The sequence below is a fragment of the Brevundimonas sp. genome, assembly GCF_035627055.1.
Taxonomy (GTDB): Bacteria; Pseudomonadota; Alphaproteobacteria; order Caulobacterales; family Caulobacteraceae; genus Brevundimonas.
In genome coordinates, this window is the sequence record NZ_DASPMM010000018.1 from 162,653 (window position 1) to 347,671 (window position 185,019).

The window sequence follows — 185,019 nt, forward strand, 5'->3', positions numbered from 1 at the left end:
TCCAAGAGCCCGCCTTGCCCTTCTTTCACGCCGGTCCCGCCCCGCGAGCCTCCGGCCCCCGCCGGGGCGCCCTGCGCGACGGGCTCGACCTGCAGCCGGGCATGAAGGTCGGCCTGCTCGGCGGCTCGTTCAATCCGGCCCACGACGGCCACGCCCATGTCGCCGAGACCGCCCTGCGCCGGCTCGGCCTCGACCGCGTCGTCTGGCTGGTCTCGCCGCAGAACCCGCTCAAGGACGCCCGCGACAGCGCCCCCCTGGCCGAGCGCATGGCCTCAGCCCGCGCCGTCGCCCGCGGTCCGGCGATGATCGTCTCCGACGTCGAGAGCCGCATCGGCACGCGCTGGACGGTCGACACCCTGCGCGCCCTGATCGCCCGCCATCCAGGGGTGCATTTCGTCTGGCTGATGGGCTCGGACAATCTGGCTGGCTTCCATCGCTGGCGCGGCTGGACCGACATCATGCGCCTGGCCCCCGTGGCGGTGATCGCCCGGCCCGGCTCGGAGCTCGACAGCCGCACCGCCCCCGCCGCCGCCCGCTTCGCCGCCGCCCGCGTTCCGGCCTCGAAAGCCCGCCTGCTGCCGGACCTGGAGGCCCCCGCCTGGACCTACCTGACGGCCCCGCTCAACCCCCGCTCCTCGACCGCCCTGCGCGCCCACGCCGGGCCCGCGGGCCCGGCCGCCCGGCGCAACGCGTGACGCCCCGGCGGGTCTGTGCTAGACTGCCCCTTTAGTCACCTCCCTGGAGCCTTCCGCTGACCCCCTCGCCCGCGCACGATGCGCAAGACAGCGCCGTTTCCAACACGGCGCATGAGATGGACCCGATCGCGCCCATCCATTCCGAAGACGGTCCCCCGGATAACGGCCCCCAGGCTCCCCTTCCCGTCGGCTCCACGGTGCTGGAACAGGCCGTCCTGTCGCGCCTCGACGAGGACAAGGCGCAGGACATCGTCCTGATCGACCTGAAGGGCAAGAGCCCGATGGCCGACACCATGATCATCGCCTCCGGGCGCTCGCACCGCCACGTCGGCGCCCTCGCCGACCACCTGCAGCGCACGCTGAAGGAACAGGGCCTCGGCCGGGTCAAGGTCTCCGGCCTGCCGCACTGCGACTGGGTGCTGCTCGACGCCGGCGACGTCATCGTCCACCTGTTCCGCCCCGAAGTCCGCGCCTTCTACAACATCGAGAAGATCTGGTCGGTCGACAGCGGCCACCGCGTCGACGCCCGCGCCTAGACCCGCCGGATGAAGCTGGCCGTCATCGCCATCGGCAAGCCGGGGCGCGGCCCCGAGGCGACCTTGGCGGCCGGCTACGCCGAGCGCGCCACCCTGGCCGGCCGGGCGCTCGGTCTCGGCCCCCTCGACCTGATCGATCTGGACGCGCGCAAGCCCGGCAAGGCGGCCGAGGCCGAGCTGATCCTCAAGGCCGCCGAGGGCGCGCACCTGATCGCCTGCGACGAGCGCGGCAGAACCTTCTCCAGCCGCGCCTTCGCCGACCACATCGCCGCCCTGAGAGATCGCGGCGAACGCCGTCTGGCCTTCGCCATCGGCGGGGCCGACGGGCTGGACGACAGCGTCCGCGCCGCCGCCGCCTCGACCCTCGCCTTCGGGCCCCAGACCTGGCCGCACGCCCTCGCCCGGGCCATGCTGGCCGAACAGCTGTATCGCGCCGTGACCATCCTGGCCGGATCGCCCTATCATCGCGATTGATGCGTAAGGCCGCCCTCGCCCTGCTGTTCGTCCTGGCCGCCCTGCCGGTGGCCGCCGCCGCCCCGCAGACGGCCGAGGTCCAGCGCCTGCGCGCCGAGTTCCGCGACGAACAGGCCCGCGCCCGCCGCCTGCGCGCCGAGGCCGCCGACGCCGCCGCCGAGATCGCCCGGCTGGAGCGCGAACTGGCCGCGCTCGGCGCCGACGTCGCCGCCGGCGACACGGCCCTCGCCGCCCAGCGCGCCCGCCTGCGCAGTCTCAGCGAGCGCGAGGCGGCCCTCGTCGCCCGCCTGTCGCAGGCCCGCGGCCGTCAGGCCCGCCTGTTGTCCGCGCTGCAGATGATGAGCCGCCGTCCGCCGCCGCCCCTGCTGGTGCCCGCCGACAAGGCGGTCGACACCGTCCGCGCCGCCATCCTGATGAAGGCCATAGCCCCCGAGCTTCAGGCCCGGGCCAAGGCCCTGGCCGACCGTCAGGCCGAGATCGTCCGCGTCCGCCGCCTCGCCGCCCTCAACAGCGAGGCCCTGTTCACCGCCGAGAGCGCCCAGGGCGACCGCCGCGCCCGCGCCGAGGCGCTGGCCGCGCGCCAGACCCGGCTGCGCGCCGTCCTCAAGGCCGAGGCCGACGCCGCCGAACGGGCCGCCGCGGCGCTGGAAGCCCGGCTGCGCGCCCTCGGATCGGCCGCGCCCGTGGTCGACGCCGAGGCCGCCACCGCCAGCGCCCGCCGTCCGGCCGGCCGCGATCGCCTGACCGCGCCCGTCGAGGGGCCGCCGTCGCTCCGTTTCGGGCCCGGTTCGGGCGGCTGGCGCTGGCGGGCGGACCGGCTGGAGGCGCACGCCCCCGCCGCCGGCCGGGTGGCCTGGGCCGGTCCGCTGGAGGGCTGGGGCCAGGTGGTCATCCTCGACCTCGGCCCCGGCTGGCGCGCCGTGGTTTCCGGGCTGGACGAGGTCGCGGTCGAGACCGGCGCGCGCGTCGCCGACGGCCAGACCCTCGGCCGCTCCGGCCCCGACGGCGAAATCGGCTTCGAGCTCCGCCGCGATGAACGCCCGGTCGATCCGGGGCCGTGGCTCAGGTGAGGGGTGAGGGATGAGGGATGAGGGGCTAGGGGCCAGCTGGCCGGGCCTGCTCAGTCGATCCCCCGGCTGGCGACCGACCAACCCTCATCCCTCATCCCTAGCCCCTGTTCCGCGAATCCCCTTCCCATCCCCCGATGACGCTGATTTTATCGGCGAACCCCCGGTCGGCCACGATTTGGTCGCCGCGGGCCTCATAACCTATGACGTTCAGGCCGCCTCCCCGGCCCGCTGGAAGAAGACCGAATGCGCAAGTTGCTGATGATCGGCGCCGCCGCCGCCACCGTGGTCGGCCTGGGCGCCGCCACCACCGCCGGCCAGACGCCGCGCAACGAGGCCTTCCGCCTGATCGGCCTGTTCGGCGACGCCCTCGCCACGGTCGAGCGCGACTATGTCGTTCCCGTCGACGACAAGAAGCTGATCGAGGCCGCCCTGCAGGGCATGATGGGGGCGCTGGACCCGCACTCGGCCTACCTGCCGCTCAAGGCCTACGGCGAGCTGCGCGAGCGCACCGAGGGCCAGTATACCGGCGTCGGCCTGACCATCTCGTCCGAAGGCGGGCTGGTGAAGATCATCTCGCCGATGGACGGCGGCCCCGCCGCCCGCGCCGGCGTCCAGGCCGGCGACGTGATTTCGGCCATCGAGGGCCAGAGCTCGTCGGGCCTGACCGTCAGCCAGGTCTCCGAAAAGCTGCGCGGCGCGGCCGGCACCTCGGTCAAGGTCACCTTCCTGCGCGACGGGGAGGAGCCGCGCGAGGTCGTCCTGACCCGCGAGATCATCAAGATCGACTCCGTCACCGGCCGCGTCGAGGGCGACTTCGGCGTGCTGCGCATCTCGACCTTCAACGAGAACACCGGCCGCGAGCTCGGCGAGACCATCGCCCGCCTTAAGGCCGAGAACCCGGCCCTGAAGGGCTACGTCGTCGATCTCCGCAACAACGGCGGCGGCCTGCTGGACGCGGCCATCGCCGTGTCCGACGCCTTCCTCGAGCGCGGCGAGATCGTCAGCCAGCGCGGCCGTCAGCCCGAGCAGATCATCCGCTACGCCGCCCGCCCGGGCGACCTGACCGGCGGCCTGCCGGTGGTGGTGCTGATCAACTACGGCTCGGCCTCGGCCTCCGAGATCGTCGCCGGGGCCCTGAAGGACCACCAGCGCGCCACGCTGGTCGGCCTGACCAGCTTCGGCAAGGGCTCGGTGCAGAGCGTCATCCCGCTGCGCGGCGGCCAGGACGGCGCCCTGTCGATCACCACGGCGCGCTATTTCACGCCCTCGGGCGCCTCGATCCAGAAGATCGGCATCGAGCCCGACCTCGAGGTGGCCCGCTCCGAGGCCGAGGCGCGCATCGTCTCGCGCTCCAACTTCATCTATTCCGAGGCCGCCTACGCCACGGCCCTGGACGCCTCCATCGGGGCCGAACGCAAGGGGCCGCACACCCCGCACGAGGCCCCCGGCGAATCCTGGGACAAGGACAAGGACTACCAGCTGGAGCGCGCCTTCGACGTGCTCCGCGCCGGCGGCAACCTGACCCAGCTGGCCGCGGCCCCCGAAGGCATCGTCGTCACCGAACCCGGCACGGCCATGGCCGCGGTGGCGGATGAAGCCGACGAGACGCCGTGAAGTGAGGCAGCAGGCAGCAGGCAGCAGGCAGCAGGGTGACTGCAGGGACTGAATGAATAGTCGACGCGTACGGAGAACGTTATGTCCGAAGTGCGTAGTTATCGGGATCTGCAGGTGTGGCAACGCGCGATGGACGTGGCCGTCGGCACCTACGAATTGACCAGGGCGTATCCCCGGGACGAACTTTTCGGCCTGACGTCGCAAAGTCGCCGGGCCGCCGCCTCGATCGCAGCCAATATCGCCGAAGGATACGGCCGGGCGAGCACGCCGAGCTACCTCAGCTTCCTGAGGATTGCTCGCGGCTCGCTGAAGGAACTTGAAACCCATCTGATCCTCGCCGAGAGGGTCGGGCTGCTTGCTTCTGGCGCCACCGCGCCCCTGCTCGATCAGACGGATGAAGTGGGGCGCATGCTCCACGGTTTGATCACCCGGGTAGAGGCCCAACCCTCCCGCTGACCTGCTGCCTGCTGCCTGCTGCCTGATCCCTCCAAAGCATAGCTAACACCGCGTTAGGCTTTCTTAACCGACGCACGGCCAATGTGGGCCTTGAAGGAGTCCGTCCCGCGGACCCCGGTTCGAGCGCCCAGTTCCTTGCCCATGTTCGCCAAGCGCCAGTCCGTCCTCGCCGCCACCGCGGGCGCTCCGCCCGCCCGCCGCTCCATGGCCGAAAGCTTCGCCCCGGTGATCCGGGTGCTGAAGAGGCCGCCGGTCGCCGTCGCCGCCGCCGGGGTGCTGCTGCTCGGCGCCGCCGCCCTGTTCGTCACCGTGCTCGGCGATCCCCGCGCCGGGGCCCCGTCCGCCCGCGTCGCCCTGAACCGTCCTTCCGCCGCCGTTGCCCCGGTTCCCACCGGCCTCGAGGCCTTCTCGGTGGACGGCTCCGGCATCTACCAGGACCTGGCCGCCGGCGGCGACCCGGCCCTGATGGGCGAGGCGGTGATCACCCTGCCCGACGGCGCCACCGTCTCCGGCGCCGGCGCCCCCGTCACCGCCCCCCGGGTGGCCGCCCAGCCGCTGCCCGCCGCCCCCATCGCCGGCCTCACCCAGCCCGGCCCCGACGGCCCGCTGCCGCGCATCGCCCCGGACGGCCGCGTCCCCGCCCAGGCCTACGCCCGTCCCTTCGTCTCCAACGGCAAGCCGCGCGTCGCCCTGATCGTCGGCGGGCTCGGGCTCAACGCCGTCACCACCCGCGCCGCCATCGAGCGCCTGCCGGCCGAGGTCACCCTCAGCTTCGTGCCCTACGCCGAGGGCCTGCAGGGCTGGATCGACCTCGCCCGCGCCCAGGGCCACGAGGTCATGCTGGAAATGCCGATGGAGCCGACCGGCTATCCCAACAACGATCCTGGCCCCTACACCCTGCTGGCCAACGCCGAGCCCGCCGACATCCAGGCGAAGATGAACTGGCTGCTGGGCCGCGCTGTCGGCTATTTCGGCGTCACCAACTATCTGGGCGACCGCTTCGCGACCTCGGACACGGGCATGGCCACCTTCATGACCATGCTGCGCCAGCATGGCGTGGCCTTTCTCGACGACGGTTCGATGAGCCGCCGCCCCGGGGCCTGGTCGCGCGCCAGCGCCAACCGCATCATCGATGAACAGCAGACCCCCACCGCCATCGTCGGCCAGCTGAACGCCCTGGAGGCCCTCGCCAAGGCCCGGGGCCAGGCCCTCGGCACGGGCTTCAGCTACCCCGTCACCGTCGAGGCCGCCGCCCGCTGGACGGCCGGTCTCGAGGCCCGCGGCCTGCAACTGGCCCCGGCGAGCGCGCTGGCGAACCGGCCGGGAAGATAGGCAGCGGGCAACAGGCAGCAGGCAGCAGGCAGCAGGCAGCAGGCGGCGCGACAGCCGACCCGGCCTGCTATAAGCAATCTTCTTCCCTGCTGCCTGCTGCCTGTTGCCTGCTGCCTCTCCCATGACCGACCCCCTCAGCCAATACCGCCCCAACGTCGGCGTCGTGCTGTTCCACCCGGACGGCCGGGTCTGGTACGGCCGTCGCGCCAATACGCCGGGGCCGCATAACTGGCAGTTCCCCCAGGGCGGAGTCGACGAGGGGGAGGACTACGAGGCCGCCGCCCGCCGCGAGCTGGCCGAGGAGACGGGCGTCACCTCCGCCGAACTTCTGGCCAGGACCGAGGAGTGGATCGCCTACGCCTTCCCGGCCGACTACGGCGGGAGCAAGCAGGCGCGCGGCTTCGCCGGCCAGAAGCAGAAATGGTTCGCCTTCCGCTTCACCGGCGACGAATCCGAAATCGACCTCGAAACCCACGGCGACATCGAGTTCGACGCCTGGCGCTGGGGTCGTCTCGACGAAGCCCCCGACCTCATCGTCCCCTTCAAGCGCAAGGCCTACGAACAGGTGGTCCAGGCGTTCGCGCCGCTGGTGGTCTGATCAGCCGACGCAGTTGCGCGGGCCGGCGCTGGTTTCGTGAACGTTGGCTCCGGTCTCGCCATTCGGAAAGACAAGGACGCTGACGACGGCGATCCGCCCCTCTCCCGAGGGAATGCAGGCGATGATCTTCCGGTTGCCATCCGCCGTTCCCGGCGCCGCCAGGACGACGCCTGCCCGCGTCCCGACCGCCGAGGCGACGGCCTCCACCAGGCCCGTTTCCGGCGTCCTTCCCAGCCACAGCCGACAGTGACGCATCGGGCGGGTGGTCAGCCGGCCGTCCAGCGTACGGGCCGAACGCCCGTCGATGACCTGCACCGTCGCACCGCCCCGGCGGAAGATCGGCCCCTGCGGCGGCGTGAACGGGTCCGGAAAGTTCCGGCTCCACCAGCCGCCGAGCCGCCGACCGACCTCATCCGCGTCGATGCCGTCGACCACGAAGGGGATGCAGGCCTCGCGCATCACGCGTTCGGTCATGACCAGCGGTTCGTCTCCCTCGCCGACGTGAGCGCAGGAGGACAGGGTCAGGGCCGCGGCCAAGCCGGCGGCGAGAGCGCGCCCGGCCATCATGGCCCGATGCAGCCCGTCGCCTTGAGCACCCGCCGGGTCGAGGCGGGATAGGTCTCCATCAGCCGCGCGGGCCGGACCGGCCGGGGAACGAAGCCGCCGCCGCAGTTGGGGCAGACGCCCTTCAGGGCCCCCTCCACGCACTCCGAGCAGAAGGTGCATTCGAAGGTGCAGATACGCGCGTCGGGGCTGTCGAACGGCAGGTCCCGGTCGCAGCATTCGCAGTTGGGTCTGAGTTCGAGCACGGGCGGTCTCCCTGCGGCCGAAGCTACACCGTCACTGTCCCGGCGCCAGCCGCATCATCACGATCCCGGCGATGATCAGCCCGGCCGCCAGCACGCGCCACAGGTTGACGTGCTCCTGCAGGAACACCACCCCGACGATGAAGGCCCCCACCGCGCCGATGCCGGTCCACACCGTATAGGCCGTGCCCATCGGCAGCGACCGCATGGCCAGCGACAGCAGGGCGAAGCTCACCCCCATGAAACCCAGCGTCGCCACGCTCGGCCACAGGCGGGTGAACCCGGCCGACTGTTTCATGAAATACGCCCAGACGACTTCCAGCAGTCCGGCGATGATCAGATACGTCCAGGCCACGCGCGGCCCTCCTCTCAAAGGGCCGGGCCGTCCCGGACTTCGTCCCGTCCGATGCTGGATCGGCGCGGGAGCGAGGACGTGGCCTCGTCTTGCGAACGGCTATCTAGGACTTGCGGCGCGGGGGTCAAGCGCCGCCGACGCGCAACAAAAAGCCGGCGACCGCGTGCGGCGCCGGCTTTTCAAGATTCCACGAGCGTGGGCCTTAGCCCGCCGCCACTTCCGAGGCCTGTTCGGCCAGGATGGTCAGGCCCGCCGGGGTGACGTCGGCGAAGCCGCCGTGCACCTCGAACTGGCGGCGCGAGCCGCCGTCCATGACCGTCACCACGCCTTCGCGCAGGGCGGTCATGAAGGGCGCGTGGTCGGCCAGGACGCCGAAATCGCCCTCGACGCCGGGCGCATCGACCTGGTCCACGAGGCCGGCGAAGACCTCGCGTTCAGGCGACACCAGCGAAAAGCTCAGCTTGCCGGCCATGATCAGGCTTCCGAAGCCATCTTCTCGGCCTTGGCGACGGCCTCTTCGATGGCGCCGACCATGTAGAAGGCGGCTTCCGGCAGGTGGTCGTATTCACCGGCCACGATGCCCTTGAACGAGCGGATCGTGTCTTCCAGCGAGACGAACTTGCCCGGCGAGTTGGTGAACTGCTCGGCCACGAAGAACGGCTGCGACAGGAAGCGCTGGATCTTGCGGGCGCGGGCCACGACCAGCTTGTCCTCTTCCGACAGCTCGTCCATGCCCAGGATGGCGATGATGTCCTTCAGCGCCTTGTACTGCTGCAGCACTTCCTGGACCGAACGGGCGACCTGGTAGTGCTCCTCGCCGATGACCAGCGGGTCCATGATCCGCGAGGTCGAGTCCAGCGGGTCCACGGCCGGGAAGATGGCCTGGGCGGCGATGTCGCGGCTCAGCACGGTGGTGGCGTCGAGGTGGGCGAACGAGGCGGCGGGCGCCGGGTCGGTCAGGTCGTCGGCGGGCACGTAGATGGCCTGGACCGAGGTGATCGAGCCCTTCTTGGTCGAGGTGATGCGCTCCTGCAGGTTGCCCATCTCGGTGGCCAGCGTCGGCTGATAGCCCACGGCCGACGGGATGCGGCCCAGCAGCGCCGACACTTCCGAGCCGGCCTGGGTGAAACGGAAGATGTTGTCGACGAACAGCAGCACGTCCTTGCCTTCCTCGTCGCGGAAGTACTCGGCCTGGGCCAGGCCGGTCAGGGCGACGCGGGCGCGGGCGCCGGGCGGCTCGTTCATCTGGCCGTAGACGAGGGCGCATTTGGAGCCCTCGGTCGAGCCGTTGTTCTTGGCCGGGTCCACGTTGACGTTGGACTCGATCATCTCGTGGTACAGGTCGTTGCCCTCGCGGGTGCGCTCGCCCACGCCGGCCAGAACCGAGTAACCGCCGTACGCCTTGGCGATGTTGTTGATCAGCTCCTGCATGGTCACGGTCTTGCCGACGCCCGCGCCGCCGAACAGGCCGATCTTGCCGCCCTTGGTGTAGGGGCAGATCAGGTCGATGACCTTGATCCCGGTGACGAGGATTTCCGACGACGTCGACTGCTCTTCGAACGACGGCGCCTCGCGGTGAATCGGGCGGTACATCTGGGTCTTGATCGGGCCGGCCTCGTCGATCGGCGCGCCGACGACGTTCATGATGCGGCCGAGGGTGCCCGGTCCGACCGGGGCCAGGATCGAGGTGCCGGTGTCGGTCACGGCCTGGCCGCGGGTCAGGCCCTCGGTGGTGTCCATGGCGATGGTGCGGACCATGTTCTCACCCAGGTGCTGGGCGACTTCCAGCACCAGGCGGAAGGGCTCGCCCGTCTTCTGGTCGACGTTGGTCGTTTCGAGCGCGTTCAGGATGGCCGGCAGCTGGCCCTCGAACTCGACGTCGACGACGGCGCCGATGACCTGGGCGATCTTGCCCACGCCGGTGCCGGCGGTGACCACGGCGTTGCCGGTGGCGGCGGCGGCCTTGGGAGCCTTGGGCGCGGCCGGCTTGCGGGTCGCGGTCTTCTTGGGAGCGGTGGTGTCGGTCATCGGTGCGGGTCCGTTGTCGTCTTGTGCGGTCAGGATCAGATCAGAGGGCTTCGGCGCCGGAGATGATCTCGATCAGCTCCTTGGTGATCTGCGCCTGGCGGGATCGGTTGTATTGCAGGGTGAGGGCGGAAATCATGTCGCCGGCGTTGCGCGTGGCCGCGTCCATGGCGCCCATCTGGGCCCCGTAGAAGCCGGCCTGGTTCTCGTAGAGCGAGGCCAGGATCTGGGTGGTGATGTTGCGCGGCAGCAGGGTGTCGAGGATCTCCTCCTCGGACGGTTCGTAGTCGTAGACCGCGCCGTTCAGGTTGATCGGCTCGGCGCCGCCCTCGACCACGGCCGGGATCAGCTGCTTGGCGGTCGGGACCTGCGAGATCACCGACTTGAACTGGCTGTAGAACAGGGTGACCACGTCGGCGCGCCCGTTCTCGAACTCGTCGGCGATCAGCTCGGCGATCGGCTGGGCCGAGGGCAGGCCGATGGTCTTGTGCTCCGACAGTTCGAAGGTGCGCACGATCCTGTCGCCGTACAGCCGGGTCAGCTGGTCGCGCGACTTGCGGCCCACGGCGATGACGCGGACGTCCTTGCCGGCGGCGATCAGGCCGTTGATGCGCTCGCGGGCGGCGCGGATGATGTTCGACGAGAAGCCGCCGGCGAGGCCCTTGTCGGACGAGGCCACCACGATCAGGTGGCGCTGGTCCGAGCCGGTGCCGGCGAGGAGCTTCGGCGCGCCCTCGCCCGAGACGCCGGCCGCCAGGTTGGCGATGACGGCCGCCATGCGCGAGGCGTAGGGCCGGGCCGCGACGGCCTGGTCCTGGGCGCGTTTCAGCTTGGCCGCGGCGACCATCTGCATGGCTTTCGTGATCTTCTGCGTGGCTTTCACGCTTCCGATCCGATTGCGCATTTCCTTGAGGCTGGCCATTCGGGCTGCTCTTTCTAGTCCCTACAGGTCAGGTCAGGCGAAGGTCTTGGCGAAGGCTTCGATGGCCGCCTTCAGCTCGGTTTCCAGCTCGGGCGTCAGCGCCTTCTTGGTGCGGATGCCGTCGAGGATCGAGGCGTGGCCCGAGTGCAGGCGGGCCAGCAGTTCGCTCTCGAAGCGCTGGATGTCGCCGATGGCCACATTGTCCAGGTAGCCGCGCGTGCCGGCGTAGACCGAGACGACCTGCTCCTCGACCGTCAGCGGCGAGTACTGCGGCTGCTTCAGCAGCTCGGTCAGGCGGGCGCCGCGGGCCAGCAGCTTCTGGGTCGAGGCGTCGAGGTCCGAACCGAACTTGGCGAAGGCGGCCATCTCCCGGTACTGGGCCAGCTCGCCCTTGATGGAGCCGGCGACCTGCTTCATCGCCTTGATCTGGGCCGAGGAGCCCACGCGCGACACCGAGATGCCGACGTTCACGGCCGGGCGGATGCCCTGGTAGAACAGGTCCGATTCCAGGAAGATCTGGCCGTCGGTGATCGAGATCACGTTGGTCGGGATGTAGGCCGACACGTCGTTGGCCTGGGTCTCGATCAGCGGCAGGGCGGTCATCGAGCCGGCGCCGTTGTCCTCGTTCAGCTTGGCCGAACGCTCCAGCAGGCGCGAGTGCAGGTAGAAGACGTCGCCCGGATAGGCTTCGCGGCCCGGCGGACGGCGCAGCAGCAGCGACATCTGGCGATAGGCCACGGCCTGCTTGGACAGGTCGTCATAGACGATCAGGGCGTGCATGCCGTTGTCGCGGAAGAACTCGCCCATGGCCGTGCCCGAGAACGGGGCCAGGAACTGCAGCGGGGCCGGCTCCGAGGCCGTGGCGGCGACGACGATGGTGTAGTCCAGGGCGCCGCGCTCCTCGAGCGTCTTGACGATCTGGGCCACGGTCGAGCGCTTCTGGCCGATGGCGACGTAGATGCAGTACAGCTTCTCGCCTTCCGACGTCGCGGCGGCGTTGGTGGCCTTCTGGTTCAGGATGGTGTCGACGGCCACGGCGGTCTTGCCGACCTGACGGTCGCCGATGATCAGCTCGCGCTGGCCGCGGCCGATCGGGATCAGGGTGTCGATGGCCTTCAGGCCGGTCTGCATCGGCTCGTGCACCGACTTCCGCGGGATGATGCCCGGAGCCTTGACGTCGACGCGGCGGCGCTCGGTGAACTGGATCGGGCCCTTGCCGTCGATCGGCTCGCCCAGCGGGTTGACGACGCGGCCCAGCAGGCCCTTGCCGACCGGCACGTCCACGATCTCGCCCAGACGGCGGACCTCGTCGCCCTCGGCGATCTGGCTGTCCGCGCCGAAGATCACCGCCCCGACGTTGTCGCGCTCGAGGTTCAGGGCCATGCCCTTCACGCCGGCCTTGGGGAATTCGATCATCTCGCCGGCCTGGACGTTGTCCAGACCGTGAATGCGGGCGATGCCGTCGCCGACCGACAGCACCTGGCCGACGTCCGAGACGTCCGCTTCCACGCCGAAATTGGCGATCTGCGACTTGAGGATGGCCGAGATTTCGGCGGCGCGGATGTCCATTTGGATCTCTCTGTCTTCGTCTCTTGGTGCGCCCCGGTCCTTGGGACCGGTCGCCGTCGTGGGTTAGGCGCGCTTGAGCGCGAATTTCATCTGGTCGAGCTTGGTCTTCAGCGAGGCGTCGAACAGCTTCGACCCCACCTTGACCTTCAGGCCGCCGAGGATCGACGGATCGACGCGGGCGGTCATTTCCGGGTCCTTGCCCAGCGAGGCGCGCAGGGCGGACTGGATGGATTTCATCTGGGCGGCGCTCAGGGCCTGGGCCGAAACCACCTCGGCGGCGACCACGCCCGTCTTCTTCGCATACAGCGCCTCGAAGCCGGCGATCACGCCCGGCAGGTCGCGCGAACGGCCGTTCTGGCCCAGCAGGCCGAGGAAGTTGCGCGTCACCCCGTTGAACTTCGCCGCGTCGGCGATGGCTGCGAGGCCCTTCTGCTGGTCCTCGGCGGCGATCACCGGCGAGGTGGCCAGACGGCGCAGGTCGGCGCTGTCGTTCCACGCGGCGCGCAGCGACTTGAGATCGGCGCGCACGGCGTCGAGGACGCCCGTCTCGTCAGCGAGGTCGAACAGCGCCTGTGCATAGCGCTCGCCGACTTCCGTCGTCCTGTAATCGTCAGCCACTGTATGGTCCGCGCGGGTTAGCGTTCGGGTTGACGACCGGCGGCGGGGTGCGCACCGGTCAAAGGCCTGAAATGCTTGAAGAAAGCACGCCGAAGAAACGTCTCGCGACGCACCCTCGGCCTAAGCCGGGCGCCTGATAGCACCGTAACCCCCCGACCGCAACCGAGGCGGTCCGCCGCAGCGGCTTCTCCTGCCGAGGGCGGCGTAACGACAATTGACGTGTCCCCGCGGGTCCGGAAGCCGAAGATCGCGGCATGACCCTCGCCCGCATCCTCCCCGCCGTCGCGGCCGCCTCTGTGCTGTCGCTCGCCTCCGCCGCGCTGGCCCACGACCCCGCCTCGTTCCGGGTGATGAGCTACAACATCCGCGTCGATGTCCCGACCGACAATCCGACCTGGCTTGAGCGCCGGCCGCACATGGCGGCCCAGATCGCCTTCTACGACCCCGACCTGCTCGGCGTGCAGGAGGCCCATTCGGCCATGGTCGGCTATCTGGCCGAACACCTGCCGGCCTGGGACCGCTACGGCGTCGGCCGCGACGATGGCGGACCCGTCGGAGAAACCACCACCCTGTTCTGGAAGCGCGACCGTTACGAGGCCCTGCGCACCGAGACCTTCTGGTGCTCCCCGACCCCGACCACGCCGTCGAAGGGCTGGGACGCCGCCTACCCGCGCACCGTCACCCGCGTCCTGCTGCGCGACCGCCGCGACGGCCGGCTGCTCGACGTGCGCAACGCCCATTTCGACCACGTCGGCGTCGTCGCCCGGGAGCAGTGCGCCGACCTGGTCTCCAGCCTCGCCCCGGCCGCCGCGGACGCCGACGTCGTGCTGATGGGCGACTTCAACACCGGGCCGCAGACCGCGCCGTATCGCCGCATCGTCGCCTCCGGCCTGCGCGACGCCCGGGCGATCAGCGCCGTCGACTTCGGCCCCGCCGGCACCTTCAACGCCTTCGACCTCGCCAGCGACAACGACGGCGTCGCCATCGACCACGTCTTTGTCGGTCCCGGCCTGGCGGTGGAGCGGTTCGGCGTCCTGACCGACTCCTTCGGCGGCCGCGTCATCTCGGACCATTTCCCGGTGGTGGCGGACCTGGTCCCGGCCGGGCGCTGAACAGGCGACCCCGCCGCGCCCGTCCGTCAGTGGGCGGCGCGCTTGCGCGGGATGAAATGCAGGATCGCCACGACCACGGCGCCGACCACGAGGCCCACCACCGCCGAGGCGGCGGCCGTCGCCAGCCAGCCGGTGACGGGGCCGATCAGCGGGACGCTTCCGGCGGCGTGCGCCAGACCCTCGATCAGCCCCGGCAGGGCGTCGAGGTGGTATTCATGCAGACCGTGGACGAGGATCCCTCCGCCGACCCACAGCATCGCCGCGGTGCCGATCGTCGCCAGTCCGCCCAGCACCATCGGCATGGCGTGGACCAGCCCGCGGCCCAGCGCCCGGGCCGAAGCGGAGCGGCGCTCGGCCAGATGCAGGCCGATGTCGTCCATCTTCACGATCAGGGCCACGGCGCCGTAGACCGCCACGGTGATCAGCAGGCCGACGATGGCCAGGGCCGCCGCCTGCGTCGCCAGCGGGCGCTCGGCCAGATCGGCCAGGGCGATGGCGGTGATCTCGGCCGACAGGATCAGGTCCGTGCGGATCGCCGAACCGACCATCTTCTTTTCCTGCTCTTCGGACGACAGGGCCAGTTCGTCAGGCGCCTTCTCGCCCTGACCATGTCCCGCCAGATTGCCCCACAGCTTCTCGGCCGCCTCGAAACACAGATAGGCGCCGCCCATCATCAGCAGCGGCGTGAGGGCCCAGGGCGCAAAGGCGCTGATCAGCAGCGCGCCCGGCATCAGGATCAGGAATTTGTTCTTCAGTGAGCCGACGGCGATCTTGCGGATGATGGGCAGTTCGCGCGCCGGCGAAAATCCCATCGCATAGCCCGGCGTCACCGCGGCGTCGTCGACCACGACCCCGGCGGCCTTCATGCTGGCGCGGCTGGCGGCGGCGGACACGTCGTCGACGGAGGCCGCCGCCATCTTGGCGATGGTGGCGACGTCATCGAGAAGGGCGGCAAGACCTGAGGGCACGCTTCACCTGACAGATAAATCCAGTTGCTTTCTGGCTAGGCGAGCCCGGCGACCGGGTCCAGAGGGGCCGGCGCGGCGCGGCGCCCTGACGCGCGCCGTCCCGGCCGAAAATTCTGGCGCGGTTTCCCCGGCTGCCGTATCCCGAACCCATGACCGAAATAACCGCACTCTTCGCCGATCCCGCCGCCTGGGCGGCCCTGGTCACCCTGGTGGTCATGGAGGTCGTGCTCGGCATCGACAATCTGATCTTCATCTCGATCCTGTCGAACAAGCTGCCGCCGGAGCACCGCCAGCGCACCCGCCGCATCGGCATCGCTCTGGCCCTGATTATGCGTCTCGGCCTGCTGGCCATGATCGGCTGGATCGTCGGTCTGACCCAGCCGGTCTTCGACCTCGGCCTCGACGGCGAGGGCTGGGACACCGCCTTCAGCTGGCGCGACCTGATCCTGATCGCCGGCGGCCTGTTCCTCGTCTGGAAGGCCACCAAGGAAATCCACCACGCCGTCGACACCACCCCCAGCGACGACATGCTGGAGAAGGACAAGGCCGGCGCCGTGATCAACAACGTCGGCTCCGCCATCGTTCAGATCATCCTGCTCGATCTGGTGTTCTCGATCGACTCCATCCTGACCGCGGTCGGCATGACCGATCACGTGCCGATCATGATGGTCGCCGTGGTCATCGCCGTCGCCGCCATGCTGTTCGCCTCCGACCCGCTTGGCGACTTCATCGACAAGAACCCCACCGTGGTCATGCTGGCCCTCGGCTTCCTGCTGATGATCGGGATGGTGCTGATCGCCGACGGCTTCGGCGTCCACGTGCCCAAGGGCTACATCTACGCCGCCATGGCCTTCTCGGCCCTGGTCGAGAGCCTCAACATGCTGGGCCGCCGCTCCGCCGCGAAGAAGGCCGCCGCCCTCGAGGCGAGGCAGGCGCAGCTCAACAAGGCCGAAACCGCCGAACCGGGGGTGTAGCGTGGGCGCGGCGGCTGTCCTCGCCGCCCTGCTGCTGGCCGCCGCGCCGGTCGCCGCCGCAGGTCCGGTCCGGACCCAGGCCGTCGAGCCGGTCTTCTACGGCTATCAAGTGGTGCGCGTGCGGCCGCACGACCGCGAGGCCTTCACCCAGGGCCTCGCCTATGTCGGCGGCATCCTGTTCGAGAGCACGGGCCGCTACCCCTCCACGGTCCGCCGGGTGCGGCTGGACGACGGCGTCGTCGAGCAGCGCGTCGAACTCTCGCCCGATCTTTTTGGCGAGGGCCTGACCGAGATCGACGGCCGGCTGATCACCCTGACCTGGCATGACGGCAAGGGCTTCGTCTGGAACGCCGCCGACCTGTCGCGGCTCGGCGAGTTTCCGCTGGAGGGCGAGGGCTGGGGCCTGACCGACGATGGACGGCGCCTGATCGTGTCGGACGGCACGCCGGTCCTCCGCTTTCTCGACCCCGCGACCATGACCGAGACCGGCCGGGTCCAGGTCACGTTCCGCGGCCGGCCGCTCCCCCGCCTGAACGAACTGGAGTGGATCGACGGCGAGGTCTGGGCCAACGTCTGGACCCAGGACGCCATCGTCCGCATCGACCCCGCGACCGGTGTTGTCACCGGCGTCGTCGACCTGACCGGGCTGCTCCCCGATCGCACCGGCATGCAGCCTGCCGACGATGTCCTGAACGGCATCGCCTGGGACTCCGCGGGCCGCCGCCTTTTCGTCACCGGCAAGAACTGGCCCAGCCTGTTTGAAATCAGGCTGACGGAAGCGCCGTAGCGCCCGACGCCCCTGCGAAAGCCGGAGGGGTGTGACGCTGTGCTGACAATCGGGCAATCCATAGTCGGGTTCAGCCGAATACCTCCCGGGTTTTCAGCCGCATCCCCTTTTCTCGCCTCCGCCTTCTGCGCACACCACGCCAAGACCGTATAATGGTCCGGTTCGCCGACGCCGCCGGTCTTTGACAATCGAACCCGCCAATCCGGCCGCTATGCACTCTACGGACGCTACGGACTCTACGGACGCTTCGGACCGTTTTTTCCGGGTTTCACCCGGGTAGAAACCTCTACAGGAAGCTGTACGGGTCCACGTCCACGTTGAGCCGCACGCTGGCCGGGACCTTCACCCGCGCCAGCCAGGCCCGCAGGAAGCCCTGCAGATCGACGTCCCGATCCGCCCGCACCAGCAGACGCTTCCTTCGCCGCCCCCGCACCAGCGCCAGCGGCGCGTCGGCCGGCCCATAGACCTCCAGCCGCTCGGCGTTGGGGATCGACCCCGCCAGTTCCCGGGCTGCCTTCTCCACCGCCGCCGCGTTCTCGCCCGACAGGATGATCGCGGCCAGTCGGCCATAGGGCGGCAGCACCGCCGCCTCGCGCTCCGCCATCTCGGCCTCGACGAAGGCGTCGCGGTCGCCCGCCGCCAGCGCCTGCAGCACCGGATGCTCCGGCGTCCAGGTCTGCAGGATGGCCCGCCCCGGCTTCTCCGCCCGCCCGGCCCGGCCCGTCGCCTGGGTCAGCAGCTGGAAGGTCCGCTCCGCCGCCCGCAGGTCGCCGCCCCTCAGGCCCAGGTCGGCGTCGACCACCCCGACCAGGGTCAGATGCGGGAAATTGTGCCCCTTGGCCGCCGCCTGGGTCGCCACCAGGATGTCGATCTCGCCCTCGGCCATCCGCTGGATCAGCGCCCGCGCCGACTTGCCGTCGGGCACGGTGTCCGAGCTGAACACCGCCGTCCGCGCCTGCGGGAACAGCTGGCGCACCTCCTCCTCGACCCGCTCCACCCCCGGCCCGACCGAGACCAGCGAATCCTCCGCCCCGCACGACGGGCAGTGCTTCGGCCGCATCATGGTGAAGCCGGTCAGGTGGCAGACCAGCCGCCCGGTGTAGCGATGCTCGACCAGCCAGCTGTCGGTGTCCGGCGCCGTCAGCCGGTGCCCGCAGGCGCGGCACAGCACCACCGGCGCATAGCCCCGGCGGTTCAGGAACAGCAGCGTCTGCTCGCCCCGCATCAGCGTCTCGCCGATCCCCTCCCGCAACGGCTGCGACAGCCAGGTCTGCGGATCCGGCGGGCTCTGCCTCAGGTCCAGCAGCGAAATCTGCGGCAGCACCGCCGCCCCGTGCCGCGCCTCCAGCTTCAGCCAGCCGTAGCGCCCGTGATGGGCGTTCCACAGCGTCTCCAGCGACGGCGTCGCCGAGGCCAGCACCACCGTCGCCGCCTCGATCCGCGCTCGCGCCACGGCCAGGTCGCGGCCGTGATAGACCAGCCCCTCCTCCTGTTTGAACGAGCCGTCGTGCTCCTCGTCGACCACGATCAGACGCAGGTTGGCATAGGGCAGGAACAGCGCCGACCGGGCCCCGACCACGATGTTGCAGCGCCCTGCGACCACCGCCTCCCAGACCTGCCGCCGCCGGGGCGGGGCCACCCCCGAATGCCACTCCGCCGGCGCCGCCCCGAACCGCGCCGCGATCCGCTCGATCAGGGCCTGGGTCAGGGCGATCTCCGGCAGCAGGATCAGCACCTGCGCCATCGGGTCGGCCTTCAGCGTCCGCGCCGCCGCCTCCAGATAGGCCTCGGTCTTGCCCGAGCCCGTCACCCCGTCCAGCAGGAAGGGCGCGAACCCGCCCCTGCCCGTCGCCTCGGCGATGGCCGCCGCCGCCGCCGCCTGATCGGCGTTCAGGGTCGCCGGGGCATGATCCGGGTCCGGGGCGTCGAAGGCCGCCATGGCCTCGATCTCCACCGCCTCCAGCACCCCCTCGTCGACCAGCCCCTTGACCACCCCCGACGACACCCCCGCCGCCCGCGCCAGGTCGGGCCCCGGCATGGCCCGCTCGCCCAGCGCCTCCAGCACCGCCGTCCGCGCCGCTGTCGGCCGCACCGGCCACCGGTCCGCCACCCGCCGCACCCGTCGCTCCGGCCGCGGCCGCGGCGCCCGCAGCCCCTTCAGCGCCGCCGAAGCCATCTCGCCCGGCGCGCTCAGCGTCCACCGCGCCGCCCATTCCACGAAATCCACCGTCCGCTCCGGCAGCCGCGGATCGTCCAGCCGCTGCTCCACCGCCTTGAGCCGCCGGTTCGACCCCGTGGTCTCGCGAACCTCCGCCACCACCCCGCGCATCAGCCTCGGCCCCAACGGCACGGCCACCTGATCGCCCCGCGCAAGGTCGAGCGCTTCCGGAACCTCGTAGTCGAAGGCCTCCGGCACCGGCAGCGGAATGAGAACGGAGGCGACTTTCACCGGCGGCCCCAAAGGGCTAGAAGCCCCGCCATGAAACTCTTCCTCGACACCGCCGACGTCGCCGTCATCAAGGACATGGTCCCCACCGGAATGGTGGACGGCGTCACCACCAATCCCTCGCTGATCGCCAAATCCGGTCGCAACATAGCCGAGGTCATCGCCGAGATTTGCGCCCTCGTCGAGGGCCCCATCTCCGCCGAGGCCGTGGCGACCGACTTCGAGACCATGGTCAAGGAAGGCGACAAGCTCGCCGCCATCGCCCCCAATGTCGTGGTCAAACTGCCCCTGACCTGGGACGGCCTGCGCGCCACCCGCGCCTTCGCCGACAAGGGGATCAAGACCAACGTCACCCTGTGCTTCTCGGCCGCCCAAGCCATGCTGGCCGCCAAGGCCGGCGCCACCTTCGTCTCGCCCTTCGTCGGCCGGCTTGAAGATCACGGCGCCGACGGCATCGGCCTGCTGGAGGAGATCCGGGTGCTCTACGACACCCACGACTTCACCACCGAAATCCTCGCCGCCAGCCTGCGCAACCCCGGCCACGTCTCGGCCGCGGCCGTCGCCGGCGCCGACGCCTCGACCATCCCGGCCGACGTTTTCAAGGCCCTGGTCAAGCACCCGTTAACCGACAAGGGGCTTGATGCCTTCCTTGCGGACTGGGGCAAGACGGGCCAGTCCATTCTCTAGATGACGCCTCGAGGAGAGGTCTGTGAGCGTATCGCCTGACCTCTCCGCCGACACCGCCGAGCCGCACTGGCCGGAAATCCGCGCCTGGCTGCAGGCCAACCCCCAGACCCTGCTGGACGACCGCTCCCTGCTTGAGGAGATCGGGCTCAAGCCGCACGGCCGCAACGTCGTCGAGTTCGGCCGCGCCGCCCTGACCCGCCTCGAGGAAGCCGCCGAGCGCGAAGCCGACGCCCGCAAGCGCATCGAGGCCGTCGCCCGCGCCAATTTCGCCGCCCAGACCCAGACCCACGTCGCGGCGCTGGACCTGATGGAGGCCCGCAACCCCTCCGACCTCGCCCGTCGCCTCGACGCCGCCTCGCAAGGCCGTTTCGGCCTCGCCGCCGCCGCCATCGCGCTGGAGAAACCCGGCGCCGTGCCCTTCGGCTGGAAGTCGCTCGAGGCCGGCGGCGTCGACAAGCTGCTCGGCGAGCACGGGCTCACCTGGCTGGGGCCCAATTTCGATGGGCTCAGCCTGTTCGGCGCCGCCGAGGCCGAGGTGAAATCCGTGGCCCTGATCCGCATGTCGCCCGTCTTCCCCGGCGACGACGCCGGCGCCCGCCCCGCCCTGTGCGCCTTCGGCTCGCCGGAAGAGGACGGCTTCACCCCGACCATGGGCTGCGAACTGGTCGCCTTCATCGCCCGGGTGGTCGAGCGCACGGCCGAACGATGGCCCATCCTCAGCTGACCGCCGACGAGGCGCTGGCCGCCTGGCTCGAACACCTCGCCCACGAGCGGCGGCTGTCGCCGCGCACCCTCGAGGCCTACGGACACATCGCTCGTCGCTACCTCGCCTTCCTGCAGGCGCACCGCGGCGAAGCGCAGGGCCTGCCCGACCTCGGAACCGTCACCCCAGCCGAGCTACGCGCCCACCTCGCCGAGCGCCGCTCCGGCGACAAGCCGCTCAACGCCCGCTCGATCAGCCAGAACCTGTCGGCGATCCGCACCTTTCACGCCTTCCTCGACCGTCGCTGCGGCGTGCCCGCGCCCCAGCTGGCTCTCGTCCGCGGCCCCCGGGCCAAGGCCTCCCTGCCCCGCCCCGTCACCGAAGACCAGGCCCGAGGCCTGATGCAGGAGCCCGGCGCCGACCCCGACGTCGAACCGTGGGAAGCCGCCCGTGACCGCGCCGTCCTGACCCTGCTCTATGGCTGCGGCCTGCGCATCTCCGAGGGCCTGTCCCTGACCCGCGCCGACGCCCCCCTGCCCGACGCCCTGCGCATCACCGGCAAGGGCGGCAAGACCCGGCTCGCCCCCGTGCTTCCCGCCGTCCGTCAGTCCGTCGACGCCTATCTCGCCCTGCAGCCCTTCCCGCTCACGCCCGGCGACGCCCTGTTCCGCGCCCGCCGCGGCGGCCCGCTCAGCCCGCGTCATGTCCAGGCCACGGTGCAGCGGCTGCGCGGCCGGCTGGGCCTGCCCGCCAGCGCCACGCCCCACGCCCTGCGCCACAGCTTCGCCACCCATCTGCTCGGGGCCGGGGCCGACCTGCGCTCGATCCAGGAACTGCTCGGCCACGCCAGCCTGTCGACGACCCAGAAATACACCGCCGTCGACGCCGCCCGCCTGCTCGACGCCTATGCATCGGCCCATCCCCGGGCCTAGACTGCTCCGGAGAACGCGGGGAGGCGGCTCTGACGGATGGTTCGATTGCGATCCTGAACCGGCGCGGCCTGATGCTGGGCGCGGCGGGCCTGCTCGGCGCCGGCCCAGCTTTCGCGCAGGACCCCGACGCCGCCGAGCCCCGTCTGCTGGCCAACCTGCTGACGCGGATGGCCCTGGGCGTGACCATCAACGGCCGCCGCGGCGCGGTCTTCGTGCTCGACACCGGGGCCGGTCGTACGGTGATCGCGGAGGACCTCGCCCAGGCCCGCGGCCTGCCGGCCCGCCCCTCGTTGCTGGTGCACGGGTTGACCGCCGCCCAGGTCGCGCCCTCGGTGCACATCGGCCGTCTCGGCGTCGGCGGGCGCCATATCCTCGATCTGCAGGCCCCGGTCTTCCCGCGCTCGGCGCTCGCCGCCGACGGACTGCTCGGGCTGGACGTGCTGGGCCGTTTCCGTCTCGATCTGAACATCGCCGCCCGCCGGGTCCTGCTGACTCCCTCCGGCCCGGACGTGGTCGCCCTCGGCTCGGCGGGCCACCGGGCGTCGCGGCTGCGTCGTCAGGAGCGACCGGCCCGGCACGGCCGGTTCGGCGCCCTGATCCTGACGGGCGCCGCGGAGGATCACCCGATCGACGTCTTCGTCGACACCGGGGCCCAGTACTCGATCGGCAACATGGCGCTGCTGGCGGCGGTCGGCGGCGACCCGGCCGGACTGGAGCGGACCACCGTCTACGGCGTCACCGGCCAGATCCTCGCCGCCGCCAGCGGCCAGGTTCGCGACCTGCGGCTCGGAAGCCATCGTCTGGGGCCGACGCCGCTGCTGTTCGCCGACCTGCACGCCTTCCAGGTGCTCGAGCTGATCGAGCGGCCAGCCCTGCTGATCGGCGCGGACCTCCTCTACCGCTTCCGCGAGGTGACGCTCGACTACGGCCGCTCCCGCATGGCCTTCCGCGGACTCAGGCCGCTCGGCTAGGCCTGCATCGTCCAGCCGTCGACCCCCATCGCCGCCTGTTTGACGGCTTCCGAGCGGGTCGGATGGGGATGGCAGATGCGGGCGATGTCCTCGGACGAGCCGCCGAAGGCCATGGCCACGCAGGCCTCGCCGATCATCTCGCCGGCCTGCGGGCCGAGGATGTGCACGCCGAGGACGCGGTCGGTTGCGGCGTCGGCGAGCACCTTCACGAAGCCCTCGGTCTCGTGATTGATCTTGGCCCGGCTGTTGGCGCTGAACGGGAATTTGCCGCTCTTGTAGGCGACGCCCGCCTCCTTCAGCTGGTCCTCGGTCTTGCCGACCCAGGCCACTTCCGGCGCGGTGTAGACCACGCTCGGCACCAGGTCGTAGTCGACGTGCCCGGCCTTGCCGGCGATCAGTTCGATGACCGCCACGGCGTCCTCTTCCGCCTTGTGCGCCAGCATCGGGCCGTGGGTCACGTCGCCGATCACCCAGACATTGTCGGCTGCCTTGAAGTGGTCATTGGCCACGAAGCCGCGCTTGTCGGCCTGCACGCCGACCGTCTCCAGACCCAGCCCGTCGGTGAACGGCCGCCGGCCAATGGCGACGAGCACAACGTCGCCCTTCAGCGTCTCGGCCGCACCGCCGGCGGCCGGCTCGACGGTCAGTTCGACGCCGTCCTTCGACGTCTTCGCCGCCGTGACCTTCGACGCCAGCTTGAAGCTCATCCCCTGCTTGGTCAGGGCGCGCTGGAAGGCCTTGGCCACCTCGCCGTCCATCCCGGGCGTGATGCGATCCAGGTATTCGACCACCGTCACCTGCGCGCCCAGCCGGCGCCACACCGAGCCCAGCTCCAGGCCGATGATCCCCGCGCCGATGACGATCAGCTGCTTCGGCACGGTCGGCAGCGACAGGGCCCCGGTGGAATCCACCACCTTGCCCGCCTCGAACGCCACGCCCGGCAGGGGCGTCGGCTCCGAGCCGGTGGCGATGACGATGTTCTTCGCCGCCAGCGTGCTCTTCGACCCGTCGGCGGAGGTCACCTCGACCTGCCCCGGCCCGGCGATCCGCCCGCGACCCTTCACCCACTCGACCTTGTTCTTCTTGAACAGGAACTCGATGCCCTTGGTCAGGGCGCCGACGCTGTCGGCCTTCTGGCCCATCATCTTCGCCAGGTTCAGTTTCGGCGTGCCGACCTCGATGCCGAGCGCCGGAAATTCCTTGATCGCCGCCTCGTACAGTTCCGACGCGTGCAGCAGCGCCTTCGACGGCATGCAGCCGACGTTCAGGCAGGTGCCGCCCAGGGTATCGCGCATCTCGACGCAGGCGGCCTTCAGCCCCAGCTGCCCGGCCCGGATGGCGGCGTTGTAGCCGCCCGGCCCGCCGCCGATGATGACGACATCGTAGGAAGCGGCTTCGGCCATGGGGTCTCTCGTTTCAGTGGGCGCGGGGGGAGCGCGCGGAACCTAGCGGCGCGCCGGGGCGCGTCAACCGTCGGAACCGATATAGGCGCTTCGGCGCCCGCGACGAGAGCCTAGTAGGCGAACTGGCCCGGGGTGCGCGCGCGGCGGATGCGGCGGCCGGCGATCATGACCAGCACGCCCAGCACGACCAGTGCGCCGAGAGTGAGCCAGAGAGGGTCCATAGGCAGACTGGACGCCGACTCCGGCGCCGCCATCGTCGCGGGACCGGAACGGGCCTCCTCCCCGCCCCGCTCGTCCAGCGCCAGACGGAGAGCGGCGTCGGCGAGGAAGGCCAGCAGATAGGCGAAGGCGGCCTTGGAATTCCCGGCCCCGAGCATCAAGGCCGAGATCACGTACAGGGCGATCGCTCCGACCCACAGCGCCCACGAGGGAAGGAAGCCGAACAGCAACCCGGCGTCCGCGCCTCCGGCCTCGGCGCGCATGGCGGCCACGCTCGGCGCGGCGCCTTCGATCAGGGGCGAGAGGAACGGCCACGCCAGCCAGCCGGCGTAGGCCAGGACCACCAGCACCACGAGGAAACGCAACAGCTTCATGATCGACCCTCCCACGGACCGTTAATCATTCTACACCGCCTCGGCCGCGGCGCCAGCAGTTGCTCGGATCAGGCGATCGCGGCCGGCAGGGTGATCGAAACCTCGGCCCCCCGGCCCGGCTCGCTGTCGATCGAGAGGACGCCGCCGGCCTGCCGCGCAAAGGCGTAGGCCTGCGACAGCCCCAGGCCCGCCGCGCCCTCGCGGGTGGTGAAGAAGGGCTCGACCGCCCGGGCGGCGAGGTCACGGTCCATGCCGGGGCCGCTGTCGCGGACGCTGAGACGCAGACCGCCCTCCATCAGGGTTTCCATGCGCACGGCGACCGAGCCCTGTCCGTCGACGGCCTCGACCGCGTTGCGGGTCAGCGCCTTGACCGCTCCCTCGAAGGCCACGGGATCGATCCGCGCCGGTGCGGCCTCGGCCGGGCCCTCGATCATCAGGTCGACGCCGGGGCCGGCCAGTTCCCGCAGACGGCTCTCCAGACCCCGCAGCAGGATCCCCGCGTCCATCACGCGCAGCACCGGCTCGTCGTCGCCTTGCGAAAAGGCCGTCAACCGCCGGGTCAGCAGTTCGCCCTTCTGCCCCGCCGCCAGGGCGGCCTGGCCGATACGGCGCACGCGGGCCGGGTCGTCGGCCTGGCGCAGCATCATGTCCAGTGCGCCGGTCATGACCCCGAGCACGGCGTTGAAGTCGTGCGCCAGCCCGCCGGTCAGGCGGCCGACGCTCTCCATCCGGCGTCCGCCCTGCAACTCCGCCTCGGCCTCGGCGCGGACCCGTTCGGCGGCGGCCCGGACCTGATCGGCCTCGGCGCGGGCGGCGGCGGCGGCGGCCAGCGCTTCGGCGGCGGCGGCGCGGGCGGCGTCGGCCTCCGCTCGAAGGGACTCGTCGGTCACAGAATCCGACGTCGGCGCGTCAGGGTCGTTGATGGCCTCGGGATTGGCGACCTCCACCACCGCAGGGGAGGGATCCGCGCGCTCTCCCGCCAGCAGCAGGGCGTCCACCCGATCCTCGGCGTCGGTCAGGGGCAGCATGGACCACCGGATGCCCTCGGCGGCGCCGCGGCGCGACAGGATCAGCTCGGCCTCGCCGGCCGGCGCCGCCAGACCGGCGCGCAGGGACTGACGGCCTTCGACCCGCTCGTCCTCGTCGAGGAACAGGTCGGCGAAATCGCCCTCGGCGCTGTCGCGGCCCAGGACCAGCAGCGCCGTGCGGTTGGCTTCGCGCACGCGGCCGTCCGCGCCGACCACGACCAGGGCGCTGGAGGCCGCATCGAACACCCGGCGCGTCAGGTCGTCGGAGGGCGCCGCGAACTCGGGCGTCGCCGGTTCGGGAGTCATCAGGCCCTCGGTCTCGACGATGGCGGCCGTCGAGCCGGTGATCTGGCCCAGCTCGTTCTCGATCGGCATGGCGGTGACCGAGACCAGCATCTTGCGGCGCGCGGCGGGATTGGCGAGCAGGTGCTGGAAACCCCTGACCGTCTGCCCCCTCAGGGCGCGGGCGCTGGGCAGCAGGTCGGGCGGAATGGGCCGGCCGTCAGGAAAGGTGATGCCCCAGGTCGCTGAGTGGAAGCGCAGGCCGATCAGCTCGGCGTCGCGGCGGCCGAGCAGCTGGTGGGCGGCGCGGTTGGCGAAGACGAACTTGCCCTGCCGGTCGGTTTCGACCAGCGCCACGGGGATGGCGTTCAGCGTCTCGAACAGCCGCTTCTGGGAATCCTCGGCCACGCGCTGCACCAGATCCAGCTGATCGGAGGCGTTGACGTGGCGCGACCGGTTGGTCGCGGCCAGCCACAGGCCGATCAGGCCGATGATCCAGCCCACGGCCGCAAGACCGCCCAGAACCCAAACCCAGTTGACCTGGCCTTCCAGAAACATGCGCCCCGAGTGTCCCGTTCTGGCGCCCCGCGGCGCCCTTCCCCGGATACCCTGCAAAGGGCGAACCGGAACAGCCCCCTTTCCCCGACAAGGCGACTGGATCGCACGCGGCTCCGGACGGGACGGCGGCGCCGGTCAGGCGGCCGGCGTCCCCGCGTCTTTCGCCGCCCGCAGGCGCCCCGCCCGGCGCCGGTCCATGACGGCGAAGGCCCAGACGCCGAACGGGATCAGCCAGTAGGTCACGCCGGGGGCCCATGGCGCGGCGCGAAGCAGCGGCGTCAGCGCCAGGGCCGACGAGCCCACGCCCGTAGCGGCGGCGAGGAGCCAGGTCCGCGTCCAGGAGTTCGCCTCGATCCGGCGCGGGTCGCCGGCCTCCAGTCCGGTTTCGGCGTGACGGAACAACAGCGCGTACAGCAGCGCCAGCGTGGAGAAGCCCAGTCCGTAGATGGCGTAGATCCAGCCCAGCTGGCCGAAGCTGGCGATCAGGTCGCCGCCGGGCAGCAGGCCGCCGGACATGAAATGCACCGCCGACTCGGTCAGCAGCCGGAGCGGGAAGACGAAGACCAGCACCGAGAACACCACGGCGAGGCTGAGCAGCGTCGCCCTGCCGTCGCGTCTCGGCCCCAACGCCGACCACGCCCTGTGCGCCAGCCAGAACAGGATGATCAGCGCAAACCCGGCGAGGAAGGCCGGGATGCGCGCCAGGGCGCGCAACAGATCGTCGAACGACCTCAGCGGTTCGCCGCCGGCGATGATCAGCAAGGAGACCGCGAAGGCGAAGGCGGCGTCGACGAAGGCGTCAAGACGTTTGGCCTCCGCAGGGCCCGGCCGGCCGCTCGTCCTGTCCATGTCGTACATCGCCACCTCCCGACCCGGCCGAACGGTGATCGATTTGGACGGCGGGATCAACGGCCCGTGAGGGCGCCCGGGGCCTGAAAAGCAAGAAAGCCCGGTCGCGCGGACCGGGCTTCCTGGATCGACTGGAGCGGGCGAAGAGATTCGAACTCTCGACCCCAACCTTGGCAAGGTTGTGCTCTACCACTGAGCTACGCCCGCACTTCAGTCGGAGGCGGGCGTATAGCGGAGCGGCCCCGAACCCCGCAAGTCCCCCTCGCAGAAATTACGCAAGATCGCGCTCAGGCAGCGAGCCGCCGCGCGGCGAGGCGTCGCGCCCCGGCTCCTCGCGTCAGCGCGGCGCCAGACGGATCGCGCCATCCAGACGGACGCATTCGCCGTTGATGTAGACGTTGCGGGCCAGTTCCAGCACCAGCGAGGCGTAGTCGGCCGGCGTGCCCAGCCGGCTGGGGAACGGGATGGCGGCGGCCAGGGCGTCCTGGATCTTCTGGTCCATGCCGGCCATCATCGGCGTCCACATGATGCCGGGCAGGATGGTGTTGCAGCGCACCCCCTCCTGCGCCAGGTCGCGGGCGACTGGCAGGGTCATGGCGTAGACGCCGCCCTTGGAGGCCGAATAGGCGGCCTGGCCGATCTGGCCGTCCTGGGCCGCCACCGAGGCGGTGTTGACGATCAGGCCGCGCTCGCCGTCGGCCATCGGCTCCAGCGTGACCATGCCCGCCGCCGACTGGCTCAGCACGCGGAAGGTGCCGAACAGGTTGACCCGCACGGTTCTCTCGAACTGGGCCATGTCGTGGGCGCGGATTTCGCCGGTGTCCTTCTTGCGCGCCACCGTCTTCATGCCGGTGGCGATGCCGGCGCAATTGACGGTCAGCCGCTCCTGCCCGTGCGCCGCGCGCGCCTTCTCGAAGGCCGCGGCGACCGAGGCGTCGTCGGTGACGTCGACCTTGCAGAACACGCCCCCGATCTCGGCCGCGATACGCTCGCCGGCCTCCTCGTTGAGATCGAACAGGGCCACCCTGGCGCCCGTCGCCGCGATGGCCCGCGCCGTACCCTCGCCCAGGCCCGAGGCCCCGCCCGTCACCACCGCCGCGATCGAACCGTCGAGTTTCATGGCCGCAGCCCCTATGTTTGTCGTGAACCTGAAAACGTCGCGGGGATTTAGCCGCCATGACCGCCAAAGCCAAACCCGCGTCGGGGCCGTTGCAGCCCGAGGAGGCGCTCGACCCGTCGCGCGCTCTCGTTCCCTCGGTCCAGCGGGTCAATGAGATGCGGGTGAGCAAGGGCTTCTGGCCCAAGATCCGGCGCACCGCGGCCCGCATCCCGTTCGCGAAACAGGTGGTCAGCGTCTGGTATTCCGCCCGCGACCCCGAGACGCCGATGGCGGCCAAAGGGATCATGATGGGCGGGCTGGCCTATTTCGTCCTGCCCATCGACGCCATCCCGGACATCTTCGCCGGCATCGGCTTCACCGACGACGCGGCGGTCATCACCGCCCTGATCGCCACCCTCGGCGCCAACATCAAACGCCGCCACAAGGAGCAGGCCGAGGCGGCGCTGGAACGGCTGCGGGCGGACTAGCCCTCGACCGTCACCACCACCTTGCCCATCACCGAGCGATCGCCCAGCGCCTTGATGGCCTCATGGGCGTGCTCCAGCGGGAAGGTGCGGCTGATGCGCGGCTTGATCCTGCCCTCGCTCCAGAAGCGGAACAGGTCGGCCATGTTGGCCACATGGGCGGCCGGATCGCGCATCACGGCCGCGCCCCAGAACACCCCGATCACCGACACCGACTTCAGCAGCGTCAGGTTCAGCGGCAGGGCCGGAATCCCCGCCGGGAAGCCGACCACCAGATAGCGGCCGTTCCAGTCCATGGCCCGCAGCGCCGGCTCGCAATAGTCGCCGCCGACCGCGTCATAGACCACGTCCGCCCCGTCGCGGCCCGAGGCCAGCTTGAACTCGCCCGACAGTTCCTTCTGGGCCGCCTTGTCCATCTTGCCGGACGGATAGATCAGGCCGTTGTCAGCCCCCGCCTCCAGCGCGAACTGGACCTTGTCGTTGGTCGAGGCGGCGGCGATCACATGCGCCCCCATGGCCTTGCCCAGTTCGACCGCGGCCACGCCGACTCCGCCCGCCGCGCCCAGCACCAGCAGGCTCTCGCCCGCCTTGAGCTGCGCCCGGTCCTTCAGCGCGTAGTAGGACGTGCCATAGGTCATCACCAGCGCCGCGGCGGTCTCGAAATCCATGCCCTCGGGGATCTTCATCACCGAGCTCGCCGGGACCGCAAGCCGCTCGACCATGCCGCCCCAGCCGGGCACGGCGATGACCCGGTCGCCCTTGCGCACGCCGGTGACGCCCTCGCCGACCGCCTCGACCACGCCCGAGACCTCGCCGCCGGGCGAGAAGGGCCGCTGCGGCTTGAACTGGTACCGGTCCTCGATGATCAGGGTGTCGGGGAAGTTGACCCCGATGGCCCGCACGTCGATCACCACCTCGCCCTTCATCGGACGGGGGTCCATGACCTCCTCGACCACCAGGGTTTCGGGGCCGCCGGGGGCCTTTGACAGGACTGCGCGCATGAAAACTTCTTTCGGCCGGGACCGCCGCCCCCGTGGCGCGCGTTCGTCGGGGACGCTAATCAGCCCCACGCCCGTTTGGAAGGGCGATCCGGAGACGAAGCAGGCATGACGGCCCTCATCCTTCACGGCGGCGCAGGCGCCCGGCGCGGCACGGACTACAGCCGCGAGGCCGCGCACATGCGCGAGGTGGTGGAGGCGATGAAGGCCCGGCTCGACGCCGGCGCCGCCGCCCTCGACGTCGTGGTCGAGGCCACGGTGATGCTCGAGGACTCCGGCCTCTATGTCGCGGGGCGCGGGGCCAGCCCGAACCTCGCCGGGGCCTATGAGCTCGACGCCAGCCTGATGGACGGGACCACCCGCGAGGCCGGCGCGGTCGCCGCCCTGCAGGGCTTCCGCAATCCCGTCCGCGTCGCCCGCGCGGTGATGCAGCACACGCCGCACGTCATGCTCGCCGGCGAGGGCGCCGCCCTGTTCGCCGCCGAACAGGGCATGGAGGCCATCGGCGACGAACCCGCCTGGTTCACCCACGCCGGCCAGAGCGACGACAACCATCCGCCCAGGGGCAGGCTCTCGCACGGCACCGTCGGCTGCTGCGCGCTGGACCGGGAGGGCCGGCTCGCCGCCGCCACCTCGACCGCCGGCGTGTTCGGCAAGATGCCCGGCCGGGTCGGCGACACGCCCCTGCCGGGCGCCGGCAGCTGGGCCGACGACCGCGTGGCGGTCTCCTCGACCGGCACCGGCGAGTATTTCATCCGCGCCGTGGCCGCCGCCCAGATCGCCTGGCGCGTCGGCGCCGGCCAGTCTCTGGCCGAGGCGGCGCAGGCGGTCATCGACGACGTCGGCGGCATGGGCGGCGACGGCGGCCTGATCGCCCTCGACCGCGACGGAAACATCGCCCAGCCCTACAACAGCCAGGGCATGAAGCGGGCCTGGCTGACGTCCGGGGGCGAGATCGGGGTCGAGGTGTTCGGGCGCTAGACCGCACCGCCTAACCCCGATCTGACTCAGGGCGAGCGCGCTTGATCCGCCGTTCACCCGCCGGTCACGTCATTTCCACCTGACGTGGATCCCCTGGAACTAGCTGGCGGCGGCCCGCCGCGTGAAGCCGCCCCCTAGTTTCCCTGCCTCAGGGACCGGTCGACCGCGCTATTCAGGCTGGCCCTGGCGAGGCTCCGGTTGCCCTCGTGCCGGAAACCCCGCTCGCATCGATAATCCTGCCGGGCGTCGCCGGTCTGACGACCGGTGGGGATCAGCTCGTCCCCGGGACCCGCGCATCGCTCGGTCCGCTCGGCCAGGGTCAACGGCTCAGCCGTGGTGCTGCAGGCGCCAAGGACGAGCATGCCCCCGGCCAGCAGAATGGAAGTGATGGAAACACGCATAGATCGTCCTCCAGACGCGGCCGGAAGACGGCGTCAGCCCGAGTACAGACCCGTGGCCCCGGCTCGTCAAGGTTGTTGGCTGAGGGTTGCGAGGTGCTGGTCTCCCGCGCGTATGTCCGCATTCCCCCCTTAGGCGACGGTCGGCTCCCGACCCGTTGCGGACGTTCGACCGCGCTGCAATGCTACGTCTCCGCAGGGGCATTCGATGAGCAAAATCTACTCAGGCAGTTCGTTTCGACCCGACGTGCGCGAAGTGCTGTGTGGCCGTGAAGGCGGCGTGGGCTGGAAGTTGGACGTGGTTGGACACGATCCAAACTGGTCCGACCCCTATGGTGACGCGTGGGAGGAGTCGCTCGACGAGATACTTCCGCACCTCGCTCGTTTTGTGGACAGCAGCAGCACTTGGAAAGTCTACCCCTCCGGCGAGCCAGCCACTTTCTGGGGGGTCATCTCGGGCCACGTCATTCCTGCCGGAGGCTGATCGGCCAACGTCTGCTTTCCACCCAAAGCCGACAGGCCGCTTCCGACCCATAGCGGCCGTCTATTGCTGAGAATGCTCAATCGTCACAGCTAAGATCGAGCTTGGAAATTAGACTTCAGCACCTTCACAACTACAAACATCACTATACATATCGGAACGTAGAGAAGACAAACCTCCAGAAATAGTCCAACGACAAACGGAGAGATGCCCACCGTAAGGCAGTCGTATATAGTGTAAGCGAATGCAGCGGCGACGCTCGACCACAGCGCGACTTTCCAGAACCTGACGTTCTTGAATAGCCAAGCGGACAATCCTCCAAAAACTATTGGAGCTCCGAAAAGCACCAGCAGCGAGGGCGTCTCATACAAGATGTTCATCGGACTTGGGTGTCCCTAGGGCGAGGCAATCTCCTTTGCATAGCCGACGTCCGCTCTCCACCCGATACGGACGTCCGAGAGGCCCGCTGCCGGTGCGCACCCCATCACGAAAAAGGCCGGCGGATCGCTCCGCCGGCCCTTCCCGTATCGTTTGAAAGCGAAGCCTACTCCGCCGTACCGCGCGCCAGGTTGCGCAGGACGTAGGGCATGACGCCGCCGGCCTTGAAGTAGTCCATCTCGGTGGCGTTATCGATGCGGCAGCGCACCGGGAAGCGGGCCATCTTGCCGTCCGACGGGCGGAACAGCTCGACCCACAGATCCTGGCGCGGACGCAGCCGTCCGACGTTGGCGTCCGACAGGCCGCGGATGGTGACGATCTCTTCCCCCGTCAAACCGAGACGGGTCCAGCCCTCGGCCTTGAACTGCAGCGGCACGACGCCCATCCCGACCAGGTTGGAGCGGTGGATGCGCTCGTAGCTCTCGGCGATCACCGCCCGGACGCCCAGCAGCCGGGTGCCCTTGGCCGCCCAGTCGCGCGACGAGCCGGTGCCGTATTCCTTGCCCGCGAACACGACCAGCGGCCGGCCCTCCGACTGGTAGCGCATCGCCGCGTCATAGATCGACATCACGTCCTGCGACGGGAAATGCTTCGTCACCCCGCCCTCGATCTCGGGCGTGATCTTGTTGCGGATGCGGATGTTGGCGAAGGTGCCGCGCATCATCACTTCATGGTTCCCGCGGCGGGCGCCGTAGGAGTTGAAGTCCAGCGTCTCGACGCCGTGGCCGGTCAGGTAATGGCCGGCCGGCGAGGTCGCCTTGATCGAACCGGCCGGGCTGATGTGGTCGGTGGTGATCGAGTCGCCGAAGATGGCCAGCACCCGGGCCTCGACGATGTCGGAGACCGGAGCCGGCTCCATCGTCATCCCCTCGAAATAGGGCGGGTTCTGCACATAGGTCGAGGCGTCGTCCCAGGCGTAGGTCTGGCCGCCCTCGACCTTGATGCCCTGCCAGTGCTTGTCGCCCTTGAACACGTCGGCGTAACGCTTGGCGAACATGGCCGGGGTGACCGCCTTCTTCTGGATGGCGGCGATCTCGGCCGAGGTCGGCCAGATGTCCTTCAGGAAGACGTCCTTGCCCTTCTTGTCCTGGCCGATCGGATCCTTCGAGATGTCGATCCGCATCGAACCGGCCAGCGCATAGGCGACGACCAGCGGCGGCGAGGCCAGGTAGTTGGCCTGCACGTCGGGGTTCACCCGGCCTTCAAAGTTGCGGTTGCCCGACAGCACCGAGGTCGCGACCAGGCCGTTGTCGTTGATCGCCTTCGAGATGGTCTCGGCCAGCGGGCCCGAGTTGCCGATGCAGGTGGTGCAGCCGTAGCCGACCAGGTTGAAGCCCAGCGCGTCGAGGTCGGCCTGCAGGCCGGCGGCGGTCAGATAGTCGGTGACCACCTGCGAGCCGGGGGCCAGCGAGGTCTTGACCCACGGCTTGACCTTCAGGCCCAGCTTGTGGGCCTTGCGCGCCACCAGGCCGGCGGCGATCAGCACCGAGGGGTTGGAGGTGTTGGTGCAGCTGGTGATCGCGGCGATGACCACGTCGCCGTCGCCGAGGTCGAACTTCTCGCCCTCGACCTTGACGCGCGGCGCGTCGGTCGGACGGCTGAACACCTCGGCCAGCGCCGTTTCGAACGACGGCGCGGCGACGGTCAGCTCGACCTTGTCCTGCGGACGCTTCGGACCGGCCAGCGACGGCACGACCTCGGCCATGTCCAGTTCCAGCACGTCAGAGAACACCGGGTCTTCCGAGCTCTCGTCGATCCACAGGCCTTGAGCCTTCGCATAGGCCTCGACGAGGGCGACGCGCGCCTTGTCGCGGCCGGTGGCGGTCAGATAGGCCAGCGTCGCCGCCGACACCGGGAAGAAGCCGCAGGTGGCGCCGTATTCCGGGGCCATGTTGGCGATGGTGGCCTGGTCCTCGATGGTCAGGCTGGTCACGCCGGGGCCGAAGAACTCGACGAACTTGCCGACCACGCCCTTCTTGCGCAGCATCTGGGTGACGGTCAGCACCAGGTCGGTCGCCGTCGCGCCTTCCGGCAGGGCTCCGGACAGGCGGAAGCCGATGACTTCCGGGATCAGCATCGGGATCGGCTGGCCCAGCATGGCCGCCTCGGCCTCGATGCCGCCGACGCCCCAGCCCAGCACGGCCAGGCCGTTGATCATGGTGGTGTGGCTGTCGGTGCCGACCACGGTGTCGGGATAGGCGACGGTCGCCTTGCCCTCGGCCACGGTCCAGACCGTCTGGGCCAGGTTCTCGAGGTTGACCTGGTGGCAGATGCCGGTGCCGGGCGGCACGACGCGGAAATTATTGAAGGCCGAAGAGCCCCAGCGCAGGAAGTTGTAGCGCTCGATGTTGCGCTCGTACTCGCGCTCCACGTTGCGCTCGAAGGACTTTCCGTCGCCGAAATGGTCGACCATCACCGAGTGGTCGATGACCAGATCGACCGGGTTGAGCGGATTGATCTTCGACGGATCGGCGCCCAGCGCCGACATGGCGTCGCGCATGGCGGCCAGGTCGACCACCGCCGGCACGCCGGTGAAGTCCTGCATCAGCACCCGCGCCGGGCGGAAGGCGATCTCGTGCTCGACGGAGCCCTTGTTGTCGATCCAGGCGGCGATGGCGCGGAGGTCGGCCTCGGTCACCGAGACCCCGTCCTCGTTGCGCAGCAGGTTCTCCAGCAGCACCTTCATCGAGCGCGGCAGGCGGGAAATCCCGGTCAGGCCCGCTTCCTCGGCGGCCGGAAGGCTGTAATAGGCGTATTTCTTCCGCCCGACGGAGAGATCCTGACGGGTCTTGAAGCTGTCGATCGACGGCATGGAGAGGCTTCCTCTGGTTCACGCCGCCCGACAATCCGGTTGCACGATCGCGCGACTGACGGCGGGGCGCACAGGTCCCCGCCGCGCGCGGCGAACGCCTGCTGCGGCGAGGCCGGATATAGCGATGGTTCGGGCGGGCGTCCATGTATCCACGATGCGGGCGCGGGTATTGATAGATGTTCGCAACTGGGACGGCTGCGGATGCTGACCGTCGCCGGCCTCACCCTGTCGCGCGGCGAGCGGGTGCTGTTCCGCGACCTGTCGCTGACGCTGGCCGCGGGCGAGGCCGTGGCCCTGACCGGGGCGAACGGCGCGGGCAAGACCAGCCTGCTGCGGGCGCTGGCCGGTTTCCTCCGCCCCGACGCCGGGAGCATCGCCTTCGCCGACGCCGATCCGGCCGCGGCGCGGCGCCGCCACATCCACTGGCTCGGCCACCTCGACGGCCTCAAGGGCGCCCGCCGGGCCCGCGAGGAACTGGCCTTTCAGGCAAGCTGGCTGGGCGCCGGCGCCGCCGGGCTCGCGGCCGCCGTCGACGTGCTGGCGCTGGAGCCGCTGCTCGATCTGGAGGTGCGGCAGCTGTCGGCCGGCCAGCGCCGCCGCCTCGCCTTCGCCCGGCTGATCGCCGCGCCGCGGCCGATCTGGCTGCTGGACGAGCCCTTCGCCCCGCTCGACGCCCGCTGGCGCGCCGCCCTCGGCGTCCTGATGCAGGCGCATGTCGACAAGGGCGGCGCCATCCTCGCCGCCGTGCACGATCCCCTGCCGGTCGCCGCGCGCGCGGTCGACATCGGAGCCGGCCGGTGAGGGCGCTGCTGATCCTGTGGCGGCGCGAGCTGGCCCTCGCCTGGTCCGGCGGCGGCGGGCCGCTGCTGGCCTGCGGCTTCTTCCTGTGCCTGACCGTGCTCGTGCCGCTGGCCGCGGGCGGCGATCCGGCCGGGCTCAGGCCCGTCGCCGGCGGCATCGCCTGGCTGGCCCTCGCCCTGTCGTCGATCCTGTCGCTGGAGCGGCTGTTCGAGCGCGACCTGGAAGACGGCGCCCTCGACCTGATCGCCCTCGGCCCCGTCCCGCTCGAGCTCGTCGTCGTCGCCAAGGCCAAGGCCCAGTGGCTCGCCGTCGGCGTCCCGCTGGCCGCTGCCGCCCCCGTCGCCGCCATCACCCTCGGCCTGCCGCCGCAACAGGCCCCGCTGGTCGCCCTGTCCGCCCTGATCGGCGCCCTCGGCTTCGCCCTGACCGGCGCGCTCGGCGCGGCGCTGGCCCTCGGCTCGAAGCGCGGCGGCCTGCTGATCGCCGTCGTCGTCCTGCCGCTGTTCATCCCGCCGGTCGTGTTCGGCGCCGGGGCGCTGGAGCGGGCCGTCAACGGCCTCGACCCGACGCCCGCCCTCGCCCTCCTCGCCGCCTACGTCCTGTTCGCGGCGGTCGTCACCCCCTTCGCCGGCGCCGCCGCCATCCGCAACGCGCAGGGCTAGGTCAGGCCTTCTTGACGAACTCGGTGCGCAGCACGAGGCCGCGCACCTTCTCGACATTGGCCTCGATCTCGTCCGGGTCGCCGGTCAGCCGGATGTTCTTCACCAGGGTGCCGCGCTTCAGCGTCACCCCGCCCGAGCCCTTGACCTTGAGGTCCTTGATCAGGGTCACGCTGTCGCCGTCGGCGAGGACGTTGCCGTTGCTGTCTTTGGTCGGATCGTCGGTCATGGAACCGCCCTAGCGCCTGGCCGCGGCGGCGTCGAGTCCGGCGATCCAGGCCTCGATGCCGGCGGTGTCCGCCAGCTCGCCCGTCCAGGCGTGAGCGGGAACATAGGTCTCGTTATTGCCCCGCACCCGGCCGCGATAGACCTTCATCGGCACGCGCGCGGTGACGCGGCCGCCCGGCAGCGGCTCTTCGCGGATTTCCATATAGACCGTGTCGCCCGAGGTCTCCTGCCCCAGATGAACCGCCCCCAAGGCCTTGAGCAGGTCGACCGCGTCGAGGCAGGCGGAGGCGCAGCCGGAATCCGTCAGCACCCAGGTCCGGGCCCGCATCGGGGTCGGCGTGGCGGGCTCGACGGCGGGCGGCTCGTCGTCCGCCTGTCGCCACAGCGGCTCTCCGGCGGCCCGCGCGGCGGTCAGGCCGGTGGAAATCTTGCCGAGCCAGGCCTGCACCTCCGGATCGGGGCCGAGCAGGGTCTTGTAGCCTTCGACGGCGGCGAGGTTCTTTTCGGAGGCGCGCCAGTCCACCGCCGAGGATTCGGGCTGGCGCCAGGCGACATGGTCCTCGCCCCACAGACCGCGGGCCAGGCCGTAGATCCAGCCGGACGAACCGCCGTTGTTGCCGCGCAGGTCGAACACCACCGCCGGGGCCGATCGAATCTCATCCGCCCGGGCCGCGACCTCGGCCGTCAGGGCCGTGAGAGCGACGCCGTTGGCGCTGGCCGGATCGCCGTTGAAGCCGCCCAGGCTGATCCATTGCCCGCCGCTCCAGGGTCGGAGTTCGATGTCGGTGGTGAAGCGCGGGCTGCGGGCGGCGGCGAAGCCGGCGTCGCGCACCTCATCGGGCAGGTTCCGCCAGTTCAGGGCATAGCGGCGCACCGCGTCCCCGACCCGGAAATCACACTGCTCGGGCCGCCGGACCCACGGATTGTGCTGATCCACGAACAGCGTGCCGGCATAGGCCGCGCGGCGCGACGCCATCGACCAGCGCCCGGCGCCCCGGCCGACGACCTCCGCCGCGAGGACCTCGGCGGACCTCCCGTCGCAGCCGACCAGCACCGCGCCGACCGGCGGCGCCGCCTCGTCCTGGCGGAAAACCACCTCGTGGCGTTCGCCGCCGGGCCCCGTGCGCAGGCCGGTCAGGAAGCCCGGCCAGTCCGCCGTCCAGCGGTGGCCCATCGCCGCCCAGTCCGTGAGCCCCAGATGGCCGTCGTTGAAGGAGGCGACGTATTCCTGCAGGCCGAAATACCAGTGCTCATAGCTGTCGGCGGTCCGCGCCCGCTCGAGCGCCAGCGCCAGGCCCGCCTCGAGCTGGGCGTTGAAGCCCGGGTTCTCCGCGTCGACCGGACCCGGATGGCTGTCGGCGATTTCGGCCCGGAAGGCGCGGGCGTCATCAGCCAGGGCGGCGCCCCAGTCGGCGGGCGCGGCGACGTCCGCCTCCTGGGCGAGGGCGCAGGGGGCGACGAGCAGGGCGGCGAGGGCAGGGGCGAAACGGAGCAGGCGCTTCATGGTCGGTCACAGCCAAGGTTGAAAAATCGCGCCTCCAATAGGACCGAGCCGGAACCGGCGCCACTTAAGCCTTCGTAATGCGGCGCGGAGGCTGCTTGCGACCCGCCGCCCCGGCGCGTAATCGCAGCCCGATGTTCGGCCTCGCCAATCCCGACCGCTTCCTGCGCTTCACCCGTCCGCTCATGCCGGCGGTCTGGACGCTGGCCGCCGTCCTGCTGCTCGCCGGCGCCTGGCTGTCGTTCGCCGCGCCCGAGGACTACCAGCAGGGCGACACGGTGCGGATCATGTTCGTCCATGTGCCCGCCGCCAGCATCGGACTGGTCGCCTATGGCGCGCTCGGCGTGTCGAGCTTCTTCGCCCTGGTGTTCCGCCATCCGCTGGCCGACGCCGCGGCCCGCGCCGCCGCCCTGCCCGGGGCGGCCCTGACGGCCCTGGCCCTGATCACCGGCAGCCTGTGGGGCAAGCCGATGTGGGGCGCCTGGTGGGCCTGGGGCGACGCCCGGCTGATGTCGGTGCTGATCCTGTTCCTGTTCTACCTCGGCTACATGGCCCTGCGCGCCTCGATCGACGACGAGACCCGCGCGGCCCGCGCCGCCGCCGTGCTCGGGCTGGTCGGGCTGATCAACCTGCCGATCGTGAAATTCTCGGTCGACTGGTGGAACACCCTGCACCAGCCCGCCTCGCTGCTCAGGGCCGACGGCCCGGCCATGCCGCCGGCCTATCTGGCCCCGCTGCTGACCATGATGGCCGCCTACGGCCTGCTGTTCCTGGCGGTCTGGCTGACCGCCATCCGCACCGAGATCGTGCGCCGCCGGGTGCTGTCTGTCCGCGCCCGCCGGGCGCTGGAGGCCTGAGATGATCGACCTCGACATGAGCCCCTACGCCGCCTTCGTCTGGTCCGCCTGGGCCGTCAGCGCTCTGGTCCTCGCCGCCCTCGCCGTTCGCGCGCTCGTCGCCGCGCGGCGCTGGTCGGCCGAGCTGAAGCGGCTGGACCCGGAGGATCGCGCGTGACTCGCTGGTTCGCCGTCATCCCGCTGCTGGCCCTCGTGGCCCTGGTCGCCTTCGCGGCCCTGAGGCTCGGCGACGTCGCCGGCCGCAACCTCGCCGACGGACGGGGCGGCGAATACCGGCCCGAGGCGCTCGTCGGCCAGCCTGTGCCCGAGACGGTCCTGCCCCTGCTCACCGGCGCCGCCGCCGGTCCCGGGGTGCTCGACCTCAAGACCGCCGGCGTCGGCCGGCCGATGCTGATCAACGTCTTCGCCAGCTGGTGCGCGCCGTGCCGCATCGAGCACCCGCAGCTGATGGCGCTCAAGGCCCGCGGCGTGGCCGTTGTCGGGGTGGCGTGGAAGGACGACCCGGCCGCCACCCGCGCCTTCCTCGACGAGCTGGGCGATCCCTATTCCATGGTGCTGGTCGACCGCGAGGGCCGCGCCGGCCTCGATCTCGGCATCACCGGCGCACCCGAGACCTTCGCCGTCGACGCCATGGGCCGGGTGGTGGCCAAGGCCTCCAACCCCTTGGTCGACCCGGACGAGATCGACCGGCTGGTCGCCGCCATCCAGGCTCCGCCGCGCCCGCTTCCGACCGCCACGACGCGCTGATCCCGCGCCGCTCCGGCGGCCGTTAACCCATTTCCGACGGATTTCATTAACCCTGTCGGCATGAGCGCGATTCGTCCCCCCGCCCCCTCGCCGCTGTTCCCGACCCAGAGCCCGCCGTCGCCGGCGCGCGCCTCCCGCTCGGACTTCTTCCGCGCCGCCCTCGACGGCGTCGCCGCCCCGGCCGAGGCCAAATCCGCCCCCGCCGCCCGTCCCGCGCCGCCGGCGGACTTCTTCCGCGCCGACGAGCGTCCGCAGCGCCCCGGCTCCCTGCTCGACATCCGCGTCTGACCCCTCACGCGAAAATGAGGCGCGAGTCCTTCGCAGGCGTGATTAAGGTGCGCGCCATGCGCACGAGGGGCTGGATCATCCCTGCGGCGGTCTTCGCGGCCGCCTCCGTCGCGGCGGGGTCCAGCGCCCAGCCGACGCCTCCGCGCGGCCCGGGCGAAGCGCCGTCCGAACCCGTCGTCGTCGAGCTGTTCACCGCCCAGGGCTGCGCCGGCTGCCCCGAGGCCAACGCCCGCATCGAGGCCCTCGCCGAGGAGCCGGGGGTCATCGCCCTGACCTATGCGGTCGACTACTGGGACTATCTCGGCTGGGAGGACACCTTCGCCCGGCCCGAGTTCGCCCAGCGCCAGCGCGCCTATCGTCGTCCGCTCAAGCTGCGCGCCGTCGGCACCCCGCAGGTGGTCATCGACGGCCGCCGCCAGGTGCCGGGCGCCCAGGAGGCCGCCCTCAAGGCCGCCGTCGAGGAGGAAGCCGCCCGCCGCGTCTTCCCGCCCGAGATCGAATTCCGCGAAACCGGCGACCGCGTCGGCGTCGGCTCCGGCCGCGCGCCCGCCGGGGGAGCCGAGGTGGTGGCCGTGGTGTATCGCCCCGGCCTGCAGACCGTCGAGATCGAGAGCGGCGACAACCGCGGCCAGACCGTCCGCCAGGTCAATGTGGTGCGCTCGGTGCGCAGCCTCGGGGCCTGGACCGGCCGCCCGTCGCTCTACGCCCTGCCCGCCGGCCTGGGACCCGACGAGGCCGTCGCCGTGCTGGTCCAGGCCCGCGCCGACCGGCGCATCCTCAACGGCGCCGTCCTGCCGCCGCACTGACATCGTCAGCTTTCGTCACTGGCCTTGCTTGAACCCCCGCGCCGACAGTGCAAGCTTGGCCGCCCGCAACCGTGGGACGAAACAGGTGATCGCATGAAACCGGCGCTGCGTCTGGTGACGACCCTCGGCCTGGCGCTCGCCTGCGCCGTCCCGGCCTGCGGCGCCGCGGCGCAAACGGCCCCGCAGACCGCCGCCCCTCTGGCGGCCGAGACTCCCGAGGCGCGCGCCGTGTCCCAGATGGTCGTGGCCGCCGAACTGGCGGCCTGGGGCCGCGAGCGGGGCGACGCCGAGGCCCTGCGCGTCGCCGCCCGCATGCTCGACGAGGTGCCGCTGCGCAGCGGGACCGGGGGCGATCCCGGCGTCGCGCCGGTGCTCACCGCCGCCGGACTGCGCCAGGAGGCGGCCGCCCTGGCCGGAGACGACGCCTCGATGCAGGACATCGTGGTGACCGGTTCGCGGATCGGCCGGGATGAGGGCAACCGCGCCACCGAGCGCGAGGCGCCGTCGGTCAGCGTCGATCGCGACGATTTCGCCGAACGCCCGGCCCCGGTCGTCGAGCCGCCTGCCCAGCCCGCCCCGGTCCGGCCGCGCCAGCCGCCACCCACCCGCCAGCCGCCGCCGGCCCAGGCCGAGCCTCCCTATGTCCCGGTTCCGGCGCCCGTTCCGTCGGCCCCGCCGCCGCCGCCGCCCCCTCCGCCTCCGCCGCCGCCCCCTCCGCCTCCGCCTCCGCCACCGCCGCCTCCGATGGGGGTGCGCTCCTCGCCGTTCGGGGACGGGCCGGTCTCCACCGTCAAGCGGCTGGGTTCGCGCGAGAGCTGGAGTTTCGTCATCGACGCCCGCGGCGCGGAAATCCTGCGCGTGGCCGCCATCGGCGACGGCGACACGGACGTCGACCTGACTGTGCGCGATTCATCGGGCAAGGTGCTGTGCGCCGACGGCTTCGGCGACCACTATCCGGTCTGCACCCTTGCTCCCGGCGCCCCGGCCCGGCTCAGGGTGGATGTCGTCAATCGCGGCGCCCTGTGGACGCGAGTGCAGGTCCTGACCAACTAGGGATCAGGCGCCGGCCTTCTTCGCGAACGACAGGGCCCCGGCCGCCAGCACCGGCGCCTGCGCCGCCATGGTCTTGGCATGGGCCGAGGCGGCGGTGCCGTCCCTCACCCGTCCGGCGATGCCCTGGCAGATGGCCGCCAGCCGGAACAGATTGTAGGCGAACAGCCAGTCGAGGTCGGCGGGCCGCGCCCCGGTCAGGGCAGCGTAGCGTTCCACCATCTGCTCCACCGACGGTATGCCCAGCGCCTCGAGGTCCGCCCCGGCCAGCCCATTGCGCGCGCTCGACGGAATGACCCAGGCGATCAGCAGATAGGAGAAGTCGGCCATCGGATCGCCCAGCGTTGACAGCTCCCAGTCCAGCACCGCTCGCACCTTCGGCGCATCCGGGGAGAGGATCAGGTTGTCGAGCCGGAAGTCCCCGTGGACGATCCGCGTCGGCCCCTCCGGCGGCAGGGTCGCAGGCAGGAATTCGATCAGCCGGTCCATGGCCGCGATCGGCTCGATCTCGGAGGCGCGATACTGCTTGGTCCAGCGCCCCACCTGGCGCTCGAAATAGTTGCCCGGCCGCCCGTAGTCGCCCAGCCCGATCGCCGCCGGATCGAAGGCGTGCAGCGCCGCCAGCGTATCCACCTGGGCGTCATAGATGGCCCGCCGCTGCTCCGGCGTCAGCCCCGGCAGCTTCAGGTCCCACAGCACCCGGCCCTCGACCTTGTCCATGACGTAGAACATCGAGCCGATGACGCTGTCGTCGGTGCACAGCGCCCACGGCCGCGCCACCGGATAGCCCTGGGCGTGCAGGGCCGAGATGACCGTGAACTCCCGATCGACCGCATGGGCCGAGGCCAGCAGCGTCCCGGGCGGCTTGCGGCGCAGCACATAGGCCCGGCCCGGCGTGGTCAGTTCATAGGTCGGGTTCGACTGACCGCCCTTGAACTGGCGGATGGCCAGCGGCCCCGAATAGCCCACGACATTGGCGGCCAGCCATTCGCCCAGCCGCGCCTCGTTCAGCGCATAGCGAGGATCGACCTCGCGCGCGCCGGAAAAGGTCGCCTGAACGTCGGGGTCGGGCTGGTTCATTGGGCGGCGATGATGGCGGCGCGCACCGCCCCGCGCCAGCCTTTCAGCAGCCGCTCGCGCTCCTCCGCCCCCATCCTCGGCTCCCACCGCGCCGGCGCCTCGACCGGATGGTCCTCGAGATCGCCGATCAGGCCGACGCCGAGGGCCGCCAGCTTGGCCGCCCCCAGCGCCGTCATCTCCTGGAAGGCCGGCCGCTCGACCACGACCTCGCAGATGTCGGCGACAAACTGCATGGCGAAGGCGTTGGCGGTGACGCCGCCGTCGACCTTCAGCACCTTCAGCTTCGGCGCCCCGTCCTTCGCCAGGGCGTCGAGCAGGTCCCGCGTCTGGTAGGCGAGGCTCTCCAGCGCGGCCCGCACCATCTGCGCCGGTCCGCTGTCCCGGGTCAGGCCGACGATGGTCCCGCGCGCCTCCGGCTCCCACCACGGCGCCCCCAGGCCGGTGAAGCCGGGGACCAGATAGACGCCGCCGTTGTCGCTCAGCCCCTGCGCCATGGCTTCGGACTGCCGCGATTCCGAGATCACCTTCAGCCCGTCGCGCAGCCACTGGATCGCCGAGCCGGCCGAGAAGATCGACCCCTCCAGCGCCCAGGCGACCTGCCCGTCCGCCGCATAGCCCAGCGTGCCGAGCAGCCGGCTGGTCGAGGCCACCGGCGCCGGCCCGACATTGGCCACGAGGAAGGCGCCGGTGCCGTAGGTGATCTTGGCGTCTCCGGCCTTCAGCGCCCCATGTCCCACCAGCGCGGCCTGCTGGTCGCCCGCCGCGCCGTGGATCGGCAAGGCCGCGCCAAGCACCGAAGGCTCACACGTGCCGAGCAGATCCGAGCATCCGCGGATGTCCGGCAGTCCCGCCATCGGGACATTGAACAGCGCCGCCAGATCCGGCCGCCACTGGCGCCTCGAAAGATCCATCAACGAGGTCCGGCTGGCGTTGGTCGCATCGGTGACGTGGCTGGCCCCGCCGGTCAGCTTCCAGATCAGCCAGGTCTCTATGGTCCCCAGCTTGACCTCGCCCCGCTCCGCCCGCTCGCGCGCGCCCGGAACCGCATCCAGCAGCCAAGCGAATTTCGAGGCCGAGAAATACGGGTCGAGGATCAGCCCCGTCGCCGCCTGCACCATCGGCTCATGCCCCGCCGCCGCCAGTCGTCCCGTCGCGTCCGCCGTCCGCCGGTCCTGCCAGACGATGGCCCGGTGCAGCGGCTCGCCGGTCGCCGCGTCCCAGATCACCGAGGTCTCGCGCTGGTTGGTGATGCCGATCGCCGCGAACCGCCCGACCCCGCCCGCCTTGCGGACGGCCTCGCGGCAGGTCTGCAGCGTCGCCGCCCAGATCTCCGCCGCGTCATGTTCCACCCAGCCCGGCCTGGGGAAGTGCTGCGCCAGCTCGATCTGGCTGACCGCCACGGGCCGCAGCCCGCCCTCCGGCGCGCACTCGAAGGCGATCGCCCGCGTCGAGGTCGTGCCCTGGTCGATGGCGAGGATCAGTGACTTCATGGGGTCAGGTTAGAGCGGCGGCCCGGAGACTCAACCGGGCATCGCGGCGAAGCCGCAACCTCGATCCCTGTCCGCGAGGGGGAGGTTCATCACAACGAACACAACGAGGCACGACGAACACAACGGGTTGAGAGCTGGCGCAGGCCCCGTCGTGTCCTTTGTGGGTTCTTCGCTGTGTTCGTTGTGATGAACCTTCCACCCTTCAAAGCCGGCTTCGCCGGGATGAAATCCCGCGGTATGGATGTCCCATGCACACCGCCTCCTTCGCCGGCGTTCAGGACGCCGCCCGCCAGATCGCCGGCCATGCCGTGCGAACGCCGCTGATCGAGAGCCCGGCCCTGAACGCCCATGTCGGCGGCCGCGTCCTGCTCAAGGCCGAGAACCTGCAGCTGGCCGGGGCCTTCAAATTCCGCGGCGCCTACAACCGCATCAGCCGCCTGACCGACGACGAAAAGGCCCGCGGCGTCGTGGCCTATTCCTCCGGCAACCATGCCCAGGCCGTGGCCGCCGCCGCCCGCATGGTCGGGACCAGCGCCATCATCGTCATGCCCGCCGACAGCCCGACCGTGAAGGTCGAGGGCGTCCGCGCCTTCGGCGGCGAAGTGCGCATGTACGACCGCTACACCGAAAGCCGCGAGGCCATTGGCGAGGACATCGCCGCCTCGAAGGGCTCCGTCCTCGTCCGCCCCTTCGACGATCCCTTCGTCATCGAGGGCCAGGGCACCATCGGCCTCGAGATTCTCGATCAGGCCAAGGCCCTCGGCGTCGCGCCCCTCGACCAGCTGGTCTGCGGCGCCTCGGGCGGCGGGCTGATCGCCGGCGTCAATCTGGCGATGGCCGCCCTGTCGCCGCACACGCCGGTGATCGGGGTCGAGCCCCGGCACTACAACGACACCCAGCTGTCCCTCGCCGCCGGCGAGCGCCTGACCCACGCCCCAGCCCCTGGAACCATCTGCGACGCCCTGATGACCGACCGGCCGGGCGAGCTGACCTTCCCGATCAACCGCCGCCTCGAGCGCGTCGAGACCGTTTCCGACGCCGAGGTGGCCGAGGCGGTGCGCTACGCGTTCCGCTTGCTCAAACTGGTGGTCGAGCCCGGCGGCGCGGTCTCGCTGGCCGCCCTGCTGGCCGGCAAGGTGCAGGCCCAGGGCCGCACCACCGCCGTCGTCCTGTCCGGCGGCAACGTCGACCCATCGCTGTTCGCCGCCATCATCGAAGACCGTTTCACCCCGATCGCCTGACCGGAGCCCGCCCCGCATGAGCCGCACCGAACGCAAGGGTACGCCCACGCCCGTCGCCGACCTGCCCGGGCTGGTGGGTCAGGAGATCGGCGTCAGCCGCTGGATCACCATCGATCAGGCCCGCATCGACGCCTTCGCCGAGGTCACCGAGGACCGCCAGTACATCCACGTCGATCCCGAGGCGGCCAGGGCCACGCCCTTTGGCGGAACCATCGCCCACGGCTTCCTGACCCTCAGCCTGCTCTCGGCCATGACCTATGACGCCGTGCCGCCGCTGGAGGGCGTGGTCATGGGCGTCAACTACGGCTTCGACAAACTGCGCTTCCTCGCCCCCGTGCTGTCCGGCTCGCGGGTTCGCGGCCGCTTCAGACTGCTCTCCGCCGAGGACAGGGGCGGCGGCCGCTGGCTGCTCAAGCACGAGGTCACGGTCGAGATCGACGGCGCCGAAAAGCCGGCCCTGATCGCCGAATGGCTGGGCATGCAGGTGGTGGGCGCCTAGCCGCCGCCGATCCCCTCGATGACCTTGCCCGAGCCCTCGCAGGTCGGGCACGGCCGGTCGCCGACCAGCCCCGTGCCGTTGCAGCCCGGGCAGATATTCTCGCCCGTCCCGGGCGTGCCGGGCTCGGCCTCGTCGCCGGGAGCGGGGGTGAGGGGGACCTCGGTCATGCGCCGGTAACGCGCGGGCGGCTCAGAGGGTTCAGCCCTCGCCCAGGCACCTCAGCGCCACTTCCAGATTGCGCAGCCCGTCCTCCCCGGTCACCGCCGGCGCCTCGCCGGTGCGGATCGCATGCGCGAAGGACTCCAGCTCCTTCTTCAGCGGCTCGGCCGGCCAGCTCATCACCCCGCGGGTGGAGTAGCTGCCGTCCGGCTGCTGGCCGAAATATTCGGTCACCTGGCGGGTCATCAGGTCGGCGACGACGAACTTGTTCTGGGTCGCCACCTGCAGGGTGCGCACCTTGTAGGGGGTGACCCAGTTGGTGGTGATGTGGGCGATCACCCCGTTCTCCAGCCGGAACTGCAGCAGGGCGGTGTCCTCCCGCTCGGCGCGGGTGCGGGCCAGTTGCGGCTGGACCTCGGCGATCTCGCTGTCGGTCAGGTGGCGGATGATGTCGATGTCGTGCACGGCCAGATCGATGACCACCCCGACCTCGCCCATGCGCGGCGGGAAGGGGCCGACGCGGGTGATCTGGATCGAGATGATGTCGTCGCCGTCGATGGCCCGCTTGACCGCGTCCACCGCCGGATTGAAGCGCTCGACCTGGCCGACCATCAGCACCCGGCCGTTGGCCTTGGCCGCGTCGATCATGCGCCGGGCGTCGGCCAGGGTGGCGGCGATCGGCTTCTCGACCAGCACGTGGACGCCCTTCTCCAGCAGGGCCACGGACAGGTCGGCGTGGTGCCGGTTCGGCGTCGCCACCACCGCCGCGTCCAGACCGGCCCCGACGAAGGCCTCGGCCGTGGTCACCGCGGTCGCCCCATAGGCCGCGGCCACGCCCTCGGCCGTCACCGCGTCGGGATCGAACACGTGCGTCAGCTCGACGTCGCGGATGTCCGTCAGCACCCGCGCGTGATTGCGCCCCATGACGCCCGCGCCGGCGACGCCGAATTTCAGGACCGGCTCGTGCGTGGTCATGGGGATCAGCCCTTGAAGGAGGCGACGGCGGCGATGATGCGATCCTGCGTCGCCTCGTCCAGATCGGAATGCATCGGCAGGCTGATCACCCGGTCCTTCAGCCGCTCGGTGACCGGCAGGCCCTGCGGCCCGCGCGGATACGTCTCATAGGCCGGCTGCAGGTGCAGCGGGATCGGATAATAGACCGCCGTCGGCACGCCCTGTTCCTTCAGATGCGCCGCCAGAGCGTCCCGGTTGTCGTGCTCGATGGTGTACTGGGCCCAGTTGGAGACATTGCCCGCCGGCACGTCCGGAACCGCCGCCACGTGCGGGCGCAGGGCCTCGTTGTAGCGGGCGGCGATGCGGTTGCGCCATTCGATCTCCTGGCCGAACACCTTCAGCTTCTCGATCAGCACCGCCGCCTGGATGGTGTCCAGCCGGCTGTTCAGGCCGATGCGCACGTTCATGTATTTCGGATCGTGCTCGAAGGTCCGGCCCTTGAGATCGCGCGCCACCGCCTTGCCGTGCACCCGCAGGGAATCGATCAGCTGCGCCAGGTCGTCGTCATTGGTCAGCACCGCCCCGCCGTCGCCGTAGCAGCCCAGCGGCTTGGCCGGGAAGAAGCTGGTGGTGGTGATGTCGGCCCACTTCAGCGGATGCTCGCCATTGATGGTGCAGCCGAAGCCCTGCGCCGAGTCCGAGATCAGCTTCAGCCCGTGCTTGTCGCAGATCGCCTTGATCGCCGGATAGTCCGCCGGCTGGCCGAACAGGTCGACGGCGATGACCACGCGCGGCTTCAGCCGGCCTTCCTTCAGCGTCGCCTCGATGGCCGCCTCCAGATGCCCCGGATCCATGTTGTAGGTCTTCGCATCGACGTCGACGAACACCGGCTCGGCGTCGAACCACGGCACGATCTCGGCGGTGGCCGCGAAGGTGAAGCTCGGCACGAAGACCGCGTCGCCGCGCCCGATCCCCCACGCCATCAGCGGCAAGGCCAGGGCGTCGGTGCCGTTGGCGCAGCCCAGGGCGTGCTTCGCCTTTCCGAAGGCGGCGAGATCGGCCTCGAACTGCCGCACCTGCGGACCCATCACCCAGGCGCCGCCGACGACGGCCTGCTGCACGGCGGCCTCGATGGCGCCGTTCAGGCGCAGACGCTGGGCCTGCAGATCGATGAAGGGGATGGTCATGCCGGGAGGTCTCCAATCGCGCGGTCGGGGCCGCGCCGTGGCAGCGCTCCCTAGCAAATCGTCCGCCGCCACGCCAAATCCCGCCGGGTCACTTCCCGTGACGGGTTGCAACGACCGCGCGCGGCGCCGTATGCCCGGCCATCATGACATCCGGCGTTCCCGCCGTCTTCCTCGATCGCGACGGCGTTCTGATCGAGGACTCCGGCTATCCCCATCTGGAAGAGCATCTGCGCTTCATCCCCGGCGCCTGCGAGGCCGTGCGCCGCCTGAACCAGCTCGGCTATCTGTGCGTCGTCGTGACCAACCAGTCCGGCGTCGCCCGCGGCCTGTTCAGCGAAGAGCGGATGAAGACCTTCAACACCCTGCTGGTCCGGCGCATGGCCGCGAAACAGGCGGTCATCGGCGCGGTCTACGCCTGCCCCTTCCATGCCGAGGCGCTGGACGAGCGCTATCGCCACCCCGACCACCCCGACCGCAAGCCCAATCCGGGCATGATCCTGCGCGCCATCGCCGACCACCGCATCGATCCGGCCCGGTCCTTCCTGATCGGCGACCAGGCCTCGGACCTCGAGGCCGCCCGCCGCGCGGGCATTCCGGGCTTCCGCTTCGAGGGCGGTGACCTGGATCATTTCGTAAAAGACCTCCTCGGCCATTGATGGAATTCGTCCGGCGGTGAATTACTCCGGCGAGACTCCGGAGCCCCGCATGACCCAGACCTTCGCCGATCGCCGCTGGACCAGTCCGGACGGGCTCAGCCTCTACGCTCGCGACTATCCCGCCGCCTCCGGCCCGGCGAAGCTGCCGGTGATCGCCATCCACGGCCTGACCCGCAACTCGGCCGACTTCGACGCCATCGCCCCCCTGATCGCCCAGAGCGGCCGCCGGGTGCTGGCCATCGACGTGCGCGGCCGCGGCCAGTCGGACCGCGCGCCCGATCCGATGACCTACCAGCCGCTGAACTACGCCCACGACGTGCTGGCCCTGCTGGATCAGGCGGGCGTCTCCCGCGCCGTCTTCCTCGGCACCTCCATGGGCGGGCTGATCACCATGGCGCTCGCCGCCATCCGCTCGAAGGTCATCGCCGCGGCCATCCTCAACGACGTCGGCCCCGAGGTGGCGAAGGAAGGGCTGATGCGCATCGCCGCCTACTCCGGCCAGCAGGTCGACACCCCCGGCTGGCCCGAGGCCGCCGCCTACATGAAATCGCTCAACGCCGTCGCCTTCCCGCACTACACCGACGCCGACTGGGACGCCTTCGCCCGCCGCACCTTCAGGATCGGGACCGAGGGCGCGCCGGTGCTGAACTACGACCCCGACATCGCCGTGCCGATCAAGGCGGCGGGCGCCAAGTCGCTGGTCCCCAACCTGTGGCCGATGTTCAGCCGCCTGGCGAAGGCCCGCCCGGTCCTGCTGGTCCGCGGCCAGACCTCCGACCTGCTCAGCGAGGCCATCGCCGCCAAGATGCGCAAACGCGCCCCGAAGATGGATTTCGTCGAGGTTCCCGGCGTCGGCCACGCCCCGATGCTCGACGAGCCCGACGCCAAGGCCGCGATCTTTCCGTTTTTGGGGGAACTCCCCTGACTTTCGTCATCCTCCGGCAAGCCGCGGCTTCGCGGCGCAGACCGGGGGACCCAGCGGCGCGCGAGAGCGCGAGACTGTCGGGAGCATCGCGGCTGAACAGATCGCCTTCGGCGCCGCTGGGTCCTCCGGTCGCTCCTGCGGAGCGCCGGAGGATGACGAAAGAATGGAGCGCAGTCAGGCGTCCGGCACGTTGGCCTCAAGCTCGTCCAGCCACACCCGGGCGGTTGAATCCGACGGCGCCCGCCAGTCGCCGCGCGGGCTCAGCGAACCACCGGTGACCACCTTCGGCCCGTTCGGTAGGGCCGACCGCTTGAACTGGCTGGTCTGGAAGAACCGCACCAGAAACTTTCGCAGCCAGTGTTTGATTGTCGCCAGGTCGTATTCGATCTTCTCCGCGTCCGGCGTCCCCGCCGGCCAGTCGCCCCGCGACGCATCCTTCCACGCCTCGTGGCACAGGTAGGCGACCTTCGAGGGCTTCAGCCCGAAGCGGGTCACGTAGAATAGGAAGAAGTCGTTCAGCGCATAGGGTCCGACCGTTCCCTCGGTCGACTGAATCTTGCCATCCTTGGCCGGCACCAGCTCCGGCGAGATTTCGGTGCCGAGAATGCCGCGCAGGATCGGAACCACGTCCTCGCCCACCACCGCCCGATCGGCGACCCAGCGGATCAGGTGCCGCATCAGCGTCTTCGCCACCCCGCCGTTGACGTTGTAGTGGCTCATATGGTCGCCGACGCCGTAGGTGGCCCAGCCCAGCGCCAGCTCCGACAGATCGCCGGTGCCCAGAACGAAGGCCCGGTTCTGGTTGGCCAGCCGGAACAGATAGTCGGTCCGCAGCCCCGCCTGCACATTCTCGAAGGTGATGTCGTAGACCGCCTCGCCCTTCGCATAGGGGTGGCCGATGCCCTCCAGCAGCGCCTGCGCCGCCGGCCGGATATCGATCTCGGCGCCGGTGATCCCCAGCGCCTTCATCAGCGCCCAGGCGTTCGACTTCGTCCCCTCCGAGGTCGCGAACCCCGGCATGGTGTAGCCGAGGATGCCGCTTCTCGGCAGGCCCAGCCGGTCAAAGGCGCGGCACGCCACCAGCAGCGCATGGGTCGAATCCAGCCCGCCCGAGACGCCGATGACGATCCGCTCGCCGTTGGTCGCCTTGAGCCGCCGCATCAGCCCCTGCACCTGGATGTTGAAGGCCTCGAAACAGTCCTGATCCAGCCGCCGTTCGTCGTCCGGCACGAACGGGAACCGGTCCAGCGGCCGGATCAGATCGCCCGCCGCCGCCGTCTCCCGCGCGTCGAACAGGACCCGCTCGAACAGGTAGCCGTCCAGCTCGTCGCGGGCGCAATCGGCGAAGGTGCCGTTGCGCAGCCGGTCCAGCCCGATCCGCTCCACATCGATGTCCGCGACGGTCAGATGGCTCTCGAGCGCGAACCGCTCGCCGTCGGCCAACCGGGCGCCCAGTTCGTGGATCGTCGCCTGCCCGTCCCAGGCCAGGTCGGTGGTGCTCTCGCCCCAGCCGGAGGCCGCGAACACATAGGCGGCCATGGCCCGCGCCGACTGGCTGGCGCACAACAGGGCCCGCTCGTCGGCCTTGCCGATGACGATGTTGGAGGCCGACAGGTTCAGCAGGATGCGCGCGCCTGACAGCGCCTGCCGCGTCGACGGCGGCAGCGGGGCCCAGTAGTCCTCGCAGATCTCCACCCCGAAGACGAAGCCCGGCCGGTTCGGCGCCTCGAACACCAGATCGACCCCGAACGGCGCCTCCTCGCCGGCCACGCTCAGATCACCGTCGCGGCTCGACACATCGCCGCCCGCCGAGAACCAGCGCTTCTCGTAATACTCCCGGTAGTTGGGCAGGTAAGTCTTCGGGATGACTCCCAGAATGCGCCCGTTCCCCAGCACGACCGCGCAGTTGTAGAGCCGGTCCTCGCGCCGCAGCGGCGCTCCGACCACCGCCACCACGCCGGTCTCCGCCGTCACCGGCGCCAGCCGCGCCACCTGCCGCTCGACCTCGTCCAGCAAGGCGCCCTGCATGACCAGATCGTCGATGGCGTAGGCGCTCAGCGACAGTTCCGGGAACACCAGCAGGTCCACGCCCCGCTCCTCCGCCTGCCGGATCAGCGCCACATGCTCGTCGGCGTTGGCCACCGGGTCGGCCGTATGCACCACCGGCGTCGCCGCCGCGACGCGGACGAATCCGTGGGTGGTGGGGGAGTGGAAGGCTGTCGTGGACAAGGGCGTTGTTCCTGGCTCAAGGCGTTCTAGCGTGACAACGCGCGCCGGTCACGGATGGTGGCCAACCTCCCCGCCGTCACCCTCGGGCTTGACCCGAGGGCCAGGCCATCCGGTGCTCCGTCGAGGCCGGCGCGGGCCCGGTCGCAGGGCCGTCCCACCCGCACCGCCCGCCTCACCCTCTGATCCTCGGATCAAGTCCGAGGATGACGGTGTAAGCGACAGCGCGTGACGCGCCCGCTTCGCCCCGCTAAAGCCAACCTCATGAACGACGCGCCGAAAAAGGGCTGGCTGTCCCGCCTGACGGAGGGCCTCTCCCGCTCCTCCAAACAGATGACCGACACGGTCGTCGCCGCCTTCGTCAAGGAACCCCTGTCCGAGGCCGCCCTCGAAGGACTGGAAGAGCATCTGCTCGAATCCGACCTGGGCCCGGCCGCGACCGACCGCATCGTCGCCCGCTTTCGCGAGCTGCGCTTCGGCGCCGGCGCCGACGAGCGCGAGGTCAAGGAGGCCCTGGCCGAAGCCGTCGCGTCCGAACTGGTCAATCACGAGGCCCGCTACGAGCCGCTGGACGGCCCGCGCCCCTTCGTCACCCTGTTCGTCGGCGTCAACGGCTCGGGCAAGACCACCACCTTGGGCAAGATCGCCGCCGACCTGACCGGTCAGGGCGCCAAGGTCATGATCGTGGCCTGCGACACCTTCCGCGCCGCCGCCCGCGAACAGCTCAAGGTCTGGGCCGAGCGCGCCGGCGCGACCTTCGAAAGCCGCCGCGACGGCGCCGACCCCGCCGGCCTCGCCTTCGACGCCTACATCCGGGCCAGGGCCGAGGGCTACGACGTCGTCCTGATCGACACCGCCGGCCGGCTGCAGAACAAGTCGGCCCTGATGGACGAACTGCTCAAGATCGTCCGCGTGCTGAAGAAGATCGATCCCGAGGCCCCGCACGAGACCCTGCTGGTGCTCGACGCCACCGTCGGCCGCAACGCGCTGGAGCAGGAGAGGATCTTCGGCCGCACCGCCTACGTCTCCGGCCTGGTCATGACCAAGCTGGACGGCACCGCCCGCGGCGGCGTCCTCGTCCCCGTCGCCCAGGCCTCCGACGCCCCGATCAAGCTGATCGGCGTCGGCGAGGGCGTCGAGGACCTGCAACCGTTCGACGCCCGGGCCTTTTCACGTTCGCTGGTGGGACTCGAGGACTGAGCATGAGTGAGCCCGACGCCCCCGCGCCCGCCGCGCCGCAAAAGGAATCCGGCCTGCGCCAGCTGGTCGACTTCGGCGGCCTGCTGGCCTTCGGCCTCGCCTTCCTCGTCTTCCGCCTGCGCGGCCTCGAGGGCGACGAGGCCCTGGTCAACGCCACCTGGTTCCTGGTCGCCGGCTCGGCGGTCGGCGTCGCCGTCGGCCTCATCGTCGAGAAGCGGCTGGCGCTGATGCCGCTGATCGTCGGCGGTTTCGCCCTCGTCTTCGGCCTGCTCACCCTGCTCACCGGCGACGGCCTGTGGGTCAAGATCAAGGTCACCGTGCTCAACGCCGCCCTGGCCGTGGCCCTGCTCGGCGGGCGCGCCATGGGCAAGCAGCCGCTGCGCGCCCTGCTCGGCTCGGTCATCCCGATCAACGACCGGGCCTGGCGCATCCTGACCGTCCGCTACGGCCTGTTCTTCCTCTGCGTCGCCGTGGTCAACGAGCTGGTGCGCAGCGAGGCGCTGGTCGCCTGGGCCGCCGAACGGATCGGCCGCGGCGATGTCGACCCCGCCGACGTCTGGGTCAGCTTCCGCGGCGTCCTCTGGATCGCCTCCTCGGCGTTCGGCCTGTCGCAGGTGCCGCTGATCCTGCGCAACCTGACCTCGACCGACAAGCCGGTCGACCCCATGGCCCCCGCCGGGCCCGACCGCGCGCCCTGATCCGCAGAACCCTCTCCCGGCGGGAGAGGGCTTGAGCGCCCAAGAGCCCGCAAGGGCGATTGGCCCGCGCGAAAGGGTGAGGGGTTACGAGCGAAAGCCTCGGCCGACAGGAGCCCCTCACCCCTTCGCCTTCCCGATCGCTTCGCTCCCGGAGGCTCAGGCCCTCTCCCGCCGGGAGAGGGTTTCGTGCCCTCAATCCATCAGCTGCTGCGCCAGATACACATAGTGCCGCGCCCAGCGCCGCGCATTCGCCACCGGATCGGCGTCGTTGGAATGCCCGCCCGACGTCTCCTCGTAATACAGGTGGTCGTGCCCCATCGCCTCCAGCCGCGCCGCGAACTTGCGCGCATGGCCCGGATGCACCCGGTCGTCGCGGGTGTTGGTGGTGATGTAGACGCGCGGATATTCTGCGTCCGGACGAAGCTGCTGATAGGCCGAGTAGCGGGCGATGTATGCGGCCTCCTCCGGCGCGCGAGGATCGCCGTACTCGCCGATCCACGAGGCCCCGGCGGGCAGCTCGTGATAGCGCAGCATGTCGATCAGCGGGCTCTCGATCACCGCCGCATTGATCAGCTCCGGATGCTGGGTCATCGCCACCGAGGTCAGCACCCCGCCGTTCGACCGCCCGTAGATTCCGGTCCGGCGCGGGCTGGTGATCCCGCGCTGGTGCAGATCGCGCGCCACCGCCGCATAGTCGTCAAAGGCCAGCTGACGGTTTTCCTTCAGCACCGACTGGTGCCAGTCCGGCCCGAACTCGCCGCCGCCGCGGATGTTGGCGTTGACGTAGACGCCGCCGTTCTCCAGCCACAGCCGGCCCATCTCCGGGATGTAGGCCGGCGGCTTCGACACCTGGAACCCGCCGTAGCCGTAGATGATCGTCGGCGCCGACCCGTCCATGGCCAGGTCGCGCGGTCGCACCACGAAATACGGGATCTTCGTCCCGTCCGACGACGTCGCCTCGAACTGCTCGACCATATGGGTCGAGGCGTCGAACCGGGCGGGGGCGGTGCGGAGCTCCTCCAGTGAGCCCGGAGGCACTTCCGCAAGGCTGAGCGTCGGTGGCGTCAGGAAACCTTGCGACGAGACGAACACCTCGCCTCGCGCCTTCGAGCTGTCGCCGAGGTCGACCGCCAGATTATCCGGCGTTTCGATGTCCGTGCGCGCCCAGCCCCACTCTCCGCGATCCTCGAACACCGCGAGGCGGCCGATGACGTTGTCGGATATGGCCACGAGAACGCGGCCGTCCAGAACCCGCACGTCCGAGATCGCCTGTCGGGTCGCTGGCGTGAAAATGCGGAAGGCGCGGTTGGAGAGGACCAGTTCGCCGTCCGGAACCGGACGCAGGCATTCGAGGCAGGGCGACAGCAGTGAGCCCGCCGTCAATTCGCGGCCCATGTGAGTCCACGGCTCATCGTTGGAGAAGATCAGGGCGCCGTGGGTGACGCCGTAGATCGTCAGGCGCTCCGGAAGGTCCAGCTTCACCGGCTGGCCCTCGACCAGCTCCCACGTCTCAGATCGGAAGGTGTCCAGCGGCCGGCTGATCAGGACGGCCTGAACCACGCCCGCCCCGTCCCGATACACGCTCGGACTGACCCCATACCCGCCGTCGCCGATGTCGCCGCGATAGACCTCCGTCGCCTCAGCCAGCGTCTGGCCGCGCTTCAGCGCCTTGACGATGTAAGGATAACCTGACTCCGTCAGCGTATCCGGCCCGAAGTCCGTGGCCACCAGCAGGGTGTCCCGGTCCAGCCATTCCAGCCGGTGCTTGCCCTCGGGCAGGATGAAGCCGTCCTCGACCCACAGCCCGGTCGAGGTGTCGAACTCGCGCACCACCACCGCGTCCTTGCCGCCGTCCGACAGCGACACCAGGCAGCGCGTCTCGTCCGGCGCCAGACAGTCCGCGCCCTTCCACACCCAGTCCTTGCCCTCGGCCCGGGCCAGGGCGTCGATGTCGAGCAGCGTCTCCCACCGGGTGGCGTCCGATCGGTACGACTCCAGCGTCGTGCGCCGCCAGATCCCCTTCGGATTGGCCGCGTCCTGCCAGAAGTTCCCGATCCCGTCCCCGAGGAAGGAGGGCGAGGGGATCCGGTCCGTCGCCGACAGGATGTCGAACGCCTGCTGGCGGAAGGTCTCGTAGCGCGGGTCGCCGGTCAGGACCGCCAGGCTCTTCTCGTTCTCCGAGGCCACGAAGGCCATCGCCTCCGTCCCGTTCACCTCCTCCAGCGCCAGATGATCGTCCGCCGCCCGCACGCCGGCGGGGGTCAGGTCGGCGGGAAAGTGGGGCAGGACCGCCACGGGAGCGGGCAACTCCGGCCGGTGGATGCGGCTGCCGTAGTGCGCCTGGTCTAGGGGGTCGCCGCTCTGGGCGAGCGCGGGTGCGGCCAACAGCAGCGCCGGAACGGCGGCGGAGAGGATCAGGTGACGCATGCTCTTACTCCGCGGCCTCCGCCGGCTGATCCATCAGCCGCCGGCTCAGATAGGTGTACTCCAGCGCGATCCGCCGCGCCGTCTCGCGCAGGTTCGCCCCCGCCGCGTGGCCGCCGTCGGTGTTCTCGTAGAACAGCACCGGATAGCCCAGTTCCTCCAGCCGCGCCGCCGCCTTGCGCGCATGCCCCGGATGCACCCGGTCGTCCTTGGTCGAGGTGTGGATGAAGACCTCCGGATAGGGTTGTCCCGCGCGCAGGTTCTGGTACGGCGAATAGCGCTCGATCCACGCCCGCTCTTCCGGCACGTCCGGGTCGCCGTATTCCGCCATCCACGACGCCCCCGCCAGCAGCCTGTGGTAGCGCAGCATGTCGAACAGCGGCACCTGGATGACCGCCGCGTTGATCAGGTCCGGCCGCTGGGTCAGCATCGCCCCCATGAACAGCCCGCCCTGCGAGCCGCCCATGATCCCCAGCTTCGGCTGGCTGGTGATGTTGCGCGCGATCAGGTCCAGCGCCACGGCCTGGAAGTCCTCGTGCGCCCGCTGGCGGTTCTCCTGCAGCGCCGCCTGGTGCCAGCGCGGCCCGAACTCGCCGCCGCCGCGCGTATTGGCCGCCACATAGACGCCGCCCCGCTCCAGCCACAGCTTGCCGACCGTGGCCGAATAGCCGGGCAGCAGCGACGACTGGAAGCCGCCGTAGCCGTACAGCAGGGTCGGGTTCGACCCGTCCAGCGGCATGTCGCCGTTGTGGACCACGAAATAGGGGATCTTCGTGCCGTCCGCCGAGGTGGCCTCGAACTGCTCGACCACCATGCCCGTGGCGTCGAACTTGGCCGGCAGCGACTTGACCACCTCGGGCGCCGCGCCGTTCGCCGCGTCGGCCAGATAGAGGCTGGACGGGTTCAGATAGCCGGCCACGCTGACGAAGACCTGGTCGTCGCGCTCGCTGGCCGAACCGACGCCGACGGTGACGTTCTGCGGCAGGTCCAGGCGCGTCCGGCGCCACTCGCCGGCCGGGTTGGGCTCATAGACATAGACCGAGCCGCGCACGTTCTCGGTCAGCGCCACGACCAGTGTGTTGCGGGTGTTGGAGAGGCCCTCGATGGCCTCGCGCTCCCCGGGCCGGATGACCAGCTGCGCCGGCGTCGCCGGATCGGCCAGCCAGCGCTCCAGGTCCCAGGCGATGACGTCGCCGGTGCGGAATTCCTGCCCCGAGGGCGCGGTCCAGTCCTGGTCGGTGGTCACCACCAGCTGGCCCTGCACCAGGGCGCTGATGTTCGACTTGGCCGGCAGCTCCAGCTTCGTCGTCGTGCCGTCGGCGTTGAGCCGGTGCGTCTCGCCTTCGTAGAAATTGACCCCGCGGTTGATCAGCGTCGCCTTGATGACCCCGTCGGCGTCGCGCAGCGTATAGCCCGACACCGAGACGTCGGTCGGCTGGCCGGTGAACACCGTCGTCGCCTGATCGATCGTCTGACCGCGCTTCAGCAGCTTGACGATCATCGGATAGCCCGAGCTGGTCATCGACCCCGGCCCGAAGTCGCGCGCGATCAGCAGGGTGTCCGCGTCCACCCACGCCACGCCGCCCTTCGATTCCGGCAGCACGAAACCGCCCTCGACGAAGGTCTTCGTGGTCCGGTCGAACTCGCGCACCGTCACCGCGTCCTTGCCGCCGTCCGACAGCATCACGAGGCAGCGCGTTTCCTCGGGCGGCAGGCAGGTCGCGCCCTTCCACACCCAGTTCTTGCCCTCGGCCGCCGACAGGGCGTCGATGTCCAGCACCGTCTCCCATTGCGGCTCGGCCGTGCGGTAGCTGTCCAGCGTCGTGGTCCGCCAGACCCCGCGCACATGGGTCGCGTCCTGCCAGAAATTGTCGATCGTGCCGTCGAGATTGAACCCCGGCGAGGGAATCCGGTCGCGCGACTGGACGATCTCCAGCGCCTGCGCGTGCAGGGTCTCGAAGCGCGGATCGCCGCGCAGCACGCCCAGCGAGCGCGCATTGTGTTCCTCGACCCAGGCCATGGCCCGCTCGCCCTCGACCTCTTCCAGCCACAGGTAAGGGTCCGTCGCCTCCGAGGTGGCGAAGCCGCCGCCGGAAACCTCAGCGGGGGCGGGAGCGGGCGTATTCTGGGCCATGGCGGCGCTCGTAAGGGCGGTGGTGGCGAGAAGCGCGGCGAGCGCGGCGGTGCGGATCATGGGCAGTCCCCGACGTTAGGTCGGGGGCACCTTACCGGGGCGGGGGCCGCTCACAAGAGGCGCGGCATCACGGATAAGGCAGCAGGCAGCAGGCAGCGGGCAGCAAGAGGCGATGCGATCCGGCGGCCACCAAGCGCGGTCCCCCCGCTGCCTGCTGCCTGCTGCCTGCTGCCTCCCCTCCCCTCAGTTCCCCTCATCCGGAATACACAACACCTCCCCGCACGCCTTGCAGTGCACCGCGTCCGGGTCGTGCTTCTGCAGGCCGCAGACGGGGCAGGGGAATTTGACCTTGTGCGGCCGCACCAGGGTCTGGGCCAGCCGCACGAACAGGGTGATGCCCGTCAGCATGATGATGATCGACAGCACCCGGCCCCAGTTGCCCGGCAGGGTGATGTCGCCGTAGCCGGTGGTGGTCAGGCTGGAGACGGTGAAATACAGCGCGTCCAGATAGCCGTGCAGGTCCTCGTGCCGGCCGCGGAACGTCGCATAGACGAAGCCGGTGGCCACGAAGATGAAGGTGACCAGCGCCGCCAGCGCCCGCGTCACCTCCTCGACCCGGGTGTCGTCGAACTTCTGCCCGACCGTGCGCCAGAAGAAGTCCGAGCTCAGCAGGGTCCACAGCCGCAGCATCCGCAGGAAGCCGAAATTGTACAGCGACTGCGGGAACATCAGGGTGGCGAGGATGAACAGGTCGATCCAGGTCGACGGCTTCTTCAGCCAGTCCTTGATGTCGGTATAGGCGAGGGCGCGCGAGGCCAGGTCGATGGCCAGGACCAGGGCGACGATGACGTCGACGACGTAGAAGGCCCAGCCCGCCTCCCTCAGGATCGGGGCGGCGAGGAAGAAGGCGATGATGGCGATATCGACGACGATGACCGTCAGCCGGAAGCGCACCGCCGCCGGCGAGGAGCCATGGTAGAGGTAGCGCATCCGCGCCCGAAGCCGCCATCCCTGGCGGCTCGGCTCGTCTCTGGGCGGGGCGTCTGAACGGCTCATCACCCAGCGATAACGCGCGTCGCTCGCGCAAGGAACCGGCAAGGCTTATATCGCCTCCCATGACCCGTCCTTTCGTCCGCATGAACGGCGCCGGCAACGACTTCGTGGTCGTCAATGCGCTGGAAACGCCGTTCGCGCCGACAGCCGACCAGGCCCGCGCCATCGCCGACCGCCAGACCGGTCAGGGCTGCGACCAGCTGATCGCCATCGAGCCGTCCGAAAGCGCCGACGCCTTCATGCGCGTCTGGAACGCCGACGGCGGTCAGGTCGAGACCTGCGGCAACGCCCTGCGCTGCGTCGGCTGGCTGCTGATGCAGTCGACCGGCCAGGAGTCCGTCGTCATCGACACCCTCGGCGGCCCCACCACGGCGTCGCGCGCCGGACCGCATCAGGTCAGGGTAAACATGGGCGCTCCCGGCCTCGACTGGACCGAGGTGCCCCTCGCGGAGGAGATGGACACCCGCGGCATCGAACTTCAGGTCGGCCCCATCGACGCGCCGCTCCTGCACACCCCCGGGGCCGTCTCGATGGGCAATCCGCACGTGGTCTTCTTCACCGACCGCCAGGACGACGCCTTCGTGCGCGGCTCCGGTTCGCTGGTCGAGCACCACCCGCTGTTCCCCCAGGGCGTCAACGTCGGCTTCGCCAACGTCCTCGCGCCCGACCGCATCCGGCTGCGCGTCTGGGAGCGCGGCGCCGGCCTGACCCGGGCCTGCGGCACCGGCGCCTGCGCCGCACTCGTCGCCGCCGCCCGCCGCGGCCTGACCGGCCGCCACGCCGTCATCCAGACCGACGGCGGCGACCTCGTCATCGACTGGGACGAAACCACCGGCCACGTCTTCATGACGGGCCCCGTGGAAATCGAGGGCACGGGAACGCTGGCGCCCTGACCCCGTCTCCTCCCCGTCGCCAGCGATGGGGAGGGGGACCATCCGGAGCCGCAGGCGCCGGATGGTGGAGGGTCCGGTCCGCCCCCCCCTGGTTCATCACCAAGACCACCAAGCGGGCACGAAGGACACGAAGGACGACAGCCCGTCTCGTCCTCCGCGGGCCCTTGCCCGCCTTCGAACGCAAGGCGTCTCCCTGACGTGAGCCCCATGCCCCGCCCCCCCTTCGTGTCCTTCGCGCCCCCTCCTTGGTGTCCTTTGTGACGAGCCTGGCCTCCCAGCCCGTGACGCTGTGCTGACAATCCCGGAATCCATAGTCGGGTTCAGCGAAAAATCTCTTGGCTTTTCAGTCGCATCCGCCATTCCCGAGCGGATCTTCTGCGCACACCGTCCCGGGAGCGCATAATGGTCGCGTTCGCGTCGTCTCCCGGTCTTTGACAATCAGATCGCCACAGACCCGCACACGCCGCACTCTGCGGACGCTGTGCACTCTACGGACGCTATGCACTCTACGGACGCATTGCACTCTACGGACGCTACGGACGCGTTTTTCAGGTCCGGCCGCGGGCCGGCGGATCGGGCCTTGCGCCGCCGCGTTTCCGCTGCGTCAGCGGCGGCGGTTGTCCGCGTCCGCCCCCCGGCCTAGGAACACTCTTCCCGACCCGACCTGCGGAAGCCCTTCCCGACATGCCCGACCATACCGACAAGCAGACCTTCTCCGACGAGGACGCGCTGGAGTTCCACCGCAGTCCCCAGCCGGGCAAGATCTCCATGGCCCCGATCAAGCCGATGGCGACGCAGCGGGACCTGTCGCTGGCCTATTCGCCGGGCGTGGCCGTGCCGGTGCTGGCCATCGCCGCCGATGTCGACAAGGCCTACGACTACACCTCCAAGGGCAATCTGGTCGCCGTCATCTCCAACGGCACCGCCATCCTCGGCCTCGGCAACCTCGGCCACATGGCCTCCAAGCCGGTGATGGAGGGCAAGGCCGTCCTGTTCAAACGCTTCGCCGACGTCGACAGCTTCGACATCGAGGTGAAGACCACCGACCCGGACGAGTTCGTCACCGTCGTCAAGAACATCGGCGACACCTGGGGCGGCATCAATCTGGAGGACATCAAGTCCCCGGAATGCTTCGAGATCGAGAGCCAGCTTCAGGACCTGCTGGACATCCCGGTCTTCCACGACGACCAGCACGGCACCGCCATCATCTCCACGGCCGGCCTGATCAACGCCGCCCACATCGCCGGCAAGAAGCTGGAGGACCTCAAGGTCGTCCTCTCCGGCGCCGGGGCGGCGGGTCTCTCGTCAATTGGTCTCATGAAGGCCGCCGGCGTGCGCCGCGAGAACACCGTCATCGTCGACCGCGAGGGCGTGGTCTACCAGGGCCGGCCCAACATCGACCAGTGGAAGGCGGCCCACGCCACCGACACCCCGCACCGCACCCTGGCCGAGGCCATGGTCGGCGCCGACGTCGTGCTCGGCCTCTCGGCCAAGGGCGCCATCACCAAGGAGATGGTCGCCTCCATGGCGCCCAATCCGATCATCTTCGCCATGGCCAACCCGGACCCGGAGATCACCCCCGAGGATGTGCTGTCGGTGCGCTCCGACGCCATCATCGCCACCGGCCGCTCGGACTACGTCAACCAGGTCAACAACGTCCTGGCCTTCCCCTATCTGTTCCGCGGCGCCCTCGACGTGCGCGCCCGCCAGATCAACCACGAGATGAAGGTCGCCTGCGCCCACGCCCTGGCCGCCCTGGCCCGCGAGGACGTGCCGGACGAGGTCGCCGCCGCCTACCGCGGCCGCAAGCTGAAATTCGGCCGCGACTACATCATCCCGACGCCGTTCGACCCCCGCCTGATCTGGTACATCCCGCCCTTCATCGCCCAGGCGGCCATGGACACCGGTGTGGCGCGCAAGCCGATCGAGGACATGGACGCCTACCGCACCCAGCTGCGCTCGCGCCTCGATCCGTCAGCCGCCCTGATGCAGAACATCTCCGGCGCGGTGCGCGCCGGGCCGGACAAGCGGGTGGTTTTCGCCGAGGGCGAGGAGACCGCCGTCATCCGCGCCGCCTGGGGCTTCAAACAGGCCGAGCTGGGCACGCCGATCCTGCTCGGCCGCGAGGAGTTGATCCGCAAGAACGCGGCCGAGGCGGGGCTCAATTTCGACGAGATGGGCATCGAGATCGTCAACGCCCGCATCTCCGAGCGCAACGCCGACTACGTCGACTGGCTCTACGAGCGCCTGCAGCGCCGCGGCTACCTGCGCCGCGACGTGCAGCGGATGATCAACCAGGACCGCAACTATTTCGGCGCCGCCATGTGCGCCCGCGGCCAGGCCGACTGCATGGTCACCGGCGTGACCCGCAACTTCAACATGGTCCTCAAGGAAGTCCGCCGCGTCCTCGACATCAAGGAGCGGATGATCGGCCTGTCGATCCTGCTGGCCAGGGGGCGCACCCTGTTCGTCGCCGACACCTCGATCCACGAGCTGCCCGGCGCCCAGGACCTCGCCGACATCGCCGTCCAGGCCGCCGCCACCGTGCGCCGCCTCGGCCGCAATCCGCGCGTCGCCTTCCTCAGCTATTCCACCTTCGGCAATCCGCCCGGCGATCGCGGCGAGATGATCCGCGAGGCCATCCGCATCCTCGACGCCAAGGGGGTGGATTTCGAATACGAGGGCGAGATGCCGGCCGAACTGGCGCTCGATCCCGAGGCCCGCGCCGCCTACCCCTTCATGCGCCTGTCCAAGGACGCCAACGTCCTGGTCATGCCCGGCATCCACTCGGCCTCGATCGCGACCCGACTGGTCCAGGCCCTCGGCGGCGCCACCGTCATCGGCCCCCTGCTGGTCGGCCTGGAACGCTCCGTGCAGATCGTCTCCCTCGGCGCCTCGGTCAGCGAGATCATCACCGCCGCCACCTTCGCCGCCTACGAGGAAGGGGCGATGGGGGAGGAGTAGCCTTGAAGCCTCAGGCGGGCCTCTCGACCGCCCGCCTGAGACGCCGGTTCCGACGCTCGAGGAACCAGCACAGGACGACGGCCGGGATGCCCACGAGGGCGGTGCCGGCGAAGAACAGGGCATAGGCCGTCATCAGCGGATAGGCCTGCTCGAGACCCTCGACCGCCACGCCGGAGAAGCCCTTCAGGAATTTGCCGAGCAGGGCGTAGAACGAGCTGAGCAGGGCGTATTGGGTCGCCGTGTAGCCGATGCCGGTCAGACTCGACATGTAGGCGACCAGCGCCGCGCCGGCGAAGCCCTCAGAGAAATTCTCCACGAACAGGACCCCGGCGAACATCGGCGTCGACAGGCCGGCCATCGCCATCAACGTGTAGCCGAGGTTCGACATCGGCCCGATGAGGGCGCCGAGCAGCAGAGTCGCGCCGAAACCAAAACGCACCGCGCTCAGCCCGCCCGCCGCGATGCCGACGAAGGCCGCAACCAGGCCGACGCTCAGCCGCATGGCCCCGATCGCCTCCTTGGTCAGGCCCAGGTCGATGTAGAACGGCCCGACCATCGGCCCCATTACGAAGTCCGGCAGCCGGTACAGGCTGATCGCCGCCAGCATCAGGAAGGCCGCGGTCTTGTGGGTTTTGACGAAGTTGAGGAACGGCCCCACCACCACGTCGAACATGCCGCGCAGGGTCCATGGCGGCGCGCCTCCCGTGGCCGCCGCGATCTCGCGCCGGTCGACCGGCTCCTTGGCGAACAGGGTCGCGCCGATGGCGATGGCCATGGCCGCGCCCCAGATCGCATAGGCGCCGTTCCAGCCGAACCAGGTGGCGAAGAACAGGATCAGCGCATTGCCCGCCAGGATCGCGAAGCGGTAGCCCAGCTGATAGGCCGAGGTCAGCAGGCCCATGTCCTCGTCGTTCTCGGCGCTCTCGATCCGCCAGGCGTCGACGACGATGTCCTGCGTCGCCGAGGCGAAGGCGGTGACCAGGGCGGCGGCGCCCAGCGCCGTCAGCCCGCCCTCCGGCCCGATGATGGCCATCGCGATCAGGGCGGCGCCGACCACCGCCTGCGACAGCAGCATCCAGCCGCGCCGGCGTCCCAGCCGGCCAAGCAGGGGCACGTCGAACCGGTCCACCACCGGCGCCCAGATGAATTTGAACGAATAGGCCAGGCCGACCCAGGAGATGAAGCCGATGGCCGACAGCGCGACGTCGCCCTCCGCCAGCCAGATGCTGAGCGTCGCGCCCGTGAGCAGGAAGGGCAGGCCCGAGCCGAAGCCCAACAGCAGGGTGATCAGCACCCGCGCCCGTCCCAAGGCCTTGAAGACGTCCTTCGCCCCCGCCTTGCGCGGCGCGGCGTCCGTGGAGGAGTCGGTCATCTGGCGTCCCTCGCGCGACGCCCCCCGGCGTCTCCTATGCGACGGCGACCTTGGCGCGGTCCGCGCATTTCGTCCAGCGGGCCAGTGCGGCGCGCAGGGCGTCCAGCTCCAGCGGCTTGACCAGATGGTCGTCCATACCCGCTTCCAGGCAGGCGCGGCGGTCCTCGGCGAAGGCGTTGGCGGTCAGGGCCACGATCGGCGTCTCGTCGCCGCGGGCGCGGATGGCGCGGGCGGCGCTGGGGCCGTCCATCCCGGGCATGCGCATGTCCATGAACACCAGGTCGTAGCGGGCCCGCTTCAGCGCATCGAGCGCCTCATGGCCGCTGGCGGCGGTCTCGACCGCGCAGCCCTCGCGGCGCAGCAGGGTCGCGGCCAGCAGGGCCCCGACCGGGTTGTCCTCGACCAGCAGCACCCGGATGCCCGAGAACCGGGTCAGGGCCACGCGATCGTCCTCGGGCGGCGGGGGGGGCGGTCCGGGCTGCATGGCCTGCTGCGCGCCCGAGGCGGCCAGCACCCGCTCGGCGACCGAGGCGCGGCGCAGCGGCTTGATCAGATAGCCGTGGAAACCGGCCGACCGGTAACGGGCGATCAGATCCCGCTCGCTCGGCTTCAGCAGCACGATGGCGCGGGCGTCGGACGGACGGGATACGAGGCCCTGCCCGACCGATCGCGCCGCATGGTCGATCAGCACGACGGGCGCCTTGGCGGACACCGTCCCGCCGGACGCCTCGATCTGGGCGGCGGCGGCGGCGCGCACGAAGGGGTCGGGGCTGACCACGGCGACCGTCTGGCCGGTCAGCGACAGGGCGCGCTCGGCGCCCTTGACCGCCGGGAAGGCGGCCTCGAAGCGGAAGCGGGCGCCCGGTCCGTCGGGGCGATCGGCGACGCTGACCGTCCCGCCCATGGCGTGGGCCAGCTTGCGCACCACCGCCAGGCCGAGGCCGGCGCCGCCGAAGCGGCTGGCGTCCGAGGCGTCGACATGGCCGAATTCTTCAAAGATGCGGCCGCGCGCCTCGGCCGGCACGCCGGGGCCGGTGTCGTCGACGATGAACGCCAGCTTCGGCCGCTTCAGCGATCCGCCCGAGCGTTCGACGGTGATGCGGACGCCGCCCTCCTCGGTGAATTTCACGGCATTGCCGGCGAGGTTGAACAGCACCTGCCGCAGCCGGCCCTCGTCGGCCATGACATCGACTGCCTCGGGCGCCACCGACCAGGCGATCTCCAGCCCCTTGTCGTGCGCCTTGGGGCTCAGCAGCTCGGCCACGCCGCGCACCAGCGTCTCGATGTCCACGGAGGCGGCGTCGAACTCCAGCCGGTCGGCTTCCAGCCGGGCGTAGTCGAGCAGATCGTTGACCAGTCCCAGCAGGTGCTCGGCCGATGAGCGCGCGGCCTCGGCATAGGCGCGCTGGGCGCCGTCCAGCCGGGTCCGCTGCAACAGGCCGAGCATGCCGATGACGCCGTTGAGGGGGGTGCGCATTTCGTGGCTCATCAGGCGCAGGAACTGCTGCTCGGCCCCTTCGGACGCCGGAGCCTCCGCCGTCGCCTTGTCCGGAACCACCGTCGTCTTGCGCGCCATTCGCCATCTCCCCTGGGCGGTAACCATGGGGGTCGATCTCTTAAGGCTGGTTCAAGCGGCTCGGTTAAGGAAGTCTGAGGTCACCAGGCGGGCGTTTCCGTCCGCCGGTCCTCCCGCCCGCCATCGCGCCGTTCGAAGTCGGCCTGGGCGCCGACGGTGGAGCGGCGGTGCACCAGCGCCTCGGCGATGTGCCGGCGCAGAACTCCGTCGCAGCCATCCAGATCGGCGATGGTGCGGGCCAGCCTCAGCGTCCGGGTCCAGCCGCGGGCCGTCAGGCCGCCGGCTTCGCCCGCCCGCATCAGCAGCGCCCGTCCGGCCTCGTCAGGCGTGGCGAACCGGTCCAGCGTCTCGCCCGAGGCCCGGGCGTTGATCGCCTGATCGTAGGCCGTTTCAGGGTCGATGCCCGCCGCGCGCAGCCGATCCTGCTGCATGTCGCGGGCCGCCAGGACCCGGGCGGCGGCCTCGGCCGTGCCCTCGGCGGGCGGCGGCAGGGCCATGTCGGCGGCGGTCACCGGCGGCGTCTCCACCGTCAGGTCGATGCGGTCGAACATCGGGCCGGAGATGCGGTTCTGGTAGTCACGCTGGCAGCGCGGGGCCTTGCCGCAGGCCCCCTTGCCGCCGCCGCCGAGTCCGCAGCGGCACGGGTTCATCGCCGCCACCAGCTGGAACCGGGCCGGATAGCGGACGTGGGCGTTGGCCCGCGCCACCACGATCTCGCCGGTCTCGAGCGGCTGGCGCAGGGAGTCGAGCGCCTGGGCGCTGTACTCGGGCAGTTCGTCGAGAAAGAGCACGCCGTTGTGGGCCAGTGAGGCCTCCCCCGGCTTGGCGCGAAGGCCGCCGCCGGTCAGGGCCGCCATCGAGGCCGAATGGTGCGGCGCGCGGAACGGGCGGTCGCGGGTCAGGGCGCCGCGCTCGATCAGGCCGGCCACCGACCAGACCATCGAGGTCTCCAGCAGCTCCTTCGGCGTCAGCGGCGGCAGCAGGCCCGGCAGGCGCGCCGCCATCATCGACTTGCCGGATCCCGGCGGGCCGACGAACAACAGGTTGTGACCGCCTGCCGCGGCGATCTCCAGGGCGCGTTTGGCGCTCTCCTGTCCCTTGACCTCGCGCAGGTCAGGCGGGCGGTCGCCGGAGCGCATCGCCCCGGGCTCCGGCCGCCGCAGCACCTGCACGCCCTTGAAGTGGTTGACCAGCCCGATCAGGGAGCGCGGCGCCAGCACCGCCACCTCGCCCGCCCACGCCGCCTCGGGCCCGTTGGGCTCGGGGCAGATCAGCCCCAGTCCCATGGCGTCGGCCGCCACAGCCGCGGGAAGGGTCCCTCCGACGGGCGCGATCTGGCCGTCCAGCCCCAGCTCGCCGACCGCCGCCCAGCCGGCGAGGGCGTCGGCCGGTATGACGCCCATCGAGGCCAGCAGCGCCAGGGCGATCGGCAGGTCGAAATGGCTGCCTTCCTTGGGCAGGTCGGCCGGCGCCAGATTGGCGATGATCCGCTTCGAGGGCATGGCCAGGCCGATGCCGGCGAACGCCCCGCGCACGCGCTCGCGGCTTTCGGCCACCGCCTTGTCGGCGAGTCCGACGATGGTGAAGGACGGCTGGTCGCTGGACAGCTGCTGGACCTGCACATCCACGCGTCGGGCGTCCACGCCTTCGAACGCCACCGTAACGACGCTGGCGACCATGGGCGCCTCCCGCTATCCGTTGGGAGAACGAACCATGAACCGACGTGGTTTACAAGAGCGGCGTCAGGCGACGGCGCGGATCGCCCGCTTTCTCTCGATCACGTCCCACATCAGGGTCGCCGCATCGACGCCGGTGAACCGCTTCAGTTGCTGGGCCCCGGTGGGCGAGGTGACGTTGATCTCGGTCAGCCAGTCGCCGATCACGTCGATGCCCACGAAGATCAGACCCCGCGCCTTCAAGGTCGGACCGATGGCGGCGCAGATCTCGCGGTCGCGCGGGGTCAGTTCCACCGGCGCGGCGGTGCCGCCGACGTGCAGGTTCGAGCGCACGGCGCCCTCGGCCGGCACGCGGTTGATCGCCCCCACCGGCTCGCCATCGACCAGCAGGATGCGCTTGTCCCCCTTCGACACGGCGGGGAGGAATTTCTGGATCACCAGCGGATCGCGCGAACCGACCGCGTGAATCTCGATCAGGGCCTCGAGGTTGGGGTCATCCGCCTTCAGCCGCACCACGCCGGAGCCGCCGGCGCCGTGCAGCGGCTTGAGCACCACGTCGCCGTGCCGCCGGTGGAACTCCATCAGCGCCACCGGGTCCGAACTGATCAGCGTCGGCGGCGTCAAGCCGGGGAAGCGGGTGACGAGCAGCTTCTCGGGCGCACTGCGCACCTCGGCCGGATCGTTCACAACCAGGGTCTTCGGATGCACCGTCTCCAGCAGATAGGTCGCTGTGACATAGGCCATGTCGAACGGAGGGTCCTGGCGCATCAGGATGACGTCGACGTCCTCGGCCAGGTCGAGCTTCACCTCGTCGCCGAAACTGACGTGGTCCCCCGCCGTCGCCCGCAGCGTCACCGGCCTGGCGCGGCAGAACAGGCGGCCGTCTTCCAGCGCCAGGGTGCGGAAATCATAGACCCAGACCGGATAGCCGCGGTTCTGGGCCTCCATGGCCTGCAGGAAGGTGGTGTCGGACTCGATGTTGACCGCCTCGATGGGGTCCATCTGGATCGCGACTCTCAGCATGCCCTGTCCTTCCGAGCGGGTGGAGCTTGGCTAATGGGCAGCCGAGGGGGGCGGCGCAACCCTAGTTCAGTTGCAGCCGCACCCGGTCGACCGACATCCGGCGGTGCGCCTCGCCCGGATCGTCGAGAGAACGGGCCCGCGACAGCGCCTCCAGAGCTCCGGCGAGCGCGCCCTGTTTCTCGCGCGCGGAGGCGACGTCCAGCCACGGGCGGTGATCCTCGGGATCGAGCAGGGCGCGACGCAGGGCCGAGCGTTCGGCGCCCTCGAAATCCTGGGCGCGCAGGGCGCGGCTGAACAGCACGTTCTGCAGGCGCAGCAGGGCCTGCCGGTCGCTGACGGGGGCCATCAGCACGTCGAGCCGGTCGGCCACATGCGGGGTGAGGCCGGCCCGCAGCGCCCGCCGGGTCAGCTCCGACGGCAGCACCAGCCGGCCCTGACTGAAGGGATCCAGCGCCACCGGTCCCTCTGGCGTCTCGACACGGAGCAGGAAATGACCGGGGAAGTCGACGCCCTGCGCCCGCACCCCCGTCCGCCGGGCGGCGTCGATGTAGAAGATGGCCAGGGTCGCCGACAGGCCGCGGCGGCGCTCGGCCACGTCGATGACGTCGGTGTTGCCGGGATGGTCGTAGTTGAGCAGGTCGCCGTTCAGCCGCATGTCCGAGGCCATGGTCTCGGCCAGGGCGTCATCCGGGCCTTCGCTGCCGATCCGCTCGGCGAGCCGCTCGGCGGCGTTGTGGGCCAGGGTGCGGACCGGCTCGGGATCGCGGAAGGGATAGTCATGGATGGCGCAGGCGATGGCCGCTTCCAGCAGCGGAAACGCCCCGTCCTCGGCCTGTCCGGCCTCCGTCAGCACGGTCACGGCTTCGTCGCGCGTCACGCCCGCCCCCTCCCGAACGGCTCCACCCCGCGACGATGGCGCGGAAGCCGGCCCGGAGCCAGCGCCACCATATCGATTCGGAGCAGATGTCCGGCCAAGCTGGGTCTTTGACGCAACACCGCGCGGCCCGCGGCCAGCAGCCGATCATACTGTTTTGCGGACAGGGCCGCGAGGGCAAGCTCCATGGTCGCGCGGCGCTTGACCTCGACCACCGCCAGCGTGCGGCCGCGGCGGGCCAGGATGTCGATCTCACCCGCCCGCGTCTTCAGGCGGAATCCGAGCAGCTGGTAGCCGCGGCTCATCAGCAGCAGGGCGGCGAGCCATTCCGAGCGATGTCCTTCACGGTGCGACAGCGCGCCCAGCGCCACGCGCCAGCCGCGCTTCGCCGTCACCACCCTCGGCGCCTTCAGACGGACCTGGGGCCGGGCGCCGCTCACCGGCCCTGCAGCTCCAGCGCCCGCTTGTAGAGCGGCTTGCGGGGCAGATTGAGCGCCTTCGAGACCTCGGCCGCGGCCTCGCCCGGCGGGAGACGGGTCATGGCCTCCGCGAGGGCCGCGTCGGCGTCGGCTTCCGAAGCCACCTCCGTCTCGCCGGGCCCGATGACGATGACGATCTCGCCCTTGGGCGACTGGCAGCGCGGATCGGCGGCCAGTTCGGACAGGGAGCCGCGGACGCATTCCTCATAGAGCTTGGTCAGTTCGCGGGCCACGGCGGCCGGACGGGGCCCCAGCACCGCGGCCATGTCGGCCAGGCTGTCGGCGAGCCGGGGACCGCTCTCGAAGAAGACCAGCGTCTGCCGACCGGTGCGCAGCTCTTCAAGCGCCGTCCGGCGGGCGCCGGACTTGGGCGGCAGGAAGCCGGCGAACAGGACCCGGTCGGCCGGCTGGCCGGCGATGCACAGCGCCGCCAGCAGGCTGGACGCGCCCGGAATGGGGTGCACCGGCAGCCCCTCGGCGATCACCGCCCGCGCCACCACGAAACCCGGATCGCTGACCAGCGGGGTGCCGGCGTCGGAAACCAGCGCCACCACCGCCCCCTCGCGCAGCCGCTCGATGGCCAGTTCGGCCGCCCGCGCCGAGGCGTGGTCGTCGCACCGCTCGAGCTTCGCCTTCAGCCCATAGGCCGACAGCAGTTTGCCGGTCACCCGCGTATCCTCGGCCAGGACCAGGTCGGCGGCGGCCAGCACGTCCAGCGCCCGCAGGGTCATGTCGCGCAGGTTCCCGATCGGGGTGGCGACGAGGTAGAGACCCGACGCGACCGGTCGGGGCGGCGGGGCGGTCGGCGGAAAGGCGGACGGATCGGGCATCGGCGCGACCGTGCCAGCCGGTGGGCGCCCGCTCAAGGGTTGTGGCCCGGACTTCACTTCCGGATCGGCGCGTTCTCTGGCTAAGCTTTCCTGATGGAGCCGCTGGCGCGCACGAGAATGTCGATCTGGGAAGGCGGAAGCCTCTGGGTCGTCGACGCCCTGCCGAATACCCGGCCGGCGCCGCGTAGCACCGGTTGGCACGCCCACCACGCCATTCAGGTCACACTCGGCCTCGGCGGATGGTTCCAGCTCGACACCGCCAGCCGGTCCCTTCGCGGGCCCGCCGTCGCCGTGGCCGCCGACGCCTCGCATTCGTTTCAGGCCGAGGGTCTGGTCGCCATCCTGTTCATCGAACCGGAAAGCCGGGCCGGCCGCGCCGTCGCCCGCAACCTGTTCGGACGGGACGAGCTGGCGGCCCTGCCCGACGACCTGTCGGCCGATTTCCGCGCCCGCGCGGCAGCGGCCTGGGAGGACCCGGGTCAGCAGGGTGATCCGTTCGAAGACCTCGGCCGGGCCCTGATCCACCGCCTGGCCGGAGATGGACCGGCGGATCACCCGGACCCGCGGGTCGACCGCATGCTCGCCTTCGCCGCCGACCATATCGAGGGGCCGATCAGCCTCGCCGACGTCGTCGCGGACTCGGGGCTGTCAGCCAGCCGGCTGAGCCACCTGTTCGTGCAGCACACCGGGCTGCCCTTCCGCACCTATCTGCTGTGGCTCCGGCTGACCCGGGCGGTCGAGACCATCGCCGCCGGCGGCGGCCTGACCGAAGCCGCCCATGAGGCCGGCTTTGCGGATTCCGCCCACTTCAGCCGCACGTTCAGGCGCATGTTCGGCGTCGCCCCCGCCCAGTTGCGCATGGCGTAGCGGTTCCGTTCAAGCGGCCGGTTCCGAAGACCCCTAGAAGGCGGTCGTCACCCACCCGGAACCAAGGAGCTTCCGATGCCTACCGACTGCAACTGCAACCCCTGCCAGTGCCCGCCGCCCTGCGGCTGTCAAGCGGCTCCGAGCCAGTGCAACTGCGGCCCGGCCTGCAACTGCGCCGACGGCTGCGCCTGCACCCCGTCGACCTGAACCACCCCATGCGGCGCCGGCGCCCGCCGGCTCCGGCGCCGCATCGCGGGCGAAAGAGGATTTGGAGGCATGGAATTTTGGGTCGGCGTCGGTCTGGCGCTGGCGGTCAGCCTCATGGGCCGGTGGGTCGGACTCGACCGCGACCGCGCCTTCTATCCCGTGATCCTGATCGTCTCCGCCTCCTACTATGCGCTGTTCGCCGCAATGGCGGGCGCGACCCCGGTTCTCGGGGCCGAAACCGCGATGTTCGCCGTCTTCCTGATCGCCGGTCTCGTCGGTTTCCGGTCCAGCCTGTGGGTGGTCGTCGCGGGGCTGCTCGGCCATGGCCTGTTTGACCTCGGGCACGAGTTACTCGTCACCAATCCCGGCGCGCCTGACTGGTGGCGGATGTTCTGCCTCGGCTACGATGTCGCCGCTGCGGCCTGTCTGGCCTGGCTGCTGACGCGGCCGAACGCCTCCGCCGCACGGCCCGCCGAGCGGCACGGTCAGCCGGTTCAGGACGCGGAATACTACCGCCTGCTGTGAGCCGCCCCGGTCCTTCGTCCTAGACCAGCAGCGCCCTCAGCACGCCGTCCAGCACCGGCCGCCCCGCCCCGGTCGCGACCACCCGGTCCTCCGCCACCCGTAAAAACCCATCCTCGACCAGCCCTCTGAGAGGTCCGGATCCGGTCGCCCGCCCCAATGTCGCAAGGTCGGCCAGCAGCGCGCCCTCGACGGTGCGCAGACCCAGCAGGATGCGCTCCTCGGCTGCGGCCCGCGCGTCCAGCGTCTCACGTTCCGCCCATGCCGCGCGTGCGCCGACTCCTGCGATGTAGGGTCCGATGCCTCGGTGGGCCACGGTCGCCGTGCGCGCCCCTTCCAGCGTCAGCCGGCCGTGCGCGCCGGGACCGACGCCGAGATAGTCGCCGCCGCGCCAGACATGAAGATTGTGGGCCGAGCGAGCCGCGGCGCCGCGCGCGTGGTTGGATACCTCATAGGCCTCGAACCCGGCCGCCTCGAGCACCGCCTGGGTCGTCTCATAGAGCGCGGCCGACAGGTCCTCGTCGGACGGCGTCCAGGCGCCGCGGGCCACCGCACGGCCGAAGGCGGTCGTCGGCTCGATGGTCAACTGGTAGGGCGAGATGTGCTCGAAGCCGAGGTCCAGCGCCTCCGTCAGCTCGGCCTCCCAGCCCTCCACGGTCTGGCCCGGACGGGCGTAGATCAGGTCGATGGACAGGCGGTCGAAGGCGCGCCTCGCCATGCCCACGGCCCGCCGCGCCTCGTCGGCGGAATGGTTGCGGCCGAGGAAGGTCAGCGCCGCATTGTCCAGCGCCTGCACCCCGATTGACAGCCGGTTGACCCCGGCGTCCGCCAAGGCCGCGAACCGGCTCGCCTCCGCATCGGTCGGATTGGCCTCCAGGGTCACCTCGATCGGTCCGCGAGACGGGTACAGGGCGCCGGCCCGGTCGAGCACCGCCGCCACCGATTCCGGCGCCATCAGCGACGGCGTACCACCTCCGAAGAAGACCGAGGCCAGCCGGCGCGGCCCCGTCAGTGCGGCCTGATCCTCAAGGTCGGTGAGGATCGCCTCGACCAGCGCCGCCTGTTCATCCGCCCGCCCCCGGTCCCTGACGACGTTGAAGTCGCAGTAGGGGCAGATGCGGGCGCAGTAGGGCCAGTGGACGTAGAGGGCGACGTCCGTCCCGGGATCAGGAACCGGGTCAGTCAATCAGCGCCGCCTTCAGCTTGGCGAAGGCGCGGGCGCGGTGGCTGATGGAGTCCTTCAACTGCGGGTCCAGTTCGCCGAAGGTCTGGTCGTAGCCGTCGGGAATGAAGATCGGGTCGTAGCCGAAGCCCCGGTCACCTCGCGGCGGGAAGGTCAACCTCCCCTCGATCCGGCCCTCGACGACCACCGCCGGCCCGTCGGGCCAGGCCACCGCCAGGGCCGAGGTGAACCACGCCCGCCGGTCATCGGAGCCCACCTCTTCCAGTCGCTCCTCGACCTTGCCCATGGCCATGGCGAAGTCCTTGTCCGGCCCGGCCCAGCGGGCGGAGAAGATGCCCGGCGCGCCGCCGAGCGCCGCGACCGAAAGACCGGAGTCGTCGGCCAGGGCGACCTCGCCCGACCGGTCCGCCGCCTGCCGGGCCTTGAGCAGGGCGTTGCCGGCGAAGGTCGTCTCGGTCTCATCCGGCTCCGGCAGATTCAGCGCCCCGGCGGTGACCACCTCGTAATGTCCGCCCAGCAGGGCTTCGATCTCGGGGACCTTGCCCGGATTGTGGGTCGCCGCGACCAGCCGCATCCCCTTGATAAGCTTGAACTTCATGCCGCGCACGCGTCCTGTAACGATCCATTGCCAAAGTTTAATATCGTTAAACGATATGTAACATGACTTCCTGCCGCGCACGGCCTATCTATTAACCCAAGGACGGACGCCGCAACGTTCCCCGATACGAGCCAAACCGGCAAGATCGATGCAGCGGTACAACGAACGAGGGGTGAAAACATCCCTCACTCAGGATCAACAGAGAACGACAATGAACACCATGAACGCTTCCTACTTCATCGAAAAGGTCGGCCACGGCGTCCTGAACGCCTTCCTGCTCGCCGCCCTGCCGACCGCGCTGATCGCCACGCTCGTCCAGGCCCTGTGATCCTACTTCTGCTCACAGGAGCTTTGACGATCTGCATGACAAACGCGATGTATAAGACCGCGTGTGGGTTCGCCGGACCCCGCGCGGCACTCGCGCCTGGACGTCCGGCCTGAACGAGGCCCGCATGCGATTCCCGAAGACGACATCGCTCGGGATCCGCACCCCTTCCCTGCCCCATCTGAGCCTGGTCTCGATCTCGAGCGTGGCGAGCACGGCCTGCACCGTCGCCTTCTGGGTCCTGTCCGTCGGCGCCGTCCTTGTCCCCCTCGCCGTTGTGGCGCTGAAGCTTCTCGGCTGGTCGCTGGTCACCGCCGGATCCGGGGAAGACGCCATCGTCATCCCCCTGCCGTGGGCCTATGTGCTGCTGGTCGCCACCGCCGCCTTCGCCTACCTCTCCATTTCCGCCCTGATCTTCCGGCTGCTGATCGGCATCGTCGTCACGCTGCGCATGGGCGACCCTTTCCATCCGCAGAACGTGCGGCGGCTGCACCAGATCGCGGGCGCCTTCGCCTCTGTGACGCTCGGCGTCTGGATCGGCCAGTTCCTGGTCGCGCGCTTCGTGCGCGGCGCCATGGAGACCCCCGACCTGTTTGACCTGATCACCCCGTCCTTTGCAGTCGTCATCCTTGTGGTGATCGCCGAGGTCTTCCGCGAGGGCGCGCGCCTGCGCCGTGAGTCCGAACTGACCATCTGAGAGAGGAGCGCGCGCCCGGACCTGGCTTTTCGTCCCCGCGCCCGCCGGTATAGAGAGTTGCCCATGGCCATTCGCGTACAGCTCGACCGCATCCTCCTCGAACGGCGCATGTCGCTGACCGAGCTGGCCGACCGCGTCGGCGTGACCTTGGCCAACCTGTCGATCCTGAAGACGGGCAAGGCGCGGGCCATCCGCTTCACCACCCTGGACGCGCTGTGCCGGGAACTGAACTGCCAGCCGGGCGACCTGCTGACGCAGACGCCGGGGCCGCAGGACGCCGGCTCGGACGAGGACCTCGACGGGAACGCCCCCGGCACAACATGAGCCGCCGCGACGACCTGAGCCCGGACGACCGCCGGATCTGGGCGCGGGTGGCGGGCTCGGTGACGCCATCGAAACCGAAGAAGGCCCCGCGCATCGTCGTCGGCGCCGCCAACCCGGAACCGGCGGCCGCGCCGCCCGCCAAGGGGCCGACGAAGGTCCGCGGCGTCCCGGCTCCGTATGCGCCGCCGACAGCGCCGCCCGCCCGCGCCCGCGGCCTGCCCGAGGAACTGGAGCCGCGCCGCCAGCGCCGCTTGTCGCGGGAGCGCGATCCGATCGAGGCGAGGATCGACCTGCACGGCTACGGCCGCTTCCAGGCCCAGGACGCGCTGACGGCCTTCCTGATCGGAGCCCAGGCGCGCGGCTATCGCTCGGTGCTGGTGATCACCGGCCAAGGGCGGCGCGGCGGCAGCGGCGTCATCCGCGCCTCGGTGCACGAATGGCTGCAGGGGCCGGGCCTGCGGGGGGTGGTCTCCGGTTTCGCCCCGGCCGCACGCAAACACGGCGGCGACGGGGCGCTGTATGTGACGATCCGGCGGACCTAGGCGGCCAGGGCCTCGGACGACGACGTCAAGGCGTCCTCGATGGCCTCGAACAGGGCCGGGGCGGTGATCGGCTTGGTCAGGTGGCGGTCCGCGCCGGCGGCGAAGCTGGCCTCGGCGTGTTCCGGCAGGGCGTTGGCGGTCAGCATCAGGATCGGTCCGCGCGGCAGGTCAGCCGCGGCCTCGTGGGCCCGGATGGCGCGGACGGCGGTCAGTCCGTCCATGACCGGCATCTGCATGTCCATCAGCACCAGATCGAACGGCGCGGCCGCGAAGGCCTCGACAGCCTCGGCCCCGTTCTCGACCTGGACCAGATCGACCTCCGCGGCGGCGAGGATCAGTTCGACGACCTTGCGGTTGGTCGGGTGGTCGTCGGCCAGCAGGATGCGCAGGGGGCGGTCGTCGACCGCCGCCGCAGGCTCCCCGGATTCCGCAGATGCGGCGGGGGTGGCCGTGTGAACCCGGGGCAGCGGCAGGCGGGCGGTGAAGGCCGAGCCCTCGCCAGGGACGCTGTCGGCGTCGAGCGAGCCGCCCATGGCCTCCACGATGTGACGGGCGATGGCCAGGCCCATTCCGGCCCCGTCATGGCGTCGGGTGATGGAGCCGTCGGCCTGCTGGAAGCGACCGAAGACCTCGGCCTTGCGGGCCGGATTGAAGCCGCAGCCGGTGTCGGCGACCGTCAGAACGACTCCGTCGGCGTCGGCTGCGATGCTGAGGCGAACGTGGCCGGCCTCGGTGAATTTGACGGCGTTCGACAGGAGGGCTGAAAGCACCTGGCGGACCCGGTCGGCGTCTCCGCGCCGGCGGCCCGCGGCGAGCGGATCGATCTCCGTCTCAAAGCCGAGCCTCTTGGCGGCGGCCTGTTCGGCGGCGGGGCCGGTGGCGACGCGAATGACCTCGGAAAGGTCGAACGGCTCGGCGCGCAGGTCGAGGCCGCCCGCCTCCATGCGGGCGAGGTCCAGCACGTCGGAGAGCAGGCGTTCTAGGGTCAGCCCCGAGGCGTGGATGACGCCGGCGATGTCGCGTTCCCGGGCGCCGGAGGCGTTCTGCGCCAGAAGGCCGGCCATGCCGACGACGCCGTTCAGGGGGGTGCGGATCTCGTGGCTCATATTGGCGAGGAATTCGGACTTGGCGCGGTCGGCGGCCTGGGCGGCGCGCGCGGCGCGGTCGCGCTCGGCCAGCACGGCGGCGACGGGCAGCACCGCCAGCGGCAGCATGGCGAGGCCGATCTGCAGATCGAACAGCTCGGCGCGCAGGTCGGGGCTGCCAGCCGCGACCGCTCCGAAGCCGGCGAGGTTGAGGCCGATGGCGACGATCCCGGCCCACAGCACCGACCCGGCCGCGCCGAGAGCGCCGAAGCGCAGGGTGGCGAAGACGGCCAGCGGCGTCAGCAGGGCCAGTTGGGTGGCGTCGGACCGGACGAGGGCGAAACAGCCGGCGGCGATGGCGGCGAGCAGGCCGAGCGCCTGGAGGAACTCGGTGGGCCGGGCGAGGCGGCGCAGGTGCTCGCGGGTCAGCACCATGCCGAAGGGGACGAGGATCATCACCCCGAGCGCATCGGCGGCCCAGTAGTCCCACCAGGTCTGGGCCGGCGTCCCGCCGCCCAGGTCGGCGACCAGATGGGCGGCGGATCCCGCGCCGGCGGCGGGGGCGATCAGGGCGGCGCAGACAAGGAAGCCGAACAGGGCGCCCGGGCGGGTCAGGTCCTTGTCCATCAGCTTCAGCACGCTCAGCAGCCAGACCGCCGCGGCGATCTCGACGAGATTGGTCAGGGCGATGAGCAGGGCCCCGATCAGGGGCGCCCCGGCCAGCATGATCGGTGCGACCATGGCCGCGAAGGCCCCGAGGCAGACCCCCACGACCCACAGCCGCTCGCGCGGACCGCGCAGAATAGCCAGCAGAATCAGGGCATTGGTCGGCCAGATGGCGGTCAGCGCGCCGAAGCTGGTGAAGGCGACGGCCGCCGTGGAGACCAGGGCGACGGCGACGCTGAAGGCGAGGAGCGGCAGGATCCGGCGGACGGCCAGCGACCTCCAGGTCCATGATCTCGACGTCATCCACGCCTCCCGAGCGACGCCGGGGGTCGGCGCCGGCGCTCAGCCTAAGAGGGGGGTGGCTAAGGGGAGGCTAATGACGGGACTGTAACCTGCGGATCAGGCGCCGAGGGTCAGCCCGGCCTGCCGCGCCAGCTGTTCCAGCGGAACCATCGGCCGGGGACCCCAGTGGGCGATGACCTCGGCGGCGGCCAGCGAGCCGAGCTTGCCGGCGTCTTCCAGCGTCAGGCCGCGGGCGAGGCCGAGCAGGAAGCCGGCGGCGTACTGGTCGCCGGCGCCGGTGGTGTCGACCACCTTGTCGACGGACGCAGCGGCGATCTCGGCCCGCTCCGCCCCACCCTGTCCGAACACCACCGAGCCGGCGGCGCCGCGGGTGACGGCGGCGATGTCGACGATGCGGCCGAGATGGGCGGCGGCGTGGTCGAAGTCCTCGGTCTCGAACAGGGCGGCGAGCTCGGCCTCATTGGCGAGGACGATATCGGCGGAGGCCTCGATGAAGGCCAGCAGCTCGCTGCGCCAGCGATGGACGACGAAGCTGTCCGACAGGGTGATGGCGACCTTGCGCCCGGCCGCGTGGGCGGCGACGGCGGCGGCCTCGAAGGCGGCGCGGGCCGGGGCCGGATCGAACAGATAGCCCTCGAGATAGACGATGGCCGAGGCGCCGATCAGGGCGAGGTCGATGTCCTCGACCCGCAGCTGGTTGGCGGCGCCGAGGAAGGTGCACATGGTGCGCTGGCCGTCCGGCGTGACATTGATCATGCACACGCCGGTCGCGGCGTCAGACAGGGGCGGCGTGTCGAAGGCGACGCCGGCGGCGCGGATGTCGTGGCTGAAGACCCCGCCCAGCTGGTCGTCGGCGACCTTGCCGATATAGGCGGCCCGGCCGCCGAAGCTGCCCACGCCCGCAACGGTGTTGCCGGCTGATCCGCCCGAGGCCTCGACCCCAGGAGCCATGGCCGCGTAGAGGGCCGCGCTGCGCGCCGCGTCGACCAGCTGCATCGAGCCGGCGGTCAGGCCCTGGGCCTCCAGGAAGGCGGGCTCGCAGGGGGCGAGGACGTCGACGATGGCGTTGCCGACGGCGCAGACGTCGTAGAGGGGGGCTTGGGTCATGGGCGCGCCCATAGCGGCTCGCGCCGCCCTTGGCCAGCGACGGCCCTTATGGGCGGACAAGGAAAGCCGTGTTGCGAAGCTGCGGCTTTCCGGCGAAGGACCCGGCCATGACCCGCATCGCCGTTCTGACGCCCGACCCCGCCGATCCCTCCTATGACGGCCAGTGGCAGGGGGTGCTGCAACGCCTCGCCTCCGCCCTGACGCCGGCCGGGCTCGCCGTCGAGTCGAGCGCCTGGACCTACCATGTCGAGGATGCGTCCGGCCTGAGCGGCTACCCGCTGGTCCTGCCTCTGATCGTCTGGGGTTACCACCGCGACCACCCGCGCTGGATGCAGGCCTGCACGGCCTGGGCGGAGGCGGGCGTGCGGATGCTCAATCCGCCCTCGGTGATCGGCTGGAATTCGGACAAGTCCTATCTCGGCCGGCTGGCGGAGAAGGGCGTGGCCATTCCGCCGACGATCTGGGTCGAGGGCCCGACCCAGACCGACGTCGACGCCGCCTTCGACCGGTTCGGAACCGACACCGTCATCGTCAAGCCGCGCGTGTCCGGCGGGGCGTGGAAGACGCTGCGCCTGTCGCGCGGCGAGCGGCTGACCGGCGCGCCCGAGGGCCCGGCGATGATCCAGCCGTATCTGCCGTCGATCGAGACCGAGGGCGAAACCTCGCTGCTGTTCTTCGGCGGCCAGCTCAGCCACGCCGTGAACAAGCGGCCGGTGAGCGGCGAATTCCGCATCCAGGTCCAGTTCGGCGGGCAGTACGCCGCCGTGCCCGAGCCGCCGACGGGCGCGCTGGCCTTGGCCGAACAGGCCTTGGTCGCCATCGGCGAGGACCTGCTCTACGCCCGCATCGACATGGCGCGGGGGCCCGACGGCGGCTGGCTGCTGATGGAGGCCGAGCTGATCGAGCCGGACTTCTATCTCGGCTCTGCGCCGGAGGGCGGGGCGCGGTTCGCGGCGGCGGTCAGGAATTGTCTGGGCGACTGAAATTGCCCGATCGCCCCTTCTTCTCCTAGGATGCCGCAACTCAGGGTATGGGGTGAGTGAGATGCGTATTGGGGGATTGTGGAGCCTGATCCTTGTCGCTGGCCTGCTGATGGCCGGCTCGGCCCATGCGCAGGCGGACAACATATTCGCCCGCGCGGACGCCTACAGGGCGGAGCGTGCGGCGGCGTGCCGGGGCGGCGACCTCGACGCCTGCGCGCAGGAGGGACAGAATTTCTGGGCCGGCGTCCGGGTGCCGCGAGACCTTCCGAAAGCGGTTGAATTCCTCGGACGCGCCTGCCGCGGCGGCCGGCTCGCGTCCTGCGCCCATCTCGGCCGCCTTCACGCCGAGGCCGGAACGCCTTTCCATCAGCCTGCCACGGCTTCCGGCCTGTTCGAGCGCGCCTGCGCCGGCGGCGAGGTCGACGGCTGTACGGCGGGCGCCAAGGCGCTCCTCAATGCCGACGGACGAAGCTACAGGGACTGGCCTCGGGCCGAGTCCTTCCTGCGCCGGGCCTGCGACGGCGACGACAATGAGTCCTGCTTCCGACTGGGGGTGGTCTACCTCAACGGCGACGGCGCGCCTCGCGACCCGACCCGGGCGGGGCCTCTTCTGGAGGCCGCCTGTGTCGGCGGGCGTCGAGACGCCTGCGGCTGGGCGGCGAGCGTGTTCGGCTCCGGTCAGCACGGGGCCGCCGATCTCGCCCGGGCCGAACGGATGATGACGCGGGGCTGTGAGCTGGGGGCCGGCGACGTCTGTTACATGAAGGTGTCGTTTCTGGTTTCCGGCGCGGCCGGACCGGAGCGGGTCGCGGAAGGGATGCAGTTGCTGCCGCGGGCCTGCGAACTGAATGTCGCAGCGGCCTGCAGCGATCTCGCGGTCGAGATGGCCCAAGGACAGGGAATGCCGAAGGACGAGCCCCGGGCGCGACAGCTGGCGAATCGCGCCTGCCGGGGCGGCGACTGGAACGGCTGCATGGTCTTCGGCCTCATGCAGGCCCATGGCGTGGGCGGCTCCGCCGATCGGGAGGGGGCCGCCGCCGCCTTCCGGCGTGCCCTTGAACTCGATCCGGCCCGGCCGGAGCCGCGCACGGCCCTGAACGACTTCGGACTGGAATAGAGACCTAACCCGCCTCCCCCAGCGCCTGAAGCCCCGCCCTTGAGGGGCACAGGTCGCTGATCACGCAGGCGCTGCATTTCGGCTTGCGCGCCGTGCAGGTGTAGCGGCCATGCAGGATCAGCCAGTGATGGGCCTTGGGCAGCCACTCCTCGGGGACGACCTCGTGCAGCTGGGCCTCGACCTTGTCGGGGGTGGCGGCGTTGGCGAGGCCGAGGCGGTGCGAGACGCGGAACACATGGGTGTCGACGGCGATGGCCGGCTCTATGCCCAGTTCGTTCAACACCACGCTGGCGGTCTTGCGGCCGACGCCGGGCAGGGCCTGCAGCGCCTCGCGGTTCAGCGGCACCTCGCCGCCGTGCTGCTCCAATACGATGCGGCTGAGGGCGATGACGTTCCTGGCCTTGTTCCGGTAGAGGCCGATCGAGGCGATGAAGGGGATCAGCCCCTCCTCGCCCAAGGCCAGCATTTTTTCGGGCGTGTCGGCGGCGGCGAACAGCCGGTCGGTGGCCTTGTTGACCGAGACGTCGGTGGCCTGGGCCGAGAGGGCGACGGCGACGACGAGGGTGAAGGGGCTGGAGAAGTTCAGCTCGGTCTTCGGATCGGGCATGACCCGGGACAGCCGCTCGAAGATCGCCTCGACCCGATCCTCGTCCGGCGGCCAGCCGAGCACCGGGACGATGGCCCCGGTCATGACGGCGGGTCGTTTGGGAGCCGCTTTCGTGCGGCGTACGGCCGGAGCCCTGGGTGACTTCATGCCGTGTCGTCGCCGGGCGCCGGAGCGGCGTCAAGGTCGGGCGGCCGTGCGCAGGGTCGTCCGAGGTTAATCGGCTAAAACACGACGTGTTGCAGCGCTGAAAAACCCGGGTTGATTTTTGGACAGTTGTGTCCATTTATGCCGCCGCTCCTCCCCGGACGCCCATTCGAGAACGTCGCATGACCCTGACCCCGGTCCTCAAGAAACGCCTGCCCCTGATCGTCGCCGCGGTCGTCGGCCTCGCCCTGATCGTGGGCGGCATCGTCTGGTGGCAGGGCAAGCAGCGGTGGGAATCCACTGAGAACGCCTTTGTCGCCGCCGACACCACCGAAGTCAGCCCGCAGATCGACGGCTATGTCGTCGAGGTGCTGGTGGCCGACAACCAACGGGTCGAGGCCGGCCAGGTGCTGATCCGGCTGGACGACGCCGACGCCCGCGCCAACCTCGCCCAGGCCGAGGCCGAACTGGCCGCCCTGCAGGCCGGGGTGCAGAACGTCGACGCCCGGGCGGCCCAGGAACAGGCCATGATCGCCAGCCGCGCCGCAGCCGTGGCCCAGGCCCAGGCCCAGGCCGACCTCGCCCGCCAGCAGGTCGCCCGCTACGGCGCCCTGGCCGAGAAGGGCTGGGTCTCGCAGCAGCGCATCGAGACGGAACAGGCGAGCGTGCGTACGGCGCAGGCCTCGGTCGCCGAGGCGCAGGCGGCGCTGGTCGCGGAACAGCGGGCCGCCGGCGTGCTAGGCTCGACCCGGGACCAATCCGTGGCCACCGTCGAACAGGCCCGCGCCGCCGTCGACAAGGCCCGTATCGCGCTGGAGCGCACGGTGATCCGCGCGCCGGTGTCCGGCGTGGTCGGGGCCCGCGGCGTGCGGGTCGGCCAGTACGTCCGGCCGGGCGGGACCATCCTGTCGATCGTGCCGCTGGGCGACACCTATGTGGTGGCCAATTTCAAGGAGACTCAGCTGGGCCGGCTGCGCATCGGCCAGACGGTGGAGATCAAGGCCGACGCCTTCAAGGGCGAGCCCCTGACCGGCCATATCGAGAGCTTCGCTCCGGCGACCGGCTCGGAGTTCGCCCTGATCCCCATCGAGAACGCCACCGGCAATTTCACCAAGATCACCCAGCGGGTGCCGGTCCGCATCCGGGTCGACCGCCGCGCCGGCGCCGCCCTGCGGCCGGGCCTGTCGGTCGAGATCAAGGTCGATCTGAAGAGCGAAGGCACGCTGAGCTTCGCGGAGGCGGCCGTGGCGCCGGTGCAGACCGCCGCCGTCCGGTGACGAGCGGATTCAGGACATGACCGCCACCACAATCGAACAGACGTCGGCTGAGCCCAAGGTCAACTGGACGATCCTGCTGCTCGGCTTCGCCGGGATGGTGATCGGCCAGTTCATGGCCATCCTCGACATCCAGATCGTGGCCTCTTCCCTGCCGCAGATCCAGGCCGGGGTCGGCGCCTCGGCCGACGAGATCAGCTGGATCCAGACCGCCTATCTGATCCCCGAAGTCGTGATGATCCCGCTGTCGGGGTACCTGTCGCGCCTGTGGGGGACACGCAATGTCTTTCTCGCCTCCTGCGCCGGCTTCATGGCCATGAGCGTGGCGGTGGGCCTGTCGGGGTCGGTCGAGCAGATGATCTTCTTCCGGGCTCTGCAGGGCTTCGTCGGCGGGGCCATGATCCCGACCGTCTTCGCCGTCGCCTTCACCGCCTTCCCGCCGAAGCACCGGGTGACGGCCAGCGTCATCATGGGGCTGATCGTCACCCTGGCGCCAACCGTCGGGCCGACGCTCGGCGGGCACCTGACCGAGCAGCTGAGCTGGCGCTGGCTGTTCTTCATCAATGTGCCTCCGGGGCTGCTGGTGCTGTTCCTGGTCGGCCGCTACGCCAATTTCGACAGGGGCGACCCGTCGCTGGCCAAGGGCTTCGACTGGTGGGGGCTGGGGCTGATGGCGACCTTCCTGATGAGCCTGCAGTTCGTGCTGGAGGAAGGGTCGAAGAACGACTGGTTCGCCGACGACCACATCCTGCTGCTGGCGGTCGTCGCGGCGATCACGGGGCCGGCCTTCATCTGGCGGGCGCTGAGCTACTACAATCCGATCGTCGAGTTGCGCGCTTTCGCCAACCGCAATTTCATGGTCGGGGTGGTGATGACCTTCACCGTCGGCGCGGCGCTGTTCGGCGGCACTTTCCTGCTGCCGCTGTTCCTCGGACGGGTGCGCGGCTATTCGGCGGCGGAGGTCGGCACGACCATGGTGGTGTCGGGCCTGGCCATGTTCGCCACCGCCCCCGTCGCGGGCCGGCTGGTGCGGCTGGTCGACCCGCGCATCCTGATGTTCAGCGGCTTCATGATGTGCGCCTGGTCGATGTGGGACGCCCATGCCGTCACCGCGGAATGGGGCTTCTGGGAGTTCGCCGGGGTGCAGGCCCTGCGCGGCGTCGGGGTGATGATGGCGATGATCGCCTCGCAGCAGGTGACCATGTCGACCCTGCCGCCGCACATGGTCAAGAACGCCTCCGGCCTGGTGAACCTCGCCCGCAACGTCGGCGGCGCCTTCGGCCTGGCGATCCTGAACACCTCGCTGACCACCAACACCGCCCTGCACATGAGCGAGCTGACCCAGAACATCACCAATACGGACGCGGGGATGACGGGCCTGCTGGCGGCGATGCAGGAGCGGTTCGCCGGTTCGCTGGACCCGGCGGGCGCGGCGATGAAGGCGATCCATGGCATGCTGAACCTGCAGGCCGCGACCCTGGCCTTCGGAGACGCCTTCGCCATGCTGGCCATCGGTTGCGCCTTCGCCGCCTTCGTCACCCTGCTGTCGCGGCCGGGCAAGATGGCCATGGGCGGCCCGGCGGCGGAGGCGCACTGATGGCGCGGGTCCGCGGACAGGTTGACGAGAGCAAGACCGAGGCCATCCTCGACGCCGCCTCCGCGCTGTTCTCCGAACAGGGCGGCGGGGTGTCGATGGAGGCCATCGCCAGACGCGCGGGGGTGTCGCGCCAGACGCTGTACAACCGCTTTCCGTCGAAGGTCGAAATCGGCCGGGCGTTGGCGAGCCGCCGCATGGACGCGATCAGCGCCCCCCTGCGCGACGGCGGCGACCCGCAGACGGTTCTGACCACTCTGGCGGCGCTGTTGCTGGACAAGATCGTCGGCGAGGACGGCCGCGCCTCGATGCGCGGCGTGGCCCTGATGTCGCCCCACGCGCCGGAGGTGGCGCGGGCGATCTATGACGCGGGGCCGGGCGAGAGCCTGCGGCGGCTGTCGGCCTGGCTGGCGGAGCAGGATCGCGCCGGCGCCCTGTCGGTCCCCGACCCCGACCTGGCGGCCGAGATGTTCGCCGGCATGGTGCTGGGCCACGGCCACCTGCGCGGCATACTGGGCGTGCCGCATCCGCCGTTCGACCGCGACGCCCGCGCGGCGGAGACGGCGCGGCGGTTCCTCAGGGCTTTCGTCCCGTGACGGTTGGCGACAGCGGGCAATCGGCCTAGACCCCGGCCGTCTGTTCCGGAGCGTTGCCCATGCTGATTCACCTGTCGTCCTGGCCCGAGATCGACGCGCGGCTGAAGACCACGAAGACGGTGGTCGTGCCGATCGGCTCCAACGAGCAGCACGGGCCGACCGGCCTGCTCGGCACCGACTGGCTGTGCCCCGAGATCATCGCCCATGCGGCGGAGAAGTCGGACGAGAGCCTGGTCGTCGCGCCGACCTTCAACATCGGCATGGCGCAGCATCACCTGGCCTTCGCCGGCACCATCAGCCTGCGCCCCTCGACCTTCATGGCGGCGATCACCGACTGGGTGTCGTCGCTGAGCCGGCACGGGTTCGAGCGGATCTATTTCCTCAACGGGCACGGCGGAAACGTCGCCACCATCGAGGCCACCTTCGCGGAGATCTACGCCGAGTGGAGCTTCGTCGAGGAGCAGCCGCCCTTCGTGCTGAAGCTGAAGAACTGGTGGGACCTGCCGGGGGTGCACGGCTTCTGCACCCGGATGTTCCCGACCGGGCACGGCATGCATGCGACGCCGTCCGAGATCGCCGTGACCCAGGCGGCGTATCCGCATCTGGTCAAGACGGCGGTGATGGAGCCGAGGATCGCCCCGGTCGGGCCGATCCGCGACGCGCTGGACTATCGCGCCCGCTTCCCTGACGGGCGGATCGGCTCCGACCCGCTGCTGGCCAGTCCGGAGAAGGGACAGGAAATCATCGACGTGGCCGTCCCCGCCCTGCTCAAGGACGTGGCCGAGTTCTCGGCCGAGGTCTTGCCGTAGGGGGCGGCGCGGCGCACGGTCGGGCCATGACACCGATCAGACAGGCCGCCCGCACCGCGCGCGCCGGGCAGGAATTGCTTCAGGCCAGCGGCGATGTGATCGCCCGGCGGCTGGAGATCGTCGCCGAGGCGGTGCGCGCTCCGCTGAAAGCCGACCTGCGCGAGATGAGCCTGATGGGGTCGGAGAAGGTCGAGGCCCTGTCCGCGTCTGCGAGCGTCGGGCTGAACGCCGCCGCGAGTCTCGCCGCCACCACCGCCGCCGTCGCCGCGCGCGAGACCGCCGCGGCGCAGACCGCGCTGGGCTCGGTGCTGAAGGCGGGCAATCCGGCCGAGGCGGCGCTGGCGCAGGGCGCCTGGGTGACAGCCGCGATGAGCCGGGCCGTCAGCGACGGCTGGGCCTTCGGGGCGACGATGCTGAAGCTGCAGGCCGACGCCCTGGCCCCGATCCACGCCGCCGCGGTGGCCAACGCCAAACGGCTGAAGAAGTAGCCGCCCGCCTCAAGTAGCGCGAAGCGCGGTAGGCGCTCTATCTGAACGGCGGCTCGTCGAAGGCGCGCAGCTTGCGGGAGTGCAGGCGCGAGCCCTCGGCGCGGAGCAGGTCGACGGCCTGGATGCCGATCTGGAGGTGTTCGGAGATCGAGCCCTCGTAGAAGCGGTTGGCCTGACCCGGCAGCTTGATCTCGCCGTGCAGCGGCCGGTCCGAGACGCACAGCAGGGTGCCGTAGGGCACGCGGAAGCGGTAGCCCTGGGCGGCGATGGTGGCGCTCTCCATGTCGATGGCCACGGCCCGGCTCTGGTTGAAGCGCTGGGCGGACTTGGCGTAGCGCAACTCCCAATTGCGGTCGTCGGTGGTGACCACCGTGCCGGTGCGCAGGCGCCGCTTGACCTCTTCGCCGGGCGCGCCGGAGACCATCTTGGCGGCGTCGTAGAGGGCGCGCTGGACCTCGGCGATCGAGGGGATGGGGATGTCCGGCGGCAGGACCGCGTCCAGCACGTGATCGTCGCGCAGATAGGCGTGGGCGAGGACGTAGTCGCCGATGACCTGGCTGTCGCGCAGGCCGCCGCAGTGACCGATCATCATCCAGGCGTGGGGGCGGGTCACCGCCAGGTGGTCGCAGATGGTCTTGGCGTTGGACGGGCCGACGCCGATGTTGACCAGGCTGATGCCGTTCCAGCCGGGCGCGGTCAGGTGGTAGGCCGGCATCTGGTGCTTCTTCCAGGCCGCGTCCATGACCACCTCGCCGGGGTTCGGCGTGTCGCGGGTGATGACCACCCCGCCGGCGCAGACCAGCCGGTCATAGGGGCTGGCCGGATCGGCCACCTGCTCGCAGGCCCAGCGCACGAACTCGTCGACGTAGCGGTTGTAGTTGGTGAACAGGATGTAGCTCTGCACATCCTCGACCGGGGTCCCGGTATAGTGGCGCAGCCGGGCCAGGGAGAAGTCGGTGCGCAGCCCGTCGAACTGGGCCAAGGGGAAGTCGCGGGCCGGATCGAACAGGCCGTCCGACACCTCGTCGCCGATATGGGCCAGGTCGGTGGTCGGGAAATAGCGCGCCACCGCGGCGGTCTGGCTGCGGTCCAGCGCCACGTCCGAGCCGTCCATCACATAGGGGAAGGGGATCTCCTGATCCGACGGGCCGACGTCGAAAGTCGCACCGTAGTCGGCCTCAAGCAGGCCCAGCTGCTCGGTCAGATAGGGGCGGAACAGGTCAGGCCGGGTGATGGTGGTCGAATAGACGCCGGGCCGCGACAGGCGGGCATAGGCGCGGCTGGCCAGATTGGCGGGGCGGTCGCCGAACCAGCTGACCCTGAGCTCGGGATAGGAGAACAGGCCCTGGGCCCGGGCTTCCGGATCGGGGCGCTCGCCGGTGGCGAGGAAGGTCCGAACCGCCTCGCGGAGGTTGGCCACGGCTGCATTGTAGAGGGTTTCGAGGCGGTCCAGAGCCGCCGGGCCCGTCATCGGGCCAGTCATCATGTCTGTCATGGCCCCAGATAGCGGACAAACATGACCTTGGCGAGACAGGGGCTCGGCCGCGCGGTCCGCTCCGTCACGCGAGCTCGCGGCGCAGGAAGGCGCTCACATCGTCCAGTACGGGCGCCTTGTTGCGGAACAGCGGCGAGAAGGTCGCGATCAGGTCGGCGTGGTCGAGACCGGGATACAGCTTCGCCTCGCAGCGGCCGCCGACGGCCCGCATCCGCTCGCACAGGACGGTGGTGTCGCGCGGCTCGACCAGCGTGTCGTCCATTCCGTGGCCCAGCCAGAGAGGCGGCGCGTCGGCGCGGACGAAGGTGACCGGCTGGGTCAGGGTCAGGTCCGGCGCCCGGCTGAAGGCGTTGATTGAGGCGGGCACGTCCAGCGGCAGGAAGTCGTACGGCCCCGCCAGCCCGACGGCGGCCCTGATCAGGTCCGGCGCGCCCGCGGCGGCCATGTAGCGGCGGTCCAGGGCGATCATCATGGCCAGGTGGGCGCCCGCGGAGTGACCGATCACCGCCAGTCGGGCGGGGTCTGCTCCGTAGCCCCCGGCGATGGCGCCGACCCGAGAGGTCGCCGCCGCCGCATCCTCGATGAAGGCGGGAAAATGCACCTGAGGCACGATGCGGTAGTCCGGCATGGCCACCAGGAAGCCGCGCGCCGCCAGGGCATGCGCCGCCCAGCCGTATTGCGACCGGGCCCCCGAATCCCAGCCGCCGCCGTAGAAGAACACGAGCGCCGGCCAGGGACGGACAGGCGTCGCGGTCGGGGCGAGAATGTCCATGCGCTGGCGCGGGTCGTCGCCATAGGGAAGGCCGCGAGCCACCCGGCGCACGCCGCGGTCGCGCGGGCCGAGGGCGTTCAGGGCCCCGAGCGGCGAGCAGGCGGCGGCGAGCGCGGCGGCGGCGGGAACGAGGAAGCCTCTTCGGGTCATCCGCGCAGGATAGGCACGAAGAGGGGCCCCGGCTCAATCACCTCGCCGACGAGATCAGCGCCCCGCAGTTGGCGTCCTCGGCCAGGCCGGGGTCGACGAAGGCCGCCAGGGCCGCGAACGGATTGACCAGGGCGCCGAGAATGGCGCCGAGACCGACCTGCGCCGCCACCTCGCCGCGATCGACATCGACCTTCGGCGAGGTCAGCGGCCCCTGCACCAGGATCGGGGCCCACAGCCGGACCAGCCGCGCCTCCTTGGTCTCGCCGTCGATGCGCAGGTTCATGGTCTCGGCGCCGAGATCGATCGAGCCGCTGCCGTGAGCCAGCACCGGCGTGGTGTCGATGACGAAGGTCCGCGCCGTCGCCGTGCCGCCGCTGACGGTGAAATCGGCCACGGCGCAGCGGATCTCGGCGGTGGAGCCATCGTCCATCTTGAGCAGGCCGGCGAGGACATTGATGCCCATCAGTTCGGCGAAGGCCTCGCGCATCCGCCCGTGCGGCACGACCAGGCTGATGGTTCCCTTCGAGGCGGCGGCGAAGTCGTGGACCGAGGCTCCGGGGCCCTCCAGCCGCGCCCGTCCCAGCGCCTGGCCGCTGACGGTCGGGACGCCGTTGCGGGCCGGGATGATCGATTCCAGCGGATAGCCGCGCAGGCGGAAATCGATGGCGCTGTACGGCCGGTCGCGGGTGGCGTTGATCTTGGCCGTGCCGCGCAGTTCGCCGCGGTTGAAGGTGAAGGCCACCGGATCGAGGTTGAGGATGCCGCTCTTCAGATCGGCCCCGATATCGACCTGGCGCACGTCGAGCTCGTTGCGCTTCACCCGCGCCGCCCTGTAGCGCAGCGTGCCGTCCATGACCCGCAGGCGCTCGACGTTCAGCGGGGCGTCCGGCAGCAACCGTCCCGGCGCGCCCGAGCTGACCACGGTATCGCCGCCGGCGACCACGCGCGGCTCGGCGCCGAGCACGGCCATCAGGTCGTCGATGTCGAGCAGGCGAGAGCGCAGGTCGGCGTCGACCCGGCGCCGGTCGCGGACCTTGTTGACGACGACGTCGCCGGACAGGTCCGAGGAGCCGACGCGGCCGCTGAAGTCGGCGAAGGTGAATTTGGCGTCGTCGCGCGTCAGCCGACCGGCCAGACGGTAGGGCGGGGTGTTGGGCGTGGTCACGCCGGTCAGCAGATAGATGTCGGCGAGGTCACGCCCTTGCAGGCGCAGGGTGGCGGTGAACTGGCCGAGGTCGAACGGGCGGGTGATGGAGCCGTCGGCGATCAGGCGCGTACCGACGCCGGCGATCTCGCCATGGAAGGTGTAGGGCCGGTCGCGGCGGATGTTGATGAAGGGGCCGCCCTGGACCAGCACCGTCAGCGGCGTGCCGTTGATGGTGCCCTTGCCGTCGAGATGGAAGCCGGCCTGGCCGTCGGAGCCCTCGCGGGCGTTGATGGTGGCCTCGAGCTTGATCTTCCGGTGCTGTTCATCGAGCGAGACCTGACCGTCCTGGATCAGCAGCCGGTTGATCGGCGGCAGCCTGAGCCCCTCCCCCGTGTCGGGCGCGTCGGGATTCAGCTGCCAGCTCTTGCGCCCGTCCTCGGTCGAGATCAGCACTACCTTGGGGCGGGTGATCTGCACCAGCGGCATCTCGATGTGGCCGCCCATCAGCGCGCGCAGCCGCACCGAGGCCCGCAGGTCCTCGACCTTCAGCGTGTCCTGTTGACGCGCCCAGTCGGGCCCGCCGATGCGCAGGTTCTGCACCCGCGCCGAAGGCGTCCAGCTGAACAGATTGACGTCGAGGTCGCCGTTGAGCTGGATTTCGCGGTCGTAGCGCGCCGAGGCCCAGCGGCCGATCGGCCCGCGCAGCATGTTCCAGTCAAACAGCAGCAGGAACAGGACGATGGCGGCGATCAGCACCAGGGTGATGCTGGCGGCGATCTTCTCGGGCAGGGCCGGCCGCCGCGCCGCCGCATAGAAGGGGTCGTTGGCGACGACCCAATCGCGCCAGCCGCGCAGGCGCGCGCCGGCGGGGACCAGGGCCCGGTCCCGCACCACGAGCCAGTTCGGATTGTCCTTCAAGGGGTTGGGCAAGCGCGAACTCCGTCGAGCGGAGACAACGCATGAGCGCCCGGAAAGGCTCAGTCGGCCGCGCCCGCGCATGAGAAAGGGCGCCCCCGTGGCCGGGAACGCCCTCTCTGGATCGCGAGCCGTGGCCTATTCGACCGGCTTCAGGTGCTTGTCGAGCCAGCCGAACACCTCGGTATGCCATTGCAGGCTGTTGGCCGGCTTCAGCACCCAGTGGTTCTCGTCGGGGAAGACGATCAGACGGCTTTCGATGCCGCGCCGCTGCAGGGCGGTGAAGGTCGACAGGCCCTGCGAGGTCGGGATGCGGAAGTCGCGGTCGCCCTGGACGACCAGCATCGGGTCTTCCCACTTGGCCACGTGATGGACCGGGTTGAAGCGCTCATAGCCCTGCGGGTTCTCGTAGGGCGTGCCGCCGTATTCCCACTCGGTGAACCACAGCTCCTCGGTGCCGTAGCCCATGCCGCGGATGTCGAAGACGCCGTCGTGGTTGACCAGGCACTGGAACTCGCCGGGCCAGTTGCCGGCGATCCAGTTGATCATGTAGCCGCCGTAGGACGCGCCGAGAGCGCAGGCGCGGTCGCCGTCGAGGAAGCCGTAGCGCTCCTGGGCAGCGGCCCAGCCCTTCTGCAGGTCTTCCAGCGGGCGGTCGCCCCAGTGCTCGCTGATCGCGTCGGTGAAGGCCTGGCCGTAGCCGGTCGAGCCGTGGAAATCGATCATCACCACCGCATAGCCGGCCCCGGCGTAGGTCTCCGGATTCCAGCGGTAGGACCAGCTGTTGCCGAACGAGCCTTGCGGACCGCCGTGGATCAGGAAGGCGACCGGGTATTTCTGACCTTCGACATAGTTGGCCGGCTTGATGACGTAGCCGTGGACGGTCTCGTTGTTCCACCCTTGGAAAGTGAACTGCTCGGCCTCGCCGAAGGCCTTGGCGTCGAACTGCGGGTTCACGTCGGTGATGCGGCGCGGCATCTCGCGGCCTAGGAAGGTCTTGACGAACAGCTCGCTGGGGCGGGTCAGGCTGTCCTGGGCGAAGACAAAGCCCGAGGGCGTCTGCTGGAAGGCCGAGACGTGGCCCTCGCCGGTGATCGGGGTGACCGAACCGCTGGTCACGTCGATGGCGAACAGGCGGGTCTGTCCGACGTCGCCGGCGGTCGTGTACAGGGTGCGGCCGTCCCTCGACCACTGCAGGCTGTCGGCCGAGCGGTCCCAGTTCGCGGCGACCTGACGGACCTGGCCGGTCGCCACGTCGCGCAGGAAGATGGCGTATTTGTCGGCCTCGAAGCCCGGGCGGGCCATGGCGCGATAGGCCATCGTCCGGCCGTCAGGCGAGAACACCGGACCGGTGTCCCAGGCGTCATTGTCCTCGGTCAGGTTCTCGAACACGCCGTCGCCGCTGAGGCCGCGGGTGCGCCAGAGGTCGAAATTGGTGCTCCACGGCTCGCTCTGGCCGGCCTGCCGGGCCGAGAACACCACGGCGTCGCCCTCGGGGGTGAAGGTGAACTCGCTTTCGTCGCCGAACGGCTTGGAGGGGGTGTCGCCGTCGAAACCCCGCGTCACCCAGACCGGCTCGCCCGAACCGTCGGCATTGACGACGAACAGATGGTTCTGGGTCCCGTCGTTCCAGGTGTCCCAGTGACGCACGAACATGCGGTCATAGACCTGGCCGGTGCTCTTGCCGTCGGCCTCCGCCTTCGCCCGGTCGACGGTGCAGGCCAGGTCGGCGCAGGACGGGAACACCGCCAGCGAGACCACGACCCTGGCCGCGTCTCCGCTCAGCCGGTAGGCGTTGACGTCCAGCGGCAGGTCGGTGACCTGGATCGGGCCGGTCCCGTCGGCTTCGGCGCGCCAGACCTGGCTCGATCCCGACCGGCTGGACAGGAAATACAGCTTGCCGTCCGAGCCCCAGCGCGCGGTGTTGGCGCCGCCCTCGCTGATCGCCAGGCGTCGGCCCTCGCCCGGGTCCTGCAGGTCCATGATGTAGAGCGAGCCCTGGCGGCGGTTGGCCTCCACGTCGGTGGTGGTCACCGAATAGACCACCCAGCGGCCGTCCGGCGACACCTGCGGATCGCCCAGCCGGTTGGCCGAGATCATGTCGCGGTAGGTGAACGGCTCGGCGGCCTGGACAGGCGCAGCGGCGGCCGCAGCCTCCTCGGCCGCTTCCGCCGGCGCGACAGGCGTTTCCGCCAGGGCGGGAAGGCCTGCGGTGGCGAGAAGGGCGGCGGCGCTGAGGCCGGTCAGGAGGCGGGTCATGGGACGCATGCGCGGGGATCCTCGGCGTTGAGCGGAAATCACGGCGCGAAGGGGTGGCGCCGCGGGGCCCGCGCGTCAATGCCGCCCACTCGCCCTCGGCGCTTGCGGAGCGTCCCGCGACCGGCGACAACCGGGGCGAATGACCGCCGCCGCCCTGACCTCGTCCGCAGCGCGCCCCAGCCCGGAGGCGCCGCACATCTGCGATGTGCTGATCGCCGAGCGCGCGCCCCGGCTGACGCGCTCGGCCCTGTGGCCGCTGGCCCGGCCGTTTCTCTACAGGCTGCTGAACTATCGCCAGGCCGTGCGCATGGCCGACGCGGTGCGGCCGCTCTCGGGGGCCGAGGCCCTCGACTATATGAGCGACCTGCTGGGCCTGAAGGTGACGGTGATGAACGCCGACCGCATCCCGACGAGCGGCCGCTGCATCGTGGTGGCCAATCACCCGACCGGGATCGCCGACGGCATCGCGGTGTTCGACGCCATCCGGGCGCGGCGGCCCGACGCCATCTTCTTCGCCAACGCCGACGCGCTGCGGGTGTCGCCCCGGCTTGGCGAGGCGGTCATTCCGGTGGAATGGGTGGTGGAGAAGCGCACCCGGGAGAAGACGCGGGCCACGCTGCAGGCGGCGCGCGAAGCCTTCGAGGCCGAACGCTGCGTGGTCATGTTCCCGGCCGGGCGGCTGGCGCGGGTGGCGAAGGACGGCTCGGTGACCGACCCGGAATGGGCCCCGACGGCGGTCTCCCTGGCCCGCAGATACGACGCGCCGATCGTCCCGATCCATGTCGCCGGACCCCATTCGCGGCTGTTCCACTGGTTCGACCGCTTCTCGCAGGAACTGCGCGACGTGACCCTGTTCCACGAACTGCTGAACAAGAAGCGCAAGCGGTTCTTCCTCAAGGTCGGCAAGCCGATCGCGCCGGCGCGGCTCGACATCGACGCGGCGCGGGCGACCTATGCGCTGAAGGCCTTCACCGAGCGGGTCCTGCCCAGCCAGCCGGACGCCGACTTTGCCTGAGCCGCGCGTGGTCACCCTGAAGGACGCCGACGCCACCGCGCGGCTGGGCGCGGCCATCGCGCCGTGGCTGGCCCCGGGCGAGGCCGTGCTGCTGTACGGGCCGCTCGGCATGGGCAAGTCGACGCTGGCGCGTGGGCTGATCCGCGCCCTGACGCGGCCGGACGAGGACGTGCCGTCGCCGACCTTCACCCTGGTGCAATTCTACGAGAGCGCGCCGCCGGTGGCGCATTTCGATCTCTATCGCCTGACCCGCGCCGGGGAGGCCGCAGAGATCGGGCTGGACGAGGCGCTCGACGAGGGCTGCGTCGTCATTGAATGGCCGGAGCGGCTGGGGGACGATCCGTTCGTCTGGCTGGGGCCCGACCGGCTGAGCGTGAGCCTGGCGGAACAGGGGACGGGGCGCGTTGCGACCGTTTCTGGCGTAGGCACGTGGGACAGCAAGCTGAAGAACCTCCATGTCTGACCGCGAACGACAGCGTCTGGATTTCCTGAAGGCGGCCGGCCTCGCCGACGCCGTGCGCGCGCCCCTGCCTGGAGACGCCTCGACGCGCCGCTATGAGCGGCTGACCACGCCGGCCGGGGCGACGCTGATGCTGATGGACCAGGCGCCGTCGGCGGAGTCCCAACCCTGTGACCCGTCATGGACGCCGGAGCAGCGCGGCGCGGCGGGCTGGAACGCCGTGGCCCGGCTGTCGGCGGGGCGGATCGAGGCCTTCGCGGCGGTCGCCGAGCACATGCGGCACGCGGGCCTGTCGACACCGGACATCATCGCCGTCGACGCCGGGGCTGGTCTGGCCGTGATCGAGGATTTCGGCGACGACCTGTTCGCCCGCGTCATCGAGGCGGGGGAACCGCAGGCGCCGCTCTATCTCGCCGCCGTCGACGCCCTCGCCCGGCTGCACATGGCCGCCCTGCAGCCGCCGACGATGCAGGGCCCCGCCGGCGAATGGCCGTTGCTGACCTATGACGCCGTGGCGATGACGGGCGGCGCGGACCTGTTCGTCGAATGGATGCCCAAGCTGCACCCGGATCTCGCCTTCGGTCCCGCCGCGCTCGAAGAATGGACCGCCGCCTGGGCTCCGATCGCAGCGATGGGCGAGCAGAAGGCCTGGGTGATCGCCCACCGCGACTATCACGCCGAAAACCTGATCTGGCTGCCGGAACGGACCCACCACCGCCGGGTCGGGCTGATCGACTTCCAGGACGCGGTGATGGCGCATCCCGTCTGGGATCTGCACTCCCTGCTACAGGACGCGCGGCGCGACGTACCGCCGGAACTCGAGAAGGTCGCGTTCGACCACTATTGCGAGGTTAGCCTGGTCGACCGCGAGACCTACTGGCGGGACTATGTCGCCCTCGCCGCCCTCAACGAGACGCGCATCCTCGGGGTCTTCGCCCGGCTGATCGCCCGCGACGGCAAGCCGCGCTACCGGCAGTTCATGCCGCGGGTCTGGGCCCATCTGAACGCCAATTTGCGGCAGCCGGGGCTCGAGGCCGTGGCGGCGTGGTTCGCGCGCCATGTCCCGGAAGAGAGACGCGGATGAGCGTGGCTCCGAAGACCGCCATGGTGCTCGCCGCCGGCTTGGGGACGCGGATGCGGCCGCTGACCGACGACCGGCCCAAGGCGCTGGTCGAGGTGGCGGGCCGGGCGCTGATCGATCACGTGCTGGACCGGCTGGCGGAAGCCGGGGTCGAGCGGGCCGTGGTCAATGTCCATTGGTTCGCCGACCGGCTGGAGGATCATCTGGCCGCGCGCGGGCGAGGCCCGGACATCATCATCTCGAACGAACGCGCCGAACTGCTGGAAACGGGCGGCGGGCTGAAGAAGGCCGCCCCCCTGCTCGGCCCCGACCCCGTCTTCGTGGCCAATATCGACAGCGTCTGGACCGACAATGGCCGCGAGGGGAATTCCGCGCTGAATCAACTTGCTCGCCTGTGGAATCCGTCAATCATGGACGCCGTCCTGTTGCTGGCGCGGCGCGAGGGTTCGATCGGCTTCGAGGGCGGCGGCGACTTTTTCCTCGCCGACGACGGCCGGCTGACCTTCCGCGGCGGCGCGCCGGAAGCGCCCTTCGCCTATATGGGCGTGCACATCTGCCGTCCGGATTACGTCGCGGACGGGCCGGAGGGGCCGTTCTCGCTGAGCGGCCTGTGGCGCCGGTCCGCCGCCGCCGGCCGGCTGTACGGCTGCGTGCTCGACGGCGACTGGATGCACGTCGGCGACCCGCAGGCGCGGGCCGAGGCCGAGGCGCGGCTGGCCGCGGCGGGATGAGCGGTCCTTTCGATCCGTTCGCGCCTGCCGGACCCCGCTGGTACGCCATCGAGGCGCGGCGGCCGTTCCTCGAGGACCTGGCCGCCGGCGTGCTTGACTGGCTGGGCGAGCATCCGCCCGAGGCGCTGTCCGACGCCGTCATCCTGCTGCCCAACCGGCGCGCCGCCCGCGCCTTCACCTCGGCCCTGACCAAGCTGGCCGGCGACCGGCCCGTGCTGCTGCCGCAGGTGCGGCCGCTCGGCGATCTCGAGGAGGACGAGCCGCCGTTCGCGCCCGGCGAACTGGGCCTCGACCTGCCGCCGGCGATCGCGCCCCTGACCCGGCGCTTCGAAATGGCGCGGATGATCGTCGAGGACTTTCGCCCCGGCCTCGCCCCGTTGCGGGCGCTGGAGATGGCGGACGCGCTCGGCGGCTTCCTCGACTCCTGTCAGCTGGAAGAGATCGAGGATCTCGGGCGCGTGGCGACCCTGGTCGAAGGCGATCTGGCCGAGCACTGGCAGGAGTCGGCGAAATTCCTCGGCCTCGCCGTCGAGGCCTGGCCGAAGCGGCTGGCGGCGATGGGGCTGGTCGATCCGGCCTGGCGCCGGGCCCGGCTGCTGCGCTTGCTGGCGGACGCCTGGACCGAACGGCCGCCGACCCAGCCGGTGATCGCCGCCGGCTCGACCGGCACCGCCCCCGCCGCCGCCGACGTGCTCGCCGCGGTCGCCGCCGCGCCGCAAGGCTGCGTCGTCCTGCCGGGTCTGGACCGGGATCTCGCCGCGGGCGTCTGGTCCCAGCTACGGGACAACGAGCAGCACCCGCAGAACGCCCTGTGGCGGCTGCTTCATCGGCATGGGGTGGAGCGCGAGGGCGTGAGGCCGTGGTTCACGGCTCCGGAAGACCCGGCGGGGGCGCTTCGCAGCGGAGCCCGGCAGCGGCTGCTCAACGAGGCGTTGCGTCCGGCCGACGCCACCGATGACTGGCGCGATCTGATCCGGACCCTGAGGGCCGACGCCTTTCGCGAGCGTTCGACGGACCCCATCGCCGAGGGACTGGAGGGTCTCTCCGTCGTCACTGTTCGCGCCGAGGAGGAGGCGGCGGCGACCTTGGCCCTGATGATGCGCGAGACCCTCGAGACTCCGGGAAAGACCTGCGCCCTCGTCACGCCCGATCTCGCGCTCGGCCGGCGGGTCGCGGCCCGGCTCGAACGCTGGGGCGTCGTCGCCGACAACTCCTCCGGCCAGCCCCTGTCGCGCATGCCGGCCGGCCGGCTGATCGACCTCGCCGCCCGCTTCATCGCCCATCCGCTCGACCCGCATGCGCTGCTCGGCCTGTTGAAGCACCCGCTGGTCCGGCTCGACCTCGGCGAAGCGGACTCCGCGCGGGCGGTCGGGGCGCTGGAGGAATACGCCCTGCGCGGGCCGCGGCTGCGCGACTGGGCCCGCGCCCGCCGCGCCCTTCTGAAGGCGGCCGAACCGCGCGACGACGGCAAGCCGCGCTCCGAACACACGATCGCGCGCGTGGCCGCCGCTCGCCGTCTGCTCGACCGGCTGGAGAGCCTGTCCGACGCCGCCCGCGCACCCTTTTCCGACGAGGCGCCGCTGGACGCGGCCGCCCGGGCCCTGACGGCGCTCGTCGAGTCGCTGGCGGGCCAGAACGCCTGGGCCGGGCCCGACGGGGAGTCCGCCGCGTCGCTGCTGGCCGCTCTGATCGAAGGGGGCGCGTCGCTGGGCGCCCTCTCCCGCGCCGACTTCGCCGAACTGGTGGGCGCCCTGCTGGGCGAGGAGACCGTACGCACGGGCGGGGCCAACCAGCCGCGGCTGCGCATTCTCGGAGCCATCGAGGCCCGACTGGTCCGCGCCGACCGGATGATCCTCGCCGGTCTGGAGGAAGGCGTCTGGCCCAACGCCGCCCCGACCGACCCCTTCCTGTCGCGGCCGATGCGCAAGGCGCTGGGCCTGCCGCCGCCGGAACGACGGCTGGGCCAGACCGCGCAGGACTTCGTCCAGGCCGCCTGCGCCCAGGAGGCCATCCTGGTCCATTCCGAACGCCGCGGCGGCCAGCCGGCGGTCAAGTCGCGCTGGCTGTGGCGGCTGGAGATGCTGACCCGCGGGGCCGACGCCGACGAGACGCCGGTGGTTCTGGAGCGGCCGTCGGTCTGGCTCGAACAGGCCCGCGCTCTCGACGCTCCGCCACAGCCGACGCCCGACTACGCCTCCCGGCCCGCTCCGAGGCCGCCGGTCGAGCGCCGGCCGCGCGAACTGCCGGTGACCGGGGTCGAGCGCTGGGTGCGGGATCCCTACGCCATCTACGCCCGCTATGTCCTGAACCTGAGACAGATGGACCGGCCCGGCCAATCGGCGGAAGCCCTGGCGCGCGGCAATGCGGTGCACAAGGCGGTCGAACGATTGACGGTGTCGTGGCCGGAGGTTCTGCCGGAGGACTGCGCCGACCAGCTGGAAACCCTGCTGCTGGAGGAGCTGGGCCACCACGGGTTCGAGGACGCGGCCATGGCGCGGGAGGCGCCGCTGGCCCGCAACTGCGCCCGCTGGCTGTCCGGCTGGGAGGCGGAACGGCGCGCCCGGGGGATCGAAATCAGGGTCGAGGAGAAGGTCCAGATGCGACTTCCCGGCCCGGCCGGCCCGTTCAGACTGACCGCCAAGGCGGACCGGATCGAGCTGTCCGCGACGGGGGCGGCGGTGCTGGACTTCAAGACCGGACAAATCCCCTCGCCGAAGCAGGTGAAGTCCGGCTTCTCGCCCCAGCTGACCCTGACCGGCGCCATCCTCGCCCATGAGGGCCTGTCCGACACGGGCCCGGTCCAGCCGGAGGAGTTGACCTATGTCCGCGTCGTCGGCCGCAAGATTCCGGGCGAGGCGAAGGTGCGGGCGGCCGGGGACGAGGCCGTGGCCCTGTCCGAGGCGGCGCTGGAAGGGCTGAAGACCCGCATCGCGCGCTTCGACGATCCGACCACGCCCTATCTGTCCTGGGTGGCGCCGCAGTTCATGGGGTCGTTCGGGGGCAACTACGACCACCTCGCGCGGGTCTGGGAGTGGCACGTGGTCGGCGGTGAAGACAGCGGAGACGCCGAATGAGCGCCCGCATCCTGCCTGATCCGCACCAGATCGCCGCCGCCGATCCGCGCCGGTCGGTGTTCGTCACCGCCAACGCCGGATCGGGCAAGACCTCGACCCTCGTCGACCGCGTGGCGCGGCTGCTGTTGGAGGAGGTCCAGCCCGGCGAAATCCTGTGCGTCACCTACACCAAGGCCGCCGCCGCCGAGATGCAGGCGCGGCTGTTCGACCGGCTCGGGGCCTGGGCGGTGATGGACGACGCCGAGCTGGCGCAGTCGCTCGCCGATCTCGACCATGGCGATCCGCACAGCCTCTCCGGCACGGACCTGTCGAGGGCGCGCCGGCTGTTCGCCAAGGCGCTGGAGACGCCGGGCGGGCTGAAGATCCAGACCATCCACGCCTTCTGCGAGAAGCTGCTGCGCCGCTTCCCGATCGAGGCCGACGTCACCCCCGGCTTCACCGTGCTGGAGAACGAGGCGGCTCTGGCGCTGTCGCACGAGGCGCGCGAGGACCTCGCCCGCCTGGCGCTGGGCGAGCCCGAAGGGCCGGTCGGCCGCGCCTACAGCCATTTCGCGGTCGAGCTGGACTGGGGCGCCTTCCAGTCGCTGCTGGCCATGATCGAGGCCGACCGCGCCAAGCTGACCGACTACACCGCCCGCGTCGCCGACGGCCGCGCTCCTGCGCCGCACGTTCTGGCGGGCAGCCCCCCGGACGAGACGCCGGAGTCTATCGAGGCGGACTTCCTCCGCTGGATCGACGGGGGCGAATGGCTGGCGGTCGCCGTCCAAATGGCGGCGGGCTCGAGCAACGACCAGAAATGCGCCGAGCGGATGCGGGCGGCGGCCTGGTCCTTCGCCGGGCTGGGCGGCGTCTTCCTGACCGACGGCGCGCCGCGCAAGGCTATGGCCACGGCCAAGGCGCCGCCGGCCGCGGGCGCCTGGCTGGCCGACCTGCAGTTGAAATACCTGTCGGCGCTGGAGACGATGCGCAAAGCGCGGGTGGCGCAGGATACCCGGCACGCGCTGATGCTGGCCGAGGCGCACGCCCATCTGTACGACCAGGCCAAGGCGGCGAAGGGCGCGCTTGATTTCGGCGATCTGGTCGCCCGTACGGTGGACCTGCTGACCGAGAAGGCGTCGGCGGCCTGGGTGCTCTACAAGCTGGACGGCGGCATCGAGCACGTGCTCGTGGACGAGGCCCAGGACACCGCACCCCAGCAGTGGGACATCCTGCGGGCGCTGACGGAGGGCTTCTTCGCCGGCGAGGGCGGACAGCGTTTTACCCCCCTGCCCGCGTCCGGCGAGCGGCTGGCGCGGACCGTGTTCGCGGTCGGCGACGAAAAGCAGTCGATCTACTCCTTCCAGGGTGCGCGGCCGGAACGGCTGCGGCGGGAGGCCCAGCGCTACGACTCCCTCGTGACCGGCTCCGGCGCCGCCTTCGAGGGCGTCGAACTGGCGACGTCGTTCCGCTCGACTCCCGAGGTGCTGCGCTTCGTGGACGCGGTGTTCGAGGGTCCGGAGCGGACCGCCGCCCTCGTCGGAGAGGACATCGGCGCCATCCCGCCGCACGTGGCCAAGCGCGAGGGGCAGCCCGGCTGCGTCGACCTGTGGCCCCTGTTCGAAGGCTTCGCGCCGCCGGAGCCGGAGGTCTGGGACCCGGTCGACCAGGAGTCGGGTACGAGCGGGCGCAAGCGGCTGGCCGCCAGACTGGCCGCCGAAATCCGCCGCCAGGTCGAGGATGGCGAGGCGGTCCACGACCGCAGATCCGGAAAGTTACGGTCCTGCGGCTGGGGCGATTTCCTGATCCTCGTGCGCCGCCGGGACGCGACCTTCGAGGAGATCATCCGGGCCCTGAAGACCGCCGGTGTGCCGGTGGCCGGCGCCGACCGGCTGAAGCTGTCGTCGCACATCGTCTTCGACGACCTGATCGCCCTGGCCCGCTTCGCCCTGTTCCCCGACGACGACCTGAGCCTCGCCGGCGTCCTGCGCAGCCCGTTCTGCGACGTGGACGAAGACAGCCTGTTCGCACTCGCCGGACGGGAGAACCGGCGCAAGCTGTGGCGGGAACTGCGGGACCGTTCGGGTGAGCGGTCGGAGTGGTCACACGCCCGGGACCTTCTGGCCTTCGCCCTGGAGACCCGCGACCGCGACCCCTTCGCCTTCTTCTCCGGCCTGCTCAATCGGGTGGACGCCAAGGGTCTGTCGGGTCGCGCCCGTGTGCTGCGCCGGCTGGGGCGAGAGGCCGAGGAAGCCCTCGACGAAACGCTCAACCAGGTGCTGTCGGCGGAGGACCGCGGCGGCGTCGATCTGGAGACCTGCCTCGCCCTGCTCGAGGCTGCGGACGTCGAGGTCAAGCGGGAGCTGGAGGGGCCGCGCGACGAGGTGCGGGTGATGACCGTCCACGGCGCCAAGGGGCTGGAGGCGCCGATCGTCATCCTGCCGGACACGACCTCCCGGGCGAAGGCGCAGGGGCCGTCGCTGATGCCGGTGGCGCTGGACCAGGGCTCCGAGGGGTGGCTGATGTGTCCGGGCTCGTCGAAGGAGGACTGCCCCGCCTCGAAGGCGGCGCGCGAGGCCCGGCAGGCGCGGACCGACGCCGAGACCCTGCGCCTGCTCTACGTCGCCCTGACCCGGGCGCGGGACCGGCTGATCCTGATGGGCCGGGCCTGCGGCAACTCGAAACAGGGCTATGACGACGGCAGCTGGTGGCACGTGCTGAGCGAGACCTTCGGGCGCCTCGGCGACCACTCCCGTGAGGTCGGGAGCGGCGTGATCCGATTCGGCCCCGATCCCGCGCGGCTGCCGGCCTCGGGCGCGGGGGCGGCGGCGGGCGCGGCGGCGCCCCCATGGGCGGCTTCAGCGCCAGCTCCGGACCACGCCGCCCGTTACGTCGCGCCGTCCCAGCTGGAGGGCTCGGTCCGCATTCCCGCCCCCTCGCCCCTCGCCACCGCCGGCGGGCCCGGGGCGCCGCTGGGCCGGTTCCGGCGCGGCGACCTGATCCACCGGCTGCTGGAGCGGTTGCCCGAGATCGACGAAGCCGAGCGGGCTCCGGCCGCGGTCAGAATGCTGTCCCGAGAGCGGGACCTGACCGACGACCAGCGCGCCGAGATGGTCGCCGCCGCCTTCTCCGTGCTGGACGACGCCCGCTTCGCGCCGGTGTTCGGGCCCGGATCGCGGGCCGAGGTCGCCCTGTCGGGAAGCGCGCCCGAGCTGCCGCGGGGGGTGGCGGTTTCGGGCCGCATCGACCGGCTGGTGATCACGCCGGACCGGGTGCTGGTCGTCGACTACAAGACCAACCGCCCCGCCCCGGACCGCATCGAGGACGCCGATCCGGCCTATGTGCTGCAGCTGGCGGTCTATGTCGCGGTGCTGAGGCGGCTCTACCCGGATCGTCCGGTCGAGGCGGCGCTGGTCTGGACCGACGGGCCCAGGCTGATGCCGGTCCCGCAGGGACTGATGGACGCAGCCCTGGCGGACGCGCGTTGATTTGATCGCCGACGCGCCCCACATCGCTTCCGAACGGCTGGAATCATCGCATGATGGCCGGCTGAAACCGCATCGCGCCGCTTGTTCCGGGCGCACCAAGGAGAGCCCATGGCCACCGTCAAGGTCACCGACGACAGCTTCGACGCCGACGTCCTGAAATCGTCCACCCCCGTGTTGGTGGACTTCTGGGCCGAGTGGTGCGGCCCGTGCAAGCAGATCGGCCCGGCGCTGGAGCAGATCGCCGACGAACTGGCCGGTCAGGTCACCATCGCCAAGGTCAATATCGACGATTCGCCCATGGTCCCGTCCCGGCTCGGCGTGAAGGGCATTCCGACCCTGATGCTGTTCAAGGACGGACAGCTGGCCTCGATGAAGGTCGGCGCCATGCCCAAGGGCAAGATCGTCGAATGGCTGGCGGAAGCCGGGATTTCGTCGTCGGCGGCGGCCTGATCTAGTCCGGCCAGGTCTCGCGGCTCGCGCCCAGCACTTCGCCCGCGAGGTAGAGCGAGCCGCAGATCACCACCCGGCCCGCCCCGAGACGGAGCGCGCGCTCCAGCGCCTCCGTCGTCGAGGCGCAGGCCGTGGCCCCCAGCCCGTGACCCCGCGCCACCGCCGCGAGCGCCTCCGGTTCCGCCGCCGCGCCGTCGAAGCACGTCGTGAACACCGTGGCGCCGGTCTCCTTCAGCGCCTCGAAGAAGCCGCCGGCGTCCTTGTTGGCGAGCATGCCGACGATCAGCGCCAGAGGCCGCGGCGCGCGGGCCTGACGTTCCAGCAGGGCTTCCGCCAGCGCCCGTCCTGCGTGCGGATTGTGCCCGCCGTCGAGCCACAGCTCCGCGTCCGCCGCCCGCGCCGCGTCGGCGTACGGACCGGCGGTCAGACGCTGCATCCGCGCCGGCCAGCGCACCGTGCGCAGTCCATTGGCGATGGCGCTTTCAGGCAGGTCCAGCTCCAGCGCCACGGCGACCGCCAGTCCGGCGTTGGCGACCTGATGTGGGCCGGCGAGCGCCGGCGCCGGCAGGTCCAGGAAGCGGCTCTGGTCCTGGAAGGCCATGCCGCCGCGTTCGGCCCAGGCGTCGAAATCCGTCCCCATCACCGTCAGCGGCGCCCGCACGGCGTCGGCGGCGACCTCGATCGCGGCCATAGCCTCCTCCGGCTGGCGGGCGATCAGACCCCGCGCCCCGGGCTTGAGGATGCCGGCCTTCTCGACCGCCACGCCGCGCAGGCTGGCGCCGAGGAATTCGGCGTGGTCGAGGTCGACCGGGGTGATGACGCTGAGCAGCGGCCGCTCGATGACATTGGTCGCATCCAGAACCCCGCCGAGCCCGACCTCGATGATAGCCAGGTCAGCCGGGGTTTCGCTCATGGCCACGAAGGCGGCGGCGGTGGTGCTTTCGAACACCGTGGCCTGGCTGCCGGAGCTGTCGATGGCGGCTTCCACCCGGTCGAGGATGGCGTTCAGCGGCTGGTCCTCGATCAGCCTTCCAGCGAGCCGGATGCGTTCGTTGAAGCGCACCAGATGCGGCGAGGTGTAGGCGTGGACGCGCAAGCCCGCCGCCTCGGCGATGGCGCGGATGAAGGCGACGGTCGAGCCCTTGCCGTTGGTGCCGGCGACATGGATCACCGGCGGCAGACGGTGTTGCGGATCGCCGAGCGCTGCGCAGAGCAAGCGCATCCGCTCCAGAGACAGGTCGATGCGCTGCGGGTGACGCGCCCTCAGTCGTTCGGAGATCGGGTCCATCGGCCTCAGGCCGCCCGGCGCTTCCCGCCCATCAGCATCGACAGGAGCTGGCCGAGCACGCGCGGCAGGTCGGCGCGGACGACGACGCGGTCGACCATGCCCTTTTCCTGCAGGTATTCGGCGCGCTGGAAGCCCGGCGGCAGCTTCTCGCGGATGGTGGCCTCGATGACGCGCGGGCCGGCGAAGCCGATCAGGGCGCCGGGCTCGGCCAGATGGACGTCGCCGAGCATGGCGTAGCTGGCGGTGACGCCGCCCGTGGTCGGGTCGGTGAGGACCACGACGAACGGCAGCTGTTTCGCCTTCAGTTCCTGGATGGCCAGGGTGGTGCGGGCCATCTGCATCAGGCTGAGGGCGCCTTCCTGCATCCGCGCACCGCCGGCGGCTGTGTAGCAGACCAGCGGCACGCCCCGCTCGATCGCGGCGCGGGCGGCGGCGATGAAGGCCTCGCCGGCGGCCATGCCCAGCGAACCGCCCATGAAGGTGAAGTCCTGGACGATGACCACCGCCGGCGTGCCGTCCAGTTCGCCGAAGCCGATGGCCATGGTGTCACGCCGCCCGCTGGCCTTGCGCGCCGCCGCCAGCCGCTCCTTGTAGGGCTTGCCGTCGGAGAATTTCAGCGGGTCCTCTGGGACCTCGGGCGTGTCGATCGGCTCGTACTCGCCGCCGTCGAAGGTGAAGCGCAGCCGCGTCGGCGCGTCGATGCGCATGTGCCGACCGGAGGGCGTAACCCACAGCGACCCCTCCAGATCGGAGCGGTACAGCATCTCGCCGGTGTCGGGATCCTTGACCCACAGATTGTCCGGCGTGTCGCGCCGGCTGACGATCTTGCGAACGCCGGGCGCGAAGCGGGACAGCCAGCCGCCGCGTTTTTCCTGGGGTTTGGGGGGAGTCTTGTCAGCCATGGTGGCGCTTTAGACCGTTTCCGCGACCCGCGCACCCCGGACCGCGTCCGCGAGGGCCTTCACCTTGCCGAGAACGCGCCGCGGCGCCGGTTCGTTCGCCTTGAGCGCCGCCGCCACTTCATCGACCAGCACCGAGCCGGCCACGACGGCGTCCGCGACGCGGGCGATCTCGGCCGCGCGTTCCGGCGTCTTCACCCCGAAACCGACCGCCACCGGCAGGCCCGAGGCCTTGCGCACCCGCTCCACCGCGGGGGCGACCGACAGGGCCTGCGCCTCCTTGACCCCGGTCACGCCGGCCACCGAGACATAGTAGACAAAGCCCGAGGTGCGTTCGGCGATGAGCTTGAGCCGGGCGTCGTCGGAGGTCGGCGTGGCCAGACGGATCAGCGACACCTGGACGGCGTCCAGGGCGTCGGACAGCGGCCCGGCCTCTTCCGGCGGGCAGTCGACCACGATCAGGCCGTCGACCCCGCTGGCGGCGGCGTCCCGGGCGAAGGCGTCGTAGCCGTATGTCTCGATCGGGTTGAGGTAGCCCATCAGGATGACGGGCGTATCGGCGTCGCCCTCGCGGAAGGCGCGCGCCAGGTCGAGCGTGCCCCTGAGCGTCAGTCCGGCCTTCAAGCCGCGTAGGGCCGCGCGCTGGATCGGCGGGCCCTCGGCCATGGGGTCGGAGAAGGGGAAGCCCAGCTCGATGATGTCGGCCCCCGCCGCCGGCAGGCCGCGCAGGATCTCCAGCGCCTGATCCCGCGTCGGATCGCCGGCCATCACATAGGCCACGAAGCCCGCCCGGCCTTCGGCCTTCAGCGTGGCGAAGCGGGCGTCGATGCGCGCAGTGGTCATGGTTGGGGCGTCGGCTCCGCCGCAGCCGGCTGGGCCGGCGCGCACACGTCGCCCGGAATCACCCCGAATCCGAGATAGCCGGTCGCTTCCGGGCTCACCGGCCGCGAGGTGTCGTAGAAGGCCTGCATCTGGAGGCCGTCGCAGCCGCCGCCGTCCCGCCGCCTGACGAACACCACGCGGTTGTCGTCCCCCCCGGCCGCGATCCAGCCGCGGCCCTCGAGCTCGGCGGTATAGGCGTCGGCCAGTCCGCTGATGCCGGGCAGGGGCGCGCTGACGCAAAAGGCGCGGCCGGCCAGACCGTACAGGTTGCCGCAATCGGGCGCGGCGGTGGCGCCGGCGAGGATCGGCACGTCGGGAAGCGCGCCCTGGGCCGTCGCGGGCCCCGCCATCGCTGCCGCGGCGGCCGCGAGAAGGAAGAATTTCATGGTCTAGAGCTCCACGCCGAGATGCTTCGCCACGGCGAAAATGTCCTTGTCGCCCCGCCCGCACATATTGAGCACGACATCGCCGCCCTTGCCTACTTCGCGGGCGATCTCGCCGACGCGGGCGAGGGCGTGGCTGGGTTCGAGGGCGGGAATGATGCCTTCGAGCTTCGAGCACAGCTGGAAGGCCTCCAGCGCCTCGGCGTCGGTCGTGGCGCGGTATTCGGCGCGGCCGATGTCCTTGAGCCAGGCATGTTCCGGGCCGATGCCGGGGTAGTCGAGCCCGGCCGAGATCGAATGGCCTTCGAGGATCTGGCCGTCGTCATCCTGCAGCAGATAGGTGCGGTTGCCGTGCAGCACGCCGGGGCGGCCGCCCTGCAGGGAAGCGGCGTGATCGGGGCCGTCCAGCCCGCGCCCGGCCGCTTCGACGCCGATCAGACGCACGCCGGCGTCCTCGATGAAGGGATGGAACAGGCCGATAGCGTTCGACCCGCCGCCGATCGCCGCCACGCAGGCGTCGGGCAGCTTCTCCTTGCGGGCCAGCAGGGAGGCGCGGACCTCGCGGCCGATCACCGCCTGGAAGTCGCGCACCATGGCCGGATAGGGGTGCGGCCCGGCGGCGGTGCCGATCAGGTAGTAGGTGTCCTCGACATTGGTCACCCAGTCGCGCATGGCCTCGTTCATGGCGTCCTTGAGCGTGGCCCGGCCGGAGGTCACCGGCACGACCTCGGCGCCGAGCAGCTTCATGCGGAACACGTTGGGCGATTGCCGCTCGACGTCCGTGGCGCCCATGTAGACGACGCACTGCAGGCCGAAGCGGGCGCAGACGGTCGCCGTGGCCACGCCGTGCTGGCCGGCGCCGGTCTCGGCGATGATGCGGGTCTTGCCCATCCGCATGGCCAGCAGGATCTGGCCCATGCAGTTGTTGATCTTGTGCGCGCCCGTGTGATTCAGCTCATCGCGCTTGAACCAGATGTCGGCCGCGCCGTAGTGGGCCGTCAGCCGCTCGGCGAGATACAGCGGGCTGGGCCGGCCGACATAGTCGGTCAGGAAGCCGTCCAGCTCGGCCTGGAAGGAGGGGTCGGCCTTGGCCGCCTCGTAGGCCGCGTCCAGCTCGTGGATCAGCGGCATCAGCGTCTCGGCCACGAACCGTCCGCCGTAGGGGCCGAAGCGGCCTTCGGCGTCGGGCATGGCGTAGCGGTTGGGCAGGATGGCGTTCACGGACGAAGCTTTCGCGCGGGGGAGCGGCGGAAATCAGGCCGAGCGCGCCGCATCGAGGAACGCCGCGATCAGGGCAGGCTCCTTAACACCCGGGGCGGTTTCCACGCCAGAGGAGACGTCGACGGCGGGCGCGCCGGAGATGCGGAGGGCCTCGGCGACATTCTCCGGCGTCAGTCCGCCCGCCACGAACCACGGGCGGCGGAAGGCGCGGTCGGCCAGCAGCGTCCAGTCAAAGCGGGCGCCGACGCCGCCGGGCAGGTCGGAGCCCTCGGGCGGTTTGGCGTCGAACATCAGGTGATCGGCGAACGGCTCCCAGGCCTCGGCTTCGGCGAAGTCCTCGTGCACGCGGATCGGCAGGGCCTTGATGATCCCGGCTCCGGTCAGGGTGCGGATATGTTCCGCCCGGGCGGGGGTTTCGGAGCCGTGCAGCTGGATCAGGTCCGGCTTGAGGATCAGGGCGATTTCGGTCAGCAGGGCGTCATCGGCATCGACGGTGACAGCGACGATCTTCGCCCTGCCGCGGGCCCGTTCGAACAGCGCAGCGGCGTGCAGCGGGTCGATGTGGCGCGGGCTCCTGGGGAAGATCACGGCGCCGACGAAGGCCGCGCCGCCGGCGAGCGCCGCGTCGAGCGTCTCAGGCGTGGTGAGGCCGCAGATCTTGGCGAGGGTCATGGGGCGAATATGGCGTCGACGCCGGCCTGATCCAGCAGCCGCCATTCGCCGGGGGCCAGGTCGTCGGGCAGGGACAGGCCGCCGATGCGCTCGCGGTGCAGGGTTTCGACGTGATTGCCGACGGCGGCGAACATGCGGCGGACCATGTGGTAGCGGCCCTCGGTGACGGTCAGGCGGGCCTCGGTGGAGGACAGCACCTCCAGCGCGGCGGGCGCCAGCGGCTTGTCCTCGCCTTCGAGCACGAGGCCGCCGGCGGCGAACAGGTCAGCCTCCGTTCCGGCCAGCGGGCGGGCGAGGCCGGCGCGATAGACCTTGGCGACGTGGCGTTTGGGGCTGATCACCCGATGGAGCAGGTCGCCGTCGTCGGTGAGCAGGAGCAGGCCGGTGGTCTGCTTGTCGAGGCGGCCGATGGTCGAGATGGCGGGGTCGCGGCGGCGCCAGCGGTCGGGCAGGACGTCGTAGACGAGAGCGCCGTCCTCCTTGTGCGAACAGGTCATGCCGAGCGGCTTGTGCAGCATCAGGACGAGGCCGGGCGGGGGGTCGAGCGGCTCGCCATCGATCTGCATGCGCGACGGCAGGTCGGGGGTGACGGGGATGCGTTTCGACACGTCGGTCAGGTCCGCGCCGTCGAGGACGATGCCGCCGGCCTTGCCAAGGCGGGCCATCTCGCTGCGCGAGCCGTAGCCCATGGAGCCGAGGAGCTTGTCGACGCGGGCCGTGGGCGTCTTCACTTCACCGCCTCGATGACCTTGTAGCCGCCCTTGTCGGCGACGGGTTGCGAGCGTTTGAAGGCGGCGGTGATGTCGGCCTCATAGGGCAGGTGGCGGTTGGCGACGAGCCAGAGGACGCCGCCCTTCTTCAGCAGGGCCGCGGCCTGGCGGATGAAGGCCTGGCCGAGGCGGCGGTCCTCGGCGCCGCCGTCGTGGAAGGGCGGATTCATGACCACGAAGTCGAGGTCGGCGGCGGCCTCGACGGTGCGGGCGTCAGCCCAGTCGAAGTTCGCGCGGGGGTCGTCGACGTTGCGGCGGGCGGCCTCGACGGCGCGGCGGTCGAGGTCGATGAGGCGCAGCGAGGTCACCGCCGGGGAGCGCAGCACCACCGTGGCCAGCGCCCCGTAACCGCAGCCGAGGTCGGCGCCGGCGCCCTTCAGCGGCGGCAGGGACTGGGCCAGCAGAAGGGTGCCGGCGTCGACCCGATCCCAGGCGAAGACGCCGGGCTGGGACCAGGCGTCGAGGCCGGGGACGAGGCGGGGCGCGCCGGCGGCGATGGCCTCGTCCAGCCCGTCGACCGCGTCCGGCCTGATCACCACGCAGCGGCGGTGGTGGGCCTTGGCGCTTTCGCCGATCTCGAGACCGAAGGCCTGGAGCTCCTTCTTGAGGCGGGAGCCGCCCTTGTCCTTGGGGGCCATGACGTCGAGGCGGCCGCCCGGCTTCAGCGCCTTCAGGGCCAGCGCCAGGGTGTAACGCCGCTCCAGCACGCCGGGCGGGGCGTAGATCATGGCGGCGTCGGCCGAGCCTTCGGGCACGGACTCCAGCGCGGTCGAGCCGGGGATCAGGGGCGAGGTCTGGAGGGCGTCGTCGGGCGGATCGAACACCGCGGGCGGGCGGCCGTAGAGGAGGGTCGTCATGGCGCGGTCCCTAGACCATTTTTGCTTCAGGTCGAATCGACCTGAATCCAAAAAATGGTCCAGACTCAATGCTGGAGCGAAATCTGAGCCGAGTTGGACTGCGTCCAACTCGACCGATTTCGCTCTAGACCAATCAGGCGGCGGGCGCGACCGCCACGTCGTCCAGCAGGGCTCCGAAGCGGCGCAGGGCCTCGTCGCTGAGCCCCGGGTCGTAGCGCATCGGCGGGGCGGTCATCGGCTCGTCGAAGCTGTGGGTGCCGTCGGCGACCCAGGTCTCGACCTCGGCGCCGCAGTTGCGGACCATGGCGTGGACGCGCTCCGCGTTGCGGACCGTGGTCAGGTGATCGGAGCGGGCGATGACCGCGAGGGTCTTCGGGCAGCGCCGCCACGGGCGCATGCGGTTGAAGGCGGCGATGCCGACGTAGGGGTAGGCGAGGTAGGCAGCCACGACCCCGTCGAGGGGGACGGCGCCGGGATCGGCGAGGCCGAGAGCGGGCCGGGAGCGGTCGGCGCTCATCGCCTCCATGATGCCCCAGCCGCCGTGGCTCCAGCCGGCCAGGGCGATCTTCGAGGCGTCGACGTCGGGCCGCTGCGACACGCCGTGCAGGGTCGCGAGGATGTCGCCGGCGCGGTCGTGGCCGCGCAGCAGCAGACCGGTGCAGACGGTGGCCATGGCGAACGCCCGGCTCCAGCCGCGCATGCCGTAGGAGTCGACGGTGAAGGCGCGCCAGCCGGCCTGCCGGGCGACCTCGGCGTATTTGGGCAGATGGCCGCGCAGGCCGCCGCAGCCGTGGAACAGCAGCACCGCCGGGCGGGGCCGGTCATCATCGGGGCCGACCACGGTGGTGTGGGGCTCGAGCCGGGCCCAGCGCTGGGAGAGGGTGTCCATAAGCGCCACCATAACGAACGGGCGGAGCGGCGGAAGCCGGGATCGGGGGCGCGGGTTTTACCCGGGTAGAACGCCAGAAATTGCGTCCGTAGCGTCCACAGAGTGCATAGCGTTCGTAGAGTGCATAGCGTTCGCCAGACGATGGGGGCGGATGTGATTGTCAAAGACCCGGGACGACCGATCGGCAGTATACGCCCGTCCTCTCCTGCGGCGGGTTGGTGACGCTGGGTTTTTTGGAAGGCGTTGGAATCACTGGGGTCTGTCTCGGAAAGTCTGGAGACAGAGGGCGGATTGTCAGCAGGATTTCTCCTTTTCCCCTTGCGGGAGAAGGTGGGCGAGCGAAGCGAGGCCGGATGAGGGGTCGCGCTGAACGTCGTGAAAAGGCGGTGCGACCCCTCACCCGTCGACGCCAGAACGACGGCTTCGCCGCCGTGCGTCGTCTCCCTCTCCCGCAGGGGGAGAGGGAGCGGACTCCCTAATGCCGGAAAACCCGCACGCCGGTGAAGGCCATGGCGACGCCGGCTTCGTCCGCCGCGGCGATGACTTCCTCGTCGCGGATCGAGCCGCCGGGCTGGATCACGGCGGTGGCGCCGGCCGCGACCGCTTCGAGCAGGCCGTCGGCGAAGGGGAAGAAGGCTTCGGACGCACAGGCCGATCCCTGGGCCAGCGAATGGGCCAGGTCCTTGGCCTCGCCGGCCTCGCGGGCGCGGATGGCGGCGATGCGGGCGGAGTCGCGGCGGTTCATCTGGCCGGCGCCGATGCCGGCGGTCTGGCCGTCCTTCGCATAGACGATGGCGTTCGACTTGACGTGTTTGGCCACGGTGAAGGCGAACAGCATGTCCTCGATCTCCTGCGGCGTCGGCTGACGACGGGTGACGATCTTGAGGTCCGACGGGGCGATGCGGCTGCGGTCGCGCGACTGGACGAGGAAGCCGCCGGCCACGGAGCGGAACACCTCGCCGGCGGCCAACGGATCGGGCAGGCCGTCGGTCAGCAGCAGGCGCAGGTTCTTCTTGGCCGCGAAGATGCTCTGCGCCGCCTCGTCGGCGCCGGGGGCGATGACGACCTCGGTGAAGATGTCGGTGATCCGCTTCGCATCGGCGCCGGTCAGGGTGCGGTTGACGGCGATGACGCCGCCGAAGGCCGAGACGGCGTCGCATTCCAGCGCCCGGGCGTAGGCCTCGGCGAGATCGCCGCCGACCGCCACGCCGCAGGGGTTGGCGTGTTTGACGATGACGCAGGCGGGGGCCTCGAACTCGGCGACCAGCTCATAGGCGGCGTCGGCGTCGGCGATGTTGTTGTAGCCGAGCTCCTTGCCCTGCAGCTGACGGGCGTTGGAGACGCCGGGCCGTGCGTCGCCGGTGCGGTAGAAGGCGCCGGTCTGGTGCGGGTTCTCGCCATAACGCAGTGTCTGGGCCAGCGAACCGGCGATGGATTTGCGGGCCGGGGCGGCGTCGCCGACCTGCCGCGCGAACCAGCCGGAGACGGCGGCGTCATAGGCGGCGGTGCGGGCGAAGGCGCGGGCGGCGAGGCGTTTGCGCAGCTCCAGCGAGGTGGCGCCGTCGGCCTTGAGCGCCTCCAGCACCTCGTCCAGCCCGGCCTTGTCGACGCAGACGGCGACGTAGCCGTGGTTCTTGGAGGCCGAGCGGATCATGGCCGGGCCGCCGATGTCGATGTTCTCGACCGCCGCCTCGAAGCCGCCGCCGGAGGCGACGGTGGCCTCGAACGGATAGAGGTCGATCCAGGCGATATCGATGCCGCCGATGCCGTGCTCGGTCATGGCCGCGGCGTGGGAGGGCTCGTCGCGCACGCCGAGCAGGCCGCCGTGCACCACCGGGTGCAGGGTCTTGACCCGGCCGTCCATCATCTCGGGGAAGCCGGTCAGGTCGGCGACGTCCTTCACCGGCAGGCCGAAACCGGCGATGGCGGCGCGGGTGCCGCCGGTCGAGACCAGTTCGACGCCGAAGTCGTGCAGGGCGCGCGCCGCCGCCTCCAGCCCGGTCTTGTCGCTCAGCGAGATCAGCGCGCGCTTCGGCGCCACGCGGTCGGGCGCGGGGGGAAAGTCGGGAGCGGCGGGCATGGCGGCGATCCGTATGCTGGCGTGGGGGTCGGGGAGACGCGGGGGCTCTAGCATGAGGCGCTGGAGAAAGTCAGCCAGTCCCAGTCCTCGCGTCAGACCATCAGTACGCATCCTGCTCCAGCGCGACAGATGAAAGGCCCGGGTCCCTCCGCCTTTCGTTTGGCCGGCTCGTGATCGTGAGAAGGGTGATCAGGGGGTGACCATGGATGTCGCCGTCTTGAATGGTGATTCGAAATTGACGGGGTGAATTCAGTACCGAATCCCCGATGAACTCGACCCACTGAATCTTCTTCAGATCCAGCGAACGAAGATAGGCGGAGCCGTCACAAGGCGCTCCCTTCCGATCGTCGCGTCGGCTCATGCACGAGAGGTTGAAGGTCACCCGCTCCTTCCGGGCTGCGTCACGAGCAAGCGCGGCCAGTTCAATAGCCGGTATTATCTCATGCGCCTCGCCCCCTATCAGGTGATCGAAATCCCTGTAAGCCGCGCAGCCTGCGTATTGAGATCCGGCCGCCCGGTTCGACTCGTCGGCGGGATCGGCCCAGATTCCGTACGAGTCCCTTACCTCCGCCGGAACGCCGCTCTCGCGGTCCCGCATTCGGCTGTAGTTGTCGAACGAGTAGACGCGCACCCGGCACAGCGATGCGCTCGCGGCATCTGGGCGCCCGTACAACGAAGCGCCGTCCCACAAGCCGTGGGAATCTCGTTTATCGGCCACGATCATCCGGGCTTCACGGGCGATCAGCACCCGCGCAAGGACTGACGTGGGCAGGCGCTGCAGCAGCGGCGAATGTTTAGGCCCGACCGGCAATGGAACGGCGCCGAGCAGGATCGTTGTCACCAGCGCGCCGAGAACAACGCCGCCCGCCATCCAAGCGGGTCCGATCAACTGTTTCACTCTCCGCTCCCCAAAGCTTCGCGGTATGGGGCTTCAGGATAGTGTCGAGAAATCGACCACCACCGGCTCGCGCCCGATCCGCGCCAGGAACCGCCGGAAGTCAACTTGCGTCAGCGCCGTCGTGGCCGTGTTGGTCAGGGGGTGGAAGTTGACGATGTCGGCGTCCCACAGGGCCTTGTCGAGGACGAAGGTCACGCGGTGGTCGGGGTCGTTGATCAGGCCCAGCGCCGTCACCGAACCGGGGCGGACGCCGAGGGTTTCCCACAGCAGGGCCTCGTTTCCGAAGGACAGGCGGGCCGAGCCGATCCATTTGTCGGCGCGCTTCAGGTCGATGAGCGTGTCCTGGCGGGCCGAGATCAGCCAGAGCTTCCCCTTCTTGTCCTTGAGGAACAGGTTCTTGGTGTGGGCGCCGGGCATGGCGGCCTTGAGCTCCAGCCCTTCCTCGACGCGGAAGACGGCGGGGTGGTCGTGCGTGATCTGGGCGATGCCCTGCTCCGCCATCCACGCCAGCAGGCGGTCGCGGTCCCAAGCGGGCGCGGGGGCTGTGTCGGCGTTCGGCTTGTCTTGGGTCATGAGGCGCCGCTAGGGATGAGGGACATCCTCGATACCGTCCGGAGCGCCGCCGTGGAACTGGAATGCTACCCGATGTCGGACCAGCCGTGCGACCTCGTCCCGGGGCGCCAGCCGCGCGACTGGATGGATGCGTTTCCGAGCCGCCATCCCTATCGCTGCCTGCCGCTGACCATGGCCAACACCACCGGCTGGGAGGTGCTGTGCCCGCTGAGCTTCACCGCCGAGTGGAACGGCGGGCCGAGCCAGAACGACATCACCATCACGCCGGACCGGCACGCGCCGAACCTGCACCATGTGGTGACCTCGCATTTCTCGCGCGGGGTGATCACCCTGCATCCGCAGTATCTGTTCCGCACGCCGCCGGGCTGGGGGCTGCTGGTCACCGGCGCGCCCAACCACGTCAAGGACGGCATCGCGCCGCTGACCGGGCTGGTGGAGACGGACTGGCTGCCGTTTCCCTTCACCATGAACTGGATCTTCACCCGGCCGGGGCGGGTCAAGTTCGAGCGCGGCGAGCCGTTCTGCTTCATCACGCCGATCGAGCACCGCAAGGCCGAGGCCTTCGAGCCGGTGATCCGCTCGATCGATTCCAATCCGGTGATGAAGGGGCAGTTCGAGGCCTGGAACCGCCAGCGCACCGACTTCAACCGGCGGCTGGCCTCGGGCGATCCGGACGCGGCCAAGGAGGCGTGGCAGCGGTTCTACTTCAAGGGCGAGTTGCCCGAGGAACTGGGGGCGGCGCCCGAGACGCATGCGAACAAGCGGCGGCTGAAGGCGCCGAGGTTGGGGTAAGCAGCAGGCAGCAGGCAGGATCAGAGCAGGGGGATCGCCGTCAAGCGCGGTCGACCCTGTTGCCTGCTGCCTGCTGCCTGATCCCTCGGATTACATCGGCCGCGGCATCCGCGGTCCGAGGTTCTGGATCACCTCGCGGGCGTCGAAGGCGTTGGGGTCGCCGGCGGGCTTGGCGCCGTGGCCGACCACGATCTCGGCGGTGGCCTCGAAGCGGTCGATCTCGCGGATGTCCATGCTCGGGCCGAACGGATCGCGCCACGGGCTCCAGTAGCCGCGGCGGTAGTAGCGCCACGACGGGCCCCAGAACGGGCTGTAGCGGTCGTAGTAGAACGGGTCGGGCGAGCCCTGGTAGCGCACGTCGCGGTCGACGGCGCGGTTGACTGTGGCGAACCAGTCGTGGCCGCTCTCCAGCGTCACCTCGGCGGCGCGCAGCAGCAGGCCCATCTCGACCTGGTCGCGCGAGGTCACCGAATTGCCGGCGAAGCTGACGCGGAAGCGGGTCTCGTCGACCCGCATGTCGGAATAGCCGTAGCGGCTGCCCTGTCCGGCCGGGCCGTAGGGGGTCGCCGTCGCGCAGGCCGACAGGGCCAGCGCCGCCGTCACCGCGAGCAGGACGGGCTTGAGGACGCGAGTCTTCATCTGAATTCTCCTTGGGCGCCCAGCAGACGCCTTTCCTGCTGAACGGCACATGAACAACGCGGTTCCGCCGGCGGGCAAGCCCTTATAAACGCGAAACAATAAGCACGGAAGCGGCCAGCAGCAGGCCGCCCGTGGCGAGGGCGAAGGCGCGCCGGAAACGCGGCTCGGACATGCGCCGGGCCAAGGCCGCGCCGCCCAGACCGTAGGCGGACATCGACAGCACGTCCATGCCGATGGTGGCGAGGGCGAACAGGGCCAGCTGCGGGGCGGCCGGGCGGCTGACGTCGAGGAACGGCGGCAGCACGGCGGTGAAGAACAGCACCGCCTTGGGATTGGCGATCTGGACCATGAAGCCGTCCAGCAGCGCGCTGCGTCCGAGCCGGATCGCAGCGGCGCGGGGATCGGCGGCGGTGCGGAAGGCGCCCCTCAGGGCGTTGACGCCCAGCCAGGCGACATAGAGGGCGCCGCCGATCGAGACGATCCGGAACGCCTCGGGAAAGGCGATCACCAGCGCGCCCAGCCCGAGGGCGGCGGCGGCGAACCAGACCAGGGTGGCGGCGTTCATGCCGACGACGCCGGCGAGGGCGCCGGCGGGGCCGCGCTGCACCCCGTTGGCGACCGAGAACAGGTTGGCGGGGCCGGGCGTCACGGCCATCACGCCCATGACCCCGAGGAAGGTCAGGTAGAGCGACGGATCGACGGGCAGGCCGGACATGGCCGCCGTGTCGCGTCCGCCGCGGGCACGGTCAAGGCGGAACTGTCAGTCGGCGTCGGGAGCGGCTTCGACGGCCTCGACCTCGTCGGCGTCCACGTCCATGTCGGCATCGATCTCCGCGACCGCCACGGCCAGCTCGACCTGGGCCTCGTCGGCCGAATCCAGGGCCTCGCCGAGGGCGTAGTCGGCGACCAGGCCGTAGGTGGCCATGTGCTCCGGATCGTTCGAGGCCCAGGAGCCGTTGACGGCCATGCCCTGGGCGCCGGCGATGACCCCCTGCAGCGCGCCCGAGGCCTCGACCCCGGCGAGGGCCTCGGCGGTGATGGCGTCGATGTCGAGCCCGGCCAGCGCCTCGGCGGTGACGGCGCTGACGTCGACATTGGCCAGGGCCTCGGAGACCATGGCGTCGATGTCGATCTCGGCCAGCGCCTCGGCCGCAATGCCCGTGGCGTGCTGGGTGGCCACGGCGGTGAAGGCGGTCACGTCCGGTTGGTACTCGGTCCACAGGGCGGCGATGCGCAGTTCGCGCTGGGTCTCGCTCAGGCTGGCGTCCGCGGAAATGAGCTCGGCGCGTTCGCCGAAGGACTCCATGCGCGCCTCGAAGGCGGCGGCGGCGGCCTCGAGCGCGGCCTCCGACGACCCCCTGGCTTCCTGGGCCACCGAGGCGGACAGGGGCAGCAGGGCGAGGGCGGCGGCGAGGGAAAGGGCCTTGATCATGACGGGGCTCCTGAAGGACCCGCGCAAAATCCGCCGAACGCCGTCCGGTCTCAAGTGAAATCGCGGTAAGGCGGCGGGACCCGGGGCCCCGCCGCCCTGGAGTCCGCGCCTACTGGGGCGTCGCCGGAGCGGCCGGAGCCGCGGCGGCGGCGGCGGCGCCCTGCTGCACCTGGGTGCGGACCATGGTCGGAATGGTCCGCACCATCGGCACGACCTGGGCGATGGCCGCGGCGGCCTGGGCGCGCTCCTCCTCGGTGGCGGCCGAGGTCGTCTGGCCCTGGAGGAAGGCGTTCAGATCGTCGGCGAGGGAGTCGGCCTCCGGCTGGTGGCGGGCCACAATGGCGTCCAGCGCGGCGTTGGCGCGGGCCTGGTCGCCGGCGGCTTCGGCGATGGCGGCCTGCATTTCGCCGGCCATGACCTGCATGCTCTGGCCGAAGGCCTCGCCCCGGGCCTCGAGCGCCGCTTCGGCCGGATCGACCGCTTCGGCGGCCGGGGCGGGCGCTGCGGCCGGCGAGGCGGCCGGGGTTTCCTGGGCCAGCGCAGGCGCGGCGAAGGCGAGAGCCGCCGAGGCGGCGAGAATGATGCGGAGTGACATTGACGGGGTTCCTGGTGCGTCGAAGGAGCTCATGCTCGTGCCGCAAAGGGTGGCGCCATTCCGCGGCGAGGGCGAGACCATTTCTGGCGGCGGCGGTCCGCGCTAGCCTGCGCCCGATTGGGAGGGGGCCGTGATGATCCGTCGGACAATGATGGCGACCATGCTGGCGCTGGCCGGCCTGATCATGCCCGCCGCCGGCCCCGCGTCGGCGCAGGGGGCGAGCCGGGCCTATGCCGTGTCCGGGGAGTGCGGCGGACGAGCGGCGACCCGGGTCCGGATGGCGCCGGGCTACTGCCTCGGCCGGGTCTGGCAGCGCGCCGGCGGAGTCGGGCCGCGGATGCCGCGCGGCCTGCTGGAGCTTCCCGACGGCGACTGGCTGGTCACCGATCTGGGCGGCTGGGAGGCGGGGCGCGGGGCGCTGTGGCGGATGAGCTGGGCCGAAGGCGGGGCGGTGCGCTGGACGCGGCTGATGCGCGGCCTATCGATGCCGCACACGGTGGCGGCTGGACCCGACGGACGCATCTACGTCGCCGAGATGAGCCGCATCTTCGCCGTCGATCCCGCCCGGCCGGAGGCGGCGGTGAGCGTGGTCGAGGGCCTGCCCGACAACCGGCTGCACGAGAACCGCCACCCGCTGTCCAGCTTCGTCTTCGACGGCGACGGGTCGCTGCTGATCAATGTCGGCGCGCCGTCGGACCGCTGCCTTGACGACGCCGGAGCGCCGCGCCGGGATGCGCGGGGCCAATGCGCCGAGGCCGGCGAGCAGGCGATGGTGCGGCGGTACCCCTACCTCGGCGGCGGGCGCTGGAGCCCGCAATGGACGCCGTTCGCCACCGGGCTGCGCAACTCCGTGGCGCTGGCGCGGCATGCGTCGGGCGCGATCTACCAGGCCGAGAACTCGGTCGACCTGACCACCCCGGACCGGCCTTTCGACGAGATCAACCGGCTGGTCGCGGGCGCGGATTACGGCTGGCCGTACTGCACCGACATGGGCGCCGCCCTGCCCGGCTGGAGCGCGCGGCAGGCGCGTTGCGGCGAGCGCGCCGCGCCCGTGTCCCTGCTGCCGCCGCACGCGGCGCCGCTGGCCCTGCTCTACTACGACGGCGAGATGTTCCCGGAGCTGCGCGGCCGGATGCTGGTCAGCTGGCACGGCTACCGACGGGCGGCGGGACGGGTCGTCGCCATCGAGACCGGACCCGACGGAGCGCCGCTGACCGACACGCGGGCCCGCTACGCCCTCTATCCGCGCGGCAGCCTGCCCTATCCGGCGGAGGCGCCGGCGCCCCGGGCCGTGGTGCTGACGCCGGGATGGGATGCGCGCGCCGCAGTCCACCCGCGCGGTTCGCCGGCCGGGATGGCGGTGGCGCGCGACGGCTCGATCTGGATCGCCGACGACCGCGCCGGCGCCATCCTCAGGATCGCGCGGGACTAGCCGCGCTGATCGCGCTTGCCGAGGACGCGCAGGCGCAGGGCGTTCAGCTTGATGAAGCCGGCGGCGTCCTTCTGGTCGTAGGCCACGGCGCCGTCCTCGAAGGTGACCAGCTCCTGGTCGTAGAGGCTGTGCGGGCTCTCGCGGCCGATCACCGTCGCATTGCCCTTGTAGAGCTTGACCCGGACCGTGCCCGTAACCTTGGCCTGCGAATGGTCGATGGCGGCCTGCAGCATCTCGCGCTCGGGCGAGAACCAGAAGCCGTTGTAGACGAGGTGGGCGTATTTGACCGCCAGCTCGTCCTTCAGGTGCATGGCCCCGCGGTCGAGGGTGATCGACTCGATGCCGCGGTGCGCCGCCAGCAGGATGGTCCCGCCGGGGGTCTCGTAGACGCCGCGCGACTTCATCCCGACGAAGCGGTTCTCGACGAGGTCGAGGCGGCCGATGCCGTTGTCATGGCCGTACTGGTTCAGGGCCGTCAGCAGGGTCGCGGGCGACATGGCCTCACCGTTGATCGAGACGGCGTCGCCCCGTTCGAAGTCGATGGTGATGACGGTCGGCGTATCGGGCGCGTCTTCGGGGGCGAGGGTCCGTTGGTGGACGAATTCGGGAGCCTCGACGGCCGGGTCCTCCAGCACCTTGCCCTCGGACGAGGAGTGAAGAAGGTTGGCGTCGACGCTGAACGGGGCCTCGCCGCGCTTGTCCTTGGAGATCGGGATCTGGTGCTTCTCGGCGAAGTCCAGCAGGTGCTCTCGCGACCGGAACGACCACTCGCGCCACGGCGCGACGACGCGGATGTCGGGCTCCAGCGCGTAGTACCCGAGCTCGAAACGGACCTGGTCGTTGCCCTTGCCGGTGGCCCCGTGACAGACGGCGTCGGCGCCGACCATGCGGGCGATCTCGATCTGGCGCTTGGCGATCAGCGGGCGGGCGATCGAGGTGCCGAGCAGATACTGCCCCTCGTACAGGGCGTTGGCGCGGAACATCGGGAAGACGTAGTCCCGCACGAACTCCTCGCGCAGGTCGTCGATGAAGATGTTCTCTTCCTTGATGCCGAGCTTGAGCGCCTTCTCGCGCGCCGGGGCCAGCTCCTCGCCCTGGCCGAGATCGGCGGTGAAGGTCACGACCTCCGCGCCGTATTCGGTCTGCAGCCATTTGAGGATGATCGAGGTGTCCAGCCCGCCGGAATAGGCGAGCACGACTTTCCTGGGCGCTGGCAGGGTCATGGAGGGGTCCTTCGGCGAACGCGGGGAGGCGTCGGGCGTATGCGCGCGCTTAAAGGACCAGACGCCCGGCGATGCAAGGGCGGGATTGGGGCGGGATCAGCCCCACGGCCCCGGCTGGTGCGACGGCGTGCTCGGCACGCTGGTCGACGGGGGAATGTCAGCGAGGTTCGCCCGCCCCGGCGCCAACCCCATCTTGGCGCCCAGATCCATCAGCGCCCGGACGCGGTTGGCCGTCGCGGGGTGGGTTGAGAACAGGTTGTCGGCGCCGCGGCCGGCCAGCGGGTTGATGATGAACAGCTGGCCGGAGGCGGGATTCCGCTCCGCCGTCGTGTTGACGATCTGCTTTGCCAAGCCCTCGATCTTCTGCAGGGCCGAGGCGAGGGAGGCGGGGTCGCCGGCGATTTCCGCCCCCACCCGGTCGGCCTCGTACTCCCGGGTGCGGCTGATGGCCATCTGAACGAGCCCGGCGGCCATGGGCGCGAGGATCATCAGCGCCAGGGTCCCGATCAGGCCGCCGGGGCGCTCGCGGTCGTCGCCGCCGCCGAAGAACAGGGCGAAATTGGCCAGGGCGGCGATGGCGCCCGCGACGGTGGCGGTCACCGTCATGGTCAGGGTGTCGCGGTTCTTCACATGGGCCAGCTCGTGGGCCATGACGCCGCGGATCTCGTCGCGGGTCAGCCTGTCGAGCAGGCCGGTGGTGGCGCAGACGGCGGCGTTGGCCGGATTGCGGCCGGTGGCGAAGGCGTTGGGCTGGTGGTTGCGAATGATGGCGATGGTCGGTCGCGGCAGGCCGGCGTCCTGCGCCATCTGGACCACGTCGGCGACGTAGGTGCGCACCACGGCGTTGGGATGGGTCTCGTCGACGGGTTCGGCCCGGTACATGCGCAGCACGATCCTGTCGGCGTTCCAGTAGCTGAACAGGTTCATGCCGGCGGCGAAGACCAGGGCGATCAGCATGCCGGTCGCGCCGCCGATCATGTAGCCGATGCCCATGAACAGGGCGGTCAGGGCGGCCAGAAGGACGAAGGTCTTGAGGTGGTTCATCGTCGGTGAAAACTCGAAGGGCTGGTGCGGAAACGGCCGACCGCCAACTTGTGGAGTCGCCGGCTTTGGCTCAAGGCAGGACCGCTGTGACCGATCATCCCACCTCCGACACCCCCGCCGCCACATCCGAAACGCCCGCCTTCAACGCGGACGTGCCTCACGCCACCCCGGAGCGCCCGCTGAGCGACGCCGCCCGGCGGGCCCTGCTGGAAGCGGCCGATCGCCGCGCCGGCGGCGGGAAGACGGCGTTGACGCCCGAGCACGGCGGCCCGCGCGGCCCCGAGCCGACCCGCTACGGCGATTGGGAGAAGAAGGGGCTGGCGGTCGATTTCTGACGGCGGAAACTCCACTGGCAGAACCGGGGCGGACGAACGGCGTTAACCCTGGCGCACAGGAGTCCGCCGCCATGATCCGCCCCCTCGCCGTCGCCGCAGCCCTGGCGGTCGCCTCCCTCGCGGGCGCGGCCTCGGCCCAGACCTGGGGCCAGCCGATCTATGTCAGCCCCTACGGCCGTGTCGTCGGCGGGACGCCGCTGTCGGAGATCGAGACCCGCGCCTACGTCAACACCGGCCGCTGGGCCGACGGCTATTCCGACCAGGCCTATGTCTATGTGCCGGCGCCGGTCTACGGCGAACGGTACGGCTACGGCTACGGCCGGGACTACGGTCACGACCGGCGCCGCCCTGAGCGCGGCTACGGCTATGGCGACCGATATGCATACGGCCATGGCCGCCGGGCATACGGCTACGGCCACGGCGGCTACGAGCCCCGTCCCCGGCCCGGCTACCGCGACGTCTGGGGCTACAACGACGACCGGCACCCATCCTCGCGGCGCTGGTCGAGCGACCGGCGCGCGCGTCGTTACGACCGCGATTGCGGCTGCGGCGACGTCTACCTTTACGACCGCTGAGGCCGGACAGGGTTAATTTCGACGCCGCCCGGGGAATGCCAAGGCCTCGATTTCGCCCCCTCGGTGCATTCCGAACCCTTTTCTTTCCAGTGACTTACAACGGCTCCAGCCTCCGGAGTCCGTGCCATGCGAGCGTTAACCCTTTCCGCAACCGCCGCCGCCCTCGTCCTGCTTGCGGCCGGCTCCGCCGTCGCCGGGGATCCGAGAGGCGGCGGCCATCATGGCGGTCCCTGCTGCGCGCCGCCGCCTCCGCCGCCCCCGCCGTGCTGCAACCACGGCGGCGGCTCGCGCAATGTGAACATCAACGTCAACGCCAGCGCCCGCGCCTTCGCGGAGGCCTCCGCCACCTCGCACTTCAACGCCCGCGCCTACGACGTCGGCTCGATCCGCGCCCGCGGCTTCGGCGGCGGCACGGTCTATGTCGGCGGCGGCTACGGCGGCGACATGGCCTACGGCTATTCGGGCGCGCCGGTCTATTACGACATCGACCGCCGGGTGATGGCCTGCGCCAGCGCGCCCTTCGGCTATCTGGTCACCGGTTTCGGCCGCGAGGGGCGCCAGCCGCCGTCCTGCGGGGCCTATGTCGAACACGAGGATTACGGGTACGACCGCGGCGGCCGCTACGGCTACAGCGAGCGCCACGACAGCTATGAGGCGCGGTCGTACGAGAGCTACGAAAGCTACGAGGAGTACGGGGCCTACGAGGCCTATGAAGAGGCCGGGGCCTATTCGGATCACGACCGTTACCGGGAGCGCGACTGCGACTGCCGCGAGCGCGCGCCCTATCCGCCGCCCTACCTGCCCGAGCCGCCACGCTACGAGCCTCCGGCCCCGCCGGCGCGCCCGCACCGGCCGCGGCGTCCGCGCCATGACGCGCCGCCCCGTCAGCAATACCGCCAGGAGCCCGGCGAGCGCGGCTAGACCGGACTAGGTCGCGATCCCGTCGATCGAGGCGGCGATGGCCGAGGCGGCGGAGAGCGGATTGTCGGCCGCGATCACCGGCCGGGCGACGACGAGGTGGGTGGCCCCCGCCTCCAGCGCGGCGCGCGGCGTGGCCACCCGCTGCTGGTCGCCCTTGTCCGCCCCCTCGGGCCGCACGCCCGGGGTGACGATCAGGAAGTCCGGCCGCCCGGCCTCGCCGGCCAGCTGACGCACCCGGGCCGCCTCGAGCGGGCTGGAGACGACGCCGTCCATGCCGCAGTCCAGCGCCTGGCGCACCCGCCGCTCGACCAGCTGCGAGGCGGTGAAGCCGTAGCCGAGGTCGGTCAGGTCGGCGTCGGACAGGCTGGTCAGCACGGTGACCGCGAGCAGTTTCGTTCCGGCGCCCGCCGTGTCGCGCCCCTTGACGGCGCCGCGCATCACCTGCGGCTCGGCATGGACGGTGAGCAGGTCGCAGCCGCCCTCGGCCACAGCCCGCGCCGCGCCCTCCACCTGGGCCCCGATGTCGTGCAGCTTCCAGTCCTGGAAGATCATCTTGCCGCGCGCCCGCAGCTCGTGGGCGAAGGCGACGCCCCCGGGCCGGGCCAGCAGGGTCAGGCCGACCTTGTAGGCCGAGACGGTGGCGCCGATCCGGTCCACCATCTCGCGCGCCGCCTCCACCGAGGGCAGGTCGAGGCCGACGATCAGGCGGGGGTCGGTCAGCACAGGCGTCATGGCGTCGCTCCTCTGGCTCAATCAGGACTGGACGCGCGCGCGGGCGTCAGCCTTGATGGCCGCTGACGGGTGAATTGCAGGGCGAGGTCAGCACATGGACGCGGTCGATCTGGGCGTCAACCTGTTCGTGGCCCTGTTCGCCCTGCTGGATCCGATCGGCAACCTGCCGATCTTTGCGGCGGCGACGGTCGGCGCGTCGCTGCGCCAGCGGATCTCGGTGTCGGCGCTGATCTGCCTGTTCGCGGTGGTCTTCCTGGCCTTCTTCCTGTTCACCGGCCTCGGGCTGCTGCAGTTCTTCGGCATCTCCATGGCCGCCTTCCGCATCGCCGGCGGCATCCTGCTGCTGCTGCTCGGCCTCGACATGGTGCGCGAGGACTTCCTCAAGATGTTCGCCGACGTCGAGTCCGCGACCGACGCCCAGGACGTGCGCGGCTATGCGCGGCGGCGCTTCAAGCGGCTGATCGTGCCCTTCGCCATCCCCTTGATGATCGGCCCCGGGGCCATCTCGACCGTCATCATCGTCGCCGGCGAGGGCCAGGAGATCGGGCCGGCGGGCACCGTCGCCGCCCTCGCCGCCATCGGGGCGGCCGGCTTCGTCAGCTTCATCTGCTTCGCCCTGACGGGGCCGCTCAGCCGGTTGCTGGGCGACGTCGGCATGGCGGTGATCGTGCGGGTGCTGGGCCTGATCCTGTGCGCCCTGGCTATCCAGTTCATGCTCTCGGGCCTGTCGGAGGCCATCCCCGGCATGTTCAGCTCGATCGCCACCACGCCGTACCCGGCAGGCGGGCACTAGATCCGCTTCAGCCGCCGGGCGTGGCCGCCGACCATGGCCAGGGCCAGACGGTCGGGGAGGTGTTTGGCGAGGCCGGCGAGCAGGGTGTTCAGGATCCCGGGGGTGACGCTGGGCCGGTTGGCTTCGCAGGCCTCGTAGCCGGCCCGCGCCACGCGGCTGGCGTCCATCCACATCCAGGCGGGATAGGCGGCGGAGACCTCGGCGCGCGTGCCGTTGGCGTCGTGGAACTCGGTCAGGGTGTAGCCGGGGCACAGGGCGGTGACGTGCACCCCCGTTCCGCGCAGTTCGAGATGCAGGCCTTGGGAAGCCTTGATCAGGAAAGACTTGATCGGCCCGTAGAGGGTGTCGCCGCCGGTGGCGGGCATCCGCCCGGCCAGAGAGGCGACGTTGAGGATGCGGCCGTAGCCGCGCTCGACCATGCCGGGGGCGAACAGCCGGGCCAGCTCGACCGGGGCGGTGAGCATGACGCGGATCGTGGCGGCGTGGGCCTCGGGATCGGTGTCGAGGAAGGCGGCGGTGCGGCTGAAGCCGGCGTTGTTGACGAGGCCGTCGATAGTCAGGCCCCTGGCCGCGATGGCGTCGAACAGGCGGCGGGGCGCGGCGAGATCGGCGAGGTCTTGCGGGACGACGGCGACGGCGGCGTCCTGCGCGGCCAGTTCGGCGGCGAGGGCGCGCAGGGGGGGCTCGCGGCGGGCCGTGAGCACGAGGTCCCAGCCCTTGTCGGCATAGACCCGGGCCAGCGCCGCGCCGATGCCGGCTGAGGCGCCGGTGATCAGGACGGTGCGGCGCTTCGGGCTCAGGCGGCGACCGGGCAGGCGGCGTGCGGGGCGAAGGCCGCCAGCGAGGGCGGGTCCTCGGCCAGCAGGTCGGCGATGGTGATCTTCGACAGGGCCTCGCCGGCGGCGCGGTCGGCGGCGGTCAGGGCCTTGGCGACCTGACGCGGAATATGGGTGCTGACCGGGCAGTGCTGGGCCCCGGCCGGCGGCGAGCCGAGGTGGGCGCAGCCGTTGACGGCGCGCAGCACGGTGTCGAGGCTGATGGTCTCGGGCCGGTGCAGCAGCCAGGCCCCGCCCGAGGCGCCGGGCCGGGTGGCGATCAGCCCGGCCTTGGCCAGCAGGGCGGTGACGCGCCGCACCACCACCGGATTGGTCGGGATCGAGGCGGCCAGAACCGCGCTCGGCGCGGCCTCGGCCGGCGAGTAGGCGCCCTTGTGGGCCAGATAGGCCAAGGCGTGGGCGGCGACGGGAAAGCGTTGGCTGTCGGACATGGCGTTGGCCTCAAGATAGGATGACGGCGGCGCTTTCACAAACCGGCGGCGCCGACGCGTGCAACCTTGCGGGCCGCAGGCCGATTGAACCGCCCGGTGAAAGGGCCTAAAGGCTCGCCGCTCGTTTGATGGGAACCGCGCCGTGCGGCGTCCCGGAGGCACTTCATGGTCGGGGCCCCTCCCCAAGGTGAAGACGGCAAGCCCGCCGCCGCAAGCTCCCCCAATCCCCAGGACAAGACCGTCGCCCCGGCCCACCCGCACCCCGCGGCTGCGGGCGAGGGCGGTCACGTCCGCGCGGGCAAATGGGGCCTGATCCTCGGCGCCATCGGCGTGGTGTTCGGCGACATCGGCACCAGCCCCCTCTACGCCATGCGCGAGGCGCTGAGGCATTCGCGCAGCGGCGGCACGGAGGAGCTGGCGGTGCTGGGCACGGTGTCGCTGGTGTTCTGGGCCCTGCTGCTGGTGGTGACGGTCAAATACGTCGTCTTCCTGATGCGGGCCGACAACAAGGGCGAGGGCGGCACCCTGGCGCTGATGGCGCTGGCCCAGCACGCGCTCGGCAAGCGTTCGGCGCTGGTGTTCTTCCTCGGCGTCTGCGGCGCGGCCATGTTCTACGGCGACGGCGTGCTGACCCCGGCGGTCTCGGTGCTGTCGGCGGTCGAGGGCCTCGGCGCCGCGCCCGGAGTCAGCGCCTCGGTGACGCCGTTCATCGTGCCGATCGCGGCGGGCATACTGATCGCCCTGTTCATGGTGCAGTCGCGCGGCACCGCCAGCATGGCCCGGGCGTTCGGGCCGATCACCGCCGTCTGGTTCCTGGTCATGGCGGGGCTGGGCCTCTACCACATCTTCGACGACCCCTCGATCCTGAGAGCCCTGTCGCCGCACTACGGCGCCCTGTTCCTGATCGATAACGGCGTGCTCGGCTTCATCCTGCTGGGCAGCGTCTTCCTCGCCGTCACCGGGGCCGAGGCGCTCTATACGGACATGGGCCATTTCGGAAAGGCGCCGATCCGCGCCGGCTGGCTGTGGTTCGTCCTGCCCTGCCTGATGCTGACCTACCTCGGTCAGGGAGCCCTGGTGCTCAGCGACCCGGCGGCGCGGCTGAACCCGTTCTGGGCGATGATCCCCGAGATCATCTACTGGCCGGTGCTGATCCTCGCCACGCTGGCCACCATCATCGCCAGCCAGGCGGTGATCACCGGGGCCTTCTCCCTGACCCAGCAGGCGGTCCAGCTGGGCCTGCTGCCGCGCATGAACATCCTGCAGACCAGCGAGAGCCAGGCCGGTCAGATCTTCGTCCCCTCAGTCAACACCATGCTGCTGATCGGGGTGCTGGTCCTGCTGGTGCTGTTCCCGACCTCGTCGCAGCTGGCGGGCGCCTATGGGGTGTCGGTGACCGGGGCCATGCTGGTCGACAGCCTGCTGGCCTTCTTCATCGTCCGGCGGCTGTGGAAGTGGAGCCTGCCGCTCAGCGTGCTGGCCGTGACGCCCTTCCTTGTGATCGATATCGCCTTCTTCAGCTCCAACCTGCTGAAGGTGCCGCAGGGGGCGTGGGCCCCGCTGGTGATCGGCGCCGGCATCGTGCTGCTGATGTGGACCTGGACGCGCGGCACTCAGATCCTGACCGCCAAGACCCGCAAGGACAGCCTGCCGCTGGCCGACCTGATCGAGATGCTGCGCGCCCGGCCGCCGCACCGCGCGCCCGGCACGGCCATCTTCCTGACCTCCGACCCGGACGTCGCCCCGGTGGCCCTGATGCACAATCTCAAGCACAACAAGGTGCTGCACGAGAAGAACGTCATCCTGACCGTGCGCACCACCGACCGGCCGCGCGTCGCCGAGGCCGACCGCATCCGCATCGAACCGATCTCGGACGATTTCAAGAAGCTGGTCATCTCCTACGGCTTCATGGAGCAGCCCAACCTGCCCAAGGCGCTGGGCATCTGCCGCAAGCAGGGGCTGAAGTTCGACATCATGTCGACCAGCTTCTTCCTCGGGCGGCGCTCGGTCGTGGCCTCGGCGGCGCAGGGCATGCCGATGTGGCAGGACCGGCTGTTCATCTTCCTGATGCGCAACGCCACCAACCCCACCGACTTCTTCCACATTCCGCCGGGGCGCGTCGTCGAGCTCGGCGCGCAGGTCGCCGTATGAGCCGTGAACCCTCCAAGGGGCGCAGCTCCGCCGCCCGGGGCCGCCGCATGGCCGAGAAAACCCGCGGACCTCGCCCGCCCAGGGCCGAACAGCCCCGCGACGAGGCCGCGGATATCGGCGTCGAGGCGCGGCTGGCGGCCGGGGTTCTGCTGAACGCGGCGCTGGAGGGGCGCGGCGGACTGGACGCCGCCCTGTCGTTCCGGGAGGTCGCCGCCCTGCCCGGCCCCGACCGCGCCTTCGCCCGAGCCGTGGCCATGGCCGCCCTGCGCCGGCTGGGCGAGATCGACCAGATCCTCGACCGACGGCTGCAGAAGGGGCCGCCGCTGGCGGTGCGCACCATATTGCGCGTCGCCCTGGCCCAGACGCTGGTGCTGGAGACGCCGGCCTTCGCGGCGGTGTCGACGGCGGTGAAACTGGCCGAGCGCGATCCCAAGACCCGGCCCTACAAGAACCTCGTCAACGCCGTGCTGCGCGGCATCGAGCGCGAGGGGCCGGGGCTGACCACCGCCGAGTCCAACCTGCCCGACTGGCTGGCCGCCCGCTGGCGCGCGACCTATGGCGAACCGGCGCTGGCCGGGCTGGCGCTGGCCGCCCGCGAGGAGCCGGCCACCGACCTGAGCCTGAAGCCCGGGCTCGATCCCGCCGCCGTGGCCGAGGCCGTCGACGGCGAGGTCCTGACCGGCGGGACGGTGCGTACCGGGCGGCGCGGCGACATCTCCGGCTGGCCCGGGTTCGAGGACGGGACGTGGTGGGTCCAGGACGCCGCCGCCGCCGTCCCGGCCCGGCTGCTGGCCCCGAAGGCCGGGGAGGCCATCGTCGATTTCTGCGCCGCGCCGGGCGGCAAGACCCTGCAGCTGGCCGCCGCCGGCGCCGCGGTCGTGGCGCTGGACCGTTCGGACAAGCGGCTGGACCGGCTGCGCGCCAATCTCGCGCGGACCGGGCTGGGCGCCGAAGTGGTGGTCACGCCCGCCGAGGAGTGGGACGACCCGCGCAGCTTCGACGCCGTGCTGCTGGACGCGCCCTGCACCGCCACCGGCACCTTCCGGCGCAATCCGGAAGTGCTGCGCGCCACCAAGCCCGCGGATGTGGCCAAGCTGGCCGACGTGCAGCACCGGCTGCTGGACGCCGCCGCCGAACGGGTCAAGCCGGGCGGGCGGCTGGTCTATTGCGTCTGCTCGCTGGAGCGCGAGGAGGGCGAGACCCAGGTGATCGCCTTCCTGCGCCGCAACCCGGCGTTCCGAACGGCCGCCGCCGACCCGAAGGCGCTCGGCGCGCCGGACGAGGCCCTGACGCCGGAAGGCTGGCTGCGCATCCTGCCGTCGATGTGGGCGGAGAAGGGCGGGCTGGACGGCTTCTTCATCGCCCGGCTGGACCGGGTTTCCTAGGGCAGGACGGTGTAGGTCATCCGCGCGCGGGTGCTGAACCCGAGGTCCTCGTAGAAGGCGATGGTCGCCGCGTGGTCGGCGTAGGCGTGCAGGAAGGCCTGTTCGCCGCGCTCGATAATGCGGCCGACGACGATGCGGCTGAGGGCGCCGGCGAGGCCCTGTCCGCGGAACTCGGGATGGGTGCAGACGCCGCTGAGTTCACTGAACCCGTCGACCTTCATCCGCTCGCCGGCCATGGCGATCAGCCGGCCCTCGCGGCGTACGCCGACGAAGCCGCCGAGCCGCAGCGTGCCCTTCCGGAACGGACCGGGCCGGGTCAGGGTCGCCAGCGCCAGCATCTCGTCCGCATCCGCTTCGGACAGGGTCAGGACGTCGGGGTCGCCGGGCTGGCCGGGAGTCAGGGCGGCGGCGGTCATCTGCACGCAGGCGGCCTGTGAGACCGGCGGGAGGTCAGGGAGGGCGGCGGCGATCGGGGTCCCCTCCGGCTCGACCAGACCCGCGCCGGGATAGCGGCGGCAGAGGTCGTCCAGCGCCGCCCGGCTGCCGGCCGAAACATCTGCGGCGGCGGCGAAGACCCCGATGTCGGGGTCGAGACGCACCGCCGCGCCGCCCTCGTGCTCCGCCCGGATGGCCAAGGACGCGAGACGGGTGGCGAGCGCGCTCCAGACGGGGCGATCGAGAGGGTGGTTCAAGGTCATGGCCCTACCTGGTCAAAAGCGCGGCCGTTCGCCAGTCCCGGACCGACGCGAGGTCCGAAAGCCGCGCCTAGGCCCGCCAGAAGCCGACGATCTTCTTGACCTCGTCGACCACCGGATCGGCGATGGCGGCGGCGCGGTCGGCGCCGCCCTTCAGGACCCGGTCGATCTCGGACGGGTCGTCCATCAGCCTGCGCATCTCGGCGGTGACCGGGGCCATGGAGGCGACGGCCAGCTCGGCCAGGGCCGGCTTGAAGGCGCCGAAGCCCTTGCCGCCCCATTCGCGCAACACCTGCTCGCGGGTCTCGTCGGCCAGCGCCGCATAGATGGTGACGAGGTTCTTCGCCTCCGGCCGGGCGTCGAGGCCCTCGACGGCTTCCGGCAGCGGCTCCGGGTCGGTCTTGGCCTTGCGGATCTTGGCGACGATGGAGTCGGCGTCGTCGGTCAGGTTGATGCGCGACAGGTCCGAGGGATCGGACTTGCTCATCTTGGCCGCGCCGTCACGCAGACTCATGACGCGAGGCGCGGGGCCCTGGGTGAGGGGCTCGGGCAGGGGGAAGAAGCCGGGAACGCCGAAGTCGTTGTTGAATTTGGCGGCGATGTCGCGGGTCAGTTCGAGGTGCTGCTTCTGGTCCTCGCCGGTCGGCACCTCGGTGGCCTTGTAGAGCAGGATGTCGGCGGCCTGCAGCACCGGATAGGTGTAGAGGCCGACCGAGGAGCGCTCCTTGTGCTTGCCGGACTTCTCCTTGAACTGGGTCATGCGGTCGAGCCAGCCGAGGCGGGCGACGCAGTTGAGGATCCAGGCGAGTTCCGAATGCGCCCGCACCGCCGACTGCGGGAAGATCACCGACTTCGCCGGGTCGAGGCCCGAGGCCAGATAGGCGGCGGCGATCTCGCGGGTCTGGGCGGTCAGCAGGGCCGGGTCCTGCCACACGGTGATGGCGTGCAGGTCGGCCACGAACAGGAAACAGGGCGCGCCCGTGTCCTGCAGCTGGGTGAACCGCTTCAGGGCGCCGAGGTAGTTGCCGAGGTGCAGGGCGCCGGAGGCCTGGATGCCGGACAGGATGCGGCGGGGGCCGGCGTAGGGGGCCGGGGTCTGGTCAGTCATGGTCAGGGTCTCGGGAGAAGGCAGGAGGGAGCGCGCGCACGGGCGCGGAACGGGGCGGTGCGATCAGCCGCGCCATCGCCGGGCGGCGAGGAAGGGTCCCGAATGAGCCATGCCTCGCGCTTATCGCCTCGACGCCGGAAGGGCAAGGCGGTCAGCGGCCGCGCCGGATCAGACCGCGCACCTCGGCGACCGTGACGGCGCGGGTGGCGAAGGCGAGGGCGACGTAGGTCAGGCCCCCTGCGGCGGTGACCAGCAGCAGGGCGGTTTCCTTGGCCCCGTGGGTCGTGCCGAGCCGGGCCAGCAGCTCGGCGACCGGCGTCTCGTAGCTGGCGCGGAAGGCGGCGGCGACGCCGACCACCACCGCCAGACCGGCGGAGGCTGCGGCGATGCGGGCGAGGCGCGACAGGGCCGGAACGCCGGGCCGGTAGAGGCCCCTCCGCCACAGGGCGCCGCCGAGCAGCAGCACATTCGTCCAAGCCGCGGCGGAGACCGCGGCGGCGATGCCCGAGACGCCCATGCCGAGGTTGAACAGGCCGATGGCCAGGGCCGCGTTCACCGCCACCGAGACGAGGGCGAACTTCATCGGCGTGCGGGTGTCGCCGCGCGCGAAGAAGGCGGGCGCGAGGATGCGGATCAGCACGAAGGCCGGCACGCCCCAGCCGAACTGGAACAGGGCCCGGGCCGTGTTGACGGCGTCGAACTCGAGGAAGGCGCCGCGCGTGAACAGGGCGTCGATCAGGAAATAGGGCATGGCCATCAGGGCCGCGGCGGCGGGCAGGGTCAGGGCCATGGAGAGGGTCAGGGCCTCGTCCATAGAGGCCTGCTGCTGTTCGTGGTTGGCCGAGGCGACCGCCCGCGACAGGCGCGGCAGCAGGGCGATGCCGATGGCCACGCCGACGAGGCCGAGCGGCAGCTGGTAGAGGCGGTCCGCCGTGGCCAGCCAGGTCCGGCCGCCGGCCACGAAACTGGACAGGTTGCCGGAGATGAAGACGTTGATCTGGGTCGCCGAATTGCCGACGGCGGCGGGGATGGCGGTGATGATGATGGCCTTGACCGGCGGGGTCAGCCTGGGGAGGGCGAGGCGGATGTCGGCCCCAGCCTTGCGGGCGGCCCACCAGCACAGTCCCGCCTGCGAGACACCTGCCGCCAGCACCGCCCACGAGGCCGCATAGGCGGCCCCGACCTGGTCGCCCTGGGCCGGGATGACGGCGGCGAGCATGATCAGGTTGAGCAGGATCGGATAGGCGCCCGAGACGATGAAACGGCCCCTCGCGTTGAGCACGCCCGACAGCAGGGCGGCGACGGCCATGCAGGGCAGGTAGGGCATGGTGATCTGGGTCAGGATGACGGCCAGCTTGAAGCGCGCGGGATCGTCGAGGAAGCCGACGTTGATGACGGTCATCAGCCACGGCATGGTCAACTGGGCGACGATGGTCAGGCCGAGGGTGGCGACGGCGACGGCGGCGAGGGCGTCGGTGGCGACCTTGTCGGCGACCGCCTCGCCCTCGGTCTGCAGCGTCCGCGCATAGGCCGGGACGAAGGCGGCGGCGAAGGCCCCCTCGGCGAAGATGCGGCGGAACAGGTTGGGGAAATTCAGGGCGGTGTTGTAGGCGTCCGCGGCCGGTCCGGCCGAGGCCCCCAGCGCGGCAGAGATGACCACGTCGCGGGCGAAGCCGGCCAGCCGGCTGACCAAGGTCAGGCCGCTGAAGATGGCCGAGTTGCGCATCATGCCGCCGCCCTTGCCCGCGGTGGCCGCAGAGGCCGGCGGCTGGACGAGAGGTTCCGAGGTCCCCGAGGCCGAGGGCACCGGCGGGGCGGCTTCCATGGGTTCCACGGGGGGCGGGGTCTTGTCGGCCATGTCAGCGCTCTAGCCCGCTTCGGGCGCGCGCGATACGGGCGGCCGGGCGGGCCGCAGCCGGCCGAGCTCCGAGACGTCGCGCAGGCTGGCGCGGACCGGGGCCGAGACCGGCGCGGCGCCGCGGTCCTTGCGGTCCAGCGCCGCTTCCAGATCGGCGCGCAGCCGGTCCAGCGCCGCGCCGGCCTTCGGCTTCCGGCCTTTCGCATCGGTGACGTAGAAGCTGTCGACGGCGCGCTCGCCGAAGCCGGCGATGTGGGCCGAGCGGATCGACAGGCCCGCCCCCGCGAACACCCGCGCCAGGTCCGCCAGCAGGCCCGCGCGGTCGGCCCCCGACACCTCGACGACGGCCGCGCTCGGGCTCTGCTCCAGGTCGATGATGGTGGTCGGCCGCACGTCGAAGGCGGCGCGCCGGGGATTGAAGGGCGACGGCGGGGGCGAGGCGCGGCCCGGCTGGCCGCGCGCGGCCGCTTCCAGCGCCTTCAGCAACCGCACCAGACGGCGCGGCTCGGCCTGGCCGTAGGGCGCGCCGGCGCCGTCCTGCAGGTCGAACACATCCAGGGCGGCGCCGTCGTCGGCGGTGGCCACCCGCGCCCCGACCACGTCGGCGCCGGCGCTCGCGAGGGCCTCGGCGAGATCGGCGAACAGGCCGGGCCGGTCGACGGCCGCCACGGCCACCCGCGTCGCCGAGCCACCGCCGTCCTCCGCGCCGTCCAGGACCTCGGCCGCCGCCCCCTCGGCCCGGGCGCGCGCCATCAGCGCCGGATAGTCGTCCAGCGGATCCGCCCCGCTGATGTCCTCGCCGCGGAACACGGCCTCGGTGCGCAGGTACAGGTCGCGGATCAGCTGTCCCTTCCAGCCGTTCCAGACGCCCGGCCCGACGGCGCGGATGTCGGCCACGGTGAGGATCAGCAGGGTGCGCAGCCGCTCGGGATCGCCGACCAGTTCGGTGAAGGCGCGCACGGTTTCGGGATCGGACACGTCGCGCTTCTGGGCATAGTCGCTGAGCGCCAGGTGGTTGCGCACCAGCCAGACCACGAATTCGGTTCGGCGCGGGTCGAGGCCGAGCCGGTCGCAGGCGCGGCGGGCGGCGATGGCGCCGTCCTCCAGCTGCCCCCGGTCGCCGCCCTTGCCGACGTCGTGCAGCAGCATGGCCAGCATCAGGGCCTCGAAGTCGTCGATGCGGTGGACGATCTCGCTGGCGTTCGGGTGCTCCGCCTTCAGCTTGCCGCGCTGGATGTCGTTGATGATGCCGATGGCCTGCAGGGTGTGCTCGTCGACCGTGTAGGCGTGGTACATGTTGAACTGGGTCTGGCCGACGATCCGGCCCCATTCGGGCAGGAACCGGCCCAGCAGGCCGGTCTCGTTCATCAGCGTCAGCACCCGGTAGGGCCGCTGGCCGTGGGCCAGGATGTCGAGGAAGGCGCGGGCGGCCTCCGGGTCGCGGCGCAGCGACGGCGTCACCAGCGACAGCGATCGGCTGACCGCCGAGAAGGCGTCCGGATGCAGGTCCAGATCGTGGACGTCGGCGCAGCGGAACAGCATCAGCAGCTTTTCAGGGGCCGCCGCGAACACCTCCGGCCCGGTCACCGACAGCCGGCCCCTGTCCTCGATGAAGCCGTCGACGCCGAGCTTGCGCCGGCGGCCCGGGATCAGCCGGGACAGACTGAGCGTCGGTTTCTGCTGGCGCGCCTCCAGCTTGGCGGACAGGGCGCGGGTCAGGGCGCCGACATCGCGGGCGACGATGAAGTAGCGGCGCATGAACCGCTCCACCGCCGGCTCGTCGCCGCGGCCGCGCCAGCCCATGCGGCGGGCGACCTCGGGCTGCAGGTCGAAGGTCAGCTTCTCCTCGGCCCGCCCGGCGACCCTGTGCAGGTGCGCGCGGGTGCGCCACAGGAAGTCGAAGGCCTCCTCGAAGGTGCGGCGCTCGCGCGGGGTCAGCAGGTCGTCGAGCACCCGCGCGCCCAGCGGGCTGTCGGGGGCGAGGGAGCGGGCGATCCAGAACAGGGTGTTGAGATCGCGCAGCCCGCCCTTGCCGTCCTTGACGTTGGGCTCGACCCGGTACCGCACCGCCCCCGCCTTCTGATGGCGGGCGTCCCGCTCCTCCAGCTTGGCGGCGATGAAGGGGCGGGGATCCGTCCTGGTCACGAAGGCGCGGAAGCGGGCGATGAACGCCTCGGCGAGGGTCTCGTCGCCGGCGAGAGGCCGCGCCTCCAGCAGGGCGGTCCGGACGGTCATGTCGGTCTTGGCCAGGGCGAGGCATTCGTCGACCGAGCGCGCCGACTGGCCGACCTTCACGCCGAGGTCCCACAGGACATAGAGCATGAACTCGATGACCTGCTCGGTGCGCGGGATCGGCTTCCACGGGCGCAGGAACAGCAGGTCGAGGTCCGAGAAGGGCGCCAGCACGCCGCGTCCGTAGCCGCCGACGGCGATCAGGCTGAGGCGCTCGGCCTCGGTCGGATTGGGCGCGGGATAGAGGGTTTCGGTCGTGAAACGCCACAGGGCGATCAGCATCTCGTCCGCCGCCGCCGCGTGCAGACGCGCCACCTCGACGCCGCCGAGCCCGTATTCCAGCCGCTGCGCCGCCTTCAGCCGGGCCGCGTCCCACGACTGCCGGAGCAGCGCCGTGGCCGCAGCGCGCGGATCGGCCGCGGCGGCGGCTTTGGCCCAGGCGTCGCCGGAAGGGCCGCCTGCGTCTGCGGTGTCGGCCGGTCGGCGGCTGCGGGGACTCATGCCCCCGATATAGACCGGGAGACGGCCACGCGCGACAAGGACACGGCCGGCGCCCGGCTAGCTCTTGATCGCCTTGAGCCGGTACAGCGCCTCCAGCGCCTCGCGCGGCGACAGTTCGTCCGGCTCGATGGCCGACAGGGCGTCCGTCAGGGCCGAGGACGGCGGTGGCGCCGGCGGCTCAGCGACAGCGAACAGGGGCAGGTCGTCGAGGCTGACCGCAGCGGATTTCTCGCCCTCCAGCCGGTCGAGCACCTCGCGGGCGCGGCTGACCACGGCCGCGGGCACGCCGGCCAGCCTGGCCACCTGCACGCCATAGGACCGGTCGGCGGCGCCGGGCGCGGCCTCGTGCAGGAAGACGAGGTCGCCGTTCCACTCCCTGGCCCGCATCGACAGATTGCAGACGTGGGCGAGACGCGTCTCCAGGCCCGCCAGCTCGTGATAGTGGGTGGCGAACAGGGTGCGGGCGCGATTGCGGTCGTGCAGGGCTTCGGCCACGGCCCAGGCGATGGCGAGGCCGTCATAGGTCGCCGTGCCGCGGCCGATCTCGTCCAGCACCACGAAGCTGCGGTCGGTGGCCTGGGTCAGGATGGCGGCGGTCTCGACCATCTCCATCATGAAGGTGGAGCGGCCGCGCGCGAGGTCGTCGCCGGCGCCGACGCGGCTGAACAGCCGGTCGACGACACCCAGCCGCATGGACCTGGCGGGCACGAAGGCGCCGGCCTGGGCCAGCACCACCAGCAGGGCGTTCTGGCGCAGGAAGGTCGACTTGCCGGCCATGTTCGGGCCTGTGACGATCGACAGGCGGGCGCAGCCGGCGCCGGAGCCGTCCAGCCGGCAGTCGTTCGGGGTGTAGGGATCGCCCGCCGACTTGACCGCCGCCTCGACGACGGGGTGGCGACCGGCGACGACTTCGAAACAGGCGGTGTCGTCGACCAAGGGCCGGACCGCTCCGACCTCCTCGGCCCACTCCGCCAGGGCGGCGTGGGCGTCCAGTTCCGCCAGCGCTTCGGCGACGGCCTGCAACGGCTGGGCCAGCGATTGGACCGTGCGCCGCCAGGTCTCGAAGGTCTCGCCTTCGATGGCGAGGGCGCGGTGCCCGGCCTGGCTGATCTTCGCGTCCAGCTCCGACAGTTCGACGGTGGTGAAACGGACCTGGTTGGCGAGGGTCTGGCGGTGGATGTAGGGGCTGTCGCCGGTCGGCCGCAGCAGGGGTTCGGCGGCCTTGGCGCTGGCCTCGAGGAAATAGCCGAGGACCGCGTTGTGGCGAATCTTGAAGGGCACGCCGGAGTCCGCGACCGCCCGGGCCTCCAGATCGGCCACCACCCGGCGGCTGTCGTCGCGCAGGCGGCGCGCCTCCTCCAGTTCGGGCCGATAGCCGGGGGCGACGAAGCCGCCGTCGCGGGCCAGATGCGGCGGCTCGCCGACCAGCCCCTCGGCGAGATCGACCAGCAGCCGCCCGGTCTCGGGCGACAGGGTCAGGCGGTCGAGGCAGGCCGACAGCCGCGCCGGAGGGCCGGTCAGCGGATCGCGCTCCGGCGGGAACAGGCCGGCGATGCCTTCAGCCACCGAGAGGCCGGTGCGGATCGCCGCCAGATCGCGCGGGCCGCCGCGCCCCAGCGCCAGACGCGACACGGCGCGGGCCACATCGGGCGCGGCCTTCAGACCGTCGCGCAGGTCGCGGCGCAGATCGCGGCGCTCCAGCAGCCATTCGACCGCGTCGAGGCCGTGGTTGATCGCCGTGGTGTCCCTCAGCGGCCGGGCGATGCGTTCGGCCAGGGCCCGGGCCCCGCCGGCGGTGACCGTGCGATCGATGCAGGCCAGCAGCGAACCGTCGCGCTCGCCGCGCTGGGTGCGGTCGATCTCGAGGCTGAGGCGCGTCGCCGGGTCGATGGCGAGGAAGCCGGTTTCGCCCGAGCGTCGCGGCGGCGACAGGGCGGGGATCTTGCCGGCCTGGGTGGTTTCCAGGTAGGCGGCGATCAGTCCCAGCGCCGAGACTTCCGCCTCCTCGAAGGCGCCGTAGCCGTCCAGCGAGGCGACGCCGTACAGCCGCTCGACGCGGACCCGCGCGCCGACCGGTTCGGTCAGCGCCTGCGGCAGGGCCTGGACCACGCCGCCCGAACCGTCGAGGGCCGCCTTCGCCGCCTCGTCTGAGAACAGCCGGTCGGGGACCAGCACTTCGGAGGGCCGGAACGAGGCCAGGGTGGCGGCGAGGTCGTCCAGCGAGCAGGCCACGACATCGACGGACCCGGCCGACAGTTCGACCACCGCCACGGCGGCGCGGCCCTTGCGGATCGCCACCGCCGCCAGCCGGTTGGCCCCGCGCGCATCCAGCAGGCTGTCTTCGGTCAGGGTGCCCGGGGTGACGACGCGCACGATGTCGCGCTTCACCACCGCCTTGGAGCCGCGCTTCTTCGCCTCTGACGGCGCCTCCAGCTGTTCGCAGATGGCCGCCTTGAAGCCCTGCCGGATGAGCCGGGCCAGATAGCCGTCCAGCGCATGGACCGGCACCCCGGCCATGGGGATGTCCTCGCCCTGATGCTTGCCGCGCTTGGTCAGGGTGATGCCCAGCGCCGCCGCGGCGATCTCGGCGTCCCTGAAGAACAGCTCGTAGAAATCGCCCATGCGGAAGAACAGGATGGCGTCCGGCGCCTGCGCCTTGGCGGCGAGGAACTGAGCCATCACCGGCGTCACGCCCTCGGTGGACGGCAGCTCGGCGGCTTTCGGCGGATGGGCGAGGGGGGCGTTCATATGAGCGGCGCAAGGTGACGGATTGCGGGCGCCCCCTCAAGCGTTCCCTTGCGCCATCCTGTCAGGGTGCGGTCGGGAGTGCTGGTTCGTCACAACGAACACAAAGGAACAGGCACGAAGGACACGACGGGACCGGCGCCGAACTCGCGCGCAGCGCCTTCAGCTCCACGGGCGTCGAAACGCCTGCGGCGCCTCCGCCGGGTCCCGTCGTGTTCTTTGTGGCTTTCTCTTCTTCGTGCTCGTTGTGATGAACCAGCTGGCGGCGGGGCCTCGCTGCTTGTCTGAAAGGCGCGTCCCTGCGACAAGCGGCTCAGGCGGTTAAGGGAACGCGGTCCAACACCGCGGCTGTGCCCGCAACTGTAGGCGGCGAGGCCGTCGTCCGGTCCGGAGAGCGATCTCCGGCGTCACTGGCGCATCCTTCGGGAGAGCCGGGAAGGCGAGGACGGCGGCTTTTGACCCGCAAGCCAGGAAACCTGGCCGCCGACGTCGCTCGTCCGCTGTCCGGGACCAGGCAGAGGCGCGGTGATCCGTCGAGGCGACCCGACACCTGCGCCGTTCCTTGCGGGACGGGTCGGTCGCCTTATCCACGTCGCCGCGATGCGCTCGCGCGGGGACGACGGAGACATCGCCGATGCGAGTCCAACACGCGCGATCCCTGCTTCTCGCCACCGCCGCGGCCGTATGCCTGCCGCTGTCGGCCCAGGCCCAGGCGGCCGACGACCCCGACGACGCCCTGCCCGAGGTGGTGGTCACCGCCACCCGGCTGCCGGCCATCGTCGCCGACACGCCGGGCGCCCGGGTCATCGACCGGGCGACCATCGACCGCCGCGGCGCGGTCTTCGCCGCCGATATCCTGAGCGACGTGCCGGGCCTTTCGGTGGTGCGTTCCGGCGCCTTCGGCGGGGTCGCCCAGGTGCGGATGCGCGGGGCGGGGCCGGGCAAGACGCTGGTGCTGGTCGACGGGGCGCCGGTCAACGATCCGGCCGAGGTCAACGGATCCTTCGATTTCTCGGGCCTCGAGCTGTCCGATATCGAGCGCATCGAGGTGCTGTCGGGGCCGCAGTCGTCGCTGTGGGGCTCGGACGCCATCGGCGGGGTGATCGCCTTCACCACGCGCGAGCCCGACGGGCTGGCGCTGGATGCCGAGGCGGGGTCGTTCGGGACCGTGCGTGGCCGGCTGGCGGGCGGCGTCTCGACCGGGCGCTCCAGCTTCGGGGTCTGGGTCTCACGCTTTGCTGCCAACGGCATCTCCGCCGCCGACGCGGCGGACGGGAACACCGAGACCGATGGCTTCAGATCGACCACCGCCGGCGCGCGGGGTCGCCATGCCCTCGGCGAGACCCTGTCGGTGGACGGCGCCATCCGCTGGACCCAGGGCGAGGCCGAACTCGACGGCTATCCCGCGCCGGCCTTTGTCCTGGCGGACACCGCCGACAGCCAGACGAGCGAGCAGTGGTCCGGCTTCGGCCGCCTGCGCTTCGAGGCTCTGGGACTGTCGCACCAGGTCAGCGTCTCGGCCTCGGACATCGCGCGGGAGACGGTTTCGACCTTCCCGTCAGAGTTCGAGGCGGACCGGCAGGCGTTCCGCTGGCAGGCCGGGGGCGAGGCGGCGGGGGTCGCCTTCGTCATCGGGGCCGAGCGCGAGGCGACGCAGGGCAGCCTGTCGACCGGGCTGACGGAGGCGCTGGGGACCACTTCCGCCTTCGCCACGGCGCGGGTCGAGCCGTCGCAGCGTGTGAGCCTGTCGGGCGCGCTGCGCGTCGACGACACCGACGACTTCGGTTCGAAGACGACCGGCCGGGTCTCGGCGGCGTTCGACGCCGGCGCGGGCGTCACCCTGTCGGCGGCGTATGGCACGGGCTTCAAGGCGCCGTCGATCAGCCAGGCGGTGTGCGACTTCTGCTTCTCGGCCCAGCCGTTTCCGGTTCTGCGGCCGGAGACGGCGGAGGGCTATGAGGCGGCGATCGGCTGGGCCTCGCCCGACGGGCGGATCGAGGGGCGGGTCACCGCCTACCGGCTCGAGGTCGAGGACCAGATCACCTACGTCTTCGATCCGGCGACGTTCGACAGCGTCTACGTCAATGTGGCCCGGACCGCGACCGACGGGGTCGAACTGGAAGGCCGCGCCCGGCTCGGCGGCGGCTTCGATCTGAGCCTCGCCTGGGCGTGGACCGACGCGCGCGACGAAAGCACCGGGGCCCGGCTTCTGCGCGTGCCGGAACGGGCGGGGTCCGCGACTCTGGGCTGGACCGGCGAGCGGCTGTCGGCGGCGCTGACCGTGCGCGGCGAGAGCGATCAGGAGGATGTCGGCGGGGTGCGCGAGGCCTTCGTCACGGCCAATCTGAACGGGTCGTACGCCCTGACCGACCAGGTCTCGCTGACGGCGCGCATCGAGAACCTGGCGGACGCGCGGTATCAGCAGGTGTTCGGCTATGGCGAGCCGGGCCGGTCCGCCTACGTCGGGGTCAGGCTGCGCTACTGACGCGGCGCAGGCCGGCGGCGGCGACCGTCGCCGGCTCCAGCTGCAGGGCGGCCCAGTCCAGCGCCGGGGTCGGGGCGTTGGCGGCGGCGACCACGGCGCGCAGCTCGGCGGCCGAGGCGACGCTGGCGATCACCGCCGACACCTCGGGCAGGCTCATGGCGTAGGCGAGGGTGGCCTGCATCGGATCGATCCGCGCCTCGGCGAGGCGGCGGCGGATCCGCGACAGGGCGTGGGCGTGGCCGGCCATTTCGGGCGGCAGCGGCTCGCCGCTGATGAACAGCAGGCCGTCGGCGAACACCGAGGTGGCGTGGACCGCGACATCCAGCGACGCCAACTCCGCCAGCACGCCGGTGTGCTGGGCCCGCTGGTCGAGCAGGTTCAGGGGGAGCTCGACGACGTCGGGCTGGAAGCGTCGCGCCAGCAGGGCCGGGCCGTCCTCGATGGCGGCGCGGAAGCCGATGTGGCGATACAGGCCCCGCGCCTTCAGCGCTTCGAGCCGGTCCCACAGGGCGCGGCCCTCGGCCCCGGCCAGATCCCCGGCGCAGGAGACCAGCAGGGTGTCGCCGCGGGGCAGGCCGAGCCGCTCCAGCGAGCGGCGGGCTCGGGCCTCGACGCGGTCGACGCCTTCGGTGATCGGCACGGTGCGGACCGTGACGCGGAACGGAGACGGGAAGGGCCAGGCCTGGCCCAGCTTGCGCTCGCCGTCCCCGTCCGGCTTGGTCGCCACCAGGGTGACGCCGGCGTCGGCGGCCGTCTGCAACAGGAACCGCAGGGCCTCCTCGCGCGCGCCCGCGGGAAGCGGGGCGTAGGAATTGACCGCGCGGACGGGCTCATGGACGACCGCCACGGCCAGTTTGTCGATCGGAGAAGGGGCGCGGTTGGGGAGCACCTCCGGACTGTGACGGTGAAAGTTTAAGGCCCCCCTTCCGAGACCTTGACCGAATCTTACCGCGGGAACGCCGGTCGCCCGTTTTGGGTCAGGCCGCCTGCCGGCCCAGCACGTCGAGTACGCCCTTGCCATACCGGTCGAGCTTGGTCTGACCGACCCCCGGAATGTGCGACAGCCGCTCCAGGTCGCCCGGCTCGGCCATGGCGATTTCCAGCAGGGTCCGGTCCTGGAAGATGACATAGGGCGGCACCCGCTGCTCCGCCGCGCGGTCGCGCCGCCAGGCCCGCAGCGTCTCGAAGCGGGCGCGCACGTCGGCGTCCATCGTCTCCAGCGCGGCGTTGCGGCCGGTGCGGGCGCGCTCGCGCGTGGCCGCAGCCCGGGCCGGCGCCAGGCGGACCTCGATCCGGCGCTCGCCGCGGTAGACGGCGCGCACCGCCTCGGCATCGCCCAGTCTGACCAGCGGTTTGCCCTCGTTGGGGTCCTCGACCAGCAGGCCCTCGAACATCAGGTGGTCCAGCACGTCGCGCCACGTATGCAGGGCGGTGTCGGCGCCGATGGCCCAGGTGGAGAGACCCGTCTCCCACGGCTGGGCGTCCTTCGTCTTGCCGAGCAGATGGTCGATGATCCGGCCGCGTCCGAAGCGCTCGCCCAGCCGCTGGACCGCGGCCAGCGCCTTCTGGGCCTGGACGGTGGCGTCGAACTGCGCCGGCGGGTCCTGGCAGATGTCGCAGACGCCGCACGGCCGGGCGTCGGCCTCGCCGAAATAGCGCCGCACCGCCTGCGGTCGGCAGACGGCCCCGTCCAGCATGGCGAACAGCTGGCGCGCCTTGCGCACCTGCACGGCCTTGACCTCTTCCGCCATCGGCCGTCCTTCCAGCCGCCGCAGCGTCCAGGCGATGTCGGAGGGGCCATACAGGGTGACGCCCTCGGCCGGTTCGCCGTCGCGCCCGGCCCGGCCGATCTCCTGCCAGTAGGCCTCCAGCGAGCCCGGCGGATCGGCGTGGATGACGAAGCGGACATCGGCCTTGTCGACCCCCATGCCGAAGGCGATGGTGGCCACCATCACCGCCCCGTCCTCGGCGAGGAAGCGCTCGAGGCGGCGGTCGCGATCGCGCGCCTCCATGCCGGCGTGATAGGCGATGGCGTTGGTTCCCGCGTCCCTGAGCGCCTGCGCCACCCGCTCGCAGCCGTCGCGCGAGCCGCAATAGACCACGCCCGACTTGCCGCGCCGCTGGCGGACCAGTTCGATGACGGCGGCGTCGGTGCGGGCGCGCGAGCCGTTCTCCTTGCGCACCGCCGAGAGCTGCAGGTTCGGCCGGGCGAAGCTGTCGACCACCACCCGCGCCTCGCCGAGGCGCAGCGAGCGGACGATGTCCTCGCGGGTGCGGGCGTCGGCGGTGGCGGTGACCGCGATCCTCGGCACGTCGGGGAACAGTTCGGCGAGCCGCCCCAGCGTCCGGTAGTCCGGGCGGAAGTCATGTCCCCATTGCGAGACGCAGTGCGCCTCGTCGATGGCGATCAGCGACAGCGGCAGGTCGCGCAGCCGATCGATCAGGTGGGGCTGAGCCAGTCCCTCTGGCGAGACATAGAGCAGGTCCAGCTCTCCGGCCCGCGCCGCCCGCCAGATCTCCGACCGGTCGTCCAGCGACACGCCGGAGTCCAGCCGCGCCGCCGCCACGCCCTGCTGTTTCAGCGCCTCGACCTGGTCGGTCATCAGGGCGATCAGGGGCGAGACCACGAGGCCGAGGCCCGGCCGCAGCATGGCCGGGATCTGGTAGCAGACGCTCTTGCCGCCGCCGGTCGGCAGCACCGCCAGCACGTCGCGGCCGGCCAGCACTTCGGCGACCACCTCGGCCTGGCGGCCGCGGAAGTCGGCGTGGCCCCAGACCCGCTCCAGCGTCGCCCGCGCCTCCGCCAGCGACGGCGGGGCGGCGATGGTGACGGATGAATCGGCGGGCATGGCCGCCTTGTGCCTCATTTGTTCCGGTCTGTGAACGCCTGTCAGCGCGGTTCGACCGTCACCGCGGCCCGGATCGAGTTGGCGATGTAACAGGCCTCGTGGGCGCGGTGGTGCAGGTCGCCGAGTGCCGCCGGATCGGGTCGGTTCTCGCCGGAGAAGGCCGCGGCCGGGCGCAGGGTCACCGCCGTGATGGACACCCGCCCGCGGTCGTCGCGGCCGAGCTCGCCGCTGGCCTGGTCGCGGTAGTGATCGACGACGAAACCGTCCTTTCGGGCGAAGGCGAGGAAGAACAGCATGTGACAACTGGACACGGCGGCCACCAGCGCCTCCTCCGGATCGACAGCGGCCGGGTCGGACATCGGCGCCGGCACGCTGGACGGCGCGGAGGAGCCGCGCACCACCGCCCCGCCGTCGAAGCGCCAGTCGTGGGCGCGGGCGTACTGGTTGTCGGAAAAGGCTTGACCCTCCCGGCTCCATTCGATGACGGCGAGGTGTTCGCTCATGACGGGTCTCCGCTGTCGCGTGGGGCAATGACTGAACCGTGTAGCTCCGGCGGCGGCGGAAACCCAGCCCGCGCCTTGCTACGGCCCGCGACCCGCCTTATCCCCGGACCATGCCCGCGCCCCTGATCTGTCCGTCCATCCTCGCCAGCGACTTCGCCCGTCTCGGCGAGGAAGTCGCCGCCCTTGAGGCCGCCGGCGCCGACTGGGTCCATGTCGATGTCATGGACGGCCATTTCGTGCCCAACATCACCATCGGTCCCGAGGTTGTGAAGGCGCTGCGTCCGCACACGAAGCTGCCGTTCGACGTGCATATGATGGTCGCGCCGGTCGATCCGTGGCTGGAAGCCTACCGGGAGGCCGGGGCGGACTATCTGACCGTCCACCCCGAGAGCGGACCGCACCTGCACCGCACCCTGGGCCGTATCCGGCAACTGGGCGCAAAGGCCGGCGTGGTGCTCAATCCCGGCACGCCTCTGTCCGTGCTGGAGGAGGTCGTCGATCTCGTCGACCTGGTGCTGCTGATGTCGGTCAATCCGGGCTTCGGCGGCCAGTCCTTCATCCCCTCGACCCTGCGCAAGATCGAGCGCACCCGCGCCGTGCTCGACGCCGCCGGCTCGGCGGCGCACCTGCAGGTCGACGGCGGCGTCACGGCGGCCAACGCCGGCGCCTGCGTCGCCGCCGGCGCCGACGCCCTGGTCGCCGGCACGGCGGTGTTCCGCGGAGGCCCCTCCGCCTACGCCGACAACATCCGGGCCCTGAAGGCCGCTCAAAGCCCGGCGGCCCAAAAGCCCGCATGAGCCCGCTCGGCCCCTTCTCGCGTCCCGAGGCCGACGCCCCGCAGCCCGGCGCCATTCCCGGCCTGCGCGGCGCCCCGATGCGCACCCCGGTCCGCACCACCGACGCCGCCACCGGTCCGGGCCTGTGGCCCGCCGTCGCCGGCCGCCTGCTGACCCGTCAGCTGTGGGTCGAGCTCTACGGCCTGCCCGGCTACGCTCTGACCCTGAAAGGCCGCGTCGCCCAAGGCTTCGCGGCCACGCCCCGCGACTTCCGGCCCGTCGATCCCGCGACCGGCAAGACGGTCCTCGGCGGCAAATTCATCCTCGCCGGCTCCAGCCTCGAGGCCGCCGCGCCCGAGGATCCATGGAACCGGCCCAGCCCGACGCGCGCCTTTGCGGTGGAGCTGCACGCCTTCGCATGGCTGCCGTCGCTGATGCTCGAGGGCGAGCGCGGCGCGCGCGAAGGCCTGCGGCTCACCCTGGGCTGGGCGACGGTCTTCGCTCGCTGGTCGCCCTTCGCCTGGGATCCCGCCATTCTCGCCCGCCGCACCTTCAACCTCGCCTGCGCGGCGCGGCGCATGGGCCAGGTGGCGACCGAGGCCGAACGGGTGCGGCTGGCGGACGTGCTGGGGCGTCAGGCGCGGCAGCTGCTGCGGCCGCCCGGCGGCGTGGCCGGCAGGGCCGAGCGCCTCGTCGCCGCCGCCGTCGCGGGCTGCGTTCTGGCGGGCGCCCCCGGCGCCGCGCTGCGCCGCAAGGCCCTGCGCCGCCTCCCGGCCGCCCTCGCCCGCACCGTCGGCGAGGACGGCGGCCACGCCTCGCGCAGTCCCGAGGCCGGACTGGAGCTGCTGCTTGACCTGCTGAGCCTCGAGGACGCGCTGGCGCAGCTGTCGGAGGCGCTGCCCGATCCGGTGCGCTCGGCCATCCGGCGCCTGACCCGGGCGGCGCGCTTCTTCAGTCTGCCCGACGGGCGGCTGGTCACCCTGCAGGGCGGCGGACCGTCCAACCCCGCGCGGGTCGCGGCCGCCCTCGCCCACGACGAGGCCGACGGCGCCGAGCCGCCGAGCGGGAGCGTCGGAGGCGTCGCCCGCATCCGCAGCCCTCTGCTCACCGTCGCCGCCGACGTCGCCGGTCCGGCCCGGGCCGGCTGGTCGTCCGCCGCCTGCGCCCAGCCGCTGGCGCTGGAAATCGTCTGCGGGCGGGACCGGCTGGTCACTGGCTGCGGCTGGACCCCTCGCGCGGCCGACCGGCAGGGCCTCCGCCTCGCCCCCGGCCACACGACCCTGACGCTGGGCGAGAGCTCGACCGGCGCGCCGCTGGGCGGCTGGAAGGGCGACCTGCTCGGCCAGCGCCTGATCGGGCGGCCGCTGCACGTTGAGGTCCATCGCCGCGATGGCGAGGGCGCGGTCTGGCTCGAGGCCGAGCACGACGGCTGGGTTCATGACTTCGGCCTGCTGCACCAGCGCCGCCTCTATCTCGACCAGAGGCTGGACGAGCTCCGCGCCGAGGAACGGCTGCATCCGGCGCCGGGCCAGAAGGACGTGGTCCGCGCCATCGCCGCCCCCTACGCCGTGCGCTTCCAGCTCGAGCCGGGCGTGCAGGCCTCGCTGGCTCGCGACCGCCGCTCCATCCTGCTGCGGGGCCATTCCGGCCGCGGCTGGTGGTTCCGCACCGATGGGCCGGACGTGGCCATCGAGCCGTCGGTCCATGTCGACGAAGGCCTGACCCGGCGCTCGCTGCAGATCGTCGTGCGCGGCTCGGCCCGCACGGATTCCGAAACCAAGATCCGCTGGAAGCTCAGCCCCGCCGGCGCCGGGGGGGATCCCACCTGATCGGCCCTTGAGGCGGGCGTCCGCCGCGACCATCTTCGCCCTGCCGCGTTAGGCCCTCACACCCCAAGGACCGCTCGATGAGTTTCGCCGACCCCACCACCCTGCCTGACGACCTGATCAAGGACGGTTCCGACGCCGGCTTCATGGCCGATGTCGTCGAGGCGTCGAAGGTCCAGCCGGTGCTGGTCGACTTCTGGGCGACCTGGTGCGGGCCGTGCCGGACCCTGACGCCGATGCTGGAGAAGGCGGTCCGCGCCGCCGGCGGCGCCGTCAAGCTGGTCAAGATCGACGTCGACAAGAATCCCGCCTACGCGGGTCAGCTGCGCGTGCAGTCGATCCCCACCGTCTACGCCTTCGTCAACGGCCAGCCCGCCGACGGATTCCAGGGCGCGATCCCGGAAAGCCAGCTCAAGGCCTTCATCGACAAGCTGACCGGCGGCACGAGCGCCAACTCCGACATCGAGCAGCTGATGTCGATGGGCGAAGAGTCGCTGTCGCTGAACGACCTCGGCGGCGCCGCCCAGGCCTTCGCCCAGGTGCTGATGCTGGAGCCGGCCCACGAAGGCGCCGTGGCCGGCATGGCCCGGGTCTATCTGACCGACGGCGACGTCGACCAGGCCCGCCAGACCATCGCCATGGCCCCCGCGGACTCGAAGAACGCCAAGGTCCAGTCGGTGCGCGCCCAGCTGTCGCTCGCCTCGGCGGCCCCGAGCGGCGCGAGCGCCGAGCTGGAGACCCGGGTCGCCGCCGATCCCTCCGATCATCAGGCCCGCTACGACCTGTCGCTGGCCCAGGCCGCGGCCGGCGATCTGCAGGGCGCGGTCGACAGCCTGCTCAAGATCGTCGCCGCCGATCGCGAGTGGAACGACCAGGCCGCCCGCAAGCAGTTGCTCGTCGTGTTCGAGGCGGCCGGTCCGGCCTCGGAGATCGCTCGCGACGGCCGCCGCCGCCTGTCCTCCATCCTGTTCGCCTAGGGGAGACGCGCATGGCGCAGGGCTATGTCAGGGCCGCCGACCTGCCGCAGGTCATTCCGGTCTTTCCCCTGCCGGGCGCCATCCTGCTGCCGCGCGGTCAGCTGCCGCTCAACATCTTCGAGCCGCGCTATCTGAACATGATCGATGACGCCATGGCCGGCGACCGGATCATCGGCATGATTCAGCCGCAGGCCGGCTCGCGCGTCACGCCCAAGCTGTCGCCGGTCGGCTGCGCCGGTCGGATCACCAGCTTCGCCGAGACCTCGGACGGCCGTTATCTGATCACCCTGACCGGCTGCGCCCGCTTCCGCCTCGCGGTCGAACTGCCGACCCAGACGCCCTACCGCCAGGTGCGCGCCGATTTCTCGGCCTTCGAGGCCGATCTCGCCGCCCCGCCGGTCGATGATGTCGGCCTCGACCGCGACGCGTTGCTCGACGCCCTGCGCGCCTATCTGGAAACGCGGGGCCTCGACATCGACTGGGACACCGCTGAGACCGCCCCGCCCGAGGCCCTGATCAACAGCCTGTCCATGGCCCTGCCGTTCGAGCCGTCGGAGAAGCAGGCGCTGCTGGAGGCGCCCAGCCTGACCGACCGTTCCGACGTCCTCACCGCCCTGATGACCATCGACGCGGCGGATTCAGGTGACGGGGATGCGCCGTCGATGCAGTGAGGCCAAGGTCCAGGGTCCAGGGTCTAGCAGGTTATCGGCAGATGGCCCCGGCCGCACTCTTCCCTAGCCCCTAGCCCCTAGCCCCTATACCCTTCCCGCCATGTCCGACGCCTTCCAGACCCCCGCCTCCGTCGACCCCCGCCTGCTTGAGGTGCTGGTCTGTCCCGTGACGCGCGGGCGGCTGACCTATGACCGTGAGCGACAGGAATTGGTGTCCAAGGGCGCCAAGCTGGCCTTCCCGATCCGCGACGGCGTGCCGATCATGCTGGCGGATGAGGCGCGGAAGCTGGACTGAAGTCGCGCGCGCTCAAGCAGCGAGCGACCGCGTCGCGAGCGTTAGCGCCCTAAAGACTCATGCCGCGCAGCAGCCGGGGCAGGTCGCCGGTCGCGCCGCCGGCCTCGTGCATGAAGGCGCGGCGCAGGGGGGCGAGGCGGTTGACGGCGGCGATGCCCAGATCGCGCGCCAGCCGCACCGGGGCGATGTCGTTGGAGAACAGCCGCACGAAGCCGTCGAAGCCGGCGGCCAGCGCGGCGTTGTCGAAGCGCCGCCAGCGGGCGTAGCGGTCCAGCACCGTCTCCGAGCCAATGTCCTCGCCGATGCGCAGGGCCTCGATCAGCACCTCGGCCAGGGCGGCGGCGTCCTTCAGACCCATGTTGAGCCCCTGTCCGGCGACCGGGTGGACCGCGTGGGCGGCGTCGCCGATCAGGGCGGTGCGCGGCGCGGTCAGCTGCTCGGCCAGCTGCAATGACAGCGGGTAGACGAACCTCGGCCCCACCACCGAGACATCGTCGAGGAAGTCTCCGAAGCGCCGCGTCAGGTGGGCGTGGAAGGCCTCGTCCGAACAGGCCTTCAGCGCCTCGGCCCGCCGCGTCGTCTCGGTCCACACCAGGCTGGCCCTCTGCTCCGTCAGGGGCAGGATGGCGAACGGGCCGGAGGGCAGGAAATACTCGTGGGCGACATTGCCGTGGTCGCGGCCCATCCGCACCGTGGCGACCACCCCGCTCTGGCCGTAGCCCCAGCCGACCGTGTCGATGCCCGCTTCCCGCCGCACCCGCGAGCCGCGCCCCTCGGCCCCGACCACCAGCGCCGCCTCGATCACGGAGCCGCCCGCCAGGGTCACGGCCGCGCCGCCCGGACCGGGCTCGACGCGCTCGACCGAGGCCGGGGCGCGGACCTCGATGCCCGCCGCCGTCACCGCCTCGGCCAGGGCCGAGCGGATACGGCGGTTCTCGACCATGTAGCCGAGCGGCTCGCCGTCGGTGCGGTCGCCGATCTCGTCGGCGTCGAAGCGCAGGAAGGCGGACGAGGCGGCCCGTGAGGCCGCGCCCGGCCGCCGTCCGTCGGTGACCAGGATGCGATCCATGCGGCAGGCGTGGGGCCTGAGCGCCGTTCCGACGCCGAGCGCGTCCAGCATGCGGAAGGTGGAGAAGGCGATCGCCGTCGAACGGCCATCGAAGGTCGGCGCCAGCTGGGCGGAGAACGGTTGCGGATCGACCAGCCCCACCTTCAGCCCGCCCTGGGCCGCCGCCAGGGCGAAGGTCGCGCCCGCCATGCCGGCTCCGGCGATGATCACGTCGTGGCGGTCGCTCTGGCTCATGGCTCCTGTTTCGCGCCGCCGGGAGCGCCCGTCCAGCGCCGTGACGTCGCGGTGGGTAAACAGCCTCTTAACCCTGCCCGGGCGACAACCGTCGGAGTCCCGTTTCGCCGGAGTTCGCCGCCCGCCATGTCCGCCGCCCTCGCCCTCGGCCAGCGCGCCTTCGAGAGCGCCCGCATCGTCTGGGCCGCGCCGTTCGTGGTGCGGTTTCGCGGCGTGCTGCAGGCCCTGCTCGCAGCCCTGCTGCTGGCGGCCCTGATCTCGTGGAACCCGGCCGATCCCAGCCTCAACGCCGCCTCCTCGGCCGCCCCGACCAATTGGCTGGGCCTGAACGGCGCCCTGTTCGCCGACCTGTTCATGCAGTCGCTGGGACTGGCCGCCTGGCCCGCCGCCCTGCTGCTGATCGCCTTCGGCCTGGCCGGGGCGATCGGGGACGCGGTCCAGCAGCGGCTCAAGCCGTCGCCGCTCAAGGCCCTGGCCGCGACGGTCGGCGTGCTGTCGCTCTCCGCCGCCCTCTCGGCGCTGGCCCAGCCCGCCGCCTGGCCGCTGGCGGCCGGGCTGGGCGGCCTGTGGGGCGACGCCCTGGTCGGCCTGGTGCGGATGGCTTTCGAGGCCCTGCGCCTGCCCGGAGCGGCGATCGGCGCCGCCGTCCTGTTCCTGCCGCTGGGTCTGTGGAGCCTCGGCTACGCCATCGGCCTGCGCGCCTCCGACCTGCGGGACGGCCTCGACTGGGCGCGCGGTTCGCGCCGCTCCGTCCCGCCGCCGGTCGCACGTCGCAGCGCCAAGGCCCCGCCGCGGCCCCGGCCCGCGCCCGAGCCGGACGACTACGCCCCCGTTTCCCTCGACGCCGACGACGGGCCGCCGTGGCAGGAGCCGCTTCCCGCCCGCAATGCGCCCGAGCCCAAGGTCGCCGCGACCAAGGCCCCCAAGGCCTCGCGCCGCGAGATCGACGACAGCCAGGCCGCCTTCGACTTCGCCCGTCCCTCGACCGGCTTCGACCTGCCGCCGCTGGGGATGCTGACCAAGCCCGCCAAGCGCGTCGCCTCGGTCGACGAGGAGGCGCTGAAACAGAACGCCAAGATGCTGGAGGGCGTGCTGCAGGAGTTCGGCGTGCGCGGCGTCATCGACCAGATCCGCCCCGGTCCCGTGGTCACTCTCTATGAGCTGGTGCCCGCCCCCGGGGTGAAGCACGGCCGCGTCGTGGCCCTGTCGGACGACATCGCCCGTTCGATGAGCGCCCGCGCCTGCCGCATCTCGGTCGTGCCCGGCCGCAACGCCATCGGCATCGAACTGCCCAACGCCAAGCGCGAGACGGTCTATCTGCGCGACCTGCTGGCCTCGGCCGAATACGACAAGCCGGCGCATCTGCTGCCGCTGGCGCTGGGCGAGACCATCGGCGGCGAGCCCTATGTCGCCGACCTGGCGCGCATGCCCCACCTGCTGATCGCCGGCACCACCGGCTCGGGCAAGTCGGTCGGGGTCAACGCCATGATCCTGTCGATCCTCTACCGGCACAGCCCGGCCGAGTGCCGCTTCATCATGATCGACCCCAAGATGCTGGAGCTCAGCGTCTACGACGGCATCCCGCACCTGCTGGCCCCGGTGGTCACCGATCCGAAGAAGGCCGTCGTCGCCCTGAAATGGACCGTACGCGAGATGGAGGACCGCTACCGGCGGATGTCCAAGCTCGGGGTTCGCAACATCGCCAGCTACAACGAGCGCGCCCGCGAGGCCCAGGCCAAGGGCGAGCATTTCGAACGCACCGTCCAGACCGGCTTCGACGACCAGGGCCGCCCGGTCTACGAGTCCGAGAAGATCCGCCCCGAACCCATGCCCTATCTGGTCGTGGTCATGGACGAGATGGCCGACCTGATGCTCGTCGCCGGCAAGGACGTCGAGGGCGCGGTGCAGCGTCTGGCCCAGATGGCCCGCGCCGCCGGCATCCACCTGATCATGGCCACCCAGCGTCCGTCGGTGGACGTCATCACCGGCACCATCAAGGCCAACTTCCCGACCCGGATTTCCTTCCAGGTCACTTCCAAGATCGACAGCCGCACCATCCTCGGCGAGCAGGGCGGCGAGCAGCTGCTGGGTCAGGGCGACATGCTCTACATGGCCGGCGGCGGCCGCATCACCCGCCTGCACGGCCCGTTCGTCACCGATCAGGAAGTCGACGAGGTCTGCAAACACCTGCGCTCGCAGGCCGAGCCCGACTATCTCGACCTGATCACCGACGATCCCGACGGAGACGGCGACGCGGGCGGCTTCGACGAGGGCGGCGGCGGCTCCGGGGACGATCTCTACGACCGCGCCGTGGCCGTGGTCACCCGCGACCGCAAGGCCTCGACCTCGTACGTCCAGCGCCGCCTGCAGATCGGCTACAACCGCGCCGCCTCGCTGATCGAGCGGATGGAGCAGGAGGGCGTGGTCAGCCCCGCCAACCACGCCGGCAAGCGCGACATCCTCGCCGGTCCGCCGCCGATGTAGCCTGCCTTTCGGGCAACGGAGACGGGCCCGCCGCGTTAGCTAGGGCCGCCGTCCGCCGGGCGATGCTGAACAGGGCTTCATCGGAGCGCCTGAATATGGTCAGGCTGGGGTCACGCCCTCGCCAGACCCGTTCCGCAAGACGGCAAGTCCCAACCATCCCGAACGGGAGAAGACATCATGACCGTCTCACGCCGCGCTTTCGCGCTCGGTTCCGCCGCCCTCGCCGCTGTTGTGGCCCTGCCGGCCCACGCCCAGTCGAACCTCTCGGCCGAGGACCGCGCCGTCCTCGCCCGCGCCCAGACCTATCTGCAGGGCCTGACTTCGGCCCAAGGGACCTTCGTCGAGACCTCGGGCGCCCAGCGCCGGGAAGGCCGCTTCTACCTGCAGCGTCCGGGCAAGATGCGCTTCGAATACACCAACCCGGCCGGCCTGCTGGTCGTCTCGGACGGCAACAACGTGAAGCGCTACGATCCGCGCCTGAACACCTTCCGTCAGGTGCCCCTCAGCCAGACCCCGCTGTCGACCTTCCTCGCCCGCACCGTGCGGCTGGACCAGGGCGTGCGCATCGACCGCGTCACCCGCATGGACTCCGGCGCCTTCGCCATCACCGCCCGCGACTCGCGCCGCCCCGGCGACGGTTCGGTGGTGCTGGCCTTCGCCGGCAATCCGCTGCGGCTGCAGGAGTGGACCATCATCGACGCCCAGGGCGGCCGCACCCGCACCCAGCTGACCAGCCTGCGCCCCGCCTCCGGTCTGGCGGCCAGCCTGTTCCAGCTGCGCGACCCGACCCAGCGCCCGCGCCGCAACTGATTCCCCCGGCGGGCGAACTCACCTTGACTTTTTCCGCCGGCCGTGTTGTTTTGGCCACAGATCGGCGGGAGCCGGTCTGACCCGCTACGGATTTCATCCCCTTCCCGGCGGCGAGAGAGACGAACCTCTGAACGCCCGGTCCGCAAGGATCGGGCGTCTCTTTGTCCGGGTCTGTGGGCGGCGGCCACGCGGCCTGCTAGAGCCCAAACATGCTTCGCATCGCCACCTGGAACATCAACTCCGTCCGCCTGCGCATCGACCAGGTCGCCCGCTTCGTCGCCGAGAGCGGGACCGACGTGCTGTGCCTGCAGGAGATCAAATGCCTTGAGGACCAGTTTCCCCGGGGCGCCTTCGAAGAGATGGGCCTGCCGCACCTGAAGATCGGCGGGCAGAAGGGCTGGCACGGCGTCGCCATCGCCAGCCGCAAGCCGATCGCCGAGGCGCCGAAACTCGACGTCTGCCGCGAGGGGCACGCCCGCTGCGTCGCCGTGACGGTCGAGGGCGTCGAGATCCAGAATTTCTACATCCCGGCCGGCGGCGACACGCCCGACCGCAAGCTGAACCCGAAGTTCGATCACAAGATGGATTTCTACGAGCGGCTGACCGCCGAGATGTCCGGCCGCGACAAACAGCGCCCGCTGGTGCTGGCCGGCGACTTCAACATCGCGCCGGGCGAGAACGACGTCTGGAACCACCGCTACATGTCGAAGATCGTCAGCCACACGCCGCTGGAGGTCGAGACCCTGCGCCGCCTCCAGGCCGCCGGCGGCTTCACCGATGTGGTCCGCGACCAGATCCCCGAGCCGCAGAAACTGGCCAGCTGGTGGAGCTACCGCGCCGCCGACTTCCGCAAGTCGAACCGCGGCCTGCGCCTCGATCACCTGTGGACCTCGCCCGGCCTGACCCCGGCGGTGAAGCCCGGCACCGCCCGCATCCATGATGCGGTCCGCGAATGGACCCAGCCCAGCGACCACGCTCCGGTGACGATGGACCTGAACGTCTGATCGACTCGGCCTTGTGTTTCCTCCGCCCCGCATTCTAGGTTGTATGAAATCTCGCGGCCGGGGGGCCTACAAATATGCTGAAGGTTGTGCGCTCGGTCCAGTTGGACCGCGTCGAAGGCGTCTATCTGACCATTCTGAGAGTCGCGGTTTTAGCCGTAGCCACGATCTGTCTGCTCGCCGCGACCGGGTTCGCCATTGACGGCCTCTGGCGACTGATGGTTCCGACCGAGGTTCGTCAGCAGGCGACTGTGGTAACCCCGACGGAAGTCTCCACTGCCCTGCGCACGGCCCCTGCGCCGAAACCAGCCGAGACTGGCTCCGGCATCCCCGCCGCCGTCCGCGCGAACCACGTCGCCTTCGTGCGTGATGCCTTCCCGGCCTATTACGAAGTGTACCGGAAAGCCTCGGAAACCTACAAAAAGCCCGAGGACAAAACGTTGAGCCCGGCCGAGCTCCTGTCGGCTCTCGGCTACGACCTCGACACCTACGCAGCCGGCTCCGATCTGACGACCAAGCTATTCGTCGAGGACGCGGCCTATCGGCGGCAGGCCCAGACGGCCATCGCGGCGGCCATGTCGGATACCTCCATCGTCGGCCTACTGCGCGTCTACAAGGCCGCCGAAAAGACGGAGCAAGCCTGCACCACCAACTACGAACAGCGCCGCGTGCCGGACGTCTGCTACGATTGGTACTATGGCTCCTATGCCTGCACGGCGACGCGGACTGTGCCCATAGAGCGCTGCGTGCCGGCCTACCCAGACGGAATCGTCAGCCCGCTGACGGCCTTTGGAAGGGCTGACGGGGCGTTCCGCGAGCTCTGGATCGGCAAGTCGGATGCCAACGCCCGTGCGGCCGAGAACAAGCGTATCGATCACGAGATCACCCGATCCCAGATCGGACCCCGGCTGGTGCTGGCGCTTCAGATCGTGGCCGGTTTCCTCGTCGTGATGTTCTTCTTCCTGATCATCGCGATCGAACGCCACCTGCGAAAGCTCTCGACTGATGGAGTGGCGAAGGATTCGGCCGAAGCGGGCGCAGCGCCGGCGGAGTAACCTCTGGCGGCAAGCCCCCTAGAACGGGAAGAACACCGGGATGGCGATCATCGCGGCCACCCAGGTGACGAGGTTCAGCGGCAGACCGACGCGGACGAAGTCCATGTAGCTGTAGCCGCCCATCTGGAAGACCAGCACATTGGTCTGGTAGCCGAACGGCGTGGCGAAGGCCGCCGAGGCGGCCATCATCACCCCGACCAGGAACGGCCGCGGGTCGACGCCGAAGCTCTCGGCCAGGGCCACGGCGATGGGCGTGATCAGCACCGCCACGGTGGCGTTGGACAGCAGTTCGGTGGCGAACAGGGTGACGCCGTACAGGATGATCAGCCCGACGAGCGGTCCGAACGGCCGCAGCACCTCGATCAGCACCCCGGCCCCCTCGGCGGCCAGGCCGGTGACCTCGATCGAGATGCCGACCACCACCATGCCGGCGATCAGCAGCAGGATTTCCGGACGGAGACCGGCGTAGGCCTCCTCGGGCGTGATCACCCTGAGCAGGATCAGGGCGACCGCGCCGGCGAAGGCCGAGGCGGCGATCGGAGCCAGGCCGAAGCCGGCCGCCGCGACCACGGCCACGAAGACCGCCAGCGAGATCAACGCCCGACGCAGGTCGAATGGCCGGTCGGCGGCGCCGAACAGGGCCACGTCGCCGAGGTGGGCGTCGCCCGAGCCGTCTTCGTTGGTGCGGGCCTCGCCCAGCCGCGGCAGGTTGAACGGCAGGATGCGCCGGCGACGCGCCGCCGCCTCCGCCTCGGACTGGCGGCGGCTCTCCTCCAGTTCGGCCAGCCGGGCCTGCTCGGCCTCGTCCGCCGCCACAGCCCGACCCAGCTGCCGCGCCCCGACAAAATAGAGCCACAGGCCGCCGATGACGGCGATGCACAGGCCGACGGGGGTGATCTCGAACAGGCTGAACACCGGCTGGCCGGCGTTTCGCGCCATGTCGTTGACCAGCAGGTTGGTCGAGGTGCCGATCAGGGTCAGCAGCCCCCCCATCACCGTCACATGGCTGAGCGGCATCAGGAACCGCTTGGGCGACAGCTTCAGCGACTGGGCCACGTCGCGGATCACCGGCGCCGCCAGCACCACCACCGGTGTGTTGTTGAGGAAGCCGCCGAGGCCGCCGCACAGGCCGATCACCGCCCAGACGCCCAGCGCCCCGACCCGCGAGGCCAGCCGTGTCGCGCGGCGGATCATCAGGCCGAGCAGGCCGGACAGTTCGATGGCGTAGGCGATGACGAACAGGCCGGCCAGGGCGATGACCGCCGGGCTGGCGAAGGCGGCCTGCACCTCGACCGGCCGCACGACGCCGAGCAGCAGCAGGGCCGCGGCCCCGGTCAGGGCCACGACATCGGCGCGCACCCGCCCGTGTATCAGCACCCCGACCACGGCCAGCAGGACCAGGAGAGCGGCGATCTGGTCGAACGTCATGCCCTTCCCGACCCTCCCCGTTCGCCGCCGTCAACCCCCCGGAGACCCTCGGGGTCGAGATTCGAGCGTCCCGCGTGCTAGTCTCGTTCCATGTCTGACAGAGCCGTGAACGCCTCGATCACCCTCCGGCCGGCGCGCCTGCTCGCCCTCGCCGGAGCCGTCGGCCTGGCGACGGCCGCCTGCGGAGATCGTCAGCGCGCGGCCGCGCCGGCCCCGGCCGCGCCCGCGCCGCGCCCCGCCGCGCCCCTGGCCGATCCGGTCCTCGATCGCGTGGCGATCCTGTCGGCCGTCGACGCCGCGGCCTCCAGCGCCGCCGCCGGACGGACGCCGACCGCGAACGACTCCCTCGCCAACCGCCGCTTCCGGATGCGTATCGCCTTCGGCTGCTTTGGCCCCGAGCCCGCGCCCGCGGAGGGCGTCGCCGACGCCGGAGCTCCGCGCTGGAGCCGCACCGCCGACGGCAAGGCGATCCGCCTGCGCTTCACGCCGGCGGACTGGACCGCGGGCGACGCCACCGGGCCGGCGGCGCCGGGTTTCGAACACGTCGGCGGCGTCTGGGTCAATCAGCCGTGGATGCGGTCCGAGGGGTGCCCGGCGCCGGGGCCGCCGACGCCGCAGGTCTTCGAACTGCCGACCACGCCCAAGGTGGCGCTGGCCCTGTTGCGCGCCGAGGGCGCGTCCCGGCTCGGCCGCGCCGACGACCGCGCCTTCACCTTCACCCTCCGTGGCCAGGGCGACGCCCCGGCGCCCGACCCCGCCCAAGGCTACCGCCTCGTGCTCGAGGGCCGGCTGACACCGTGGGCCGAAGGCGCGGTGATCCGCTGCCGGGTCAATCGGGCCGAGAGCCGGCCGCCGTGCGCGGTGGGAGTGGTGCTCGACCGCCTCGCCTACGAGGACGGCGCCACCGGCGAGACCCTCAGCGAGTGGCGTCCCGGCTAGGGCTGCAGCCGGTATCCGCCGGCGTCGGTCAGCAGCAGCCGGGCCTGGCCGGGCTCCGGCTCGATCTTCTGGCGCAGACGATAGATATGGGTTTCCAGCGTGTGGGTGGTGACCCCGGCGTTGTAGCCCCACACCTCGGTCAGCAGTTCCTCGCGCGACACGGCCTTGGCCCCGGCGCGGTAGAGGTACTTCAGGATGCTGGTTTCCTTCTCGGTCAGGCGCACCTTCTTGCCCTTGTCGTCGATCAGGACCTTGGCGGCGGGCCGGAACTCGTAGGGGCCGATGCGGAACACCGCGTCCTCGGACTGCTCGTGGCTGCGCAGATGGGCGCGGATGCGGGCCAGCAGGACGGCGAAACGGAAGGGCTTGGTGACATAGTCATTGGCGCCGGATTCCAGCCCCAGCACGGTGTCGGCGTCCGACGACTGGCCGGTCAGCATGATGATCGGGGTCGAGACCCCGTCCTTGCGCAGCAGCCGGCAGGCCTCGCGCCCGTCCATGTCGGGCAGGTCGACGTCCAGCAGGATCAGGTCGGCGCGGGTCTCGCGCCCCAGCCGAACGCCCTCGGCCGCCGTCGCCGCCTGCACCGGGCGGAAGGCCTCGTGCAGGGCCAGCTGCTCGGCCAGCGCCTCGCGAAGGTCGTCGTCGTCGTCGATGATCAGGATCGTCTTGGGCGTAGGCATGGCTACCAGAATGGCGAGCGTCGGCCGTTCCGCCAAGGGTCCGACCCGAAGCGGAGCGGTTTTCAGTCTCTAGAGGGCGTTTGGGGGCGGTTTCGTTCCCCGAACAACGCCGATCCGATCCGCACATGGGTCGCACCGAAGCGCAGGGCGGTCTCGTAGTCGGCGCTCATCCCCATCGACAGCACGTGCAGGCCGTTGCGACGGGCGATCCTGCGCAGCAGGGCGAAATGCGGCCCCGCCGCCTCGTCCGCCGGCGGGATGCACATCAGCCCCTCGACGATAAGACCCTTGCCCCGGGCGTATCCGATCAGGTCATCGGCCTGTTCCGGCAGGATCCCGGCCTTCTGCGGTTCCGCCCCCGTATTGACCTGGACCAGCGCCCGCACCGTCCGTCCGACCTTGTCGGCGGCGACGGCGAGGGCGTCGACAAGCTTCTCGCGGTCCACGGTCTCGATGACGTCGAACAGGGCGACCGCGTCGGCCGCCTTGTTGGTCTGCAGCGGCCCGATCAGGCGCAGCTCGAGATCGGGGACCGCGCTCCGGAGGCCGCCCCAGTGGGCCTGCGCCTCCTGCACCCGGTTCTCGCCGAACACCCGCTGCCCGCCGGCGAGGGCCTGCTCCAGGGCTTCGGCGGGCTGGGTCTTGCTGACCGCGGTCAGGACCACGCCGGCGGGATCGCGTCGGGCGGCCCGGCAGACCTCGGCGATCCGCTCCCGCACGGCGGCGAGGCGCGCGGCCACGCCGCTGGACGCGGCAACGGGATCGGGAGAAGAGGAGGCCATGAACCGGTCCGACGCGGAAATCCTGTGGGAGGTCGCCAGCGTCCTCGCACGGGACGCGGCCAATGTCAGCCGGGGCGCGGGCCGCGGCGGGCCGAACCTGCCGCCGCTGCTGTTCTTCACCGACCCGGCGCGCACGCCCCGCCCATGGGAGACCGCGGCGCGGCTGCCGCTCGGGGCGGGCGTGGTGTTCCGGGCCTTCGGGGCCGCCGACGCCCGTGAGACCGGGCTGCGGCTGCGCGAGGCGACCCGCGAGCGCCGCGGCCTGCTGCTGATCGGTCTGGACCCGAAACTGGCGGAGGCGGTGGAGGCGGACGGGGTGCATCTGCCCGAGCGGGCGCTGGCTCAGGCGGCTTCGCTCGCGGCGTCCCATCCTCGCTGGCGGATCACCGGCGCCGTCCATTCAGCGGCCGCTCTGGCCGGCGCCGAGGCGCTCGACGCCGCCGTGCTGTCGCCGGTGTTCGCGGCGGGCGGGGCGTCGGCGAACCGGCCGACCCTGGGTGTGAAGGGCTTCCGCGACGCGGCGCGAGGCTCGCCCGTCCCGGTCTACGCCCTCGGCGGCGTCGACGGCGGCAACGCGCGCGAACTGATCGGCTCGGGCGCGTGCGGCCTTGCGGCGGTGTCGGGGATCCGGACGGCTTTCGGCCCGGCCTAGAAGCGGAAGATCGATTCCAGGCGGAAGCGCGGCGCGGCGCGGCGGTCGGTCTGCGGCGCGCGGGCGGGATCGGCCTCGGGCTCGGCCAGGCCGGCGGTGGCGCCGACGCGCAGCCGCGGATTGACCCGGTAGTAGGCCCCGGCCTCGACGTCGCCGAGATTGCTCTCGCGGCCGACCGGTTGGCTCAGGTTCAGATCCAGGCCCCAGCGGCCGCGTTCGGTGAAGCGCAGGCGCGACTGGCCCGGAGTGGCTGAGCGGGCGGCCTGGGCCTCCGACAGGCTGACGGCGGGGGCGCGAGCGCGCGAGGAAGCGGCCTGGGCCGAGGCGGCGTCGGCCACGGCCAGGAGCGAGAGCCCCGCGGCCAGTCCAGCGATGACGGCGCCAATCCTGCGCATGTCCTGCCCTTTACGCCGCGACGAAGGCTTTCCGCCGCGGTCCTCGCCAGCGATTAGACACCGCTGGTCAGCCCGGTCAACGAAACGTGGTCCGGAACCCCTGGTTCCCGAGACTCTGCCGGACTCCTGTGGCGCGAGCGTCACGGGTCGGAAGTCGCCCCGGACGCGTCCGCGGCGCCGGATCGCCATCACGCGGCGCCGGGTCTGCGACTTCGCCTTGTCATCGCCCCTTTTCACCGTGTTATAGAGCGTCGCTTCGGCTTGACGCCCCTTGGGCGGGCCGGCGCGTGCGCGGGACGGCCCGCCGCACGTTTCGATGGAATGGAGAGTCTCGATGGTGCTGGTTCGCGGCGCAGCGATCGCCCTGATCGCCTCGGGTCTGATGCTGGGCGGATGCGGCGGGATTCCGGGCTTCGGCGGCGGGGCCAGGCCCGCGTCGACCGCCCAGGCCGGCATCGGCGTCAACGCCTTCCTGTGGCGCGCCACGCTGGACACCCTCAGCTTCATGCCGCTGGCCAGCGCCGACCCGTGGGGCGGCGTCGTCAACTACGACTGGTACACCGACCCGCAGACGCCGAACGAGCGCTTCAAGGCCACCGTCTTCATCCTCGACACCCGTCTGCGCGCCGATGCGCTGAACGTGACGGTGACCAAGGAAGTGCGCGACGGGACCGGCGGCTGGGTGGGCGCTCCGGTGGCGGCGCAGACCGAGACCGATCTGGAAAACGCCATTCTGACCAAGGCGCGCCAGCTCAACCTGCAGAACGCCCGCTGATCCCCGCTTCCCGACCATAGCCTCCTCAAGGCCGCGTCCTTCAGGAGCAGCCTGAAGGACTATCGTGGCCCGCTACGAGCCCAAGACCGCCGAACCCCGCCAGCAGGCCCGCTGGGCGGCCGCCGACGCCTTCCGCACGCCCGAGGGCGAGACCGGACGGCCGAAATACTACGTGCTGGAGATGTTCCCCTATCCGTCGGGAAACATCCACATGGGCCACGCCCGCAACTATGTGATGGGCGACGTCGTGGCGCGCTCCAAGCGGGCCCAGGGCTTCGACGTGCTGCATCCGATGGGCTGGGACGCCTTCGGCCTGCCGGCGGAGAACGCCGCCATCGAGCGCGGCATCCATCCCGGCGACTGGACCTGGTCCAACATCGCGACGATGCGCGACCAGCTGAAGCTGCTGGGCCTGTCGCTGGACTGGAGCCGCGAGTTCGCCACCTGCGACCCGGCCTACTATGGCCAGCAGCAGGCCTGGTTCCTCGAGCTGTTCAGGCGCGGTCTGGTCTATCGCAAGGACTCGGTGGTCAACTGGGACCCGGTCGACAACACCGTCCTGGCCAATGAGCAGGTGGTCGACGGCCGGGGCTGGCGCTCCGGCGCGATCGTCGAGAAGCGCAAGCTGAACCAGTGGTTCCTGCGCATCACCGACTACGCCGACGACCTGATCGAGGGCCTGAAGGAGCTTGAAGGCCGCTGGCCCGACAAGGTCCGGCTGATGCAGGAGAACTGGATCGGCCGCTCCAGGGGGCTGCAGATGACCTGGCGCTGGGCCGGCCCCGCGCCCGAGGCCGCGCCCGAGGGTCTGGAGATCTACACCACCCGTCCCGACACCCTGTTCGGCGCCTCCTTCATGGGCATCGCGCCCGACCATCCGGTCGCCCGGGCGATCGCGGAAAGCAATGCGGAGGCCGCCGCCTTCATCGCCGAGTGCCGCAAGGGCGGCTCGACCCAGGCCGAGATCGAGCAGGCCGAGAAGATCGGCTTCGACACCGGGCTGAAGGTCCTGCACCCGTTCGACGGCCGCGAGGTCAGCGTCTGGATCGCCAACTTCATCCTGTCGGAATACGGCACCGGCGCCATCTTCGGCTGCCCCGCCCACGACCAGCGCGATCTGGACTTCGCCCGGAAATACGACCTGCCGGTGATCCCGGTGGTGAGACCTGACGGCGCCGGCGACGATTTCGCCGTTGGAACAGAGGCCTATGTCGGGCCCGGCTCCATCTTCCAGTCCGATTTCCTGGACGGTCTCGACATCGAGACAGCCACGGCGGAGGCCATCGCGCGCATCGAGGCCGCGGGTCAGGGCAGGGGCGCGACCATCTATCGCCTGCGCGACTGGGGCGTCAGCCGCCAGCGCTACTGGGGCTGTCCGATCCCGATCGTCCACTGCCCGTCGTGCGGCCCGGTCGCCGCGGCGGACCTGCCGGTCGAACTGCCCAGGGACGTGACCTTCGACACGCCCGGCAATCCGCTGGACCGCCACCCGACCTGGAAGCACGTCAGCTGCCCGTCCTGCGGCGGCGCGGCCGAACGCGAGACCGACACCCTCGACACCTTCGTCGACTCCAGCTGGTATTTCGCCCGCTTCGCCGACCCGACGGCGGCCGGGCCGATCTCGAAGGCCGCCGCCGACAAATGGCTGCCCGTCGACCAGTATATCGGCGGGGTCGAGCACGCCGTGCTTCACCTGCTCTACGCCCGCTTCATCTCGCGCGCCCTTTCGGACGCGGGGCTGATGAGCGTCAGGGAGCCGTTCGCCGGCCTGTTCACCCAGGGCATGGTGGTCCACGAGACCTACCGTCGCGCCGACGGCCAGTGGGTCGAACCCACCGACGTCGAGCTGATCCACGACGGCGGCAAGCGCAGCGCCCTGCAGCTCTCCACCGGCGAGGCCCTGACCATCGGCGACATCGAAAAGATGTCGAAGTCGAAGAAGAACGTCGTCGCCCCCCAGGAGATCGTCGACACCTACGGCGTCGACGCCGGCCGGCTGTTCGTGCTGTCGGACAGCCCGCCCGAGCGCGACGTGCAGTGGACCCCCGGCGGGGTCGAGGGCGCCAGCCGCTTCGTCCAGCGCGTCTGGGCCGAGGTCGACGGCTTCGACCCCTCCATGCCGGGCGACGAACAGGCCAACGCCTCGCTGGTGCGCGAGACGCACAAGGCCATCAAGGCGGTGTCCGAGGGCATCTCCGGCTTCCGCTTCAACTCGGCCATCGCCAAGCTGTATGCCTTCGTCGCCACGGTGCGCGATCATGCGAAGGCCGGCGGCGGCGCCAGGCGGCAGGCGCTGTCGGCCCTGCTGCGGCTGGTCGCGCCCTTCACGCCCCACCTGGCCGAGGAAGGCTGGACGCGGCTCGGCGAAGCGGGGATGATCCTCGATGCGCCGTGGCCGGAGTACGATCCGGCGCTGGCGGCCGACGACGAGGTCACCCTGCCGATCCAGGTCAACGGCAAGCGCCGCGGCGAGATCCGCGTCGCCCGGGGCCTTGAGCCGGCCGAGGTCGAGGCCATCGTCCTGGCCGACGCCGACGTGCGGTCGCGGCTGGAGGGTCAGACGGTGAGGAAGATCGTGGTGGTCAAGGATCGCATCGTCAATCTGGTGGTCGGCTGATGCGGGCCCCTCTCGCCGGCTCTGTCGCACTTATGGGACTGGCGCTCGCCGGCTGCGGATTCACGCCCCTGTACGGCGAGGCGGGGGTCGGCGGGGCCCTCAGTCGGGTCGCCGTCACGACCCAGGACGACCGCCTTGGCTACCGGGTCCGCGAACAGCTCGAGGACGCCCTCGGCCGCGACGCGACGCAGGCTCCGCTGTGGCGGCTGCAGACCACGGTCGAGCAGTCGCGCCGCCCGCTCGGACGGCGCATCGACGACACCGCCACCCGCTATGAACTGACGGTCCGCGGCAGCTGGACCCTGACGCCCGTCGACGGCGGCCCGCCGCTGACCGGGGCGGAGACGGTGACCACCACCTACGCCGCCGCGGATCAGCCCTATGCCGCCATCGCCGCCCAGCAGGACGGCGAGGAGCGGGCCGCCGCCGAACTGGCGCGCCAGATCCGGCTCGACCTGATGCGCGCCCTGCCCGACCACCCGTGACCGGCCCCCGATGATCCTGGCGAAACGGCCCGAGGTCGACCGCTTCCTCAAGGCGCCCGACCGCTCGGTGCGGGCCGCGGTGATCCACGGCAAGGACCGCTCCGGCGTGGCCGAGCGGGCCGCCCTGCTGTGCCGGGCGATCACGCCCGACCTGAACGATCCCTTCAACGTCACCGTCCTGACCGACAGCGACATCGACGGCGATGAGGCCCGCCTCGACGAGGCTTTGACCGCGCTGTCGATGATCGGCGGCCGCCGCCTGGTGCGGGTGCGGCTCGGCGGCGAGAAGGCGGCCATCGACAAGATGTTGGCCGCCGCGCTGAAGACCCACGCCGACGGCGGCTATAATCCCGACGCCATGCTGGTCATCGAGGCCGGGGCGCTAGGCCGCGATTCCGCCCTGCGCAAGGCGGCGGAGGCGGCGCAGGCCGCGGTCGCCATCGCCTGCTACGAGGACGAGACCGGCGACGTGGCCCGGATGACGCGCGAAGCCCTGGCCGCCGACAAGGTCGGCCTGACCCAGGATGCGCTGGACCGGTTCGTCGCGCGGCTGCCCCGCGAACGGGGCCTGATGCGTCAGGAGATCGAGCGGCTGGTGCTCTACATCGGTCCCGGCTCCGGCAAGACCATCGACGTCGCCGAACTGGAGCAGCACCTCGGAGTCGAGCCCGACGCCTCGCTGCAGGACGCCGCGCTGCAGGCCTTCGGCGGCCGCCCGGCCCCCGCCCAGTCCGGCCTGCGCCGCGCCCTCGCCGAGGGCGAGAGCCCTGTCATGGCGGTGAGACAAGCGTCCATCCACCTCGGCAAGCTGCGCCGCATCAATGTGCTTCAGGCCAACGGCGCCGGGGCCAAGGAAGCCGCCAAGGCCGCCGGCGTTTTCTGGAAACAGGAGGCCGAGGTGCTGCGCCAGGCGCGCAGCTGGCGGCTCGAGGACCTCGACAAGGTGCTGGACAGCGTCAACGCCGCCGACATCGCCACCAAGACCACCGGCTCCCCCGACCAGCTGATCGCCGAACGGCTGCTGCTCGAGATCTCGGCGCGGGCGCGGCGGCTGGGGCTGTAGGTCTCGCCCTACCCGTCATCCTCGGGCTTGACCCGAGGATCAGACGTTCCGTTTCTCGGTGTGGGCGGGCTGGATCACCGTCGGGGCCGTCTCGACCGACACTCAGCCTGCCCTGACCTCTGATCCTCGGGTCAAGCCCGAGGATGACGACGGAAGAAAGTCTCAGCCGCGCTTGGACGCCTTCCTGAACGCCGGCTTGGCCAGCGCCACATTGCGGGCCTTCTGGGCCTTCTCCTCGGCCCGGGCGCCGCCCTGCAGGCCGGTGTGGGCGGGGCCGCCGCCCGCCTTCTTGGCGGCCAGCGCCTTCTTCATGGCTTCGGCGGTCGGATTGCTCGGTTTGTCGGTCATGCCGTCACCCTCGCACGCTTCGCCTAGCCGCGCATCAGCCGTCGGCACAAGTCGTCCAGCTGCTCCAGGGTGGCGTAGCGCAGAGTCAGTTCGCCCTTGCCGCCGCGGTCGGCCAGAGACACCGGAACCCCCAGGGCGTCGGTCAGGTCCTGCTCCAGCGCCGCGATATCGGCCCCGCCCTCGCCGGCGGGCGCGCCGGCGCGAACCTTCGCCTTTCCCGGCTTCGGCCCCTCGGCCGCCCGACGCGCCAGCGCCTCGGCCTGACGGACGTTGAGGCCCTCGTTGACGATCTGCTCGGCCAGGGCGGCCGGGTTTGGGGCGGTGATCAGGGCCCGGGCGTGGCCGGCGCTCATCTTTCCTTCGCGGACATACCACAGCACCTCTTCCGGCAGCTGCAGCAGGCGCAGGGTGTTGGCCACGTGGCTGCGGCTCTTGCCGACCACCCCGGCGACGGCGTCCTGGGTGCGGCCGAACCGCTCCATCAGCAGGCGGTAGGCGTCGGCCTCCTCCAGCGGATTGAGATCGGCGCGCTGGACGTTCTCGATGACGGCGACCTCGAACACCGCCACGTCGTCCATCTCGCGGACGATAACCGGCACCTGGATCAGGCGCGCCAGCTGGGCCGCCCGCCAGCGGCGTTCGCCGGCGATGATCTGCAGGACGCCGTCCTCGTTCGGCTGCGGCCGGACCAGGATCGGCTGGATCACGCCCTTGTCGCGGATCGACTCCGCCAGTTCCGAGAGCTCGGCCTGGCCGAAGATCTTGCGCGGCTGGTCCGGATTGGGCTTCAGGGTCTCGATCGGGGCCATGCGCACGCCCGCCGGCGCGGCCGAACCGTCGACCGGCACGGCCTCGCCCGCCTGCTCCCCGAGAAGGGCCGACAATCCCCGGCCAAGGCCGCGCTGACGTTCGCTCAACTGACTGATTCCGTTCTGTTAGTTTGCATCAGGCGGCCTGCAGCCGCCGGGTCTTCTCGCGCGCCACCACCTCGCGGGCGAGGCGCAGATAGGCCTGGCTGCCGGCGCATTTCAGGTCGTAGATCAGGGCCGGCTTGCCGAACGACGGCGCCTCCGAGACCCGCACATTGCGGGGGATCACCGCCTCATAGACCTTGTCGCCGAAATGGGCGCGGACATCGGCTGCGACCTGTCCGGACAGGGCGTTGCGCCGGTCGTACATGGTCAGGACGAGTCCCTGGATTTCCAGCGTCGGGTTGAGGCTCTGGCGCACCATCTCGATGGTCTTCATCAGCTGGGTCAGGCCTTCGAGCGCGAAGAACTCGCACTGCAGCGGCACCAGCACGGCGTCGGCCGCCGCCATGGCGTTCAGGGTCAACAGGTTCAGCGACGGCGGGCAATCGATCAGGACGTAGTCGTACCGGGTCTGCCCTTCGGCCCCCTGCCCGGCCAAGGCGTCGCGCAGGCGGAAAGACCGCCGGTCGGCCTGGCTCAGTTCGATCTCGACGCCCGACATGTCGGCGTCGGCGGGAATGATGTGCAGCCCCGGCACCGCCGTCTGCACCGCCGAGTCATCGACCGACCGGCCGTCGACGATGACGTCGTAGATGGTCACCCGTCGTGTTTCACGTGGAACACCGAGTCCCGTGGAGGCATTGCCCTGCGGGTCCATGTCGACGATCAGCACCTTCTCGCCGATCGCGGCCAGGGCCGTGCCGAGGTTGATCGCCGTGGTGGTCTTGCCCACGCCGCCCTTCTGATTGGAAACGGCGAGGACGCGAGTCTTACCGGCTATGGACACGGCGGAGGCTCCGGACGGAAACGATACGGCCGCGCGGATCGCTGCGCGAGACGGAGAGGTCGCTCTCGAAATGCCAGACCTTGCGGGCTTCGATCAACTCAGCCTCGGCCTTTTCCCCCTTGAGAAACAGCCCCTGTGCGCCGCGCTGTAGATAAGGCTGTGCATAGGCGAGCAGCTTCTCCATCGGCGCCACCGCGCGGGCGGTCACGACATCGACCCTGAGCGCCTGGTCTTCAGCCCGGCCATTGATCACCGTCGCCGGCAGGGCGAGGGCCTCGACCACCTCCTGCAGGAAGCGGCAGCGCTTGCCGAGGCTGTCGATCAGCCAGACGTGGGCGTCCGGGCGGCCCTTCAGCAGGATGGCCAGGACCACGCCGGGGAAGCCGGCGCCGGCGCCGAGGTCGGCCCAGGTCCGGGCGCCGGGCGCGAGGTCCAGCAGCTGGGCCGAGTCCCAGATGTGACGGTTCCAGATGTCCGGGATGGTGTCCGGGCCGACGAGATTCATCACCGCATTGGCCTCGGTCAGGCGCTCGATGAAGAGTTCCAGATCGGCGATCTGCTCATCGGCCGCGCCGGTCAGAGCCTGAAATTCAGAAGACGTCACGACCCTGTCTCCTCCCCATCGTCGATGGGGAGGGGGACCACCCGCAGGGTGGTGGAGGGGCAGGGCGACAAAGCGCGCCCCTCGCGCCCCTCCACCGCTTCGCGGTCCCCCTCCCCGCGGAGCGGGGAGGAGACGATGCGCTCGACCCTCACGCCGCCACCCGGGTCCGTTTGACGTGGGACAGCAGGGCCGTCAGGGCGCCCGGGGTGATGCCCTCGATCCGACCCGCCTGCCCCAGCGTCCGCGGCTGAATCAGCATCAGCTTCTCGCGCACCTCGTTCGACAGGCTGCCGATGGCGGCGTAGTCGAGGTCGACCGGTATGGCCAGCGCCTCCTCCCGGCGCAGCGCCTCGGCGTCCGCGGCCTGGCGGTCCAGATAGCCGGCGTAGCCCGCGTCGATCTCGACCTGCTCGCGCACCTGGCGCGGCCAGGCGGCGATGGCGGGATGGGCGGCCTCGAAGGTCTTCAGGTTCACGCCCGGGAAGGCCAGCAGGTCGCGGATCGAGCGGCGCTGCCCGTCGGCGTTGACCGAAATGCCCAGCGCACCGGCCTCTTTCGGCGTGTAGCTCGCGCCGCGCACCAGCGCCGCCGCCTCGTCGAGCAGGCAGGCCTTGGCCTCGAAGGCGGTCCGGCGCTCGCGCGAAACGATGCCCGCGGCGATGGCGAGGGGGGTCAACCGTTGATCGGCATTGTCGGCCCGCAGCGTCAACCTGTACTCGGCCCGGCTGGTGAACATCCGGTAGGGCTCGGTCACCCCGCGTGTGACCAGATCGTCGATCATGACGCCGATATAGGCCTGGTCGCGACCGAGGATGACGGGGTCCGATCCGGCGGCGGCGCGGGCGGCGTTCAGCCCGGCGATCAGGCCCTGCGCCCCCGCCTCCTCATAGCCCGTCGTGCCGTTGATCTGGCCGGCCAGATACAGGCCCGGCCGCTTCTTGACCTCGAGCGCCGGCGTCAGCTCGCGCGGGTCGACGTAGTCGTACTCGATGGCGTAGCCGAAGCGGAACACCTCCACCGCCTCCAGCCCCGGAATGGTGCGCAGGAAGGCGGCCTGGGTGGCGTCGGACACCGAGGTCGAGATGCCGTTGGGATAGACGGTCGGGTCGTCGAGGCCCTCGGGCTCGAGGAAGATCTGGTGCGAGGTCTTATCGGCGAACCGCACCACCTTGTCCTCGATCGAGGGGCAGTAGCGCGGGCCGCGGCCCGACAGGTGGCCGCCGTAGACGGCGCTGTCGCCGAGGTTGTCAGCGATGATCCGGTGCGTCTGCGCCGTCGTGTGGGTGACGCCGCAGGCGATCTGGGGCACGTCGATCCGGTCGGTCAGGAAACTGAACGGCACGGGCTCGGCGTCGGCCGCCTGCATCTCCAGCCGATCCCAGGCGATGGTGCGCCCGTCCAGCCGCGCCGGCGTGCCGGTCTTGAGTCGGCCCATCGCCAGGCCCGCGCCGTAGAGGTCGGCGGCCAGCCCGGTCGAGGGGGCCTCGCCGTGACGGCCGGCGGGAATACGCTGGTCGCCCTTGTGGATGACACCGTTGAGGAAGGTGCCAGTCGTCAGCACCACGGCGACGGCGCGCATCTCCACCCCCTCCCCCGTGACGACGCCGACCACCCGGTCGCCGTCGAGGATCAGGCTTTCCGCGGTTCCGGCCATCAGGGTCAGGTTCGGCGTCTGCGCCAGTTCGGCCTGCATGGCCTCACGATAGAGACGGCGGTCGATCTGGCTGCGCGGCCCCTGCACCGCCGCGCCCTTGGAGCGATTGAGCAGGCGAAACTGGATGCCGGAAACGTCGCCGAGCCGGCCCATGACGCCGTCCATGGCGTCGATCTCGCGCACCAGATGGCCCTTGCCGAGCCCGCCGATCGCGGGGTTGCACGACATCTCGCCGATGGTCTCGAGCTTCTGGGTCAGCAGCAAGGTGGCCGCGCCGGCGCGCGCGGATGCGGCCGCGGCTTCGCAGCCGGCGTGCCCGCCGCCGATGACGATGACATCGAAACGCTTCATGGGCGGGGACATAGGGGAAAACGACCGTCTTCGCCACCGGCGCCGTCGCGGTGTTTCACGTGAAACGCGTCACTTGCCGATGCAGAAGGTCGAGAACACCTCGCCGAGGATGTCCTCGACGCCGATCGCTCCGGTGACCCGGGCCAAGCCTTCGGCGGCGCGGCGCAGGTCGTCCCCGGCGAGTTCGGGTGAGACATCGAGCGCTCGGCGCCCCGCTTCAACCGCCGCCAGCGCTTCGGCCAGGCGGCGCCGGTGTCTCTCACGCGTGACAGCGGGGAAATCGGCGCCTGAAAGGTCCTGCGCCAGCCGCGCGGCCAGCCAGTCGTGAAGAGCGCCGAGGCCCTCGCCGGTCTCTGTGCTCACGATCAACGCTTCACGGCCTGCCGGCGGCGCCGCGCGGTCGACGTCCGCCTTGGTGAAGACCAGCAGGTCGTCCGGCCGCACGAAGGCTGCGGCGGGCCCCTCCGGATCGCCCGGCGCCCGCACCCACAGTCGAAGGTCCGCCTGCTCCGCCCGCGCCCGGGCGCGGCGAACCCCCTCGGCCTCGATGGGGTCCTCGCTGTCGCGCAGGCCGGCCGTGTCGGACAGGGTCACCGCATAGCCGCCGATGATCAGGTCGGCGTCCAGCACGTCCCGGGTCGTGCCGGCGATGGGGGTGACGATGGCCGCCTCGCGCGCCACCAGGGCGTTGAACAACGACGACTTGCCGGCGTTGGTCTCGCCGATCAGAACGATGCGATAGCCCTCGCGGACCCGTTCGCCGCGTCGGGCGTCGGCCAGGGCCGCCTTGAGGTCCGAGATCAGCCCGTCCAGCACCGGTCCGGCGGTGCGGGCCAGGTTGTCCGGCACCTCCTCGTCGGGGAAGTCGATTTCCGCCTCGACCAGCGCCAGCGCCTTGAGCAGGTCGCGGCGGAAGCCGGCGTAGGTCTGGGACAGGGCGCCGTCCAGCTGGCCCAGCGCCTGGGCGGCCTGGGCCGTGGTCTCGGCGTCGATAAGGTCGGCCACAGCCTCGGCCTGGGCCAGGTCCATGCGGCCGTTCTCGAAGGCGCGGCGGGTGAATTCGCCGGGCTCGGCGGGGCGCAGGCCGAGCGTCAGCAGGGCGTCGCCGACCGCCTCGATCACCGCCCTGCCGCCATGCAGATGCAACTCGGCGCAGTCCTCGCCGGTGTAGGAGTTGGGCGCGGGGAAGCGAAGGACCAGGGCTTGGTCAAGCCAGCGGCCTTCGAGGGCCAGGTCACGCAGACCGGCGAGGCGCGGCTTGAGGCCGCCCGCGCCGAGCCGTCCCAGCGCCTCGTCCGTCCCCGGCCCGGACAGGCGAACGATGGCGATGGCCCCGCGCCCCGGCGGCGTGGCGAGGGCGAAGATGGTGTCGGCGGTCACCTGTCTCCTCCCCAAGAAATGGGGAGGGGGATCGCGAAGCGGTGGAGGGGTGAGATGCCATCCGGTGGCGTCGGGGGGCGACCCCTCCACCATCCTTCGGATGGTCCCCCTCCCCCGCAGGGGGAGGAGACGGCGAAGGTCACGGCTTGACCGCGGCTTCCATCAGTTTGCGGAACTGGTCCTGGGCCTGCAGGCCGAAGCTGGTCCAGGTCTTCATCAGCTCGTCGGGCTGCATGGCCGCGACGTTGTCGGCCATCCGCTTCTGCATCTCGGCGACCATGGCCTCGTTCAGCGGCGCGACGTCGGGCAGGCCGAGGAAGGCCCGCGCCTCGGCCGGCGTGCAGTCGATCTCGACGTTGATCTTCATCGCGTCGCTCCTGTTTCACGTGAAACAGCGGCCCTACCGCCGTCAGGTGTTCATCGACTGGAAGAAGTCGGCATTGTTCTTCGACTGCCGCAGCTTGTCGATCAGGAACTCGATGGCGTCCTGCGGGCCCATCGGGTTGAGGATGCGGCGCAGGACGTAGGTCTTGGCCAGCTGATCCTTCGGCGTGGTCAGCTCTTCCTTGCGGGTGCCGGACTTGAGCACATCGATGGCCGGGAAGATGCGCTTGTCGGCGACCTTGCGGTCCAGCACGATCTCCGAGTTGCCGGTGCCCTTGAACTCTTCGAAGATGACCTCGTCCATCCGCGAGCCGGTGTCGATCAGGGCGGTGGCGATGATGGTCAGCGAGCCCCCCTGCTCCACATTCCGCGCCGCGCCGAAGAAGCGCTTCGGCCGTTGCAGGGCGTTGGCGTCGACGCCGCCGGTCAGGACCTTGCCCGACGACGGCACAGTGGCGTTGTAGGCGCGTCCCAGGCGGGTGATGGAGTCGAGCAGGATGACCACGTCCTTCTTGTGCTCGACCAGGCGCTTGGCCTTTTCGATGACCATCTCGGCGACGGCGACGTGGCGGGTGGCAGGCTCGTCGAAGGTCGAGGCGATGACCTCGCCCTTCACCGTGCGCTGCATGTCAGTGACTTCCTCGGGCCGCTCGTCGATCAGCAGCACGATCAGGAACACCTCGGGGTGGTTCTTCTCGATCGACTTGGCGATGTTCTGCAGCATCACCGTCTTGCCGACCCGCGGCGGGGCGACGATCAGGCAGCGCTGGCCCTTGCCGAGCGGGGCGACGATGTCGATGACCCGGCCCGAACGGTCCTTCAGCGTCGGGTCCTGGATTTCCATGTGCAGCCGCTCTTCCGGATAGAGCGGGGTCAGGTTGTCGAACAGGACCTTGGTCTTGACCGTCTCCGGGTCTTCCAGGTTGATCGTGTCGACCTTGAGCAGGGCGAAGTAGCGCTCGCCCTCGCGCGGGCCGCGCACGGCCCCGTGGATGGTGTCGCCCGAGCGCAGGCCGAAGCGGCGGATCTGCGACGGCGAGACATAGACGTCGTCCGGGCCCGGCAGATAGTTGGCGTCGGGGCTGCGCAGGAAGCCGAAGCCGTCCGGCAGGATCTCCAGCACGCCGTCGGCGATGATCTCGACCTCCTCGTCGGCGAGGGCCTTGAGGATGGCGAACAGCAGGTCCTGCTTGCGCAGGTTCGAGGCGTTCTCGATCTCCAGCCCTTCGGCGAAGGCGACCAGGTCGGCCGGCGTCTTCTCGTTCAGTTCCGCCAGGGTGATGCGGCCGTTGGGGACGATCGGCTCGCCGTCGTCCTCGTCCTCGTCGGCTTCCTGATCGACCATCGGCAGGTCGGCGGCCGCGACCTCGTTGGAGGGCTGCTCGCCGTCGAGGTTTTCGGTCTCGGGGACGGTAGGATCGGTGTCGCGGACGTCGGTCATCAGAATCTTCTTCAGGCGTGCGCGCAGGGTCGCCCGCGAACGCGGGGTCTGGGCGGCTGACGATGTGGGCCCGGAGGCCGGCAGGGAGGGCGGCGTTGGTCCCGCAGGGTCGATCCGGCAGGCGTCGCTTTGAGAGAGGGACCGTCCGGAAGGCGAAAGCCCGCGCCAGGATCGGTTCGGGACCAGCGAAACCACGCCGGGCCCGCAAGGTCAAGCGTCGGCGGTCAGCCGAGGCTCCATTCGGTCGTCACCGACAGCACGGCGACGATGGCGATCAGGAACGGAATCTCGTTGGTCATGCGCCAGAAGCGGCCGGTGCGGGTCGAGGTCCCGGCCTGGATGCGTTTGAACTCCCGGGCCAGCATCCCGTGCCAACCGCTGAGCGCCACCACGGCGAGAAGTTTTGTCGCCATCCACGGTTGTGCGAGGAAGCCCCACCCTTCGCCGAAGCCGTAGACGTGGATCAGGATCATCCAGGCCCCGAACGCCCAGGTCGCCGCCATCGAGGGATTGACGATGATCTTGAGCAGACGACGCTGCCAGACGCGCAGCAGCGCCTGCATCTCCGACTTCAGCGGCTCGGCCTTGCCGGCCTGTTCGACGTCGTAGGCATAGAGCCTGGGCAGGAACAGCATGCCCGCCATCCAGGCGATCACCGCCAGGATGTGCAGGCCGCGCACGACGTTGAAGATCTCGTAGCTCATGCGGCCCGGTTCTCCGCCTGACAGGGGCAGGCCTTCCAGTCGCCCCGACAGCCCGGACCATAGGGCGCAACGCCCGTGCGCGACAGGGCGTTGAGCGTGGCCTCGGCCAGGGCGGTGATGAAGGCCGGCGCCGTTCCCACAGCGGGAACCCGCAGGTAGGGGGCGACCCCGAGCGTGTGCGCCAGCTCGCCGTATTCGATATCCAGCTCGACAAGGGTCTCGACGTGCTCGGAGACGAAGGCGATCGGAACCACCACCGCCCCGACGCCGTCGGCCGCGGCCTGCTCCAGCGCCTCGGGCGTCGAGGGACCCAGCCATTTCAGCGGCCCGACCCGGCTCTGATAGCAGATCGCATGGTCGACCAGCCGCCCCATGTCGGCCAGCTTCGCCACCACGGCGGCGACAGTGCTCTCGACCTGCTCCTGATACGGGTCGCCCTTGCGGCGGATAAGCCCCTCAGGAATGCCGTGGGCCGAAAACAGCACCCGCACCGGCCGGCTGCCGGCCTTGTCGAGTTGTTCCGCGATCGCCTCCGCTTGGGCGTCGATCCAGCCGTAGGCTTCGGGCCAGCAGCAGACGGTGCGGCTCTCCCCGGGCCCTGCATAGACGGCGCTCCACCGCTTCAACGATGACTGGGTCGTGGTGGTCGAGAACTGCGGGTACAGCGGCAGCAGAACGATCTCGTCGGGGCCGAAGGCGGCCACCTCGGCGGCGGTCTGCTCGGTCAAAGGCGACCAGTAGCGCATGGCGATGAAGGCGCGCACCTCATCGTCGGGCAGCCGGGGCGCGAGAATGGCCTCCAGCGCCGCCGCCTGTTTGCGCGTCTCGGGCAGCAGCGGGGAGCCGCCGCCCATCAGGGCGTAGTTGGCCTGAGCCGTCTTTTCCCGCCGGCTGGAGATGCGGCGGGCCAACGGCCGCCTCAGGATGGCCGGAAGGCCGATGATGGCCGGATCGTTGAACAGGTTGAACAGGAAGGGCTTCACCGACGCCTGGTCGTCCGGCCCGCCCAGGTTGAACAGGACCACGGCGATGCGGCGGCCGGTGATCGACCTCATTGGGCGCCGATCCGCTTCAGCACCTGCTCGACATGGGCGATGGGCACATCGGGCAGAATGCCGTGGCCGAGGTTGAAGATCCACGGCCCCTGCCCCCAGGCCTCGAGCAGTTGGTCCACCCGCCGGTCCAGCATCGGTCCTCCGGCGCGAAGCAGCAGGGGGTCGAGCGCGCCCTGGATGGGCTTGATCGCCTGAACGCGGCGTCCGACCTCCAACGGGCAGGCCGTATCCAGCGCCACGGCCTGTACATCGCACTCGCCCGCGTAGCGCTCAGCCAGCGCCGCCGAACCGCGCGGGAAGCCGATCAGGGGCACGGTGACGCCCAGCTCGCGCACCCGCTTCACCAGCGCCTGATGCGGTCCCAGCACCAGGGCCTCGAACAGGTCGTCGGGCAGGCCCTCGGCCCAGCTTTCGAAGATCTTCAGCACCTGCGCCCCGGCGTCGGCCTGCATCTTCAGATAATGCGCCGTGGCCTCGACCAGCACCTTGAGCAGGGCCGCGACCTTCTCCGGCTCGGCATAGGCGTAGGTCCGCGCCGTCGCCCGCTCGCCCTTGCCGATGGTCCGCGCCTCGCCGTCGAGCATATAGGTCGCCACCGTCCACGGGGCTCCGGCGAACCCGATCAGGGCGCGTTTCGGCTCAAGCCGCCCTCGCACGATCGACAGGGTCTGTCCGACCTGGTGCAGCGCCTCGCCCGCCCCGGAGGCCAGCGCCCGCATCGCCTCCACCGGCGGCAGGGCCCCGAGTCGCGGTCCCTCCCCCGCCTCGAACCAGACCTCCTGCCCCAGCGCCCGGGGGATCAGCAGGATATCGGCGAACACGATGGCCGCGTCGAAGCCGAACCGCCGCATCGGCTGCAGCGTCGCCTCGGCCGCCTTCTCCGGATCGAGGCAGAAGGAGATGAAATCCGGCGTCGTCGCCCGCAGAGCCCGGTACTCCGGCAGGTACCGCCCCGCCTGGCGCATGAACCAGACCGGCGGACGGGATGTCGCCTCGCCGGCGAGAACCTTGAGCAGCAGGGGCGTGTCGGAGACGGTCATCGGATGTCGGGCTTACCGGGGGGCCGGGTCCCGCTCAAGCCCGGGCCGTGTCGCACCCTCCAATCCTTCAATGAAAGAATCTTGAGAAGAATGATGGAAGAAGGCAGGGCCGGGGATGACGGGGATAACCCGGTCGACCGGTCGATCTCGCCGGCGTCTTTCCGCAGCCTCTCCCGTCGTCGTCCCCACCGGTCCACCGGGCTGGTGAAAGCGGGGACAAATCCTAACGAGGCCTTAACCGGCGGGACCTTGGGAGGGGCCGGGGCCCGGATCGGGATGGGCGCCGTTAAGACCTTGTTAAGCCTGTCCACATGCGATCTTGCGGCGGGACCCGCAGGCGGGACGACTCGCCGGAACAGGCGGAGCGCCGTCCACCATCATCCCCGCTCGCCCCCTCCGACCCGCCCGGCTATAGAGATCGGCGCACCGGCCGGGGCGATCGGCGCCCGGCCCCGTCCACAGGAGTCTCGCCGCCATGGACAGCTTCCAATGAGCCGATCCCCAGACATCGTTCCCGGGATGACCCGATGAGCCCGGCCCGTCCGGCCGGCGTTTCACGACTGGCGACCTATTTCCATGTGCATCTGGTCTCGGATTCCACCGGCGAGACGCTGAACGCCATGGCCAAGGCGGTGGTGGCCCGTTTCGACGGCGTCATCCCGATCGAGCACATCTACGCCCTGGTCCGGTCAGCCAAGCAGATGGACCGGGTGCTGGAGGAGATCGAGTCCTCGCCCGGCGTGGTCCTGCACACCCTGGTCGACCGGGAGCTGCGCGAACAGCTTGAAGACGGCTGCCGCCGGCTGGACATGCCGCAGATTGCGGCGCTGGACCCGCTGGTCGGCGCCCTGTCGCGCTATCTCGGGGCCGCCCTGTCGACCCGGGTCGGAGCGCAGCACGCGCTGGACACCGACTATTTCAACCGCATCGCCGCTCTCGACTACGCCATGGCCCATGACGACGGCCAAGGCACGACCGAGCAGCTGGAAGGCGCGGACGTGGTGCTGTGCGGGGTCAGCCGCACCTCCAAGACGCCGACCTGCATCTATCTGGCCCATCGCGGCATCCGCGCCGCCAACGTGCCGCTGGTGCCGGGGCAGGAGGACGGGGAGCGGCTGGTCGGGCTGAAGAATCCGCTGATCGTCGGCCTGACGGTGTCGCCGGACCGGCTGGTGCAGATCCGCAAGAACCGGCTGGATGGACTGAACGCCGGCCGGGCCTCGTCCTACACAGACCACGAGGCGGTGCGCGAGGAGACGGTCAAGGCGCGCCGGGCCTTCGAGCGCCGCGGCTGGCCCGTCATCGACGTGACCCGACGATCCGTCGAGGAGACGGCGGCGGCGATCATCAATGTGCTCAACGAGCGGCGGACGCACCGGGTGGGGACCAGCTGGTGAGCGGCGAACGGCTGATCCTCGCCTCGAAGAGCGCGGCGCGGCGTTCGATGCTTGACGGCGCCGGCGTGCCCTTCTCGGTGCAGGTCGCCGATGTCGACGAGGACGCCGTCAAGGCGACGCACGATCCCGCCGACGCGGCGGGTCTTGCCGTCGAGCTGGCGCGGGTCAAGGCGCTGGCGGTGTCGCGCCATGATCCTGAGGCCTGGGTGCTCGGCGCCGACCAGACCCTCGCCTTCGCCGGCGGGCTGGTGTCCAAGGCCTCCTCGCTCGAAGCGGCCCGAACCCGGCTGGCGGCCATGCGCGGACGGAGTCACCAGCTGCATTCCGGCGCGGCCCTGGCCCGCAACGGTCAAGTGGTCTGGTCGGGCGTCGACAGCGTGACGATGCGGATGCGGGACTATTCCGACGCCTTCCTCGACGCCTATCTGGCGGCCGAGGGCGAGGCCGTGCTGGCGTCGGTCGGTTCGTACAGGCTCGAGGGCCTGGGGGCCCAGCTGTTCGAGGCGGTCGAGGGCGACTATTTCACCGTGCTGGGGATGCCGCTGTGGCCCGTGCTGGCCGAACTGCGCCGGGCCGGGGTGCTGGCGACATGACGGCGCTGGCCGGCGTCGCGGGCCAGCCGATCGCCCATTCGCTGAGCCCCCTGATCCACGGCGCCTGGATCGAGGCGGCGGGACTAGACGCGGAATACCGCGCCTTCGCTCCGGCGGACGAGACGGAATTCGCCGCGCTCGTCGCCGACGGCCGGGCGGGAGTCCTGCGAGGCCTGAATGTCACCGCGCCGTTCAAGGCCACGGCGCTGGCGCTGGCGGATGAGGTCAGCGAGACGGCCCGACTGTGCGGCTCGGCCAATCTGCTGGTGTTCGACGAAGGCAGGGTGAGGGCCGACAGCACCGACGGCGAAGGCTTGATGGCGGCGCTGGCGGAGCAGGCGCCGCAACTTGATGTAGAAGGCCGGCCGGTGGTCATCCTCGGCGCCGGGGGAGCGGCGCGGGCGGCGGCCGCCGCGCTCAAGGCGGCCGGCGCCGGGGTAGGGGTGCTCAACCGGACGCCGGCGCGGGCGGAGGCGCTGGCGTCGGACCTCGGGGTTCGGGCGGTCGGCCCTGAGGCGGTTGCCGACGCGCGGCTGGTGGTCAGCGCCCTCAGCGGGCCTCCGGAGATCGACGTGGAAGCGCTGCGGTCGGACGCCGTCCTGATGGACATGACCTACCGGCCGCTGCTGACGCCCTTCCTGGCGGCGGGGCGGTCGCGGGGTCTGGCGACGGTCGACGGGCTGGCCATGCTGATCGGGCAGGCGCGGCCATCGTTCCGGGCCCTGTTCGGCGTCGAGCCGCCGCCTGTGGATGTTCGGGCCCTCGCCCTCGCCGCCCTGGGAGAGACGTCATGATCGTGCTCGGCCTGACCGGCTCCATCGGCATGGGGAAGACGACCACGGCGGCGATGTTCGCCGATGAGGGGGCGCTGGTCTGGAACGCCGACGAGGCGGTGCACCGGCTCTACGCCAGGGGCGGAGCGGCGGTGCAGCCGATGGAAGAAGCCTTCCCCGGCGTGGTCGTCGGCGGCGCGGTCGATCGCATCCGGTTAGCGGAGGCGCTGGCCGGGGATGAGGCCGCGTTCCGGCGCCTTGAGGCGATCGTCCATCCGCTGGTGCAGCGGGACCGGCGGGAGGACCTGAAGACGGCTGAACGTCAGGGCGTGCGGCTGGCCGTTCTGGACATTCCGCTGCTGTTCGAGACCGGCGGCGATGCGGCGGTGGATGCGGTGGTCGTGGTCACGGCCGATCCGGAGGTGCAGGCCGAACGGGTGCTGGCGCGGCCGGGTATGACGCGGGAGCGGTTCGGGGCCATCCTGGCGCGGCAGACGCCGGATGCAGAGAAGCGGCGGCGGGCGGACTTTCTCGTCGACACCGGCCATGGGCTGGAGGCGGCGCGGACGCGGGTGCGCGAAATCGTGGGGACGGTTCTGGCGCCGGACTGGACATCTCGGCGGCGCGGGCTTTCGCCGGGCGCCAAACCGATTCAATAAGGGCCATGGCCCGCGAAATCGTCCTCGACACCGAAACCACCGGCTTCGACCCGAAGACCGGCGACCGGCTGATCGAGGTCGGCTGCATCGAGATCGAGGACCTGCTGCCGACCGGGCGGACCTATCACACCCTGGTGCATCCGGAGCGGCTGATCCCGCCCGACGCCATTCGAGTTCACGGAATCACCGACGAAAAGGTTCGCGACGCGCCCAAATTCCGGGATGTGGTCAAGGACCTGATGGAGTTCATCGGCGATGCGCCGGTGATCGCGCACAACGCCGCCTTCGACCGGTCATTCATCGATCACGAATGCGGGCTGTGCGGGCATCCGCTGATCGAGGAGACGCGCTGGATCGACACCCTGAAGCTGGCGCAGAGCCGGTTTCCGGGCATGGCCAATTCGCTGGACGCCCTGTGCAAGCGGTTCAAGATCAGCCTGGTCGAGCGGACCCTGCACGGGGCCCTGATCGACGCCCGGCTGCTGGCCGAGGTCTATCTGGAGCTGAAGGGCGGCAAGGAGCGGCGGCTGGACCTGTCGAGCGCCCGCAGCGTGGCGACGCAGGCGGCGGCGGCGACCGCGGGCGGCTACGGCCCTCGACCGCGGCCGTTGGCGCCGCGCTCGACCGAGGCCGAGCGGGCGGCGCACCTGGCCTTCCTCAGCGAGACGCTGAAGGACCGTTCGCTGTGGGCCGCCTACGGGCTGGATGTCGAGGCGGCCACGGAAGCGGCCTGACGGCCTGTCCCGATCAGGCCTGGGCGGTTTCGGCCGGGCCGCGCGCGATCTGCTGCTGACGCGACATGTAGATGCCGGCGAAGTCGATCGGGTCGACCATGAAGGGCGGGTAGAAGCCGCCGTCCGCGGTGGCGCCGGCGATGATCTCGCGGGCGAAGGGGAACAGGTAGCGCGGGCATTCGATCAGCAGCATCGGCTCGATGTCCTGCTCGGCCACGCCGGACAGGGCGAACAGGCCGCCGTAGACCAGCTCGATGTTGAACACGGTCAGGGCGTCGGTGGAGGCCTTGACGGTCAGGCGCAGTTCGACCTCGAACAGGCCGTCCTTGCGGCCCTGGGCGTTCATCTCGACGCCGAGGTCGATCGCCGGCTTGCCCTCGACGCGCAGGGAGTCCGGGGCCTTGGGGTTCTCGAAGGACAGGTCCTTGACGTATTGCGCCAGGATGCGGAAGCCGGGGCCGGCGGGCTCGCCCTGGTTCGGGGTGGTGGCGTCGGCGGGGGCGGCGTCGGTCATGGCGATCGGTCTTGTCTGGATGGCGTGAGGGACGGCGGCGCCGGCCCCGGAAGGCGCGGCGACTAGCATGCGACGCCCGTTGCGGCAACGACGGTCGCCCGGCAGGGGCGGACGGGCCGGCCGTGGCGATCCGCCGCCGGGGCGCGGGGGGCGCCGTTCGCCTTGCGCGCCCCCATATCAGCCCCTAATCGTCGTTTCACCGCGCCCCGCGTTCTCAGGGCGCCAGTCAGGGAATGCCCGTGCCGGTCCAGGTCCAGATCGTCATCTTCGCCGTGATCGCGGCCATCGTGCTGTTCCAGCTGTACAATGTGCTGGGCAAGAAGGTCGGGCGCCAGCCCGAGGACGACGCCCGGGCGCAGCCCCCTGCCCCCGCCCCCGCCGCCGCGGCCGAGACCGGCGGCGCCCGGCCGAACATCCTCGACGCCGCGACCCTGGCCTCCATCGCCGGGCTGAAGGCGCGCGACCCCGCCTTCGATCCGGTGCGCTTCCTGGAAGGCGCGCGGCAGGCCCATGAAACCATCGTGCGCGCCTACGCCGCCGGCGACCGCGAGACGCTGAAGCCGCTGCTGACGCCGCGGGTCATGGACTCCTTCGAAGCCGGCATCGCGGCCCGGGAGGCGCGCGGCGAGACCGAGGAGGCCGAGTTCCTGCACCCGGCCCGAGCCGACCTGGAACTGGCCACGGCGGAGGACAACCGCGCCCTGGCCAAGGTCCGCTTCCTCGCCGAGCTGCGCAACCGGGTGACGCCCGCCGAGCCGGGGGCGGACGAGCAGGTCGAGGAGCGCCGGGTCGCCGAGGTCTGGACCTTCGAGCGCATCCTGGGCGCCAGCGACCCGAACTGGCTGCTGGCCCGCACCGAACCCGCCACCGCATGAGGTCCGCGCCGGCCGCGGCGCTGGCCCTCGCCCTGCTGGCGATGGCCGCCTGCGCCACGCCGCCGGGACCGGCCGCGCCGGCCGGGCCGGCTCCCGCTCCGCCCGCGCCGGCCGGCCCCTCCGCCCCGGGTCCGACGCCGCCCGCCGGCGAGAGCCCGGCGATCCTGCCCGGCTGGGCCGACGAGGACCACCTCGCGGCCTTCAACGCCTGGACCGACAGCTGCCGCGTCTCGCGCGACCGGGCGGCGCAGGGCCAGTGCGCCCGGGCGATGCAGATCCGGCGCACCTCGAAACCGGTCACTCCGTCGATGGCCCGCGCCTTCTTCGAGAGCGGCTTCTCGGTGGTTGCGGCGGAGACGGAGGACGGCGGGCCGGGCCTGCTGACCGCCTATTTCGCCCCGGAGTACGCCGCGCGGCGCAGCCCCGACGGCGAGTTCGACAGGCCGGTGCTGGCGCCCCCGGCCGGCTGGACCCGGGGCCAGACGCTGCCGCCGAGGGCGGAGATCGAGGCGGACCCGCAGGCGATGTCCGGCGCGCCGCCGCTGGCCTGGATGCGGGCCGAGGACCTGTTCTTCATGCAGATCCAGGGGTCGGGCTATCTGACCTTCGCGGACGGGTCGAAGGCGCGGGCGGCCTATGCGGCCGACAACGGGCGGCCGTTCACCGGCATCGCCCGGCCGATGGCGGAGCAGGGGCTGTTGCCGCCGAACGGGACCTCGGGCGAGGCCATCCGGGCCTGGCTGGCGGCGCATCGGGGCCCCGAGGCGCAGGCCGTGATGGCGCTGAACGCGCGCTACATCTTCTTCAGCCTCGATCCCGACGATGGCGGCGATCCGAATGGCGCGGCCGGGGTCCCCCTGCCCGCCCGCCGGGCCATCGCCGTCGATCCGGCGCACTGGCGCTACGGCGACTTGGTGTGGATTTCGGCCGACGGCGGAAACCTGGCCGGGGCGCGCGGCAGCTATCGCGGTCTGGTGATGGCGCTGGACACCGGCTCGGCGATCCGGGGGCCGGTGCGGGCCGACCTGTACATGGGCCGGGGCGCGGCGGCCGGGGAAGAGGCCGGGGCGGTGCGCCATCCGCTGAGGATGTGGCGGCTGGTTCCGCGCGGCTAGTTCGATTGTCAAAGACCTGAAGACGCGGTCCGGCCTGGGGCCGGGACAAGGGCGTGAGTCGGCGCCGCTTCGGCCTGAAGCGGTTGGGGAGGGCGCGGGGTCGCCGGGCCTCGCCCGGTGAGGGGTTGTGTTACCGTTTCGACGAGACAGACGCCCCGCGCGGCCGTTTTCCACGCACCCGACCGGCTGGCGGCCCGTTGGAGCCTTGCCGGAAACACGCCGGCGGCCTTGCGGACGCCGGCGCGGGACGGACCTGCAGACCG

Annotated in this window: 175 protein-coding genes, 1 tRNA gene and 1 riboswitch; of the genes, 84 read left to right on the forward strand and 92 right to left on the reverse strand. The window is 71.0% G+C overall.

The window, feature by feature from the left end:
• The first annotated feature begins 14 nt into the window (after positions 1-14).
• From VEA98_RS09060 to VEA98_RS09095, 8 genes are all read left to right on the forward strand, one after another.
• Positions 15-695 (forward strand): nicotinate-nucleotide adenylyltransferase, encoded by a 681-nt coding sequence (locus tag VEA98_RS09060; protein ID WP_349255650.1) that lies wholly within the window; start codon positions 15-17, stop codon positions 693-695.
• 116 nt (positions 696-811) lie between these two features.
• A complete protein-coding gene (gene rsfS / locus VEA98_RS09065) occupies positions 812-1,231 on the forward strand; it encodes a ribosome silencing factor (RefSeq protein WP_324813225.1) in 420 nt (139 codons plus the stop codon).
• Positions 1,232-1,240: 9 nt separating this feature from the next.
• Positions 1,241-1,705: a 23S rRNA (pseudouridine(1915)-N(3))-methyltransferase RlmH gene (rlmH, locus tag VEA98_RS09070; RefSeq protein ID WP_324813227.1), complete on the forward strand. Its 465-nt coding sequence runs from the start codon at positions 1,241-1,243 to the stop codon at positions 1,703-1,705.
• Positions 1,705-2,775, forward strand: a complete 1,071-nt coding sequence (locus VEA98_RS09075) for a murein hydrolase activator EnvC family protein (RefSeq protein WP_324813229.1) — start codon at positions 1,705-1,707, stop codon at positions 2,773-2,775. Before rlmH ends, VEA98_RS09075 begins: the two co-directional genes overlap by 1 nt.
• Positions 2,776-3,018: 243 nt before the next feature.
• The gene (locus VEA98_RS09080; protein WP_324813231.1) at positions 3,019-4,389 is read left to right on the forward strand and encodes a S41 family peptidase; all 1,371 of its coding nucleotides are present in this window, start codon (positions 3,019-3,021) and stop codon (positions 4,387-4,389) included.
• A gap of 81 nt (positions 4,390-4,470) precedes the next feature.
• A complete protein-coding gene (locus tag VEA98_RS09085) occupies positions 4,471-4,845 on the forward strand; it encodes a four helix bundle protein (RefSeq protein WP_324813233.1) in 375 nt (124 codons plus the stop codon).
• A 141-nt stretch (positions 4,846-4,986) separates the two neighbouring features.
• Positions 4,987-6,177 carry a divergent polysaccharide deacetylase family protein gene (locus VEA98_RS09090; protein WP_324813235.1) on the forward strand — a complete coding sequence of 397 codons (1,191 nt, stop codon included), beginning with the start codon at positions 4,987-4,989 and terminating at the stop codon, positions 6,175-6,177.
• Between the two features lie 121 nt (positions 6,178-6,298).
• Positions 6,299-6,775, forward strand: a complete 477-nt coding sequence (locus VEA98_RS09095; protein ID WP_324813237.1) for an RNA pyrophosphohydrolase — start codon at positions 6,299-6,301, stop codon at positions 6,773-6,775.
• Here VEA98_RS09095 and VEA98_RS09100 read toward each other — a convergent pair whose 3' ends face one another.
• The 8 genes from VEA98_RS09100 to VEA98_RS09135 all read right to left on the reverse strand — a co-directional run bounded on the left by VEA98_RS09100 (position 6,776) and on the right by VEA98_RS09135 (position 13,070).
• Positions 6,776-7,342: a hypothetical protein gene (locus VEA98_RS09100; RefSeq protein ID WP_324813239.1), complete on the reverse strand. Its 567-nt coding sequence runs from the start codon at positions 7,340-7,342 to the stop codon at positions 6,776-6,778.
• Entirely contained in the window at positions 7,339-7,584 is a 246-nt protein-coding gene (locus tag VEA98_RS09105; RefSeq protein WP_324813241.1) for a DUF1272 domain-containing protein, read from the reverse strand. The genes VEA98_RS09100 and VEA98_RS09105 overlap by 4 nt, the downstream gene beginning before the upstream one ends.
• A 31-nt stretch (positions 7,585-7,615) precedes the next feature.
• The gene (locus VEA98_RS09110; protein ID WP_324813244.1) at positions 7,616-7,936 is read right to left on the reverse strand and encodes a multidrug efflux SMR transporter; all 321 of its coding nucleotides are present in this window, start codon (positions 7,934-7,936) and stop codon (positions 7,616-7,618) included.
• A gap of 202 nt (positions 7,937-8,138) precedes the next feature.
• Positions 8,139-8,408, reverse strand: coding sequence for an ATP synthase F1 subunit epsilon (locus VEA98_RS09115; protein ID WP_324813247.1), 270 nt, complete (start codon positions 8,406-8,408; stop codon positions 8,139-8,141).
• A gap of 2 nt (positions 8,409-8,410) precedes the next feature.
• Positions 8,411-9,964: a F0F1 ATP synthase subunit beta gene (atpD, locus tag VEA98_RS09120; RefSeq protein WP_324813250.1), complete on the reverse strand. Its 1,554-nt coding sequence runs from the start codon at positions 9,962-9,964 to the stop codon at positions 8,411-8,413.
• Positions 9,965-10,004: 40 nt separating this feature from the next.
• Complete coding sequence (locus tag VEA98_RS09125) at positions 10,005-10,883, reverse strand: F0F1 ATP synthase subunit gamma (protein ID WP_324813253.1); 879 nt, start codon at positions 10,881-10,883, stop codon at positions 10,005-10,007.
• 33 nt (positions 10,884-10,916) lie between these two features.
• Complete coding sequence (atpA, locus tag VEA98_RS09130) at positions 10,917-12,452, reverse strand: F0F1 ATP synthase subunit alpha (RefSeq protein ID WP_324813256.1); 1,536 nt, start codon at positions 12,450-12,452, stop codon at positions 10,917-10,919.
• Positions 12,453-12,515: 63 nt separating this feature from the next.
• Positions 12,516-13,070: a F0F1 ATP synthase subunit delta gene (locus VEA98_RS09135; RefSeq protein WP_324813258.1), complete on the reverse strand. Its 555-nt coding sequence runs from the start codon at positions 13,068-13,070 to the stop codon at positions 12,516-12,518.
• 254 nt (positions 13,071-13,324) lie between these two features.
• On the opposite strand from VEA98_RS09135, the gene VEA98_RS09140 reads away from it, so the two are divergent.
• Positions 13,325-14,182 carry an endonuclease/exonuclease/phosphatase family protein gene (locus tag VEA98_RS09140; protein ID WP_324813260.1) on the forward strand — a complete coding sequence of 286 codons (858 nt, stop codon included), beginning with the start codon at positions 13,325-13,327 and terminating at the stop codon, positions 14,180-14,182.
• Positions 14,183-14,208: 26 nt separating this feature from the next.
• Here VEA98_RS09140 and VEA98_RS09145 read toward each other — a convergent pair whose 3' ends face one another.
• Positions 14,209-15,150: a DUF808 domain-containing protein gene (locus tag VEA98_RS09145; protein WP_324813262.1), complete on the reverse strand. Its 942-nt coding sequence runs from the start codon at positions 15,148-15,150 to the stop codon at positions 14,209-14,211.
• Positions 15,151-15,299: 149 nt separating this feature from the next.
• On the opposite strand from VEA98_RS09145, the gene VEA98_RS09150 reads away from it, so the two are divergent.
• Both VEA98_RS09150 and VEA98_RS09155 read left to right on the forward strand, forming a co-directional pair.
• The gene (locus tag VEA98_RS09150; RefSeq protein WP_324813265.1) at positions 15,300-16,124 is read left to right on the forward strand and encodes a TerC family protein; all 825 of its coding nucleotides are present in this window, start codon (positions 15,300-15,302) and stop codon (positions 16,122-16,124) included.
• A 1-nt stretch (position 16,125) separates the two neighbouring features.
• The gene (locus VEA98_RS09155; protein WP_324813268.1) at positions 16,126-16,911 is read left to right on the forward strand and encodes a glutaminyl-peptide cyclotransferase; all 786 of its coding nucleotides are present in this window, start codon (positions 16,126-16,128) and stop codon (positions 16,909-16,911) included.
• 286 nt (positions 16,912-17,197) lie between these two features.
• On the opposite strand, the gene VEA98_RS09160 is transcribed toward VEA98_RS09155, so the two are convergent.
• The gene (locus VEA98_RS09160; RefSeq protein ID WP_324813270.1) at positions 17,198-19,360 is read right to left on the reverse strand and encodes a primosomal protein N'; all 2,163 of its coding nucleotides are present in this window, start codon (positions 19,358-19,360) and stop codon (positions 17,198-17,200) included.
• A 30-nt stretch (positions 19,361-19,390) separates the two neighbouring features.
• Between VEA98_RS09160 and fsa the strand changes: the two genes are divergently transcribed.
• From fsa to VEA98_RS09180, 4 genes are all read left to right on the forward strand, one after another.
• Positions 19,391-20,044, forward strand: coding sequence for a fructose-6-phosphate aldolase (gene fsa / locus VEA98_RS09165; RefSeq protein ID WP_324813274.1), 654 nt, complete (start codon positions 19,391-19,393; stop codon positions 20,042-20,044).
• Between the two features lie 22 nt (positions 20,045-20,066).
• A complete protein-coding gene (locus tag VEA98_RS09170; RefSeq protein WP_324813278.1) occupies positions 20,067-20,768 on the forward strand; it encodes a DUF484 family protein in 702 nt (233 codons plus the stop codon).
• Entirely contained in the window at positions 20,750-21,679 is a 930-nt protein-coding gene (locus VEA98_RS09175) for a tyrosine recombinase XerC (RefSeq protein WP_324813282.1), read from the forward strand. Before VEA98_RS09170 ends, VEA98_RS09175 begins: the two co-directional genes overlap by 19 nt.
• 71 nt (positions 21,680-21,750) lie before the next feature.
• The gene (locus VEA98_RS09180; protein WP_324813285.1) at positions 21,751-22,650 is read left to right on the forward strand and encodes a retroviral-like aspartic protease family protein; all 900 of its coding nucleotides are present in this window, start codon (positions 21,751-21,753) and stop codon (positions 22,648-22,650) included.
• On the opposite strand, the gene lpdA is transcribed toward VEA98_RS09180, so the two are convergent.
• The 6 genes from lpdA to VEA98_RS09210 form a co-directional block, all read right to left on the reverse strand.
• Positions 22,647-24,053 carry a dihydrolipoyl dehydrogenase gene (lpdA, locus tag VEA98_RS09185; RefSeq protein WP_324813287.1) on the reverse strand — a complete coding sequence of 469 codons (1,407 nt, stop codon included), beginning with the start codon at positions 24,051-24,053 and terminating at the stop codon, positions 22,647-22,649. The genes VEA98_RS09180 and lpdA overlap by 4 nt on opposite strands.
• Before the next feature lie 110 nt (positions 24,054-24,163).
• The gene (locus VEA98_RS09190) at positions 24,164-24,646 is read right to left on the reverse strand and encodes a hypothetical protein (RefSeq protein WP_324813289.1); all 483 of its coding nucleotides are present in this window, start codon (positions 24,644-24,646) and stop codon (positions 24,164-24,166) included.
• A gap of 68 nt (positions 24,647-24,714) precedes the next feature.
• Positions 24,715-26,514: a PAS domain-containing sensor histidine kinase gene (locus tag VEA98_RS09195; RefSeq protein WP_324813291.1), complete on the reverse strand. Its 1,800-nt coding sequence runs from the start codon at positions 26,512-26,514 to the stop codon at positions 24,715-24,717.
• A gap of 135 nt (positions 26,515-26,649) precedes the next feature.
• Complete coding sequence (locus tag VEA98_RS09200; RefSeq protein ID WP_324813295.1) at positions 26,650-27,372, reverse strand: TMEM175 family protein; 723 nt, start codon at positions 27,370-27,372, stop codon at positions 26,650-26,652.
• Between the two features lie 123 nt (positions 27,373-27,495).
• A tRNA-Gly gene (locus tag VEA98_RS09205) sits at positions 27,496-27,570 on the reverse strand.
• 130 nt (positions 27,571-27,700) lie between these two features.
• On the reverse strand, positions 27,701-28,483 hold the full coding sequence (locus VEA98_RS09210) for an SDR family NAD(P)-dependent oxidoreductase (RefSeq protein WP_324813298.1): 783 nt from the start codon (positions 28,481-28,483) through the stop codon (positions 27,701-27,703).
• A 56-nt stretch (positions 28,484-28,539) separates the two neighbouring features.
• On the opposite strand from VEA98_RS09210, the gene VEA98_RS09215 reads away from it, so the two are divergent.
• On the forward strand, positions 28,540-28,950 hold the full coding sequence (locus VEA98_RS09215) for a YkvA family protein (protein WP_324813301.1): 411 nt from the start codon (positions 28,540-28,542) through the stop codon (positions 28,948-28,950).
• Here the strand turns inward: VEA98_RS09215 and VEA98_RS09220 are convergent.
• Positions 28,947-29,948 carry an NADPH:quinone oxidoreductase family protein gene (locus tag VEA98_RS09220; RefSeq protein ID WP_324813303.1) on the reverse strand — a complete coding sequence of 334 codons (1,002 nt, stop codon included), beginning with the start codon at positions 29,946-29,948 and terminating at the stop codon, positions 28,947-28,949. The genes VEA98_RS09215 and VEA98_RS09220 overlap by 4 nt on opposite strands.
• A 105-nt stretch (positions 29,949-30,053) precedes the next feature.
• Between VEA98_RS09220 and VEA98_RS09225 the strand changes: the two genes are divergently transcribed.
• Positions 30,054-30,926 (forward strand): isoaspartyl peptidase/L-asparaginase, encoded by an 873-nt coding sequence (locus VEA98_RS09225; RefSeq protein ID WP_324813306.1) that lies wholly within the window; start codon positions 30,054-30,056, stop codon positions 30,924-30,926.
• Positions 30,927-31,060: 134 nt separating this feature from the next.
• On the opposite strand, the gene VEA98_RS09230 is transcribed toward VEA98_RS09225, so the two are convergent.
• A complete protein-coding gene (locus VEA98_RS09230; protein WP_324813310.1) occupies positions 31,061-31,327 on the reverse strand; it encodes a hypothetical protein in 267 nt (88 codons plus the stop codon).
• Positions 31,328-31,532: 205 nt separating this feature from the next.
• Between VEA98_RS09230 and VEA98_RS09235 the strand changes: the two genes are divergently transcribed.
• Positions 31,533-31,808 carry a hypothetical protein gene (locus tag VEA98_RS09235; RefSeq protein WP_324813313.1) on the forward strand — a complete coding sequence of 92 codons (276 nt, stop codon included), beginning with the start codon at positions 31,533-31,535 and terminating at the stop codon, positions 31,806-31,808.
• Positions 31,809-32,349: 541 nt separating this feature from the next.
• Here the strand turns inward: VEA98_RS09235 and acnA are convergent.
• Positions 32,350-35,055, reverse strand: a complete 2,706-nt coding sequence (gene acnA / locus VEA98_RS09240; RefSeq protein ID WP_324813316.1) for an aconitate hydratase AcnA — start codon at positions 35,053-35,055, stop codon at positions 32,350-32,352.
• Between the two features lie 201 nt (positions 35,056-35,256).
• Here acnA and ccmA point away from each other — a divergent pair, with 201 nt between their 5' ends.
• Positions 35,257-35,856 (forward strand): heme ABC exporter ATP-binding protein CcmA, encoded by a 600-nt coding sequence (gene ccmA / locus VEA98_RS09245; protein ID WP_324813319.1) that lies wholly within the window; start codon positions 35,257-35,259, stop codon positions 35,854-35,856.
• Positions 35,853-36,518 carry a heme exporter protein CcmB gene (ccmB, locus tag VEA98_RS09250; RefSeq protein WP_324813322.1) on the forward strand — a complete coding sequence of 222 codons (666 nt, stop codon included), beginning with the start codon at positions 35,853-35,855 and terminating at the stop codon, positions 36,516-36,518. The genes ccmA and ccmB overlap by 4 nt, the downstream gene beginning before the upstream one ends.
• A gap of 1 nt (position 36,519) precedes the next feature.
• Here ccmB and VEA98_RS09255 read toward each other — a convergent pair whose 3' ends face one another.
• A complete protein-coding gene (locus VEA98_RS09255; RefSeq protein WP_259550722.1) occupies positions 36,520-36,744 on the reverse strand; it encodes an alkylphosphonate utilization protein in 225 nt (74 codons plus the stop codon).
• 9 nt (positions 36,745-36,753) lie between these two features.
• Positions 36,754-38,247, reverse strand: coding sequence for a peptidase S41 (locus tag VEA98_RS09260; protein ID WP_324813325.1), 1,494 nt, complete (start codon positions 38,245-38,247; stop codon positions 36,754-36,756).
• Between the two features lie 131 nt (positions 38,248-38,378).
• Between VEA98_RS09260 and ccmC the strand changes: the two genes are divergently transcribed.
• From ccmC to VEA98_RS09290, 6 genes are all read left to right on the forward strand, one after another.
• Positions 38,379-39,101, forward strand: coding sequence for a heme ABC transporter permease CcmC (ccmC, locus tag VEA98_RS09265; protein ID WP_324813328.1), 723 nt, complete (start codon positions 38,379-38,381; stop codon positions 39,099-39,101).
• Position 39,102: 1 nt separating this feature from the next.
• A complete protein-coding gene (ccmD, locus tag VEA98_RS09270) occupies positions 39,103-39,258 on the forward strand; it encodes a heme exporter protein CcmD (protein WP_324813331.1) in 156 nt (51 codons plus the stop codon).
• Complete coding sequence (locus VEA98_RS09275; RefSeq protein ID WP_324813333.1) at positions 39,255-39,848, forward strand: DsbE family thiol:disulfide interchange protein; 594 nt, start codon at positions 39,255-39,257, stop codon at positions 39,846-39,848. Before ccmD ends, VEA98_RS09275 begins: the two co-directional genes overlap by 4 nt.
• A gap of 60 nt (positions 39,849-39,908) precedes the next feature.
• On the forward strand, positions 39,909-40,136 hold the full coding sequence (locus VEA98_RS09280) for a hypothetical protein (protein ID WP_324813336.1): 228 nt from the start codon (positions 39,909-39,911) through the stop codon (positions 40,134-40,136).
• Between the two features lie 14 nt (positions 40,137-40,150).
• Positions 40,151-40,942 (forward strand): DUF1223 domain-containing protein, encoded by a 792-nt coding sequence (locus VEA98_RS09285; protein ID WP_324813339.1) that lies wholly within the window; start codon positions 40,151-40,153, stop codon positions 40,940-40,942.
• A gap of 93 nt (positions 40,943-41,035) precedes the next feature.
• The gene (locus VEA98_RS09290) at positions 41,036-41,995 is read left to right on the forward strand and encodes a hypothetical protein (protein WP_324813342.1); all 960 of its coding nucleotides are present in this window, start codon (positions 41,036-41,038) and stop codon (positions 41,993-41,995) included.
• A 3-nt stretch (positions 41,996-41,998) separates the two neighbouring features.
• Here VEA98_RS09290 and VEA98_RS09295 read toward each other — a convergent pair whose 3' ends face one another.
• Both VEA98_RS09295 and glpK read right to left on the reverse strand, forming a co-directional pair.
• Positions 41,999-43,072 carry a phosphotransferase family protein gene (locus tag VEA98_RS09295; RefSeq protein ID WP_324813345.1) on the reverse strand — a complete coding sequence of 358 codons (1,074 nt, stop codon included), beginning with the start codon at positions 43,070-43,072 and terminating at the stop codon, positions 41,999-42,001.
• Entirely contained in the window at positions 43,069-44,562 is a 1,494-nt protein-coding gene (glpK, locus tag VEA98_RS09300) for a glycerol kinase GlpK (protein ID WP_324813348.1), read from the reverse strand. Before glpK ends, VEA98_RS09295 begins: the two co-directional genes overlap by 4 nt.
• 248 nt (positions 44,563-44,810) lie before the next feature.
• Here glpK and VEA98_RS09305 point away from each other — a divergent pair, with 248 nt between their 5' ends.
• Together VEA98_RS09305 and VEA98_RS09310 are read left to right on the forward strand one after the other, a co-directional pair.
• Complete coding sequence (locus VEA98_RS09305; protein WP_324813351.1) at positions 44,811-45,803, forward strand: threonine/serine dehydratase; 993 nt, start codon at positions 44,811-44,813, stop codon at positions 45,801-45,803.
• A gap of 16 nt (positions 45,804-45,819) precedes the next feature.
• Positions 45,820-46,302, forward strand: a complete 483-nt coding sequence (locus VEA98_RS09310) for a MaoC family dehydratase (RefSeq protein ID WP_324813353.1) — start codon at positions 45,820-45,822, stop codon at positions 46,300-46,302.
• Here VEA98_RS09310 and VEA98_RS09315 read toward each other — a convergent pair.
• Genes VEA98_RS09315 through VEA98_RS09325 form a run of 3 tightly spaced genes read right to left on the reverse strand, consistent with a single transcriptional unit; the run spans position 46,299 to position 48,602 of the window.
• Positions 46,299-46,469 (reverse strand): hypothetical protein, encoded by a 171-nt coding sequence (locus VEA98_RS09315; RefSeq protein ID WP_324813355.1) that lies wholly within the window; start codon positions 46,467-46,469, stop codon positions 46,299-46,301. The genes VEA98_RS09310 and VEA98_RS09315 overlap by 4 nt on opposite strands.
• 31 nt (positions 46,470-46,500) lie before the next feature.
• On the reverse strand, positions 46,501-47,436 hold the full coding sequence (locus VEA98_RS09320; RefSeq protein ID WP_324813357.1) for a Gfo/Idh/MocA family oxidoreductase: 936 nt from the start codon (positions 47,434-47,436) through the stop codon (positions 46,501-46,503).
• 5 nt (positions 47,437-47,441) lie between these two features.
• Complete coding sequence (locus VEA98_RS09325) at positions 47,442-48,602, reverse strand: DegT/DnrJ/EryC1/StrS aminotransferase family protein (protein ID WP_324813359.1); 1,161 nt, start codon at positions 48,600-48,602, stop codon at positions 47,442-47,444.
• Between the two features lie 143 nt (positions 48,603-48,745).
• Here VEA98_RS09325 and VEA98_RS09330 point away from each other — a divergent pair, with 143 nt between their 5' ends.
• Positions 48,746-49,258: an HAD family hydrolase gene (locus VEA98_RS09330; RefSeq protein ID WP_324813362.1), complete on the forward strand. Its 513-nt coding sequence runs from the start codon at positions 48,746-48,748 to the stop codon at positions 49,256-49,258.
• A 49-nt stretch (positions 49,259-49,307) separates the two neighbouring features.
• Positions 49,308-50,183 carry an alpha/beta hydrolase gene (locus VEA98_RS09335; RefSeq protein ID WP_324813364.1) on the forward strand — a complete coding sequence of 292 codons (876 nt, stop codon included), beginning with the start codon at positions 49,308-49,310 and terminating at the stop codon, positions 50,181-50,183.
• A 174-nt stretch (positions 50,184-50,357) separates the two neighbouring features.
• On the opposite strand, the gene VEA98_RS09340 is transcribed toward VEA98_RS09335, so the two are convergent.
• Positions 50,358-52,412, reverse strand: a complete 2,055-nt coding sequence (locus VEA98_RS09340) for an NAD(+) synthase (protein ID WP_324813366.1) — start codon at positions 52,410-52,412, stop codon at positions 50,358-50,360.
• Between the two features lie 261 nt (positions 52,413-52,673).
• Between VEA98_RS09340 and ftsY the strand changes: the two genes are divergently transcribed.
• Together ftsY and VEA98_RS09350 are read left to right on the forward strand one after the other, a co-directional pair.
• Complete coding sequence (gene ftsY, locus VEA98_RS09345; RefSeq protein ID WP_324813368.1) at positions 52,674-53,609, forward strand: signal recognition particle-docking protein FtsY; 936 nt, start codon at positions 52,674-52,676, stop codon at positions 53,607-53,609.
• A gap of 2 nt (positions 53,610-53,611) precedes the next feature.
• A complete protein-coding gene (locus VEA98_RS09350) occupies positions 53,612-54,307 on the forward strand; it encodes an inner membrane-spanning protein YciB (protein WP_324813371.1) in 696 nt (231 codons plus the stop codon).
• A 192-nt stretch (positions 54,308-54,499) separates the two neighbouring features.
• Here the strand turns inward: VEA98_RS09350 and VEA98_RS09355 are convergent, their stop codons facing one another.
• The 3 genes from VEA98_RS09355 to VEA98_RS09365 form a co-directional block, all read right to left on the reverse strand.
• On the reverse strand, positions 54,500-56,734 hold the full coding sequence (locus tag VEA98_RS09355; RefSeq protein WP_324813374.1) for a prolyl oligopeptidase family serine peptidase: 2,235 nt from the start codon (positions 56,732-56,734) through the stop codon (positions 54,500-54,502).
• A gap of 4 nt (positions 56,735-56,738) precedes the next feature.
• The gene (locus VEA98_RS09360) at positions 56,739-58,925 is read right to left on the reverse strand and encodes a prolyl oligopeptidase family serine peptidase (RefSeq protein ID WP_324813377.1); all 2,187 of its coding nucleotides are present in this window, start codon (positions 58,923-58,925) and stop codon (positions 56,739-56,741) included.
• A 183-nt stretch (positions 58,926-59,108) separates the two neighbouring features.
• Positions 59,109-59,921 carry a potassium channel family protein gene (locus VEA98_RS09365; protein ID WP_324813380.1) on the reverse strand — a complete coding sequence of 271 codons (813 nt, stop codon included), beginning with the start codon at positions 59,919-59,921 and terminating at the stop codon, positions 59,109-59,111.
• Between the two features lie 59 nt (positions 59,922-59,980).
• On the opposite strand from VEA98_RS09365, the gene dapF reads away from it, so the two are divergent.
• On the forward strand, positions 59,981-60,811 hold the full coding sequence (dapF, locus tag VEA98_RS09370) for a diaminopimelate epimerase (protein ID WP_324813383.1): 831 nt from the start codon (positions 59,981-59,983) through the stop codon (positions 60,809-60,811).
• Between the two features lie 684 nt (positions 60,812-61,495).
• Entirely contained in the window at positions 61,496-63,775 is a 2,280-nt protein-coding gene (locus VEA98_RS09375) for an NADP-dependent malic enzyme (RefSeq protein WP_324813385.1), read from the forward strand.
• Between the two features lie 10 nt (positions 63,776-63,785).
• On the opposite strand, the gene VEA98_RS09380 is transcribed toward VEA98_RS09375, so the two are convergent.
• From VEA98_RS09380 to rsmI, 7 genes are all read right to left on the reverse strand, one after another.
• The gene (locus VEA98_RS09380) at positions 63,786-65,147 is read right to left on the reverse strand and encodes an AmpG family muropeptide MFS transporter (RefSeq protein ID WP_324813388.1); all 1,362 of its coding nucleotides are present in this window, start codon (positions 65,145-65,147) and stop codon (positions 63,786-63,788) included.
• Between the two features lie 34 nt (positions 65,148-65,181).
• Positions 65,182-66,723, reverse strand: a complete 1,542-nt coding sequence (locus VEA98_RS09385) for a response regulator (RefSeq protein ID WP_324813390.1) — start codon at positions 66,721-66,723, stop codon at positions 65,182-65,184.
• Positions 66,724-66,803: 80 nt separating this feature from the next.
• Positions 66,804-68,402 (reverse strand): YifB family Mg chelatase-like AAA ATPase, encoded by a 1,599-nt coding sequence (locus tag VEA98_RS09390; protein WP_324813393.1) that lies wholly within the window; start codon positions 68,400-68,402, stop codon positions 66,804-66,806.
• 63 nt (positions 68,403-68,465) lie between these two features.
• The gene (gshB, locus tag VEA98_RS09395; RefSeq protein WP_324813396.1) at positions 68,466-69,422 is read right to left on the reverse strand and encodes a glutathione synthase; all 957 of its coding nucleotides are present in this window, start codon (positions 69,420-69,422) and stop codon (positions 68,466-68,468) included.
• Between the two features lie 61 nt (positions 69,423-69,483).
• The gene (locus VEA98_RS09400; protein ID WP_324813398.1) at positions 69,484-70,299 is read right to left on the reverse strand and encodes a SirB1 family protein; all 816 of its coding nucleotides are present in this window, start codon (positions 70,297-70,299) and stop codon (positions 69,484-69,486) included.
• A complete protein-coding gene (locus VEA98_RS09405) occupies positions 70,296-70,694 on the reverse strand; it encodes a YraN family protein (RefSeq protein WP_414642167.1) in 399 nt (132 codons plus the stop codon). Before VEA98_RS09405 ends, VEA98_RS09400 begins: the two co-directional genes overlap by 4 nt.
• 38 nt (positions 70,695-70,732) lie before the next feature.
• Entirely contained in the window at positions 70,733-71,605 is an 873-nt protein-coding gene (gene rsmI / locus VEA98_RS09410; RefSeq protein WP_324813401.1) for a 16S rRNA (cytidine(1402)-2'-O)-methyltransferase, read from the reverse strand.
• A 117-nt stretch (positions 71,606-71,722) separates the two neighbouring features.
• Here rsmI and VEA98_RS09415 point away from each other — a divergent pair, with 117 nt between their 5' ends.
• Both VEA98_RS09415 and VEA98_RS09420 read left to right on the forward strand, forming a co-directional pair.
• Positions 71,723-72,472, forward strand: coding sequence for an AraC family transcriptional regulator (locus VEA98_RS09415; RefSeq protein ID WP_324813404.1), 750 nt, complete (start codon positions 71,723-71,725; stop codon positions 72,470-72,472).
• A 276-nt stretch (positions 72,473-72,748) separates the two neighbouring features.
• Entirely contained in the window at positions 72,749-73,204 is a 456-nt protein-coding gene (locus VEA98_RS09420) for a hypothetical protein (protein WP_324813407.1), read from the forward strand.
• A gap of 19 nt (positions 73,205-73,223) precedes the next feature.
• Here the strand turns inward: VEA98_RS09420 and hemW are convergent, their stop codons facing one another.
• Both hemW and rdgB read right to left on the reverse strand, forming a co-directional pair.
• Positions 73,224-74,387, reverse strand: coding sequence for a radical SAM family heme chaperone HemW (gene hemW / locus VEA98_RS09425; RefSeq protein ID WP_324813409.1), 1,164 nt, complete (start codon positions 74,385-74,387; stop codon positions 73,224-73,226).
• A complete protein-coding gene (gene rdgB / locus VEA98_RS09430) occupies positions 74,380-74,982 on the reverse strand; it encodes an RdgB/HAM1 family non-canonical purine NTP pyrophosphatase (RefSeq protein WP_324813412.1) in 603 nt (200 codons plus the stop codon). The genes hemW and rdgB overlap by 8 nt, the downstream gene beginning before the upstream one ends.
• A 452-nt stretch (positions 74,983-75,434) precedes the next feature.
• Here rdgB and VEA98_RS09435 point away from each other — a divergent pair, with 452 nt between their 5' ends.
• The 3 genes from VEA98_RS09435 (at position 75,435) to VEA98_RS09445 (ending at position 76,870) form a co-directional block, all read left to right on the forward strand.
• Entirely contained in the window at positions 75,435-76,004 is a 570-nt protein-coding gene (locus tag VEA98_RS09435) for a DUF2975 domain-containing protein (RefSeq protein ID WP_324813415.1), read from the forward strand.
• A gap of 63 nt (positions 76,005-76,067) precedes the next feature.
• The gene (locus VEA98_RS09440) at positions 76,068-76,328 is read left to right on the forward strand and encodes a helix-turn-helix transcriptional regulator (RefSeq protein WP_324813417.1); all 261 of its coding nucleotides are present in this window, start codon (positions 76,068-76,070) and stop codon (positions 76,326-76,328) included.
• Positions 76,325-76,870, forward strand: coding sequence for a Smr/MutS family protein (locus VEA98_RS09445; protein WP_324813420.1), 546 nt, complete (start codon positions 76,325-76,327; stop codon positions 76,868-76,870). Before VEA98_RS09440 ends, VEA98_RS09445 begins: the two co-directional genes overlap by 4 nt.
• Here VEA98_RS09445 and VEA98_RS09450 read toward each other — a convergent pair.
• On the reverse strand, positions 76,867-78,924 hold the full coding sequence (locus VEA98_RS09450) for an ATP-binding protein (protein WP_324813423.1): 2,058 nt from the start codon (positions 78,922-78,924) through the stop codon (positions 76,867-76,869). The two genes, VEA98_RS09445 and VEA98_RS09450, sit on opposite strands and share 4 nt — an antisense overlap.
• Before the next feature lie 96 nt (positions 78,925-79,020).
• Positions 79,021-80,031, reverse strand: a complete 1,011-nt coding sequence (locus tag VEA98_RS09455) for an adenosine kinase (RefSeq protein ID WP_324813425.1) — start codon at positions 80,029-80,031, stop codon at positions 79,021-79,023.
• Positions 80,032-80,138: 107 nt separating this feature from the next.
• On the opposite strand from VEA98_RS09455, the gene VEA98_RS09460 reads away from it, so the two are divergent.
• Both VEA98_RS09460 and VEA98_RS09465 read left to right on the forward strand, forming a co-directional pair.
• Entirely contained in the window at positions 80,139-81,014 is an 876-nt protein-coding gene (locus tag VEA98_RS09460) for a transporter (RefSeq protein WP_324813428.1), read from the forward strand.
• 61 nt (positions 81,015-81,075) lie between these two features.
• Positions 81,076-82,131, forward strand: coding sequence for a hypothetical protein (locus VEA98_RS09465; RefSeq protein WP_324813430.1), 1,056 nt, complete (start codon positions 81,076-81,078; stop codon positions 82,129-82,131).
• Between the two features lie 4 nt (positions 82,132-82,135).
• Here VEA98_RS09465 and nth read toward each other — a convergent pair whose 3' ends face one another.
• A complete protein-coding gene (nth, locus tag VEA98_RS09470; RefSeq protein ID WP_324813432.1) occupies positions 82,136-82,822 on the reverse strand; it encodes an endonuclease III in 687 nt (228 codons plus the stop codon).
• Between the two features lie 242 nt (positions 82,823-83,064).
• Here nth and VEA98_RS09475 point away from each other — a divergent pair, with 242 nt between their 5' ends.
• From VEA98_RS09475 to VEA98_RS09495, 5 genes are read left to right on the forward strand one after another with little or no spacing between them, the layout of a single operon-like run.
• Positions 83,065-84,159 carry an HlyD family secretion protein gene (locus VEA98_RS09475; protein ID WP_324813434.1) on the forward strand — a complete coding sequence of 365 codons (1,095 nt, stop codon included), beginning with the start codon at positions 83,065-83,067 and terminating at the stop codon, positions 84,157-84,159.
• 16 nt (positions 84,160-84,175) lie between these two features.
• Complete coding sequence (locus VEA98_RS09480) at positions 84,176-85,753, forward strand: DHA2 family efflux MFS transporter permease subunit (protein WP_324813436.1); 1,578 nt, start codon at positions 84,176-84,178, stop codon at positions 85,751-85,753.
• Positions 85,753-86,346, forward strand: a complete 594-nt coding sequence (locus VEA98_RS09485; protein ID WP_324813438.1) for a TetR/AcrR family transcriptional regulator — start codon at positions 85,753-85,755, stop codon at positions 86,344-86,346. Before VEA98_RS09480 ends, VEA98_RS09485 begins: the two co-directional genes overlap by 1 nt.
• A 59-nt stretch (positions 86,347-86,405) precedes the next feature.
• On the forward strand, positions 86,406-87,155 hold the full coding sequence (locus VEA98_RS09490; protein WP_324813441.1) for a creatininase family protein: 750 nt from the start codon (positions 86,406-86,408) through the stop codon (positions 87,153-87,155).
• A gap of 26 nt (positions 87,156-87,181) precedes the next feature.
• Complete coding sequence (locus tag VEA98_RS09495) at positions 87,182-87,643, forward strand: hypothetical protein (RefSeq protein WP_324813443.1); 462 nt, start codon at positions 87,182-87,184, stop codon at positions 87,641-87,643.
• Between the two features lie 37 nt (positions 87,644-87,680).
• On the opposite strand, the gene VEA98_RS09500 is transcribed toward VEA98_RS09495, so the two are convergent.
• The 4 genes from VEA98_RS09500 to VEA98_RS09515 form a co-directional block, all read right to left on the reverse strand.
• A complete protein-coding gene (locus tag VEA98_RS09500; RefSeq protein WP_324813445.1) occupies positions 87,681-89,138 on the reverse strand; it encodes an AMP nucleosidase in 1,458 nt (485 codons plus the stop codon).
• Between the two features lie 64 nt (positions 89,139-89,202).
• A complete protein-coding gene (locus VEA98_RS09505; RefSeq protein ID WP_324813448.1) occupies positions 89,203-90,060 on the reverse strand; it encodes an alpha/beta hydrolase in 858 nt (285 codons plus the stop codon).
• A gap of 37 nt (positions 90,061-90,097) precedes the next feature.
• Entirely contained in the window at positions 90,098-92,137 is a 2,040-nt protein-coding gene (locus tag VEA98_RS09510; protein WP_324813450.1) for an AsmA family protein, read from the reverse strand.
• A 123-nt stretch (positions 92,138-92,260) separates the two neighbouring features.
• Positions 92,261-94,381 carry a S9 family peptidase gene (locus VEA98_RS09515; protein ID WP_324813453.1) on the reverse strand — a complete coding sequence of 707 codons (2,121 nt, stop codon included), beginning with the start codon at positions 94,379-94,381 and terminating at the stop codon, positions 92,261-92,263.
• 139 nt (positions 94,382-94,520) lie between these two features.
• Here VEA98_RS09515 and VEA98_RS09520 point away from each other — a divergent pair, with 139 nt between their 5' ends.
• The 7 genes from VEA98_RS09520 to trxA all read left to right on the forward strand — a co-directional run bounded on the left by VEA98_RS09520 (position 94,521) and on the right by trxA (position 104,656).
• Complete coding sequence (locus tag VEA98_RS09520) at positions 94,521-95,396, forward strand: GNAT family N-acetyltransferase (protein ID WP_324813455.1); 876 nt, start codon at positions 94,521-94,523, stop codon at positions 95,394-95,396.
• A 7-nt stretch (positions 95,397-95,403) separates the two neighbouring features.
• Positions 95,404-95,859 (forward strand): tRNA (adenosine(37)-N6)-threonylcarbamoyltransferase complex ATPase subunit type 1 TsaE, encoded by a 456-nt coding sequence (gene tsaE / locus VEA98_RS09525; RefSeq protein WP_324813457.1) that lies wholly within the window; start codon positions 95,404-95,406, stop codon positions 95,857-95,859.
• Positions 95,852-96,940: an N-acetylmuramate/N-acetylglucosamine kinase AmgK gene (gene amgK / locus VEA98_RS09530; protein WP_324813459.1), complete on the forward strand. Its 1,089-nt coding sequence runs from the start codon at positions 95,852-95,854 to the stop codon at positions 96,938-96,940. Before tsaE ends, amgK begins: the two co-directional genes overlap by 8 nt.
• On the forward strand, positions 96,937-97,668 hold the full coding sequence (gene murU / locus VEA98_RS09535) for an N-acetylmuramate alpha-1-phosphate uridylyltransferase MurU (RefSeq protein ID WP_324813462.1): 732 nt from the start codon (positions 96,937-96,939) through the stop codon (positions 97,666-97,668). Before amgK ends, murU begins: the two co-directional genes overlap by 4 nt.
• Positions 97,665-100,742: a double-strand break repair protein AddB gene (gene addB / locus VEA98_RS09540; RefSeq protein WP_324813465.1), complete on the forward strand. Its 3,078-nt coding sequence runs from the start codon at positions 97,665-97,667 to the stop codon at positions 100,740-100,742. The genes murU and addB overlap by 4 nt, the downstream gene beginning before the upstream one ends.
• Entirely contained in the window at positions 100,739-104,206 is a 3,468-nt protein-coding gene (addA, locus tag VEA98_RS09545; RefSeq protein ID WP_324813468.1) for a double-strand break repair helicase AddA, read from the forward strand. Before addB ends, addA begins: the two co-directional genes overlap by 4 nt.
• Before the next feature lie 108 nt (positions 104,207-104,314).
• Positions 104,315-104,656: a thioredoxin gene (trxA, locus tag VEA98_RS09550; RefSeq protein WP_324813471.1), complete on the forward strand. Its 342-nt coding sequence runs from the start codon at positions 104,315-104,317 to the stop codon at positions 104,654-104,656.
• Between the two features lies 1 nt (position 104,657).
• Here trxA and VEA98_RS09555 read toward each other — a convergent pair whose 3' ends face one another.
• The 12 genes from VEA98_RS09555 to VEA98_RS09610 form a co-directional block, all read right to left on the reverse strand.
• Positions 104,658-105,944, reverse strand: coding sequence for a folylpolyglutamate synthase/dihydrofolate synthase family protein (locus VEA98_RS09555; protein ID WP_324813473.1), 1,287 nt, complete (start codon positions 105,942-105,944; stop codon positions 104,658-104,660).
• Positions 105,945-105,949: 5 nt separating this feature from the next.
• Positions 105,950-106,846 carry an acetyl-CoA carboxylase carboxyltransferase subunit beta gene (locus VEA98_RS09560; protein ID WP_324813475.1) on the reverse strand — a complete coding sequence of 299 codons (897 nt, stop codon included), beginning with the start codon at positions 106,844-106,846 and terminating at the stop codon, positions 105,950-105,952.
• Positions 106,847-106,855: 9 nt separating this feature from the next.
• Entirely contained in the window at positions 106,856-107,686 is an 831-nt protein-coding gene (gene trpA, locus VEA98_RS09565; protein ID WP_324813479.1) for a tryptophan synthase subunit alpha, read from the reverse strand.
• Positions 107,683-108,111, reverse strand: a complete 429-nt coding sequence (locus VEA98_RS09570; protein ID WP_324813481.1) for a hypothetical protein — start codon at positions 108,109-108,111, stop codon at positions 107,683-107,685. The genes trpA and VEA98_RS09570 overlap by 4 nt, the downstream gene beginning before the upstream one ends.
• A gap of 3 nt (positions 108,112-108,114) precedes the next feature.
• A complete protein-coding gene (gene trpB, locus VEA98_RS09575; RefSeq protein ID WP_414642171.1) occupies positions 108,115-109,299 on the reverse strand; it encodes a tryptophan synthase subunit beta in 1,185 nt (394 codons plus the stop codon).
• 63 nt (positions 109,300-109,362) lie between these two features.
• Positions 109,363-110,001: a phosphoribosylanthranilate isomerase gene (locus VEA98_RS09580; protein ID WP_324813485.1), complete on the reverse strand. Its 639-nt coding sequence runs from the start codon at positions 109,999-110,001 to the stop codon at positions 109,363-109,365.
• Positions 109,998-110,690 carry a pseudouridine synthase gene (locus tag VEA98_RS09585; protein WP_324813655.1) on the reverse strand — a complete coding sequence of 231 codons (693 nt, stop codon included), beginning with the start codon at positions 110,688-110,690 and terminating at the stop codon, positions 109,998-110,000. Before VEA98_RS09585 ends, VEA98_RS09580 begins: the two co-directional genes overlap by 4 nt.
• Before the next feature lie 38 nt (positions 110,691-110,728).
• A complete protein-coding gene (locus VEA98_RS09590; RefSeq protein WP_324813487.1) occupies positions 110,729-111,628 on the reverse strand; it encodes a class I SAM-dependent methyltransferase in 900 nt (299 codons plus the stop codon).
• A gap of 133 nt (positions 111,629-111,761) precedes the next feature.
• A complete protein-coding gene (locus VEA98_RS09595; protein WP_324813490.1) occupies positions 111,762-112,517 on the reverse strand; it encodes a dienelactone hydrolase family protein in 756 nt (251 codons plus the stop codon).
• 475 nt (positions 112,518-112,992) lie between these two features.
• The gene (purH, locus tag VEA98_RS09600; protein ID WP_324813493.1) at positions 112,993-114,597 is read right to left on the reverse strand and encodes a bifunctional phosphoribosylaminoimidazolecarboxamide formyltransferase/IMP cyclohydrolase; all 1,605 of its coding nucleotides are present in this window, start codon (positions 114,595-114,597) and stop codon (positions 112,993-112,995) included.
• A 100-nt stretch (positions 114,598-114,697) separates the two neighbouring features.
• Positions 114,698-115,495 carry a hypothetical protein gene (locus tag VEA98_RS09605; RefSeq protein WP_324813495.1) on the reverse strand — a complete coding sequence of 266 codons (798 nt, stop codon included), beginning with the start codon at positions 115,493-115,495 and terminating at the stop codon, positions 114,698-114,700.
• 33 nt (positions 115,496-115,528) lie between these two features.
• A complete protein-coding gene (locus tag VEA98_RS09610) occupies positions 115,529-116,068 on the reverse strand; it encodes a prolyl-tRNA synthetase associated domain-containing protein (protein WP_324813497.1) in 540 nt (179 codons plus the stop codon).
• 51 nt (positions 116,069-116,119) lie between these two features.
• Here VEA98_RS09610 and VEA98_RS09615 point away from each other — a divergent pair, with 51 nt between their 5' ends.
• Positions 116,120-116,860, forward strand: coding sequence for a DUF6065 family protein (locus VEA98_RS09615; RefSeq protein WP_324813657.1), 741 nt, complete (start codon positions 116,120-116,122; stop codon positions 116,858-116,860).
• A gap of 90 nt (positions 116,861-116,950) precedes the next feature.
• Here VEA98_RS09615 and VEA98_RS09620 read toward each other — a convergent pair whose 3' ends face one another.
• From VEA98_RS09620 to VEA98_RS09635, 4 genes are all read right to left on the reverse strand, one after another.
• A complete protein-coding gene (locus tag VEA98_RS09620) occupies positions 116,951-117,499 on the reverse strand; it encodes a CC0125/CC1285 family lipoprotein (RefSeq protein WP_324813499.1) in 549 nt (182 codons plus the stop codon).
• 82 nt (positions 117,500-117,581) lie between these two features.
• Positions 117,582-118,214 (reverse strand): LysE family translocator, encoded by a 633-nt coding sequence (locus VEA98_RS09625; RefSeq protein WP_324813503.1) that lies wholly within the window; start codon positions 118,212-118,214, stop codon positions 117,582-117,584.
• A 45-nt stretch (positions 118,215-118,259) separates the two neighbouring features.
• Positions 118,260-118,931, reverse strand: a complete 672-nt coding sequence (locus tag VEA98_RS09630; RefSeq protein WP_324813505.1) for a hypothetical protein — start codon at positions 118,929-118,931, stop codon at positions 118,260-118,262.
• 109 nt (positions 118,932-119,040) lie between these two features.
• Positions 119,041-119,526, reverse strand: coding sequence for a translation initiation factor IF-2 (locus VEA98_RS09635; RefSeq protein WP_324813507.1), 486 nt, complete (start codon positions 119,524-119,526; stop codon positions 119,041-119,043).
• A gap of 133 nt (positions 119,527-119,659) precedes the next feature.
• On the opposite strand from VEA98_RS09635, the gene VEA98_RS09640 reads away from it, so the two are divergent.
• Positions 119,660-120,958: a PQQ-dependent sugar dehydrogenase gene (locus tag VEA98_RS09640; RefSeq protein WP_324813509.1), complete on the forward strand. Its 1,299-nt coding sequence runs from the start codon at positions 119,660-119,662 to the stop codon at positions 120,956-120,958.
• Here VEA98_RS09640 and VEA98_RS09645 read toward each other — a convergent pair.
• Both VEA98_RS09645 and htpX read right to left on the reverse strand, forming a co-directional pair.
• Entirely contained in the window at positions 120,955-122,181 is a 1,227-nt protein-coding gene (locus tag VEA98_RS09645) for an argininosuccinate synthase (protein ID WP_324813511.1), read from the reverse strand. The genes VEA98_RS09640 and VEA98_RS09645 overlap by 4 nt on opposite strands.
• Before the next feature lie 96 nt (positions 122,182-122,277).
• On the reverse strand, positions 122,278-123,225 hold the full coding sequence (gene htpX, locus VEA98_RS09650; protein ID WP_324813514.1) for a zinc metalloprotease HtpX: 948 nt from the start codon (positions 123,223-123,225) through the stop codon (positions 122,278-122,280).
• Between the two features lie 86 nt (positions 123,226-123,311).
• On the opposite strand from htpX, the gene VEA98_RS09655 reads away from it, so the two are divergent.
• The 3 genes from VEA98_RS09655 (at position 123,312) to VEA98_RS09665 (ending at position 125,056) form a co-directional block, all read left to right on the forward strand.
• Entirely contained in the window at positions 123,312-123,560 is a 249-nt protein-coding gene (locus VEA98_RS09655) for a succinate dehydrogenase assembly factor 4 (RefSeq protein ID WP_324813516.1), read from the forward strand.
• A 71-nt stretch (positions 123,561-123,631) separates the two neighbouring features.
• Entirely contained in the window at positions 123,632-124,135 is a 504-nt protein-coding gene (locus VEA98_RS09660) for a hypothetical protein (RefSeq protein ID WP_324813518.1), read from the forward strand.
• A 126-nt stretch (positions 124,136-124,261) separates the two neighbouring features.
• Positions 124,262-125,056 carry a hypothetical protein gene (locus VEA98_RS09665; protein WP_324813520.1) on the forward strand — a complete coding sequence of 265 codons (795 nt, stop codon included), beginning with the start codon at positions 124,262-124,264 and terminating at the stop codon, positions 125,054-125,056.
• Positions 125,057-125,062: 6 nt separating this feature from the next.
• Here the strand turns inward: VEA98_RS09665 and pyrF are convergent, their stop codons facing one another.
• Complete coding sequence (gene pyrF, locus VEA98_RS09670) at positions 125,063-125,779, reverse strand: orotidine-5'-phosphate decarboxylase (RefSeq protein WP_324813659.1); 717 nt, start codon at positions 125,777-125,779, stop codon at positions 125,063-125,065.
• Between the two features lie 103 nt (positions 125,780-125,882).
• Between pyrF and VEA98_RS09675 the strand changes: the two genes are divergently transcribed.
• Positions 125,883-126,581 (forward strand): MarC family protein, encoded by a 699-nt coding sequence (locus VEA98_RS09675; protein WP_324813522.1) that lies wholly within the window; start codon positions 125,883-125,885, stop codon positions 126,579-126,581.
• Here the strand turns inward: VEA98_RS09675 and VEA98_RS09680 are convergent.
• Both VEA98_RS09680 and VEA98_RS09685 read right to left on the reverse strand, forming a co-directional pair.
• Positions 126,578-127,381, reverse strand: a complete 804-nt coding sequence (locus VEA98_RS09680; RefSeq protein ID WP_324813661.1) for an SDR family NAD(P)-dependent oxidoreductase — start codon at positions 127,379-127,381, stop codon at positions 126,578-126,580. The two genes, VEA98_RS09675 and VEA98_RS09680, sit on opposite strands and share 4 nt — an antisense overlap.
• Positions 127,378-127,848 carry an Rrf2 family transcriptional regulator gene (locus VEA98_RS09685; protein WP_324813524.1) on the reverse strand — a complete coding sequence of 157 codons (471 nt, stop codon included), beginning with the start codon at positions 127,846-127,848 and terminating at the stop codon, positions 127,378-127,380. Before VEA98_RS09685 ends, VEA98_RS09680 begins: the two co-directional genes overlap by 4 nt.
• Before the next feature lie 165 nt (positions 127,849-128,013).
• On the opposite strand from VEA98_RS09685, the gene VEA98_RS09690 reads away from it, so the two are divergent.
• Together VEA98_RS09690 and VEA98_RS09695 are read left to right on the forward strand one after the other, a co-directional pair.
• Entirely contained in the window at positions 128,014-129,999 is a 1,986-nt protein-coding gene (locus VEA98_RS09690; protein ID WP_324813526.1) for a potassium transporter Kup, read from the forward strand.
• Between the two features lie 47 nt (positions 130,000-130,046).
• The gene (locus tag VEA98_RS09695) at positions 130,047-131,384 is read left to right on the forward strand and encodes an RsmB/NOP family class I SAM-dependent RNA methyltransferase (protein WP_324813528.1); all 1,338 of its coding nucleotides are present in this window, start codon (positions 130,047-130,049) and stop codon (positions 131,382-131,384) included.
• Here the strand turns inward: VEA98_RS09695 and VEA98_RS09700 are convergent.
• The 5 genes from VEA98_RS09700 to mutS form a co-directional block, all read right to left on the reverse strand.
• Positions 131,381-132,082 (reverse strand): GNAT family N-acetyltransferase, encoded by a 702-nt coding sequence (locus VEA98_RS09700; RefSeq protein WP_324813530.1) that lies wholly within the window; start codon positions 132,080-132,082, stop codon positions 131,381-131,383. The two genes, VEA98_RS09695 and VEA98_RS09700, sit on opposite strands and share 4 nt — an antisense overlap.
• 67 nt (positions 132,083-132,149) lie before the next feature.
• A complete protein-coding gene (gene trpS, locus VEA98_RS09705; protein ID WP_324813533.1) occupies positions 132,150-133,187 on the reverse strand; it encodes a tryptophan--tRNA ligase in 1,038 nt (345 codons plus the stop codon).
• Positions 133,188-133,338: 151 nt separating this feature from the next.
• Positions 133,339-135,045 (reverse strand): murein biosynthesis integral membrane protein MurJ, encoded by a 1,707-nt coding sequence (gene murJ / locus VEA98_RS09710; RefSeq protein ID WP_324813535.1) that lies wholly within the window; start codon positions 135,043-135,045, stop codon positions 133,339-133,341.
• 9 nt (positions 135,046-135,054) lie between these two features.
• Positions 135,055-137,778 (reverse strand): [protein-PII] uridylyltransferase, encoded by a 2,724-nt coding sequence (glnD, locus tag VEA98_RS09715; protein ID WP_324813537.1) that lies wholly within the window; start codon positions 137,776-137,778, stop codon positions 135,055-135,057.
• Between the two features lie 57 nt (positions 137,779-137,835).
• Positions 137,836-140,526 (reverse strand): DNA mismatch repair protein MutS, encoded by a 2,691-nt coding sequence (gene mutS, locus VEA98_RS09720; protein WP_324813539.1) that lies wholly within the window; start codon positions 140,524-140,526, stop codon positions 137,836-137,838.
• Between the two features lie 299 nt (positions 140,527-140,825).
• A riboswitch (cobalamin riboswitch) is annotated at positions 140,826-141,021 on the forward strand.
• A 136-nt stretch (positions 141,022-141,157) separates the two neighbouring features.
• Between mutS and VEA98_RS09725 the strand changes: the two genes are divergently transcribed.
• A complete protein-coding gene (locus VEA98_RS09725) occupies positions 141,158-143,008 on the forward strand; it encodes a TonB-dependent receptor plug domain-containing protein (RefSeq protein ID WP_324813541.1) in 1,851 nt (616 codons plus the stop codon).
• On the opposite strand, the gene VEA98_RS09730 is transcribed toward VEA98_RS09725, so the two are convergent.
• The 3 genes from VEA98_RS09730 to VEA98_RS09740 form a co-directional block, all read right to left on the reverse strand.
• Positions 142,992-143,897, reverse strand: coding sequence for an aldo/keto reductase (locus VEA98_RS09730; RefSeq protein ID WP_324813543.1), 906 nt, complete (start codon positions 143,895-143,897; stop codon positions 142,992-142,994). The genes VEA98_RS09725 and VEA98_RS09730 overlap by 17 nt on opposite strands.
• 88 nt (positions 143,898-143,985) lie before the next feature.
• Positions 143,986-145,875, reverse strand: a complete 1,890-nt coding sequence (gene recQ / locus VEA98_RS09735) for a DNA helicase RecQ (RefSeq protein WP_414642168.1) — start codon at positions 145,873-145,875, stop codon at positions 143,986-143,988.
• Between the two features lie 23 nt (positions 145,876-145,898).
• Positions 145,899-146,360, reverse strand: a complete 462-nt coding sequence (locus VEA98_RS09740; protein WP_324813547.1) for an OsmC family protein — start codon at positions 146,358-146,360, stop codon at positions 145,899-145,901.
• 110 nt (positions 146,361-146,470) lie between these two features.
• Here VEA98_RS09740 and rpe point away from each other — a divergent pair, with 110 nt between their 5' ends.
• The 5 genes from rpe (at position 146,471) to VEA98_RS09765 (ending at position 150,905) form a co-directional block, all read left to right on the forward strand.
• Entirely contained in the window at positions 146,471-147,157 is a 687-nt protein-coding gene (gene rpe, locus VEA98_RS09745) for a ribulose-phosphate 3-epimerase (protein WP_324813550.1), read from the forward strand.
• On the forward strand, positions 147,154-148,965 hold the full coding sequence (locus tag VEA98_RS09750; RefSeq protein ID WP_324813553.1) for a heparinase II/III family protein: 1,812 nt from the start codon (positions 147,154-147,156) through the stop codon (positions 148,963-148,965). The genes rpe and VEA98_RS09750 overlap by 4 nt, the downstream gene beginning before the upstream one ends.
• Before the next feature lie 77 nt (positions 148,966-149,042).
• The gene (locus tag VEA98_RS09755; RefSeq protein WP_324813556.1) at positions 149,043-149,939 is read left to right on the forward strand and encodes a co-chaperone YbbN; all 897 of its coding nucleotides are present in this window, start codon (positions 149,043-149,045) and stop codon (positions 149,937-149,939) included.
• An 11-nt stretch (positions 149,940-149,950) separates the two neighbouring features.
• Positions 149,951-150,610: an LON peptidase substrate-binding domain-containing protein gene (locus tag VEA98_RS09760; protein WP_324813558.1), complete on the forward strand. Its 660-nt coding sequence runs from the start codon at positions 149,951-149,953 to the stop codon at positions 150,608-150,610.
• A 100-nt stretch (positions 150,611-150,710) separates the two neighbouring features.
• Positions 150,711-150,905, forward strand: a complete 195-nt coding sequence (locus VEA98_RS09765; protein ID WP_324813561.1) for a Trm112 family protein — start codon at positions 150,711-150,713, stop codon at positions 150,903-150,905.
• Positions 150,906-150,954: 49 nt separating this feature from the next.
• Here VEA98_RS09765 and VEA98_RS09770 read toward each other — a convergent pair whose 3' ends face one another.
• Entirely contained in the window at positions 150,955-152,208 is a 1,254-nt protein-coding gene (locus VEA98_RS09770; RefSeq protein ID WP_324813563.1) for a UbiH/UbiF/VisC/COQ6 family ubiquinone biosynthesis hydroxylase, read from the reverse strand.
• A gap of 126 nt (positions 152,209-152,334) precedes the next feature.
• On the opposite strand from VEA98_RS09770, the gene VEA98_RS09775 reads away from it, so the two are divergent.
• From VEA98_RS09775 to VEA98_RS09790, 4 genes are all read left to right on the forward strand, one after another.
• Positions 152,335-154,692, forward strand: coding sequence for an FtsK/SpoIIIE family DNA translocase (locus tag VEA98_RS09775; protein ID WP_324813564.1), 2,358 nt, complete (start codon positions 152,335-152,337; stop codon positions 154,690-154,692).
• 177 nt (positions 154,693-154,869) lie between these two features.
• Complete coding sequence (locus VEA98_RS09780; protein ID WP_324813567.1) at positions 154,870-155,502, forward strand: outer membrane lipoprotein carrier protein LolA; 633 nt, start codon at positions 154,870-154,872, stop codon at positions 155,500-155,502.
• Between the two features lie 209 nt (positions 155,503-155,711).
• Positions 155,712-156,506 carry an exodeoxyribonuclease III gene (locus tag VEA98_RS09785; RefSeq protein WP_324813570.1) on the forward strand — a complete coding sequence of 265 codons (795 nt, stop codon included), beginning with the start codon at positions 155,712-155,714 and terminating at the stop codon, positions 156,504-156,506.
• A gap of 74 nt (positions 156,507-156,580) precedes the next feature.
• Positions 156,581-157,558 (forward strand): hypothetical protein, encoded by a 978-nt coding sequence (locus VEA98_RS09790; protein WP_324813572.1) that lies wholly within the window; start codon positions 156,581-156,583, stop codon positions 157,556-157,558.
• A gap of 18 nt (positions 157,559-157,576) precedes the next feature.
• Here the strand turns inward: VEA98_RS09790 and VEA98_RS09795 are convergent, their stop codons facing one another.
• Positions 157,577-158,986, reverse strand: coding sequence for an SLC13 family permease (locus tag VEA98_RS09795; protein WP_324813574.1), 1,410 nt, complete (start codon positions 158,984-158,986; stop codon positions 157,577-157,579).
• A gap of 90 nt (positions 158,987-159,076) precedes the next feature.
• On the opposite strand from VEA98_RS09795, the gene VEA98_RS09800 reads away from it, so the two are divergent.
• Positions 159,077-159,925 (forward strand): hypothetical protein, encoded by an 849-nt coding sequence (locus VEA98_RS09800; protein ID WP_324813577.1) that lies wholly within the window; start codon positions 159,077-159,079, stop codon positions 159,923-159,925.
• On the opposite strand, the gene VEA98_RS09805 is transcribed toward VEA98_RS09800, so the two are convergent.
• Positions 159,922-160,608, reverse strand: coding sequence for a response regulator transcription factor (locus VEA98_RS09805; protein WP_324813580.1), 687 nt, complete (start codon positions 160,606-160,608; stop codon positions 159,922-159,924). The genes VEA98_RS09800 and VEA98_RS09805 overlap by 4 nt on opposite strands.
• A gap of 62 nt (positions 160,609-160,670) precedes the next feature.
• A complete protein-coding gene (locus VEA98_RS09810) occupies positions 160,671-161,390 on the reverse strand; it encodes a YggS family pyridoxal phosphate-dependent enzyme (RefSeq protein ID WP_324813583.1) in 720 nt (239 codons plus the stop codon).
• On the opposite strand from VEA98_RS09810, the gene VEA98_RS09815 reads away from it, so the two are divergent.
• A complete protein-coding gene (locus VEA98_RS09815; RefSeq protein WP_324813584.1) occupies positions 161,389-162,042 on the forward strand; it encodes a thiamine phosphate synthase in 654 nt (217 codons plus the stop codon). The genes VEA98_RS09810 and VEA98_RS09815 overlap by 2 nt on opposite strands.
• Here VEA98_RS09815 and VEA98_RS09820 read toward each other — a convergent pair.
• Positions 162,039-162,437: an NtrZ family periplasmic regulatory protein gene (locus VEA98_RS09820; RefSeq protein WP_324813587.1), complete on the reverse strand. Its 399-nt coding sequence runs from the start codon at positions 162,435-162,437 to the stop codon at positions 162,039-162,041. The genes VEA98_RS09815 and VEA98_RS09820 overlap by 4 nt on opposite strands.
• Before the next feature lie 334 nt (positions 162,438-162,771).
• Between VEA98_RS09820 and VEA98_RS09825 the strand changes: the two genes are divergently transcribed.
• The 4 genes from VEA98_RS09825 to holA all read left to right on the forward strand — a co-directional run bounded on the left by VEA98_RS09825 (position 162,772) and on the right by holA (position 167,377).
• Positions 162,772-163,212, forward strand: coding sequence for a DUF3576 domain-containing protein (locus VEA98_RS09825; protein WP_324813666.1), 441 nt, complete (start codon positions 162,772-162,774; stop codon positions 163,210-163,212).
• A 64-nt stretch (positions 163,213-163,276) separates the two neighbouring features.
• Positions 163,277-165,829, forward strand: a complete 2,553-nt coding sequence (gene leuS, locus VEA98_RS09830; RefSeq protein ID WP_324813590.1) for a leucine--tRNA ligase — start codon at positions 163,277-163,279, stop codon at positions 165,827-165,829.
• Positions 165,829-166,314, forward strand: coding sequence for an LPS assembly lipoprotein LptE (lptE, locus tag VEA98_RS09835; RefSeq protein WP_324813592.1), 486 nt, complete (start codon positions 165,829-165,831; stop codon positions 166,312-166,314). The genes leuS and lptE overlap by 1 nt, the downstream gene beginning before the upstream one ends.
• Positions 166,315-166,324: 10 nt before the next feature.
• The gene (gene holA, locus VEA98_RS09840; RefSeq protein ID WP_324813594.1) at positions 166,325-167,377 is read left to right on the forward strand and encodes a DNA polymerase III subunit delta; all 1,053 of its coding nucleotides are present in this window, start codon (positions 166,325-166,327) and stop codon (positions 167,375-167,377) included.
• Positions 167,378-167,539: 162 nt separating this feature from the next.
• On the opposite strand, the gene VEA98_RS09845 is transcribed toward holA, so the two are convergent.
• The 11 genes from VEA98_RS09845 to hemE form a co-directional block, all read right to left on the reverse strand.
• Positions 167,540-167,725 carry a hypothetical protein gene (locus tag VEA98_RS09845; RefSeq protein WP_324813596.1) on the reverse strand — a complete coding sequence of 62 codons (186 nt, stop codon included), beginning with the start codon at positions 167,723-167,725 and terminating at the stop codon, positions 167,540-167,542.
• Between the two features lie 23 nt (positions 167,726-167,748).
• Positions 167,749-168,642: a ParB/RepB/Spo0J family partition protein gene (locus VEA98_RS09850; protein WP_324813598.1), complete on the reverse strand. Its 894-nt coding sequence runs from the start codon at positions 168,640-168,642 to the stop codon at positions 167,749-167,751.
• A 28-nt stretch (positions 168,643-168,670) separates the two neighbouring features.
• A complete protein-coding gene (locus VEA98_RS09855; RefSeq protein WP_324813668.1) occupies positions 168,671-169,477 on the reverse strand; it encodes a ParA family protein in 807 nt (268 codons plus the stop codon).
• Positions 169,467-170,087, reverse strand: a complete 621-nt coding sequence (gene rsmG / locus VEA98_RS09860) for a 16S rRNA (guanine(527)-N(7))-methyltransferase RsmG (protein ID WP_324813601.1) — start codon at positions 170,085-170,087, stop codon at positions 169,467-169,469. The genes VEA98_RS09855 and rsmG overlap by 11 nt, the downstream gene beginning before the upstream one ends.
• A 148-nt stretch (positions 170,088-170,235) precedes the next feature.
• Positions 170,236-172,092, reverse strand: coding sequence for a tRNA uridine-5-carboxymethylaminomethyl(34) synthesis enzyme MnmG (mnmG, locus tag VEA98_RS09865; RefSeq protein ID WP_324813603.1), 1,857 nt, complete (start codon positions 172,090-172,092; stop codon positions 170,236-170,238).
• Between the two features lie 69 nt (positions 172,093-172,161).
• The gene (gene mnmE, locus VEA98_RS09870) at positions 172,162-173,472 is read right to left on the reverse strand and encodes a tRNA uridine-5-carboxymethylaminomethyl(34) synthesis GTPase MnmE (RefSeq protein ID WP_324813606.1); all 1,311 of its coding nucleotides are present in this window, start codon (positions 173,470-173,472) and stop codon (positions 172,162-172,164) included.
• A 139-nt stretch (positions 173,473-173,611) separates the two neighbouring features.
• The gene (locus VEA98_RS09875; RefSeq protein WP_324813609.1) at positions 173,612-173,839 is read right to left on the reverse strand and encodes a DUF6489 family protein; all 228 of its coding nucleotides are present in this window, start codon (positions 173,837-173,839) and stop codon (positions 173,612-173,614) included.
• Positions 173,840-173,881: 42 nt separating this feature from the next.
• Complete coding sequence (gene rho, locus VEA98_RS09880; protein WP_324813611.1) at positions 173,882-175,297, reverse strand: transcription termination factor Rho; 1,416 nt, start codon at positions 175,295-175,297, stop codon at positions 173,882-173,884.
• Between the two features lie 224 nt (positions 175,298-175,521).
• Entirely contained in the window at positions 175,522-176,001 is a 480-nt protein-coding gene (locus tag VEA98_RS09885; protein ID WP_324813614.1) for a CopD family protein, read from the reverse strand.
• Positions 175,998-177,056 carry a ferrochelatase gene (gene hemH / locus VEA98_RS09890; RefSeq protein WP_324813617.1) on the reverse strand — a complete coding sequence of 353 codons (1,059 nt, stop codon included), beginning with the start codon at positions 177,054-177,056 and terminating at the stop codon, positions 175,998-176,000. The genes VEA98_RS09885 and hemH overlap by 4 nt, the downstream gene beginning before the upstream one ends.
• Entirely contained in the window at positions 177,053-178,096 is a 1,044-nt protein-coding gene (gene hemE / locus VEA98_RS09895; protein ID WP_324813619.1) for a uroporphyrinogen decarboxylase, read from the reverse strand. Before hemE ends, hemH begins: the two co-directional genes overlap by 4 nt.
• Before the next feature lie 527 nt (positions 178,097-178,623).
• Between hemE and VEA98_RS09900 the strand changes: the two genes are divergently transcribed.
• From VEA98_RS09900 to dnaQ, 5 genes are read left to right on the forward strand one after another with little or no spacing between them, the layout of a single operon-like run.
• Positions 178,624-179,493, forward strand: a complete 870-nt coding sequence (locus tag VEA98_RS09900) for a pyruvate, water dikinase regulatory protein (protein ID WP_324813621.1) — start codon at positions 178,624-178,626, stop codon at positions 179,491-179,493.
• Positions 179,490-180,086, forward strand: coding sequence for a Maf family protein (locus tag VEA98_RS09905; protein ID WP_324813622.1), 597 nt, complete (start codon positions 179,490-179,492; stop codon positions 180,084-180,086). Before VEA98_RS09900 ends, VEA98_RS09905 begins: the two co-directional genes overlap by 4 nt.
• Positions 180,083-180,880: a shikimate dehydrogenase gene (locus VEA98_RS09910; protein WP_324813625.1), complete on the forward strand. Its 798-nt coding sequence runs from the start codon at positions 180,083-180,085 to the stop codon at positions 180,878-180,880. The genes VEA98_RS09905 and VEA98_RS09910 overlap by 4 nt, the downstream gene beginning before the upstream one ends.
• Positions 180,877-181,518: a dephospho-CoA kinase gene (gene coaE, locus VEA98_RS09915; protein WP_324813628.1), complete on the forward strand. Its 642-nt coding sequence runs from the start codon at positions 180,877-180,879 to the stop codon at positions 181,516-181,518. Before VEA98_RS09910 ends, coaE begins: the two co-directional genes overlap by 4 nt.
• Before the next feature lie 5 nt (positions 181,519-181,523).
• Entirely contained in the window at positions 181,524-182,252 is a 729-nt protein-coding gene (gene dnaQ, locus VEA98_RS09920; RefSeq protein ID WP_324813630.1) for a DNA polymerase III subunit epsilon, read from the forward strand.
• 13 nt (positions 182,253-182,265) lie between these two features.
• Here dnaQ and secB read toward each other — a convergent pair whose 3' ends face one another.
• On the reverse strand, positions 182,266-182,766 hold the full coding sequence (gene secB, locus VEA98_RS09925; protein ID WP_324813632.1) for a protein-export chaperone SecB: 501 nt from the start codon (positions 182,764-182,766) through the stop codon (positions 182,266-182,268).
• Positions 182,767-182,999: 233 nt separating this feature from the next.
• Here secB and timA point away from each other — a divergent pair, with 233 nt between their 5' ends.
• Both timA and VEA98_RS09935 read left to right on the forward strand, forming a co-directional pair.
• Positions 183,000-183,641 carry a TIM44-related membrane protein TimA gene (gene timA, locus VEA98_RS09930; protein WP_324813634.1) on the forward strand — a complete coding sequence of 214 codons (642 nt, stop codon included), beginning with the start codon at positions 183,000-183,002 and terminating at the stop codon, positions 183,639-183,641.
• A complete protein-coding gene (locus VEA98_RS09935) occupies positions 183,638-184,756 on the forward strand; it encodes an MltA domain-containing protein (protein WP_324813636.1) in 1,119 nt (372 codons plus the stop codon). The genes timA and VEA98_RS09935 overlap by 4 nt, the downstream gene beginning before the upstream one ends.
• Positions 184,757-185,019 lie beyond the last annotated feature (263 nt).

Excerpts from the sequence above, each read along its gene's own strand:
- rsfS (WP_324813225.1), top strand. The coding sequence starts at position 812 with ATGGACCCGATCGCGCCCATCCATTCCGAAGACGGTCCCCCGGATAAC.
- rlmH (WP_324813227.1), top strand. The coding sequence starts at position 1,241 with ATGAAGCTGGCCGTCATCGCCATCGGCAAGCCGGGGCGCGGCCCCGAG.
- VEA98_RS09075 (WP_324813229.1), top strand. The coding sequence starts at position 1,705 with ATGCGTAAGGCCGCCCTCGCCCTGCTGTTCGTCCTGGCCGCCCTGCCG.
- VEA98_RS09080 (WP_324813231.1), top strand. The coding sequence starts at position 3,019 with ATGCGCAAGTTGCTGATGATCGGCGCCGCCGCCGCCACCGTGGTCGGC.
- VEA98_RS09085 (WP_324813233.1), top strand. The coding sequence starts at position 4,471 with ATGTCCGAAGTGCGTAGTTATCGGGATCTGCAGGTGTGGCAACGCGCG.
- VEA98_RS09090 (WP_324813235.1), top strand. The coding sequence starts at position 4,987 with ATGTTCGCCAAGCGCCAGTCCGTCCTCGCCGCCACCGCGGGCGCTCCG.
- VEA98_RS09095 (WP_324813237.1), top strand. The coding sequence starts at position 6,299 with ATGACCGACCCCCTCAGCCAATACCGCCCCAACGTCGGCGTCGTGCTG.
- VEA98_RS09100 (WP_324813239.1), bottom strand. The coding sequence starts at position 7,342 with ATGATGGCCGGGCGCGCTCTCGCCGCCGGCTTGGCCGCGGCCCTGACC.
- VEA98_RS09115 (WP_324813247.1), bottom strand. The coding sequence starts at position 8,408 with ATGGCCGGCAAGCTGAGCTTTTCGCTGGTGTCGCCTGAACGCGAGGTC.
- atpD (WP_324813250.1), bottom strand. The coding sequence starts at position 9,964 with ATGACCGACACCACCGCTCCCAAGAAGACCGCGACCCGCAAGCCGGCC.
- VEA98_RS09125 (WP_324813253.1), bottom strand. The coding sequence starts at position 10,883 with ATGGCCAGCCTCAAGGAAATGCGCAATCGGATCGGAAGCGTGAAAGCC.
- atpA (WP_324813256.1), bottom strand. The coding sequence starts at position 12,452 with ATGGACATCCGCGCCGCCGAAATCTCGGCCATCCTCAAGTCGCAGATC.
- VEA98_RS09140 (WP_324813260.1), top strand. The coding sequence starts at position 13,325 with ATGACCCTCGCCCGCATCCTCCCCGCCGTCGCGGCCGCCTCTGTGCTG.
- VEA98_RS09150 (WP_324813265.1), top strand. The coding sequence starts at position 15,300 with ATGACCGAAATAACCGCACTCTTCGCCGATCCCGCCGCCTGGGCGGCC.
- fsa (WP_324813274.1), top strand. The coding sequence starts at position 19,391 with ATGAAACTCTTCCTCGACACCGCCGACGTCGCCGTCATCAAGGACATG.
- VEA98_RS09175 (WP_324813282.1), top strand. The coding sequence starts at position 20,750 with ATGGCCCATCCTCAGCTGACCGCCGACGAGGCGCTGGCCGCCTGGCTC.
- VEA98_RS09180 (WP_324813285.1), top strand. The coding sequence starts at position 21,751 with ATGCTGGGCGCGGCGGGCCTGCTCGGCGCCGGCCCAGCTTTCGCGCAG.
- lpdA (WP_324813287.1), bottom strand. The coding sequence starts at position 24,053 with ATGGCCGAAGCCGCTTCCTACGATGTCGTCATCATCGGCGGCGGGCCG.
- VEA98_RS09190 (WP_324813289.1), bottom strand. The coding sequence starts at position 24,646 with ATGAAGCTGTTGCGTTTCCTCGTGGTGCTGGTGGTCCTGGCCTACGCC.
- VEA98_RS09195 (WP_324813291.1), bottom strand. The coding sequence starts at position 26,514 with ATGTTTCTGGAAGGCCAGGTCAACTGGGTTTGGGTTCTGGGCGGTCTT.
- VEA98_RS09200 (WP_324813295.1), bottom strand. The coding sequence starts at position 27,372 with ATGTACGACATGGACAGGACGAGCGGCCGGCCGGGCCCTGCGGAGGCC.
- VEA98_RS09210 (WP_324813298.1), bottom strand. The coding sequence starts at position 28,483 with ATGAAACTCGACGGTTCGATCGCGGCGGTGGTGACGGGCGGGGCCTCG.
- VEA98_RS09215 (WP_324813301.1), top strand. The coding sequence starts at position 28,540 with ATGACCGCCAAAGCCAAACCCGCGTCGGGGCCGTTGCAGCCCGAGGAG.
- VEA98_RS09220 (WP_324813303.1), bottom strand. The coding sequence starts at position 29,948 with ATGCGCGCAGTCCTGTCAAAGGCCCCCGGCGGCCCCGAAACCCTGGTG.
- VEA98_RS09225 (WP_324813306.1), top strand. The coding sequence starts at position 30,054 with ATGACGGCCCTCATCCTTCACGGCGGCGCAGGCGCCCGGCGCGGCACG.
- VEA98_RS09230 (WP_324813310.1), bottom strand. The coding sequence starts at position 31,327 with ATGCGTGTTTCCATCACTTCCATTCTGCTGGCCGGGGGCATGCTCGTC.
- VEA98_RS09235 (WP_324813313.1), top strand. The coding sequence starts at position 31,533 with ATGAGCAAAATCTACTCAGGCAGTTCGTTTCGACCCGACGTGCGCGAA.
- acnA (WP_324813316.1), bottom strand. The coding sequence starts at position 35,055 with ATGCCGTCGATCGACAGCTTCAAGACCCGTCAGGATCTCTCCGTCGGG.
- ccmA (WP_324813319.1), top strand. The coding sequence starts at position 35,257 with ATGCTGACCGTCGCCGGCCTCACCCTGTCGCGCGGCGAGCGGGTGCTG.
- VEA98_RS09255 (WP_259550722.1), bottom strand. The coding sequence starts at position 36,744 with ATGACCGACGATCCGACCAAAGACAGCAACGGCAACGTCCTCGCCGAC.
- VEA98_RS09260 (WP_324813325.1), bottom strand. The coding sequence starts at position 38,247 with ATGAAGCGCCTGCTCCGTTTCGCCCCTGCCCTCGCCGCCCTGCTCGTC.
- ccmC (WP_324813328.1), top strand. The coding sequence starts at position 38,379 with ATGTTCGGCCTCGCCAATCCCGACCGCTTCCTGCGCTTCACCCGTCCG.
- ccmD (WP_324813331.1), top strand. The coding sequence starts at position 39,103 with ATGATCGACCTCGACATGAGCCCCTACGCCGCCTTCGTCTGGTCCGCC.
- VEA98_RS09280 (WP_324813336.1), top strand. The coding sequence starts at position 39,909 with ATGAGCGCGATTCGTCCCCCCGCCCCCTCGCCGCTGTTCCCGACCCAG.
- VEA98_RS09285 (WP_324813339.1), top strand. The coding sequence starts at position 40,151 with ATGAGGCGCGAGTCCTTCGCAGGCGTGATTAAGGTGCGCGCCATGCGC.
- VEA98_RS09290 (WP_324813342.1), top strand. The coding sequence starts at position 41,036 with ATGAAACCGGCGCTGCGTCTGGTGACGACCCTCGGCCTGGCGCTCGCC.
- VEA98_RS09295 (WP_324813345.1), bottom strand. The coding sequence starts at position 43,072 with ATGAACCAGCCCGACCCCGACGTTCAGGCGACCTTTTCCGGCGCGCGC.
- glpK (WP_324813348.1), bottom strand. The coding sequence starts at position 44,562 with ATGAAGTCACTGATCCTCGCCATCGACCAGGGCACGACCTCGACGCGG.
- VEA98_RS09305 (WP_324813351.1), top strand. The coding sequence starts at position 44,811 with ATGCACACCGCCTCCTTCGCCGGCGTTCAGGACGCCGCCCGCCAGATC.
- VEA98_RS09310 (WP_324813353.1), top strand. The coding sequence starts at position 45,820 with ATGAGCCGCACCGAACGCAAGGGTACGCCCACGCCCGTCGCCGACCTG.
- VEA98_RS09315 (WP_324813355.1), bottom strand. The coding sequence starts at position 46,469 with ATGACCGAGGTCCCCCTCACCCCCGCTCCCGGCGACGAGGCCGAGCCC.
- VEA98_RS09320 (WP_324813357.1), bottom strand. The coding sequence starts at position 47,436 with ATGACCACGCACGAGCCGGTCCTGAAATTCGGCGTCGCCGGCGCGGGC.
- VEA98_RS09325 (WP_324813359.1), bottom strand. The coding sequence starts at position 48,602 with ATGACCATCCCCTTCATCGATCTGCAGGCCCAGCGTCTGCGCCTGAAC.
- VEA98_RS09330 (WP_324813362.1), top strand. The coding sequence starts at position 48,746 with ATGACATCCGGCGTTCCCGCCGTCTTCCTCGATCGCGACGGCGTTCTG.
- VEA98_RS09335 (WP_324813364.1), top strand. The coding sequence starts at position 49,308 with ATGACCCAGACCTTCGCCGATCGCCGCTGGACCAGTCCGGACGGGCTC.
- ftsY (WP_324813368.1), top strand. The coding sequence starts at position 52,674 with ATGAACGACGCGCCGAAAAAGGGCTGGCTGTCCCGCCTGACGGAGGGC.
- VEA98_RS09350 (WP_324813371.1), top strand. The coding sequence starts at position 53,612 with ATGAGTGAGCCCGACGCCCCCGCGCCCGCCGCGCCGCAAAAGGAATCC.
- VEA98_RS09355 (WP_324813374.1), bottom strand. The coding sequence starts at position 56,734 with ATGCGTCACCTGATCCTCTCCGCCGCCGTTCCGGCGCTGCTGTTGGCC.
- VEA98_RS09360 (WP_324813377.1), bottom strand. The coding sequence starts at position 58,925 with ATGATCCGCACCGCCGCGCTCGCCGCGCTTCTCGCCACCACCGCCCTT.
- VEA98_RS09365 (WP_324813380.1), bottom strand. The coding sequence starts at position 59,921 with ATGAGCCGTTCAGACGCCCCGCCCAGAGACGAGCCGAGCCGCCAGGGA.
- dapF (WP_324813383.1), top strand. The coding sequence starts at position 59,981 with ATGACCCGTCCTTTCGTCCGCATGAACGGCGCCGGCAACGACTTCGTG.
- VEA98_RS09375 (WP_324813385.1), top strand. The coding sequence starts at position 61,496 with ATGCCCGACCATACCGACAAGCAGACCTTCTCCGACGAGGACGCGCTG.
- VEA98_RS09380 (WP_324813388.1), bottom strand. The coding sequence starts at position 65,147 with ATGACCGACTCCTCCACGGACGCCGCGCCGCGCAAGGCGGGGGCGAAG.
- VEA98_RS09385 (WP_324813390.1), bottom strand. The coding sequence starts at position 66,723 with ATGGCGCGCAAGACGACGGTGGTTCCGGACAAGGCGACGGCGGAGGCT.
- VEA98_RS09390 (WP_324813393.1), bottom strand. The coding sequence starts at position 68,402 with ATGGTCGCCAGCGTCGTTACGGTGGCGTTCGAAGGCGTGGACGCCCGA.
- gshB (WP_324813396.1), bottom strand. The coding sequence starts at position 69,422 with ATGCTGAGAGTCGCGATCCAGATGGACCCCATCGAGGCGGTCAACATC.
- rsmI (WP_324813401.1), bottom strand. The coding sequence starts at position 71,605 with ATGCCCGATCCGTCCGCCTTTCCGCCGACCGCCCCGCCGCCCCGACCG.
- VEA98_RS09415 (WP_324813404.1), top strand. The coding sequence starts at position 71,723 with ATGTCGATCTGGGAAGGCGGAAGCCTCTGGGTCGTCGACGCCCTGCCG.
- VEA98_RS09420 (WP_324813407.1), top strand. The coding sequence starts at position 72,749 with ATGGAATTTTGGGTCGGCGTCGGTCTGGCGCTGGCGGTCAGCCTCATG.
- rdgB (WP_324813412.1), bottom strand. The coding sequence starts at position 74,982 with ATGAAGTTCAAGCTTATCAAGGGGATGCGGCTGGTCGCGGCGACCCAC.
- VEA98_RS09435 (WP_324813415.1), top strand. The coding sequence starts at position 75,435 with ATGCGATTCCCGAAGACGACATCGCTCGGGATCCGCACCCCTTCCCTG.
- VEA98_RS09440 (WP_324813417.1), top strand. The coding sequence starts at position 76,068 with ATGGCCATTCGCGTACAGCTCGACCGCATCCTCCTCGAACGGCGCATG.
- VEA98_RS09445 (WP_324813420.1), top strand. The coding sequence starts at position 76,325 with ATGAGCCGCCGCGACGACCTGAGCCCGGACGACCGCCGGATCTGGGCG.
- VEA98_RS09450 (WP_324813423.1), bottom strand. The coding sequence starts at position 78,924 with ATGACGTCGAGATCATGGACCTGGAGGTCGCTGGCCGTCCGCCGGATC.
- VEA98_RS09455 (WP_324813425.1), bottom strand. The coding sequence starts at position 80,031 with ATGACCCAAGCCCCCCTCTACGACGTCTGCGCCGTCGGCAACGCCATC.
- VEA98_RS09460 (WP_324813428.1), top strand. The coding sequence starts at position 80,139 with ATGACCCGCATCGCCGTTCTGACGCCCGACCCCGCCGATCCCTCCTAT.
- VEA98_RS09465 (WP_324813430.1), top strand. The coding sequence starts at position 81,076 with ATGCGTATTGGGGGATTGTGGAGCCTGATCCTTGTCGCTGGCCTGCTG.
- nth (WP_324813432.1), bottom strand. The coding sequence starts at position 82,822 with ATGACCGGGGCCATCGTCCCGGTGCTCGGCTGGCCGCCGGACGAGGAT.
- VEA98_RS09475 (WP_324813434.1), top strand. The coding sequence starts at position 83,065 with ATGACCCTGACCCCGGTCCTCAAGAAACGCCTGCCCCTGATCGTCGCC.
- VEA98_RS09480 (WP_324813436.1), top strand. The coding sequence starts at position 84,176 with ATGACCGCCACCACAATCGAACAGACGTCGGCTGAGCCCAAGGTCAAC.
- VEA98_RS09485 (WP_324813438.1), top strand. The coding sequence starts at position 85,753 with ATGGCGCGGGTCCGCGGACAGGTTGACGAGAGCAAGACCGAGGCCATC.
- VEA98_RS09490 (WP_324813441.1), top strand. The coding sequence starts at position 86,406 with ATGCTGATTCACCTGTCGTCCTGGCCCGAGATCGACGCGCGGCTGAAG.
- VEA98_RS09495 (WP_324813443.1), top strand. The coding sequence starts at position 87,182 with ATGACACCGATCAGACAGGCCGCCCGCACCGCGCGCGCCGGGCAGGAA.
- VEA98_RS09500 (WP_324813445.1), bottom strand. The coding sequence starts at position 89,138 with ATGACAGACATGATGACTGGCCCGATGACGGGCCCGGCGGCTCTGGAC.
- VEA98_RS09505 (WP_324813448.1), bottom strand. The coding sequence starts at position 90,060 with ATGACCCGAAGAGGCTTCCTCGTTCCCGCCGCCGCCGCGCTCGCCGCC.
- VEA98_RS09515 (WP_324813453.1), bottom strand. The coding sequence starts at position 94,381 with ATGACCCGCCTCCTGACCGGCCTCAGCGCCGCCGCCCTTCTCGCCACC.
- VEA98_RS09520 (WP_324813455.1), top strand. The coding sequence starts at position 94,521 with ATGACCGCCGCCGCCCTGACCTCGTCCGCAGCGCGCCCCAGCCCGGAG.
- amgK (WP_324813459.1), top strand. The coding sequence starts at position 95,852 with ATGTCTGACCGCGAACGACAGCGTCTGGATTTCCTGAAGGCGGCCGGC.
- murU (WP_324813462.1), top strand. The coding sequence starts at position 96,937 with ATGAGCGTGGCTCCGAAGACCGCCATGGTGCTCGCCGCCGGCTTGGGG.
- addB (WP_324813465.1), top strand. The coding sequence starts at position 97,665 with ATGAGCGGTCCTTTCGATCCGTTCGCGCCTGCCGGACCCCGCTGGTAC.
- addA (WP_324813468.1), top strand. The coding sequence starts at position 100,739 with ATGAGCGCCCGCATCCTGCCTGATCCGCACCAGATCGCCGCCGCCGAT.
- trxA (WP_324813471.1), top strand. The coding sequence starts at position 104,315 with ATGGCCACCGTCAAGGTCACCGACGACAGCTTCGACGCCGACGTCCTG.
- VEA98_RS09555 (WP_324813473.1), bottom strand. The coding sequence starts at position 105,944 with ATGGACCCGATCTCCGAACGACTGAGGGCGCGTCACCCGCAGCGCATC.
- VEA98_RS09560 (WP_324813475.1), bottom strand. The coding sequence starts at position 106,846 with ATGGCTGACAAGACTCCCCCCAAACCCCAGGAAAAACGCGGCGGCTGG.
- trpA (WP_324813479.1), bottom strand. The coding sequence starts at position 107,686 with ATGACCACTGCGCGCATCGACGCCCGCTTCGCCACGCTGAAGGCCGAA.
- VEA98_RS09570 (WP_324813481.1), bottom strand. The coding sequence starts at position 108,111 with ATGAAATTCTTCCTTCTCGCGGCCGCCGCGGCAGCGATGGCGGGGCCC.
- trpB (WP_414642171.1), bottom strand. The coding sequence starts at position 109,299 with ATGCCCGACGCCGAAGGCCGCTTCGGCCCCTACGGCGGACGGTTCGTG.
- VEA98_RS09580 (WP_324813485.1), bottom strand. The coding sequence starts at position 110,001 with ATGACCCTCGCCAAGATCTGCGGCCTCACCACGCCTGAGACGCTCGAC.
- VEA98_RS09585 (WP_324813655.1), bottom strand. The coding sequence starts at position 110,690 with ATGGGCTACGGCTCGCGCAGCGAGATGGCCCGCCTTGGCAAGGCCGGC.
- VEA98_RS09590 (WP_324813487.1), bottom strand. The coding sequence starts at position 111,628 with ATGACGACCCTCCTCTACGGCCGCCCGCCCGCGGTGTTCGATCCGCCC.
- VEA98_RS09595 (WP_324813490.1), bottom strand. The coding sequence starts at position 112,517 with ATGGACACCCTCTCCCAGCGCTGGGCCCGGCTCGAGCCCCACACCACC.
- purH (WP_324813493.1), bottom strand. The coding sequence starts at position 114,597 with ATGCCCGCCGCTCCCGACTTTCCCCCCGCGCCCGACCGCGTGGCGCCG.
- VEA98_RS09610 (WP_324813497.1), bottom strand. The coding sequence starts at position 116,068 with ATGACCCAAGACAAGCCGAACGCCGACACAGCCCCCGCGCCCGCTTGG.
- VEA98_RS09620 (WP_324813499.1), bottom strand. The coding sequence starts at position 117,499 with ATGAAGACTCGCGTCCTCAAGCCCGTCCTGCTCGCGGTGACGGCGGCG.
- VEA98_RS09625 (WP_324813503.1), bottom strand. The coding sequence starts at position 118,214 with ATGTCCGGCCTGCCCGTCGATCCGTCGCTCTACCTGACCTTCCTCGGG.
- VEA98_RS09630 (WP_324813505.1), bottom strand. The coding sequence starts at position 118,931 with ATGATCAAGGCCCTTTCCCTCGCCGCCGCCCTCGCCCTGCTGCCCCTG.
- VEA98_RS09635 (WP_324813507.1), bottom strand. The coding sequence starts at position 119,526 with ATGTCACTCCGCATCATTCTCGCCGCCTCGGCGGCTCTCGCCTTCGCC.
- VEA98_RS09640 (WP_324813509.1), top strand. The coding sequence starts at position 119,660 with ATGATCCGTCGGACAATGATGGCGACCATGCTGGCGCTGGCCGGCCTG.
- VEA98_RS09645 (WP_324813511.1), bottom strand. The coding sequence starts at position 122,181 with ATGACCCTGCCAGCGCCCAGGAAAGTCGTGCTCGCCTATTCCGGCGGG.
- htpX (WP_324813514.1), bottom strand. The coding sequence starts at position 123,225 with ATGAACCACCTCAAGACCTTCGTCCTTCTGGCCGCCCTGACCGCCCTG.
- VEA98_RS09660 (WP_324813518.1), top strand. The coding sequence starts at position 123,632 with ATGATCCGCCCCCTCGCCGTCGCCGCAGCCCTGGCGGTCGCCTCCCTC.
- VEA98_RS09665 (WP_324813520.1), top strand. The coding sequence starts at position 124,262 with ATGCGAGCGTTAACCCTTTCCGCAACCGCCGCCGCCCTCGTCCTGCTT.
- VEA98_RS09675 (WP_324813522.1), top strand. The coding sequence starts at position 125,883 with ATGGACGCGGTCGATCTGGGCGTCAACCTGTTCGTGGCCCTGTTCGCC.
- VEA98_RS09685 (WP_324813524.1), bottom strand. The coding sequence starts at position 127,848 with ATGTCCGACAGCCAACGCTTTCCCGTCGCCGCCCACGCCTTGGCCTAT.
- VEA98_RS09690 (WP_324813526.1), top strand. The coding sequence starts at position 128,014 with ATGGTCGGGGCCCCTCCCCAAGGTGAAGACGGCAAGCCCGCCGCCGCA.
- VEA98_RS09695 (WP_324813528.1), top strand. The coding sequence starts at position 130,047 with ATGGCCGAGAAAACCCGCGGACCTCGCCCGCCCAGGGCCGAACAGCCC.
- VEA98_RS09700 (WP_324813530.1), bottom strand. The coding sequence starts at position 132,082 with ATGACCTTGAACCACCCTCTCGATCGCCCCGTCTGGAGCGCGCTCGCC.
- trpS (WP_324813533.1), bottom strand. The coding sequence starts at position 133,187 with ATGACTGACCAGACCCCGGCCCCCTACGCCGGCCCCCGCCGCATCCTG.
- murJ (WP_324813535.1), bottom strand. The coding sequence starts at position 135,045 with ATGGCCGACAAGACCCCGCCCCCCGTGGAACCCATGGAAGCCGCCCCG.
- glnD (WP_324813537.1), bottom strand. The coding sequence starts at position 137,778 with ATGAGTCCCCGCAGCCGCCGACCGGCCGACACCGCAGACGCAGGCGGC.
- mutS (WP_324813539.1), bottom strand. The coding sequence starts at position 140,526 with ATGAACGCCCCCCTCGCCCATCCGCCGAAAGCCGCCGAGCTGCCGTCC.
- VEA98_RS09725 (WP_324813541.1), top strand. The coding sequence starts at position 141,158 with ATGCGAGTCCAACACGCGCGATCCCTGCTTCTCGCCACCGCCGCGGCC.
- recQ (WP_414642168.1), bottom strand. The coding sequence starts at position 145,875 with ATGAGGCACAAGGCGGCCATGCCCGCCGATTCATCCGTCACCATCGCC.
- VEA98_RS09740 (WP_324813547.1), bottom strand. The coding sequence starts at position 146,360 with ATGAGCGAACACCTCGCCGTCATCGAATGGAGCCGGGAGGGTCAAGCC.
- rpe (WP_324813550.1), top strand. The coding sequence starts at position 146,471 with ATGCCCGCGCCCCTGATCTGTCCGTCCATCCTCGCCAGCGACTTCGCC.
- VEA98_RS09750 (WP_324813553.1), top strand. The coding sequence starts at position 147,154 with ATGAGCCCGCTCGGCCCCTTCTCGCGTCCCGAGGCCGACGCCCCGCAG.
- VEA98_RS09755 (WP_324813556.1), top strand. The coding sequence starts at position 149,043 with ATGAGTTTCGCCGACCCCACCACCCTGCCTGACGACCTGATCAAGGAC.
- VEA98_RS09760 (WP_324813558.1), top strand. The coding sequence starts at position 149,951 with ATGGCGCAGGGCTATGTCAGGGCCGCCGACCTGCCGCAGGTCATTCCG.
- VEA98_RS09765 (WP_324813561.1), top strand. The coding sequence starts at position 150,711 with ATGTCCGACGCCTTCCAGACCCCCGCCTCCGTCGACCCCCGCCTGCTT.
- VEA98_RS09770 (WP_324813563.1), bottom strand. The coding sequence starts at position 152,208 with ATGAGCCAGAGCGACCGCCACGACGTGATCATCGCCGGAGCCGGCATG.
- VEA98_RS09775 (WP_324813564.1), top strand. The coding sequence starts at position 152,335 with ATGTCCGCCGCCCTCGCCCTCGGCCAGCGCGCCTTCGAGAGCGCCCGC.
- VEA98_RS09780 (WP_324813567.1), top strand. The coding sequence starts at position 154,870 with ATGACCGTCTCACGCCGCGCTTTCGCGCTCGGTTCCGCCGCCCTCGCC.
- VEA98_RS09785 (WP_324813570.1), top strand. The coding sequence starts at position 155,712 with ATGCTTCGCATCGCCACCTGGAACATCAACTCCGTCCGCCTGCGCATC.
- VEA98_RS09790 (WP_324813572.1), top strand. The coding sequence starts at position 156,581 with ATGCTGAAGGTTGTGCGCTCGGTCCAGTTGGACCGCGTCGAAGGCGTC.
- VEA98_RS09795 (WP_324813574.1), bottom strand. The coding sequence starts at position 158,986 with ATGACGTTCGACCAGATCGCCGCTCTCCTGGTCCTGCTGGCCGTGGTC.
- VEA98_RS09800 (WP_324813577.1), top strand. The coding sequence starts at position 159,077 with ATGTCTGACAGAGCCGTGAACGCCTCGATCACCCTCCGGCCGGCGCGC.
- VEA98_RS09805 (WP_324813580.1), bottom strand. The coding sequence starts at position 160,608 with ATGCCTACGCCCAAGACGATCCTGATCATCGACGACGACGACGACCTT.
- VEA98_RS09815 (WP_324813584.1), top strand. The coding sequence starts at position 161,389 with ATGAACCGGTCCGACGCGGAAATCCTGTGGGAGGTCGCCAGCGTCCTC.
- VEA98_RS09810 (WP_324813583.1), bottom strand. The coding sequence starts at position 161,390 with ATGGCCTCCTCTTCTCCCGATCCCGTTGCCGCGTCCAGCGGCGTGGCC.
- VEA98_RS09820 (WP_324813587.1), bottom strand. The coding sequence starts at position 162,437 with ATGCGCAGGATTGGCGCCGTCATCGCTGGACTGGCCGCGGGGCTCTCG.
- VEA98_RS09825 (WP_324813666.1), top strand. The coding sequence starts at position 162,772 with ATGGTGCTGGTTCGCGGCGCAGCGATCGCCCTGATCGCCTCGGGTCTG.
- lptE (WP_324813592.1), top strand. The coding sequence starts at position 165,829 with ATGCGGGCCCCTCTCGCCGGCTCTGTCGCACTTATGGGACTGGCGCTC.
- holA (WP_324813594.1), top strand. The coding sequence starts at position 166,325 with ATGATCCTGGCGAAACGGCCCGAGGTCGACCGCTTCCTCAAGGCGCCC.
- VEA98_RS09845 (WP_324813596.1), bottom strand. The coding sequence starts at position 167,725 with ATGACCGACAAACCGAGCAATCCGACCGCCGAAGCCATGAAGAAGGCG.
- mnmG (WP_324813603.1), bottom strand. The coding sequence starts at position 172,092 with ATGAAGCGTTTCGATGTCATCGTCATCGGCGGCGGGCACGCCGGCTGC.
- VEA98_RS09875 (WP_324813609.1), bottom strand. The coding sequence starts at position 173,839 with ATGAAGATCAACGTCGAGATCGACTGCACGCCGGCCGAGGCGCGGGCC.
- rho (WP_324813611.1), bottom strand. The coding sequence starts at position 175,297 with ATGACCGACGTCCGCGACACCGATCCTACCGTCCCCGAGACCGAAAAC.
- VEA98_RS09885 (WP_324813614.1), bottom strand. The coding sequence starts at position 176,001 with ATGAGCTACGAGATCTTCAACGTCGTGCGCGGCCTGCACATCCTGGCG.
- hemH (WP_324813617.1), bottom strand. The coding sequence starts at position 177,056 with ATGAGGTCGATCACCGGCCGCCGCATCGCCGTGGTCCTGTTCAACCTG.
- hemE (WP_324813619.1), bottom strand. The coding sequence starts at position 178,096 with ATGACCGTCTCCGACACGCCCCTGCTGCTCAAGGTTCTCGCCGGCGAG.
- VEA98_RS09900 (WP_324813621.1), top strand. The coding sequence starts at position 178,624 with ATGAGCCCGGCCCGTCCGGCCGGCGTTTCACGACTGGCGACCTATTTC.
- VEA98_RS09910 (WP_324813625.1), top strand. The coding sequence starts at position 180,083 with ATGACGGCGCTGGCCGGCGTCGCGGGCCAGCCGATCGCCCATTCGCTG.
- coaE (WP_324813628.1), top strand. The coding sequence starts at position 180,877 with ATGATCGTGCTCGGCCTGACCGGCTCCATCGGCATGGGGAAGACGACC.
- dnaQ (WP_324813630.1), top strand. The coding sequence starts at position 181,524 with ATGGCCCGCGAAATCGTCCTCGACACCGAAACCACCGGCTTCGACCCG.
- secB (WP_324813632.1), bottom strand. The coding sequence starts at position 182,766 with ATGACCGACGCCGCCCCCGCCGACGCCACCACCCCGAACCAGGGCGAG.
- timA (WP_324813634.1), top strand. The coding sequence starts at position 183,000 with ATGCCCGTGCCGGTCCAGGTCCAGATCGTCATCTTCGCCGTGATCGCG.
- VEA98_RS09935 (WP_324813636.1), top strand. The coding sequence starts at position 183,638 with ATGAGGTCCGCGCCGGCCGCGGCGCTGGCCCTCGCCCTGCTGGCGATG.